Origin of the sequence: Exiguobacterium sp. s183, assembly GCF_018617655.1 — a bacterium.
In the GTDB taxonomy this organism is placed as follows: Bacteria; Bacillota; Bacilli; order Exiguobacteriales; family Exiguobacteriaceae; genus Exiguobacterium; species Exiguobacterium aestuarii_A.
The window spans coordinates 742,650-973,335 of sequence record NZ_JACSKN010000001.1 but is presented as its reverse complement, the minus strand read 5'-3'; the positions used below and the strand labels follow the sequence as shown (position 1 = coordinate 973,335).

Sequence of the window (230,686 nt, the reverse complement as noted above, 5' to 3'; positions counted from 1 at the left end):
TCAAATCGAGAGAATACGGTTGATGTACTTTGTTGATTCGTCCTCCGACGAGCGATTGTAATTCTTGTACGACACGATATGTCATTAATCCATCATAAGCCAATGATCTCATCACCTTTGTTCATTTTCTGTCTCTACGTTATCAGAAAAACAGAAAATATGGTACGATGGAGTAGGAAATCCGAACTTCTTCTTGCCGGGACAATTGATTGACTGCTATTATAATTAAATGTGATGTTAGAAGATGGAGGGCTTGCAGTGAATTTTAAAGAACGAGGATTATTAATCGTTTTGTCTGGACCGAGCGGTGTCGGAAAAGGGACCGTTTGTCGTGCTCTTCGCGAGGAAGAGGACAATAACCTTCAATATTCGGTGTCGGCGACGACTCGAAAGCCACGTGAAGGGGAAGTCGAAGGAGTGCATTACTTCTTCAAATCGAGAGAAGAGTTCGAACGCATGATCGAACAAAAAGAATTGCTCGAACACGCCGAGTTCGTCGGCAACTATTACGGGACGCCTGTAGAGTGGGTGCGTGAAACGCTCGAAAGCGGCCAAGATGTCATTCTTGAAATTGAGGTGCAAGGGGCGTTCCAAGTGAAGGAACTTCTCCCGGAAGCCGTCTTTTTATTCTTGGCACCACCAAGTCTTCAAGAACTTCGCAATCGTCTAATCGGACGAGGCACGGAGTCTGAAGAAGTCATCAAGCAACGCCTGCTCGTCGCGCGTGAAGAAATCGAGTTGATGGACGCCTATGATTACGTCGTCACGAACGACGAGGTCGACAAAGCCATCGATCGGATTAAAGCGATTGTGACAGCTGAGCATTGTAAACGTGAACGTGTTGCGTCACTCTATAAAAAAGCCATGATGGAGGTCATTTAATGTTATACCCTTCGATTGATGCCTTACAACGTACTATCCCGTCAAAATATACGATCGTTACGGTCGCTGCAAAACGGGCGCGTCAGATTCAAGATGGAAAAGCACCGAAAGTCGCCGAGCCAAAATCATATAAGCCGGTCGGTCAAGCGTTAGAAGAACTATTTTCGGGTGATACGACAATCATCGTGAACGAAAAAAACAACGGATGAAGTGTGACCCAAGTCGTTTGCGACTTGGGTCTCATTGTCTATAAGGGGGAGTTTGGGAATGGTGAAGGATCGTACTATTTTGTTATGTGTGAGTGGTGGCATCGCCGCCTACAAGGCGTGTGCGCTCACATCGAAATTGGTTCAAGCCGGAGCGAATGTTCGCGTCGCGATGACGAAGTCGGCAGAACAATTCGTGGGTCAGGCGACCTTCCAGGCGCTCAGTCGAAATCCGGTCTATACCGATGTGTTTGAAGAGCATGATCCAACAAAGATTGCACATATCGATGTCGTCGACTCGAGTGACTTAATCGTCGTCGCTCCTGCGACGGCAAACACGATCGCGAAATTAGCGAACGGGATTGCAGATGACTTCATCACGACGTCGATCCTAGCGGCGAAGTGCCCAGTGATCGTCTCACCGGCGATGAATGTGAACATGCTCGAACATCCTGCCACACAGCGGAATATCGAGACGTTAAAATCTTACGGCTATCAGTTGATCGAACCAGGCGTCGGTAACTTGGCATGTGGCTGGATTGGCGGTGGACGTCTACCGGAACCAGAAGATTTGGTGCGCATCATCGAAAGCCAGTTCGTCCCGAAACTATACCTCGGAAAAGAAGTATTGATTACGGCTGGTCCGACGGTAGAACGCATTGACCCCGTCCGTTACTTATCAAATGACTCTTCAGGAAAAATGGGTGTGGCGCTCGCAGAAGTGGCACGTGATATGGGTGCCCGTGTCACCCTCGTCCATGGTCCGCTTCAAGTCCCCGTACCAGACGGTGTGACGGCCATTCCCGTCAAATCGAGCGAAGAGATGTTGCAGGAAGTGACAAGTCGTTTCGAATCACTCGACCTCGTCGTGAAGTCGGCGGCAGTCGCGGATTATCGTCCTAAAACGGTCCATGCAGAGAAACATAAAAAAGTGCATGGTCCACTCACAATCGAACTCGAAGAAACGACAGACATTCTCAAGACACTCGGTGAACGAAAGACCCATCAAGTGTTAGTCGGCTTTGCTGCGGAGACGGAACGACTCGAAGAACATGCGGCAGCGAAGCTGAAGAAAAAGAACGTCGATTTCCTCGTTGCAAACGATGTATCCGGTAGTGACGTCGGATTCGGTGCAGATGATAATGAGGCTGTCCTGTTCCACGCCGATGGGACGACGCTTCAACTTCCGAAACAGTCGAAGAAACAGTTGGCGTTCGAGTTGCTCACACACTTTAAGGAAGCGGTCCAATGATTGCCCACGTCCATGTTGATGCACCGGTGATCACGATTGATCGTCCGTTTGATTATGAAGTACCCGAACAATTCGAATCCTTGATTGAACCGGGGATGCGTGTCTCCGTTCCATTCGGTTCACGCCGTCTGTTAGGAATCGTCGTTGGCACATCGGACGGGACGAGAGATGGATTGAAGCCGCTCGAAGCCTTATTAGATGAAGAATCCTCACTAACGGATGAACTGCTCGACTTGTCCATCCATGTGAAGGAGACGACGCTATGCTTCCGTTCTTCTGCACTCCTTGCGATGCTACCGGCAGCGCTAAAAGTTAGTTACGACAAAGAAATTAAAGAGGGGCATGTGCCTGAAGGTGTTCGTCTCGGGACACATTTATCGGAATATCCGAAAGACATTCAATCGGTCATTCTCGGACTTGCTAAAAAAGGGGAGCTTACCCTCGCTCCCGTTCTGAAAGAAAAGAAAACAGTCAAAACAGACATCGTCGTCGAACTGCTCGATCCGACAGTCGTCTCGAAACGTGCGAAAAAGCAACTAGAAGCGATTCAAGCGTTAGAAGAGACGCCACGTATGTATTGGTCGGCATTACGCCAAATCGGCTTGACTCGTCCGCAACTTCAAAAGCTCGAAGATCTCGGTGCGGTGCGGTTGACCGAAGTGGAATTGAATCGTGACCCGTACGCGACGATTGAACAAGTACAGGAATCGGTGCAGTTAAACGATAGTCAGGCGAACGCGGTCCAGGCAATCCATGAGGCGGATGCAGGCGAGACGTTACTTGTACACGGTGTGACCGGTAGCGGAAAGACCGAAGTGTATTTAGAATCGATTGGGCAAGTCATTGATGAAGGAAAGCAGGCCATCTTGCTCGTGCCGGAAATCAGTTTGACGCCGATGATGGTAAAACGTTTTAAACGTCGCTTTGGTGAACGCGTCGCAGTCTTACACAGTGCCCTTTCTAAAGGGGAAAAGTATGATGAGTGGCGTAAAATTAAGCGGAAGGAAGTCGACGTCGTCGTCGGTGCTCGTTCGGCCATCTTTGCGCCGCTCGACCGTCTCGGCCTCATCATCTTAGATGAAGAGCATGAGACGACGTATAAACAAGAAGAGAATCCGCGCTATCATGCGCGCGATGTCGCCATCTGGCGGGCCCGCTATCATGGGTGTCCCGTCGTGTTGGGGAGTGCGACACCTTCGCTCGAGTCATACGCCCGGGCGCAAAAGGGTGTGTATCGCTACTTACACTTGAAAGAACGGTACGGTGGAGAGATGCCACCGGTCCACATTATCGATATGCGCCGTGAACTGGCAAAAGGCAATACGACGATGTTCTCTGAGGAATTGTTTAATGGAATCCTCGGCCGGATCGAGAAAAAAGAGCAATGTGTCATTCTGTTGAATCGCCGTGGGTTTACGACATTTGTCATGTGTCGGGACTGTGGGGAAGGAATGACATGTCCGCATTGTGCGGTCAACTTAACGTATCATCAATATGGTGATCGATTGAAGTGTCATTATTGTGGCTACGAAGTCGGCATGCCGTCAACGTGTCCATCGTGCAATAGTAAGAAAATCAAGCAGTTCGGATCAGGCACCCAGAAGATCGAGACGGAGTTGTTGAATCGGATTCCGGAGGCGAGGATCATCCGAATGGACCAAGATACGACGTCGCGGAAAGGATCGCACGAACAATTGTTACGACGCTTCGAAGAAGGAGAGGCCGACATTTTACTCGGCACCCAAATGATTGCCAAAGGACTCGACTTCCCAAACGTCACGCTCGTCGGAGTACTTGCGGCAGACGCGACGCTCGGGATGCCTGATTTCCGTGCGACCGAGCGGACGTTCCAACTTGTCACCCAAGTGGCAGGGAGAGCCGGTCGTGGAAAACTTCCAGGTGAGGCGTTCGTCCAAACGTACAATCCGGACCATTATGTCATCGAGACAGCGAGTGAACACGACTATGAGACGTTCTTCGCCAAAGAGATGGGTCTTCGTCAAGTCGGGAACCATCCGCCGTATTGGTTTTTGACGCTCGTCACGTTCTCGGCAGAAAATCCGCTCGTCGCCAAGGCGGAGGCGGAACTGTTTGCATCAGACTTTTTACAGGCACAAGTGGAGAACAGCCGCTTGAACGGTCCGATGCCTGCCCCGTTATCAAAATTAAAGAATGCGTATCGTTATCAGGTGTTCATTAAAACGAAACAACCTGAAACGCTCTACGCGGAGTTAGCTCGCCTTCAACAAGCAAGAGCGAAAGCGATCAGTAAGAAAGAATATCAAATGAGTATCGATGTGAACCCATACGTATTCATGTGAGGTGGAGAGACATGTATAAAGTAGTAGAAGTACCGAACGATATATTACGCGTAACATGCGAACCGGTAACGAAGTTCGATAAAAAATTGCGTCAAACGGTCGACCGATTGTTTGATACGATGTATGAGTATGATGGAGTCGGTGTTGCGGCACCACAGGTCAACTTGAATCAACGACTCGCAGTCGTCCATACCGATGATGAGACGGGTCCTCTCGTCTTGATCAATCCTGAAATCATCGAGACGTCAGGACGTGAGGTCGGACTCGAAGGGTGTTTGAGCATCCCAGGCGAATTTGGATTCGTGGAACGTCATGAGTCGATTGTCGTCAAAAATCAGGACTTGAAAGGACGCACGCATACGATTCAAGCGAGCGGCTTCTTCGCCCGGGCGATTCAGCATGAGATGGATCATTTGAATGGCGTCTTATTCACAGATAAGCTCGCGGTTCCAAACCCTGGAAAAGACAAACGGATCGTCTTCATGGGAACTCCGACATTTGCGGTATCTGTACTTGAGCGACTGCTCGAAGAAGGATACAATGTCGTAGGTGTCGTCTCGCAACCGGACAAACCGGTCGGACGAAAACGTGAACTGAAACCAACGCCTGTGAAAGAGTATGCACTACGTCACGGCATTCCTGTCTTGCAACCTGAGAAAGTTCGCACGGATTATGAAGAAATTTTAGCGTTACGTCCGGACCTCATCGTCACGGCAGCGTATGGTCAAATCGTGCCGACCGCATTACTCGAGGCACCGCCTCACGGAGCAATCAATGTCCATGCCTCGCTACTTCCGAAATATCGTGGAGGTGCCCCGATCCATCAAGCCATCATCGATGGTGAGTCGGAAACAGGTGTGACAATCATGTATATGGTCGACAAATTGGACGCAGGTGACATGATTGCCAATACGATTGTTCCGATTGAAGAAATGGATACGGTCGGAACGTTATTTGATAAACTGGCTGTAGCAGGAAGCGATCTTCTCATCCGTACACTTCCAGCTTTCTTAGAAGGATGGATTGAAGCGGTCCCTCAAGATGAGCGGGATGTGACGTTTGCACCGAACATCAGCCGTGAGCGCGAACAAATCGACTGGAGTATGGGTGGGGAAGCCATCTATAATCACATTCGCGGGATGAATCCATTCCCGACTGCCTATTCGACGCTTGAAGGTGAACGCGTGAAACTGTTCATGGGAGAGAAGACGACGGGTACAGGGCAACCTGGAGAAGTCGTTCGACTTGAAGAGGACGGGTTCGTCGTGGCAACTGGGAACAGCGTTGCCATCAAAGTGACGGACTTACAACCAGCAGGGAAAAAACGAATGGATGGTGCGACCTTCATGCGTGGAGCTGGACAGAAGTTGCGTGTTGGTGACCGATTAGGAGGAACTCATGAACGTACGTGAAGCAGCGCTTGATACGCTGATAAAAATTGAACAAGGCGGCGCATATTCAACGATTGCCGTCAATGACGCATTAAAACAAAAGAAAGTCGCCCCAAAAGATGTCGGTCTGTATACCGAACTCGTTTACGGGACACTCAGTCGAAAAGGAACGTTGGATTACATCTTAAACGATCGAATCCGTTCGCCGAAGAAGCTCGATAAGTTCGTCCTTCCGCTTCTTCGGATGAGTGTATATCAACTCTTTTACCTCGATAAGGTGCCAGATCGTGCCGTCTTACACGAAGCGGTCGAAATCGCGAAAAAACGAGGACACCATCTCGGAACGAGCAAATTCGTGAACGGGGTGTTACGTAACGTTCTCCGTGAAGGGTTCCCTGATTTTAGCGAGTTGACAGATGCGGAAAGAATCTCGATCGAACATAGTCATCCGAAATGGCTCGTTTCCGATTGGATTTACCTATATGGGGTGGAAACAGCAGAAGCCATCTGTCAATTGAACAATGAGCCGGCTCCTGTCACGGTTCGCGTCAACCGTAAACGAGCGTCTGTCGACGACATGATGAACCGGTTGGCCGACTTAGGTGTCTTGACGTCACGCTCTGAACTATCAAGCGACGGACTCGTCGTCGAATCGGGCAACGTCCATTCGACCCCGTTCATCGAGGAAGGCCTCTTATCGATTCAAGATGAGAGCTCGATGCTTGTCGCAGATGCCCTCGGTGTGTCGAAAGATGATCAGATTTTAGACGCATGTGCCGCCCCTGGTGGGAAAGCGATGCACACGGCAGAACGGATGGAGAACGGTTCGCTCACAGCACTCGATTTACATCCACATAAAGCGAAATTGATCGACCAGCAAGCCAAACGTCTTCACATCAATGGAGTGACCGCACTTGCCCTTGATGCTCGTCTGGCAGGTGAACGGTTTGAAAAAGAGAGCTTTGACCGTATTCTTCTAGATGTTCCTTGTTCGGGTCTTGGTGTCATTCGTCGGAAGCCAGATATCAAGTGGACGAAAGACAAAGCCCAGTTAGAAAACTTACCGAAGATTCAACGACAAATCATTGATGCCGTATTGCCACTGCTCAAACCAGGTGGTACGCTTGTTTACTCGACATGTACGATTGATCCGTCCGAGAACGAGACGCAGGCTGACTATGTATTGTCAAAAGGATTGGTGTGGGACGAGACGCTAAAAGAGCGTCTGCCGCAATCTGTTCGTCCGATCATGGCATCGGACCGTGCTGAATTAAAACTATTACCGACGACATTCGGGACCGACGGCTTCTATATCGCCGCATTTAAGAAAGAGGTATAAAACAATGAATCCAAAAGCAGTAGAAAAGAATCCACTTTTAGGCGCAAAACCGTCACTTTATTCGTTGACGTTCCCTGAACTTGAGGCGTGGGTCGTGGAAGCAGGAGAAAAATCATTCCGTGCGAAACAATTATATGATTGGATGTACGTCAAACGTGTCACGTCATTCGACGATATGACGAACGTTCCAAAAGTACTTCGTGACCAATTACAAGAGTCGTTCCAACTGACAACGTTGAAAGAATTGGTCAAACAAGAATCGCAAGACGGTACGATCAAATTCTTGTTCGAACTTCAAGATGGCTATTCAATTGAAACGGTTCTCATGCGTCACGAGTACGGGAACTCCATTTGTGTCACGACACAAGTCGGTTGCCGGATCGGCTGTACGTTCTGTGCCTCAACACTCGGTGGGTTGAAACGTAACTTAGAAGCTGGTGAAATCACGGCACAAGTTCTTGATGTACAGCGCGCCCTAGACGCGACAGGCGAACGTGTTGACTCGATCGTCGTCATGGGAATTGGTGAACCGTTTGATAACTATGATGAGTTGATGCGCTTCTTACGTACGGTCAACCATGATAACGGCCTTAATATCGGTGCCCGTCACATCACGGTATCAACGAGCGGAATCGTTCCAAAAATTTATAAGTTTGCCGATGAAGGTATGCGCATCAACTTCGCCATCTCTCTTCATGCGGCTTCGACAGAACTACGTACACGTCTCATGCCAATCAACCGTGCGTTTGACTTGAACAAGTTGATGGATGCCGTCCGTTACTATACGGAGAAGAGCGGTCGTCGCATCACGTTCGAATACGGATTGTTTGGTGGCGTCAACGATACGGAAGACCATGCCCACGAATTGGCTGACTTGTTGAAAGGCATCAAATGTCACGTCAACTTGATCCCAGTCAACCACGTATTGGAACGCGACTACGTACGCACACCGAGAGCTCAAATCTTTGCCTTCGAAAAAGTGCTCAAAGATCGCAACGTGAACGTGACGATTCGTCGCGAACAAGGTTCGGATATCGATGCTGCTTGTGGGCAACTTCGAGCGAAGGAGCGCGAACAAGAAACGAGGTAATCAGAAAGATGGAATTAGCATTTCGAACAGATCGTGGACAAGTACGCACACAAAATGAAGATGCAGTTTTAATCTTAGGCGATGCCTTCTCAGGAATTGCGCTCGTTGCCGACGGAATGGGTGGACATGCAGCGGGAGAGGTCGCGAGTCAAATCGTGATTGAAGAGTTTCGACGGGCTTTCCCGTCTCTCCCGTCGACCCCTGTCGACATCGAACAATGGTTCCGCCATCACATTCACTTGGCGAATGAACAAGTGTTGCAGTTTGCGAAACAGTCGAACCTTGTCATGATGGGAACGACTGTGGCGGCCGTTTGTTGGAACGGAGAGACAGTTGTCATCGTTCATATCGGCGATAGCCGTGTCTATGCCCTGCAAGCGAACGAATTAAGGCGTCTTACAGAAGACCATTCTTACGTCAACGTGCTCAAACAGCTCGGTGAATTGACGGAAGAAGAGATGCGCGTTCATCCGAAACGAAATGTCATCACCCGAGCGATCGGTTCAAGCGAACAAGTCGAGCCTGACGTACAAGTGCTCGCTGACCCTGAGTTTGATGTGATTTTAATTTGTACGGATGGATTGACGACACATCTGACCGATGGGGCGATTCAACACGTTTTACAACAAGCTGTATCAGCTGATCAAAAGGCAGATCAACTGATTGCGGAAGCCAACCAATTGGGAGGGAGCGACAACATCACGGTCGCCCTCGTTCAATTCACAGATAGAAAGAGAGGATGAATCCGATGCGAAGCGGAGAACGAATCAACGATCGTTATCGGATCGAACAACAAATCGGCAGCGGAGGCATGGCAAATGTCTACCGGGCTCATGACGAGATTTTAAACCGAACCGTCGCCATCAAGGTGTTGCGATCTGAATTCTCACATAACGAACAATTTATACGTCGGTTCGAGCGAGAAGCCCACGCGGCTACGAGTCTGAACCATCCGAATATCGTCGCCATCTACGACGTCGGTGATGAAGATGATTTATACTATATCGTCATGGAGCACGTCGATGGCGTGACGTTAAAACAATATTTGCAGGAAGAATACATATCTGTCGATGAGGCGTTGCGCATCATGGGGCAGATTTGTGATGCGATTGACCACGCCCATGCGAACCGAATCATTCACCGGGATATCAAGCCGCAGAATATGATGATCGATCAGCATGGAAACGTGAAAGTGACCGATTTTGGGATTGCTGTCGCGATGTCGAATGCGACGTTGACGCATACGATGTCTGTTCTTGGTTCTGTCCATTACTTCTCACCCGAGCAAGCTCGTGGGAAATTTGCGGATGAAAAATCGGACATTTACTCGCTCGGTGCGGTTCTTTATGAATTGTTGACGGGTCGTGTACCGTTCATCGGCGAGACGCCGGTCGCGGTCGCCCTTCAACATTTGCAAGATGACCCGATTCGACCGATGGACTTAAATCCAAATATCCCACAAGCGCTTGAGAACTGTGTCATGCAAGCCTTATCAAAATCACCGGGTGCCCGACATGCATCGGTCGCAGCCTTTAAAAAAGATTGCATGACCGCGTTGAGTCGTGAACGTGCCAATGAACCGAGACGACTCTCGGCAAATCAAGACGAGTTCGACCAGACGCTCGTCATGGCACCGGTCGTGCCGGAAGAAAAACAAGATGTTCCCGTGACACCACCACCGGTCACGCCACCAAAAGAACAGGAACCGGAAGAGGTGCCTGTGAAAAAGAAGAAACGAAAATGGTGGATTTGGATCTTACTCATCGTTCTATTGATTGGTGGAAGCATTGCCGCTTACGTGGTCGCCGATGAGATGTCTCGTTCGGTCGTGCCGGATGTCGTCGGTATGAGTATCGGGGATGCGACGACAGAGCTTGAAGCTTCCGGGTTTGTCGTCGAAGTGACAGAACGGGCGAGCGATGATATTGCGGAGGGTGAGGTCATTTCGCAAAATCCGCAAGAAGGACGTAAGCCGAAACGCGGAACGACCGTGACGATTGTCGTATCGGCTGGAAAAGAAACAGTCGAAATGCCGAACGTAGAAGGTCTCTCGCAAACTGCTGCCGAACGTATGTTGAAAGACTTGGCATTCAGCGACCTTGAAATCACAACAGAAGCTTCCGAAACGGTGAATAGTGGAGACGTGATTTCGCAATCGGTCGACCCAGGTGAAGAGGTCGTTCCTTCAGAGGTGACGGTCACACTCGTCGTGTCGACAGGAAGCAACAAAGTGGAACTATCGAACCTTGCTGGATATACGTTCGACGAAGCATCCATTTATGCTGAACAGAACAAATTGAAAATCGTGAAGCGGGATGAATTTTCGACAAGTGTTCCAAAAGGTCAAATCATCCGTCAACTTCCGACAGCCGGGACAGCAGTCGACCCGGGAACGGAGCTCACGGTCATCGTATCGGAAGGCGTTGAACCGACTGATATTTCAATTGAACGTGAAGTGACCGTGGAAGTCGAGCAACCGGACAAAGACAAGAAACCGAAGACGGTCGAAGTCGTGATTCGTACGGTTGACGCACGCGGTGAGATTGAGGTGCTTCGTGATCAAATCACAGAGACGACAACGTATTCGTATACGCTCGTCATTGCCCCTGACGAAGTTGGGACGGCGACGATTGAAGTCGATGGTGAGATTGTCCGAACAGATTCAGTCACATATGCACAAGCTGAAGAGGCACAATAAAGAGGTGACGGTGTCGTCACCTCTTTTTTAAAGGAGGTAGTCATAATGAAAGGAACAATCATTCGCCTTCAAGGCGGGTTTTACGATGTGATGACCGAGACGAATCAAGAGATTCGTTGTCGGGCCAGAGGAAACTTTCGAAAACGCAACATCTCACCGGTCGTCGGCGATGATGTGGTGATTCAAGATCAAGAAGATGGGACCGGCTATATTTTAGAGGTGGAAGAGCGTCAAAACCACCTCGTTCGCCCGCCGATTGCCAATATCGATCAGGCGTTCCTCCTCTTTTCAGTAAAAGAACCGGCGTTTTCGTATCATTTGCTCGACCGTTTCCTCGTCCTCATCGAGTCAAAGCAAATTCATCCAATCATCGTCTTGACGAAGATGGACTTGCTCGATAAACATGAAGTCGAGCCGATACAAGAAGCGATTGCACGTTATCGCGCCATCGGGTATGACGTGATTGAGACATCGACGGAGCATGCTCACGGAGTGGATGAAGTGCGCGGTCTCTTCAAAGGGAAGACGAGCGTCTTCGCCGGTCAGACCGGTGTCGGAAAAAGTTCGTTACTTAACGCCGTCGCGCCAGAGCTCGAGTTGGCGACAGGGGAAATCTCTAAATCACTCGGTCGAGGAAAGCATACGACGCGTCACGTGACGTTGATTCAATTAGCGGATGGTCTTGTTGCCGACACACCTGGATTTTCAAGCTTGGAGTTTCCGCAAGAACTTGAGGCAGATGAACTCAGATGGTGCTTCCCTGATTTCGTGGAACGCCATGACGATTGTAAGTTCCGTGGATGTGCTCATCTGAATGAACCGGGATGTGCCATCAAACAAGCCGTTGAAAATGGTGAAATCGCTTCAACACGATACGAGAATTATGTTACCTTTATGGAAGAGTTAAACGATCGAAAACGGAGGTATTGACAGATGATTAAAATTGCACCATCTATTTTAGCGGCCGACTTTGCCAATTTGGAGGCGGAAGTGAAAGCTGTCCAAGAAGCGGGAGCGGACTATATCCATTTTGACGTCATGGACGGACAGTTCGTGCCGAACATCTCGATTGGTCTGCCGGTCCTCGCAAGCTTGCGTAAAAAATCAGACATGGTCCTCGATGTGCATTTGATGATTGACCAACCGGAACGCTATGTCGAAGACTTCGTGAAAGCGGGAGCGGACATCGTGACCGTTCACGTGGAAGCGACGAACCATTTGCATCGCGTCTTGCAACAAATCAAAGCGGCTGGCGCAAAATGCGGAGTCGTCTTGAACCCGCATACACCGCTCTCGACGATTGAGCACGTGCTTGCGGACGTCGACATGGTATTGCTCATGACCGTCAACCCAGGGTTCGGGGGACAAGCGTTCATCGAATCGGTCGTACCGAAAATTTCAGCACTCAGTCAGCTCCGCCAAGACCGTCAGCTTGATTTTGAGATTGAAATCGATGGTGGTGTCAACGCGGAGACGGCAAAACATTGCATCGACGCAGGGGCTGATGTCCTTGTTGCGGGATCAGCCATCTATAATCAACCTGATTATAAAGTAGCCATCGATAGCATTCGTGGCGCATCTCGTGTATAATCGACGATAGAACAACAAGATAGAGTCGCAAGGGGTGTCACATCATGTGGCTGAGAGGCATACGCTAACCCTTTGAACCTGTTCCGTTCACACGGACGTAGGGATGTGGCGAAAATGCACGTTGCGAATCCAAGCAGCATGGCGTTTACGTCATGCTGCTTTTTGTCGTTCAACCAAATAAAGGAGGAAGAAAGATGAAATCACGTTTCAAATTACAAGCGCTCATTGAAATTTCATTGTTTGCAGCGCTCGGGCTCATTTTTGATTTGCTCATTCCATACCGTTTGCCACAAGGGGGATCCATCAGTTTAGCGATGCTCCCGATCTTTGTGATGGCATTCCGCCACGGATTAAAAGGTGGTCTCGCAACAGGTGCCCTCGTCGGGACACTTCAACTCTTGTTCGGTGCCTATATTTTCACGCCTGTACAATTCCTGCTCGACTATACGGTCGCTTATGGTCTCGTCGGAATGGCCGGAGTGTTCGCGGGGCGTGTGAAGCAAGCTGCGAGCAACGGGGCGACGAAGACGCTTGCCACATATTTAGTACTCGGGGCGCTCCTTGGTTCGATGTTACGATACGCGGCGCACGTCATCTCGGGAATTGTCTTCTTTGCTGAATATGCAGAAGGTCCGGTCGTCGCCTATTCACTCGGCTACAATGCTACGTATATGGCACCATCCTTTGTCATCTCAGCCATCGTGTTAGTGCTCCTCTTCACGACAGCACCACGTTTCACGCGTGTGGCGACACGGGATCTCCGTCAATGAATATTTTGATCGTCGCGGCGAGTCCGGAACCCATTTCGGGCTTACCGCGTGATGCCGATTTTGTCATCGGTGTCGATGGTGGATATCAAAGATTATTAGATGAAGAGATCATGCCAGACGTCGTGGTCGGGGACTTTGATTCGTTTAAAGGACTACCGCCTGAGGAGGCGCTACGCTATCCTTCGGAGAAAGACGTGACGGACTTAGAGATTGCACTAGCGTTCGCGAGAGAACGCGGGGCGACACGGATGGATGTATATGGTGGCTTAGGCGGACGCATCGATATGACGTTTGCGAACGTCGGCTTACTTGAAGCGTATCCGGAGATGGTTCTTCACGGAGAAGGTCAAACGGTTTATCTCGTGAGAACAGGTAGCGAGGTCATTATGAAGCGAGACGGGCACTATCTTTCCTTCATGCCTTGGAAGACGGCCACGATCTCGATTGAAGGTGTCAAATATCCACTCGACCATCATGAGGTCAAGAGCGGGGAGGCGCTGACCATTTCGAACGAATGGACCGAAGCGTCTGCCCGATTGACAGTCCATCAAGGGATGGTTCTCGTCATGATCGTCAAAAAATGAGCAAAAAAAAATCCCATCGGCGAATGCCGCTGGGATTTATTCGTTCGTGTATAAGTATTATACGCGTTCAACGAGACCTGATTTAAGTGCGCGAGCTGAAACCCAAACGCGTTTCGGTTTACCGTCAACGAGAATACGAACTTTTTGTACGTTTACACCCCAAGTACGTTTTGTCTTGTTGAGTGCGTGCGAACGGTTGTTACCTGATTTAGGTGATTTACCTGTTACGTAGCATTTACGTGCCATGCGTTTCCCCTCCTTTTTTATGTGGGTTCGTCCTAATAGACACTCGTTTATATTAGCACGGCTTTTTTCCCGATGCAACTAGAAAATCGTACCATGACAAGAAAAAAACTTGACATTACTCTCAAGGATTTGAATAATGAATGAGGTTATCGCGTTAATTGACCGAGTTTCTGGAGCAGGTTCTTTTAATAACTAGGTACTTATTGTAGAATGTACATTAGGAATCATTCCGAATAAAGGAGGCTACTCCATATGGCAATTGAAATGAAGACAACATATGGCAATATTGACATCACAAGTGACGTCATCGCGACACTCGCAGGTGGTGCGGCGATGGAATGCTTCGGTGTGGTCGGCATGGCTTCACAAGCACAATTGAAAGACGGCATTGCTGAATTGTTAAAACGTGAAAATTATGCACGTGGTGTCGTCGTACGTCAAGAAGACGAAGACGTACATATCGACATGCACATCATTGTAAGCTACGGAACGAAAGTATCTGAAGTTGCATACAACGTGCAGAGCCGAGTGAAGTATACGCTTGGAGAAACTTTAGGATTAAACGTTTCGTCGGTAAATATATTCGTTCAAGGCGTTCGTCTGACGAATGACTGACGAAAACGGAGGAGGATTTGGTGTGGGTTTAAAACGTTTAGATGGATTGGCGCTCTCAAACATGATCGCGAACGGAGCGGCCAACTTGAGCCAAAACGCAGATTATGTGGATTCGCTTAACGTCTTCCCGGTTCCAGACGGAGATACGGGAACGAACATGAACTTGACGATGACGTCGGGTGCGAAAGAAGTAGCAGCGATGAACTCATCAGATATCGCAGAGGTGTCATCGAAGTTTGCTCGTGGACTACTTATGGGAGCACGAGGAAACTCAGGCGTTATTTTAAGTCAGTTGTTCCGTGGATTCGGTAAAGCGGTTGAAGGCAAAGCGGAACTGACAACGGTTGATTTTGCAGAGGCGCTCAAGCGCGGTGTCGATACGGCATACAAGGCGGTTATGAAACCGGTTGAAGGAACGATTTTGACGGTTGCTCGTGAAGCGGCCGACGAAGCGCTTCTTGCGTCAGAGTCGACAAGTGATTTCACTGAATTTATGAAACGTGTCATCGTAGAAGCGAAAGCATCGTTAGACCGTACACCGGACTTGTTGCCGGTATTAAAAGAAGTCGGCGTCGTCGACTCAGGCGGTCAAGGTCTTCTCGTCATCTACGAAGGATTCCTTGCAAGCCTTGAAGGAAAAGAACTCGAGAAACCACATGCACCTGTCATGGATGCGTTGATCGAGGCAGAACATCATGCCCATGCTGCACAAGGATTCATGTCAACAGAAGACATTGAATTCGGTTACTGCACGGAAATCATGGTTCGTTTCCAAGACGATAAGTTAAAGGATGCGCCGTTCAATGAAGACGCATTCCGTAACGAATTGTCAGAACTAGGAGATTCTCTCCTTGTCGTCGCGGACGAAGAACTCTTAAAAGTTCACGTTCACGTCGAGACTCCAGGTGAGGTCATCACGAAAGGTCAGCGTTTCGGTGAACTCGTTGCAGTCAAAATCGAGAACATGCGTCAACAACACTCGACAATCCTTGAAGAAGAACACGGCGCAAATCAGCACGGTGTTCAACAGGCCGAGAAGCCAAAAGCACCATTTGCGATCGTAACGGTGGCAATGGGTGAAGGTGTCAGTGAATTGTTCCGTTCGCTTGGGGCGGCACATGTTATCGAAGGCGGTCAGACGATGAACCCATCGACAGAAGATATCGTCAAGGCGATTGAATCTGCACATGCGGAACATGTCTTTATCTTCCCGAACAACTCAAACATCATCATGGCTGCTGAGCAAGCGGCGTCTGTCGCACCATGCGGCGTCTCTGTCATCCCGACGAAGACGGTCCCACAAGGTCTTGCGGCTGCAATCGCCTTCAACCCAGAGGCGGATGTCGAGATGAACGAACAAGCGATGAAAGCGGCTGCCGCGACTGTGAAGTCTGGTCAAGTCACTTACGCTGTTCGTGATACGAGCATCGATGGCGTGGAAATCAAGAAAGACGAGCATATGGCAATCGCAGAGAAGAAAATTGTTTCTTCATCGACGTCAAGCCTCGAAGCGGCTAAAAAGTTGGTCGATGTACTCGTCGAAGCAGATGATGAAATCATCACGATCTTAACAGGTGAAGGCTCATCTGAATCAGACGTGGAAGCGTTGACGTCATATATCGAATCTGTAAATGATGAGATTGAGATTGAAGTACACGACGGCAAACAACCGCTTTACTCTTATATTTTTAGTGTGGAATAAGCTGTTTCAAGTCCCTACCTTCTGTATAATGAAGGTAGGGATTTTTGAAAGGGGGAAAATGAAGTGAAATATCGTAGTGTGTTTGACATTATTGGTCCTGTCATGGTCGGGCCATCGAGTTCACATACAGCAGGTGCCGCACGCATCGGGCTGATGGCAGGGAAGTTATTTGGGCGAACGCCCCGCACCGCGCGCATCACGTTTTACGGATCGTTTGCGGACACGTATCGGGGTCACGGTACGGATGTCGCGATCGTCGGTGGGATTATGGGATTCGATACGTTTGACTTGCGAATCCCACAGGCGTTAGACATCGCCGGTGAAAAAGGAATCGAGGTCATCTTTGAGACGAGTGACTTGTTGACGGATCATCCGAATACAGCCCGTGTCTTACTCGAAGATGAGTTTGGGACATTTGAAATCGTCGGGATTTCAATCGGCGGGGGAACGATTGAGATTACGGAACTAAATGGGTTCCCGTTGAAATTGACAGGTGGGGGACCTGCGCTCGTCGTCTTGCATCATGACCGATTCGGCGCCATCGCTGCAGTGACCGGCGTCTTGGCGAATCATCAATTGAACATCGGGCATATGGAAGTGAGTCGCCACGAAAAAGGAATGCAAGCTTTGATGGCGATTGAGATTGATGAAACGATTCCTGCTGAAGTGATCGCAGAACTGGAACGGTTACCGCAAATCGAACGGATAGCTATTTTTGGGGAATAAGGAGAATGTGAGATGTTTAAATCAGTAGAAGAGTTAGTGACGATTGCCACAGAACGAGGCATCCCGATTTCTGAAGTCATGATCGAACAAGAGATGCACGTCAGACGCTCGAGTCGGGAGGACATCATCGGGATGATGGACCGAAACCTCGAGGTCATGGAAGAAGCGGTTGAACGCGCCCTTCAAGGTGTTACATCGGTGACAGGATTGACGGGGAACGATGCCGTACTCATGCAAGAGTATATCCGATCAGGTAAATCACTTGCTGGAGACCTCATTTTAGATGCCGTGTCAAAAGCAATCGGGACGAACGAAGTGAATGCTGCGATGGGACGGATTTGTGCGACACCGACTGCGGGGAGTGCAGGCGTCGTACCTGGAACGTTATTCGCTGTGAAAGACCGTCTCGAGATGGACCGCGATGCGATGATTCGTTACTTGTTCACGTCAGGTGCTTTCGGTTTCGTGGTAGCGAATAACGCCTCGATCTCGGGAGCGGCAGGTGGCTGCCAGGCAGAGGTCGGTTCAGCGACCGGAATGGCTGCAGCCGCCATCGTCGAAGCAGCCGGCGGGACACCGGACCAGTCGGCGACGGCGTTCGCGATTGCCCTTAAGAACATGCTCGGTCTCGTCTGTGACCCGGTGGCAGGACTCGTTGAAGTCCCATGTGTAAAACGAAACGCCATGGGTGGTGCCAATGCCATTGTTGCGGCGGACATGGCCCTCGCGGGAATCACATCACGCATTCCTTGTGACGAAGTCATTTCAGCGATGCATGAAGTCGGTCAAATGATGCCGACCGCATTGAAAGAGACGGCGAAAGGTGGGCTGGCGAATACGCCGACGGCTCGTCGCCTCGAACGAAATATATTTGGAGCGAAAGAAGATGCAAAACAATGAACGACTGACGACTCTGAAAGGAGTCGGGCCGGAGATGGCCAAAAAACTAGAAGTGATGGGACTTGTTCGAATCGAGGACGTGCTAGAGCACGTCCCGTTTCGTTATGAGAATTATAATAGTGGGACCGTAACGACTGCCGTTCACGGTGACTTGGTCAAGTGGAGTGGGACAGTCCAGGCAGAACCGCTCGTTCGCTACTATAGTAAAGGTAAGAATCGACTTCAGTTCAGATTGTTGTTAGAAGAACGTTATGCGGTCCAAGTGACGATGTTTAACCGTGCGTTTTATAAAGAGAAGTTAGCAATCGGCGAGACCGTCACGGTCAAAGGGAAATGGGACATGAATCGAATGACGATCAGCGCGACCGACCTCGAGTTCGGTGCTCCGTCAGGCGGACTTCAACCAATCTATTCATTACGAGCGGGTCTTACGCAAAAGAACTTTAGTCGGATCGTCAAGTTAGCATTCGAACAAGTGGGCGAGCTTCCGGAGCGGGTACCGCCGTCCATACGGGCCAGGTATCGACTTGAGGACCGAATGGATATGCTACGCGGCATGCACTTTCCGGATACCGTGGAAACGTATAAGCAGGCGAGACGGAGTTATGTTTATGAAGAATGCCTCATGTATCAATTGAAATTACAGGCGTTTCGAAAAATGGAGCGGTCAGGAAACGGTCGGGCCCTTCAACTCGATAAGCATCAATTGAACGAGTTCGTCAAACGACTCGCATTTCCGTTGACGGGAGCCCAAACACGGGTCATCCGTGAAATCGTATCCGATTTGGAGAAGCCAGAACGGATGAATCGATTGCTACAAGGGGATGTCGGGAGCGGGAAGACCGTCGTTGCCGCGATTGCCTTGTATGCGACTGTCATGGCGGGGTATCAAGGGGCGTTGATGGTGCCGACTGAGATTTTAGCAGAACAACATGCGACGTCTTTACAGGAATTGTTCGAACCGTTCGGCATCACCATCGCTCTCTTGACGAGCTCAGTGAAAGGAAAGGCGCGAGAAGCGCTTCTAACGGCAATTCAATCAGGAGACGTCAACATCATCGTGGGGACACATGCACTCATTCAAGGACCCGTCGAGTTTTCGAACTTACATTTGGCGATTACGGATGAACAACATCGATTCGGTGTCGAACAACGAAAGAAACTTCGCGATAAAGCGGAATTTGCGGACGTCTTATATATGACCGCGACCCCGATTCCGAGGACACTTGCCATCAGCGCGTTCGGAGAGATGGACGTCTCAACAATCGATGAGATGCCAAAAGGCCGAAAACCGATTGAAACGTACTGGGCGAAGCAAGACCAAATCGACCGTGTCCATTCGATGGTCGACCGTGAACTGTCTCTCGGTCGTCAAGCATATGTGATCGCACCACTGATCGAGGAGTCGGATACGCTTGAGGTCGAAAGTGCGACGGCTTTGTATGAACTGTTGAAAGAACGGTTTCCGAACTATTCTGTGGGGCTGATGCATGGAAAGCTATCGAGCGCAGAAAAAGACGACGTGATGAAGTCATTTGCTGACAATGCGACGCAAATTCTCGTATCGACGACGGTCGTCGAAGTCGGGGTGAACGTTCCGAACGCTTCACTCATCATCATCCATGACGCCGAACGTTTCGGTCTCGCGCAATTGCACCAGCTACGTGGCCGCGTCGGTCGTGGTGCCCATCAATCGTTCTGTATCCTCGTCGGGGACCCGAAGTCAGATGTCGGGAAAGTACGACTGAAAACGATGACAGAGACGAACGATGGATTCGTATTGGCAGAGAAAGATTTAGAGTTACGTGGTGCCGGTGATTTCTTTGGTACCGCCCAAAGCGGTCTTCCGAGCTTCCGGGTCGCAGATCCCGTTCTCGATTTAAAAGTGATGGAAGTAGCCATGCAAGATGCCGTGAAACTTCTCGGGAGCGACGCCTTTTGGCATGACGCCCAATACGAAGGATTACGTGGCTATTTGAAACAACTCGACCTTCTCGTTGGGGAAAGGTTAGAATAATACTTGAAAATGACGACTAAAGAATATATACTGCTATTAGTACCAGGTATTAAGTTCTTTAGCGATTAGTTTAGGAGGGAACTGAATGCGGGTACCTAAGAAAGAGCGGCAACGCTTGTTACAAGAAACGATTGAGCGCAACCCGTTCATCAAAGACGAAGAACTATCAAAACAGTTTTCCGTCAGCATCCAGACGATTCGACTCGACCGGATGGAATTAAAAATTCCAGAAGTGAGGGAACGAATCAAACATGTGGCTTCCGAGCACCTCGATGAAGTCAAATCGCTTTCAATGAGCGAGGTCATCGGTGATATGATTGACTTGAAACTCGATGACTCTGCGATTTCTGTCCTCGATATAGAAAAAGAACACGTCTTTAGCCGCAATGAGATTGCACGTGGGCACGTCCTGTTCGCGCAAGCCAACTCGTTAGCGGTGGCGCTCATCAATGATGAATTGGCGTTGACCACTAAAGCGGAAATCCGGTTTAGTCGCCAGGTTCATCTTGGAGAGCGAGTCGTTGCCAAGGCTCGTGTGATGAAGCTAAGAGGGGACGGGAGAACAGACGTCACGGTCGAAAGTTATGTCGGTGAGGAGCGCGTTTTTGAAGGCGACTTCACGATTTACCGACGTGGTGAGGAGGAACAAGCATGAAATTAGCAATTGATGCAATGGGTGGCGATCACGCACCGAAAGCAATCGTAGAAGGTGTGAAACGGTTCGTCGAACAATATCCGAATGAACCGATGGAACTCTTTCTAGTCGGTGACGAGGTGAAAATTGCCTCTTACGGACTTGACGATCCTCGTGTGACGGTCGTTCCAGCAAGTGAAATCATTACAGGTGAGGATGAGCCTGTTCGTGCGGTCCGCCGCAAAAAGGACAGCTCGCTCGTCGTAGCGGCAAACCTTGTTAAAGAGGGGAAAGCGGATGCTCTCGTGTCTGCCGGGAACACCGGTGCCTTGATGGCAGCTTCTCTCTTCGTCATCGGACGAATCCCAGGAATCGAGCGTCCGGCACTATCTCCGACGTTCCCTACATATACAGGTAGTGGTGTCGTCGTGCTGGATGTCGGAGCGAATCCGGATGCGAAAGCCGAACATCTTGTGGATTATGCAATCATGGGTTCACTGTATGCAGAACATGTCCGTGGCATCAATTCACCGCGTGTCGCCCTTCTCAATATCGGGACGGAAGCCGGAAAAGGAAATGCGCTCACGAAAGAAGCGTTCCCCCTCCTTGAACAGGCCCCTGTCCACTTTGTTGGAAATGTCGAAGCGCGTGAAGCGATGTCGGGAGACGTGGACGTCATCGTGACGGAAGGATTTGCCGGAAACATCTTGTTAAAAGGTGTAGAAGGGTCCTCAGCGATGCTCATGAAGATGATGAAAGAACAATTCACGAGCAACCTTGTATCAAAACTTGCCGCTCTCATCTTAAAGCCGAAATTAAGACGATTGAAAGAAACGCTTGATTATCGTGAACATGGGGGAGCCGGATTATTCGGGATCAATGCGCCTGTCATCAAGGCACACGGATCGAGCGACGCACTTGCGATTGCGAGTGCGTTGAAACAGGCGAAAATCATGGTAGACCACGACGTCGTCGATAAAATCAAGCGTGCCAAAGCGATAGACTAAGCGAAAGCAGGTGAGGACATGGGGAAAGTAGCATGGGTGTTCCCGGGACAAGGCTCTCAAGCCGTTGGAATGGGACAGACCTTTTTAGACCAACCTGAAGCCCTTCAGGCAATCGGGCGTCGACTCGGATTTGACCTTCTTGAAGTCATGTCTGCCGGGTCGAAAGAAGACCTACAAGAAACAGAAGTCGCACAACCAGCAATCGTGGCACATGCCTCGTTGCTTGCACAAGCCTATGCGGCAAACGGTGCGACACCGGATGTCGTCATCGGACATAGCGTAGGAGAGTATGCGGCGCTCGTCTCAGCGGGGGTCATCGATTTAGAAGAGGCGACCGTGCTCGTTCGAGAACGTGGTAATTTGATGTCTTCTGTAAAAGACGGGACGATGGCGGCAGTCGTCGGAATGACCGATCTTCAAGAAGCGCTTCATATCACTGAAAAAATTAGTGCGAGTGGGGACTTGGTTCAAATCGCTAACTTGAATTGCCCTGGTCAGTTTGTCATTTCCGGGCAGATCGATGCGGTCGAACAGGCGAGTGTAGAACTGAAGGCAGCCGGCGCGAAACGGGTATTGCCGTTAAACGTCTCCGGTGCGTTCCACAGTTCATATATGATGCCGGTGGCGACACGTTTCCAAGATGTCCTCGCCTCATCACCGTTCCAAGAAGCGTCTGTCGATTTCATTTCGAACGTGGATGCGGCTGTGCATCGTGATCCCGAACATCTGAAAGCGTTGTTGACGAAACAACTATATTCGTCTGTTCGTTTTGAAGAATGTGTTCGAAAAGCGATTGCAGACGGGGTGGACACGTTCATCGAATTCGGTCCATCGTCACCACTTTCGGGGTTGATTAAACGAATCGATTCGAATGTATCGATTCAAAAGGCGACCACGTTGGAAGAAGTCGCCTCGTTAGGAGGAGAAGTTCGTGCATGATCAAGTAGCGATCGTGACTGGCGCGTCCCGTGGAATCGGTGCGGCCATCGCGAAACGTTTAGGGGAAGACGGCTTCCGAGTCGTCGTGAATTACTCGGGTAGTGAAGAAAAAGCAAACGCTGTCGTGGCGGCCATCATTGAAGCAGGTGGCGATGCTACGGCCGTGAAGGCGGACGTCTCAAACGCTGACGACGTTAAAGCGCTCGTCAAGACGACGGTCGATACGTACGGACGCGTCGATTGTCTTGTGAACAATGCAGGCATCACACGTGACGGGTTACTCATGCGGATGAAAGAAGCGGACTTCAATGACGTCTTATCGACGAACTTGAAAGGCGCGTTCCTCACATCGCAAGCGGTCACACGATCGTTGCTCAAATCAAAATCGGGGCGAATCATCAATATCGCCTCAGTCGTCGGGATCACTGGGAATGCCGGACAAGCCAACTATGCGGCTGCAAAAGCAGGATTGATTGGGTTGACGAAATCAGTGGCACGCGAACTCGCAAGTCGTCATGTGACGGTCAATGCCGTTTGCCCAGGTTTCATTCAAACCGATATGACTGATGCCTTGACAGATGAACAGCGGAACGCTACACTCGAGCAAATTCCGTTCAATCGTTTCGGACAAGTCGAAGATGTGGCGAACCTCGTCTCATTCTTAGCATCTGAACAAGCCGCTTACGTGACGGGTCAGACGATTGCCGTCGATGGCGGCATGACGATGGTGTAAAAGAGAACTTTACCAATAGACAGACATTTAATATACTTACCTTTGGAGGGATTTTATCATGACAAAAGAACAAATTTTAGTAGACGTACAAGAAGCAGTAGCAGAGAAGCTCGGGAAAGACATTTCTGAGATCACTGCAGAGAAATCGTTCAAGGACGACCTTGGCGCTGACTCGCTTGAAGTAATGGAAATGGTGATGGACCTCGAAGACAAATTCGACATCACGATTGAAGACGAAGACGCTGAGAAGCTCGCGACTGTTGGCGACGTAGTAGCGTATATCGAAACAAAAGTGTAATCAAGCCATCCCACCGCTCGGTTTCGAGCGGTGGGCTTGTGCTTATTCATGGAGGGAACTATGACAAAAGACAAACGACGGTTTGACCGTCAAGGGTCGGCGCAGCGTCGCCGGCGTCAGGAAATGGAACGGGCACGCATCTTAGAATTATTCAAGTCATTAGAAGAGCGTTTAGACGTTCAGTTTTCGAATCACGACTTGCTCATGCAGGCGTTCACACACTCTTCTTATGTGAATGAACAACGTGGACTACGAAAAGACAATGAACGCTTAGAATTTTTAGGGGATGCCGTGTTAGAGTTGACCGTATCCCGCTTCCTATATGAGACTTATCCGGAGCGCTCCGAGGGGGAATTAACGAAATTACGGGCGGCGATCGTTTGCGAACCGTCACTCGTGAATTTTGCGGAGGCCTATGCTTTCTCTGACTTCATCTTGCTTGGAAAAGGTGAAGAGTTGACCGGTGGACGAAAACGTCCGGCACTACTTGCCGATGTCTTCGAATCCTATATCGGTGCTCTTTATTTAGACCAAGGGATTGAGGCAGTCGAACGATTCCTCGCCGAAGCGGTTTTTCCGAAAGTCTTAGCGGGTGTATTTGAAGAACAGACCGATTTCAAGAGCCAGTTGCAGGAAAGTGTGCAACGGGAAGGCTTAGGTCCGGTCACGTATGAAATCATCGAGGAGCGAGGACCGGCGCATAGCCGTGAATTCGTTGCCCATGCACGTCTCAGCGACGACATCGTCGGGGAGGGAGTTGGGCGCTCAAAAAAAGAAGCCGAGCAGTTGGCTGCTAAAGAAGCGCTCATCGCGTTCAATCGACGTTACGCTGATCTATAAACAAAAAGGAGTGGACCATTCACAATGGTTCCACTCCTTTTTCATGTCAATTGACCGAGTTCTTCGACAATCCCGTCGACTTCCGATAAAGAGAGGGAAGAACGTGTCATTACGTACTCGTAAATCTCTTTCACCGCTGATGGGTCAGCCGCATTATATTCTTCCGCCTTGATTGCACCGCGGTTAATAATGTTCATTTTGTCTAAAATCGCTTCAATCATCTGTTCATTCGTCATCTGTATTCCCCTTTCTACAGTTCTTTTAAGAATAGCATGATTCTGTCATTTTGACGAACTGTTAACTGTGGTAAAATATACAGATGAATGCTTACTGCGGATAGGATGGTCACGATGCACTTAAAACGAATCGAACTCGCTGGCTTTAAATCATTTGCCAAGCGAATTGAATTAGATTTCCGTCCCGGCGTCACGGCTGTAGTAGGGCCGAACGGAAGCGGAAAATCCAATATATCGGACGCTGTTCGCTGGGTACTTGGAGAACAGTCGGCCAAATCACTTCGCGGTGCCAAGATGGAAGACGTCATCTTTGCCGGAAGTGAAGGTGAGAATCACCGAAACGTCGCGGAGGTCACGCTCGTCCTCGATAATCGCGACGAACAGTTACATCTCCCTTATGAAGAAGTGAGTGTGACCCGTCGCGTGACCCGAAGTGGGGACAGCGACTATTTTATGAATAAAAAACCATGTCGTCTAAAAGACGTTATTGACCTCTTTTTAGACACAGGTCTTTCCCGTGATGCATTCGCGATCATCGGGCAAGGTCGAGTCGAACAAGTCATTTCCGGTAAGCCGGAAGACCGCCGTGCCGTCATCGAAGAGGCGGCGGGTGTCCTCAAGTATCGCCAGCGTAAAAAACAGGCTGAGCGTAAATTGCAAGACACTGAATTGAACTTGTCACGTGTCGACGACATTTTGTTTGAATTGGCCGATCGGGTGGAACCACTTCGTGAGCAGGCGGCGCTCGCTCGGGAATATACAGTGGCCAAGGCCCGTCATGACGAACTCGAGACGGGGATCATGGGTGCCGAAATTCAGTTGCTCCAACAAGAAATTGAACAAGTGACGGTACGTCATACAGAATCAATCAAGCAATTATCGGATTGTGATCGTTCGGTACAACACCTCACGGAGGAACGTAGTCAACTTGAGGCTACGCTATCGACCCTTCGTGACGAGTTATCCGAGATGAACCAAAAAGAGCGCGAACAGTCGACGTATGTCGAACGTTTGACCGGTGACATCAAGCTCGCGAAAGCACAAGAAGAGCATGGAGCCGAGATGAAAGAGCGTCTCGTCCGTCAACGTGAAGAAGTGAGCGCCGAGATGGAAGAGCTAGAGACTCGACTGGTGGTCGTTCGTGATGAATTGTCTAAAAAAGTAGATACGTTGCGACAAACGACCGAGGCGAGAGATACGCTTCAACAACAGTTGACAGCCGCCTCGCGTGATTTCAATGCCGAGATCGAAGCGTTACAAAGTGAGGCGTTCGAACTCGCGACAACACGAGCGACAATCAGTAACCAACAAAAGCGGGAGCAACGGGATATCGATGTCGCCATCGAGTCGAAAGAACGTCTCCTTCGTGAGAACAAACATCGTCTTGATGATCGGTCTTCACAAGAAGCAACACTCGAAGCGACACGGGAACGATACGAAGATGTGCAAGGTCGTTTCGAATTACTAAGTAAAAAAGAAGCGGAACTTCGCGACCAAGAGACGGCGATCCGCGAAAAGTTGACACGGGCAGAAACGTCTTACTATGACCTCGAACGTCGTCGTCAAAAGACGGAAGATCGGATTGAGATGCTCGAACGGATGAAGCAATCGTATGAAGGATATTTCCATGCGGTTAAGTTTGTATTGAAAGACCGTTCATCAGGTGTGCTTGGTGCCGTCGCTGAACTGATTCGTGTTCGTCCTTCGTATGAAGCCGCCATCGAGACGGCTCTCGGACAGACGCAACAACATGTCGTCGTCAAAGACGAGACAGTCGGACGTCATGAAATCGATCGATTGCGCAAAGCGAACGCAGGTCGCGCGACGTTCTTACCGATGACGACGATCAAACCAAGATTTGTACCGACTGAGGTGTTACATCGCCTCGAATCGATGACTGGATTTGTTGGGGTGGCATCTGATTTAGTCGAGACGGACGAGTCGTTCGAAACGTTGAAAAAATCACTTCTCGGTTCGGTGCTTGTCGCCGAGACATTAGAAGTCGCGAACCGGATTGCGCAAATGACCGGATACCGTTTCCGCGTCGTCACGCTCGAAGGAGACATCGTGAACGTCGGTGGTTCGATGACCGGTGGGAGTCGTAAGCAAGGGGTGGCCTTGTTCACGCAATCGCGTGAGTTAGACGACTTGAAACAAGGATTGACGCAAGGGCTTGCGATGCTTCATGAGCAAAAACAACGTCTTCAAGAATACACGGAAGCGTTGAAGACAATCACTGAAGCATTATCAACGCTACGAGACGAGAAACGTACCGTCGAAGGATCACTTCGAGAAGTCGAGGCTGCTTACCGTACCGCCGAACGCGCCTCGCTTGATGCCAAGTCACAACTTGAACTGTTCGATCATGAGATGCTGCGTTATGAGAAAACGATTGAGACGTCGACAGCCGAGCTCGAACGTTTGACGAAAACGTTGGCGGATACGGATAAAGAGCAAGCGGACATTCGTGTTCGACTAGAGTCGCTTCGTGCCGAACAGGCAAAAAGTGCCGAAAGTACGGGGCAACTTGAAACGTTGCTTCGTCAAAACGAGCTCGACCTACAACGCCATACGCTCGAAGAAGAACGGGTTCGTTATGAAGTGGAGCGCTTGACGACTGAACGGAAACGTCTACAGGAACGCACTGATCAGATGAATCGTGAGCTCACGCGACTCGACAGTGGGGAAGTCGTCTCATCTGCCGAGTTAGAAGAGACGCTCGCTACGGCCAAACTTGAATTCAGCAACATTCAAGGGCGACTTCAAGAGATGACGGCAACGCTCAAGTCAAACGAGGAAGCGTACCGCATCATGCGTCAGCGCGTCGATCAGGCAACGGAAGCACGGCGTCAGGCGGAAGCAGTCGTTCGAAAACTAGAGACGGCGAAACAAGAGTTTGAATTAAAACGGCAGTGGAAGCTAGATGCGTTAGAGGAACACGGACTCGTTGCAGAACTCTTGCCGGCGCTTGAGATTCCTCTTGATGAGGCGAAAGAAGAGTTCAAATTACTCGTTCGTCAAATTGAAGAGATCGGACCGGTTAACTTGAATGCGATCGAGGAGTTCGATAGCGTTCACGAACGCTTTACGTTCTTGTCTGAACAGCGGGATGACTTGGTCAGTGCGAAAGAAGATTTGTATGAGATCATCGCCGAGATGGACCGTGAAGTGACACGTCTTTTCAAAGAGACATATACGAACGTTCGGGCACACTTCAAACAGACGTTCACCGAGTTGTTCGGTGGGGGCGAAGCCGATTTGAAATTGGTCGATGAGTCCGACTTGTTGAATACAGGGATTGAGATCGTCGCCAAACCGCCTGGCAAAAAGCTTCAGACGCTCAGTCTGTTGTCTGGAGGAGAGCGTGCACTCACGGCAATCGCCTTACTGTTTGCGATTTTAAAAACGCGTCCGGTACCATTCTGTGTCCTCGATGAAGTCGAAGCGGCGCTTGATGAGGCGAACGTACATCGGTTCGGGGAATATATTCGCACGCTCTCAATCGACACGCAATTTGTCATCATCACGCACCGAAAAGGTACAATGGAAGCGGCAGATACGCTTTATGGCGTCACGATGCAACAGAACGGAGTGTCCGAAGTGTTATCGGTCGAACTGTCTGAAGCAAAACGTGTCGTAGAAATGGATGAAGAGATGGAGGAATCACGTTGAGTTTTTTCAAGAAATTAAAAGAAAAATTAACGACATCTACCCAAGAGGTGTCACAAAAGTTTACAGATGGATTGACGAAGACGCGTGACGGATTTGCGAGTGCCGTCAACGACCTCGTTTACCGTTTTCGCGAGGTGGATGAGGACTTCTTCGATGAACTCGAAGATCTGCTCATCCAAGCGGATGTCGGCGTCACGACGACGATGGACCTTGTCGAAGACTTGAAAGAAGAAGTCAAACGACGCAACTTGAAGGACCCGGTCGCTGTTCGGGATGCTCTCGTTGAAGTGGTGGCGAAACGCCTTCAGGAAGACGAATCTGACCGCGAACTGAACATGCAAGACGGGCTCACGGTCATCTTGTTTGTCGGTGTGAACGGGGTCGGAAAGACGACGACAATCGGGAAACTGGCGCATCAATTGAAGTCGGAAGGTCGTAACGTCATGCTCGCGGCAGGAGACACGTTCCGTGCAGGAGCGATCGAGCAACTTCAAGTATGGGGCGAACGCGTCGGAGTACCGGTCATTCGTCAAACGGAAGGGTCTGACCCGGCTGCCGTCGTATACGATGCAGTTCAATCTGCGAAGTCACGTAACATGGACGTGCTCATCTGTGACACGGCGGGACGCCTTCAAAATAAAGTGAACTTAATGAAAGAACTTGAAAAAGTGAAGCGGGTCATCGAACGAGAAGTCCCGAACGGACCACATGAGGTGTTACTCGCATTAGATGCAACGACCGGACAAAACGCTATGATTCAAGCAAAAGCGTTCAAAGAAGCGACGAACGTGAGCGGGATCGTCTTGACGAAACTCGACGGTACAGCAAAAGGTGGGATTGTTCTCGCGATTCGAAATGAACTCGATATTCCGGTCAAATATGTCGGTCTCGGGGAGAAGATGGACGATTTGCAAGAGTTTGACCCAGAGCAGTTCGTCCTGGGGTTGTTCGGAGACGTTTTCGAGGACAAATCAGAAGAGGACTCAACTGAAAATGAGGACACAAACAAAGACCTCGCCTAAGTTTTACTGTTAAGAAAAAAACTTGACAAGTACTAGGCACGGCTGTACTATTGGTAGTTGTAAAGGGATTTCACTTAACATGTGGAGGTGAAAGGTTTGACGCTCGAAAAAACGAATCGCATGAACTATCTCATCGATTTCTATCAAGCGCTCCTCACACCGAAACAGCGCAACTATATGTCTCTTTATTACCTAGATGACTACTCGCTCGGAGAGATAGCGGAAGAGTTTGAAGTCAGCCGTCAAGCGGTCTACGATAACATAAAGCGTACAGAAACGATGCTTGAACAGTACGAGGAAAAGCTCGCTCTATTCGAAAAATTCGAACAGCGTCAGCAACTTCTTCAGACCCTCAAACGTCAAGTCGAGCTCACGGATGACGTGCAGGCTACGATTTCTGCGCTTGAGAATTTAGAGTAGGGGGCTGGAGCATGGCATTTGAAGGATTATCAGAACGGTTGCAATCGACGCTTTCAAAGATGCGCGGTAAAGGGAAAATCTCTGAGGCTGATGTCAAAGAGATGATGCGTGAGGTTCGCCTCGCCTTACTAGAAGCCGACGTCAACTTTAAAGTGGTCAAGCAATTCGTCAATGACGTGAAAGAACGCGCGGTTGGTCAGGATGTCATGAAATCATTGACGCCAGGTCAACAAGTCGTCAAAATCGTTCACGAAGAGTTGACGAATTTGATGGGAAGCGATGTCGTCCCGATCTCATTCAGTCAGAAACCACCGACAGTCGTCATGATGGTCGGTCTGCAAGGGGCAGGTAAGACGACAACGACCGGGAAGCTAGCGAACTTGATTCGCAAAAAGCATAACCGCAGTCCACTTCTCGTCGCGGCGGATATTTATCGTCCGGCGGCAATCAAGCAGCTCGAGACACTCGGGAAACAACTCGATTTACCGGTCTTCTCACTTGGCGATCAAGTGAAGCCGGAAGAGATTGTGACGAAAGCACTCGAGTACGCAAAAACAAATCATCACGATTTCGTGTTGATCGATACGGCGGGTCGCCTTCATATCGACGAGACGCTCATGGGTGAGCTCGAAAATGTGAAGACGATTGCCAAACCAAATGAAATCTTCCTTGTCGTCGACTCGATGACAGGTCAAGATGCGGTCAATGTGGCCGACAGTTTCAATGAGAAACTCGGAATCACCGGGGTCGTGCTCACAAAGCTCGACGGAGATACACGAGGCGGGGCAGCCCTTTCGATCAAGGCAGTCACGGGAGCGCCGATTAAATTCGTCGGTCTCGGCGAAAAGTTGGATGCCCTCGAACCATTCCATCCAGAACGCATGGCGTCACGGATCCTTGGAATGGGGGACGTGCTCTCGCTCATTGAAAAAGCCGAGACACAGATGGACCAAGACGCAGCGAGAGAGCTAGAAAGCAAAATTCGTGACGCGTCATTCACGTTCGATGATTTCATTGAACAGTTGGGTCAAGTGAAAAACATGGGCCCGATTGATGAATTACTTTCGATGTTACCTGGTGCAGGTAAGATGAAAGGGTTGAAGAACGTCCAAATCGACGAGAAACAACTCGATCACGTCGAAGCGATCATTCGCTCGATGACGAAACATGAGCGTTCCAACCCGGAAGTGCTCAACGCGAGTCGTCGGAAGCGGATCGCAAAAGGTAGCGGTCGCTCGATTCAAGAAGTGAACCGTCTCATTAAACAGTTCGATGACATGAAGAAGCTGATGAAGCAAATGTCAGGACAAATGAAAGGGAAGAAAAAGGGCTTAGGTCTTCCGTTCTTCTAACAAAAACTTTTGTCAGTCGGACAAAAAAGCTGTATACTATAAAAGTTGTCAATTCTTAAACACATGATGGAGGTATATTACCATGGCAGTTAAAATTCGTCTTAAGCGCATGGGCGCAAAAAAATCACCTTTCTACCGTATCGTTGTAGCAGACTCACGTTCACCACGTGACGGTCGCTTCATCGAGCAAGTTGGTCACTACAACCCGGTTGCAAAACCAGAAGCTGAAGTTCGCATCAACGAAGAACTCGCTCTCAAATGGTTGGCAGACGGCGCGAAGCCATCTGACACAGTACGTAACTTGTTCTCTAAAGCAGGGATCATGGAGAAATTCCACAACGCGAAAAACGCGAAGTAATGATGTGGCCGACCTTTTCTGAGGTCGGCCTATTTTGTTGAGGAGGGAACGCGAATGGATTGGTTATACGTTGGGAAAATCGCCAATACGCACGGCCTTAAAGGGGAAGTAAAGATTTTGGCGGCGACAGATTTTCCGGAAGAACGCTTTAAAAAAGGGAACACGTTGTTCCTTGACGTGGACGGAAGGAAACAAGAGATGACGATCACGACGTATCGTCCGCATAAGCAGTTCCATCTCGTCACGTTCAAAGGGTTTGAGAATATCAACCTCATTGAGAAATATAAAGGCTTGAAGTTATATGTTCATGCCGAACACGTGCATAATCTCTCGGAGAACGAATATTACTATCATGAGATTATCGGTTGTGAGGCAATCGTCGATGGTGAGTCGATCGGTGTGATCGATGATATCTTTGAGACGGGTGCGAACGACGTATGGGTCATCAAACGTCCAGGTAAATCGGATGCCCTCATCCCTTATATCGAATCGGTCGTCAAAGAGATCGACGTCGAAGAGAAACGTGTCGTCATCACACCGATTCCTGGAATGATTGACGATGAAGATTGATGTGTTGACGTTATTCCCGGACATGTTCAAGACGCTCGACCATTCCATCGTCGGCCGCGCGAAAGCGCTCAGACAAGTGGAGATGTCGTTCATCAATTTCCGGGATTTTTCAACGAACAAGCATCATAAGGTTGACGATTATCCGTACGGGGGAGGGGCGGGCATGTTGCTTACCCCACAACCGATCTTTGATGCGTTTGACTCGATCGAGGCGAAGTCACCACGTGTCATCCTTACGACACCGACCGGAAAGCCGTTCAATCAGCAGATGGCGGAAGAATGGGCGCGGGAAGAACACCTGATCTTTTTGTGTGGGCATTATGAAGGATTCGACCAACGCATCCACGATGAACTGGCGACAGACGAAGTGTCAATTGGCGACTTTGTCTTGACGGGTGGCGAGCTTGCGACGATGGTGATGATCGATGCGACGGTGAGACTGCTCCCGGACGTCCTCGGCGATCAGGCGAGCCACGAGGATGATTCGTTCTCAACCGGTCTACTGGAATATCCGCACTATACACGACCTGCCGATTTTCGTGGGTTGAAGGTACCGGACGTCCTCCTCTCTGGCAATCATGCCCGCATCGAGACGTGGCGACGCGAACAATCACTCGAGCGAACGTACAGACGTCGACCGGATCTACTCGAGCAACTCGAGCTGACAGAAGACGATAAAAAGTTTCTCCAATCGTTGCGCGATTGAGAAATATATGCTATGTTTGAGCATGTGGGTTAAACCCATCGATTACCGATGTTCCGCTATTGGATGCTTGGGCATATGAAGATATGAACATTGAAGAAAAAGGAGATATGATTCATGAACACACAAAAACTGTTCCGTGAAATCACAGAAGAACAATTCAAATCGGACGTACCTGCTTTCCGTCCTGGTGACACAGTACGTGTCCACGTTAAAGTTGTAGAGGGAACGCGTGAGCGTATCCAGATCTTCGAAGGTGTTGTAATCAAGCGTAAAGGTGGCGGCATCAGCGAAACATTCACAGTCCGTAAGATTTCTTACGGCGTAGGTGTTGAGCGTGCATTCCCGCTTCACTCACCACGCGTTGCACAAATCGAAGTCGTACGCTACGGTAAAGTTCGCCGTGCGAAACTTTACTACCTCCGTAACCTTCGCGGTAAAGCAGCACGTATTAAAGAAATCCGTCGTTAAGATGGGAATTAAGCTTGTCGCTTGCGACAAGCTTCTTTTTTTCTAGTACAATAAGTTCAAATGGATAGAGGAGTGAGTGAAGTTGAAAGAAGTGTTTAGTTGGCTCAAGGCCATCGTTGTCGCTCTTGTCATCGCGTTCGTCATCCGGACGTTCATCTTCGTTCCTGTCATCGTTGAAGGGGAGTCGATGATGCCGACACTCCACAATGCGGATCGAATGATCGTCAGTAAAATTTCGAACTATGTTGGTGAGCTAGACCGAGGTGATATCGTCGTATTCCATGCGACAGAATCAAAAGATTATATTAAACGTGTCATCGCCATTCCAGGCGACACGCTCGAATATCGAGATGACGTGCTCTATATTAACGGTGAAGCGGTAGAAGAACCGTATTTAGACGAGTTCCGCGCACAGATGAACGGGTTCCCGCTGACGGAGAACTTCACGCTTGAACAAGTGACAGGCGAGTCAGTCGTCCCTGAAGACTCATACTTCGTCATGGGAGACAACCGTCAAAACTCGAAGGACAGTCGTGAAATCGGATTTGTGTCGAAAGAGGAGATTGTCGGTAAGACGAACTTCATCTTCTGGCCGCTCGACGATGTTGGCACGGTAGAAGATTAAGGTGGTGCTTTTTTGGCAATTCAATGGTTTCCTGGCCACATGGCCAAAGCAAGAAGACAAGTAACTGAAAAATTAAAATTGATCGATGTCGTCATCGAGCTCGTGGATGCACGTGTGCCACAATCGAGTCGTAACCCGATGGTCGACGAGATTACGGCTGGTAAGCCAAGACTCATCGTCCTCAACAAGGCGGACATGGCCGACCCTGTCGTGACGGACGCGTGGTTACGTGCTCTGAAGCGAGAAGAGGTCGAAGTCGTCGCGGTTGATGCGAAGCATAGCAAAGGCTTGAAACAGCTCATCACAGGCGCGCAAAAGTTGATGCAAGAAAAACATGATCGCATGCGTGAAAAGGGACGTAACCCTGGCCCGATTCGTGCGCTCATCATCGGGATCCCGAACGTCGGGAAGTCGACGCTCATCAACCGTCTCGCAGGTCGTAACATTGCCATCACAGGCGATCGACCGGGTGTGACGAAGCGTCAACAGTGGATCAAGATGAAGGGTGGCGAGATGGAGCTCTTAGATACGCCAGGTATTCTCTGGCCGAAGTTTGAGGACCAACTCGTCGGATATCGTCTCGCCGCGACCGGCGCCATCAAAGACGAGATTCTCAATTTGGATGATATCGCCTTGTATACGGTTCGTGAGTTGCATGCTCGTTATCCTGAACAATTAAAGGAACGCTTCAAACTCGAAACGTTACCGGAGGACGGCGTGGAACTCCTTGAGATGATCGGGAAAAAGCGTGGTCTCATCAGTGGCGGTTACGTCGATTTTGAGAAGGCGAGCGAACTACTTTTGAATGAACTACGGCATGAAAAAATCGGACGGATCTCGCTTGAGACACCGGCTGACCATGAAATGGCGTAAAGTCCTGTGTAAACAGGGCTTTTTTGAATAGGAGGAAGAACGTGACGATTCAACAGATTAAACAACAACTAGCGGACATCCGATATGAAGAATGGGTACAAATCTTCCCAACCTTGTCACAAGACCCCCGAGCAGGCGTGCAAACGTTGCTTCGGCAAAAAGAGCGCCAATTTGAGCGAGAACAAGCATTACAGGACGATTTTGAGCGTCGAATGTCGTATGAACGTGAATGGAAGACGCAAGGGTTCACTCGAATTGTCGGAGTCGATGAGGTCGGGCGTGGACCGCTTGCAGGACCGGTCGTGGCGGCTGCCGTCTTACTACCGGAAGGGTTTTATATGGCAGGGTTGGACGATTCGAAGAAAATGTCGAAAACGGCGAGAGACACGGCATACGAACACATCATGGAAGTCGCGGAAGTCGGTGTCGGAATCGTCGATCCTGCGGTAATCGATGAGGTCAACATCTATGAGGCGACGAAACTTGCGATGATGGAGGCGATTCGTCAAGTCGGGGAGGTCGATGCTTTATTGATTGACGCCATGAAACTGGACCTCGACATTCCTCAGCAGTCCTTGATTAAAGGGGACACGCTCAGCGTGTCAATCGCTGCGGCGAGTGTCGTCGCTAAGGTCGTCCGAGACCGGATGATGGAAGAATACGACCGGACGTATCCCGGTTACGGGTTTGCGAATAATGCCGGGTATGGGACAGAGGCTCATTTAGAAGGATTGAGACGTTACGGGGTGACACCGATCCATCGTCGTACATTCGCCCCGATCAAGCATATGTGAAAGGAGTGATGGCGTTGCGCATCGATCATCAAGGGGTTTTACCATTCAAAGTGACCGAACAGACGTCGCGACCGCTTTTGCTCGGAAATACAATTGTCGGGAAGGTGCTACAACTTCTGCCCGGCAATGAGGCAGTCATGCAGTTGCCGCAAGGAATCTTTCGGGTCGGTGTCAATGCGAACGTGAAAGAGAACGTGACGTATAAGATGGTCGTCACGGACGTCGAGCCGAAGCTCGTTTTGAAAGTCGTCCCACAAGCGACAGAAGCGCTCATGGCTTCCAAATCACCTCTTCAAACGTTAGGGGAACAACTTGCCCGTTTCATTCGCGAACCGATTCCGACACCAGAATCGGTCAAGACAGCCGGGAAAACGATGCTAGAGAGCGGAGCGGGGTCTGATGTAAAGGCGCTCGTCGGCGAGTTGTTCAAAGCGAAAGGCGAGCCGAAGTTCGAGCAGTTCGTGCGAGCACAGGAAGCGTTCAATGCGACCCAAAGCCCCCCGTTCGTCGCTCAAGCATTTCACATACCGCAATTAGGTCCGTTTGAACACGTTCAACTTCGTTTAGAAGCACCAAAACGAGAGGCGATTGATTCTGATCATGCCCGAATCGTCTTGTTTCTTGAAACGCCACGATTCGGCGAAACGGGAATCGATGTGTTGATTCAAAAAAGGTATGTATCCGTTCGGGTATTTAATGAGCAACATGATTTGAGTCCATACGTCCGTACATACGAACCGCTTCTAAAAGAAGGGTTGAAACGCGTCGATTTCGATTTGTCTTCTTTTTCATACGAAGCAAAGCGTGAGCGTGTGCCAGAAACATTTGCGCCTCTCGGAAAGGTGGATCTCCAAATATGAACGATTCAAAGAAAGCAATTGCTCTGTCATATGAGCAATCAATGGATGCCCCGCACGTCGTGGCGAAAGGGACGGGGATTGTCGCTGAGCGGATGCTTGAGATTGCTCAAGCGAACGGAATTCCTGTTCATGAGGACCCGGCACTCCTATCCTTACTCTCAGCATTGAACATCGAAGAGCAGATTCCGGAGGACGTTTATCAAGTCATTGCCGAACTTTTTGTCTTTCTTTATCAGATGGAACAAGATAAAATTTGATTTGTCTAGGGTTATATGTGAAAAAAAGATGAAAACTTAAAGCAAGAACGATAGACAGCGCTTTCAGTTTTTCGTTACAATAGACGTGCCGATATTAAAGGGGACTAAGGGGGAAAACATATGAATATCCATGAGTATCAGGCGAAAGAATTGCTAAGAGAGTTTGGGGTAGCCGTTCCGACGGGTTATCCAGCCTTTACTGTTGAAGAAGCTGTAGCAGCAGCTGCTAAGCTTGACGGTGAGTTGAAAGTTGTAAAAGCTCAAATCCACGCAGGTGGCCGCGGTAAAGCAGGTGGCGTCAAACTTGCGAAGACAGATGAAGAAGTGAAGCAATACGCGACAGAGATTCTCGGAAAAACGCTCGTGACACACCAAACAGGTCCGGAAGGAAAAGTTGTCCAGCGTCTCTATATCGAAGAAGGTTCTGCGATTGACCAAGAATTTTACTTAGGACTCGTGCTTGACCGTTCGATCGGCCGAATTGTCATCATGGGTTCATCAGAAGGTGGTATGGACATCGAGGAAGTCGCTGAACATACACCTGAGAAGATTCATAAAGAGATCGTCGATCCGGTTGTGGGCTTGCGTCCATTCCAAGCACGTCGTCTCGCATTCAAAATGGAAGTCCCGACGAAACTTGTGAACAAGTTCAGTGACATGGTCATGAAGTTGTACAAAGTATATGTCGAGACAGATTGCACAATCGCGGAAATCAACCCGCTCGTCACGACGAAAGACGGAAACGTCATCGCGCTCGATGCGAAGTTGAACTTCGATAGCAACGCACTTTATCGTCACTCAGATATCCTTTCGCTTCGTGATACGACGGAAGAAGATCCACGTGAAGTCGAGGCATCAAAACATGACCTCAGCTATATCGCACTTGATGGAAACATCGGTTGCCTTGTCAACGGTGCAGGCCTTGCGATGGCAACGATGGATATCATCAAACATTACGGCGCTGAACCCGCTAACTTCCTCGATGTAGGTGGCGGTGCGACAAAAGAAAAAGTTACAGAAGCGTTCAAATTGATTCTGTCTGATGACCAAGTCAAAGGAATCTTCGTTAACATTTTTGGTGGAATCATGAAGTGTGACATCATCGCAGAGGGGATTGTCGCAGCTACGAAAGAAATCGGACTCGACTTGCCACTCGTTGTTCGCTTAGAGGGAACGAACGTTGATGCCGGGAAGCGCATTCTCGATGAATCTGGACTTGCGATCACGACAGCTAGCTCGATGGCTGACGGTGCGGAAAAAATCGCAGCACTTGTTCGATAAGGGGGAAACGACATGAGTATTTGGGCGAATAAAGATACGAAAGTCATCATTCAAGGGATTACAGGGAAGCAAGGTTTGTTCCATGGTGAACAGATGCTTGCTTATAACACGAAATTAGTCGGCGGGGTAACACCAGGTAAAGGTGGTACGACCGTTCTCGACAACGTTCCAGTCTTCAACACTGTCTCTGAGGCGGTCGAGACGACTGGTGCAAACGCATCGATCATCTACGTACCACCAGCTTTCGCAGCTGACTCAATCATGGAAGCAGCGGACAGTGGCATCGAACTCATCATCTGTATCACTGAAGGCATTCCTGTAGTGGACATGATCCAAGTGAAACGCTATCTCGAAGACAAGCCGGCTCGTTTGATCGGACCGAACTGTCCTGGAATCATCACTCCAGGAGAAGCAAAACTTGGAATCATGCCTGGCTATATTCATACGAAAGGGCATGTCGGAATCGTGTCACGTTCTGGAACGCTCACGTATGAGGCGGTTCATCAGTTGACGACGGCAGGAATCGGTCAATCGACAGCTGTCGGAATCGGGGGAGACCCAGTCAACGGAACAAACTTCATCGATACGCTCAAGGCGTTCAACGAAGATGAGGACACGAAAGCTGTCATCATGATCGGGGAAATCGGTGGAACAGCTGAAGAAGAGGCGGCTGAATGGGTGAAAGCGAACATGACGAAACCAGTCATCGGCTTCATCGGCGGACAGACGGCTCCTGAAGGCAAACGTATGGGACATGCCGGCGCAATCATCTCAGGTGGTAAAGGGACGGCTGCTGAAAAGATTAAGACGTTGAACGCGAATGGAATTGAAGTAGCTGAAACACCAGCTGTCATCGGTGAAACGTTGATTCGTGTCTTGAAAAATGAAGGTCTATACGAAGCGTGTGTCACGGGTCAACCGACGACATAAGAATCATGAGGGATGCTTGCATCCCTCATTTTTTTAAAGGAGAGATTGTGATGAATCAAACAATAGCTCGGTTTGCCGCTGCACGAATTCCGGTTGAGTTTGTGCATCATTATTTGAACGGAACGCTAGAAGCACATCGCACTCATTTTTCTTCACATGTCTGGAAGCGAGCTAGTGCTGCGCTCCGATCGTCCGAATCGTTTACTCGATTTGTCACTTGGGAAGATGAAACGTTCCCGAAACGCTTGCTCGAGATTCCCAACCCGCCGTACTGTTTGTTTTACGATGGAGATTTAGAGGTACTACAAGAAAGAACGACCGCGATGGTCGGAAGTCGTGAGTTGAATCGAATTAGTCAATCGTTAGTGCAACACTATCACTCTTTAATAGAAGAAACTGTTTCCGTTTCGGGTGGAGCGCTTGGCATTGATGGTCTCGTCCACCATCATGCAGTAAATGAGAATCGTCCGACCGTGGCGGTGCTCGGAGCTGGACTGAACAACCTCTATCCAGCAGCGAATCGACAGTTGCTCTTACGGATTCCAAAGCAAGGGATTCTCTTGAGTGAGTATGCCCCAAACACACCTGTTCAAAAATTTCAATTTTTGGAAAGAAATCGATTGGTGAGCGGTCTCGGTGACACGCTCGTTGTCTTACAGGCGAGACGAAAGAGCGGAACGATGAATACGGTCGGACACGCGCTAGAGCAGGGAAAGACGGTGTTCGCCGTACCCGGTTCACCGCTTGATCCATTGGCGGAAGGACCGAATCGATTGATTGAAGAAGGCGCGATTCCATTGACGAATTCCGATCAAATTATTCGAGATCTCAGGATTGTACGTTGACAAACCGGTGAGAACATGAATATTATGGTAGGGATTTAAATGACCTCTAAAAGGGGAGCAGATGTATGGCAAAATATTTGGTGATCGTTGAGTCACCTGCGAAAGCAAAAACAATTAAACGTTATTTAGGTCCGAATTATATGGTCAAAGCTTCGATGGGACACGTCATCGATTTACCGAAGAGTCAACTCGGTGTAGACGTCGAACACGACTTTGAACCGAAGTATATTACCATCCGTGGTAAAGGACCCGTATTGAAAGAATTGAAGACAGCGGCGAAAAAAGCCACAAAAATCTTTCTCGCAGCCGACCCCGATAGAGAAGGGGAAGCGATTGCCTGGCATTTGGCTCGCGCTCTCGGCGTAGATGAAACGACTGAATGTCGTGTCGTTTTTAACGAGATCACAAAAGATGCAATTAAAGAATCATTTAAACATCCACGTAAAATCAATCATGACCTCGTCGATGCGCAACAAGCACGACGGATTTTAGATCGTCTCGTCGGATACGGGATGAGTCCGTTATTATGGAAGAAAGTCAAAAAAGGACTATCTGCTGGACGAGTTCAGTCGGTTGCCGTGAAGATGATCATCGACCGTGAACGCGAAATCAATGCGTTCGACCCAGAAGAATATTGGACGATCAAGCTCGACTTGAATCATGATGGGGAAACGTTCGAGACTTCATTTTACGGAAAAGATGGGAAAAAGATGGAATTGAAGTCGGAAGAAGACGCTCAAGCTGTCCTTGATGCCATCAACGACGAATTCAAAGTCATCGACGTGACGAAGAAAGAACGTAAACGCAACGCTTCGTTGCCGTTCACGACAAGTTCGTTGCAACAAGATGCGGCACGTAAATTGAATTTCCGTGCGAAGAAGACGATGATGCTCGCCCAACAATTATATGAAGGAATCGACCTCGGTAAGAAAGAGGGGACGGTCGGTTTGATTACGTATATGCGTACAGACTCGACACGAATCTCGGACTTGGCGAAGGGAGAGGCGAAAGAATACATCGAATCGACATTCGGTGAAGAATACGTCGCCTCACAGAAGCAAAAGGAAAAGAAAGCGGCAAACGCGCAAGATGCGCACGAAGCGATTCGTCCGACATCGGCACTCCGCGACCCTGCTTCTTTAAAACCTTATTTGTCTCGTGACCAGTTGCGCCTTTATAAATTGATTTGGGAACGTTTGATTGCGAGTCAAATGGCACCTGCCGTACTCGATACCGTCAAGATCGATGTAGAATCGAACGGAATGATCTTCCGTGCGAATGGCTCGACCGTCAAATTCCCAGGTTTCATGAAAGTATATATCGAATCGAAAGATGATGATATCGAGGATACGAACCAAGAGAAAGAGGGCTTGTTACCACCTCTTGAAGTCGAGGATACGGTCAGCTTTGAAGCGATTGAGCCGAAGCAACACTTCACGCAACCACCGCCGCGTTACACGGAAGCACGACTCGTCCGTGCGATGGAAGAGCTCGGTATCGGTCGCCCGTCGACATATGCCCCTACACTTGACACGATTCAACGTCGTGGCTATGTCGTCTTAGAAGAGAAGAAGTTCCTTCCGACTGAGCTGGGTGAACTCGTCATTGAAATGATTGATGAATATTTCAATGACTTCATCACCGTCCAGTTCACGGCCGACATGGAAACGCTCCTTGACTCGATTGAGCATAAAGAAGTGGAGTGGACGGAAGTCGTCGCCCCGATCTATCGTTCGTTCGAGAAACGCTTGAAGCGTGCCGAAGAAGAAATCGAAAAGATTGAAGTGAAAGATGAGCCTGCGGGAATCGATTGTGAAGTTTGTGGTTCACCGATGGTCATCAAGATGGGTCGATACGGTAAGTTTATGGCTTGCTCGAACTTCCCAAACTGTACGAACACGAAACCAGTTCAAGTTGAGATTGGTGTCCCTTGCCCAGACTGTAAGGACGGACAAATCGTGGAACGTCGTAGTAAAAAAGGTCGCCTCTTCTATGGCTGCTCGAACTATCCAGAATGTGAGTTCGTCTCATGGGATAAACCGGTTGCGAAACCGTGCCCAGTATGCGACAGTTTGATGGTCGAGAAGAAAATTAAAGACGGCGTGAAATATCAATGTACGAAATGTACCCATACCGAGGTACATCAGCAAGAGGAGGATTAATGTTGCAACAACGTGTAACTGTAATCGGAGCCGGCTTGGCCGGTTCCGAAGCAGCTTGGCAACTCGCCAAGCGTGGCATTCAAGTAGATTTGTATGAAATGAGACCGGTCCGTCAAACACCGGCGCACCACACGGATCAATTCGCAGAACTCGTTTGTTCGAACTCGCTTCGGGCGAACGGGCTTCAAAACGCGGTCGGTGTCTTGAAAGAAGAGATGCGTACACTTGACTCACTCATCTTGAAAGCGGCAGATACGGCAAGCGTCCCAGCTGGCGGCGCCCTTGCTGTCGACCGACATGAGTTTGCTGGGTTCATCACTGAGAAGTTGAAGAACCATGAAAACGTCACGGTGCATACCGAGGAATTAAAAGAAATTCCTGAAGGGATTGTCATCGTCGCGACAGGGCCATTGACGTCTCCGGATTTATCGGCATCGCTCAAAGCGTTCACAGGGGAAGATTATCTTTACTTCTACGATGCGGCCGCTCCGATTCTAGATGGCGATACGATCGATCGCGATAAAGTATACTTGAAGTCGCGCTATGATAAAGGTGAAGCCGCTTACTTGAACTGCCCGATGACAGAAGAAGAGTTTGACGTCTTTTACGAGGAATTGATCAAGGCGGAAGTCGTTCCGTTAAAAGAGTTCGAAAAAGAGATTTACTTCGAAGGTTGTATGCCGTTTGAAGTCATGGCTGAGCGTGGGAAGAAGACACTTCTCTTCGGACCGATGAAGCCGGTCGGTCTAGAAGATCCGAAGACGGGTAAACGTCCGTATGCGGTCGTTCAACTTCGTCAGGACAACTCGGCAGGAACGCTTTATAACTTGGTCGGCTTCCAGACGCATTTGAAGTGGGGCGAACAGAAACGTATCATCCGTCTCATCCCTGGACTCGAAAATGCAGATATCGTTCGTTACGGTGTCATGCACCGCAACACGTTCATCAATTCGCCGAGCTTGTTGAAACCGACGTATCAGGCGCGCACGCGTGACACATTATTCTTTGCCGGTCAGATGACGGGAGTAGAAGGATATGTGGAGTCAGCAGCGTCAGGATTGTTGGCGGGAATCAATGCAGCGAAGATGATCGCAGGAGAAGAGCTCGTCGTTTTACCACGTGAAACGATGCTCGGTTCGATGGCGCACTACATCACGACAGCGGACGGGAAGCATTTCCAACCGATGAATGCGAACTTTGGATTGGTCCCATCTTTAGAGGACGCTCCGAAGAAAATGAAAAAACAAGAGCGGTACGAGCGTTACGCCAACCGTGCTTTAGAAACGATTCAACAGTTTAAGGACCTTTGAACAGGAGAGCCAGTTTTTGGCTCTTTTGTTTTGAAATAAAGTTTCAATTGTGTATTTTGTTTCATACTTTGAAAATTTTCAGATTATTGAACGACTATCTATTGTCACTGTACATTCTGTATGCTATGCTAATTTCGATTTGACGAGAACATGCGTTTTTACGTGTCATCGAGGAGGCGATAAAATGGGATTCTTAGAGGATCGACAATCATTTTTACGCTACTGCCAAATTGAACGTCGACTGTCTCCTCATACGAAACGCTCCTACGAGCAAACGCTCGACCAGTACGCCGCATATTGCCAATCGACGCATCAAGATCCCTACGATGCACAGACGGCGCGGCGTTATTTATATGTCCTTTATGAGAAGCAATTGGCCGCGTCTACAGTGTCCCAAAAAGTATCTTGCCTTAAACAGTTCGGTAAATATATGGCGAGAGAACATGGGGGAGAGCCCTTGTTCCACGACCTGACTTCACCGAAAAAGCGACAATCCTTGCCGACGTTCGCCGTACCGTCTGAAGTCGAACGGTTGTTAGAGGCGGCTTCCATGCAAGACGACCCTTTTTTACAGGCGAGAGACGTCGCCATCATTGAGGTGTTGTATGGAACGGGAATCCGTGTCGCAGAGCTTTGTGGGATGAACCTATCTTCCTTTGACGATGTCTTATCTTTCGTCCATGTGATGGGGAAAGGAAAGAAAGAACGGTACGTTCCAATCGGTCAATATGCCGTACAAGCATTGAAGCGCTATGTAGAAATACGGAAAGATGTCGGACTCCCGACGGAAAGCGCATTATTTTTGAGTCAAAAAGGGAATCGGATGACAACAGACCAAATTCGGTATGTCATGAAGCGCTTGAGAAAAGACAGTGGGGTACATAAGCCGTTGACCCCGCACTCGTTGCGACATAGCTTTGCAACGGACCTATTGGAGCGGGGAGCGGATTTGCGCGCTGTCCAAGAGTTGCTCGGTCACGAGTCCTTGTCGACGACCGGACGCTATACCCACGTATCGACTGAACGATTACGTTCGATTTATCAAGCGACACATCCAAGAAAGTAGGAGGTTACGATATGTTTCATGCAACAACGATTTTTGCAGTTCGACACAATGGCCAGTGCGCGATGAGTGGAGATGGCCAAGTCACATTCGGGAATGCCGTCATCATGAAAAACAAAGCGAAGAAAGTCAGACGCTTATACGGCGGGAAAGTCGTTGCCGGTTTTGCAGGCAGTGTAGCCGATGCTTTCACATTGTTTGAAAAGTTTGAATCGAAACTTGAAATGTATAACGGTAACTTACCGCGTGCCGCGGTCGAGCTTGCCAAAGAGTGGCGCGGCGATAAAATCTTGCGGCAACTCGAGGCGCTTTTGATTGTGATGGATGCTGACCATTTACTGCTCGTCTCTGGGAATGGAGAAGTGATTGAGCCGGATGACGGGATCCTTGCAATCGGTTCGGGTGGTAATTACGCACTCGCAGCAGGGCGTGCACTCGTCCGCCATTCCGCTGAGAAGTCAGCGGAAGAAATCGCACGAGCCGCTCTCGAGATTGCCGGTGAGCTTTGCGTGTATACGAATGATCAAGTCATTGTAGAAACGATCGGAGGCGATGCTGAATGAATCGAGAGTTGACACCAAGACAAATCGTATCGGAACTGGACAAGTTCGTAATCGGTCAGAAGGACGCCAAACGAGCTGTATCGATTGCATTGCGTAATCGTTATCGTCGTCAGAAATTAAGTGCAGACCTTCGTGATGAAGTCACACCGAAAAACATTTTGATGATCGGACCGACTGGGGTCGGGAAGACCGAAATCGCACGTCGTTTAGCGAAGTTGGTCGGGGCACCGTTCGTCAAAGTGGAAGCGACGAAATTTACGGAAGTCGGTTACGTCGGTCGTGATGTCGAGTCGATGGTACGAGATCTCGTCGAAGCATCCGTTCGTCTCGTGAAAGAAGAGAAGAAAGAAGACGTGAAGGAGCCGGCAGAGCGAGCAGCGACAGAACGATTGCTAGATGCCTTACAAGGGAAAGCGAAAGCTACACCAAGTGCATCAAACCCGTTCGAGGCGCTGTTCGGTGGGCAGACACAACAGCCTGAATCCACAACGGATACGTCAAAGAATGATCGGGCACAGCTTCGCCGTCTTCTCGAGCTCGGTGAACTAGAAGACCGAGTCATCGAAGTTGAGCTTGAAGAAAAGCAAACGATGGATTTGTTCCAAGGGCAAGGAATGGAAGGGTTATCGAACCTTCAAGATATGCTCGGACAAATCGTTCCGAAGAAACGGAAGCAACGGAAGTTGACCGTCCGTGAAGCGAGACCGCTTCTCATAGCGGAAGAAGCTGAAAATCTTCTGGATTTGAACGAAGTACATGATGAAGCGGTGCAACGTAGTGAACAGATGGGCATCATCTTCGTCGATGAAATCGATAAGATTGCAACGAAGTCGCAAGACCATGCTGGTGTCTCTCGTGAAGGCGTGCAGCGCGATATCCTTCCGATTGTCGAAGGGTCAACGGTCGTCACGAAGTACGGACCGGTCAAAACCGATCACGTTCTCTTCATCGCAGCTGGAGCGTTCCATATGGCCAAACCGTCTGATTTGATTCCGGAGTTGCAAGGACGCTTCCCGATTCGTGTCGAATTGAACAGCTTGACGGAAGAGGACTTCGTCAAAATCTTGACAGAGCCATCTCAGGCGTTAATCAAACAATATACCGCATTATTGGAATCGGAAGAAATCACGGTCCGATTCACGCATGAAGCGATTGAAGAAATCGCAAAAATTGCGACACATGTCAATCGCGAGACCGATGACATCGGCGCGCGTCGCCTTTATACTATTATGGAGCGCGTGTTAGAAGATCTTTCATTTGAAGCGGCAGATATGCCGCAAACAAGCGTGGAGATCACTCCCGCTTATGTACAAGCTAAAGTTGGGTCGATCGCGGATGATCGAGACCTCAGCCAATATATTTTATAAGATTCTGTATGCACATACAGGGAGGAAATAGACATTATGAATTTACTAGACAAAACTCGCCAATTAAACACGATGCTTCAACAAGAAGCGAGTGCGCACGTTGATTTTAAAGAAATGGCGGATAAAATGCGTGAAGTGCTTGAATCCAATACGTTTATCGTGAGCCGTCGTGGTCGCCTACTTGGCTTTGCGATCAAACAACAGATTGAGAATGACCGCATGAAGGCATTTCTCGTTGACCGACAGTTCCCAGAACCATATGCATCAAACTTGTTCAATGTGAAAGAAACGACAGCGAACATCGATATTGACAGCGAGTATACAGCGTTCCCTGTAGAGAACCACGATTTGTTCCTCAACTCAAAGACGACGATTGTCCCAATCATCGGTGGTGGAGAGCGTCTTGGGACGCTCGTGTTAGGTCGATTGGCTAACGAGTTCACAGAAGATGACCTCGTCCTCGCAGAATATAGTGCGACGGTCGTTGGCATGGAGATCCTTCGTGAGAAGGCGGCAGAAGCAGAAACGTCAGCCCGTAAAAAAGCTGTCGTTCAAATGGCAATCAATTCATTGTCGTATTCAGAGCTTGAAGCGATTGAACACATTTTCGAAGAGCTCGGCGGAAACGAAGGGTTGTTAGTTGCTTCCAAAATTGCCGACCGTGTGGGAATCACACGTTCTGTTATCGTGAACGCACTTCGGAAACTAGAAAGTGCAGGTGTCATTGAATCACGTTCGTTAGGAATGAAGGGAACGTATATCAAGATATTAAATGATAACTTCTTGTTTGAATTGCAAAAACTGAAATCAAACTGAAACACAACTTTAGATGTGTATTTTCCATTGAAAACACTATAAAAAGGGACTTTGTTCCTAAAAAACCGCTTTCTTCATTGAAGAAGCGGTTTTTTTTAGTGCAAAAGTAATCATTTTCAGAATTTGTCGTTAATTCGACAAAAAGATACGAAGCCATTTACCTATGTTTTAAAAAATATCTTTCAGAACTGTTACAGATTTGTTTCAATGAAATAGTGGAATTTCCAAATCAGGTATATATCAGTAATGAGTATATGAAAGCGAGTGAACGCCGTGAATTGGATTGGTAGTGACTATCAATTACTCAAGCAAGCCGTCAATCATGCAGTCCTCAATCAAAAAGTGATTAGTCATAATCTTTCGAATATCGACACGCCAAACTTCAAAGCAAAGCAAGCCGTATTTGAACAGACGCTCCAAAGTGAAATGCGACTGAAGCTCCAAGGTGGGCGCCCGAGTGATTCGACGCAGTCTACTGTCATTGATCGTGCAGGTGGAGCGATGCGAAGTGATGGCAACAACGTCGACTTAGATTATGAGATGAGTGAACTGGCACGTAATCAACTCCAGTATGAGGCGATGATGGAGCAATTAAATCGTAGGCTAGGTGGATTGAAGTCTGTTATTCGAGGAGGTCGCTAATCGATGGGAATGTTTGATAGTTTTCATATTTCAGCTACTGCCTTAACGTCTCAACGTTTACGAATGGATACCGTATCGGCGAACATCGCCAACGCCCAGACGACTCGAGGGAAACTTGTCGATGGGGAGTGGCAACCGTATACGAGAAAGATGACGGTGTTACAGGAAGCACCTTTCCGTAAACAGTTAAACACCGTCAATGGTGGGGTCCAGGTAGCTCAAATCATTGAAGACGATGCGCCGTATAAGCTTGCCTACAATCCGAGTCATCCTGATGCAGACGAGCGGGGGTATGTTCAAATGCCGAACGTTGATCTACTCAAAGAAATGGTCGACCTTATGGGTGCGACCCGCTCTTACGAAGCAAACATTGCCGCGATGAACGCATCAAAAGCAATGCTCGTCAAAGCGATGGAGATTGGAAAAGGATAAGGAGTGACGAAAGATGCAAATTAATCCGATTCAATTGATGAGCCCAGAGATCACGCCATCAATGAACAAAACGAACCCATCTCAATTTGGGTCATATTTGAATGAAGCGATGAATGCGTTGAACGAGACACAACAAGCAACGAGTCAAGCCCGTCAAGATTTAGCTGTCGGGAAAGCTGACCTTCATCAAGTTATGATCCAAAGTGAAGAGTCGTCGATTGCGATGCAACTTGCCATCGAGGTGAGGAACAAGGCTGTTGAAGCCTATCAAGAAATGATGCGAATGCAAGTTTAATTGTAGAGGATGACAAGTTGCGATGAATGAACAATTAAAAGAACGATTCAAATCAATGACCGATGGGCTGAAATCGATGCCAAAGAAGCGAAAACTCGTTTGGGGTATTTCCATCGCGGTCATTTTAATCGCGGCACTCTTACTCACTTTCTTCCTTGCACGACCAAATATGGCACCTTTGTACACGAACTTATCCGCACAAGAAGCGGGGGAAGTGACAGAGAAACTGACAGCGGACGGTGTGAAGTCGGAAATTAAAGCGACTTCGAACGGGGTCAGTGTATATGTGCCAAATGAAATGGTCGACCAATTGAAAGTGAGCCTTGCCGCGGCCGGGATTCCAAAATCCGGGTCGATTGACTATAGTTTCTTCAGTGAAAATGCTGGTTTCGGAACAACAGACCGAGAAATGGCGGTCATTGAACGAAGTGCGATGCAGACGGAACTCGAGCGGCTCATTACTCAAATCGAAGGAATCAACCAAGCGAAAGTCATCATCTCGCTTCCTGAGAAGTCAGTCTTTTTAGCGGAAGACCAAGGTGAGCCGACAGCCTCGATCGTGTTAAATATCGGAGCAGGAACGAATCTAGAACCAAACACGGTCAAAGGTCTTTACCATTTGATCAGTAAAAGTGTCCCGAACTTAAAACCTGAGAACATCTCAATCATGGACCAATACTTTACGTATTATGACCTTGATCAAACCGTTGTGGCGGGTGGCTCTTCCACTGATCCGTTGGCACTGAAACGTCAAGTTGAAAAAGACGTCCGTCAACAAATTCAGCAGATGTTATCTGTTCTTCTTGGTGAACGAAGCGTTCTTGTCTCTGTCACAGCAGATATTGATACGACTCAGACGGCCGAAGAACAAAACCTTGTTACGCCAGTCAATGAAGAAAACATGGAAGGTATCGTGACGTCGGCTGAACGAATTGCAGAGGCGTATACGGGCGGTACGGGAACGGCGACAGAAGCGACTGGGACCGGTGAGAATGACACGATCAACTTCCCTGCTGCTACAGGTGACAGCACAGAAGAAAGTGAAAAAAATCATGAAATCATCAACTATGAAGTGAATCGCATTACGAAACAGATTCAAAATGCACCGTACACCATCCGCGACCTTGGGGTGCAATTGATTGTAGAACCACCAGACGGTGCGACGAGTATTGACCCACAGCTTGAAGGTGACCTGGAGACGATGATGTATTCCATCATACGAACATCACTAGCGAAAACGGACGAAGCCATCACAGATGCGGAGCTTGAACAAAAAGTAGTCGTTGTTTCGAGACCGTTCGCTGAGGCAGAAGAGGTGGCAACGACAGAGCAGCCTACACCATGGTGGATGTACGCGGCAGCAGCTGGAGCAGTCGTTTTACTTGCCCTGATCTTCTTCGCAATGCGTAGACGCAAACAAGAAGTAGGGGAAGAGACGAACGAGTGGGAAGTTCCATATGAAGATGAAGTGCCTGACCTAGACCTCGAGGAACGAGGCGAAGGGGCTGTGAAGAAGAAACAGTTAGAAAAATTAGCTGAAAGTAATCCAGAAGAGTTTGCTAAACTACTTCGTACTTGGATGTCTGAGGAGTGAGTAACGTGAACTATGCCAAACAATCGAATCGAGAAAAAGCAGCAATGCTCATGATCTCATTAGGTCCAGAAGTGGCAGCGAATGTTTATAAACATCTTTCGGAAGAAGAGATGGAACAGTTGACGCTTCAAATCTCAGCGCTCAAAAAGGTGTCTCCAGAAGAAAAAGAGAGCATTCTCGGTGAGTTCCACGAACTTGCGATGGCTCAGAGCTACATTACCCAGGGTGGGATTGGTTTTGCCAAAACAGTTCTTGAAAAAGCGGTCGGCGAAGAGAAAGCGATGGCATTGATTCATCGGTTGACGTCGACTTTACAAGTTCGACCGTTCGAGTTTGCTCGAAAAGCCGACCCAAAACAGTTACTGAACTTTATTCAAAACGAACATCCACAGACGATTGCTCTAATTTTAGCTCACTTAGAGCCGGTCAAATCTGGGCAAATCTTATCGGAACTTCCTCCTGAGATTCAATCAGAAGTTGCGAAACGGATTGCGACGATGGACCGACTCAATCCGGATGTCATTCATGAAGTCGAACAAATCCTTGAAAAGAACCTCTCGCAGACGGATATGCAAGATTATGCCCAGTCGGGTGGAATCGAGGCGGTCGTCGAAGTATTGAATGGGGTCGATCGCACGACAGAACGTACCATTCTTGACGCACTCGAGATTGAAGATCCTGAACTCGCAGAAGAAATCAAGAAGCGTATGTTTGTCTTCGAGGACATCGTTACGCTCGATTCACGCGCGATTCAACGAATCATTCGCGAAGTGGCGAACGACGACTTGTTGTTAGCACTAAAAGTGTCATCAGAAGAAGTGAAACAAATCATCTTCAAGAACATGTCTCAACGGATGGTCGAAACGTTCAAAGAAGATATGGAATTTATGGGACCTGTTCGATTGCGTGACGTCGAAGAAGCACAGAGCCGAATCGTCGGAATCATCCGTCGTCTAGAAGACGTCGGTGAGATCGTGATCAGTCGTGGTGGAGGAGATGACATCGTTGTCTAATGTGATTAAACGTCAACGCGCGACATCGCATATTCCTCGGCGAATCGAATCAAAACGATTGGAAACATCCATTCCTGACCCGACTGATGGCATCGACCATCATCAAGTCATCGAGTCGCGTTATGAGAAATTAAGACAGGATGAAGAAGTGTTCCAACAGTTTCAACAGACAGAAATCGAGCAACTCGAAAGATTCAAACAAGAAGCGTATGAACAGGCTAGATTAGAAGGTTATGAAGCGGGTCTACTCCAAGGAAGACGAGATGGATATGCCGAGTTTGAAGACGTCACGACACGCCTGAACTCGGTCTCCACTGAACTCGAACAACTGTTCCAAGAAAAATGGAAACAGGCGGAAGTACAACTCATTGACCTTGCGATTGCAATAAGTGCGCAAGTGACGACGGACCTTGTTCGAAAAGATGAGGCGCTGTTCGCGGCGATGATTCAAGAACAGATGGCGCAACTCATTGATGCGGAAGCGTTAACGATCTTCGTTCATCCCACACGTCTTGCTTCGATTCAGCGATTTGAATCGTTGTGGCGTGATGATGAGACACCACCTTTGAAATATCGGGGAGACAGCTCTTTAGATGAAACGTCCGTGCGCATTGAATCCCCACATCGAGGAAGTGAAATGGATTTATCCTACAGTTTTGAACGAATCCAAGCCAAAATCGAGGAGGTTTTAGCGGATGGCGCTTATTGAGAAGGTCATCGATACGATCGAACAGTCTACAGATGGCGAGTTCACTCGCAAAATCGGGCGAGTTTGTCGGGTCGTAGGGTTGATGATCGAGTCAAATGGACCGAGTGCGTTTGTCGGGGAGCGATGTTTCATCATGCTCCCTTCAAATGAGTCGGTCGAAGCGGAAGTGGTGGGCTTTAATGAAGAGCGCGTCCTTCTCATGCCATACGGTGAAACGACACAGATTGCACCGGGTTGTTTAGTGAAAGGGACCGGGAAGATGCTCCAAGTCCCGGTCGGTGAGGAACTGATTGGACAAGTGCTCGACGGTCTAGGACGGCCTTTGTCGGGTGAGAGACTTGCAACAGGTAAGCGGTATGATGTCCAACGCAAACCGCCAAACCCGTTGAATCGTCCTCGGATTTTAGATACGTTGTCGACTGGTGTTCGTATGATCGATGGTCTCCTGACTGTAGGAAAAGGGCAACGTGTCGGTTTGTTTGCCGGTTCTGGGGTGGGGAAATCCACGTTACTCGGCATGATTGCCAAACGCTCCTCAGCAGATATTAACGTAATTGCTTTGATTGGGGAACGTGGTCGGGAAGTAAAGGAGTTCATTGAAAAAGAGCTCGGTCCAGAAGGAATGGCTCGGTCTGTCGTCATAGTGGCGACGAGCGACCAACCCCCGCTCGTCCGGTTGAAAGGAGCTTATACCGCAACCGCAATCGCTGAATACTTTCGTGACCAAGGCAAAGAAGTGGTGCTCATGATGGATTCGGTGACACGTTTTGCAATGGCCCAACGAGAAATCGGTCTCGCGACGGGAGAACCACCGACATCGAAAGGATATACACCGTCTGTTTTTGCGATGCTCCCGCAATTGTTAGAGCGAAGCGGGACGGCAGCGACCGGATCGATCACAGCATTTTATACGGTCCTCGTCGATGGGGACGATATGAACGAACCGATTGCCGATGCGGTGCGCGGTATATTAGATGGTCACTTTGTCATGGATCGCGCGCTTGCAAACCGTGGACAGTTTCCTGCGATCCATGTATTGAAGTCAATCAGTCGGGTCATGAACCAAATCGCCTCGCCATCACATCGTGAAGCGGCACAAACGTTTCGGAGTTGGCTGGCGACATATATCGATGCCGAGGACTTGATTAACATCGGCGCATATAAGAAAGGGTCGAATCCAGCGATTGACACCGCAATCGAGAAGTATCCATACTTATTGACATTTTTAAAGCAATCGATTGAAGAAGACGCCGCATTCCAACAAACGATGACTCATTTGTCACACATCGCGCGAGGTGAATCATGAACAGACTTATTCTAGAACGAATCATGCCAATTGCTGAACATGAGAAGGAAGATGCGGCTTCAGAAGTTAGAGGCTTCAAGGCGAAACTTGAAATGGAAATGGAAGCGTTGTATGACCTTCTCCTCATGTATGAGTCATTGATCAAGCATCAAGATGAACAGCAAGGATACATTGATTTACTCATGTCTCAGTACCGAGAAAAAACGCGTGAGCAAGTGAAACGTCAAATCGAAACGCAACAGCTTGTCGTCCAACAAGCCCGCAATCGTTATCACGCGTCGCAAGAAAGACTGCTTGGGAAAGTAGTGGAAGAAAAGAAATATGTGACGCTACATGAGAAGGTCAGTTTACAAGAGATGACAGCGGCAAAACTCACAGAGCAATTAATGATGGACGAACTCGCTGTGATTCATCATGGGAAAGGGAAGTGGCATGGCAAAAGAGAACAATAAACGAGGCAAACAAATGATTGTGGCGTTAGTCCTCATTCCAGCAATCTTCATACTAGTCGGCGGAATGGTCGTCATGAATTATGCGATGGATCGTCCACTTCTATCTGTACCGTTCCTACCAGTTAGCGAGGAAGAAAAGTCATCAGAAACGCCTGAGACGTCTGAGGCGAAAGTGAACGTGACGGGCATCGACAGTGACGCTACGAACCGGTTGAAAGCAGCAAACAATGAGATTGAGAAACTTCGAAATGAAAATGTAGAACTGACAAATGAAGTGAAAGCAAGGCAAGAAGAGATCACCGACCTAATTCGAGAACGTGACCGACTCGTCTCCGAACTTGCAGCAGCCACAACGGAAGAGGAAAATACATCTGACATTTCGAGTGTGTATGAAGAGATGTCTGCCAAACAGGCGGCAGCCATCATGGGAGAACTAGAGAGTCCGCAAGTGGCCGAACTGTTGAAAGAACTATCACCGAAGCAACAGGCTGATATTTTAGGGCGGATGAATGCGCAACAAGCTGCAGTTGTGACGCAGCTTCTCCAATGAACATGAGAAGGGAGGACCCACATTGAATATTGCGTTACTAACTCAAGCCATTCAAGGTTCAGCGACTCGTACCGGAGTAACGGAAGGCGAATCACAGGGGGCAGGCGGTTTTTTAAGCCTCTTATCCGCCATGCTTGCCCCAATGCAAGGCTCGGGGGAGCAGGCGGGGCTTCCTCAACTTGAAGAAGGCGCATTATCTGAAGAACTCGTCGACCTCGAAAAAGTGGCGCAGGAACTTGAGACATGGTTTCAAAAACCTGAAACTTTGAAATGGCTCAAATCACTTCCGCAAGATGCATATCGGACGTTTATGGATGCATATGTAGGCGTACTCGGGCACTTGTCCATGCCGTCTAGCAATGCTGAGGATGCGCCCCTTGCGCTTGCTCAGACAACTGGTTCAAGTAGTGGCATCATTCAACAGGCAGATCCGTCTGCGAAAAGTCGTGTGACACCTGCTGTCCCGAATCAAGAACTTGGGAAGCAGATCCAAACGATTCAACGGGTGATTGCACAATTTAATGGACCGACTGGCAACACGAAAGAGATTCCCGTCATGCCTTACGTTGAAACCATTAAATCAGCAAAAGCACTCCCTCAATCAAGTAACGTGGATTGGTTACCGAAAGGCTTGAACTGGTCACGACCACAAATTGATGTAGAGACGGTCATGTATGCCTCGAAGGGATCCTTGCCTGAAAACTTACAGGCAAGGATTGAGGCAGCACTTCAAAAAGCACCATTTCAAAGTGGAGCGGATGGATCGAAAGTGTTTACGGTACGACTTTATCCAGAACAGCTAGGAGAACTCGTCGTCAAGCTAGAACGGCAGAACGGGGAACTTGTCGTGAAGTTGTTCGCAAGCAATCAAGAGGCGAAGCAACTGATTCAGTCACAAGTCCAGCAGTTACAACAAACGTTGATGCCTCATTCCCAAAACGTTCGGGTCGAGGTCAACTTGACACAACAAGCACTCGATGCGAAATCGACGATGCCAGACGGTTCCGAGCAACCGGAACAGGAACAACCGCAGGAACAACCAAAAGGAGGATCTGAGGATGACGAGCATCCAGCCGAAGACGAATGATTTTACTTTGCCAGACCAGTCGCTTCCGAAAGCGACGAATCAATATGACAAGGACATGTTTATGAAGTTGCTGCTCGCTCAAATCGCGAACCAGGACCCGATGTCACCGATGGAAGACCGTGAGTTCATCGCTCAGATGGCGCAATTTTCTTCGCTAGAACAAATGCAAACGATTTCGAAACAACTCGATTCGGTATTGGTTGACCGTCATATGGCCTCGATTTCTGAATTCAGTAGCATGATTGGTAAAACGATTGACTACAGTTCGGAATCGAGTGAAGAAACGACAAAAGGCTCAGGCCGTGTCGTCTCGATTTCACGATCTGATTTAACTGGATACATGGCCGACCTTGAAGACGGCACATCGATCAGCGTGTACGATATCACTTCCATCAAATAAGCATAGGGGGAATTTATTATGTTAAGAGCAATGTACTCAGGGATCAGTGGTCTGAAGAACTTTCAATCGAAATTAGACGTCGTCGGGAACAACATCGCGAACGTCAACACGTTCGGTTACAAAAAGGGTCGTGTCACGTTTAAAGACCTCGTCAGTCAACAAGTCGGTAGTGCGTCAGGCGGTAACGGAGCGACGGCCGGAGGGATTAACCCGAAAGAAGTCGGTCTTGGTGGGACGATGGCAACGGTCGATAACGTCTACAACCAAGGAGCGATGCAAAATACGGGACGTGCGTTAGACGTCGGTATCTCGGGTGAGGGCTTCTTCGTCACAATCGTCAACGGACAAGCACAGTACACACGTGCTGGTAACTTTTATACGGACAATAACGGTGACTTGGTAACAGGTGAAGGAACGTACTTATTAGGAACGGGTGCAAAACCTGCTGCTAACCTACCTGCTCCGAACTTGACTGGGAATATTCCTGACGTCGTGGCAGGATCGACGGCTTACGGGAAAATCTCAATTCCGACAGATGCACGTTCATTGTCGATTGGAAAAGACGGTCAAGTCAGTTATGTCGATGCAGCCGGTGCACTTCAGACAGCAGGCTATATTGTGACGGCAAACTTCAGCAACAATGCTGGTTTGTCGAAAGTCGGTGCCAACAACTTCTTACAATCTCAAAACTCAGGCGACCCACTCATCGGGGCAGCCGGTGATTTAGGACGAGGTAACCTCGTTTCAGGTGCTCTTGAAATGTCGAACGTCGACCTTTCTGAAGAGTTTACGGAAATGATTGTGGCACAACGTGGTTTCCAGGCGAACACACGAATTATTACAACGTCAGACGAGATCCTTCAAGAACTCGTCAACTTGAAACGCTGATGATTCGCGTCACGGCATTTCGGGGTGAGGAATTCGTGCTCAACGCTTTGCTCATCGAAACGGTGAAAGCAGAACCGGACACGATTATCCAATTGTTTAATGGCAAAACATATCTCGTGAAAGAAACGAAAGATCAAATCATTGAACGAACTGAAGCCTTTTACCGCTCAATCGGTTTAGTCGGAACGATGTTCACAAGAGGTGAAGAAGATGAGTGAAGAAGAGAAGAAAAAGGGTGGCGGCCTGAAGGTTGTCATCATCTTACTAGTCGTCCTACTCGTCATGGGCGGAGCCGGTTTCATGACATATAAATATGTATTCGGAGATAACGTCACCGCTAAAACGAAACCGGTCACTGCCGAAGAATTGGCGGAACGAAGCTTCACGACCGATGACATGACGACGAACATTCAAGATGAGCGTTTCATCAACGTTCAATTCACGATTGTCACAGATTCTTTGGAAACAAAAGAGAATCTAGAGTTACGCAAATTCCAAGTTCACAACGTCATTCTCGGGGATTTGGCTGGAATGACAAAAACACAGTTGGCAACAAAAGAAGATATGCAAAAGTTTGAACAGACACTACGAGAACAACTTAACGGACTGCTTGAAGAAGGTGAAGTCCAACGCGTCTATATGACGAAGAAAATTATTCAGTGAGGTGGCATCATGGGAGAAGTACTGTCTCAACAAGAAATTGATGCCTTACTATCTGCACTAAGCAGTGGGGATGTCGAAGCGGATTCCTTTCTTGCGCAAGAGGAAGAAAAGAAAGTTCGGCAATATGACTTCAAGCGAGCCGTCCGATTTTCAAAAGATCAGATTCGCAGTTTGACTCGAATTCACGAGCACTTCACTCGCATGTTAACGACGTTCTTCTCGGCCCAACTTCGCACATATGTTCAGTTTTCCGTCAACTCGGTCGAACAATTACCGTACGATGAATTCATTCATTCTATTCCGAGTATGACGATGATCAACTTGATTGAAGCGCCACCGTTAAACGGACGATTCATCATCGAGGTCAATCCGAACATTTCCTATGCGATGCTCGACCGTCTACTCGGCGGACCTGGTGTCGAGATGGACAAAATTGAATCGTTCACAGAAATCGAGATGCGTATTTTGACGCAATTGTATAAACGTGCCTTCTCAACGTATGGAGACGCGTGGGAATCGATTGCGGAAATTAAGGCGGAAATGTCTGCAGTGGAAGTGAATCCGCAGTTTCTCCAACTCGTTTCACCAAACGAGACGGTCGTCCTCATCTCGATTGGGGTGACGATCGGCGAAGTGAGCGGAACAATCAACGTTTGTCTTCCGTTCGTGACAATCGAACCTGTCTTGTCGAAGTTGTCGAGTCATTACTGGATGCAGGAAGCGAATCGTCGCAATGCGAGTGAGTCTAGCAAAGAACCACTGAAAGCACAGTTGATGAACTCGACGGTCGAGGTCGTCTCGTTACTTGGAGAGACGACAATCACGTTTGGTGATCTGTTGCATCTTGAAGTTGGGGATTGTTTGGCACTCGATCAAGTGGCAAAAGAACCTCTATCCATCATGGTAGGGGAGAATAAAGTATTTAAAGGGCAAGTCGGTGTGAGCGGGAAGCGGATGGCGGTTCAGGTGCTTCACCGTGTGAAGGAGGAAGAGCAATGAGTGAGATGCTGTCACAAGATGAAATTGACGCGTTACTACGTGGGACAAGCGACAGTACGCCGACGCCAAAGGCGGAAAAAGAAGAGCACTTAGATTCGATGGAAAGCGATGCTCTTGGGGAAATCGGAAACATTTCGTTTGGGAATTCTGCAACGGCATTGTCGACGTTGCTACAACAAAAAGTAGAAATTACGACACCGGTTGTCAGTGAAGTGAGAATCGAAGAGTTGCGTGAGCGTTATCCGACGCCTCATGTGGCATTACGTGTCGGGTACACGGAAGGGATAAAGGGTGAAAACGTCCTCGTCTTGACTCGCGAAGATGCGGCCATCATCTCTGATCTTATGTTAGGTGGAACGGGAGAGAACGTCGATCCTGAAAGCCTTGATGAGATTCGCTTATCGGCTGTTCAAGAAGCGATGAACCAGATGATGGGTGCAGCCGCGACATCTTTATCGACGGTGTTCTCGAAGAAGATTGATATCTCTCCACCACTTGTCGAGGTGTTTGATGCGACGAAAAATCAAACCATTATCGACCGCCTCGAACTCTGGGAGACGATGGTGCTGATTGAGTTCAATCTCAAAGTCGGTACATTGATTGACTCGACAATTGTTCAAATTGCACCAATTCAATTCGGAAAACAGTTGGTCGACGAATTGATGAAAGCGACCGGGGAGGCACAAGCTGCAGAACCTGTAAAAGAGCAGCCGAAAGCCGAGGCGCCTAAACCTCAGCCCCAAGCGCAACCACAGGCGCAACCACAAGCACAACCGGAAAAACAAAAATCGATGCCAGAGGTCGCGGTAAGCCAAGCTGAATTCATGCCGCTCCAATCACCGGCTCCGCAAGAGTCCGTGCCGGCGAACTTAGGATTACTGTATGACGTTCCGTTGAACGTGACCGTCGAACTAGGCAGAACGAAAAAATCTGTCCGGGAAGTACTCGAGCTATCACAAGGTTCAATCATCGAACTCGACAAGCTAGCAGGCGAACCGGTTGATATTTACGTCAACCAACAGCGGATTGCTAGAGGAGAAGTGGTTGTCATTGAAGAAAACTTTGGGGTACGTGTAACAGAAATTATTCAACCGCATGAGCGGATCGGAATCGTTTAAGGAGGAAATTAGAATGAGTGCAAAAGTATTAGTAGTAGACGACGCAGCGTTCATGCGTATGATGATCAAGGATATTTTGACAAAGAACGGATATGACGTAGTAGGTGAGGCAGAAAACGGAGCTGACGCGGTCGTGAAATATCGTGAGCTCACACCGGACCTCGTCACACTTGATATCACGATGCCAGAGATGGACGGACTTGCAGCATTGAAAGAGATTCGTAGTTTCGACTCGAACGCAAAAGTCATCATGTGTTCAGCGATGGGGCAACAAGCGATGGTCATCGATGCGATTCAAGCAGGTGCGAAAGACTTCATCGTCAAACCGTTCAACGCAGAGCGCGTCATCGAAGCGGTTTCTAAAACGGTCGCACAATGAAGAAATGGTGGTTGATTATTCTTCTCGTGGTCGGTCTTTATATTCCGACCACGGTTGAGGCCGCCACCGTAGACCAACAATTCGAGCAAAAACAGACAGAAGAATTGGAAAGTAACGTTCCAACGACAGCGTCAACGATTGGGAATGGCGTGAAAGTCGTGTTGAGTCTCGTAGTCGTGGTCGGCGGTTTCATCGTCTTGATGCGTTGGCTCGGTTCCAAAACACAAGGTGTGAAAGCGACTCAGCATATGAAACATCTCGGAGGAGTCCCACTCGGAAAAGACCGTTCCGTCCAACTCGTGAAGCTTGGAGATCAAGTCTATGTCCTCGGCGTCGGGGAATCGATTCAATTGATTGATCGACTCGATGCGGAAGCGATGGACGAGGAGCAGTCGGAACCTTTATCACTCCGAACGGCGAATTCGAATGCATTTTTGGATACCTTTAAGAAACAACTTGCTCAACTAGAAGAAGTGAGGAAGAAGTCATGACAACGTTTGAGCAATTAATCAATTTAGAGACACCAGACAGTACATCCACATCGATCAAACTCTTGATTTTACTGACGTTATTGACACTTGCACCATCTTTTTTAATTTTGATGACGTGCTTCACACGTGTCGTCGTCGTCTTATCTTTCATTCGACCGGCGCTCGGTACACAGCAAACACCGCCAAACCAGTTGATTGTCGGATTAGCCTTGTTCATTACATTGTTCGTCATGTCTCCCGTTCTCTCTGATTTGAATGAGAACGCATTAAAACCTTATCTCGATGATCAAATCTCTCAAGATGAAGCGTTTGATGAAGCGAGCGGGACGATGAAAGAATTCATGTCGAAATATACAAGACAAGAAGATTTGCAACTCTTTTTGAAGTATGGGAACTACGAGCAGCCTGAATCACTTGATGACGTACCGCTTCTCGCGCTCGTTCCGGCATATGCGATTAGTGAGTTAAAAACGGCTTTCCAAATCGGATTCATGATTTTCTTGCCATTTTTAATTATCGATATGGTTGTTGCGAGTGTCCTCATGTCGATGGGGATGATGATGTTACCACCGGTCATGATTGCCTTACCGTTTAAATTATTGTTATTTGTATTGGTCGATGGCTGGCACTTGATTGTGGAATCATTGCTTAGAAGTATGTAGGGGGAACGGACATGACACAAGAAATGGTCATTTACTTGGCAACAGAGAGTGTGTGGACATTATTAAAAATTTCAATGCCATTGCTACTCATTTCACTGATTGTCGGTCTCGTGATCTCGATTTTACAGGCCACGACTCAAATTCAAGAACAGACGCTTTCGTTCGTCCCAAAAATCATCTCGGTCTTCATCGGTCTCGTCATCTTCGGACCCTGGATGCTCCAACAAATTGAAGGATTCACGCGACTGATTTTTGAGCTGATGGTCGAGGTTGCGTCGAAATGAATGCGGTCGACTTCATCAGTATGTACGGTCTTACGTTTGCGCGGCTTTCTGGCTTCTTTGTCAGTGTCCCACTGTTCTCGACGAGGCAGTTACCGGTTATGCATCGCGTCGGATTTAGCGCGTTTTTAGCGTATTACGCAATGTTCACATTGACCGAGCCAATCGAGATGACGAATGCGTTCGTCCTGCAAGTCGTCTATGAGGTCATGATCGGACTGTTGCTTGGACTATTGATTAACATTCTCTTTTTTGCTCCGCAGATTGCCGGAGGGGTCATCGATCTTCAACTCGGATTGGCGATGGCTTCCGCATACGATCCGATGTTTGGCGGACAGTCTCCGCTCATTGGACGATTTTATTATATTTTTACCTTGTTCATCTTATTGACGAGTAATTTACATTTACTCCTGATTGACGGCATTTATTACAGTTTTCAAATCTATCCACCCGGTCAACCGATGATCAACTTCTCGGAAGCCTCACTCATGATGGCAGTGAAAGTTGTCACGATGACGATGATGGTCGCCTTGCAATTGGCTTTGCCGATGATGGCATCATTACTACTTGTCGATTTGGCACTTGGATTTTTAGCGAAATCGGCGCCACAGTTCAATATCTTTGCAATTGGTTTTTCGTTTAAACTCATTGCTGGATTTGCCGTCATGGTGTTGTTGATGGGATTGACATTGACGGGCATTAGTCAGTTCATTCCGCTATTACAAGAAGTCATGCACGACTTTATGCTTATACTAGGAGATGCCTCATGAAGAAGCCTCTATATCCTTTATCGGTCAATCTACAGTTTTTTGCAGGTGAAAAAACAGAAAAAGCGACACCGCGTAAACGAGAGGACTCACGAAAGAAAGGGCAAGTCGCGAAATCTGCTGATTTGACGGGGGCATTCGCACTCTTTGCCATGTTTCTCATGCTATCTTTCTTCGGACCGATGATTGGGCAACAGCTGCTATCACTCATCGGAGATTTACTTAGCCCGCAATATTTACTCTTCAATGTATCTGAGGGCATGTCGGGTATGGTCATCGACTTGATGCTTCGAGTCGGATTGATTTTGGCTCCATTTTTCATCGTCGCTGTCGTGTTCGGGATTCTCATCAACTATTTACAAGTTGGAACGCTCTTTTCTTTGGAAGCAATCCAGCCAAAGCTCGAACGGATCGACCCAATCAAAGGGGTGAAACGGATTGTCAGCATGAAAGCGGTCGTCGAATTTTTAAAGTCCTTATTCAAATTTTTGATTATCCTGACAACCGCTGTTGCTGTCCTTTGGCAAAACCAAAAAGAATTGTCCCGTATGGCCGTCGAGCAGATTCGAGAATCCATCGTCGCGCTTGCAGGTATCACGATTGAGCTTGGGCTCTGGGTGAGTGTCGCCTTGCTCGCACTCGCATTGCTTGATTTTTTTTACCAACGATTTGATTTCGAAAAATCGATTCGAATGTCAAAGCAAGACATTAAAGACGAGTATAAAAACTCGGAAGGTGACCCACTCATCAAATCCAAGATTAAGCAGCAACAACGGGAAATGGCGATGCGACGGATGATGCAAGAAATTCCGAATGCCGACGTCGTCATCACAAACCCGACCCATTACGCGGTCGTCATCCGCTACGATGACACGAAAGATTTTGCGCCGCTCGTTGTCGCAAAAGGGGTCGACCGAGTCGCCTTTCATATTCGAGATGTCGCAAAAGAGCACGATGTGGCGATTGTCGAGAACAAGCCGCTCGCACGTGCGCTCTACGCACAAATCGATATTGGAGAAGTGGTGGACGAATCATTCTATCAAGCAATCGCCGAAGTGCTCGCGTTCGTCTATCAAATGAAGCAACCGTCTTGAGGAGGAGTATGTGTTGGCAGTAAAAGCAAAAGACTTTGCAGTTTTGATTGGTGTCTTGATGATTGTCATCATGCTGATCATCCCGTTACCGGGCTTTTTATTAGACTTTTTAATCATCGTAAATATTTTAATCGCCCTCATGATCTTACTTGTGGCGATGAACGCCAGAGAAGCGCTCGACTTCTCCGTATTCCCTTCTCTCTTATTGATTGTGACGTTGTTTCGTCTCGGATTGAACGTATCGACGACCCGATCGATCCTCTCGAACGGGTATGGAGGGGAAGTCATTGCGACGTTTGGTGACTTCGTCATCGGAGGAAATGTCCTTGTCGGATTCGTCGTCTTCCTGATTCTCGTCATCATTCAGTTCGTCGTCATTACAAAAGGTGCCGAGCGTGTGTCTGAGGTATCCGCCCGCTTCACACTCGATGCAATGCCAGGGAAACAGATGGCCATCGATGCTGACTTGAACTCCGGATTGATTGATGACAAGGAAGCGCAGATGCGTCGCCGTAAAATTCAAAGCGAGGCCGACTTTTACGGTTCGATGGATGGGGCATCCAAGTTCGTCAAAGGGGATGCTATCGCCGGAATCATCATCGTGACGATTAACTTGATCTTCGGAATCATCATCGGCGTCGTTCAAATGGGACTACCGGTCGGGGAGGCATTCCAAACGTTCTCGCTCATGACGATCGGGGACGGACTCGTCAGTCAAATCCCAGCACTCTTGATTTCGACAGCGACCGGGATCATCGTGACCCGTGCCGTCTCAGACGGTAATTTAGGGGAGGATGTCATCGACCAGCTCGGTCAAAACCCATCGCTTCTCTACATCGCAGGCGGCATCGTCTTCTTGCTCGGTTTCGTGTCACCTCCACTTATTCCGGTGACGATGATCATCGCAGGTACAGCGTTCTTCGGAGCGTATACGATGCGACGAAACATCCGGCAGGCAACGGAGGAACCCATCATGGAAGAAGAACCTTCGACGGCTCCGACAGAATCTGTCGTCTCGCTCTTACAAATCGATTCGATTGAATTCGAGTTCGGCTACGGCTTGATCCCCCTTGCGGATGAGTCACAAGGCGGTGACTTGTTAGATCGTGTCGTCATGATACGTCGTCAGCTTGCACTCGAACTCGGTTTTATCTTGCCGACGGTTCGTATTCGCGACCACCTACAACTCTCGCCGAACGCGTATCGCATCAAGGTGAAAGGAAACGTCGTTGCAGAAGGGGAGTTGTTACTCGACCATTACTTGGCGATGAGCCCAGGGATTGAAGACCCAGAAGTATATGGAATTGAAACGACGGAACCGGCATTCGGACTTCCTGCCCTTTGGATTGATGAGGAGACACGGACGCGAGCTGAAATGAGTGGGTACACTGTCGTAGACCCACCATCCGTCGTCGCGACACATTTGACCGAAACGCTGAAAAAGCATGCCGCTGATTTACTCGGTCGTGAAGAAACGAAACAACTCGTCGAGCACTTGAAGGAAACTCATCCGGTTCTTGTAGAAGATGTGACGCCTTCAGTCCTCTCGATCGGTGAAATTCAAAAAGTACTACGTCACTTATTACAAGAGAACGTATCGATTCGAAACTTGCCTCTCTTGTTCGAGACGATGGCAGACTACGGAAAGGTAACGAAAGATGCAGAAATCCTCGGGGAATATTGTCGCCAAGGATTATCTCGTCAGCTGACCGACCAAGTCAAGCCACCAGAAGGTCCATTGTATGTGGTCACGTTTGGTGGTCAGACGGAACAGACCGTTCAAGATGCCGTACAGAAGACCGAGTTTGGGAACTATTTGGCGCTCGACCCGGAGCAAGCACGTGAGATCATCGAACGTACGGGCGAACAATTGTCGATGTTCGAACGCTACGGTGCATCGGCGGTGATTTTATGTTCACCAACGATTCGATTGTTCGTCCGACAGTTGCTCGAACGATACTATCCAGATGTGCCTGTTTTGGCCTATAACGAGTTACTCAGTTCCGTCGAAGTGAAAAGTATTGGGGTGATTTAAATGCAAATTAAAAAATTTACAGCAAAAACGATGGCTGAGGCGATGACGAAAGTGAAGCAAGAGCTAGGTGATGAAGCGGTCATCCTCAATTCGCGGCAAGTGAAGACCGGATGGTTTGGTTTATTCGCTTCGAAACAAGTGGAAGTCATCGCCGCACTCGAAAAAGAGAAGGCGGTCACGAAGCCAAGGCGAACAGAATCGGTTCGGCCAGAGCCGACCACAGCACCTGCACCAACGCCATCACCTCAAGTACCGTCAACACCTCGTATGGTAGGAGGGACAGCACCAAGGCTGCACTCGTCACTACAGCACATCGACGCGTTACTTTCGACGGAGTCGTTCGCAGAAGAGTCATGGGAAGAGACGTTGAACGAGCTTTACTATACGACGAAGTCTGTGGAAGTAGCAGAACGATTCGTGTATGAGCAAGTTAAATCGACTTTCGTCGAGCCACCTGAAGCGAAGCGTTATGTCATGCTCGTTGGACCGACGGGTGTCGGGAAAACGACGACGCTTGCCAAGCTAGCTGCACATTTCAAATTGACAGAAGGAAAAACGGTCGGGCTGATTACGACAGATACGTATCGAATCGCGGCTATCGAACAGTTGAAGACGTATGCAGAAATTATGAGTATCCCCGTTGAAGTGGCATACGACTTTCATGACTTTAAGCGAGCAAAGCAATTATTTGCCCGAAAAGATATTGTATTGATCGACACAGCAGGTCGAAATTTCCGAGACCCAGCCTACGTGGAACAATTTCACGAACATCATGACTTCACGGAAACGAGTCTATCGCTTGTATTGAGTTTGACATCCAAAATGAAAGATATGGACATGATTTATTCCCAGTTCGAATCCCTCCCCCTCAGTTCGCTCATCTTTACCAAAGCGGATGAGACGAGTGACATTCACGCGATGTATCGAATGGTGAAAAAGAGCAGCTTGCCTGTCGCATGGATGACAGACGGTCAAGAGGTGCCAGATGATTTGATTCGAGGAGATGCGGAAGCATTGACGAAACGACTGTTCGAGAAAGAAGGGTGGGCCAGATGGACCAAGCAAGGCGTTTAAGAGCAATCAATGATGTCCATCCGACGACCATCGCTTTTGCAAGCGGAAAAGGCGGCGTTGGAAAGACGAACGTTTGCGTCAACACGGCCATCGCCCTTTCGGAACTCGGGAAACGGGTGTTGATCGTCGACTTTGATATCGGCATGGCCAACGTCCATATCTTGATGAACGCGATGAAGTCGAGAACGATGATTGAGTCTGTAAAAGCTCGTATTCCATTGGCTTCAGCTGTTCAGAAAAATGTGCATGGTGTCGATATATTACATGGAGGGAGTGGACAAGACCAACTCGTCCATCTCTCAGATGATGACATGCAATTTCTCATGCGAGAACTCGAAGTACTGACCGCATATGATTACGTCCTTTTCGATATGGGCGCCGGGGCGACGGACACCTCCCTGCAATTTATTGCGGGGTGTGACGAAATGTTTTTAATTTTAACACCGGAACCGACTTCGCTCATGGACGGGTACGCATATACAAAACTAGTGCATCATCAATATCCCGACTTACCACTCGGCGTCATTGTGAACCGAGCTCAGTCTGGAGAGGAAGCACTGCAATGTTTCGAACGGATGGAAGTCGCATGCAAGCAGTTCTTAAATAAGACGATTCGATTCCTCGGATTTTTACCGGATGACCCTTCAGTCCGAAAGGCAGTCATCGCACAAGTCCCGTTTTATCAATACAATCGAAAGAGTGATATTAGCTGGCGGCTCGAACGAATTTTGACAACGCTTACGGGAACGCCTCCAAAACCACGTCACTTGATGGACCGTTTGATGGGGAACTTACGGAAACAATGGAACCGAGTATAACGACAGGGAGGCAATGAAGATGGACGTGAACGAATACTTAGGGTTGTTTTTAGATGAATCCCAAGAACATATCCAATCGATCAACACACAGTTACTTAAGTTAGAACAGTCGGGTGGAGCGGATGTCGTTCAAGAGATTTTCCGGTCTGCGCATACGTTAAAAGGGATGTCCTCGACGATGGGGTACGAACACGTGGCCAATTTGACGCATGAGATGGAAAGTGCACTCGACCTCGTTCGTGGTGGTAAAAAAGAAAGCAACCAACTTTTGTTGGACACGATGTTCATCGCGATGGAACAGATGGAGGACATGATTGCTGACATTGAGAACGGCGGACGAGGTGCGAACGTGGACGTTTCTGAAACGGTCGCTGCCTTCCAATCGTTTATCGGTGGAAAAGAGGTTGTGGTTACTGAGGTAAAAGAGTCAAATACATTCGAAGTCGACCTTTATACGAATTCAGTAATCGACCAGGCGAAACAAACTGGGTTTGAAGCGTATCAAATCACTGTAAAACTATCAGACGCTGTCGTCTTAAAAGCGGCTCGGGCTTACATGGTGTTTGATCGCCTTCAAGAACTCGGTGAAGTGGTACGGACACATCCGGAAACAGAAGAAATTGAACAAGAGCAATTCGACTTGTCGTTTGACGTCTTGTTCCTCTCACAAGAGACAGCGGAAGTCATCGAACACGCCATCGCCCAGGTGTCGGAAGTGGAGCGTGTCGAAGTCAATGTGTTCACAGGGGCGTCAGAAAGCGAACCAGAAGTCGCAGTGACAGCCGAAGCGGTAGTCCCAGAACCAGTAGTGCAGACAGCTCCAGACCAGGAAGAAAAAGAAACGAAAGATACGAAAGAACAAGTTGCGGCCCAGGCACAAGCGAAGACGATTCGTGTCAACTTGGAACGGATTGATCGTCTCATGAACTTGTTCGAAGAATTCATCATCGATCGTGGGCGTTTAGAACGACTCGCTGACGAGGTGGGGCAACCAGAATTGAATGAAACGGTTGAAAAAATCAAGCGGGGTACGAACGAACTGCAATCTCTCGTCTTGACACTTCGCATGATGCCAATTGAGCAAGTGTTCAATCGCTTCCCACGCATGGTTCGCTCGGTCGCGAAAGAAATTCATAAGAAAGTTCAATTGGATATTTCGGGTGCGGAGACAGAACTTGATCGGACGGTCATCGATGAAATTGGCGACCCGCTCGTTCACTTGATTCGGAATGCAATCGATCATGGAATCGAACGCCCTGAAGTTCGCGTGAAAGCAGGCAAGCCGGAACAAGGCATGCTAGCCCTCCGCGCTTATCATGGCGGTAACCGCGTCTTCATTGAAATTGAGGATGATGGTGCCGGCATCAATGTCGATAAAGTTCGCTCGAAAGCATTAGAACGTGGCGTCATTTCGGATGAAGAGGCGACCATGATGTCTGAGAACGAGCTGGCGATGCTGATCTTCGCCCCAGGCTTCTCGACAGCAGATGTGGTAACGGACCTTTCAGGTCGTGGTGTCGGACTCGATGTCGTCAAAAATAAAATCGAGTCGCTCGGTGGTGTCGTTTCACTAGAGACGGTCACGGGACAAGGAACAAAATTCCAGGTCAGCTTGCCACTCACCCTCTCCATCATCTCGGCCATGCTCGTACAAGTCGGTGAGGAATCGTATGCGATTCCGTTGTCATCGATTCTTGAGACAACCTTACTTGATGAAGCGGACATTTTGACGGCGCATCGTGAGCGCGTCTTTGATTTCCGTGGGCAATTGGTTCCACTCGTCTACTTAAAAGAAATGTTCGGAATCGAATCAGAGACGAAATCCCAATTCCCGGTCGTCGTCGTTCGAAAAGGAAACAAACTCGTCGGCGTCGTCGTCAACGATTTGATTGGTCAACAAGAAATTGTCATGAAACCGCTCGGTACGTATCTTGAAGGGATTCCAGCTATCTCAGGTGCGACCATACTTGGTGACGGTCGCGTCGCCCTTATCGTAGATAGTAATGATCTCTTTTAAGGAGGAATTTGGATGGAACAGAAATGGGTAGTCTTTTCACTTGAAGAAAATACGTACGGGATCGATGTGCAGTCGGTCCGTTCAATCGAGCGGCTTCAGCCGATCACACGCGTCCCGAACGCCCCGTCACACGTGAAAGGGGTCATCAATCTTCGGGGTGTCGTCACACCGGTCATCGACCTTCGTCTACGCCTCGGTTATGAAGAAATCGAACCGACGGATGAGACGCGTATTTTAATCGCATCATTGAATCAAGGGGATGCGGGTTTCATCGTCGACCGCGCAAACGAAGTGGTCGAAAGTGATGAAGTGCGGATTGAACCGATTCCTGAATCGAGTCGCGACATGATCGCAGCACACTTGACAGCAATCGCTAAAGGGGAAGATAAACTCTTCTCACTTCTCGATGCGAATGCGTTGTTTGAGGAACAGTATGCTGAGTGAGTTTGAGCAAGACTTGTTAAAGGAACTGGGAAATATAGGGTCTGGTCATGCGGCTACTGCGTTATCCGCCATGTTAGCCAAACCGGTGAATATCACGGTCTCCTCGGCTGAAATGGAGCCGATCTCGTATTTACCTGATCGAGTGGGGGGGCCGGAGCGACACGTCGCTTCGGTGCTACTCGAGTTAGATGGTGAGATTCGCGGCATGATTCTTATTTTATTTGCCGTTGAGGACGCCGAGCAGATGGTGTCGACACTGATCGGCATGCCATTCTCGTTCCAATCTGGTGATGAACTCGGACAATCGGCCTGGGAAGAGGTCGGGAATATTATGAGTGGTGCGTACGCACGTGCATTAGGGGATTGGTTGCAGACTCCAATCATGATTCAAGTACCGGCAACCGCCATCGATATGGCAGGATCAATCGTCGAGTTTGTCGTCACATCGGTTCAACCCGAGGAAGACGCCGCACTGTATATCGATACGACCTTTATGATTGATCAAAAAGTAAGTGCAGGACATGTGTTGTTCCTACCAACACATGGTTCGCTCAAACGCATTCAAGAACGGTTGCTTGGCAATGGCTGACGTATTAAAAATCGGCATCGCCGAATGGAAACAAACGACGGCACCGAATCGGTTACGGACAGCCGGACTTGGTTCGTGCGTAGGTGTCATCTTATATGACACTCGTCTCCAATTGGCAGCGATGGCGCATGTCATGTTACCCGACTCGACCATTGCGCGGAAGAATCAAGCGATTGAAGTAGGAAAATATGCGGACACAGCCATCGATACGCTCGTCCGTTCTCTCAAACGAGAGGGAGCGACGCGGTTACAAGCAAAAATGGCTGGTGGGGCACAAATGTTTCAATTCAAATATGAGAATGAAGCGATGCGAATCGGCGAACGGAACGCCGAGGCGATTCGTCAAGCATTAAAGGTTCATCGGATTCCGCTCGTGGCCGAAGATTGTGGCGGTCATAACGGACGGACGATTGAATTCGATGTTGCGACATCGGTCTTATCGATTCGGACGGTGAGCGTAGGTACGAAAGAACTATAAGGGGGGATCGACATGACGACTCATCTTACACAGTTGTGGGATCGCTGGAATACGGACCGTGATATGGATACAGCAAACGAATTACTAGCACATTACGAGTTTCTCATCCACTACCACGTACAACGGATGATCGTGACGCTTCCAAAGAGCGTCGAACGCGACGAATTGAAAAGTTTGGGTTACATGGGATTGTACGATGCCCTTATGAAATATGATCCAGAGCATAATAATAAATTTGATACGTACGCTGCATTTCGAATTCGAGGAGCCATCATCGATGGGTTGCGAAAAGTAGACTGGTTGCCTCGATCGGTTCGTGAGAAAGTGAAAAAAATCGATCAGGTAGCAGAACAACTTGAACAGTCACTTCATCGCGCTCCGACGAAGAATGAGTTGGCGACTGCTTGTGATCTTCCTATTTCAGAAATCGAACGAACGATGGCAGAAGGGTATTTTGCTAATATGTTGTCGATCGACGAGGCCGTGACGTTACAAGAGGAAGGCAAAGTCATGTCAGTCACGTACTTCGACCCGGACTCCGAAAAACCGGAAGACACACTCCTTCAACGAGAGTTGATTGATGTGCTCGCGACAGAAGTAGACCATCTATCGGAAAAAGAACGGCTCGTCGTATCGTTATTTTATTTTGATGAATTGACATTGACTGAGATTGGGGAAGTGCTCGAATTATCGACTTCCCGCATTTCTCAAATCCATTCAAAAGCGTTGAAGACGTTAAAGCAGGCACTCGGACGGTCGTATTTAGAAGAAAAGACGTCGTAAGGAGATGAACAAGTGTATATTGTATATGTGATCACGGCTTGTTTGGTTGCTTACGGTTTTTTATTCGGGTACCGTCAAGTCCAGGCGTTACAAGAACGGGTTGAGCGACTCGAACGAGAGAAACAGGAGACGGAGACGTTGCTTCTCTCATTTATGGAGTCGATGAATGATCTTGTCACGAAAGAACCGATAGAGCGTAAAGTGGACGTTGATCAGGAAGACTCGATACTTGTTGAAGCAAACGTTGAGTCCGTGTCCGAGGAGTTGAATAAAGAGAACTCAACAACGTCGGTTGACGTAGACGATGTGTTACTGCGCCACTCGGTTCGAGACGCGGCCCGCATCCTCGGAAAAGGGGAAGGTGAACTCGCGCTATATGCAAAACTTCGCAAAAAGTGAGAGTTGCCGGATTTCGTGACATATGCTATAGTAGTTCTCGGTGTTAAACACATCACACACGTCTCGGGATGATATTCCTCGGTGCCGAAAGGTCGGAATACAACAATGAACGAGGCGGAGGACTTTTTTAAACCACAAGGAGGAAATTTATCATGGCAGTAATTTCAATGAAGCAATTGCTTGAAGCTGGTGTACACTTCGGTCACCAAACACGCCGTTGGAACCCAAAAATGGCGAAATACATCTTTACAGAGCGTAACGGGATCTACATCATCGACCTTCAAAAAACGGTCAAAAAAGTAGACGAAGCTTACAACTTTGTTCGTGAACTCGCGGCAGAAGGCGGAAACGTCCTCTTCGTTGGTACGAAAAAACAAGCTCAAGATACAATCAAAGAAGAAGCAATCCGTTCTGGTATGTTCTTCATTAACGAGCGTTGGTTGGGTGGAACACTCACTAACTTCTCAACAATCAAAAAGCGTATTAACCGCTTGAAGCAACTCGAAAAAATGGAAGAAGACGGCACGTTCGAAGTGCTTCCTAAGAAAGAAGTCATCATCTTGAAAAAAGAAATGACTCGTCTTGAGAAGTTCCTCGGCGGAATCAAGGATATGCCTGGTGTGCCTGACGCCCTCTTCATCGTTGACCCACGTAAAGAGCGTATCGCAATCGCGGAAGCTCACAAATTGAACATCCCAATCGTTGCGATTGTCGACACAAACTGTGACCCAGATGAAATCGACTACGTTATCCCAGCGAACGACGATGCAATTCGTGCAGTTAAATTGCTCACTTCGAAAATGGCAGACGCAATCATCGAAGCGAAGCAAGGTGAAGAAGAAGTTGCTGAAGAAGCTGTAGCGACAGAAGCTGAAGCTACAGAAGCTGAGTAATCAGTGAGACAATAGGTGATAAAGGGAAAGCCTTTTATCACCTTTTTTTAGGACAAGTATTCAAAAAGCCTCGTGCTTTTTCTTAAAATTCGTAAGTTTTACAAGGAGGAATTTCCGATGGCAGTTACAGCAGCAATGGTAAAAGAACTTCGTGAAAAAACAGGAGCAGGAATGCTCGATTGCAAAAAAGCACTCGTTGAAACAGACGGTGACATGCAAGCAGCAATCGACTTCCTTCGCGAAAAAGGAATCGCTAAAGCAGCAGCAAAAGGTGATCGTATCGCCGCTGAAGGTTTGACAGCAGTAGCAGTTGAAGGCAACAAAGCTGTGCTCGTCGAAATCAACTCAGAAACAGACTTCGTTGCGAAGAACGAGAAGTTCCAAACACTCGTCAACAACGTAGCAAAAGCAGTACTCGCTTCAGGCGCAACAACTGCAGAAGCAGCACTCGCAGCTGATTACGAAGCAGGCAAAACGCTTGAAACGTACATCCAAGAAGAAGCTTCTACAATCGGAGAAAAAATCTCACTCCGCCGTGTGGCTGTTCTTGAAAAAGCTGACGACGCTGTATTCGGTACGTACCTCCACATGGGTGGTCGCATCGGTTCTGTAGTCGTAATCGACGGCACGTCTGACGAAACAGTTGCAAAAGACGTTGCAATGCACGTTGCAGCAGCACGTCCACTTTACGCGACACGCGATGAAGTATCAGCTGAAGAAATCGACCGTGAGAAGAAAGTCTTGACTGAGCAAGCTCTTAACGAAGGCAAACCTGCTAACATCGTTGAGAAGATGATTGCTGGTCGCATGAACAAGTACTTCGAGGAAATCTGCCTCGTAGACCAAACGTTCGTAAAAGACGGCGACTTCAAAGTTGGTAAGTATGTAGAATCTAAAGGCGGGAAAGTCAACTCATTCGTACGCTTCGAAGTAGGAGAAGGTATGGAGAAACGTGAAGAGAACTTTGCTGAAGAAGTTATGAACCAACTTAAAAAATAATCTGCGTCATCGTATATGATGCATTCAAAATTGGGAACACGTCTTTATAACCTTGAGTTAGTTCGTTAAGGGAGCGTGTTCCCTTTTTTCAAGCAAGAGGAGGCAAAGTTATGGAACCGAAATATAAACGAATTGTGTTAAAATTGAGTGGAGAAGCGCTCGCTGGAGATCAAGGTTATGGGATTGACCCTAACATTGTAAACTCAATCTCAAATCAAATTAAAGAATTGATCGAGATGGGTGTAGAAGTGGCCGTGGTTGTTGGTGCCGGAAACATTTGGCGTGGAAAGACGGGTAGTGAACTTGGAATGGACCGGGCAAACGCAGACTACATGGGAATGCTCGCCACTGTCTTAAACTCACTTGCCCTTCAAGACAGCCTTGAAACGTACGGTGTCCAAACGCGTGTCCAAACATCAATTGAAATGCGACAAGTTGCTGAGCCATACATTCGTCGCCGGGCAATGCGTCACCTTGAAAAAGGTCGCGTCGTCATCTTTGCAGCGGGTACAGGAAACCCATATTTCTCAACGGATACGACAGCTGCGCTTCGCGCTGCTGAAATCGAAGCCGATGTCATTTTAATGGGTAAAAACAATGTGGACGGCGTCTACTCTGCCGATCCGAAATTGGATGCCACTGCAGTGAAATATGATACGTTGTCTTATCTTGATGTCTTAAAAGACGGGCTTCAAGTCATGGACTCAACGGCAACATCACTCTGTATGGACAATCACATTCCATTGATTGTATTCTCATTGCTTGAAGAAGGTAACATTAAACGTGTCGTACTCGGGGAACATATCGGGACGGTAGTAGGAGGAGTCAATTCATGAGTGTCAAAGAAGTATTGCAAACAGCTGAAGAAAAAATGGAAAAAGCGCACACGTCACTGAAACGTGATTTTGGTACGCTTCGCACTGGCCGTGCCAGCGCATCGATTTTGGATCCTGTTCAAGTTGATTATTACGGTGTTCCGACACCACTCAATCAAGTGGCAAACATCAATACACCAGAAGCGCGCTTGCTCTTGATTCAACCATGGGATAAATCAATGGTTTCTGAAGTAGAAAAAGCGATTCAAAAGGCAGACCTCGGCTTGTCTCCATCTTCTGACGGAACAGTCATCCGTTTGGCGATTCCTGCCTTGACGGAAGAACGTCGTAAAGAATTGGTTAAAATCACGAAGAAATATGCGGAAGAGGCGAAAGTCGCTGTCCGTAACGTTCGCCGTGATGCTAACGAAAACTTGAAAAAACTCGAAAAAGATGGCGAGTTAACAGAAGACGATCTCCGCGGATATGCAGATGACGTTCAAACGTTGACGGATTCGTATATCAAGAAGATTGATGAATCTGCAGCAACGAAAGAAAAAGAAATCATGGAAGTGTAATCACGGAAGTGGTATACCAAAAAGCTGTGTGGGGACCCTTTTTCTGAGAGGGTCCTTCTTTCATACAATCAGGAGGATAACAGAATGTTTAAATGGGTGAATCCTAAAACAAAAATCGAGGCAGAATTAAGTGTTCCTGAGCACGTAGCCATCATCATGGATGGAAATGGACGTTGGGCCAAAAAACGTGGTCTCCCTCGCATCATGGGTCACCGAGAAGGGATGAAGTCAATCCGTGAAGCGGTTCGGACAGCGCAAGAACTCGGGATTCAATCACTGACGCTTTACGCGTTTTCTACGGAAAACTGGACTCGTCCGGAAGAGGAAGTCTCGTTCTTGATGAAGTTGCCGAAACAATTTTTAGAGACCGATTTGAAAGAACTTCATGAACAAAATGTTCAGGTGCTCGTCGCTGGGGACACGACGAAGCTTCCACGCGAGACGCGGGAGGCTGTCGATCAGGCGAGAGAACGGACCGCTACAAATACAGGTTTGAAACTCGTCTTCGCACTCAACTATGGTGGTCGGGATGAACTTGTCCAAGCGATGCGTAGCATTGCCGAGGATGTACGGTCTGGTATGCTAGTACCAGACGCCGTGGATGATCAGTTAATCGGTGAACGACTCATGACTCACGTTCAAGATGTGGATCTCATCATTCGTACAAGCGGTGAACAACGACTGTCAAACTTTTTACTTTGGCAAAGCGCATATGCTGAACTCCACTTCACAGAAGTATTGTGGCCGGAATTTAAGCGTGAGCATTTTGTAGAAGCGATTGAATCTTACAACGCGCGCACGCGACGTTTTGGTGGGGTGTAACATGAAGACACGAATTATTACAGGCCTATGGGCGGGCGCAATCTTTATTACCGTCATCGCACTCGGTGGTAACGCCTTTGTTTCTTTAATGGGGATTCTCGCCCTCATTGGATTGAGCGAATTCACGTTGATGCGAAAACATAAGCTGTTGGCGTTCCCATTTTTAGTGACATCGCTCCTCGTTGCTTTCCCGTTCGTCTTGTTGTTACTGGAAACGCGAATCGTCACGGGCGAGATGCCGTTCACGATTGAACAGTGGCTCGTATTAGGGCTTGTGTTATTACTGTTTTGGACAGTCGTCACAAAAAATCGATTCACGTATGAAGATGCTGGGTTCTATTTTGTATCCGCTGTCTACTTGGTCGTCGGTTTCTCAAGTTTCGCACTCGTACGCCTGTCTGACGACGGGTTGTCGAAAGTGTTGCTCATCTTGTTTATGATTTGGGCGACGGATTCTGGAGCCTATTTCACTGGGAAAGCGTTCGGGAAGGCAAAATTATGGCCCTCAATTAGCCCGAATAAGACGATTGAAGGGGCAATCGGCGGAATTGTATCGGCCATTGTACTCGGTATCATCTTCGTCTGGATCGATCCGATCTTACCGGTATTAGAAGTGATTATTTTAGCCATTGTCGTTGCCGTCGTCGGACAGCTCGGTGATTTGGTACAATCCGCTTATAAACGTCAGTTCGGAGTAAAAGATTCAGGTCATCTCTTACCTGGCCACGGAGGAATCCTTGACCGGTTCGACAGTATGATTGCGGTCTTTACCGTCATTTGGGTGTTTAATCTGCTATAAGAAGGAGTGTCGAGATGAAGCGAATTAGCTTAATTGGGGCGACAGGTTCGATTGGCGTGCAGACATGTGACGTCATCGAACAGCACCCCGACCTGTTTGAATTAGAGGCGTATGCGTTCGGCACGAACGTCGATGTTGCCACGGAATGGATCAATCGACTTAGACCAAAATATGTGTCGGCGACAAGTATCGAGGTACTTGAACAATTGAAGCCGCGCCTTACATATGAACCTCTATATTTCATCGGTCCTGAAGGTCTCAAAGAGTGTGCGACGGCAGAACGCGCGGATATCGTCGTGACAGCAGTCGTGGGAGCGGTCGGTCTCGAGCCGACGCTTGCTGCGATTCAAGCAGGAAAAGATATTGCACTCGCCAACAAAGAAACACTCGTTACGGCAGGGCACCTCGTCAAGGCGGCCGTGAAAGAACATGGAGTTAAACTTTTACCGGTCGATAGCGAGCATTCTGCCATCTACCAATGTTTGAATGGGGAACGAAGAGAAGATGTTTCAAAAATTATTTTAACAGCGTCTGGCGGAAGCTTCCGTGACCGTTCGCGGGAAGAATTAGCCGACGTGACGGTTGAAGATGCATTGAATCATCCGAACTGGTCGATGGGGGCGAAGATCACAATCGACTCTGCGACAATGTTTAATAAAGGGCTCGAGGTGATCGAGGCACACTGGCTGTTCGATATCGATTATAATGATATTGAAGTCATCTTGCATCGTGAATCGATTATTCACTCGATGGTCGAATTTAAAGATGCAGCCGTGATGGCACAACTCGGAAACCCGGATATGCGGGGACCGATTCTCTATGCGCTTTCGGAACCGAAGCGGCTTGAAATTGAGGGGAATAAGCGGTTAAACTTGAAAGAAATCGGTAAGCTACATTTTCAAGAGGCTGATTTCAACCGTTATCCGGCACTTCGGTTAGCGTTTGAAGCAGGAAGAATCGGCGGCTCCATGCCGACAGTCCTGAATGCGGCCAATGAGATGGCAGTGGACCTGTTCCTAAACGGTCAGATCACGTTCTTAGAAATTGAACGACTCGTTGAAGAGGCGATGGCTCAACATGAAGTGATTGCCGAACCGACGCTCGCACAAATTCTAGAAGTAGACCAAGCAGTACGTCAACAGATTCAGCAAGGAATTGAAGGTGGGGAATAAATCATGACGACTTTTATCGCCATCGTCCTGATGTTCGGGGTTCTCATTTCGGTACACGAATGGGGACACCTCGTCATGGCGAAACGGGCAGGCATTCTCTGTCACGAGTTTGCAATCGGATTCGGTCCGAAAATTGTTTCATTCCGTAAAAATGAAACGCTCTATACCATCCGTCTCTTACCAATCGGTGGCTATGTCAAAATGGCTGGGGAAGATTTCGAACCGATTGAAGTACGTGCAGGTCAACACGTGGGACTTCGTTTAACCGAACAAGGCACAGTGGATCGGGTCTACTTTCAGCCGGACACCGCTACGGATGTTCAAGTCGTCGGTACCGTCGATAAATTTGACGCGACGCATGAATTAAAAGTACAGCTCCTCATCGATGAGGAAGTACGTGTCTATTCGTTAGAACGGGATACACTTCTTGTCGACCAAGGGATGGAAATTCAAATCGCACCGTATGATCGCACGTTCGGTGCCCAATCGGTATGGAAACGGGTCTTGGCGATTGCAGCCGGTCCAGCGATGAATTTTGTCTTAGCGTTCATCTTGCTCATTATCGTTGGCCTCGTTCAAGGAACGCCGACGAACGATGGTCAAATCGGTACCGTTCAACCTGATTCAGCCGCTGATGAGGCAGGGTTGATGAGTGGAGATGAAATCGTTTCGATTGAAGGCGAACCAGTCACGGATTGGCTCGACTTGCGCACGGCTCTAGCTGACCGCGCCGATACGCCAACGGATGTCACGTACGTCCGTGATGGTGAGGAGGAGACCGTCACCGTCACACCACAAGCGGTTGAACAAAATGGCGAAACGGTCGGGATTCTAGGTGTCACGAACGCATTAGAGCGTTCACCGGTCAAAGCCGTGACGACAGGTGCTGAGACGACGTGGACGATGTCCACCCTCATCTTCTCAGCCGTCGGTGATTTAGTGACGGGACAAGTTGGTGTAGATCAATTGGCAGGACCTGTTGGAATCGTACGGATGACTGACGAAGTGGCAGCGAGCGGCTTGATCATGTTGTTGAACTGGACAGCGCTCCTTTCCGTCAACCTCGCTATCTTCAACTTGCTCCCACTTCCGGCTTTGGATGGAGGACGTTTGATTTTCCTCTTATTCGAAGCGGTGCGAGGGCGTCCGATTGATCCGAAAAAGGAAGGATTCGTCCACTTTATCGGGTTCGCTTTATTGATGATTTTAATGTTGATTGTCACTTGGAACGACATTCAATCATTCTTTAAATAAGCTGTTTGTAGAGAAGGGAAACGTTGAACTGTATGAAACAATCTAGATTGCTCATGCCTACATTGAGAGAAGTACCGGCTGACGCGGAAGCGGTCAGCCACCAACTTCTCGTCCGTGGAGGATTCATCCGTCAAAATGCGGCAGGAATCTATTCTTATCTTCCACTCGGACATAAAGTGTTACACAACATCCAAACAATCATCCGTGAAGAGATGAATCGTGCGGGTGCACAAGAGTTATTGATGCCTGCCATCCAACCGGCAGAACTTTGGGAAGAGACGGGACGATGGGGCATTTATGGTCCGGAGTTGATGCGCTTGACTGACCGCCATGACCGTCGCTTCGCACTCGGTGCGACACACGAAGAATTGATTACGTCAATCGTCCGAGATGAGCTCAACTCGTATAAAAAACTTCCGATGAACTTGTATCAGATTCAAACGAAGTATCGCGACGAGCGTCGTCCGCGCTTTGGATTGCTTCGCGGACGTGAGTTCTTGATGAAGGATGCATATTCATTCCACGCGACACAAGAAGACTTAGATGAAGAATATACAAACATGTATAACGCGTACTCACGCATCTTCGACCGTACAGGTCTTAAGTATCGTCCGGTCGTCGCAGACTCTGGAGCAATCGGCGGGAAAGATACGCACGAATTCCAAGCGCTCGCTGATATCGGTGAAGACACAATTGTTTATACCGATTCATCGAACTATGCGGCGAACATTGAAATGGCAGAAACACTCGACCGTTATGAGATGCAACAAGCTGACGTACGTCCTCTCGAAAAAGTGGACACGGAAGAAAATCGCACGATTGAAGATGTGGCGAAATTCTTGAACGTCGATCCAAAGACGACCATCAAATCCGTCCTATTCAATGTGGATGGAGAGACGGTGATGGCAATCGTCCGTGGCGACCACGAAGCGAACGAGGTCAAAGTGAAGAACGCACTCGGTGGACTCGATATTCAACTCGAAGATGAGGAAAAAATCGTCGAGTTGTTCAAGTGTGCACCAGGTACGCTCGGACCAATCCATGCGCCAGTTAAAGTCGTTGCCGACTATGCGGTCAAGTATCTCGTGGACGCTGTTTGTGGAGCGAACGAAGCAAACACGCACTACACAGGCGTAAATGCCGAACGTGACTTAGGAGAATTGACTTATCATGATTTACGTTTCGTCGTCGAAGGCGATTTAGCACCTGACGAGTCGGGTCCTGTTCGTTTCGCTCGCGGAATCGAAGTCGGACAAGTCTTCAAACTTGGGACACGTTATTCAGAGGCGATGGGAGCGACATTCTTAAACGAAGAAGGTCGTGCTGAACCACTCATCATGGGTTGCTATGGAATCGGTGTGTCACGGACACTTTCTGCCATCGTCGAACAACATCATGACGATCGTGGAATCATCTGGCCACGAAACGTGGCGCCGTTCGATCTTCATTTGATTGCAATCAACACGAAAGATGAGGCGCAAGTTGAACTTGCAAATCGTCTTTATGAAGAGCTCGGCCAAACGTACGATGTCTTGTTCGATGATCGAAAAGAACGAGCGGGCGTCAAATTTGCCGATGCAGACTTGATTGGTCTTCCGATTCGTGTCAACGTCGGGAAAAAAGCCGGTGAAGGAATCGTTGAAGTAAAAGTACGTGCCACAGGCGAAGTGATTGAAACTTCAATCGACGAATTGAAACAAGTCATCACTTCAAAATTTAGCGAAGTTCATTAATTAATGGATGAAGGTGACAGCGTAAGCGGTCACCTTCATTTGTCGAATTGGCATAAAGGGGGAAAGACGGACCCGTGGAAGCAAATCAAAAGATGCAACTATTATTAAGTGATCTTGGGATCACGACTGAGACAGACCTGTTCGACGAAGCGGAACTCTCACGACTCGTCGTCAATAAAAAACGACGTACGTGGACGTTTTATTTTACATTTCCGACAGTCTTACCGTACGACGTCCATCAATTGTTCATGAGTCGGTTAGAAAATCGGTACGCGACGTTCGCTGACGAAGTGTACGCGCGGTTCTCGACAGCAAAAGGTGGGAGCGAGCAGGACTATATCGATTACTGGCCACGAATCGTCAGTGAGTTGAGTCAAGTGTCCGGAGCGATGCGAAGCTATTTCGGATCGGTCTCACCGCGATTTGAACAGAATAAATTGTTGATCCCGGTACGGTCCGGACCTGAGGCGAGCTATGTGGACAAAGAGCTCTGTCAAGAAGTCCAAGCGCTCTATAGCGCTTATGGGTTCACGAAAAAACCGTGTCAGGCACACTTTTCTGAAGACGCCGAAGCCAGTCAGGCTTTACGTGAACAAGTGGTACAAGAAGATATCGAGCAAGCGAAAATGGCGCTTGCGGCACAATTCGCTAAAGCGACGGAAACGAATGACGAGCCCATCACAGAGATTCGGATGGGTGCGCTCATCAAAGATGAGATTGTCCCAATCAAGACGATCATCGAAGAAGAGCGCCGCGTCGCGATTCGTGGTCTCGTCTTCTCTGCGGAGCGAAAAGAGCTGAAGAGTGGGAAAAAGCTATTCACTTTCAAAATGACGGATTATACGGATTCGCTCATCGTGAAAGTGTTTGCGCGCGATGACGATGACGACCGGATGCTCAGTGCCGTCAAGAAGGGCATGTGGATTCAAACGGCAGGACGAGTCGAGGATGATTCGTTCATGCGTGAACTATGCATGATGGCGTCGCAACTCCAAGAAGTGAAAGTCGAGCCACCCCGAGATGAGTGGGAAGGTGAGAAGCGGGTCGAACTCCACGCACATACACAGATGAGTCAAATGGACGCAGTCACGAACGTGTCCGCTCTCGTCGCGCGTGCTGCTAAGTGGGGACATCGTGCGATTGCGATTACCGATCATGCTGGTGTCCAAGCGTTCCCGGAAGCGTATTATGCCGGGAAGAAAAACGACATCAAAGTGTTGTACGGAGTCGAGGCGAACGTCGTCAATGATGGCGTTCCGGTCGCATATCATCCAAGTGATGTGTCATTAGATGATGCGACATATGTCGTCTTTGACGTCGAGACGACGGGACTTTCTGCCGTCTACAATAAAATCATCGAGCTCGCTGGTGTCAAAATCAAGGATGGGGAGATCATCGACCGCTTTGAGGCGTTCGCTGACCCGAAACATGCGTTGTCGGCGACGACGATCGAGTTGACGGGAATCACGGATGACATGGTTCAAGGACAACCTGACCCAGAAGTCATCACGAAACAGTTCGTCGAATGGTGTGGTGACAGTATCCTCGTCGCCCATAACGCATCGTTCGACATGGGCTTCCTCGAGGCGACACTTCGGAGCGGAGGTCATGAACCGGATGATTACCCGGTCATCGATACACTCGAGCTGGCTCGTACATTGATGCCGACCTTGAAGAATCACCGACTAAACACGCTTGCGAAGCGATTCGATATCGAATTGACTCAGCATCACCGTGCGATTTATGACGCGGAAGCGACAGCGTATTTGTTGATGAAACTTCTCGACCTCGCCAAACAGATGTTTGAGATGACGACGCATCGCTCGTTGAACGCCAAAGTCGGGAGTGACGTGTCGAAGATTCGTCCGTTTCATGCGACGATTTATGCGAAAAATAAAAAGCCAGGACTTCGTCATTTATATGAACTCATTTCACTCTCTCATATCGATTATTTATATCGGATGGCACGGATGCCACGTTCAGAGCTCGTGAAACGTCGTGAAGGGCTATTGATTGGTTCGGCTTGTGACAATGGTGAGATTTTTGACGCTGCTTTGAACAAGTCGGATGATGAGCTCGAGAAGATGATGTCGTTTTATGACTTTATCGAGATTCACCCGCCGGCGCTCTATCACCATTTGATCGATAAAGAAATTGTCGCGAATGAGATGGAGCTCCGTGAAATCATCAAACGAATCATCCGTGTCGCGGAGAAAGCCGAGTTGCCGGTATGTGCGACCGGAAATGTGCACTATTTAGATCGGTCCGACCGTTCGTATCGTGAGATCTTGATTCGTACCCAAGGTGGGGCGAACTTCATCAATACACGTAAAGAGTTGCCACATGCCCACTTCCGGACGACGAAGGAAATGATGGAAGAATTCAAGTTTCTAGGTGACGACTTGGCACGTGATATTGTCATCACGAACCCGAATGCGATCGCCGATCAAATCGAATCGATCCAAATCATTCCGGATGACTTATATACGCCGAAAATTGAAGGCGCGGATGACGAGGTTCGGAATATGAGCTACGACATGGCCCGTTCGATTTATGGGGACGAGCTTCCTGAGATTGTGGAGGCGCGACTAGAAAAAGAATTGAAGTCAATCATCGGTCATGGATTCGCGGTCATTTACTTGATCTCACATAAACTTGTTAAGAAATCTCTAGACGACGGGTACTTGGTCGGGTCGCGTGGGTCGGTCGGATCTAGTCTCGTCGCAACGATGACAGAGATCACCGAGGTCAACCCGCTACCGCCGCACTACGTATGTCCAAACTGTCAACATTCGCACTTTTTCAACGACGGATCTGTCGGTTCTGGATATGACTTACCGGACAAAGAGTGTCCGGAATGTGGCACGTGGTATACAAAAGATGGACATGATATTCCGTTCGAAACGTTCCTCGGATTCAAAGGGGACAAAGTGCCAGATATCGATTTGAACTTCTCGGGTGAATATCAACCGCATGCCCACGCCTATACAAAGGTGTTGTTCGGAGAAGAATATGTATATCGTGCCGGCACGATCGGAACGATTGCGGATAAGACGGCATATGGGTACGTGAAAGGATATGCGACCGAGAACGACAAGATTTATCGAAACGCTGAGGTCGATCGTCTCGTCTCCGGGGTCACCGGCGTGAAACGGACGACGGGGCAGCACCCGGGTGGAATCATCGTTGTCCCTGACTATATGGACATCGCGGACATCTCACCGATTCAATATCCGGCGGATGACAACTCGTCTGAATGGAAGACGACACACTTCGACTTCCATTCCATCCATGACAACTTATTGAAGCTCGATATTCTCGGGCACGATGACCCGACCGTCATTCGGATGCTCCAAGACTTATCAGGGATTGATCCGAAAACGATTCCGACAGACGATCCGACCGTCATGAAAATTTTCTCCTCGCCAGAAGTACTCGGAGTGACACCGGAACAGATCGAGTCGAAAACCGGCACACTCGGGATTCCTGAGTTTGGGACGAAGTTCGTCCGTCAGATGCTTGAAGAGACGAAACCGTCCACGTTCTCGGAGCTCGTTCAGATTTCAGGTCTGTCTCACGGGACGGATGTGTGGCTTGGGAACGCGAACGAACTGATTTATAACGGGACGTGTGAACTGAAAGACGTTATCGGTTGTCGTGATGACATCATGGTCTACTTGATTTACGCAGGGCTTGAACCATCGTTCGCCTTCAAAATCATGGAGTCCGTCCGTAAAGGAAAAGGTCTCACAGACGAGATGGAGTCAGAGATGCGAGAGAACGACGTGCCGGAATGGTATATCTCTTCTTGTAAGAAGATCAAATACATGTTCCCGAAAGCGCACGCGACGGCATACGTCTTGATGGCCGTTCGTATCGCGTATTTCAAAGTGCATCATCCTATCCTGTACTATGCGACCTACTTCACCGTGCGCGCCGGAGACTTTGACTTATCTGCAATGATCAAAGGTCCTCAGGCCGTCCGTAAAGCGATGTCGGATATTCGGGAAAAAGGTTTCGACGCGACAGCGAAAGATAAAGGATTGCATACGGTCCTCGAACTTGCCCTTGAGATGCTTGAGCGGGGCATGAAGTTCCAAAACATCGACTTGTATCGTTCAAGCGCGACAGAGTTCTTGATTGAGGACAATACGTTGATTCCTCCGTTCAATGCGGTCGATGGGCTCGGAACGAATGCGGCAAAAGCGATTGTCGAAGCGAGGGAGGAAGGACAGTTCCTTTCGAAAGAAGATTTACGCAAACGAGCGAAGTTATCGAAAACGGTCATCGAGACACTTGATACGATGAAATGTCTTGAAGGCTTGCCTGATGAGAACCAACTCTCATTCTTTGATTTTGGGGTGTAAGTTGCGATTTGTCGGGAAAATATGATATATTGGTATCGAACAAAGTTGGATACTACGACGGAAAGGAGTAGGGAACCCTACTCCTTTCTTGTATGTAAAAGCCAGAAGGAGGGATGAGAGTGTCCAAAATAACAGAAGTCGTTGAATCGATTGCGTTGCCAATCGTCGAACGAGAAAACATGGAATTGGTCGATGTGGAATTCGTAAAAGAAGGTCCAGACTGGTTCTTGCGCGTTTATATCGATAAACCAGGGGGCGTCGATTTAGACGATTGCGTCAATATCAATGAACAACTCTCGGAAAAACTGAACGAAACCGATCCGATTGAACAGGCTTATTATCTTGATGTCTCGAGTCCTGGTGCGGAGCGTCCGCTGAAAAAGCCGAGTGATTTCGAACGTGCTGTAGGCAAAAACGTCTACATGAAAACGTTCGCTCCGATCGATGGTGCCAAAGAGTTTGAAGGAATTTTGACGGCATATGATGGGGAAACGGTCGTGATCGAGACACGCATCAAGACGAGAAAAAAAGCGGTATCGCTACCGGTAGACAAAATTGCACAAGCCCGCTTAGCGGTCACGTTTAGTTAAGGAGAGGGAAGAAGATGGGTCCACAATTACTCACTACAATCGATCAGATTGCCAAAGAAAAAGGAATTGACAAAAATATTATTATCGACGCTCTCGAACAAGCGCTCATTTCTGCATATCGCCGAAACGTCGCGAACCCGAACGAGCATGTGAAAGTCGAATTCGACCAGGTGACAGGAGACATTCGTGTCTATGCACTTTTAGAAGTCGTCGAACGTCTCACACAACCAGACCAACAGCTCTCGCTTGAGGAAGCACATGAAATCGACCCGAACTATGAGCTCGGTGATTTCCATAAAGAAGAAGTCACACCAAGTGATTTCGGACGTGTCGCAGCGATGACGGCGAAACAAGTCGTGACGCAGAAGATGCGTGAAGCGGAGCGTGAACGCATCTACAACCACTTCGCAGATAAAGAAGACGAGATCATGACAGGGATTGTGGAGCGTTTTGACCCGCGCAACTTGTATATCGGTCTTGAGAACAACATCGAAGCAGTCCTTACTCCGAACGAACAAATGCCGAATGAGTCGTATCAGATTCATGACCGAATCAAGGTATACGTGACGAAAGTTGATTCGACGACAAAAGGTTCAGGTGCTGCGATTCAAGTGTCGCGTACGCATCCAGGACTTTTGCGCCGTTTGTTCGAACTCGAAGTGCCTGAGATTTCAAACGGAACAGTCGATGTCATGTCTGTATCGCGTGAAGCGGGTGACCGTTCGAAAATTGCTGTGCACTCGGATATCGTTGATCCGGTCGGCGCATGTGTCGGACCGAAAGGACAACGTGTCCAAACAATCGTCGATGAGTTGAACGGTGAGAAGATTGATATCGTTCGTTGGTCTGAAGACCCGAAAGAGTTCGTTCGAAACGCGCTCAGCCCGGCGCAAGTCGTTGCCGTCTATGTCAATGAGCCTGCGAAGTCGACGACAGTCGTCGTACCGGACTACCAATTGTCACTCGCGATTGGAAAACGTGGTCAAAACGCTCGTCTTGCAGCGAAATTGACTGGTTGGAAAATCGACATTAAGAGCGAGACAGATGCGGAAGCACTCGATTTGTTCGATACGTTCGCTGAAAAAGTTGAATCAGAACCAGAAATTGTTCAAAATGAAGTTGAACAAGACTTATCAGATGCTTCAGTTGAAACAGCTGTGGTGAAAGAAGAGGAATGACCATGAAGCAAAAGAAACTTCCTTTGCGTAAGTGTGTGGTCACACAAGAAATGCTCCCGAAGAAAGAATTGATTCGTGTCGTTCGAACGCCTGAAGGTGACGTGGTCATCGATCAGACGGGTAAAGTGAACGGTCGCGGTGCCTACTTATCAAAAGATATCGATGTTGTTCGTCAAGCAGAGAAAAAACGGACACTCGATCATCATTTGAAAGTGAAAACGAGCGATGACTTGTATGAGCAGTTGAAAGCTGTCGCAGGTGACGAATCATGAGTCAGTGGGAATCATTGTTAGGCCTTGCCGCTCGAGCAAGGAAAGTAACGATGGGAGAAGAGTTTGTATTAAAGGATGTGCGAGCGGGTCGTGCCAAGCTCGTCATTCTAGCCGGAGATGCAGGTGCCTCGACGAAAAAACGAGTCACCGACAAATGTGCATCTTATCAAGTGCCGCTGATTGAAGTGAGCGATCGCTATACAATCGGTGCTGCACTCGGTAAAGATATGCGTGTCGTCGTATCGGTGACAGAATCCGGATTTGCGAACAAGCTTAAGCAACTTCTCTCTTAACTATTAACGGAGGTGGATGCTTTGGGAAAACGCGTCTATGAATTTGCAAAAGAACAGAATGTAACGAGTAAGCAAGTCATTACTCAACTAGAAAAATTGAACAAACCGGTGAAAAACCACATGGCCGTCCTCGATGATGAGACAGTCAAACAGTTGGACCGTGTGTTCAATCCAGAAAAATATCGTGCTGAGAAGCAAGCTGAAGCGAAAGCGACTTCAACTTCGAACGAGCCGAAACAAGAGAAAAAAGAACAGTCACGTCCGCAAGCGACGCAACAAAACCGTGGCGGTCAAAACAACCGCGGTGGTCAAAATCGTAACGACAACCGCAACAACGATCCACGCAATAAAAAACGTGGAAAAGGGAAAGGTAAAGGCAAGCCGGTAAAAGCGGCTGTGCCACAAGAAGCCGATCCAAATTCGAAGACAAGTCAGCGTAAAGCGGCTCGTCTCGCTCAAGAAGCAGAGATGGGGAACGTCATCAAGTATGAGGATGTGCTCAGTGTCTCTGACCTCGCAGAGAAAATGAACAAAAAGCCAAACGAAATCATCATGAAGTTGATGGGTCTTGGTGTGATGGCGACAATCAACCAGACACTCGATGACGAAACAATCGAATTGCTCGCTTCAGAGTTTGGTTTTGAAGTAGAAAAAGAAGTCGTCGTCGATGAGACAGACTTCGAAACAGTTGAGATTGACTTCTCACAATATGACCTTGAAGAGCGCCCAGCGGTCGTTACAATCATGGGTCACGTCGACCACGGTAAAACGACACTCCTTGACTCAATTCGTAACACGAAAGTCGTTGCAGGAGAAGCGGGTGGGATCACGCAACATATCGGTGCGTACCAAGTGTCTGTAAACGACAAGAAAATCACATTCCTCGATACGCCAGGTCACGCGGCGTTCACAACGATGCGTGCACGTGGTGCGGAAGTGACAGATATCGCCATCATCGTCGTTGCGGCTGACGATGGCGTCATGCCACAAACAGAGGAAGCGATCTCGCACGCGAAAGCAGCGAACGTTCCAATCATCGTTGCAGTCAACAAAATGGACAAAGAAGGGGCAAACCCTGACCGTGTCAAACAAGAGTTGACTGAGTTCGGTCTCATTCCGGAAGAGTGGGGCGGCGAAACGATTTTCGTTCCGATTTCTGCGATTAAAGGTGAAGGAATCGATGAGTTGCTCGAGATGATTCTTCTCGTATCTGAAGTCGAAGAATACAAGTCGACGCCAGACATGCCAGCTCGTGGATCAGTCATCGAAGCAAAACTCGACAAAGGTCGTGGACCTGTTGCAACGCTTCTCGTTCAACACGGTACGCTTCGTATCGGTGACCCAATCGTTGTCGGTAGCACGTTCGGTCGCGTCCGTGCAATGGTCAACGACATCGGTCGTCGTGTGAAACAAGTCGGTCCATCTACACCGATTGAAATCACAGGTTTGAACGATGTCCCACAAGCCGGTGATCAGTTCATCGTGTTTGAAGATGAGAAGAAAGCACGTGCAATCGGGGAAAAACGTTACCAACGTTACCTCGAGTCACAACGCCGTGAATCAGCGAAAGTCAGCCTTGACGATTTGTTCAGCCGTATTCAAGAAGGTGAAGTGAAAGACTTGAACGTCATCATTAAAGCAGACGTACAAGGTTCGGCTGAAGCATTGGCTGGTTCACTTCGCAAGATTGATGTCGAAGGCGTCAAAGTTAACATCGTTCACCAAGGTGTCGGTGCCATCACAGAAGGTGACGTCATTCTCGCATCAGCTGCGAACGCCGTCATCATCGGTTTCAACGTACGTCCTGACGGTAACGCCCGTTCGATGGCTGAACAGGAAAATGTTGAAATGCGTCTCCACCGCATCATCTACAACGCGATCGAAGAAATCGAGAGCGCGATGAAAGGGATGCTTGACCCTGAGTTTGTCGAAGAAATCACTGGTCAAGTCGAAGTCCGTGACGTCTTCAAAGTATCGAAAGTCGGTACGATTGCAGGTTGTTATGTGACTGAAGGTAAAATCACACGTGATGCGGGTGTCCGTGTCATTCGTAACGGAATCGTCGTATATGAAGGCAAGCTCGATACGCTTCGCCGCTTCAAAGATGACGTAAAAGAAGTTGCGACTGGTTATGAGTGTGGGATTAAAGTAGAAAAATTTGATGACATTAAAGTAGAAGATGTTATTGAAGCGTTCGTCATGAAAGAAGTCGAACGGAAATAATGTGAGGAGGGATCACGTATGAAAATTCGTGCCCAACGTGTTGCCGAGCAAATGCGTAAAGAGATTACAGATGTCTTGTTACGGGAAGTGAGTGACCCACGGACAAAGAACGCTACAATTACGAGCGTTGATGTGACAGGGGACTTACAACAAGCAACGGTCTACTATACCGTGCTCGGTGATGAGGAAGATGTGAAAGCAGAAACGCAAGCAGGTCTCGACAAAGCGAAAGGATTTATCCGTCGCGAAATCGGGAACCGCATCCGTCTTCGTAAAACACCAGAAATCTCGTTTGAATACGATTCTTCGGTCGCATATGGTAGCCATATCGATTCATTGATTCGTGATTTGAACAAAGACCAATAATTTGAAAGGGGAGACATCGTTCTCCCTTTTTTGTATGGAGGGATGAAGTTGGAACCGAACGGAGTGCTTGTACTCGATAAGGACCGAGGCATGACGAGTCATGACTGCGTGTTCAAGTTACGAAAGTTGTTTCAAACGAAAAAAGTGGGTCATACGGGCACGCTTGACCCGGAAGTGACAGGCGTATTACCAATTTGTTTAGGACGGGCCACGAAGTTATCTCGTTTTATCACGGATGAGGGCAAGCGTTACGTGGCCGAGGTGACAATCGGGACGGCCACTATGACCGAGGACGCTCATGGCGAGGTCGTAGAACAGAAGACAGTCACACCGAATGAGTTGGTCGAGTCACAGATTGATGAAGCGATGCAGCAATTGATCGGAACGATTGAACAGATTCCACCTTATTATTCAGCGGTCAAGGTCAATGGGAAGAAACTATATGAGTACGCCCGCAAAGGTCAAACCGTGGAACGCCCCCGTCGGATGGTCGAGATTCACCGTCTGGAGCGGACGAGCGAGTTAACGTTTGAAGAAGGAGTATGTCGTTTCCAAATGGAAATCGATTGCGGAAAAGGGACGTACATTCGTACGCTCGCCGTACAAATCGGGGAGAAACTCGGTTACCCTGCTCATATGAGCGAGCTGAGACGCACGAGTTCCGGCTCATTCGAAGAAGCGAACGCTGTATCCCTCGAACAGTTACAGGCATTAGAGACGGTCGAAGAACGATTGGCGCATGTCATCCCACTCGAAGAGGTCATCAAACGTTGGCCAGCCATCACGATTCCAAAGAATCGAGAACGGTATATTCGGAATGGTGGCAAGCTGAACGGCGTTTCGCTCGAATTTGAGTTATTTACTGTCTATAATGAAGAAGGAATCCCTCTTGCTTTATATCGAAGACAAGATGGAACGACAGACGCTACAGTCGAGGTCATGCTGGCCATCGACTAAGGGGGAAATTGACAGTATGGAAACAAGACATCTCACCTATCCAGAAACGCCTGACCTGTATCCATCGGTCATGGTACTCGGTTTTTTTGACGGTGTTCATAAAGGGCATCAAGCCGTGATCAATCATGCGAAGCGTGTTGCAGCGGAGCATAACCTTCCGGTGACGGTCGTCACGTTCGACCCACACCCGAAACAAGTACTCTCAAACAAACCCGACGCGGTCCGTTATATCACACCGCTATCCCGAAAATTGAAACGAATCGAAGCGCTCGGGGTCGAGCGATGTCTCGTCTTGACCTTTACGAAAGAGTTGGCTGGATTATCTCCTCAACAGTTTGTCGACGATTATTTGATTGCTGCTGGAGCCGTACACGTGACGGCAGGATTTGATTACTCGTACGGCAAGTTCGGTGAAGGGACGATGGAGACACTCCCATACCATTCTCGCGATCAGTTCACGACGTCCATTGTTACAGAACAGACGATGGATGGAGAGAAGGTTTCATCGACGCGAATTCGTAAATTATTGGCTGAAGGCTACGTTGACGCGGCTCAAGAGTTACTCGGTGCCCCTTATGTCATCTGCGGTGAAGTCATTCACGGAGATGCGAGAGGGCGTACAATCGGGTTCCCGACAGCAAACGTGTTGATGGACGCCTCATACGTCATGCCACGACTCGGCGTGTATGCGACACGTGTCACGCTCCCTGATGGTCGGACGTTCGAGGCGATGACCAACGTTGGGCGTCGTCCGACGTTTTATGAGACGGGAGCAGTCTCTGTCGAAAGCCATCTCTTTGACTTTTCGGAGGATTTGTACGGGCAAGTGATCGAAATCGAGTGGGTTCAGTATATTCGTAACGAGCGAGCGTTCGATGGGTTAGATGCATTGGTCGCTCAACTGAAACAGGATGAGGTATCGGCACGCTCAATCCTATCTTGACTTTCGGTTGCGGTTACGCTATCCTTGTCAAGTACGCAAAGTACACCGTTTCGCTTGGCTGGTCGATTCACCAACGCCGGCTCGGCAACGCGGCAATTTTTAATTAAATGGAGGTGGAGAGGCAATGGCACTCTCAAAAGAACGTAAAAACGAAATTATCGCGGAATACGCGACTAAACAAGGTGACACTGGTTCACCGGAAGTACAAGTGGCAGTGTTGACTGAACAAATCAACACATTGAACGCTCACCTTCGTACACACAAGAAAGACCACCACTCACGTCGCGGTCTCTTGAAAATGGTTGGACGTCGTCGTAACTTGCTTACGTACCTTCGTAACAAGGACGTTACGCGCTACCGTGAATTGATTCAACGCCTCGGTCTCCGTCGTTAATCGATCGAGACTGTTTAACGGGCTGGGACAACGTCCTAGTCCGTTTCTTGTTTGTTAAGAGGAAAATGATTAGACATTCGTAAGATAGAGTTACATAATAAACTAGATAAGGTTTGAGAGGAGAATGTACATGTTAGGTACGAAACAAGTATTCTCTACAGAGTGGGGCGGACGCCCATTGTCTGTAGAGGTCGGTCAACTTGCGAAGCAAGCAAATGGCTCGGCGCTCGTTCGCTATGGTGACACGGTCGTCCTTGCGACAGTAACGGCTTCAAAAGCACCAAAAGATTTAGACTTTTTCCCATTGACGGTCAACTATGAGGAGAAACTTTACTCGGTAGGTAAAATTCCAGGAGGATTCCTTCGCCGTGAAGGACGTCCGGGGGAAAATGCGATTTTGACATCACGTCTCATCGACCGTCCGATTCGTCCACTTTTCCCAGATGGATTCCGTCATGACATTCAAGTCATGATTTATGTCATGTCGAACGATCCAGATTGCTCGGCGGAGATGGCGGGAATGCTCGGAACGTCAATCGCACTTTCGATCTCAGATGTACCGTTCGATGGTCCAATCGCAGGTGTGACGGTCGGACGTGTTGATGGCGAATTCGTCGTCAACCCAACGACAGCTCAAATGGAGAAAACGGATCTTGAGCTTCAAGTTGCAGGTACATCGACTGCCATCAACATGGTTGAAGCTGGCGCGAATGAAGTACCAGAAGATGTCATGCTTGAGTCGATCTTATTTGGACATGAAGAGATCAAGCGTTTGATTGCGTTCCAACAAGAGATTGTTGATGCAGTCGGCAAACCGAAGTTTGAATATACGGTCTCGAAATACGATGAGGCACTCACAGCAGAGCTTGAAGCAGCTCGTCCTGAAATCGTTGAAGCGGTTCAAGTGGAAGAAAAACATGCCCGCGATGAAGCAATCAACGAAGTGATTGCGAAATACGTGACGATGTATGAAGAGCGCTTTGCTGATGAGCCGTCGAAACTTGGTGAAGTTTCGGGCATCTTGAACAAATTCGTCAAAGATGAAGTCCGTCGCTTGATCACGGTCGACAAAGTCCGTCCAGACGGTCGTCGCCCAGATGTCATCCGTCCGCTCGCATCAGAAGTCGGATTGCTTCCACGCGCACACGGTGTCGGTCTCTTCACACGTGGTCAAACACAAGTCATGTCGGTCGCAACACTCGGTGTCATCGGCGATGCGCAAATCATCGACGGAATCGGCTTAGAAGAGAACAAGCGCTTCATGCACCACTACAACTTCCCACCGTTCTCGGTCGGAGAAGCACGTCCAGTCCGTGCACCAGGTCGTCGTGAGATTGGTCACGGGGCACTCGGTGAGCGCGCACTCTTGCCAATCATTCCAAAAGAAGCAGACTTCCCGTATACGATTCGTCTCGTCTCGGAAGTACTTGAATCAAACGGTTCAAGTTCACAAGCTTCAATCTGTGGCTCGACGCTTGCCTTGATGGATGCAGGTGTACCAATCAAAGCGCCGGTCGCTGGGATTGCCATGGGCCTCATCATGGAAGGGGAGCACTACACGGTCTTGACAGATATTCAAGGTCTCGAAGACCACCTCGGCGACATGGACTTCAAAGTTGCCGGAACGAAAGATGGGATTACAGCCCTTCAAATGGATATCAAGATTGCTGGAATCACGCGTGAAATCTTAGAAAAAGCGCTTGAGCAGGCACGTGTCGGTCGTCTACACATCCTTGACCATATGCTTGAAACATTAGACACACCACGTACACAATTGTCGAAATATGCACCGAAAATCGTGACGATGACAATCAATCCGGATAAGATCCGTGATGTGATTGGACCAGGTGGTAAGATGATCAACAGCATCATCGACCAAACAGGCGTCAAGATTGACATCGAACAAGATGGTACGGTGTTCATCGCCTCGACAGACCAAGAAGGCATTGATCTTGCCATGAAGATGATCGGGGACATCGTTCGCGAAGTCGTCGTCGGCGAAGTATTTGATGCAACGGTACGCCGCATCGAGAAGTTCGGCGCGTTCGTCGAACTCTTCAAAGGAAAAGATGCACTCGTACACGTTTCTGAATTCAGTCTCGAGCGTGTCGCAAACGTTGAAGACGTTGTGAAGCTCGGTGATACGATTCAAGTCAAAGTCACGGAAATCGATGATAAAGGTCGTGTCAACGCGTCGCATAAAGCGCTCATCTTAGAAGGCTTATCTCCTGAAGAGCGTGAAGCGTATGAAGCGAAACGGAAGGCTGCACGTGAAAGCCGTCCACCTCGTGAAGGCCGTCCGCCACGTCGTGACGGGGACCGTCGTCCACCGCGCTCGACAAATTAATTATTCTGGCCATCGTCTTGGTGCGATGGCCTTTTTCATAGGAGTGAGAATATGGAATGGATGACACTACAAAATGGTATCCGCGTCATCATCGAACCGATTGAAGGTTCTCGCAGTACGTCAACAGGTGTCTTTATTAAAGCTGGGACACGAACAGAGTCATTTGAAAACATCGGAATCAGTCATTTGATTGAACATATGTTATTTAAAGGAACATCGACGAAAAACGCGAAAGAAATCGCTTCCTTTTTCGATGAGCTTGGTGGAAGCGTCAACGCCTTCACCTCAAAAGACCATACTTGTTTTTACGTGAAGACGCTCGACGAGCATGCGGTCATGGCGCTCGACGTCTTGACGGACATGTTGTTTGATTCGGTACTCGATGAGACAGAACTCGAAAAAGAGAAACGTGTCGTCGTGGAAGAAATCAAAATGTATGAGGATACACCTGAAGATCTCGTACATGAGCTATTGGCAGTTGCGGCATATCGTGACGATATCCTCGCACAACCAATCCTTGGAACGGAGGAGAGCGTCAATCGATTGACACGCGACCAACTCGTCGATTATTTACAAGAACGGTACGTGGCAGAAGAAATCGTCGTCTCCATCGCAGGACATGTCTCTGAAGAGTTGATGGAGGCAGTGAAGCGTAGGTTTGCCAACATCCCTTCTAGGGAATCGTCGAAAGAACTCAATCAACCAGAACTGTTCCATGATACGTTGACGAAACGTAAGGAGACAGAGCAAGCACATCTCTGTTGGAACTATGAAGCCATCTCGGCAACGGATGATCGTTTACCGCACTTGGCACTGATGAACAACGCCATCGGTGCAACGATGTCCTCACGGTTATTTCAATCGATTCGTGAAGAAGAAGGATTGGCCTACTCGGTTTACTCATACTATACGACGTTTACCGATCATGGGACGTTTACAATCTATGTTGGAACATCTCCAGACACGTTGAATCAAGTCGAAGTCATTCTAGAAAGAGAATTGAAGCGTTTGTTCGAAGAAGGATTGACGGATGAAGAAGTCGAGAAAGGGAAACGCCAATTGAAAGGTTCGCTCGTTCTCGGGAATGAAAGCTCGAGCGCTCGGATGAATCGGAATGGTCGGAACTTGTTACTACTTGATGAAGTGGAGCCGATTGAACAAGTGATTCAAAAAGTGGAGAAAATCAAGCGTGATGAGGTCAATGCGTTGATTCGTGAAGTGTTGACACATCAGCCAGCGAAGTCATACGTCCTCCCAAACGAAGCGTGACTTGAAACCGAATTGTAAGTTCTCTACACTGATTAAGAGGTATTCTTTAGTTTGGATAGGATACAGGTGAAAGAAGGGAAAGACTTGAACTTAACGGATTTAGTGAAGACGATACAACTCATTAACCAACCAAATCTTGAAGGCATCGTGGTGACTCACGTGACAACCGATTCTCGGGAAGTAGTCCCGGGAACGTTGTTTGTCGCCATTAAAGGCTATACGGTCGATGGACATGAATATGCGGCTCAAGCAGTGGAACGAGGGGCAGTAGCGGTTGTCAGTGAACGACCGCTCGAACTTTCCGTTCCAAACTTGATTGTGCGCGATAGTTCTCGTTCAATCGGTCTTTTGGCTTCGGCGTTTTATGCGTATCCTTCTGAACAGATGCGACTGTTTGGAATCACTGGAACGAATGGTAAAACGACGACGACCACGATTTTACGGGATGTCCTAGACGTCCTCGGACACTCCACTGGCCTGATCGGCACCGTCGAGGTACGAATCAATGACAAGGTCGTACCGAGCAAGAATACGACACCGCAAAGCTCAGAACTGCAACAACTACTGGCACAAATGCGTGATGAAGGTGTGACGGACGTCATGATGGAAGTCTCTTCACACGGTCTTGAGCTCGGGCGTGTCATCGGTACGGATTTTGATATCGTCGGATTTACGAATTTGACGCACGATCATCTCGATTTTCATGGAACGTTTGAAAATTACGCCCGTGCAAAGGGATTGTTGTTCGCTCAACTCGGTCAAATGGCATCACGTGGGAAGGTTGCCGTCTTGAATGCGGATGATGCACAGAGCGCTCTCTATGAGACGATGACAGGTGCTAAAGTGTTGACATACGGAATCGACACAACGGCCGATTTGATGGCGTCAGAGATTGAACAGACGTTGTCTCAAACGAGCTTTGTGTTGAACTATCAAGGCAAACGCCTACCGGTGACCGTACAGTTTATCGGTCGTTTCAACGTGTATAATTTGTTGCTTGCGACAGGTTGCCTCCTCGCAGCAGGATACTCATTAGAACAAATCGCTAGAGCGATTGAAATGATTCATCCAGCCAAAGGACGCATGCAGCGCCTAGACGTGCCTGGATACAACGTATACGCAGACTATGCCCATACACCCGACGGCATTGAACAATGTTTGAAATCGCTCGTCGGTGTACCGAAAGAGAAAATTGTCTTTTTAATCGGTACGGGCGGAAACCGTGACGTGACAAAACGTCCGGCAATGGGTGAGATGGCATCGACTTACGCTGGGACAGTCATTATTACAACGGACGACCCGCGTTTCGAAGCATATGAATCGATTACAAAAGGAATTGCGGCCGGAATGACACATGACAACTATGTGGAAATCGGCGACCGGGAAGAAGCAGTCCGTTACGCGGCAAGTTTAGCCAAACCAGATAATATCATCGTGTTAGCAGGAAAAGGGCATGAAAAATATCAAATTATCGGAAATGAGAAATTGCCACTCGACGAAGAGGCGATTGCCCGAGCGACCATTTTGAATACGGAGGAAGCATGATTTATGGCAGTACAACCAGTTACGTTGACAGAAAAAGAACATGACGACTTCGTCAAAGCACATGATCGTGGTGATTTATTACAACTATCAAGTTGGGGAGATGTAAAACGACAGAACGGATGGACGTCTGAGCGCGTTGCGGTTGCCCGTGACGGTTTAACGACCGGTGCGGCGTTACTGTTATTTAAGCGCGTGCCGAAATTACCATATACGTTATGTTATGCCCCACGCGGATTTGTAGTGGATTATGATGACGTGGCGTCTCTCCAGGCACTTGTAAAAGAAACGAAGCGAGTCGCTGCAAATCACAAGGCGATTGTCGTCAAAATCGATCCAAACATCGACCGCGATGAGATCCCGGGCCTCTTAACGGAAATGGAAGCCGTCGGATTTCATCATAAAGGGTACGGGGGTGGCTTTGACTATGCGCAACCTCGTTTCACGATGGAGACAGATTTACGACCGAGTGAAAAAGAAATCTTTGCGAAATTCCATCATAAATTCCGTTATAACGTCCGGTTAGCGGAGAAGAAAGGTATCGTCTGTAAAGAAGTCGGGCGAGACGGATTAAAAACGTTTGCCGACCTCATGAAAGTGACGGGAGAACGTGATGGGTTTGCCATTCGAGGTCTCGATTATTTTGAAAATCTGTATGATTGTCTCCAACCGAACGATGCACGACTCTTTTTGACAAAGCTCGAACCGAAAATTGCGCTCGATCAGCAACAAGCGACGCTTGAAAAAGCAAAAAAAGAGTTGGAAAAGATTGAACGTGGTTTAGAGAAGGAGACGGTCGAAAAGAAACGGACAAGCCTTCTTAACCGTAAAGAACAGACGGTGGCTCAAATTCAAAAAGCTGAGCAGGCGTTACCTGAGCTCATCGAACTGGACAAGACTTATCCGGATGGACTCGTGTTGTCAGGTGGGCTATTGACACTTGCGGGACGACGGTCGTATTACTTATATGGTGCCTCATCGAATGAGTTCCGTGAATTCATGCCGAACCATTTGATGCAGTGGACGATGATGCAAGCGGCGAAAGAGAGCGGAGCCGAACGATATGACTTCGGCGGTGTCTCAGGCAGCACAGACCCAGATGATGAATACGCGGGTCTCTATGCCTTCAAGTCCGGATGGGGGAGTGACATGATTGAGAAAGTCGGAGAGTTCGACCTCGTCTTGAATCGTCCACTCTATATCGCACTTGAAAAAGGATTGCCAATCCTAAAAGGGCTGCGTAAACGGTTAAGAAGATGAGGTGGACCGGCGTATTATCACTCGCGATGGTCGCCTTCTTGATTGGGATTGTGCTGGCTTACTTTTATATGCAACCTCAACCTGTACCATGGGTGGATGAGCCGACGTTTGAAGCGGACATGTGTGTGCGGGACCTTGAGGCAGAAAGTACAATTTTGGCAAGAACCAATATTGATTTCGACCGCCTTCATCCGCAAGTTGCGGAACGGGGAGCGACCTTTGTGCGATTGGCTCATTCTTGTCTCGGTCTCGAAGTACGATTGACGTCAGGATATCGTTCAGCAAAAGAACAGAACGCATTATATGCGCAAGGTCGGTCTGAACCTGGACAAGTCGTGACGAATGCAAAAGCGGGTCAGAGCTATCATAATTATGGACTTGCAGTCGACTTTGTCATCATCCATGACAACAAAACGGACTACGATTTAAGTACGGACCGTAATCGTAACGATGTACCAGATTGGCAAGAGCTCGGAGAATTAGGAAAGGCGCTTGGTTTTGAATGGGGTGGGGACTGGAACTCATTCCCTGACTATCCGCACCTCCAGATGGACTTTGGCTTGTCCATCCGACAACTCGTCGCAGGGAAACGCCCGGACAAAGAAGCGGTCGCACCGCTTGCCGATACACTAAAACCTCTACTAGATTGAACGGAAATGTTGGCAATGAAGCCGTTTTCCGATACAATATTCAGTAGCGATAAGGGACGAAACAGAATATGAAACATTTAGGAGGTTTTTGTTAGTGTCAAAAAAGAAGACAGAGAATATTAGCGTCTTTGCGCTTGGAGGCGTAGGCGAAATCGGAAAGAACATGTACGTCGTGGAGCTAGACGACGACATCTTCGTCATCGATGCCGGTCTCATGTTTCCAGGCGATGAGATGCTCGGGATTGATATCGTCATCCCAGACATCACTTATTTAAAAGAAAACAAGGATCGCGTTCGAGCGATTTTCATCACACACGGTCACGAAGACCATATTGGTGGACTCAGCTACGTCCTACGCGATTTAAAACACGTTCCGGTATACGGGACAAAATTGACTCTTGGGTTAATTGAACTGAAATTAAAAGAGGCCGGTTTATTGAAAGAAGTCGACCTTCGCATGATTGATGCCAAAACGAAATTGACTATCGCTGATCATCTCGTCACGTTCTTCCGCGTCAATCACTCGATTCCCGACTGTGTCGGTGTTTGTATTCAAACATCTCAAGGTGCGATCGTCCATACCGGAGACTTCAAGTTTGATTATACGCCAGTCGACGGGAAACAATCCGACTTCAACAAGTTGGCTGCTATTGGACAGCGCGGTGTACTCGCGTTACTTTCTGATTCGACAAACGCAGAGCGTCCAGGTCAAACTGGTTCAGAATCGATTGTCGGCGCTGAGTTGAACGATGTAATCTATCAAGCCGAAGGTCGTGTCATTGTGGCGTCATTCGCGTCGAACGTTCATCGTTTACAGCAAGTCTTTGCAGCCGCAGAAGCGAATGACCGTAAAGTCGCGGTCGTTGGTCGCAGTATGGTCAACATCGTCGAAGTCGCACAAAAATTAAACTACTTACGTTTCAAAGCGAAGACACTTGTCGAGTTGTCGCAAGTAAATCGTCTTCCTGATAACAAAGTCGTCATCTTGACGACGGGATCTCAAGGAGAGCCGATGGCTGCGTTGACGCGTATGGCACGTAATGCGCATAAGCAAGTGAACATTCGTTTGAACGACACAGTCGTCATTGCGGCGACACCGATTCCAGGGAATGAAAAGTCGGTTTCGAAAACGATTGACTTATTGTTCCGTTCTGGGGCAAACGTCATTTACAACCAACGTAAAGTTCACGTATCCGGACACGGTTCGGCAGAAGAGTTGAAGTTGATGCTCAACCTCGTCAAACCGAAATACTTCTTACCGATTCACGGGGAATACCGGATGCAAATGGCACACTCGAAACTCGCTGAACAAGTCGGTGTCAAACCGAACAACATCTTCATCGTCGAAAAAGGAGATGTCGTCGAGTTCACGGGTCGAAAAGCCCGGATGAGCCGAAAAGTTCCTGCGGGTAACGTATTGATTGATGGGATTGGCGTCGGTGACGTCGGGAACATCGTCTTACGAGACCGTCGTTTGTTGTCACAAGATGGGGTCGTGCTTTGCGTGGTCACATTGAATCGGAAACAGAAGAAATTGATTTCAGGACCTGAACTCATTTCACGTGGATTTGTGTATATGCGCGAGTCGGAAGAAATGATTTCAGAGGCAAACCGTATTGTCACGAAACAGATTGAAAAGAGTCTGCAAGCTGGCAGTGATTGGACCGAATTGAAATCAAATATCCGCGAGCGACTTAGCGTCTTCTTATTCGAGCAGACGAAACGTCGTCCGATGATCTTGCCGATCATCATGGAGATTTAATGGAATGAGAGTGAGGCAAAAGTCATCTGACTTTTGCCTTCTTTTTTTAGGAGGAACTAAAAGTGGCTCAAAAAACGAGAAAAACACCCGTGAAGCGGAAGCGACCAACAACGCGCAACACGAGAAAACGGAAAAAACAGCCGATTGCGCCACGTACATATGGATGGGGAATTTTCGTTCTTTCCATCGTCGCATTCGTATTTGCCTTATTCGATTTTGGATGGATTGGTCGGCAACTATCTGATTTGTCCGAATACCTGTTTGGTGGCTGGGGTGCCCTCACCTATTTGATGATTGCCATCTTGTTATGGATTGTATTAAAACCGATGAAGCCGATGGAGCGAGCTGGACTGCTCAGTATGACCGCCTCATTTCTACTGTTTGGAGATTTACTTTGGGGAGATGAGCGCGGTGGGGTAAACGGTGCACTTTATGGGTTAAACCAATACTTATTTTCTGATTTTGGTCTCATCTTTTTAGGCATCGTCTGTTTTATCCTCGGTGTTTCCCTCTATGTCCCAACGATTTGGGGAACCATCTATCATCGCCTAGAGGAATCCGTAATGGCCGTGAAAAAAGAATGGCAATCGAGACCGAAAACAGAAAAAAAACAAGACAACAAGCAAAATCAAGAACCGAAGCGGTCGCGAAAACCATCGCCTGAGCCGTTGCCGGCAGAAGCTGATTTAGAGGTGGAGTCAGAATCAGATGTGGTCACGATGAATGACATCCCAATCGTCGGATTCAGTGAGAAAGTTGTCGCGGAGAAAAAAGAGGAGCCTAAAAAGGAGTCGTCTACGGAAACGGATGAATCGATCTCGACCGAGGAGATGATGATGACCGCGGCGCAAGATGTCTCAGATACGTATGAGCTCCCGCCGTTCACCAATCTGAAGGAACCGGTGATCACCGATTTATCTGGGGAAAATGCGCGTCTGAAAGAGAATGCAGCTAAGTTAGTGAAGACGCTAAAGTCGTTTGGTGTAGGGGTGAAAGTATTGAAAATTCACCTTGGTCCGACGGTCACGAAGTATGAGTTACAGCCGGACATCGGTGTGAAGGTCAGTCGAATCACGTCGCTTAGCGATGATCTCGCACTTGCGCTTGCCGCGAAAGATATTCGAATCGAAGCGCCAATTCCAGGAAAGGCTGCGATTGGTATCGAGGTACCGAACCAGGAAGTCGCTCCAGTCTGTCTTCGTGAAGTGCTTGAGGCAGACCCAGTGAAACAAGACGATTCAAAACTGCTCGTTGCACTCGGACGAAGCATTAGTGGTGAGACTGTCGGCATTTCACTAAACAAAATGCCGCACTTACTCGTGGCAGGATCGACAGGTTCCGGTAAATCTGTCTGTATCAACGGGATGATTGTATCCATCTTGATGCGTTCTCGACCGGATGAGGTCCGTCTCATGATGATTGACCCAAAAATGGTCGAACTCAATGTTTATAATGGTGTGCCGCATTTGTTGACACCGGTTGTCACAGATCCGAAAAAGGCGGCTCAGGCATTGAAACAAGTCGTCGCCGAGATGGAAAGACGATATGAGCTGTTCAGTCGATATGGTGTTCGCAACATTGAAGGATACAATGAACTCGTCGACAAGTCCGATGATGAGGATGCAAAACGTCTACCGTTCATCGTCGTCATAGTCGATGAGTTGGCAGATTTGATGATGGTCGCTTCAAATGACGTTGAGGACGCCATCATGCGACTCGCTCAAATGGCACGGGCAGCCGGGATTCATATGGTACTGGCGACACAGCGTCCGTCGGTTGACGTCATTACAGGGGTCATCAAAGCAAACATCCCGTCTCGCATCGCATTTGCGGTCTCCTCACAAACCGATTCCCGTACAATCTTGGACGGAGGAGGAGCAGAAAAACTGCTTGGGCGTGGCGACATGCTCATGCTTGCTAATGGGATGAACAAGCCGGTGCGTGTCCAAGGAGCGTTCGTCTCCGATCAAGAAGTCGAAACGGTCGTTAATCACGTCATCGCACAGCAACGTGCGCAGTACGTAGAAGCGATGATGCCGAAAGAAGAAGAAGTGACGACGATTGACTCGGACGATTCATTGTTCGGAGAAGTCATTCAATTCATCGTTACCCAGGAAACGGCTTCGACCTCGATGATTCAACGAAGATTTCGAATTGGGTATAATCGTGCAGCGCGTTTGATTGACTCGCTTGAAGAGGCGGGATACGTAGGTCCGTCAGAAGGTTCGAAACCACGGAAAGTATTAATTCATGAACAAGATGAATAAATTTAAAAACGAACGATTGTATACGTAGATATACAATCGTTCGTTTTTTATTCCTTTTTCTACGATATGGAAATATTCGCGCAAATCAGAGAGGTTCGCTATAATATAAATGTAATATAGCACATATGTCCTATAACGTTTATTAGTACATACTTTTAAAAAAGACTGAAACGCTTACATTTTTTAATAACGTTTACATTTTACAAAAGTTTTTCAAACTGAATCAAAATGGGTAAAATGGACTCAGAGGTACGGTTGGAGATGGTTTTTTAAAATATTTCCTTGATTCCGAACAAAAACTATTGCGTTCTAATTCTCGAATCCCTATACTTAATATTGGCAAGGACATTCATACGTCAGATGTCTGAGCACTGGTAAGTAAATTAAAGGTGGTGAGGCCAATGTCGATTAAGCTCGATCATCGATTGCTCTATCTTCGAGTGATTGAGAAAATTAAGCAAGATATCGACGCTGGTGTCTATCGTGAAGGTGAGAAGTTACCTTCAGAGTTCGAGCTTTCAAAGCAACTCGGAGTAAGTCGAGCGACACTTCGTGAAGCGTTAAGAATTCTCGAAGATGAGAAATTTGTCGTGCGAAAACATGGAGTAGGGACATTTATTAGTTCTAAACCGCCATTCACGTCAGGAATTGAAGAGTTGTTCAGTGTCACTGATATGATCACACGCGCAAAAATGACACCAGGAACGAAAGTATTGGTGGCCGAGAAAGTGTTGGCAACAGAGAGAGAAGCCGAGCGTCTCAAGATTGAGCCGAACTCACCGATTTATCGGATTGTTCGAATTCGATATGCGGATGACACACCGGTCGTTTATTGTGTCGACAAAGTGCCGGCCCATCTCGTCTCAAATCCTGAGGCATTGACTGAAGGGAAGTCTTTGTTTGACTCTCTCGAAAAAGAGGTAGGACGTCGAGTCGCATACGCGATCACGCACATCGAACCGAGTGTCAGCTCTGAAATTTCGTCACAACTTCAGACGGACCAACCGTTACTCGCTTTAAAACAATTGCATTACGATGAGAGTGATTTACCATTGCTCGATTCGGCCAACTTTTTCCGAGCAGATCGATTCGATTTCCACGTCGTACGTAAACGAGTGTAACCGAACAGTTTTTTGACGGAAAAGTTATTTTTGGGGAACAGCGTGAAAGCGCTTTCTTATACCGGTGTAAAGACTACTGATAACATGACAACAAAATTTGTTATGAACCGAAAGGGGAAACACGACGATGATGAACAAAAAGAAAACGATTCTCTCAGCTTTAGCAGCAGGACTCACACTCTCTACAGTACTCGCAGCATGCGGTGGAGATGACAACGAAGGCGGCTCATCTTCAAACGGCGAAGGCGGCGAGGGCGGCGACTTCAAAGTAGCAATGGTTACAGATACTGGCGGTGTTGATGACAAATCATTCAACCAATCTGCTTGGGAAGGTCTCACGAAATTCGGTGAAGACAACAACTTGACTGAAAACGAAGGATACAAATACCTTCAATCAGCTAAACAAGCGGACTATCAGCCAAACTTGCAACAATTGGCTCGTGACAACTTCAACTTGATCTACGGTATCGGCTTCTTGATGGCTGAAGACGTACAAAAAGTTGCTGAGCAGTTCCCAGACAACAACTTCGCAATCGTTGATATGGTTGTTGACGCTCCGAACGTTGCTTCAATCACGTTCAAAGAGCAAGAAGGTTCATTCCTCGTTGGTGTCATTGCCGGTCTCACAACGACAACTGATAAAGTCGGTTTCATCGGTGGAGTAGAGTCAGACTTGATCAAGAAGTTTGAAAATGGATTTAAAGCGGGTGTCATGGCTGTTAACCCAGAAGCAACAATCGACGTGAAGTATGCAGAAGACTTCAACTCGGCTGAAAAAGGAACAGCAATCGCTTCAGGTATGTACGGTTCTGGATCGGACATCATCTATCACGCAGCTGGTGGTACAGGTGTAGGAGTATTCACAGAAGCGAAAAACCGTAAGAAGAACGGCGAAGAAGTTTGGGTAATCGGTGTTGACCGTGACCAGTACGAAGAAGGTCTTCCAGAAGACGTTACGTTGACTTCAATGGTCAAACGTGTAGATACAGCTACTTATGATGTATCGAAACAGACGATGGACGGAGAATTCCCAGGCGGCGAAATCATCGAGTTCGGTTTGAAAGATGACGGCGTCGGCATCGCAGAAACTTCTGACAAACACGTTTCACAAGAGATTCTCGATAAAGTTGAAGAATACCGTACACAATTGGTTGACGGAGAACTCACTGCACCAGCAACTGACGCTGAGTTCGAAGAGTTCATGAAAAACGTAAAATAATTCATTTGAGTGAAGGGGGGACCCATGTGGTCTCCCTTTACTTAAAGTTAGGGGTGAACTTCCTTGGAATATGTAATTGAAATGCTAAATATTCGCAAAGAGTTCGGTACGTTCGTTGCGAACGACAATATCACACTCCAATTGCGCAAAGGAGAAATCCATGCACTTCTCGGAGAGAACGGAGCGGGGAAGTCGACGCTCATGAATGTGTTATTCGGTCTCTATCAGCCTGAAGGCGGGGAGATTCGTGTACACGGAAAGAAAGTAGATATTGAAAACCCGAACATCGCCAACGAACTTGGGATCGGGATGGTCCACCAGCACTTTATGCTAGTTGAAAAGTTCACGGTCACAGAGAACATCATCCTTGGACTTGAGCCAAAGAGCGGTGTGACAATTGACCGTGCGACAGCCCGTAAAAAGGTCATGGATATTTCCGAACAGTATGGACTTAAGATTGATCCAGACGCGAAGATTGAAGATATTTCAGTCGGCATGCAACAGCGTGTAGAAATCTTGAAGACGCTCTATCGTGGGGCGGATATTTTGATCTTCGATGAACCGACGGCAGTGTTGACACCACAAGAGATTCAAGAACTTATCCAAATTATGAAACGTCTGATTGCTGAAGGTAAGTCGATCATCTTGATCACGCACAAGCTGAAGGAAATTATGCAAGTCGCAGACCGTTGCACGGTCATTCGCCGCGGACGTTATATCGGTACCGTTGAAGTGGATGAGACAGTTAACGAAGATAGTCTTGCTGAAATGATGGTCGGACGAGAGGTTAATTTTGATGCAGAGTATTCGAAAGCCGACCCGCAACAAGTCGTTCTCGACGTTCAAGGACTTGTCGTTAAAGACAGTCGTGGTTTGAAAGTCGTCGAAGGATTAGACCTTCAGATTCGTGCTGGAGAAGTACTCGGGATTGCCGGAATCGACGGCAACGGTCAGACAGAACTGATTGAAGCGATCTCTGGGCTCAAAAAACCGGAGTCGGGTAAAGTTTTGCTCAACGGAAAAGACGTGACGGGTCATACACCGCGTAAAATGACGGAAGCTGGAATCGGACACATTCCACAGGACCGTCATAAACATGGTCTCGTCCTTGACTACTCGATTCGTGACAACATGGTTCTTCAAACTTATTATAAAGAACCATTCTCGAAACGAGGACTCATGAATTATAAAGCAGTGGCAGAGAAAGCGAAGGCGTTGATTGAGAAGTTTGACGTCCGAACTCCATCCATCGACGTTCCGGCGCGTGCCCTTTCTGGTGGTAACCAACAGAAAGCAATCATTGCCCGTGAGGTCGATCGTTCACCTGATTTACTCATCGCAGCACAGCCGACGCGTGGTCTTGATGTCGGTGCGATTGAATTTATTCACGAACAACTCGTCAAAGAACGTGAAAAGGGCCGTGCTGTCTTGCTTATTTCGTTCGAACTTGATGAGATTTTACACGTATCCGACCGGATCGCCGTTCTTTATGAAGGAAAAATCGTAGGAATTCGTGATCCGAAAGAGACGACGGAACAAGAGCTTGGCTTCTTGATGGCCGGCGGTCAGAGAGGGGACGACAAAGAATGAAAAAATTAAGTTTAAATCAACTTCTCATTCCATTCCTATCCATCATTTTAGGACTTCTTGTCGGAGCCATCGTCATGTTGATTGGTGGATACGACCCGATTCAAGGCTTTATCTCCTTGTTTGAAGGGATGTTTGGAAGCCCATATGCCGTCGGAGAGACGTTACGAGCAGCAGCACCACTTATCTTCTCAGGTCTCGCGGTTGCCTTCGCATTCCGGACGGGGTTATTCAACATCGGGGTAGAAGGTCAAGTATTGATCGGATGGGTAGCAGCCGTGTATGTAGGGATCAATTTCAATTTGCCGATGTTCATCCATTTACCGCTTGCACTTCTCGCGGCGATGGTCGCGGCAGCGATCTGGGCGTTCGTTCCTGGATTCTTAAAAGCGAAGTTTTACGTTCACGAAGTCATCACATCCATCATGATGAACTATATCGCGCTTTACACGACGAATGCGATTTTGCGTAGCGTCATCGGCGTAACGAACGAACGTACTGATTCAATCAATGAATCGGCATCGCTTGCGTCACCTTGGTTGCAAGAGTTGACGACGTACTCACGTCTTCACTGGGGTGTCCTCGTTGCAGTACTCGCGGCGATTGTATACTACTACATTCTTCAGCGTACGACACTCGGTTATGAGTTGCGTGCGGTCGGTTTCAACAAACATGCCTCTCAATATGCGGGGATGAGCGTTGACCGTAACATCGTCCTTTCGTTTGTCATCTCAGGGATGTTCGCAGGTCTCGCCGGTGCGATGGAAGGTCTCGGGACGTTCGGTAGTATGACGCTCTCTGCATCGTTTACAGGTGTCGGTTTTGACGGGATCGCAGTAGCCCTTCTAGGTGCCAACACAGCGATCGGTGTCATTCTCGCAGCGATTCTATTTGCTGGATTGAACATCGGTGGATTGGCGATGCAGCTCGGTGCGAACGTACCGTCTGAACTTGTTAAAGTCATCATCGCAGCAATCGTCATCTTTGTGGCATCTGGTTATGCCATCAACTATGTCGTTGAGAAACTTAAAGGAAATCGTAAGAAAGGAGTGGAGAAAAAATGAGCTTCTTAGAAGTCCTCTATATCGTCGTACCGGTTGCACTTGCCTATGCGACTCCACTCATTATCGCAGCACTCGGTGGGATTTTTAGTGAGCGCTCTGGTGTCGTTAACATTGCCCTTGAAGGGATTATGATTATCGGTGCTGCAACAGGGATCATCACGACGCTCACGTTGACAGACTTAGGAGCCGGTGTATTTAGCCCATGGATCTCCTTGCTCGTTGCGATGGTAGTCGGTGCGCTCTTCTCGCTCTTCTTGGCTGTCCCTGCCATCCTATGGCGTGCAGACCAAACGGTTCTTGGAGTAGCGATCAACATGCTTGCGATCGGTCTCGCCATCTTCGTTGTGCGTGTGCTTTACAACAAAGGTCAAACTGACTTTATTGAGTACCGTATTGCGAAAGAGAACGTACCATTTTTATCAGATATTCCTGTATTAAAAATGTTCTTCATTAACGTGCAATACACGTCATTCGTTGCCATCGCTTTAGCGTTTGTCGTCTGGTTCGTTATCTTCAAGACGCCGTTCGGACTACGTCTTCGCTCAGTCGGAGAACACCCGATGGCCGCTGACACGATGGGGATCAACGTTACAAAAATGCGCTTCATGGGCGTCATGCTTTCTGGTGCGTTTGGTGGTCTTGCCGGAGCGGTATACGCCGTCACGGTTACGACGAACTTCAGTGGAACGACAATCGTCGGTCAAGGATTCTTGGCGATTGCCGCAATGATCTTCGGGAAGTGGAATCCACTCGGAGCGCTCGGCGCTGGATTATTCTTTGGGTTCGCCCAAGCGCTATCGATTATCGGAAGCAACTTGCCTGTCATCAATAACGTGCCGCAACTATTACTTTTGATTGCACCTTATGCCCTCACGATTCTAGCGCTCGCTGGACTCGTCGGTCGTGCGGATGCACCGAAGTCGGTCGGTATTCCATATATTAAAGGAAAACGTTAATCCGGAATAGGACATATGTCCATTATGAAAAGGTTGTTTGGTGCTTAAGCCGAACAACCTTTTTTGTTATACTTGGCTAGAGCTGTCATGATTAGAATGGAACGGAGAAGCGGATCAAAAAAAGACATATCGGTCATTTGACCAATATGTCTTTCCAAGTTTATTCGTACTTCAATGCATCGCCATCGAACGATTCGTCTGCCACTTTGATTGAATCGGTCGGGCACCCTTCGAATGCATCCATCATGTCTTCGTACAACTCGTCAGGGATTTCCACAGTACCTGTGTTGTCATCCATCAAGTTGAATGCGAGACCTTCATCATCGTAATCGTAAATATCTGGTGCTGCTGCGCCACAAGCTCCGCATGCGATACATGTATCTTTATCGACGATAGTAAATTTTGCCATGATAATAACCCTCCAAACGGTTCGTTTCTCTTAGAAATCAATCTACTGTCTACGAGTAATTGTAGTCTACATACCCAATTATTTCAATGAGGAAACGAGTGTCTTTTTGGTAGGATAATGATTTTTTAAGGATGTGACGACTTGGTTCATTTAGCAGATGGAGTTTTACTGCTGGCCATTAAGCGATTAAACGGGGAACGGAGTGAACGTAGCCTGTTCCATGTCTTGAACGGAAAGCGCTCGGCCACGACGTTACAAGACGCGTTCTTTTATGAGCTAGAGCCTGTTTTTGGTCAATTTCCTCAAACAACGTACTCATATGAGTCTTTATTAAAAGGATTTGAAAAGCGGGGATGGTTGGACCGCAAACAATTTAAACTGACAGAAGCGGGAAACCTATTGTCTTCACCTGAAACGGTTAAAGATTTATTCAATCGTTTAGGGGGAGAGCGCCGTGATTATAATGCGACGACGTGGAAACGTTTGAGTCTCTTTGTCCAGACATTCATGTCTAGGGAACATAAGAGGACGTTTTATCCCGTTCAAGCCGATCGACCCGCGGAACAGTGGGTCAAACAGTTGTTACAGATCGATCGAGATTGGAAAATCCTTATGCAAACATTCCATCATGAAATCGAGGCCGCGCTTGACATCATTGGAGATCCATATGCGACAGCGGTCGTCTATCGATTTACGGGAGCCTTTGAGACCGGTCTGACCTATGAACAAATCGCCAGTCTTCTTGATGTCGACGCGGAGACGGCTCGCCTTTATTTTTTAGCAGGATGGAATGAACTGTTAACTGTGTTACCAAAAGAGGCGAAGCTTCGGGGTTTCACGTATGGGTTGTCGACTGAGCGAATGACCTTTTCGGCACGTGAGTCGTATGATCTCTTTCTCAAAGGATATTCGTTTCAACAAGTTCAGTCTCGCCGACGACTACGAACGAGTACGATCGAGGATCATGTGGTGGAGATGGCAATGTATTTAGACACCTTTCCCCTCGATCAATTTGTGCCGAGCGACGATATCGTCACCATCGAGAAGCTGCGAGACCCAGAGAGCTGGGCTTTGAAACCTATCTTCGAAAAGATGGGCAACGTGAGTTACTTTCAAATACGCCTTGTGTTCGCAAGGTTGAAACGAGGTGAGACATTTGTATGAATCGACATTGAAACGCGTGTTCGGATATGATTCATTTCGTCCTGGACAGCATGAAATCATCCATTCCGTTGTAGAAGGGCAAGATGTATTAGCCGTCATGCCGACAGGGGCAGGGAAATCGTTGACGTTTCAACTCCCTTCGTACATCAAAAATGGGGGATTGACGGTCATCGTTTCACCTCTCCTCTCCTTGATAGAAGACCAAATGCTCCATATCCGAGAGCGGGGAGAACGTGGTGTCGCACGTTTGACGTCGATGGAGTCTTCTGAAGAAAAACAAGAAATTATCAATCACTTGAAGCGTTATCGATTTTTATATCTCTCCCCCGAACAGTTGGCCGTTCCGTACGTTACACGCGCACTCTCAAACGTGAAGATTCAAATGCTCGTCATTGACGAGGCGCACTGTATCTCACAATGGGGTCATGAGTTTAGACCAGAATATGCGCGCTTAGGCGAACTACGCAAACAAATCGGGAGTCCTCAATGTATGGCTGTCACAGCGACGGCTCCTGAGAGCGTGAAGCAAGATATCATTGAGAAGTTGGCACTCTTTTCACCGGAGCAGTTCGTGCATTCCGCGAATCGACCAGAAATTCGCTTGATGGTCGAACGACTTGAAAAAGAGAAGAAACTCGAACGGCTAAAAGAATTGGTGAGAGACGTTCCAAAACCGGCAGTCGTCTATACGGCGACACGTCGAGAAGCGGAAGCGTTGGCATTTGAACTAGACGACGCGTTATTTTATCACGGCGGCATGTCAACGGAAGACCGACGACTCGTCCAATCTCAATTTTTACGGAATGAAGTGTCGGTCATGGTGTGTACGAGTGCATTCGGGATGGGCGTGAACAAAGACAACGTTCGTTCTGTCATTCACTATCAAATCCCTGCAACGGTGGAAGCGTATATGCAGGAGATTGGACGAGCGGGTCGTGATGGAGAGCAGGCGTTTGCTGTCCTCCTCTATGCGGATGGAGATGAACGCATTCAACAATTTTTGATTGATGGTCAATATCCAAAAGACGAAGAGATTCGCCTAGCATACTTTGAGTGTGAAAATGGCACGACACTTTCGCAATTACCCCGCTTATTGAGGATGAACGAAGAAGACCCGAAATTCCTTCTTTTAAAGCAGATGCTGTCTGAACGCTCGCTTCAAGAGGCGCTCGATTGGGTAAAAGAAAGAAAACGTGATCGCTATCGTCAACTCGGACAGATGATGGATTATGCACTTATCCGAACGTGCCGACGTGATTATTTACTCCGTTATTTTTCGGAGCCGACAATCGACCAAGAGGAATGTTGTGATGTGTGTGGGACGATTGAGTTCCCTGAGACACCGCAAATCGTTCGAAAAAATGTGACAGAATGGAAAATACGGTTGACGCAAATCTTTTCCTTTGAATAATATCATAGTAAAATGATAAAAAAGGTAAAGGAGGGCATACGTTGCGACATCGGAATCAGGCAGATTCTTTGCGCGAGCAGTTGGCGGACACGTTGCCGTCTCGATCGGAGAGGCAAGAGCATGAACGGAAGAGGAAGTTGAACGATAACTTGATGAAGCGCCCGTTGGCGATGACTCTAACCTTCGCCATGTTAGCGATTATTCTCATTTTCATATATATCGGGCGAGATGCCATTTTCTAAGAAGGGTGCGGACATGGTCCGTGCCTTTTTTTATTTTGGGAAAATACTCGATTGCACAATAAAAGGGGTAAACCTTTTCAATTGAGGATATACTTATATCATAGAACGAATAAGAGAGGAGGGCGGAGATGCCGAAATACTCCATTAAAACCGTGGCGACGTTGACCGGTGTCAATCCAACGACCATTCGGGCTTGGGAACGGCGATATCAATTTATCGTACCGAGCCGAACCGAATCAGGTCACCGCCTGTATTCAGATCAAGATGTCGAGAAAATTAAGTGGGTGGTAGACAAGCAAAAAGAAGGATTGACGGTCTCTCAAGCCATTCAACAACTCCACCAAGCTCCTGAACCAGAACCGACGTCTGCGAAGCTTTACGATGAAGAGTTGAAGGATGCTCTGCTTCAGGCGTTGCTTTCTTTTGATGAGCGAACCTCGCATGATCTAATCAATCGTGCGTTCAATACGTTCAGTTTTGAAAAGGTGACAAAAGATATCATTGGACCGTTACTGATGGATATTGGTTCAAAGTGGGAGCAAGGAACGATTACGATTGCTCATGAGCACTTCGCCACGGCGTTTTTACGGGCACGTCTCTCTACGTTGTCACTTCAAATGCCGATGAACCCGTTTCTTCCACGAGTCACTTGTGTCTGTGCACCGGGTGAGATGCATGAAATCGGATTGTTGTTTGTCACACTTTATTTGCGCCAACATGGGTACGACGTCATCTTTTTAGGAGCGGGCTTCCCGAAAGAAGATTTAAGCAAGGCGCTGCACGACATCGACACATCTTGCCTTATTTTCGCATGCACGTTAACGGACCATATCCCGAACTTGTTAGAGGCGATGCATTATATTCAAGAAGAGCACCCTACATTAAAGATTGGGGCGGGTGGATACGCGGTCAGCCTCGAACGGAGTCGGTTCGATGATGCATTTCTTGGTGATACGCCAGAAGAGTGGACGAAATGGTTATCAACTATTTGACACGGGATTAAAACGGGAGTAGCTTATTAGTAGGATTGAATATTCACTGGAGGTTTTCGATTGAGATTTGAAAAACAAACAAAAGAACATCTTCGTGTATATGTGACTGCGAATGAGCTTTCGTTACGTGGGATCGCTATCGATACGATCGTGGGGGAAAACGGTCAACAGCTGTGGAAAGAATTACTTGAAACAGCAGAGAGTGAATACGGATTCTCACCACAAGGAGCGGTCGATTTGAATGTGACGATGTTTCCTCGTGATGGTCTCGTCATCGATGTTCAAAAAGGTGAGGCCATAGCAGAGCTTGATGTCGAGCAAGTTGAGATTCGACTCACAATTGATGTCATTCATCATTTGATTTATCAGTTTGATGATATCGAAGATGTGATCAACGCGTCGATTCAACTGTTTCCGCATATACATGAGACTGAGCAGGGTGGAGCACTTTATCACTATGAGGGACGGTACTATCTCCACTTCGTGGAAGTGCTACCTGAGAAAGTGGAAGAACGTCTCGCTGCCATTTTGTCCGAATATGGAAAGACGACTACGGTCAGTCCGTACGTCATGATGGAATATGGAAAAACGATTCAAACTGAACAGGCCGTGAAAGAGCTGTACGATGCATTCGCATAAGTACGGCTTTTTTACTTTTCTGTTTCTATTGTTTTTGACATGTCCGTGTTATGATTAGACATGAATTTTCAGTAGTTAGTTGAAGGAGAGATTGGAATGAAGGTCGCTGTATTGTATGGTGGAGTGTCAGGAGAACGTGAGGTATCCCTCACAAGTGGACAAGGGATGATTGAGGCATTGACGGAGCGTGGACATGAGGTCACGGCAATCGATTTTCATCCAGAACGCGCGAACGAGTTATTGACGTTAGATGTCGATGTCGTCGTCAGCGCATTACACGGGAAGTATGGCGAAGATGGTCGCGTCCAATCGTTGCTAGAAATGGCGGGAATCCCGTACACGGGGTCAGGTGTCTTGGCATCTGCTCTTGCGATGGATAAGGCGCGAGCGAAAATCATCTTCGCAGCATCAGGCATCCGTGTGGCACGCGACGTGTTAATTGAATCTGTGGATTCGATTGATGCGAAAGTAGCTGAGTGGGGAAATGAGTTTCCATGTGTCGTCAAGCCTGCACAAGAAGGTTCTTCGAACGGTTTGACGATTGCGATGGACGAGTCGATGTTACGTGCAGGAATTGACCGAGCATTTGCATGTGATTCAGCGGTACTTGTTGAACAGTACATTAAAGGAAAAGAATTGACGGTACCGGTCATCGGAAACTTCGGGAAAGAGGAAGCACTTCCTGTCATTGAAATCATTCCAAAAAATGAGTTTTACGACTATGAGTCGAAGTATACAGAAGGTGGTTCGATTCACGTATGTCCAGCCGAAATCTCGGATGAGTTGACGACGGAAGTGCAACAAGCGGCAGTCATGGCTCACCGTGCGCTCGGTTGCTCAGGGTATTCACGTTCTGATTTCCTTGTATCGGAAACGGGAGAAGCGTATATTTTAGAAACGAACACGTTGCCTGGAATGACGCCGTTGAGCCTCTTCCCGGACAGTGCAAAAACAGTCGGGATCTCGTACGGTGAGCTTTTAGAACGCTTTATGGAGCTAGCACTCGAACGTGAGTCGAAGTAAGACATCTGGATCATTCCATACTTCAAGAAAACGCTTTCATTATTTTTGTAAAACCCTTTCAAATTGAGCGCGTATCAGCTATACTTTTAAACGAATACGAGGTTAATTCTTGGGGGAGAATTGACAATTTAGGGGAGGAAACCTTCATGATTACGGATCAAGAAAAAGGTCATCAAAAACGAAAAAACATCTTGGAATCGACACAAGAGGTAATTCACGAAGCTTTAGATAAACTCGGCTATCCAGATGAGATGTACGAGTTGTTAAAAGAACCGCTTCGCATGCTGACCGTTCGGATCCCAGTTCGCATGGATGATGGCTCGACGAAAATCTTTACGGGTTATCGCGCTCAACATAACGATGCGGTCGGACCGACAAAAGGGGGAATTCGGTTCCACCCGAGCGTAACTGAAGTAGAAGTCAAAGCATTATCTGTATGGATGAGTTTAAAGGCGGGGATTGTCGACTTGCCATACGGTGGGGGGAAAGGCGGAATCGTCTGTGACCCACGTGAAATGAGTTTCCGTGAAATCGAACGATTGAGCCGTGGTTATGTGCGTGCCATTAGCCAAATCGTAGGACCGACAAAAGATATCCCTGCTCCGGACGTGTTCACGAACTCACAAATCATGGCCTGGATGATGGATGAGTATAGCCGAATCGATGAATTCAACTCACCAGGTTTTATTACAGGTAAACCGCTTGTACTTGGAGGTTCGCACGGTCGTGAAACTGCGACTGCGAAAGGTGTAGCTATCATGATTCGAGAGGCGGCACTCCGCCGTGGCATCGAATTGAAAGGTGCCCGTGTCGTTGTTCAAGGATTCGGGAACGCGGGTAGCTTCCTTTCGAAATTCATGTACGATGCAGGAGCAAAAGTGATTGCGGTCAGTGACGCGTATGGCGCGATCCATGACGAGAATGGCTTAGATATCCCTTACTTGTTAGACCGTCGTGATTCATTCGGTACGATTTCGACGCTCTTCAAAAACACCATCTCGAATAAAGAGATGTTAGAACTTGACTGTGACATTCTCGTGCCAGCTGCTATCGAGAATCAAATCACGGAAGATAACGCCGATGCCATTAAAGCTTCCATCGTAGTGGAAGCGGCGAACGGACCGACGACGAACGAAGCGACGAAAATTTTGACGGAGCGCGGAATTCTCCTCGTGCCAGACGTATTGGCATCAAGTGGTGGGGTCACGGTTTCTTACTTCGAATGGGTACAAAACAACCAAGGTTACTACTGGACGGAAGAAGAGGTCGAGGAAAAACTTGAAAAAGTACTCGTTCATTCGTTCAACACTGTTTACAACACATCTTCAGCCCGCAAAGTCGATATGCGTCTCGCAGCCTATATGGTCGGTGTACGTAAGATGGCGGAAGCGTCACGTTTCCGCGGTTGGGTTTAAATCAAAAAGTTCGGTCAACGCATGTTGACCGAACTTTTTTATACTTGAATACGATTCGCGATCGTGTCTGCGATGGCTTTCCCATGAAAGCGACCGTTCTCGATAAAAATCTTATTCGCATCGTTGCCGGCAGCGACAACACCAGCGATGAACAAATGCTCGACATTCGTTTCGAACGATTCCTCATCAAACGTCGGAACACCGCTCTCCTCATCGATTGTGATTCCCGCATTTTCAAAAAGATGATGATCTGGTTGATACCCTGTCATCGCGAGGACGTGATCGGCATACACGTGCTTCTCTTCCCCATGTTGGTGATAATAGACACCGTCTTCGGTAATGCGATCGATTGTCGCTTCAAATTCCATCCGAACTTTCTCATGTCGGACGAGTGAATCGAAGTTAGGCAGAACCCATGGCTTCACCGAAGGACTATAGGAGTCACCGCGATAAAGCACGGTCACGTACGCTCCGGCTTTTTCGAGTTCGATTGCCGCATCGACTGCAGAGTTCTTTCCACCGATAATGGTGACGTGTTGTCGATAGTACGGATGGGCCTCGTGGAAATAATGGTGGACGTGTGGTAACTTCTCACCAGGTACATCGAGCATACGAGGACGTCCATAATATCCTGTGGCTAAAATCACATAATCTGCCTCGCGAACGATTTCCCCACGACGCTCATGTCTTGACGTCACGACAAATCGATTGTCGATTTTTTCTACTGATTCGACGTTCTCGAACGGATGGACGTTTAATCCGGTACGGGTGACGACTTCCCGATAGTAAACGAGTGCATCTTGTCGACGTGGCTTTAAATCTTTACATATAAACGGGATGTCCCCGATTTCTAACAGGTTTGCAGATGAAAAGAACGTTTGATGAGTCGGATATCGATAGATTGCATCAACGATATTTCCTCGCTCAATTATCGTACAAGAAACCCCGATCTTCTCTAACTCGATGGCCGCTGATAGACCACATGGTCCAGCACCCACAATAATCGCTTGTTTATTCACTGAAAATCACCTCTTTGCTCATTGTAGGGAAGGGAATGCGGAAGCGCAAGGTTATTGCTGGAAGCTAAAGCTATGCTCCATGACGGATTGAGAAGAACCGGATTCGAGTTCCACGAGTAAACGCAGGCGAGCTTTTTGCGAATTCAACCCGTTCGAGAAAATGATCCCCATCTCTTTCAATTGTTTTCCGCCACCAGCATAACCGTATACGTCTTGGACGATTCCGTTAAAGCAACGGCTGACAATCACGACGGGGATTTCCTTGACCAAGCGCAAGAGCGCCGGCAAAAGTGTCGGTGGGACATTGCCTTGTCCTAATACTTCGAGGACGAGTCCGTCGTATCCAAGCTCCATCACCGATTCGAGCAAATCAGGCTCCATCCCCGCGACGACTTTTAACACAGCTACCCGTTTTGAGATGGACGGAATCATTTTAGGCTGTCTCGTTGCCGGTTGACTATAGATGAGGACATGATCCTTTGTGACCATGCCCACGTTTCCGAAATGGACCGATTTGAACGTATCAACGGATGACGTATGTGTTTTTGTGACGTTGAATGCCGAATGGATCTCTCCATTGAACACGACGAGTACCCCTTTTCCGCGAGCCGATTCACTCTTTGCGACCCGAAGAGCGGTAATTAAATTGAATTCACCGTCTGAACCGACTTCATTCGAGGAACGCATCGCTCCTGTCAAGACGATTGGTACAGGCGCACCGAGCGTAATCTGCAAGAAGTAAGCCGTTTCTTCAAGCGTATCTGTTCCATGTGTGATCACGACTCCGTCATACGTGTCCTGCGTCAATTCATGTTGAATGAATTGGGCTAGTTCAAGCATTTTGTCGGGTGTCATATGTGGAGATGGGATATTTGAGAAATGCTTCGTCGTAATGTGGGCGATGTCCGTCGCCTTCGGAAGTGTAGCGTCGATTGGGTTCACATCGCTCGGTTCGACGTGTCCGGTACCGGATTGGGACATGGCGATTGTACCGCCTGTGTGAATAAGTAATAAATGATTCATAAATGACCTCCTAATTATTTTTATGGATATTTCCATTTTCTAGGCGTTACACACTTTTTCTTTCAGACAATTCAGTGTATGCTAATGAGAGAAAGGAGAGATGCGTCATGATCGCAATCGCCTTGTCTGCGGTGGCACCAGGGCTTGCCCTTCTTTCCTACTTCTATCTTCGCCATGAATTGGAAGCAGAACCGCTCGGATATGTGATTCGTTCTTTCGTGGCCGGGGCCGTTCTCGTTTTCCCGATCATGTTTATCCAATATGCGTTCGTTGAAGAAGGGGTGCTGACTGGTCCGTTTTGGCAGGCATATGTCACCACTGCCTTACTCGAAGAGTTTTTTAAGTGGTTTATGATTTATTATACAATATATATACATAAAGTCTTTGATGATTACTACGACGGGATTCTCTATGCGGTCGCCTGCTCATTAGGCTTTGCGACGTTAGAGAATTTTTTATACTTATGGGTGTACGATTCATTAGAAATCGCGATTTGGCGCGCCATTTTACCCGTGAGCGGCCATGCATTGTTTGCGGTTGTCATGGGCTACTGTTTGGGGCGTGCCAAACATTCGGCACGTGAGCGAGTGTGGCTGTTTATGGCAGTCTTTTCTGCAACGGTCATCCACGGGACGTTTGATTTGATCTTGATTTTAGAACCGAATCATAAGTTGCCGGCCGTGCTCTATATCGTCATTTTATGGATGGTTGCACTTCTGCTTGTACGAGCAGCCAATCTGTCCAATCGTCGTCAATTTAAATAAAGGGGAACATGCGTATGCTGAAAGAAGGACAAGAATTACGAATCGAAGTAGAAGGACGGAATGAGGGGAAAACAAAGATTGCGGCCATTGTGGATCAAATCGTTTGGATTGAATCACCAAGTGACATGACGACGCTTAAAACCTTCTTCTTACATGAAGAAGAAGAGATGCGTGTTTACTTTTTCAAAGGGGATAACCAATTGTTCGCATTTGATACGAAAGTCGCGAAACGAATCAGTGATGCGCAGATGACGATTCGCTATGCTTTCAAGATGCCGGATGAGAAGAAAATCAAACGAATTCAACGACGTGAATATTTGCGCGTCCCTGAAATGATTGATGTGACAGTTGTTGCGGCAGATGGGGCAGACTTCGAATCGTTCGAAACGACGTCGCTTGACGTATCGGCAGGCGGTATGAAAATTATTGCGAACCGTGTGCCCGTTGAAGTAAACGAATCGCTCATCGTTGTGTTCCGAATTGAAGATGAACAAGGAGCGCCACGACTTTTTCGTGTGAAGAGTCGTTTAGTACGTATACATAAACAAGAAGTGAAGCAAGAGCTTTCTTTGGCATTCGAAGATTTGACCCCTCGTGATCAGGAGACGATTTTACGATACTGTTTCCGCGTTCAACTTGAAGCGCGTAAGCGGACAGGGTCTGTATTTTCTTCAAGATAAAAAACTGTTATGATGTTCTCGGGATTATAGACCGAGAGGAGGAGGGTATCGGGCACACTCGATACCCGTTTTGTATGAAAAAATCGTTACAAATTGCTTTAGATGGACCGGCTGGTGCCGGGAAAAGTACAATCGCCAAGTCGTTGGCGAAACAATTGGGCTATGTCTATATAGACACAGGTGCGATTTATCGAGCAGTCACATATCGTGCTTTAAACGAGGAGATTAATCTTGAAGATGGTCCCGCACTTGCAAAGATGATCGAGAACATGTCGATTCGTCTCGTGCCATCTGAAGAAGGGCAACGTGTATTCGATGGCGAACAAGAAGTGACAGATGTCATTCGCTCTAGTGAAGTGACGAATAATGTGAGTTTTGTCGCCCGTCAATCGGAAGTACGGGATGCCTTGATGGATTTACAGCGTGATTTGGCGAAGCATGGCGGTGTCGTCATGGATGGGCGCGATATCGGCACGCATGTGTTACCGAACGCAGATTTGAAAGTGTTTATGACTGCCTCGGTCGAAGAACGGGCACGCCGTCGTCATGAGGAAAATGTGTCAAAAGGAATCCCGAGTGATTACGAGCGATTGAAGGAAGAAATTGCTCTTCGTGACAAACGTGATTCAGAGCGCGAGGTCGCGCCTCTCCGTCAAGCTGAAGATGCTCATTATCTGGATACGACGACCTTATCCATTGATGGAGTCGTCACGGCGATTGAACGATTAATTGAAGAGGTGAAAGCATGAGTAAACCGTTGAACAATGGTCCGTTTGGAATGTATCGGATGGCTAGGGCCGTCGTGAACATCATTCAACTCGCATCGTTTCGCGTCGAATTCATCGGACGCGAACATGTTCCAAAAGATGGATCGATTCTCGTCTGTTCGAACCACCAGTCAAACTGGGACCCGGTCCTCCTCGCATGTGCGATTCCGAAAGAACGTCCATTACGATTCTTTGCGAAAAAAGAGCTTTTCAGCGTTCCTGTATTGAAGCATATTTTGAACCGTGCGGGACAAATTCCTGTATCGCGTGGGGAAGGTGACCGTCAGGCGCTACGAGTTGTTCTTCAAAAGCTAAAAGAAGACGAGGTCATCTCAATTTTCCCTGAGGGTACACGTTCAAAAGATGGGACGTTAGGAAAGGCGCAAGCCGGGGTTGGTTTCTTTGCGATGCGTTCAGACGCGCACATTTTACCGATTGCCATCATCGGTAGATATAAGTTTCGTGCGAAATTGCGTGTCGTCATTGGAAAGCCGATTGATTTGGCTCCTTTGAAGGAACGTAAGGCAAACGCACAAGAGGCAGCCGACTTAATCATGGATACAATTGCCGACCTCTATTTAAAACATTCATTCACGAAGTAATTATAGGTTTGAGGAATTGAGGTTTAAACTTCTTTCAATAGAGGTACAATCTTCATAACGCCTTGACAAATTCTCGGAATTATAAGAGATTTATACTAGGTGTAAGCGCCTCAGGGCGCTCCTTTTTGTACTCATCGTGAGGGGGTAGTGTTGGAATGGTCGAAGAAATGAAAGATATGCCTGATTTTGAAATTAATCGTGGTCAAATTGTGACCGGAACAGTTGTCAAAATCGAGGACAAGCAAGCGCTGATCGATATCGGTTATAAAACCGAAGCGATTTTGCCAATTAGCGAAGTATCAAGCATGCATCTAGACGATTTAAACGAATCACTCCAAGTGAACGACGAGATTCGTGTCAAAGTTAAAAAAGTCACGGACGAAGAAGTGGTCGTTTCGAAAAAAGACGTCGATGCTGAAGCAGCATGGGATCGAATTGTCGAGAAATTCGAATCGGGCGAAGTGTTTGAAGTGATGGTGAAAGATAAGGTCAAAGGTGGCCTTGTCGTCGATATCGGAATCCGTGGATTTATCCCGGCATCTCTTGTCGAAAGTCACTTTGTCGAAGACTTCTCGTCTTATTTAAACAAACCAATTACCGTAAAAGTCGTCGAGATTGATCGCGAAAAAAATCGCGTCATCTTGTCACATAAAGCAGTTGTCGAAGCAGAAATGAGTGCCAAGAAATCAGAGACGCTTGAATCGCTCGAAGTCGGTCAAGTGATCGAAGGAACGGTTCAACGTTTGACGGACTTCGGTGCGTTCGTTGATATCGGCGGTGTGGACGGTCTCGTCCATATCTCAGAAATGGCGCACAGCCGTGTTGAGAAGCCGAGCGATGTCGTAACAGAAGGCGACCGCGTCAAAGTGAAAGTCCTTGGTCTCGACTTGGATAATGAAAAAGTGAAACTCTCGATTAAAGAGACACAACCAGGTCCGTGGGAAACGATTGAAGGGAAAATTCAACCGGGTGATGTGATCGAAGGAACTGTCAAACGTCTTGTGACGTTCGGTGCGTTCGTCGAGGTCGCACCACAAGTGGAAGGTCTCCTTCATATCTCGCAAATCGCGAACCGTCACATCGCAACGCCATCTGAAGTGTTATCAGAAGGCCAAGAAGTGAAAGTTAAAGTATTAGACGTTCATCTCGATGATAAGAAAATCTCATTGTCGATGCGTGCACTCGAATCATCTGAACCGACTCGTCAAGATGATGATCAAGCGTTACTCGACGAATACAGCGACCAAGGAGGATTCTCTGTCTCTGAATTGACAGGTGATGAATCTTCGGACGACTCTAAATAAGATGATCGTTCAAGCGGGAGTCATGCTCCCGCTTCTTTTTGTATGGTCACTTAATTTTGCCTGTGATATGATAGGTAAGTTGCGTTTCGAAATGTTGAAATGATGAAATTTTGATAGAAAGATTAGTGAGGTGTTGTTATGGGAATTCCAGCAGTGGCCATCGTTGGCCGCCCGAATATCGGGAAATCCACAATTTTTAACCGCATCATCGGAGATCGTGTCTCAATCGTCGATGATAAACCAGGTGTCACACGTGACCGTATTTATGGTACAGGAGAGTGGCTCAACCGTAAGTTCCATTTGATTGATACAGGTGGGATCGAAGTAGGAGACGAGCCGTTGCTCGTACAAATGCGTCATCAGGCTGAACTTGCCATCGATGAGGCGGATGTCATTATCTTCATGGTGAACGGTCGCGAAGGCATCACAGCAGCCGATGAAGAAGTAGCGAACTTGTTGTTCCGTTCGAACAAACCGATTGTCCTTGCCGTCAACAAAGTGGATAACTTTGAAATGAGAGATCTCATGTATGAGTTCTATTCACTAGGATTCGGCGATCCGTTCCCGATTTCGGGTACACATGGCTTAGGACTTGGTGACTTGTTGGACCAAGTGTTCGAACTTGCTCCTGAAAAGGATGAATTTGAATATAACGAAGACGTCATTCAGTTCTCGTTGATTGGTCGTCCGAACGTCGGGAAGTCTAGTTTGACGAACTCGATCCTTGGTGAAGATCGTGTCATCGTGTCAAACATCGCTGGAACGACTCGCGATGCGATCGATACACCGTTCACACGTGACGGACAAGAGTATGTCATCATCGATACGGCTGGTATGCGCAAACGCGGAAAAGTATACGAATCGACAGAACGTTACAGCGTCATGCGCGCGCAAAAGGCGATTGAACGCTCAAACGTCGTCCTCGTCGTCCTCGATGGTGAAGAAGGAATCATCGAACAAGACAAACGTGTTGCAGGTCTCGCCCATGAAGCCGGGAAGGCGATTGTCATCGTCGTCAACAAGTGGGATGCAGTCGAAAAAGATGATAAGACGATGAAGAAGATGGAAGAGGAAATTCGCAAAGAATTCTTGTTCCTTGATTATGCACCGATTGTCTTCTTGTCGGCACTTACGTCGAAACGGTTGCAAACATTGTTGCCTGTCATCAAGCAAGTGGCAGAAACACATCGTCGTCGGATTTCGACGAGCGTATTGAACGATGTCATCGTCGATGCGGTCGCGATGAACCCGACACCGACAGATAAAGGACAACGTTTGAAGATCAACTACGCGACTCAAGTTGCCATCGAGCCGCCGACGTTCGTCTTGTTCGTCAACGATCCTGAATTGTTGCATTTCTCGTATAAACGTTATTTAGATAATCAAATTCGTAAAGCATTTGACTTCACCGGGACGCCGATTCATATCGTGGCTCGTCAGAAAAACTAATAACGGGGGTGCCACTTATGGCAAATGTAGCTGTCATTGGAGCGGGAAGTTGGGGAACGGCCATCTCGCTCGTATTAGCGGATAATGGTCATGACGTCCTGCTCTATGGACGTGAACAAGAGCATGTGGACGAAATCAATTCGTCTCATACAAACTCGTTTTATTTGAAAGACGCACCGTTACCGGAATCGATTCGGGCCACGACAGATTTGAAGGAAGCGCTCGACGGACGCAACATCGTCTTCCTTGTCGTCCCAAGCTCGGCGATTCGTCCTGTCTCGAAACAGTTGAACACCATGTTGAAGGAACCGGTCACCATCGTTCATGCCGCAAAAGGGATTGAACCGAAAACGCACAAACGCCTTTCGGAGATCATTGCGGAAGAAATCGATCCGTCGAAACGTCGGGCTATCGGTGTCTTGACTGGACCGACTCACGCTGAAGAAGTTGCAGTGCGGAAACCGACGACAATCACGATTGCTTGTGAGGACCTCGATGTCGCTGACGAAGTGCAGGAGCTGCTTACAAACGATCAATTCCGTGTCTATTTGAACTCGGATGTCGTCGGTGCTGAGTACGGTGGGGCGCTTAAAAATATTATCGCCCTTGCTGCAGGTATGACTGATGGACTTGGTTATGGGGACAATGCAAAAGCTGCCCTCATGACACGTGGGATTGTGGAAATTGCTCGACTTGGAGTGAAGCTCGGAGCAAATCCGGCCTCTTTCTCTGGATTGACAGGAATCGGGGATTTGATTGTGACGGCGACGTCGCAACATAGCCGAAATTGGCGGGCCGGCAATGCAATCGGACGCGGTGAAAAGCTCGAGGACGTTCTTGGAAACATGGGAATGGTCGTCGAAGGTGTCCGTGCCTGTGAAGCGGCACACTCGCTCGCGAAAGAAGCTGGGGTCGAAATGCCGATCACGGAAGCGCTCTATAACGTGCTATTTGAAGGGAAGAGCCCTCATGATGAAGTGAAAAAACTTATGAGACGCCCACAGAAGCACGAGATGGAACAAGTATTTCATTTTGAAGAATAATACTTCGGAGAGGAACTGACGTTTTCGTTCAGTTCCTCGCTTTTTTTTGCTACACTTGAAGTCTGGAGAACATAGAGAAAGTAGGGGGATAGACGTGACACCGTCACTCATCAAAATGTGGATTTCATTTGCGGGGATTGGTGCTTTTGCCATCGCTGCACTGATGGTCGCCATCAGTCACACGAAACTGACCGGATGGTTTGCGACACTTGTGCGCCTGATTGCGTTCATCATTTTCTTATTTGGGACAGTTATTATGATTTTTGTCGTCGTCTCAGGACCGACGGGAGGATAGACCATGAAAAAGAGCATTATCGCTGTTAGTGTACTGTTAACGACTTTGTTGGCAGGATGCATGTTTCCGGACTCGGAACGAGCTAACAATATTCCGTATGAAGACCAATTGAATACCGTACAAAGTGCGGTCGATGCATATCGTGAACAATCTGGCGTCTTGCCCATTAAAACAAAACCAGCGGAAACGCCGCTCATGGAGCGTTATCCAATCGAGTTTGCCCGTCTCGTACCAGGATATTTAGCAGACCCTCCAGGGAATAGCTTTGAGGGCGGTGGGTTGTTCCAGTATATTCTCGTCGATGTCGAAACGGAACCGACTGTCAAATTGATTGATTTGCGTGTATCGGAGCGTCTTCAACAGCTTCAGACAAACATTAATGCGTTCCGGGCAAAAGAAGGGAAGTTTCCGTTCGATGGCTCGCTCGGGAAAAACCAGTTCACGCTCGATTACGACAAAATATTTGTCACAGAAGAACCGGTCATTCCAAGTCCGTACTCGGATCGTGAACTCCCGATCTACGTGGACGGTACCGGACAACTATTTGTGGACTATCGAGAAGACGTGAAAGAAGCGCTTCGAAATACGGATGAGTCGCCAGAAATCGGCGAAGACATTCGTTATTTGCTGTATGAAGACGCTCCATTCGCCCCTGCTTATTCACAAGGCTATACAATAGATGAACAAGGAGAAGTTGTTTTTTTAAACAACTGAGCTTGTTTTGATGGTGAATGTCGTGAATTCACGCAAAAAATGTTGTCATATCAACGTTTGTACGATATGATTAATCCCGTAAACTCCTAGTGAGAGGAGGTGAATCGTGATGAACAAAACTGAATTGATCCAAGCAGTAGCGGAGAAAGCAAATGTTTCGAAAAAAGAAGCTACAGTAGTTGTAGAAGCTACTTTCGAATCTATCACTGAAGCACTCCAAAACGGTGAAAAAATTCAATTGATCGGTTTTGGTACTTTTGAAGTTCGTGAACGTGCTGCCCGTAAAGGTCGTAACCCACGTACAAAAGAAGATATCGAAATCCCAGCGAGCAAAGTTCCTGCATTTAAAGCAGGTAAAGCGCTCAAAGATGCGGTCAAGTAATCTGCAATACATAAGTCGCCGAAAGGCGGCTTTTTTGTTTCGTTTGCGAGTTCGAATGACGTGAATGTGACAAAAATGTGCTATACTATGTCAGAATGACAATGAAGTGGACGAGGGGGGATAGCATGGAACAGTTGACAAATGAATTCGTTGTCACAGACCTTGCTCGTCAAATCCAACAACGTATGAATCATCCCTATTTGACGAAACACGAGGTTGTACCAGCGGTCGACATGCTGTTGCTTCGTTGGATGGTCGAGATGATTGATTTGGAATCGATTGAGCATCGACAACTCGTGATGGCAACTTATTTCGCTCATCAGGCGCTCGAATTACATGATCAAGTGAACAGTAGTCCGAAAGGGTCGCTAGAGCGCCAATTAAAAGTGCTCGCGGGCGATTTTGCCTCGGCTCAGTTTTATAAAATCTTGACGGCTTTCCCAGCGTCGTATAGCGATCGATTCGGACAGTCTGTACAACGTGTCAATGCTGCAAAATGTACATTACTGCTCGATAAAAACGTCTCGATGAACATTTGGATCGAAGCGAACGTCGGATTGATTCAAACACTTTCCGAACTGATTGAACAACCTTATTTGACAACAAGTGGGAAACGAATGATTGATAAGAAAGCGACAGCGCTCAGACAGGACCAAAAGGAGCAGCTTCACACGTTGCTCGCGCACGCGGTCGCTTAGAACGGAAAGGATGTTACGCGTTGCAACCGATAGAAAAAGAGCAAAAAGTATACGAAGTATTTCAGTCCATTTCTCCGAGCTACGATACGATGAACTCGATTATCAGCTTCCGACTTCACAAATGGTGGCGTCGGACAACGATGAAGAAAATGAACGTCTTTCCGGGGGCTAAATGTTTAGATGTTTGTTGTGGCACAGCCGACTGGACGATTCAATTGGCTGAAGCTGCAGGGAATACGGGGGTCGTCAAAGGTCTCGACTTTTCAGAGAATATGCTGAAAGTTGGAGAAGAAAAAGTAAAATCAATGCCGACGATTGAATTACTACACGGGAATGCGATGGCACTACCGTTTGGGGATCATTCGTTTGATTACGTTACAATCGGATTCGGGCTTCGGAACGTTCCCGACTACATGACGGTTTTGCGTGAAATGCATCGTGTTTTAAAACCGGGTGGGACGGTCGTCTGTCTTGAAACGAGTCAACCGACGGCACCCGTTTTTAAAGAATTGTATCGATTTTACTTTGGGACCGTCATGCCTCTGTTCGGAAAAGTATTCGCCGGATCATACGACCAATACAAATGGTTACAAGAATCGACCGATCAGTTTCCTGACCGTCTGACGCTCAAACGCATGTTTGAAGATGCCGGGTTCGAACAAGTCGAAGTGAAGACATTCTCCGGAGGTGCATGTGCCATGCATCTAGGAAAGAAGTGGTGAAACATGTCTTTGAAGCGACTTTACCGTCACATGAACCGAGAGATTGATCAAATCGATCAATTTTTATCAACTCGAGTCAGGACGGACCACCCTGTTATTGAATCGGCATCTCGCCAACTACTCGATGCTGGTGGTAAACGCATCCGACCAGCTTTCGTTTTATTGAGCGCGGGATTCGGTGAGACGAAAGATATCCGTTTGACGAAAGTTGCCTCAAGTCTTGAGTTGATTCATATGGCATCGCTCGTTCATGACGATGTCATCGATGATGCGATGCTGCGTCGGGGGAAACCGACCGTCATGGAGCGTTATGATGAGACCGTTGCGATGTATACCGGAAATACGTTATTCGGAGAGGCGATTCGTCTCGTATCCGAAATCGATTCCCCGGAAGTGATGCGAATCATGGCGGACACGATGGAACGAATTTGTGTCGGCGAAATCAATCAAATCCAAGATCAATATGACTGGGGTCAATCACCTAAGCGATATTTAGATCGGATTGCACGAAAGACAGCCCTTTTGATTGAGACGAGTTGTGCGGCAGGTGCTGTTATTTCAGGGGCGTCACCTCAAGTCGTCAAACAGCTAAGCCTATTCGGATACGACATTGGGATGGCATTCCAAATGACCGATGACTTACTCGATTTCACGGCAAAGAGTTTCCAACTCGGGAAACCGGTCGGAGAAGATTTAAGGCATGGGCATAAGACGTTGCCGCTGCTCTATTCATCGGAGGACCCGACCTTTTACGAGCGTCTCCGTCAAGTGAGTGCATCGACAGACATAGAGATGACGAAATCACTTGTTCGTGAAGTGCAACGAAATGGAACGTTAGAACGAAGCCAACACACGATTGACCGATACGTTGAACGCGCCATCCGACGACTCGATGGGTTGCCAGATGTGCCTGACAAACGATCTTTGATTGAAATCGCTCAATATATCGGGAAGCGTAAATGGTAAATGCCCATGTAACCCCTTTCAAAAATGTGCAGGAGCGTGTACACTAAATACGTACAACGTACACATTTATTGACTTAGGGGGATTTGGGGAATGGAAAAGACATTTTTAATGGTTAAACCGGATGGGGTAAAACGTGGATTGATTGGGGAAATCATCTCACGCTTTGAAAACAAAGGATATACATTGAACCGTCTCGAAATGGTGACACCGTCAGTCGAGGTCGCAGAGGCACACTATGCAGAGCATAAAGAAAAGCCGTTCTTTGGTGAATTGGTTGAGTTTTTGACTTCTGGTCCGGTCGTCGCGATGGAATGGGAAGGGGAAGACATCGTAGCCGTCTCTCGTCTCATGATCGGGAAGACAAAGCCGCTTGATGCACAACCTGGAACGATTCGTGGTGATTTTGCATCGACGATGTCACAAAACGTAATTCATGGTTCTGATAGTGTGGACAGCGCGGAACGCGAATTGGCACTTTGGTTCGCAGGAGTTGCCTCACACGTTTCATGACTTTTCGAAGGGACGGGGAAACCTGTCCTTTTTTTGATTCCCTTTTAAAAGCTTGTGGTCAGAAGAAAGAGGAAATGAGAAAGAATTGAGGTTGAAATTGGTGATGAATGATTATGCCATCTTCGTAAAAAAGTTTTATATCAAGTCTGGAATTGACTTGAATTTATATAAAGAGGCGCAGATGAAGCGTCGGATGGTCGCCTTACGCGAAAAGAAAGGATATGCGTCGTTTCTTGAATACTTAAAGGCGATGGATGCAGATCGCCAGCTCTATGAAGAGTTCCTTGACAGAATGACGATTAACGTGAGTGAGTTTTATCGCAATCCGATACGTTGGCAACAGCTTGAGGAAGATATCCTGCCTCACCTAATTCGCTCAAGTCAAGGGAAACTCCGTGTGTGGAGTGCAGCGTGCTCGACAGGAGAGGAACCATACTCGCTCGCCATGTTATTGTCTAAACATCTGGCACCTTCTCAATTTTCCATTATGGCCACTGATTTAGATGACATTGTCATCGAAAAGGCGAAACAAGGGAAGTATCACGAACGTGCACTGATCGACTTGCCAGATGAGTTTAAAAACCGATACTTTACGCGTCGTGGAGACGACTATTTCATTTCGGATGAAATCAAACAACTCGTGACGTTTAAAAAACACAATCTACTAGCGGACGTGTACGAACGAAACTTTGATTTGATTGTCTGTCGAAACGTTTTGATTTACTTTACGGAAGAAGCGAAAGAAAAAGTATATACGTCGTTTCAACGTGCCCTTCGTCCGGGAGGAATCTTGTTTGTCGGTGGAACCGAACAAATCTTCCAACCGAAGCGTTACGGCTATGCGATGAAACAAAGTTTCTTTTACGAAAAAACAGATGGATGAGGTGAACAGATGCGCTATTTGACAGCTGGTGAATCACACGGTCCGGGACTGACGGTCATCATTGAAGGTGCCCCTGCCGGTCTCGCTATAGATTTAGATCAAATTAACCTAGAGTTGAAAAAACGTCAGTCGGGATATGGGCGAGGACGTCGCATGCAAATTGAGTCAGACCAAGTAGATGTTCGTTCTGGCATACGTCACGGTAAAACGACAGGCGCACCAATCACATTCTGGATTGAGAATAAAGACCATACCCATTGGAAGCACATCATGCAAGCCGAGCCAATCGAAGAGGATGTTGAAATCAAGCGACGAGTCTCACGGCCGAGACCAGGGCATGCCGACTTAGTCGGAGGGATGAAGTATGACCATCGAGATTTACGGGACGTCTTGGAACGCTCGAGCGCGAGGGAGACGGCGGCACGCGTCGCAGTCGGTGCTTTTTGTAAACAATTGCTTCAACAAGTCGGGGTGTCGCTCTTCAGTTACGTCAAAGTGATTGGTGGAGAACGGGCAGAGATACGTACATTTGAATCGCTTCAAGAAGCAAAAGAAGTGATCGACGCCTCACCCGTTCGGACGCTTGACGAAGTAGCGGCTGAGCGGATGATGCGTCGCATCGATGAGGCCAAGGAAAATGGAGACTCGATTGGCGGCATCGTCTGTACGGAAGTCCATGGTGTCGTACCAGGTCTTGGTTCATATGTGCAGTACGACCGTAAATTAGATGCGAAAATCGCGCAGGCGGTCTTAAGTGTCAACGCATTTAAAGGTGTGGAGTTTGGAGATGGTTTTGAAATGGCATACCGTCCCGGTTCTGAAGTGATGGACCCGATTGCTTATGAAGACGAAGGATATACCCGACTCAGTAATCACCTCGGTGGCTTTGAAGGTGGGATGACAACGGGTATGCCGATTGTCTGTTCAGCCGTCATGAAACCAATCCCGACGCTCTATAAACCTCTTCAATCAGTCGATATTGATACGAAAGAGGCATTCCTCGCTCAGATCGAACGGAGCGATTCTTGTGCTGTCCCTGCAGCATCACTCGTCGTCGAGGCGGTCATCGCGTTTGAAATGGCGAAGGAAGTATGTGAGACGTTCGGTCATGATACGATGGATCGAATAAAACACCGAATCGATGAGTATCGAGAGGAGTTACGAGTATGGTGACTATTCCAATCGCGGCATCGACCCCGTATCAGGTTATCGTCGACGATCAAGATCGCTGGATGGAAACGAGTGATTGGTCACGTTACCCGATGCTTTGGGTCGTCACAGATGAACGGGTCGACGCACTTTACGGGGAATCGTTCCTTACAAAGTTGAAGCAAGTCCATCCATGCGTCGTCTCATCTGTCGTCAAGGCGGGTGATGCGTCGAAGTCGTTATCGCAACTCGAACAGCTCGTCACAGAAGGATTGAGACACGGATGCGACCGTCATACTCTGATTGTCGCTTTCGGTGGCGGGATGATTGGTGACTTGGCCGGTTTTTTAGCGAGTGTCTACATGCGTGGTGTGCCTTACATACAAGTCCCGACGACGATTTTAGCACACGATTCGGCTGTCGGTGGTAAAGTCGCCGTCAATCATCCGCTTGCGAAAAATGCGATCGGCTCATTCTATCAACCGATTGGTGTCTATTATAATGTTTCTCGACTTCATACCTTGCCGATCCAAGAAGTTCGGAGCGGTCTCGGTGAACTATTGAAACATGCGTATTTATCACGTTACGTCCTCGAATCCTCTTTCGAGGACGACTTGTTTTCCGCTCTTTCTGAACATCAGGAATTGGATTGGGTCACATGGCTCGCACGCGGCATTGAAGTGAAACGAGCAGTTGTCGAGAAAGATGAGCAAGAGCAAGGCATTCGCGCTTGGCTCAACTTCGGGCATACGTTCGGTCATGCGCTTGAGTCCGTCGAGGCGTACCGTATCCCTCATGGAGAAGCGGTGTTACATGGGATGGTGTTTGCCTTTTTGTTATCGGGTGACGAGACACGGGCGAAACGGTTGTTTGAATGGATTCGTCTGAACGATGTCACACCGATTGACTGGAAACCGTTCGAGCAATATGTCGAAAAAATGATTCGGGATAAAAAGAATCGTCACGGCGAAATTCGGTTCGTCTTGCTCCGTGACACGATTGTCGTTGAATCTATGCCGCTCGAGCACCTTGAACATACATTTGAACAGATGAAAGGATGGTGGGAATGATGAGTTTAAACGGTTCGATCCGTGTGCCGAGTGATAAGTCGATCACTCATCGTGCGCTTTTATTCGGCATGATGGCGACTGGGACGACGCGCGTCGTGCATCCACTACTCGGTGCCGATTGTCGCTCTACGCTCGAAATCATTCGATCACTCGGAGCAGAAGTGATTGAAAAACAAGACGAACTCCTCATCACGGGGATCGAGTCACCGCGTTCGGCACGATTAGACTGCGGGAACTCAGGGACGACGATGCGCTTGTTGATTGGACTCTTATCGGGGTATGATGGGTCATTTGAACTCGTGGGAGATGAGTCATTGTCAAAACGTCCGATGCGACGTGTCAACGCACCACTCCGTGAAATGGGAGCGGACGTGAAAGGTGATCTGGCGCCGATCGTGATTGAAGGAAAAACGCTACAATCCATCGACTATACGTTACCGGTAGCGAGCGCCCAAGTGAAATCGGCTGTCCTCCTTGCCGGGTTACGTGCGGAAGGGACGACGATTGTTCGTGAGCCGATATTGTCTAGAGACCATACCGAGCGAATGTTGCCGCTCTTTGGGGCGCAGCTCACTGTTGATGCGGAAAAAGGGGAACGAATCATTCGTGTCGAACCTTCTCGACTAAGTGGCGCGACGGTCGATGTACCGGCAGACCCTTCGTCGGCTGCCTTCTTCTGGGCAGGGGCGGCCATCGTGCCGAATAGCTCCGTCACGACGACGGACGTCTGTTTGAATGAGACGCGAATCGGATTTTTGCGGACGCTCGAACGGATGGGGGCACACGTCATCATCTCCAATGAACGAACCATCGGGGAGGAATTGGTCGGTGACGTCACGGTGACGACAAGTGAACTGTCTGGCACGGTCGTAGAAGGGGATATGATTCCGTCACAAATCGATGAGTTGCCGTTATTCGCACTCGTTGCTTCACAGGCAAATTCTCCGTCAATCGTGAAAGACGCAGCAGAACTGAGAGTGAAGGAGACGGACCGGATTGATGTGGTCGTCTCGGAGTTGCGAAAATTGGGGGTGGACATCGTTGGAAAAGAGGATGGATTTATCGTAAAACCGAGTCGTCTTCATGGCGGAAACGTCTCGGCTCATGGTGACCATCGTCTGTCGATGATGTTACAAGTCGCTACACTCGTCACGGATGAAACGATCCAGATTGAAGGCATTGATGCGTCCGATGTCAGCTATCCCGGCTTCCGTCAAGATTTACAACAGATTCAACGTGAGATAGAATAACGACAAACCGAAGGCCAGGAGGACGAAACATGCTAGATGAAGCAGCATTAACACATATTATCGAGATGCTTGAATCAGGAGAGACTGAACATGCTCTTGCACATATAGAAGAACTTGAGAAAGACGGGTCGGATGATGATCGCTTAGCGATTGCTGATTTGTATTTAGAGCTTGGTCTTGCCGACCGAGCGACAGAAGTCCTTTCAAAATTGTACGTGGATTACGAAGGTGACCCAAACGTCGCACTTTCACTTGCAGAGGCATATTTAGACAGTGACCGTGAAGAAGAGGCGATTGCTGTTTTAGAGAAGGTCAAGTCAGATGACGCGGAGACGCAAGTGAGAAGTCTCGTCTTATTGGCTGATTTGTATCAATCTCAGGGGCTCGACGAAGTAGCTGTGAAAAAATTGATGGAAGCTCTTGAAAAGAATCCAGACGAGCCGTTACTCATTTACGGGTTGGCGGAATTGTACGCATCGACGGGGTCGTTCGAGCAGGCCATCCCGCTCTATGCACGTTTACCGAAAATGAATTTGCCGTCCGAGATCGATTATCAAGCGGACTATGCGGAAGCACTCACAATGGTTGGGTCGTTCGAAGAAGCGCTCGACGAGTATGAAAAAGCAACACATCGTAATTTAAATACCGTCTTCGGACATGCGATGACAGCACATCGAATCGGTCGAGAGGAAGTTGCCATCAAGCAGTTTAAAGAGCTTCAGGCGATGGACCCGGACTTTACCTCGCTCTATCTTCCTTACACCGAAGCATTGGACGCGAATGGACAGACGGAAGAAGCGCTTGAAATCGTCGATCAAGGAATCACGCGCGACGACTATAATGACGAACTTCGTCACGTCAAAGCGAAATTGCTCCTCAAACTCGGTAATCGCGATGGGGCCGTTAAAGAGCTTCGAGAAGCACTCGTCTTGAATCCGGAATCGCTACAAGCGACAGAATTGATCTTATCGATTTTATTCGAAGCAGGAGAAATCGATGACGTCCTCGAAACAATAGATGCACTCGAAGATCATACGACGTCCCCGCTGATGACTTGGTACAAGGCGAAGGCGAAATATGAGCTCGAGGAATATGACGAAGCTGTCAGTTTATATGCCTCGATTGAGCCGATGATGAAAGAGGACGTGTCATTTGTGACAGAATGGGCTACACTGTTGATAGAGGAAGGTCGTAGACAAGACGCGAGACGTGTGGTCGAGCAATCGCTTGCATTGGTGGTCGATCTTGAGGATCGCCAAGTGCTCGAAGACCAGCTCGAACAATTGTCTGATGACGTAGAATGATAAAGGGAAGGGAATGAGGTCAGATGGTCGAGCGGAAACGGAATTTTTTGAAGCGATTTGTCGCTCATCATACACTTCGGAAACGTGAAGCGAAATGGATTCTTGACTACTGGTTGAGACATCCGGATAAGCTTGGCAACGTTCATTTCGTAACAAACGCCTCGGTCTCGCCACGAAGTCTTGTGATGACGGCGTACGGATTTGACGGTGAACCGTTTCGATATCGACGGGGAGACCTTGTGACCATGAATCCTGAAAAGGCTTATCATGACATCCGTCTGCACGATGGGCCAATTTATGTGGAATTGAATTTTCAAGGCATGATGATTGATGAGAATTGGATTGACATCGTGGAGCAAAATCCGTTTGAACCGGTGGCGGAAGTGAAAGATGAAGTATCGTCTTCTGCTCAGACGGTCATTCAAGCTTCCGTTGCCCAATTCGAAGAAGAGCGTTTATTGATTGAAATCGATAAAGCACTCGACCGTCGGGACGAGAACTTATTCCGCAATTTGACGAGTCAACTCCACCAAGTACGGGAATCTAAATTATTTTGAAAAAAACAAGCGCTTCCGTTCCGGTTGGCGCTTGTTTTTTGGTATATTAATAACGTAGGAATACACAATTATTTCACAGTTCGTTCATAAGTTTGAAACGTGAACGAAGTCATGTACGATACAATAGACATGATGAGATAAGTTGGAGAGGAGGGAAAAGATGAGGTTCGATAGTCAAGGGGCACTGCGCTCGATTGCCGAACGACAATACGTCGATACGCTCATCGTTCCGCTCGCAGAATTGGCGTTTGGTGAGGATATGGTTCGTAAAGCCGAAAGCTATGAAGTCATTCATGCCGTCACGGTTGAGACAGAACGTCAATTATCTGGTCGGACGATGCTCAGCCCAACAATCAGTTACACCGATGTGGAAGCTGGTGTGGAACTGGCGAAAGATGTGGTGGCAAAAGCGGAATCATCCGGTTTTTCTCACGTTTTGTTTATTGCGTCAGACGTCCGTTTCAAGCCATATGATTTGCCGATGTTGTTCGTACCACCGCTTGCGTTAGGAGCGATGTCGAGCGATCAGGCGCACACGATGGTTCAAAATTTTGCGACACAAGTTATCACGGAACTTTCGAGCCGTTGGATGGCGACATGAAGCGGTTGACGTAGAGGTTTTATTGATATACTATTTTGTTGAGTGAGAAATTTTTGTGAAGAATGCATAAAGAATTATGGGGTTATGCACACGAATGAGGGGGGAACGAAATGGCTCAAAATGGGTCAAAAGTCACGCGCCGTCAGTTCTTAACGTACACACTGACTGGAGTAGGTGGCTTTATGGCGGCAACATTGATCAGTCCGATGGTCAACTTTGCGATCGATCCGGTTTTGAAGAAATCTGGAGCAGGCGACAAAGTAAAAGTAATGAGTCTTGATGACATCACGACTGAGCCGCAACGTGTCGACTTTAAGAAACAAACACAAGATGCTTGGTACGAATTTGAAGAAACGCTTTCGGCATGGGTATACAAAACAGAAAGTGGCGAAATCATCGCACTCTCTCCGATTTGTACACACCTCGGCTGTCAGGTAGCTTTTGCGGGTGATCCGACTCGTCCACAAGAATTTTTCTGTCCGTGTCACTTAGGACGTTACGAAAAAGATGGAACGAACATCCCGGGTACACCACCAACAGCACCACTTGCACGTTATGAAAAAGAAGAAAAAGACGGCTTCCTATACTTAGGTAGTCCAGTCGCTCAGTAATGAGAGGGGGAACTAGCCGATGTTACAAAAAATTTATGATTGGGTCGATGAACGCGTAGACATCACACCGCTCTGGCGCGATATCGCAGACCATGAAGTACCGGAACACGTCAACCCTGCTCATCACTTCTCTGCATTTGTCTATTGTTTTGGCGGTTTGACGTTCTTTACAATCGTCATTCAAATCCTTTCGGGGATGTTCTTGACGATGTACTATGTACCAGATATCATCAACGCGCACGCGTCGGTATACTATTTGCAAAATGAAATCGCACACGGACAAATCGTTCGTGGGATGCACCACTGGGGCGCATCCGTTGCCATCGTCATGTTATTCTTACATACGCTCCGCGTGTTCTTCACGGGATCGTATAAGAAGCCACGTGAGCTTAACTGGGTCGTCGGTGTTCTCTTGTTCTTCGTCGTCTTGGCGCTTGGACTTACAGGATACTTGCTTCCATGGGACATGAAAGCATTGTTCGCAACGAAAGTTACGCTTCAAATCGCTGAAAGTGTACCGGTCATCGGTGGCATTGCGAAGACACTTCTCGCCGGTGGTGAGATTGTCGGGGCGAGCACGCTCGCACGATTCTTCGCCATCCACGTCTTCTTCTTACCGGCGGCATTGTTCGGACTATTGGGAGCCCACTTCTTGATGATTCGTAAACAAGGGGTTTCTGGACCGCTATAAGCCGATTCGAGGAGAAAAAGGAGGAGAAACGATATGCATCGCGGTAAAGGGATGAAATTTGTAACCGACTCTCGAGTAGGAATCTCGAATCGGAAACAAAACATTGCAAAAGACTATTCAGAATACCCAGGACGCACAGAGGCGTTTTGGCCGAACTTCTTGCTTAAAGAGTGGATGGTAGGGTCGGTCTTCTTGATCGGCTTCATCGCTTTGACAATCGTCGAAGCACCACCGCTTCAAAATATCGCCGATCCAACGAACACGTCATACATTCCATTACCGGACTGGTATTTCTTGTTCTTGTATCAATTACTCAAATATCAATTCGCTGCAGGAGACTGGATCTTGCTTGGTACGGTCATCATTCCAGGTTTGGCGTTCACGGCACTTCTCATCGCGCCTTGGCTTGACCAAGGTCTCGAGCGTCGTCCGGCGAAACGTCCAGTCGCCATCAGTTTCATGTTGCTCGGTATTCTCTCGGTCTTCTACTTGACTTGGGAATCTGTTCAAACGACACACTGGGATCAAGTCCACGCTCAAGGTGAACTTCAAATTCCAGGTGAAGGTCCTGAAATTGATACAGCTGCACCAGGATATGAGATTTATTCAGCTCAATCTTGTGTGAACTGCCACGGTCAAAACCTAGAAGGTGGAGCAGCAGCTCCAGCACTCGTCGGAACACAGTACACAGCTGAAGAGATTGCGGATATTGCTGTAAACGGGATTGGGACGATGCCTGCTGGTCAGTGGGACGGCTCACCTGAAGATTTACAAGTACTATCTGAATTCATCGCTTCATATGGTGAGGGCGGCGAAAATAACGAGTAAGCCATAAAGTGTAGCCTGAGAAACCAGGCTACACTTTTTTACTTATGTATTCGTATTGCGATAAACTGAAGAAAAAGGATTGAGAACATGAACCCGACGTTTTTAAACACTTTCTTAATGAATCGAATCGTACTGACCCTTTTATTTGTGGTCAACTTAGGTGGTACGATTTACGGTTATATTTGGTATGAGCCTCAACTTCGTGACACACCGTACATGTATTGGCCATTCGTCCCGGACAGCCCGACAGCATCCCTCTTCTTTACGATCGTCCTCGGATTATGGATCGTGAATAAGCGTTCACCATTATTCGAGACGCTTGCATTCATTACCTTAATCAAATACGGCGTTTGGGCCGTCATCATGAATATCATGTTTTTAGGGACGTTACCCGTGGATGCACCGACCATCACCATCTTAATGGCGGTCATGTTGATGGTTTCTCATGGAGCGATGGCGCTTCAAGCACTCATCTACGCACCTTTTATGAAATGGACGATTACATCGTTTGTCTGTACATTGATTTGGGTAATTCATAATGACGTAGTTGATTATGTGCTCGGTCAATGGCCTCGCTATCCGTCACTCGCGGAACATATCATGTGGATCGGCTACGGCTCGTTTTGGTTAACGGGATTATGTTTTTTTATGGGATATGCGTTCGTCCTGCGCCCTTCGCTTGAAAATAAGTTCATAAGAATGTAAAATCAAATTATCAAATACACGCAGAGGTGAAATAGAAAATGTCATTAGGTGGCTATATTTTCTATCTTGCACTGATTATGCTCATCCCTTTATGGGCCCAGATGCGAGTGAAAAGTACGTACAAGCAGTTTTTAAAACAACCGCTTCAAAGCGGTGTCACAGGCGCACAAGTCGCTGATTTCATCATGAAACAAAACGGTGTCCACAATGTACGAATCGAGATGGTCGATGGACTCATGAGCGACCACTATGACCCGGTCAATAAGGTCGTCCGTCTCTCTCGTGAAGTGTATCAAGGATCGACAATTTCGTCGGCGGCCATCGCGGCCCACGAAATCGGTCACGTCATTCAAGATGCGACCGACTACAAGATGATGCGCGTTCGACATAGTCTTGTTCCAGTCGTCAACATCACGTCGAACTTGTCGTTCCCATTGTTACTCGGTGGTTTCTTGTTCGGTGCACTCGGATTGGCACAGCTCGGTGTCATCATGATGCTCGGGGCGGTCGTGTTCCAATTGATCACGCTCCCGGTCGAGTTCGATGCGTCGAAACGAGCGATGGCTCAGTTGACGTCACACGGCATCGTGACGGCGACAGAAGAGTCTGGCGCACGGAAAGTATTGAATGCCGCAGCATGGACGTATGTGGCTGCAACGCTCGTAGCCGTTGCCGAACTCATCCGTTTGGCGCTCATCGTCTTCATGCCACGTGAGGAATAGAACGAAATCCCGTCAAGAATCGGCGGGATTTTTTTATTTTTTGATGAAAGGAAATGTTGTTGATGAAACCGCAACTGACAGAGTACGGTCATGAGCAATTGAAAAATAAACTAGCCATGTTAAAGCAAGACAGGACGGATGCGCGTGAACGTATACGTACAGCGCGGAAATTTTGTGATTTTCGAGAAGATGTCACCTATACTGAGGCGGTACGGGAATATGAGCGGGTAGAGGCGGATATTCAAAACCTTGAGCGCCTGCTTGCCGACGTGACAATCGTCGAATCCGAACAGTCAGAAGTCGTGACATTCGGGAATCGGGTCGTGATTCGTGAAGGCGACGAGGAGACCGAGAGCTATCGAATCGTGAGTGAGGCAGAAGCAGACCTAGAACGAGGAAGTATTTCGATGACATCACTACTCGGTCGTAGTTTGATGGGGGCGACAATTGGTCAAACGATTCAAATCGAAACGCCAGGAGGCACGATTCAAGTTGAGGTGCTCACCATTGAGCCATAAAAAATCGCCCGTTCATTCCTGTGAACGAGGCGATTTTTTGCTTATTTCAGCGGCATTCGATTCTCATCGAACGTAAAGCCTTCTCCGCCCACTTCATAGACGTGATGGAATGTGACGAACGCATGAGGATCAATCTGTTTGACGATCGTCTTCAAGCGATTCACTTCATTTCGCCCGACGACGACGTACAGCACTTCAAGTTCACGGTTCGAATAGCCACCTTTGGCAAGTAGTCTTGTCGTGCCGCGGTTCATCGTCGCATGAATACCGTCGGCGATGGCAGTCCGGTGGTCACTGATGATCATCGCCGCCTTACCGGCATACGTTCCTTCTTGCATCGAGTCGATGACACGTGCCCCGATGTAAACGGCAAGAAGCGTATACATCGCCTCGCGGATATCGAGATACGTCAAACTGAGGACGATGACAAAGAAGTCAAAGATGAGGAACGTCTTTCCGATCGACCAGCCGATATAGCGTTGTACGAGTCGCGCGATGATATCGACACCACCCGTCGTTCCGCCATTGTTGAAGATGATGCCGAGTCCGACTCCAATAAAGAGACCGGCAAACAAACTTGCGAGCACCATGTCATCCGTCAAGTCGATGACGAGTGTAGAATATTTAGCGATGAGTGCATACCAAAGTGAAAATGAGAATGTCCCGATAAGTGTATAGACGAAAGTCGTTCGCCCTAACAACTTATAACTCATGAAAAAGAGTGGGATATTTAACGCCAAGTTCGTGATGGAAGGCGAGATATCAAAGAGACCCCGAAGAATCAAGGTGATTCCGGTGAACCCCCCCTCTGCCAAGTTGTTTTGGACGTTGAAGTGATAAACGCCGAATGCAAAAATAAAAGAACCTATTAAGATGAAAATAATATTTCGAACACGAATCGGTAATTGTACCGTCATCAGGTTCACCTCCCCTTAGATAGAGTACTCGAAAAACAGTTCGATTGACTACCCTGAACATATGACATTCAGAAACGAGTCGGCTATACTTTTCAAAGAAGAGGTGATGTAAATGAAAGTAGTAGCCATCGGGGCACATCCAGATGATATCGAGATCGGGATTGCAGGGATGACTGCCCAATGGACGAAAGAGAAGATTGAGGTCGTGTACGTCGATTTGACGAGAGCGGAACTTTCTTCAAATGGTGATGTAGAAACGAGACAACAAGAAGCCAGTATGGCAGATGACGTGCTTGGTGTCCGTCGAATCAATCTCGGATTTAAAGACCGGGGAATTGACGGGGGAGAAGAACAGCTCAAGGCAATCGTCTCCTTGATTCGACGTGAGCGTCCAACGCACTTATTGTATCCATATGAAGTCGACCGCCATCCCGACCATGCGGCATGCGCTTATCTCGTGACAGAGGCGTTATTCAACGCGGGTATTCGAAAATATGTACCGGAGCTTCCGGCATATCGACCAGAAAGTGTGTATCAATATATGATCAATGCACATGTCGAGCCGGATGTATGCGTTGATATTAGTGACACGATTGAAGTGAAGACACGGGCACTCCAATGTTACGCAAGCCAGTTCACTCCAGTCGATGGGGTGAAAACACCGCTCACCGATGCATACGTGGAACGGGTCATTGCCCGTGAACGCCATTTTGGGAGTTTGATTGGCGTGTCGTATGCGGAAGGGTTGAAACGGGTGCGACCGTATGTCGTGAAACGGGCAGGTGAGCTCACATGACGTATCGAATCGGAATTCTTTGTTATCCATCTGTCGGTGGTTCGGGGATTTTAGCGACGGAACTCGGCATGAAGCTTGCAGACCGAGGACATGACGTTCATTTCATTACGAGCAGTATGCCGTTTCGTTTGAACGCCTATCATCCGAATATCACGTTCCACCAAGTCGAAATCAACCAATATTCAGTCTTTCGCTATCCACCGTACGATATGACACTCTCCGCGAAAATTGCGAGTGTCATCCAGTCGTTCGGGCTCGATGTCATTCATGCGCATTATGCCGTACCACATGCCGTGTGTGCCGCGCTCGGTCGGGAGATGGCCGGTGTGAAGACGCCGATCGTCTCGACGCTACACGGAACCGATATCACCGTTCTCGGTGAGGATGAGGAATTGAAACCGGCGATTTTATATGGGTTGCGCCAATCCAACGCGATTACTGCCGTCTCGCACAGTTTGAAACGGGAGACGGAGGAGCGGATTGCTAGCAATTTGCCGATTCAAGTCATTCACAACTTTATTGATGAATCGGTGTACACTCCACAATTCGACCCAACCTTACGGGAACGATACGGCTTGACGATAGACGACCGGGTCGTGATCCATATTTCAAACTTCCGTCCCGTCAAACGCGTCGACCTCGTCCTCGAGGCGTTCGACAAGATGGACGTTCCAAATAAAAAACTGTTACTCGTCGGAGACGGCCCGCTCATGGGTGCCATGCGCCGCCTCGTGACGGAGATGGGTCTTGAAGATCAAGTCATCTTTGCCGGGAAACAAGAGCAAGTCGCTGCACTGCTCTCCATTAGTGACGTCCATGTTCTCTTATCAGACAAAGAGGCGTTCGGACTTGTGGCACTCGAGGCGATGGCAACGGGAGTCCCGTCGGTCGTCAGTGACGCCGGCGGACTACCTGAAGTGATCACGGACGGTGAGGACGGGTTCGTCGTTCCACGAGGCGATGCAATGAAAGCCGCTATGGCCATGCAACAGCTGTTGACAGACGCAACGTTACAGGAGCGTTTCAGACAAAACGGGTTGGTGAAATCGAAACGATTCGCCTCACAAGACATCGTGACACAATATGAACGCTTGTATGAACAGGTGGTGACATCATGACAGAATGGGAGTATGCAAAACAGATCATTGAGACGATTGAACGACATGGCGGCGAGGCGTATATCGTCGGTGGAGCCGTTCGGGACTATGTCCTTGGGAATTTGCCCGACGATATCGATTTGGCCACGTCCCTCTTCCCGGAAGAAGTGATGGCACTGTTCCCGAAATCGGTCCCGACCGGTATCGAACATGGAACGGTCACGGTCATCATCGACCATCATCCGTTCGAAGTGACGACATTCCGGTCGGAAGGATCATATTCAGATTCAAGACGTCCGGACCATGTCGCACTCGGTGTATCGCTTGAAGAGGACATGTTACGTCGTGACTTCACAATGAACGCGATGGCGTTTCATGACGGACAAGTCGTCGATTTATTCGGAGGGCAACACGATCTAGATGAACGCATCATTCGCACGGTCGGGAGTCCTTTCGAGCGGTTTGGTGAAGATGCCCTTCGCATCATGCGTGCGCTCCGTTTCATGTCTCAGCTCGACTTCACGTTACACGAAGAATTGCGTCACGCAGCGAGTTCACTTAGTCACAAACTTGAACAAATCGCAATGGAACGCATCGCAATCGAGTTTGAGAAATTGTTGACGGGACCGGCCTATCGAAAAGCGTTAGCAGAGATGGTCGAGCTCGGCATCCATCGTCATCTACCGAACGTGACGACCGAACTGATGCAACGGGTGCAACAAGATGATCGCACTCCAGTGAATGCGGTCAGTGGGTGGGCCATCTTCCTCTATCACGCAAAAGATGAGGCATGGCTACTGCCATGGAAACGATCGAATGCAATCAAGCGGGAGGCTCGAGTGCTTGCGCAGCTCTGTGAGACCGGACTCGATGTGATGACGGTTTACACGACGGATGAGCGGACTCTCTCGACTTATTTTAAAATGAATGGTGAACCAGACCGCAGTCGTGAACTGAAGGAGTCACTCCCAATCCAGTCCCGCCAAGAACTGAAATTCAATGGACGGGATGCGCTTGAAATCGGTGCGACAGGTGAGGCGATCAAGCATCTATTGCTTGATCTCGAACGACGTGTCATTTCACAAGAGATTCCGAATCACGGGACCGTATTAAAAGAGGAGGCGAGACGATGGCTTCAACGCGCGGGCGTGTCTTGACGTTATTACAAAATGGGGAAGTGTGGAGCGGACAAGAATTGGCGCGCCAATTGAATATTTCACGTACCGCTATTTGGAAGCACATTGAAACGTTGAAGCAAGACGGATATGCGATTCATACCATCCCCCGTAAAGGATATCAACTGATTGAACAGAGTGACCGTCTGGATGAACCAGCATTTGTCTCATTCCGTAAAGGTCGATTCGGTCAGACGGTCCATGCGTATGAACAAGTCGATACGACACAACGAATCGCCCATGAATTGGCGCAACAGCATGTGTCGGAAGGAACGATTGTCATCAGTGAAGAACAGACTGCCGGACGAGGACAACTCGGTCGTCATTGGCATAACCCAAAACATGTCAATATTGCGGCGAGCATCATCTTAAGACCGGATTTGCCGATTCGAGACGCATCGAAACTCACGTTGATGGCAGCGAGTGCATTCGCACGGGCGCTCAACCATCAAAATCTTGATGTCATGATCAAGTGGCCGAATGATTTATTATTGAATGGGAAGAAAATCGGTGGCATTTTGACAGAGATGCAGACGGAGGGTGATCGGATTCAGGCTGTCATCCTAGGGTTCGGGATGAACGTCAATGGTGAGGAGATTCCAGACGAGTTAGCTCATCGGGCCACTTCTCTTTATCTAGAGACCGGAAAGCGATTCCGTCGAAGTGAACTGTTGGCTGAACTACTGGCTGAACTTGAAGTCGAATATGACCGATTCCTCGAAAGTGGTTTTGATCCAATCCGGATTAATTGGATGCAACATGCCGCCTACTTGAATGAAAAAGTCACGTTGAACGCTTCTCGTACTTCTCGTACAGGGGTTATGCGAGGGATTTCCGAAGAGGGCGCATTGCTTCTTGAAGAAGAAGGAAAGGTTGAACCCGTCTACTCTGCTGAGATTGCAGTGTGGAATGATTGATGAAAGCGAGACCATCGACTATACTTAATGTGTCGGACGCTATCAGTTTTTGAAGTGTACCGCGCTTGCAGACTGTCACAATCAGTTGTCTGCCTTGATCATTTTGACAGGGACAGAAGGACACTACTCATGAAAACCATGAAATTGTTTTTCGTGCGCCTTCTTGCCAACCGTGTAAGAAGGCGTTTATTCTTTCCTGTCTCCACGTTTAGGAGGAGAAACAGATGCACACGATGACTTCATTATTGAAAAAGATGAACGAGCAAGAAAAGCTCGTCATGTTGACGGCGTATGATTATCCGTCAGCCAAACTTGCCGAAGCGGCTGGTGTCGATTTGATTTTGGTCGGTGATTCTCTAGGGATGGTCGTCCTCGGGTATGACTCGACAATCCCGGTGACGACAGAAGATATGCTTCACCATTCGAAGGCTGTTCGCCGTGGGGCGAAAAACACATTCGTCGTAGTGGATATGCCATTTGCGACATACCATGGTGATTTTGACCGAACACTTCAGGCTGCCTCCCGTCTCTTCCAAGAAGGACATGCGGATGCAATCAAACTAGAAGGTGCGGGTGAAGTTCTTCAGACGATTGAACGACTCACTCAAGTAGGAATGCCTTGTGTTGCCCATCTAGGGTTGACCCCGCAATCGGTCGGTGTGCTAGAAGGGTATAAAGTGCAAGGGAAATCCCTTGAGGCGGCAGAGACACTGCTTCAAGATAGCTTGGCTGCCGAACGTGCCGGTGCGAAAATGCTCGTCCTTGAGTGTGTGCCGCATCAGTTGGCGAAACGAATCGCAGAAGAGTTGACGATTCCAGTCATCGGAATCGGTGCCGGGGCAGAGGTAGACGGACAAGTACTCGTCTATCATGACGTGTTGAAATATGGCGTGGACCGCTTACCGAAATTCGTTCAGGCATATGCCGACGTGAATGAAGTGGCGACAGAGGCCATCCGCTCTTATGTGGAAGAGACGAAAGCTGGACAATTCCCGCTTGAACGTCACACGTTCACAATGGATGAGTCATTGCTCGACTCGCTGTATGGAGGAAAATGATGAAGATTGTATCAACAGTTGAAGAGTTACGTCACACGTTGCCAACGGATCAAACGATTGGTTTTGTGCCAACGATGGGATATTTGCATGAAGGACACATGAGTCTCGTCGAGAACGCGCGACGTGAGAATGACCTCGTTGTCATGAGTATTTTCGTCAATCCGACTCAGTTCGGTCCGAACGAAGACCTCGATCGATATCCTCGTGACTTCGAACGAGATGAAAAGTTGGCACGAGAAGCTGGTGTCGATCTCCTCTTCTATCCGACGACGGAGACGATGTACCCGCTTGATATGGCGCGCGTCACTGTTCGCAAAGGGGCGGATGTATTATGTGGGGCGAGTCGTCCCGGCCATTTTGATGGTGTGTTGACAATCGTCTCGAAATTATTTAACCTTGTTCAACCGACCCGTGCTTATTTCGGTCTGAAAGATGCCCAGCAAGTAGCACTCATCGAAGGTTACGTCCGAGACTATTTTGTCCCGGTCGAGATTCGACGCTGCCCGATTATTCGTGAGGAGACAGGACTAGCCAAGTCTTCTCGAAACGTATATTTGTCAGACACTGAAAAAGAAGATGCGAGTCAAATCTTTAAAGCATTGACGACAGCGCGAGAAACACTTGAGGCAGGTCATGATCTTGAAGAAGTGAAGCAACGACTGACCGAACGATTACACGAGATCCCGAACAGTCAAATCGACTATGTCGAACTCGTTGACTACCCGACGCTTGCTGACGCTTCAAGCGATTCGAAAGAAATATTGATGGCGGTGGCCGTTCAATTCGAACGAGCCCGATTGATTGATAATGTGATTTGGAAGAAGGGATGAATCCAATGATTCGTACATTTATGCACGCAAAGCTTCATAAAGCAACGGTGACAGAAGCAAACTTACACTACGTCGGTTCGATTACAATCGATGAGGATTTGATGGATGCAGTCGGCATCATGGAAAATGAACATGTGCACATCACGAACAACCATAATGGCGCTCGTATCGAGACGTATGTCATCAAAGGCGAACGTGGTTCTGGTGTGATTTGTTTAAACGGTGCGGCAGCAAGACATTTCCAGGTCGGTGATGTTGTCATCATCATGGCGTACGGTCAAATGACTGCAGAAGAAGCGAAAACGCATCGTCCAAAAGTAGCCGTATTGAACGAGCAAAACGAGGTCGATCAACTTCTTTACGAAGAAATCGCTCACACGATTTTATAAAACATTCGGGGGTGTCGACAAAGGCATCCCCGTTTTTTCGTCGTTCGTTCTATGGTAAGATGAGACAGACAGAAAGCACGAGCGTGCCTAAGATGGGATGGATGTTATGGACACGTATGTGATTGTGGATATAGAGACAACGGGTCATTCCGTAAAGTCCGGTGATGAACTGATTGAGTTTGCGGCGGTCGTTGTACAAGATGGTGAAGTGATCGAGCGCTACAGCACCTTGATTCGACCGGGTCGACCAATCCCACCTTTTATTACGCAATTAACAACGATTAGCGATGATGACGTAAGTGATGCACCAACATTTGAAGAAGTGATTCCCGACATTTGGAAAATGCTAGATGGACGGGTATTTGTCGCGCATAACGTCGCATTTGATTTAACTTTTTTAAACGAGAGCCTTGAACAAGCGGGCTATCTTTCGTTTCAGGGGAGGGCCATTGATACGGTTGAACTCGCTCGCATCCTCTACCCGACACTTGAGAGTCATGCCCTAGAAGCGTTATCTGAGACATTCGACCTTGTACATACAGACGCACACCGCGCACTTAGTGATGCGGAAGCAACGGCCGAGCTTTTTATCCGAATGCTCGAGCGCTTGCGCGATTTACCTGTCGTGACATTGAAACGACTTCGCGATTTGTCTGAATCGTGGACGAGTCATGTCGAGCCGTTGCTCGATGAAATCATCCTCGAGGTTGGGATTCGACCAGACGACGAAACGCGTTTTGATATTCATCGGAAGATTGCGTTACACCGTCCAAGCGATACGTTCGTTCCGGCAGAAGAACGAGAGCCCTTTGAACCGTTTCTCCTTCGCACGATCGAAGAAACGCTCCCGTCAATCTTTGATCAATTTGAGCCGAGACAAAGTCAATTTGAAATGATGCGTCACGTTTATAAAGCATTAGACGACGAGGAAACGTTGTTAGTCGAAGCGGGGACGGGAACCGGGAAGACGTTGGCGTACTTAATCCCGAGTGCCCATCATGCACTTGAGACGAAGCGCCCTGTCGTCATCAGTACGCATACGATTCAATTACAGGAACAGCTCCTGAACCGGGATTTGCCGGTACTTCGACAAATCTTTCCGGAAATTGAATTCACCTTGTTAAAAGGAAGACGGAACTATATTGATTTACGTAAATTCGAGATGGTACTCGATGAGTCGAATGATGGATTGTTGGTTTCGATGTGTAAGGCGATGGTACTCGTCTGGTTAACCGAGACTGAGACAGGGGATTTAGAGGAACTCTCATTCCCAGGATCTGCGACGCAAGGTCCGGCTTCTTTTAAACGGTTGATTCAAGCTGATGCTTCAAGTGAATTCGGACGGTTCGACCCTTGGTATAGCCGAGACTTTTTCACAAAAGCAGTCCTCCGTTCGAAAGAAGCAGATTTGATTGTCACGAATCACGCGCTCTTGTTCTCTGATTTACAGCATCAGGCAGGCATCTTACCGACCGATACTCCACTCGTCTTAGACGAGGCACATCAAGTCGAAGAAGTGGCCTCTCACCATTTCGGTGTGACGTTTGACGCCATCCAATTTGATCGGTTGTTCAAATGGTTCGGATACGGTGCGGACGGGAAGTTTCATTCTCGGATCATTCAGCTAGCCGATTTGACGTCTGTGACAGAAGAGGCAGAGGCGTTCAGTCAACAGATTGATTCTGCGCTCGCACGGGTCGAAGAAGAGCTCGAAGACCTCTTGACGGCACTACAGTCGCTAGGAAAGAAAAAAGAACCCCGGCAAACCGTTCGATTCGAGCGAGAAGGCGCATCATTCAGGCCGATTCGTGAAGTGGCGAATCGATTAGAGGACAAGTTACGTACACTACGGACGTCACTCAGACATCTCCATCGACTGCTCGATGAGCGTAAAGAGCACATGACGTTCAAACAACGCGCACTTTTGAGTGATTTGAAAACATTGATTAGCGACGTCCGTGAGCTCGAAAGTGTCATTTATGAGACGATGCTGACACGTAATGATGATGCGGTCAGTTGGGTCGAGTTGAATTTAGGCAACCGTAAGTTGACATCGGTCTACACGCAACCGGTTGAAATCGGTCCGTTGCTGCACGAACGATTATTTAAGAAGAGACCGACGATTTTGACGTCAGCGACGATGACGGTCTCGGGCAAGTTTAGTTTTATGGAGCGACGACTCGGACTTGAAGGAGAACCGGTCAGACGAGTCGTATTGCCTTCACCGTTCAACTTTAAGGAACAGGCAAAACTGTTTGTTCCGTCAGACTTCCCGTTGATCAATGATGTGCCGCTTCCTCAGTTCGTTGATCAGACCGCTCAATCGATTGTTCAAATTGCAAACGTGACAAAAGGGCGAATGCTCGTCCTCTTCACCTCGAATGAATTGTTACGTCTCACTTACGAACAAGTAAAAGATCATCTCGACCCTTCTTATACGCTACTTGCTCAAGGGGTCAGTGGGGGATCGCGAAGCCGATTGACGAAACAGTTCAAGCGGATGGAACAGTCGATTTTATTCGGGACGGCCAGCTTTTGGGAAGGTGTCGATATTCCAGGTGAGGCGTTGACGTGCCTCGTCATCGTACGTCTTCCGTTCGCGCCGCCTGATCAACCAATCATGCAAGCCCGTTCGGAAAAAATTGAATCGATGGGGAAATCCCCATTCTTCGAGCTTTCGCTTCCTCAAGCAGTCATTCGTTTCAAACAAGGTGTCGGTCGATTGATTCGATCGAAATCGGATTATGGTGCGATTTTTGTGTTCGATCGCCGTGTCGAGACGACTCGTTACGGGAAACAATTCATCAATAGCTTACCGAAGGTGGACCGGATTGAAGGGACGCTAGAGACATCCTTATCCGAGTTAGAATTGTTCTTAGATGAAAAGGAAAACTCTGTGACAAGAAATGATAGATAACGCTAGGCATCATGATGTTATCGTTTTATAATGATACGTATAGGTTTTGGAGGAGGAGTCAACATGAATTCGAATATTGAGACGCTTGCGAGTGTGCGCATCGAACCGACGGCGGACGTTTATAAGATTGTCGATTTATTGAATCGGACGTTAAAAAGTCAAGATTTGATGTTCGGCCTTTCGCTTGAAAAGAAAGTGAATGATCCGAAGAAGGAAGAGATGGTCTTCACCATCTATCGTACAGAATGACCAGAAAAACAAAATGGATCGTCTCGTTACTGGCGGCACTGCTCGGTGTCGTCCTTGTCTTTAGCGTGATGTATCGATTCACGATTGGACACACAGAAAATCAAAAGGAACAACTCATCGAGGAAGCCTTGATTCGATTGAACGAGGAATCGCCAGACGTTCAAGTGGGACAAGGAGAGCTGTTCAATGGGACAGAGGCATACGTCGTTTTTCAGGAAGAGGACGGAGACTCGATTTGGTTCGTTCCACTCGATGACGAGTTCGAAATTGAACAACGTGAAATTGGTGAAGTGAATGCGAATGACGTCTGCGCTCGTTCTGTCCAAGATACAGGCGGACAACTCATCAGTTGTAAGTACGGATTCGACGAGAGAGCGCTCGTCGAAGTGGTCACAAAGGCAGACGCATCTTATACGTATTCGTATTACACGTTACAGACTGGAGAGTTTATTCGACGCGTCCAATTGACCGATCAAATGTGACGAATTAGAGGGGGATAATGATGGAACATCTATTAGCGAAACGAGTGAAACAACTCACGCCGTCGACAACATTAGCGATTACAGCTAAAGCAAAGGCGCTCAAGGCTTCGGGCAAAGATGTCATTGGACTCGGCGCAGGTGAGCCTGATTTCAATACACCGGAACGAATCATCGATGCTGCTTGCCAAGCGGCTCGTGATGGCGATACGAAATATACACCTTCGGGCGGAACGGTCGCGTTGAAGGACGCCATCATTGAAAAAACGAAACGGGACAGCCAGCTGACGTTTGAGCGGAATGAAGTCATGGTCGCTTCGGGTGCAAAGCATGCGCTTTACGCATTGTTCCAAGCGATTTTAGATGAAGGTGACGAAGTCATCGTCCCGACACCTTACTGGGTCAGTTATCCAGAACAAATCAAACTCGCTGACGGTGAACCTGTATATGTCGATACAAATGAAGACACATCCTTCAAATTGACACCTGAACTGCTCGAACGTGCAATTACAGATCGTACGAAGGCAGTCATATTGAACAGTCCTTCAAACCCGACAGGAATGATTTACACGAAAGAAGAGTTACAGGCACTCGCTGATGTCGTTCTTCGACATAATCTTCTCGTCGTGAGCGATGAAATTTATGAGAAGTTGATTTACGGTGACGCAACATTCGTATCGATTGCGACATTACCGAATATGCGTGAACGTACGATCATCATCAACGGTGTCTCAAAATCTCATGCGATGACAGGGTGGCGTATCGGATATGCCGTTGGTGATGCGACAATCATCAGCGCGATGACAAACTTAGCGTCTCACTCCACATCAAACCCGACATCTGTCGCTCAGGCGGCAGCGGTTGAGGCATACAATGGACCACAGGATGATGTAGAGATGATGCGTCAGTCATTCGAAGAGCGACTCGACATCGTTTACAACCGTCTCGAACAAATTCCAGGAATCACTTGCTTGAAGCCACAAGGTGCATTTTACTTATATGCCAATGCGAAAGTTGCCGCGACTGAGAGTGGATACGACACAGTCGATGCTTGGTGCGAGGCAGTACTTGAAGAGGCAAACGTGGCACTTGTTCCAGGTTCTGGTTTTGGACAGGAAGACTACGTACGATTATCATATGCAACAGAATTAAAACGCGTATTAGAAGCGCTCGATCGAGTAGAAGACTTCATTACGAAGCGCGCTCGATAAGCGAAAGGATGGAAATGAACATGACAACAATTTCGATTAACCAATTTAAAGACTACGAAGGACAGACGGTCCGCGTCGGAGCTTGGATTGCCAACAAACGTTCTAGCGGGAAGATTGCCTTCCTTCAACTACGTGACGGTAGCGGATTTGCACAAGCAGTCGTCGTGAAGGCTGACGTCTCTGAAGAATTGTTCACTCTTGCTAAAGGTGTGACACAAGAGACTTCTGTCTGGGTGACAGGTAACGTCAAGTCGGATGGTGGACGTACGCCACTCGGATTTGAATTAGAAGTGACAGATGTAGAAGTGATTGCAGAGTCAGTGGATTACCCAATCACACCGAAAGAACATGGAACGGAATTCTTGATGGATAACCGTCACTTATGGCTCCGTTCACGTCGCCAACACGCAATCATGAAAGTGCGTAACGAAATCATTCGTGCGACGTATGAATTCTTTAATAAAGAAGGATTCGTCAAAATCGATCCACCAATCCTTACGAGCAGTGCACCAGAAGGCACGACAGAGTTGTTTGAGACAGATTACTTCGGTCAATCCGCTTACCTCTCACAGACGGGCCAATTGTATATGGAAGCCGCTGCAATGGCACTCGGTAAAGTCTTCTCGTTCGGACCGACTTTCCGTGCAGAGAAATCAAAAACACGTCGTCACTTGATTGAGTTCTGGATGATTGAGCCAGAGATGGCATTCTTCGATCACGACATGAACCTTGAGATTCAAGAGCAATACGTCTCATACATCGCACAATCCGCGCTTGAGAACTGTAAGGATGAACTTGAATTCCTTGGACGTGACCTTGAGAAGTTGGCACAAGTGAAAGCACCTTTCCCACGTGTCCGTTATGAAGATGCAATCAAATTCTTGAAATCAGAAGGATTCGACGATATCGAATACGGCGACGATTTCGGTGCACCGCATGAGACGGCGATTGCTAACGCACACGACCAGCCAGTCTTCATCACGCACTGGCCAAAAGAAATCAAACCGTTCTACATGAAAGTGGACCCTGAGAATCCTGAGCTCGTTCTTTGTGCAGACTTGATTGCACCAGAAGGATATGGAGAAATCATCGGGGGATCACAACGTGAAGACGATTACGATCGTTTGAAAGAAGAGATCATTAAAGAAGGTCTTGATGAAACGGATGCATACGACTGGTATCTCGAACTTCGTCAATACGGTTCGGTCCCGCACTCTGGTTTTGGACTCGGACTTGAGCGTACGGTTGCATGGATCAGTGGAATCGAGCATATCCGTGAAGCCATTCCATTCCCACGTTTATTAAACCGAATCCACCCTTAACGATTAATCGGGGAAGACGTCATGTCCTCCCCGATTGATGTGTCTTAGAAAGGAAGTGCGACATGGATGCACATCAATTGATTCAATTATTCGAGCAAAGTCCGGTCGTTATTCCGCGCAAACTGTTCACTGACGCTAGACGACTCGACTTATCGCCTGTCGAATTCAGTCTCATCGTCCATCTTCTTGAAATGACTGGAGAAGGCATCGTCATGCCACTCCCAAGCGAATTAGGAAAACGGTTGAACGTCTCTGAGAATGAGGCGCGTTCTGTGTTACTCGGCTTGTTGCAAAAAGAATTGATTGCCATTGACGCTTCGAGTAATGGCGAGCGATACAGCTTAATACCTCTGTTTGAAGCGTTGCAAGGAGAAGAGAAAGTTGTACCGCAACAGACGTTGAATGAAAATATCATCCATACGTTCGAACGAGAATTTGGGACGATCACTCCGTTCGAGATTGAACAAATCGTCGGATGGATGACGGAAGATAATTTCAGCGAAGAACTAATTATGGCCGCGTTACGCGAAGCGAAACTTCGGAATGTTCGAAACTTCAAATACATGGATAAAATCTTACGCGTCTGGCAGGACCATCAAGTCGAGACGCTTGAGGATGTCGTGGAATATCAACGGAGGAATAAATGATGTTGACGAAAGTCCAGTTACAAGAAGTGTCTGATACGATGAGGCAAATGTTCCCGGATGCGCATTGCGAACTGACGCATCAAAACCCATTCGAATTAGTGGTCGCCGTGGCCCTCTCCGCCCAGGCGACGGATGCCCTCGTCAACAAGGTGACACCGGGCTTGTTTGAAGCGTTTCCGACAGTCGAAGCGATGGCTGCGGCAGACGTTTCAGAGATTGAGGCGTTAATCAAACGCATTGGATTGTATCGGAACAAAGCGAAGAACGTGAAGGCACTCTCTGAAAAAATCGTGAACGAGCATGGCGGCATCGTGCCGTCGGACCGGGCATCACTTGAGGCCCTTCCAGGTGTCGGTCGTAAAACGGCCAACGTCGTCCTGTCGGTCGCGTTCCTTGAGCCGGCCTTTGCCGTGGATACCCACGTCGAGCGGGTGTCGAAGCGTCTTGGCATTTGCCGCTGGAAAGATAACGTCCGTCAAGTCGAGGATACGTTGATGAAGAAGTTCCCACGCGAGGAGTGGTCACAACTCCATCATCAATTTATTTTCTTCGGACGCTATCATTGTAAAGCCCAGCGACCTGCCTGTGAGACGTGCCCGCTTCTTCATATGTGTCGGGAAGGAAAGAAACGAATGAAGTCCGCGAAAGTCACGACATAAAAAATGCATCGGCACATGTGTGTCGATGCATTTTTGTGTTAATGATTCCAAGGATGGTCGCTCCACTCACGACGCTTTTTCGTGATGGGTACCTTTTTGAAGCCCCAGTTGCGGAAATCTTGGTCTGGACTTTCTTTACGAATGTAAATTTTGTCCTTGATTGCTTTAAAGATTCGGTTCTCGTCCCCATAATGGACGAACCGTGGTTTTACCTCGATCACACCTCGACGGACACGTGAAAGTGGGAGACAGACGAGGTCAGCGATTTCTAAACCGGATTGATACATCGTGTTCTGTTTCTCAGAGAAGATGAACCCTTTAATTTTTTGACGACTCTTTTCGACATCGAGATGGACCGTGCCCGAGTTGAAAATATCAAAAAATGCTTTTTGAATGAGTAAGTTCTGGTAATCATCTCGTGATTCGAGGACGACGCGTGCACTGACCGCCTCTGTTTCCTCTAAAAACGCATAGAACGACTTCATCAAGTGGGCGAAGGCGACTACATACGGATCTTTTGGCGTCGAATAAAAGTCATGTAGTTTTTGTTTATCGACTTCAACACTGACGATTGTACAATCGATTCCTCGCAAAAAATCAGGTAGCTTGTCCCAAAAATCACGCAACATGTCGATTGTGATGCCATCTTCTTTCCCATAAGGATGCTCGGCTTTTAAAATTTCTTTTAAATGAAGCGGGATTTGCTCGGTTTTAAAAACATCTCGCTTGAACGCGTGAAGACGTCGCTTCAATTCACATGGCATTCCAGTCTCATCCGCATCGATTGAATATTTGTACTCCATCAGAACACCAGTCAAATTGAACTGCGTGTTTCCTTTCGGTGTACCTGTTTCGTCGACGAACATGACATACTTCTTTCCACTTTCCATCCAATCCCTCCAAAACGGCTTAACAGTAACGTCTTTAAGCATTCTATTTTATTTCCAGACGGCATTTCCAGCCGTCCATTGCACAGGTATTGCACACTTTTTTTCAGAATGACATCAATTAGGTTTATCGATGTACAATCTTGGTTAAACAGAAGAGGTGCTATTATCATAGAAAAACAATCAAGTCTTACGTGACGAGAGCTTTTCAATTTGGATACACAATCGCTTACATACTAGTTTAACATACGGGAGTTTGGTACGATATGTGTTGCGGTAAATCCACACAAGTGTCGACCGACAGAAGTCGACAATCAGACCTGAGACGGAAGGAACGAGTGGAGCGACCTGTTAATATGTATGTATGGGGTGACAACATTGTTCCATTATCCAAACGGTAAAAAAGCAAAAGTGACAAAGACACCAAAGGAGGAAGGAATTTCGAAACAACCCTCGAATTCTCCAACCTATGCGAATCGCGGAATGAATTTGGAGACATTGTTGAATGAAACGAATGAATTTTATCGAATCCATCAACGAGCCGTCATTCATAAGAAACCGACACCGCTACAAATCGTCAAAGTCGATTACCCCAAACGAAGTGCAGCCAAAGTGACGGAAGCCTATTTCAAACAGGCATCTACGACTGACTATAATGGGGTGTATCGCGGCAAGTACATTGACTTTGAAGCGAAAGAAACGAATAATAAGACGTCGTTTCCGCTCGGCAACTTTCACGAGCACCAGATTGAACACATGCGCGAGTGCGAACGCCATGGAGGGATTTGTTTTGTCATCATCCGCTTTAGTCGCTATAATACGCAATATGTATTGACCACGGAACAACTTGTTCAGTGGTGGGAACAACGATTGACGGGACGCAAGTCAATTCCACTTCGTTTTATCGAAGAGGAAGCGATTGAAGTTCCGACGAGAGCCTTGCCGTCGATTGACTATTTGGCGGTGCTCGATCAATGGCTCGATTGAATAGAAGGAGTGAACCATGAATGGAGCGAAGTAGGGTCGCACGTCGACAAGATTCGACGACGAATAAACGCAAAAAAACTGGGAAACAACCAAAGACGAAAAGTAAAAAACCGATGTGGAAACGCATCTTTTTATTAGGTTTCTTATTATTTATTGCAGCAGTCATCGCGTTCGGGGCATATACCGTATATGCGATTGCAACGGCACCAGAGCTTGACGAAGAAAAACTCGTCGATACGTATCCGATTCAGCTAATCTCTGCTGAAGGTGAACCGCTCGAAGGAGCCGGTCAAATTCGAGAATACGTCTCCATTGACGATATTTCAGAAGTGATGCAACAAGCGGTCGTCTCGATTGAGGACCGTCGTTTCTATGAGCACAACGGAATCGACTTACGTCGGATCGGTGGCGCAGTCGTGGCCAACTTGACTGACGGTTTCGGTGCAGAAGGTGGATCAACCATCACGCAACAGTTGGTGAAACAGTCGTTTCTTTCAACAGACAAGAAGTTGAAGCGTAAGCTTCAAGAGCAGTGGCTCGCGCTCAAACTTGAACGTGAGTATACGAAAGAACAGATTCTAGAGATGTATTTAAATAAAAACTACTATGGTAGTGGTGGATACGGTGTACAAACCGCATCGAAACGCTATTTCAACAAGCCAGTCTCTGAGGTCAACTATCAAGAAGCGGCAATCCTTGCAGGTCTTCCGCAACGTCCAAGTGCATACGATCCAATCAATGGTGACCAAGAGTTAACGCGTTATCGCCAAGAACAAGTCTTGTCTGCGATGAAGCGAGACGGCCACATTTCGGAAGAACAGTATAACGAAGCGCTTGATGTTGCCATCGCAGACGTCATCTCACCTGGTGAAGAGACGGAAGAAGAGGCGTTCACACGTGCGATTTATTCACGAGTGCTTAAAGAGCTAGAAGATGACTTCGGACTTGAACAGTCAGACATCTACGGAACAGGTCTAAAAGTATATACGTCAATCAACAAAGAATTGCACACGAAAATCAATAGCGATATTAAGTCAAACAATGTCAATCTTCAAACTAACGGTTACCCAGAGGAATTAAGAATGGGTGCGACCGTACTGAATACGAAGACGGGTGAAATTGTGGCGATTGTTGATAGTCATCAGGAAAAACAAGGTGATACGACGTACCGTGACTATTCAAACGAGAAGTATCAAATTGGGTCAACGGCGAAGCCACTCTTCGACTACGGTCCAGGGATTGAGAACGGACAATGGTCGACTGGTAAAGTGTTACTTGACGCTGAATTAGATGGCACATATAGTCCAAGTAACTATTATTCAGGCTTCCGTGGACCAAACACGATGCGTCAATATTTGAAGATTTCAGCGAACACGCCAGCAGTTCGTGCTTTCCAAGAAGTGCGGGATGAGTATGGACAAGAAGCGATTGAATCGTTCGTCAAAAATGTTGGGATCGAACCTTCATATTCTGGCGATCAATTAAATGAATCGAATGCTCTTGGTACGGCTGAGGCAAGTACGACGCAGATGGCTGCAGCTTACGCAGCACTTGGTGCAAATGGTATGTATACGAAACCTCACTTGATTCAAAAAATTGAATTTAACGATGGTTCAAGTATTAACTCGCCAGTCAAAGCGAAACAGGCGATGGAAGACTATACAGCTTATATGTTAACCGATATGCTCCGTGACGTAGTGAGCGCTGAAGGTGGAACATATGTACCGGGTGCATTCCCATGGGATGTAGCTGGTAAAACGGGTACGACAAATGAAAAAGATGAAAATGGAAATGTCATTCCAAAAGATAAATGGTTCACAGGATATTCGACAGATTATTCTATTTCGGTTTGGACGGGAAAATCGAGTGAAGCCACATCTGATCAATTCGATCCTGACCATGCACAATATTTCTTTGAATATATGATGCAGGAAGCGACAAAGATTTCAGGTCAACCAGATCGCTTCCAACGTCCAGACTCTGTCTTATCACTCGGGAATGAACTTTATGTCAAAGGGACGAAGCCAAAAGACCTTCAACCTGAGAAATTGACTGCTCCAACGGGTGCAAGCGTCAATTATGACGAAAGTTCACAAGCCGGTTCTGTCTCATGGTCATACGATTTTGATGGCGCACAAGCAGATGGTTACTCAGACATCTCATTCACCGTGACGCAACAGTCAGCCGAAGGCGGTGAACAAGTCGTCGGTACGACGGGAGAGACGAGTATTGATATTTCGAACTTGGCTGAAGGGGACACAACGTTCACCATCGTCGCCAAGGCGACAAACCCATTGACGGGTGAACAGCAATCTGCCCCAGCACAAGCAAGTTACTCCATTGAACCAAAAGAAGAACCGAAGGATGAGGAAGAAGAAAGTCCTTCTGACGAAGAGAATAACGAAGACAACCCATCGGACGAGAACAACGGTAACGGGAACAATAGTAACAATGGTAACGGAAACGGCAACGAAAACGATGAAGATACCACTGAGGAACAAAATCCTGATGAGCCAGCGACCGATGAAGGTACGGATGAAGGAACAGACCAACCGACGGATGGAGAAGATCCAGGTGCTCCGCTAGAAGGTCAATCGAATAATGAATCGCCAGCCACGGAACGTGGGAACGGCAATTCGAATAACGGAAATAACTAAGGAAGGCAGGGCGACATTGTGCGCCCTGTTTTTCGTATGACTTTGTTATAATGAAAAGAAAGGGAACAGGATGGTGACACATGGTTCAACTCTCTTTAAAGCGAAAGATGAAAGTGTTATTTGTTATGGATCGACTGCAAGACGACGATTTCGGCGTACCGCTCAGTGGACATCTCGGATTAAAGCTTTCCCATCTGCTATTAAAAGAGTCGATTCCACTCGGACGTCTCATCCAAGATCAAACCGTCGCTGAAGCGATTGGACATTCTTACTTAAAACGAATCGGAGTCGAAACGATGTTCACGGGTGAAGAATCCTACTATCCAGACTTACTTCGTGGCAACCGTCAACAGTTATCGACAGACGAAGATTATTATAAAACGGTGCAACGCTACGCCAAACATCTATTAGCGGTTCATTCGAAATGTACGAAGCTACATACCATTGTCTTATTCGGTCGATCGACACAACGTCTATTTTCAGACGCGCTCATCCGCCTCGAAGAAGAGAATGCACATGTGGCTGATACGTTTCAACACATGACCATTTTAAAAATGCCCGCTGTATCGAGAATGATACGAGATGAACGGATTCAATCGATCCGACAAACCGTAGTCGAACTTGCACCTTCGAACTCATAAAAAAGAAGGTGAACTGATGCGAAAATCACGCTCCGTCGAAGAGATGATTCAAGAATTAAAAGAAGACCCGAGCTTTGCCAAAAACGTTCGTCATTGGCATACAGTTGATGCACGTCCGGCACAATATGCACCCATTCTAGAGCAAGTACCGGAACAGTTGACGAACGTGTTGAAAAATCGGGGAATTGAGCAACTGTATACGCACCAAGCTGAGGCTGTGAAACAAACGGCTGCCGGTCATTCGACCGTCATTGTGACCCCTACCGCATCAGGGAAAACATTGTGTTATAACTTACCGGTACTTTCAAAAATGATTGAAAAACCGACAGCACGTGCACTTTATCTATACCCGACAAAAGCGCTCGCCCAGGACCAAAATAGTGACTTGATGGAGATGGTCGAGGCACTTGAAGGGGATTTACGATGCTTCACGTATGATGGGGATACGTCTCCCGCTGCCCGAACGAAAGTCAGGGATGCGGGGAATATCGTCATCACCAATCCGGATATGTTACATTCCGGTATTTTACCGCACCATACGAAATGGATTCGTCTATTTGAAAACTTAGAATACATCGTCGTCGATGAGCTGCACACGTATCGTGGCGTGTTTGGCAGTCATGTGGCCAACGTATTTCGCCGATTGAAACGAATTTGTGCCTATTATGGGAGTCACCCAAAATGGATTATGACTTCTGCGACGATTGCAAACCCGCGAGAACTCGCCGAATTATTGACGGAAGAAGAAGTCGTATTGATTGACCGGAACGGGGCGCCACAAGGGAAGAAACACCTCGTCTTCTACAATCCTCCTGTCGTCAATGAGGCGCTCGGAATCCGAAGAAGTGCAACGCTTGAGACGAAACGAATCGCATCGAAGCTTGTTGAAGCGAACATCCAGACCATCGTCTTCGCACGTTCACGTGTCCGAGTCGAGGTGCTTCTGACGTATTTACAAGAACTGACACGACGAGAACTCGGACCAAAATCAATCGTCGGGTACCGAGGCGGTTATCTTCCTTCTGAACGACGCGAGATTGAACGGCGCTTACGAAATGGCGAAATCAAAGCAGTCGTATCGACGAACGCGTTAGAACTCGGTGTGGATATCGGTCAATTGCAAGCATGTGTCCTCAATGGCTATCCTGGAACCGTCGCCTCACTCTGGCAACAAGCGGGTCGTGCCGGTAGACGTCACTCGGAATCGCTCGTCGTATTCGTTGCATCGTCTTCCTCGCTTGACCAGCTTGTCGTCGAACAACCTGATATGATTTTAGACCGTTCGCCGGAAGCGGCTCGTCTTGACCCGAACAACTTGATCATTTTAGTCGACCACATGAAGTGTGCCGCATTTGAACTACCGTTTCAAAAAGGAGAGCGCTTCGGAACGGTCGACACGGAGGATATTTTAGATTTCCTGACAGACGCACAAGTGCTACACGAACGAGCGAATAAATATTATTGGATGACCGATTCATTCCCGGCGCACGATATCTCCCTTCGAACGAGCGACCAAGAGAATGTCGTCATTGTCGACCAAACCGCGAAGCATCAAGTAATCGGTGAAATGGACACGTTCAGCGCGATGACCTTGTTACATGATGAAGCTATTTATTTACACGGAGCTGAACAGTATCAAGTCGAAAAATTAGACTTTGAAGAGAAGAAGGCATTCGTCCGTCGCGTCGATGTCGACTACTATACGGATGCGAATCTGGCAGTAGAACTAAAAGTGCTCGAAGAGAACAAGACGGATGGTGCAAAAACGTTTGGTGAAGTGTCGGTCATTGCGATGGCCACGCTCTTTAAAAAAATCAAATTCGGGACGCATGAGAATATTGGATCAGGGCCGATTCATCTTCCGGAGCGAGAACTGCATACGACGGCGACATGGTTCACACTAGATGAACGCTTTGCTTATTCGGAGGCAGATCTTGAAGATCAACTCGAAGCGGTTAGTGACTTGTTCAGACGGCTTGCACCGCTCTATCTCATGTGTGATACGCTCGATTTATTTACAACCATTCAAATGAAGTCGACTCATACGAATAAACCGACCGTTTATTTATATGACCGTTATCCTGGTGGCATCGGTCTCAGTGAGGCGCTCTATAAAGATGCAGACATGGTGCTCGAGGCAGCAGAGCGGACGGTATCGGATTGTCCTTGTGAGAGTGGATGCCCTCGCTGTGTCGGTATGATTGGATATGGAGACTTCAAGCATCAAGTCATCCGTCAGTTACAAGCTTTGAAAGGATCGTTATGAAAGCAAAATTATCAAGATTGATTAAAACGAAAGAACCTGTCGAACGCCCGCGCGTTACCTCACCTGATGAAGTGGAACAACAGAAATGGACTGAACAAGGTGGGGAAATTTTAACGTTCGAAGGAGAATGGTGTGTCCGAATCCGAAACACCTATCCGCTCGATGAGATTTATCACGACTATGCGTTCGGAGACGCCAGACGAATGATGCAGAAAACGGAACATCCGTTTTTCGCGGTCGACTTAAAACCGGATCAAGTCTTGTTTATGGATACAGAGACGACCGGATTACGTGGGTCCGGGACGTCGATTTTCTTGATCGGATTTGCACGGATTCGTGCGGAACAGCTTGAAATGATTCAGTATGTCTTGCCTCATCCTGCCTTTGAGACTGCTTTTTACTATCATTTTCTACAGGACATCGGGGATGAGGTACGGTTCGTCACCTATAATGGAAAGTCTTTTGACTGGCCACAAATCAAAACGAGACATACGTTTGTCAAATCACGGGTAAAAGCATTGCCTTCCGTCGGTCATGTCGATTTACTACATGCGGCAAGACGATTGTTGAAACCGCGATTAGAATCGGTGTCGCTCAAAGCGGTCGAAACGTATTTCGGTCACGGACGGACGGATGATCTACCTGGATTTTTAGCTCCGATGCATTATTTTCAGTACGTCAAAGAGCGCAACCCTGAGATTCTCATGCCGGTCCTTGAGCACCATCATGCGGATTGTTTGAGCCTCGTCTCTCTTTACACGCGACTCAGTCAACTCGTCATGACTCCTGAGACCGATTTCGGAGAAGAGCGTGCGCATTGGTTGCATGACCTAGGGGAGCAGGAGCAGGCACTTAAAGAATTCGAGCAGCTGTCTGACCCTTCGAAACGAGCCATCATGCGGCAAGCGCTCTTATTGAAACGAACAGGTCGTATGGAGCAAGCAATTCCGCTCTTTGAATCGTTGCATACGATTGAAGGGTATGTGGAGCTCGCCAAGTACGCAGAGCATAAACAGAAGGACGTGGCACTCGCGATTGATTACACGGAACGAGCCGTCGAACTGCTCGAGCAAAAGCGCACCGTTTTGCGTCAAACCGTTAATCGCGAGAAGGCCGAGCTCGAACATCGGCTTGCCCGTCTAGAAAGGAAGCGATCATGAAAGTTGTAGCCGTCACAGGATATCGTCCCCATGAACTTGGGATTTTCAAAGCGGACCATCCGGGGATCGACATCATTCAAGAAGCTTACCGAAAAAAAATCCTGGAAGTCATTGAATTAGGTGCTGAATGGTTCATCTTTAGTGGAACGAACGGTTGTGAATTATGGGCCGGACAAGTATTGTTAGAGTTAAGAGAAACATATCCGATTAAAATTGCGGTATTTCCTCCGTTCTTAAATATGGACGAACGCTATAAACCGTTCGAACAAGAATTGTTTGTTCAACTTCAACTCGAAGCAGATTTCTTTGAACCGTTGACGCAACGTCCATATGAGGATCCGAGTCAATTACGCGCAAAAACTGCATTCTTTTTAGATAAAGCAGAAGGATTGATTACCTTGTATGACGAAGAAACGGAGGGAAGTCCCCGTTTTCTAGTCGAAGGGGCTCGGCGAAAGCCAAATATGGAGGTCTTTCTCATCACACAGGAAGATTTACGTGTCATTGAGGAAGAAAAACAATGGGAACAACAATGGGAGTGATACAATGCAAACCGAATTAACGGCAGAGGCAATTTATAAACAAGAATTTAAAACGGCATTACGAGGCTACTCGCAAGAAGAAGTCGATCAATTTTTAGATGTCGTCATCCGCGATTATGAAAAGATGGCGAAAGAAATCGAACGGCTTCAGAAAGAAAATGATTCATTGCGTCGCGAATCGGCACCAGTGGCAGAACCTACAAAACCAGCGCAACCTGTTGCGTCGAACTATGATATGTTACGTCGCATTTCAAATCTTGAAAAAGCAGTCTTCGGAAAGCAAGTGGGACCAAGCGAATAAGGAATAGGGGGTGGAGTGAATGTTGCAAGTGTTAACGGCTACGGAAAAACAACCCGTTAAACAACAATCAAGAAAGCTGTTTCGAACGAAAGAAGAAGTGATGAAAGCACCGACAAGCTATACAGATCGTCTCGTCGAAAACATCAGGCACACCTGTCGATTTGATTGGATGATGATTGAACAAGTCGAATTTGGCGAGGATCTCGTTCATTACGTGCTCGTCGGACCGAAAGGTGTATTCTTGATTCAATTAAATCGAACTCCAGCCCCTGTCCATTTGACGAACCGCGAGTGTCGAACGGAGACGTCTATGGGATGGAAGCATATCTACCCACATCCTCTCACGGAGCTAGAGCGAATGACGAAACAAGTACGGACACGGTTGAAAAAGGAATGTGGGCAAGCGATTCCTGTCTATTCATTCTTGATTTTCCCGGAGACGGAACAGTTGAAGCTTAAGCGGGTCAAGGCCAATTGTGGGGATTCTTTCGCATTCGTCAATCAGGTCATCAGCAAAACGAATCTTGAAACGTTGACGGAGCCACTTGTTAAACAAATCGCCTACTATTGCTCTGAACGACAAGTACATAAATAAGAAGAAGGCCAAATATTGTATTTGGCCTTCTTCTTATTTCAAGAGTTCTCTTGCCTTTGCCGCATCATCTCGATGAACGAATAGTGCGACACGGTCGTCTAAGTTTTTCGCGAGCGGCTTTAATAACTTTCCGGTCGGAAGTCCTTGCTCGATGCGACAGTTGATTCCCTGTTCTGTCAGGTAATGATAGTCACCTAGAAGTTCTTCCCCTTGTTTCCCGAACGCTTCACCGAAGCGAATCCATTTTAAGTTCCGAATCGTCCGAATCGTCACTAAAATGACGAACAAGATGGCAAGTACAATGATGAATAATGTTTCCAACGCATTCAACCCCTTCTTTACACAAGTTTAATAGGGTGGCGAGTTGAAAGCAATACGAACTGAACGTTATACTAAAATGGAAAAGAGGGGATTATATGAAAAAACCGATTCAATCAAGACGAGAGGCTATCTCACTTCTTGAAGATCAACAAGTTCTCTATATTCGCATTCACAACGGACAAACGGGCATGATCAAGTCGACAGAGGAAGGGATTATCGTTGCCATCCCAAATGAGGAGACTGACAAGATTGATTTTCGAAAGCTAGAAGATATCGAAGCGTTCGAAGCATTCTATGACTTGACGCTCTCAAAACCAGGTATTCTGTACGTAAATGTTGAAGAATAAATGACATGGAGAGCTTCACCAATTCGGTGAGGCTCTCCATTTATAAACTTTTAAGATGATGGAAGCCAGACGGCCAACTTCTCTTGCAGCGGTTTTAGACGGACGTGATGTTGCTTGTGCAATAAATAACCGTCCGGACGAATGACCAAAATACCACGTTTCATAAACAGGGACTTGGCGAGTTCATTCCCTTGGTCGAAAAATGGACGACTCGTCTTCGACAAGGTGATGGTCTGAATGAACGGATGATGCTGATTTAAGTACTCATAGATTGACGTCAAATCACGTTTGCCATCGTCGAAAACGAGTACTTGGAAGCGACCGTCGGCAATCTCTGAAATCTTCGTCCGAAATCCATCATCTGTTCGTAAAATTTCCGTCTCTGGGAATATCTTCCCTTCTGCGACGCGGCGAAACGGCATGCGTAACGTTTTTGGATAGGATAGATGAAGTTGAGAGATCCGTTCCGTGATTTTTTGATTGACGAGATTGACGCGAGTGAAGACATCTGCCCCAATCGCTTGAAACGGTAATAGCATCGGCAACGTCGTCTGAAGCATCACAGTCGCGACATTTGTCGTCTGTAGTACATTTCTGGCAACATGTTCACGCTCGTTCCGATACGTCGAGACGACTTGATGCGGTGCCCCCGTCTTCAAATGGAGCCATAGTTTCCAGCCCAAGTTGAATGCATCCGCAATCCCGGTATTCATTCCTTGCCCCCCGACCGGTGAATTGATATGGGCGGCATCACCCATTAGAATGACGCGATTATGGATGAACGTATCGACCATCCGGTTATGAACCCGAAAGAGCGAGAACCATTCGACATTGTGTATGTGAACGGGCATATGACTACGTTGCTCCACGAATTGTTGGAGGTCTGATTCGACAAACGACTCATCGGTCCGTAGGTTTCCTGTGATTCGAATCGTTTCATCCGTGAGTGGAAATACTTCGAGCACCCCTTGGTCCGAGAAGAAAATGTGAACCTCTTCGCGAGAAATCGGAAAATCGGCTTTCAAATCTGCCAATACCCACGCCTCTTTGAACGACTTTCCACTGAATGGGAGGGCGAGCATTCGACGAATCGAACTATTGGCGCCATCAGCAGCAACGACATACTTCGCTTCGACCGAACGATGAGTTCCGCCTTCAGCAGTCAAATGAGCGATTGTACGCGATGGATATTGAGTGATGGAAGAGAGTGATTCTCCACGCTTCACCGAGTGACCATGTTTTTTTAAGGCCCGTTCTAGAATTTCTTCTGTTTCATTTTGACGAAGTAGTGTCACGAACGGATAAGGGGTGACAAGTTTTGAAAACTCGAGCTTTGCCGTCCATTGACCTGAGAAGTAGAGATTCCCTCGCTCAATCGTCCGTGCCCGTTCGAGCACTTCTTGTGCAACATCCAAACGAGAAAACACTTCGATTGTACGCGGTTGGATTCCGATGGCTCGAGAATTATCCGACGGGGTCGTTTTTCGATCGATGATTTGAAATGATACGCCATATCTAGCTAAGGTGAGGCCGAGTGTTAGGCCGGTTGGTCCGGCTCCAACGATTAGTACATCCACTTGTTCGTCCAAAGTGATCAACTCCTATCATTAATAATGATATTTCCGACATTGGCAGCGATTAAACGAAAAGTGGGGTATAGAACGGTATAGGATATTCGATGACGGAAGGTGAGTGAACGGTGTGCAGCCATGGATCAAAGAAAAGCAAATTCGAGATAGCTTTACAATGGAAGAAGATTATGAACAGACGGCAGCGGTTTTGATACCGCTCGTTGAAATAGAAAAAGAATGGCACGTCGTGTTTGAAGTACGTGCCCACACGATGCGGCAGCAGCCTGGAGAGATTTCATTTCCTGGTGGACGACTTGAAAAAGGGGAGACGCCTGTCGAAGCAGCGGTTCGAGAAACGTGTGAGGAGCTCGAACTTGACTCCAGTCAAATCGAGGTCATCGGTAAATTGAGGCCGCTCGCCACGCCCCATCGACAATTGATTTATCCCTTTGTGGGCATGTTGGCGGAGTTGCCGACCGTAAAAGAGACAGATGAGGTCGATCATTTGTTTACGGTACCGGTATCCACCTTGCTCATGATTGACCCGTTTCATGGGGAGATGGAATGGACGATGAACCCAGATCAAAATATTCCGTTAGACCGATTGGCGAATGCTAAAGCGTACAAAAAACGGGTAATTAAAATGAGAGAACCTTTTTATGAACATGAGGACTATATCATTTGGGGACTTACTGGAAAATTTTTGACACAATTTATTCAACGCATAAAAGAAAACGTATTCAAACCGACATAATTTCGTTATAATGATAGAAACAAATTTAGATTGGAAGTGAATGGGTGTGTCTGAAGAATTCCTCGTAGGTGATATCGTGAAGTCGACTCGTGAAGGATGGGTCGCAGAAGTGACCGCCGTACTGACCAATACTGTAATCGGAGACGTATCGATTATGGAAGAGTTCCAACAGCTCGGACTCGAGTTTGAGAAACAAGTTTTACTAAAATCAGAATTAGAATTGATTGAACGCGCCAGCTGACCTTTTTTCCGAAAGGGATGATTCAGGTGTCCATTGACAAAAAAGTACGTGAATGGCAAGAGGCGGGTTTGTTAGATGAAGCGACCGGTAAAAGACTAGTCGACTATGAACATAAACAACGGGCGGCTAGTGGGCAACATGATCACAAGCCGCCTGTTTTAGTCATTGTCGGATCGATTTTACTGGCACTCAGTCTATTCAGCTTCGTCGCAGCCAATTGGCAGGCGATTCCCGACCTTTTGAAGATTGGATTATTTCTCATTTTTATGGTTGGATTTTATGTGTTTGCCGAACGGGTCCGATTGAAAACCCCAAGGTACGTGACATTATTGCGAGTACTAGGATTCGTCTTTTTTGTAGCGACCATGGCGGTCATCTTTACTACGTATAACCTTTCGGGGCAGTTGACGTTTCTATTTTGGATTTTGTTCACAATGGCAGTCCTTCACCGAATCATATATGAGCACATCATCTTTTCGGTGATCTCCGCTATCGCCGCATTTATGGCCGTTACGAACAGTTTCGAAAGTCTCGGATTGACGTTGATCGGATTTGCACTCATCGTGACATGGGTATGGTTCCATTTTGTGGAAGAATCGTTAGACCGAACGTTCGCTTGGCTTACCTTTTATGGCATTCTCAACATTTTTGGACAATATGTCGACTATGAAGGTAGACTATGGCCACTTTGGTCTCTTGTTATTCTACATGTGCTGCTTCTCATTTATCGAAAACAAGCTGCATGGCAAGCTGTATATTTGTTCGTCGCAGCCATTCTATCCATCGGTTATTTGGTGAACGTCACGGAAAGCTGGCTCTCTCAAAGACCGCCTTCGATTATAGAGGCTACGCTTTTATCCATTGCGCTCGTTGCCGTCTACTTGATTCATCGTCGGAGCGATTTGATGTGGGTAAGTTTGCTCGCAGTCATCCCGTTCACGTTGTTCGAGGACTCTGGTGTTCTTTTGGCGGTATTAATTGAAGTGATTGCATTGGCTTATCTCGTTCGTCAAGACATGACGAGACAACGAACCATCTTTGCCTTCATCTATTTCTTAGTCGTCCAAATGACGATTTATTTCATTTACGTTTGGGACCGTCTCGATATATCTCTCTTCTTCTTGATTGGTGCACTGATCGTCTTTGCGTTGTCACTCGGATTATGGTGGCGTAATCGTACGAGAAGGGATGTGACGACATGAAACGGTTGTCAACGTGGATCATTCCTGCCGTCCAAGTCATGATTGCGATTTTGTTTGTCATCCTTGTTTACGCCATCTCGTGGGTGGGGGAGACATACACGTTCAAGGGTACCTCGTTCGAACCGTATGATCCGTACTTTGGGGACTCGATTTATCTGGAGTACGATGAATTCGAAGGCCGTCATAATGTGGAGACGGGAACCGTTTACGTCTCGTTTGAACAAGGGGAAGATGGTTTTGCTGTCATCGACCGAGTGGAGTCAAAACCGTTTTTCGGAGGAGTACGCGCGAACTATTATGACCGTAACCTTTATATAGAAGAAATGGGATCGTATCGTGTCCCTCTAGATGAAGTGGATAGGGTCGAGGGTGAAAAATCGTTCACAGTGGAAGTTGATGTTGCACCGTGGGGGATGCTCAGATTGCATGATTTAAAGCCAATTGAATAAGTAAACCGCATGACAGGGAGATTACAGGTTTGTTACAAGACTTATTGTAACGAATCTGTAATTTTTTTGTGAAACCTAGTAATAGCAACGTTTTTTGCAATTGTTACAATCTGTAACCACTTTTGAAGTCATATGTCAGGAATGTTTCACTTCGTTGAAATGGCTACTCGAATGTGACGGGTCGTGGTAAATTAACATCTGTTCGTTACATAACGAGAAAGGTGATGACCTTACTACGATGAAATTCATTAAATATATGATTCTATTTGGAACCGCGATGATGGGGATGTTCACATTTGTCGATCAAGCAGATGCTGCTCAGATCGGAATCGGGACAGAACAGAAGATCGTCCAAAATCCTCTTGAACTTGAACGACAAGCGATCGAAGAAGAACGACAAAAAGAAATCGCTCGCCAAAAGAAAATTGCTGAAGAAAAACGCATCGCTGAAGAGAAACGTTTAGAAGCAGAACATCTCGCTGCTGAAAAAGCGAAAGCAGAAGCGGAAGCAGAGAAAGCAAGACTTGCTAAACTCGAAGCAGAGCGTAAAGCGGAAGAAGCGCGTAAAGAAGCAGAACGTGCGGCAGCACAACAAGCAGCGGCTTCTTCGAGCAAGAAAACAACGGCAACACCGGTGTCTACGTCGCCGAATAAGAAAGTCATTACAGTCGAATCGACAGCATACTCGAATGATGTGGCTGATAACAAGGCGTATGGCGGTCGTGTCTTAACGGCAACCGGTCATGATGTCACAGATTCAATCTACTATAATGGGATGCGAATTATCGCCGTCGATCCGGCGATTATTCCATTAGGTTCTAAAGTCCATATTCAAGGTGTCGGTGACGCGATTGCCCTTGATACAGGCGGCAGAATCAAAGGACATATCGTCGATTTACTCGTCGATTCAAAACAGGATGCCATCCAGTGGGGGCGTCGACATATTCAAGTTACGCTTTATTAATGATGAGGTTCTCCGGAAGGAGGGCCTTTTTTTTGTTTAATAAAGCAGAAAATAGGGCAAAATACTATTTGAATTTCCATTTTGGAAATAGTCGAGGAGGGATCAGGTTGATTGAGTTTCGTGATGTGTCAAAACGTTATGAGGACGGGACGTTAGCCGTCAAAGAATTAAGCTTAACAGTAGAAAAGGGAGAAATCTTTGTATTGATCGGACCTTCCGGTTGTGGAAAGACTACAACAATGAAAATGGTGAATCGTTTAATTGATCATACGGATGGAAAGATTCTAATCGATGGAAAAGAGATCTACCAGTTCAATATTTTCGAATTGCGTCGTAACATCGGTTACGTGCTCCAACAAATTGCTTTATTCCCCCATTTGACAGTGGAAGAAAACATTTCTGTCGTACCTGAACTATTGAAATGGAAAAAAGAACGAACAAAAGACCGGGTGACGGAATTGATGAAAATTGCCGGTCTCGATCCAAAACTACGTTCGAAGAAGCCTTCGGAACTATCTGGGGGTCAACAGCAACGCGTCGGTGTATTGCGCGCCTTAGCGGCAGACCCGGACGTCATCCTTATGGATGAACCGTTCTCTGCACTTGACCCGATTAGTCGTGGCCAATTGCAAGATGACATCAAACGACTAAATGACGAACTCGGGAAGACGATTCTGTTTGTCACACACGACATGCAAGAGGCGATGAAGCTCGGGGATCGTATTGCGTTAATGCGTGATGGAGAACTTATGCTAGTCGGAACACCAGAAGAAATCTTGGCGAGTGAAGACCCGTTCGTCTTAGAATTTACACAACGTGGAAGAGGTGAGCTGGATGCTTGAGACGTTCCAAAATAGACAAGGACAGCTTGTCGAGGCACTGATTGAGCACTTACAGCTCTCTGTCGTATCGCTTTTGATTGCCGTCTTAATTGCCGTACCATTGGGAATCTGGCTGACGCGTCGCAAGAAAATTGCTGAAACCGCCATTGGTGTCACTGCGATTATTCAAACGATTCCTTCGCTTGCCTTGCTTGGATTGATGATTCCGCTCGTCGGGATTGGGGCATTACCTGCCATTATTGCGCTCGTATTATACGCGCTATTGCCAATATTACGTAATACATTCACTGGTTTAAACGAAGTGGACAAATCATTACTTGAAGCAGCTCGAGCTTGTGGGATGAAACCGAATCAAAGTTTGATGAAAGTCGAACTTCCGCTCGCCTTACCTGTTATCATGGCAGGTATCCGTACAGCGATGGTCCTCATCGTCGGTACGGCGACACTTGCCGCTCTCGTCGGTGCAGGCGGACTCGGTACGCTGATCTTGCTCGGGATTAACCGAAATGACAATTACTTAATTCTATTGGGTGCCATCCCAGCTGCCATTTTAGCCCTCCTGTTTGACTTCTTGTTACGTCAGATGGAAGGTGCGACAGCGACACGTAATAAGACGAAATTGATTGCCGTCTCTACCGTACTCGCCCTCATCATCATCACACCGCTCGCATTTGGTCGCTCGCAAGAGACAGACCTTGTCGTAGCTGGGAAACTCGGTCCAGAGCCAGAAATTCTTATGAATATGTATAAGTTGTTGATTGAAGAAGAAACAGATTTGACTGTATCGGTGAAGCCGAACTTTGGGGAGACGACATTTGTATGGGGCGCCCTCCAATCTGGTGATGTTGACATTTATCCAGAATTCACCGGAACGGCACTCGCGAGTCTCGTCAAGGAAACACCCGAATCAAACGATGCCCGTGAAGTATATGAACAAGCTAGAGAGGCGCTTGCTGAAGACGGGTACGTCATGCTCGAACCGATGCAGTTTAACAATACGTACGCACTCGCAATCCCACGTGACTATGCAGAGGCAGAAGGCATTTCCGCCATTTCAGATTTACGAAACGTTCAGTCTGATATACAAGCCGGATTCACACTTGAATTTACCGACCGTGAAGACGGATATCCAGGACTTCAAAACGAGTATGGTCTTGATTTCCCATCCGTCGTCTCGATGGAGCAAAAATTACGCTATCGTGCCATTTCACGAGGAGATGTCAATTTAGTAGACGCTTATGCAACGGATCCTGATATCGCCGAGAACGACCTTGTCGTTCTAGAAGACGATCGACAGTTCTTCCCGCCATACCAAGGGGCACCGCTCTTGAAAGAAGAGACGCTTGAAGAGTATCCAGAAATTGAAGATGCACTCAATCAGCTCGCAGGTAAAATCACAGACGAACAAATGTCTGAATTGAACCGTCGTGTCGCGTACGGAAATGAACGCGCCTATGATGTAGCGAAAGACTTCTTAGAACAGGAAGGGTTATTATGAGAGCATTGATTATTTCGAATCCGAAGTCCGGTACGAGCGAAACGATGCTCGGGGAAGTCATCGGAACGATTGAATCGCTCTATGAAGAAATCATCATCAAGAAGACACAAGAAATCGGGGACGCACTTCGATTTGCAAAAGAAAGTGGATCGTTCGACCATCTGATTGTCATCGGGGGAGACGGTACACTCAATGAAGTAGTCAATGGGTTGATGACGTTAGAGCTTGAGGAGCGACCGACAGTAGGAATCATTCCTGCAGGGACGTGTAACGACTTCGCACGAGCGCTCGAACTTCCTATTCAACCAACACAAGCCGCGAGCCTCATCAAATCGAACCATGAGCAACATGTGGACGTGATTCAAGTAGATGAGATGTATGCCCTCAATTTCGTTGGAGTCGGATTGATTGCAGATACGTCACGTCAAATCGACCCGGGCGAGAAAGAATCTTTAGGTTCAATCGGCTACTTTCTTGCAACTATCCGCCAATTTCGTGAAGCTGACCCATTTCAGATTCGGTTACGTCGAGGAGATGAACTTCTTTACGAAGGAGACGTCAGCTTCTTATATGTAGGGAACGGGAGTTATCTCGGAACCGTACCGACGAAATTGGAGACGCAATCGTTTTCGGATGGCATGTTAGAAGTCGTTCACAGTTCGTCTATTGGATTTCCGATGATTCGACAATTGTTAGCCCAACAGCTCGGTCTCGATCAAAAATCAGAGGAGTGGAATCACTTTCAAACTTCATATGTCGAAGTTGAGTTGAATGAGCCACAAGTCATCGATATCGACGGTGAACATTTTGAAACAGATCACTTAGCAATCCAGATTCGAGAGCAGGCTCTCACGTTTTTAACGCCATAAAGCATCAACAGAGAAAAGTATTCAGACTTTTCTCTGTTTTTATGTTGTCCTGACCCTTGAACCGTGTTAGTATTTCACTATTATTATGAAAATGAAATGAAAAACAGGAAGTAGGGGTAATCATGGCGCAAAACTCATTCGCCTCAAAAATTGGATTCATTCTAGCTGCCGCAGGGTCGGCAATCGGTTTAGGTGCGATATGGAAATTTCCATATGTCACTGGAACTAGTGGGGGCGGTGCCTTTTTACTCATGTTTTTGGCGTTCACATTATTACTTGGTCTGCCATTATTGATTGGTGAATTCATCGTTGGACGTTCAACTCAAAAGACGGCACTTCTTGCCTTCAAACAATTAGGGCATGGTCGTTGGAGTATTATCGGTTATTTAGGAGTCATCGCATGTTTCTTGTTGCTTTCCTTCTATAGTGTTATTGGAGGATGGGTCCTCATTTATATCGGTCTCGGTTTGAGTGGGACGTTAACTGGACGTACAGCTGACGAGTTCGGAGATGTATTCGGAAATGTCGTGTCAACACCTGGCATCGCGGTGCTCGGACAATTCTTATTCTTGTTGATCACGTTATTGATTGTCTTACGCGGGGTCGAAGCAGGGATTGAACGGATGAGCAAAATCTTAATGCCGCTCTTGTTCATTAGCTTCATCGTACTCGTCGTCCGTTCATTGACACTCGACGGGGCGATGGAAGGGGTTCGCTTCTTCTTACAACCTGACTTCTCTGCATTGACGGGTGAATCTGTACTATTTGCCCTAGGACAAGCCTTCTTCTCCTTATCGTTAGGGGTAGCGGCGATGTTGACATATGCGTCGTATATCAAGACGAAAGGAACGTTGAACCGTTCTGCGAACATGATTGTTCTATTGAACATCACGGTTTCACTCTTAGCTGGACTTGCTATTTTCCCGGCAGTCTTCGCTTCAGGACTTGATCCGGCTGAAGGTCCGGCGTTACTGTTCGTCGTATTACCAGCTGTCTTTAACCAAGTACCACTTGGCGGGTTCTTTATGGTGTTGTTCTTCCTCTTATTCGCGTTCGCATCGATCACGTCGTCAATCGCGATGTTAGAAGTTGTTGTCGCGGGTGTGACAGATCGGTTGAACGAAAAGAAATCGACTTGGACGAAGAAGCAAGTAACCGTAACGGCAGCCATTCTCGTGTTCGTCGTAGGCGTTCCATCTGCCTTGTCATTCGGACTATTGAGTGATTTACAGATTTGGAATGGGCGTACGTTCTTCGATACAATGGATTACCTCGTCAGCTATATTTTAATGCCGGTCGGGGCGCTCTTAACATCGATCTTTGTCGGATACGTCGTCGATCAACGTATTTTGAAAGATGAGATTCAAACGTCAGAACCGGGTAAGAAGCTTTATCCGATCTGGCATGCGCTCATTCGCTACGTCATTCCTGTGACAGTAGCCATTGTAATGGTATCAACGTGGGTCACAACATAATAGACAAACCGTAGGCTTAAAGGTCTACGGTTTTTTTCATAGCACAACGGGAAAGAAGTCGATATAGGTACTCGTTTTTACACCTGTGGACGGAGGGAACAACGAATTTTATTATGCTAAAATGATAGGGATGACGAAACTTTTTTTGATAGGTTTCGTAATGTACAATAGAAGTAACATGAGATGAGGTGAAAAGAATGAAAACATGGATGAAATGGGCCCTGACAGGGGCAGTCATATACTTTGCCATCAACGTATTCGATTTCTCCTGGTTATTCATTATAGTAGGGGCGCTCGTCTTGAATGAAGTCTGGTCGACGAACAAGCGCAAAAACCGTCAACGAACACCGACAATGGTCGCGAAGCGTGCCAAGAAAAAACTGTTGCTCGATGAGGACGAACCTTTCTCAGGTTCAAGAATCCTTAAGCCGATTGAAGAACCCGTCCCGGCGCGTCAATTCGAAGCGACGGACGATTTAGAACTTCAATTTTTGCAACGTACGATTGAACAAGGATATGAAAAGCTGCAACAGATTGACCGCGTCCTTCCTGAAATCAAAGATGTGGAAGTAAGGCGTGAGATGAAAGCTGTCTCCAAAGAAGCACACGAATTGTTCGAAGAACTTTTCGAAAATCCACAAGACGCAAAACATGTTCGAGACTTGTTCACATTCTACTTAGATTCCCTCGTCTCGGTCGTCTTGAAATTTAAAGAACTTGAAGGAAAACGAGTCGTCATTCAAGAAGAGACTCGAGAGCAATTAATCACGAATATGCGACTAATTGTCGATAAATTTAAAGAACAACGCGGACGTCTTCTTGAAGATGACGCCGTAGACTTCGAACGCGAACTGATCATGATGGAGCGAGTCTTATCTGATCAGCCGGAAGGGAGAAAGAAACATGACTTCATCGAATGAAACGAACTGGCAGTCATGGCCGGAAGAAGAGCTGACATCTGATACGAAAACGAAAACAGAAACAGAGGGATTTAGCGACCCATCTGTGGAATGGTCATCTGTTTCACAACCTCACGAAGTACCTGCCATCCAAGCCAAGCCAGACGTGCCTCAAGAGCACCGTGAGCGAATTACACGATTGGCGGAGTCGATTGATATTAAAAAGACAGATTCGGTCATGTTGTTTGGTTCGAACGTTCAACGTGAACTTTCACAATTCTCTGACCAAATTCTGACGGAAGTTCGAATGAAAGATGGCGGGGATGCGGGGAAACTCTTGTCTGACTTAATGCAGAACGTCCGAAAGATGGACCCGGACATGCTTCAACCGGAGAAAAAGAGTTTTATGGACAACATCCCGCTCATCGGTCGTGCAAAGAAGAAAGCCGAAAACTATAAGCTTCAATTCGAAAAAATGAACGTCTATTTGGAAGAGGTCATCCATAACCTCGATCGTGCGAAGTTCGGTCTGATGAAAGACATCACGATGCTCGATCAAATGTATGATAAGAATAAGCGGTATTTCGAAGAGTTGAACGTCTATATCGCTGCGGGTGAAACGAAACTTGATCATGTACGTGAACATGAAATCGCGCCACTTCGTCAAGAAGTCGAAATTTCAAAAGATCAGTCTAAACTTCAACAGTTGAATGATATGATTCAATTGGCAGATCGGTTTGAGAAGAAGCTACATGACTTGAAATTGAGTCGTACCATCAGCCTACAGATGGCGCCACAAATCCGAGTCATCCAACAGAACAACCAAATCCTCGCTGAGAAAATCGAGTCAGCGGTCGTCAATACGATTCCGCTTTGGAAGAACCAAGTCGTTCTCGCGCTTAGTTTGACGCGTCAGAAGACGGCACTTCGTATGCAACAGGACGTGACGAAGACGACCAATCAGTTGCTTGAGCAGAACTCGAAGATGCTCAAAGACTCTTCGATTGAAATCGCTCAAGAAAATGAAAAAGGGATTGTCTCTGTGGAATCCCTTAAAGTCGCCCACGAGAATTTACTCTCGACACTCGATGAAACGTTACGCATTCAACAAGAAGGTAAACAAAAGCGTCGTGACGCCGAACGTGAACTCGACCGGATGGAGCATGAACTCAAAGAGAAAGTCATTGAGATTGCCTCAAAAAATAAAGAACTGCCAAAGGATACAGGATATTAAGAAGGGAAGTCTGAGCAATCAGACTTTCCTTTTCTACGAGGAGGGGCTTATATGGAGAAACAACGATTGTGGGACGAGACGTGGCTATTGTTCGCCGATATGATGGCAGAACGACATTCGAAGTGTGCATCGAAAAGTGTTGCTTGTGTCATCGTAAAAGATGAAAAACCGATTTCAATTGGTCTGAATGGTACACCTTCTGGTCATACGAATTGTAATGAGATTTATATCAAGCAAGAAGACGGGTTCTATAAGCATGCTGATTATGTTTCATCGTCGGATCTCGATATGATCAATGAGCCCGCTCGGCTCATCCGGGATGGTGTGACATATATCAAATGTACAGACCCGTATGATCATCATCACTGGTCGAAACAACATGAGATTCATGCCGAAATCAATGCGATCGGAAAATTGGCTGCCGATTCGACGAATGCGTTCGGTGCAACGGCCTACGTCACTCATTCACCGTGTCATGCCTGCTCTCTTGCTCTGATTGCAGCGCGCGTCGCCCGCGTCGTCTATGCGGTCGGATATGAGCATGGTGATGGATTAGAATTAATGCGTGAGAGTGGGATCGAAGTGTTACATATGCCACTTGAAAAAATGTACAAAAATACATTGTAAACGTTTTCATTAGATGATATATTATTAATGTACTGCCAATGGTGTTTTACTCTTCCATTATTCGCCCCTCTACGGAGGGGCCTTTTTTGTTGTTCAACATGAAGTGAGACAAACTTTACACATAATGTTCAATATTTCACAATATACTCTTTAAAATCTTTTATATAATAAAAGTAGATTCAGGAGAGGGGAATTTGTTCATGGAAAAACACGTTCGCTTTACAGATGGTGCATATGAAGTAGAAGCGTTAATCACACTTGAAGAAGTATGGGAAGATAAATTTGCGATTGGCATGCATCAAGAATTGGCAGTCAAATCGTTGACCATCAATGGAAATGAAGTTTCTGAGATTAAACATGTCCGTGCACTTCTTCGTTATTATCCGACACTCGGGGTGTCAGGCATTTTGTTAGCACTCGATAAGGCAGCCGCTGAAATCGTTGCTTTATCAAAAGATCAAGATCCTGCCCTTCAATATGTTGAACTTGTAGCCCTCCAAATGGATGAGGCAGCGACAAACGACTTGAAAACTTTATACGCAGCGATGTGATTTTAATTGGGTGAACCATTTCACCCAATTTTTTGTTGCATCTATTCTTCGTTATGGTATGATATTTACAGATGAAGAAATGGAACGCCATATCGTTGTCAAACATAAGCATGGGGATCTAGATAGCTAGATCGCTGTCAAAAAGCCACGTTCATAGGAACGTGGCTTTTTTTTGTGCAATGATGTCGAATCCAGCGGCTACATCTTTAGCGAGGTGAGCATCTGATCCTAACGTGAAAGGAATATTCAATTGGCTCGCATATTTGGCAAGTCCTGCGACGTATGGCTCACCACAATCAGGCTTTCTAAGTCCGGCGGTATTAAAATCGAGACCGAATCCTCTGCCGGCAATCGCTCGTAAGAGACGTTCTTCCTCTTGTCTGACTGCTGAACGATCCCAGTCATAATTTTTTTGATATTTGATCGGTAAGTCGATGTGTCCAATCCGAGCGACTTGAATCGTTTCCCATGGAAAGCTAAGACTACGTTCAATCGAGTCATAATAAGCTTTCATCACGTTTTCAAATGAACCGAGCGCTTGAACGAGGTCGTCAAACGTTTCAGCAGAATAATCTATCGGCATATACACACCATCTACCAATAAAAAGTGTTGGGACAAGATGACTTCATCAAGAAGGGGAGCATATGGTTTTAACAAAGCAATCGTCTCTTCTTCTAGATGTGGTAACAAGTCGACTTCTAGTCCTACATTAATGTCAATGACCTCTTGATACTGACTTTTCATCTGATGCAACGTATTGAGGTAGTCAAGAAGGAGGTCAATCGACATCGCGGAGTCTTGATTCGGCACCGGATCGATAAATGCCTGTGGGAACGGTGCGTGTTCTGTGAACGTCATCGTTTGCAGGTTTTTTTCAATCCCGACTTGAATATACTGTTCAATCGGGTCTTTTGTGCCGTGTGGACAAAATGGGGTATGCACATGGCCATCATGGGTAAAGTTAAACATCCGTTACACGTCCTTTTCAGTTCAATTGGTTGACAGGTGTTTCTCTGTTTGATAAATTTAACACACTACTTTAGTTTGGTAAAGTGATAATAAGATAAAGGGTGGTTATCATGATTTGGTCAAATTCGAAAGGTTCAATTCCAGAAGGATGGTATGAACTACAATCAGGAGATGTCATTCGACCAAAGCGGTGGATGCTGTCATTTTTAGAAAAGGCAGAGGCGAGCGGTTATGCTGTCATCGACCCGCCGTTACTCGAATACTATTCGCACTATCAAAATTTGGCGCTCTTTGACGAGTCAGCCTATTATCGGTTATTCGGGAATGACGGGGAACTTCTCGTCATGCGCCCTGACTATACATTGCAAATCGCAAGAAAATTAGCAGACGGTCATGAACCGATGCGTGTCGCATACGCTGGGGCCGTCTATCGTCGAACGATCAAGCATTCCGGTCAACCACATGAACGACAACAGCTTGGACTCGAGTGGGTCGACGGGGAAATGAAGGACAGTCATCTTATCGAATCATTTCTCGATATGACGGAAGGAGTCCTGCCTACTGAGCGTTTGACAATCAAAATCGGATCAGCGGCTGTCATCTCGCTCATCGCGAAAGAGACAGGCATTCAAGAACGGACATTCCGAAAAATCTTAGCACTTCGAAATTTAGAATCGCTACGTGAGTTAGCCGAAACGTATCGCTATCCATTAATTGCAAAACTACCATTTTTAATTGGGAATTCAGCGCTCGAAGAATTACGGGCTGAGGCACCAGAGTCTCTAAACGATGCCATCGATGAAGTCGATGAGGCCGTACAACATTTGCGTGCAATCGGTCTAGACGTATCGTACGATTTCGGTCAAACGGGAGATTTCGATTACTATTCAGGTTTGACCGTGACGGGAAGTGTAGAAGGAAAGCGTGTCCTTTCAGGGGGACGATACGATTCACTATATGGTCATTTCGGACACTCAAGACGAGCGTTCGGCATGTCACTCGATTTAGAACAGTTAGATGAGGTGATCAAATGAAGGTAGCGGTCGCGAAAGGACGAATCGAAAAAGCAGCTCGTCAATTTTTTGTCGAACGTGATTTACCCGTTTGGCCAGAGAAGCGGGGACGTGAACTCACAGTAAAAGCAGGAGATCATGAATTTATTTTCGTCAAAGGGGACGACGTCTACAAATATGTGATGCACGGAGCGGCTGATGTTGGAATTGTCGGCGGTGATATTTTACGAGAGAAAACGCCAGGTGTACTTGAAGTCGTCGACTTACCGTTCGGACGCTGTCGGATGGCCGTATGTGGTCCGAAAGTTCGACGTAATGGCACAAAGAAATTAAAAGTGGCGAGTAAATATCCGAACATCGCCATCTCACACTTCGCGTCAAAGCGACAAAACGTAGAAGTCATCGCGTTGAATGGGTCTGTGGAGCTCGCTCCGTTAACAGGACTAGCGGATTGCATCGTCGACATCGTCGAGACAGGTGCGACGTTAGCAGCGAATGACTTAGAGGAATATGAAACGATTTTTTCAATCAATGCAAAATTCATCACGAGCGAAACGGCTTTGGCAGAGCAGCCTGACGAATTAAAGGCATGGATTCGAAAGCTGAGTCAGGAGGAGAATGCATGAGTACAGAAACGAATCGATCACGGCGAGAAGCTTGGGCGGAAGCGGTCAAACCAATCGTAGAAGCGGTTGAGGCACGCGGAGATGAAGCACTCCTTGAATGGACGCGTCAATTCGATGGGGTCGACCAAATCGAGTCTGTCGATTTGTCTCGCTTTACCCCGCCGGCAGCGTATGCTGAACTGACGGAAGCGTTGACCTTAGCGGCAGAACGGATTCGCGCCTTCCACGCGCATCAAGTACGTCAAGATGATGTGTTCGAAGATACGATGTTCCGACTCGGAAGACGTTATATGCCGCTCGATTCGGTCGGTGTCTACGTACCTGGTGGGACAGCCGTCTATCCGTCGAGCGTCCTGATGAATATCATTCCGGCGAAAGTGGCCGGTGTCAAACGAGTCGTCATGGTCACCCCACCAAAAGCAGATGGGATCGACATTTCTCTCTTGATTGCAGCAAAAATCGCAGGTGCTGATGAGTGTTTTCTTGTCGGAGGCGCGCAAGCCGTTGCCGCACTCGCATATGGGACAGAAACGATTCGTCCGGTTGATAAGATTGTCGGACCCGGAAATGCGTATGTCGCGACGGCGAAGGCGCTCGTTTCGCACATCGTCGGGATCGACTCTGTAGCGGGACCGTCCGAAGTGTTGATCATTGCCGATGAAACGGCAAATCCGAAGTGGGTCGCGGCGGATCTTCTCGCACAAGCAGAACATGACGTAGAAGCGACGGCAATCGCACTCGTCACGACAGAAACGCTTCGTGATGAAGTAGACCAAGAGCTTGAGCGTCAACTTTCGCTCTTACCACGACAAGAGATTGCCAGGGAATCATTGAAACGTGGCGGAGTCATCGTTCGATCACTAGAAGATGCCATCGAGTACGCGAACACGATGGCTGCGGAGCACGTCCAGTTGGCCGTCAAAAATCCTGAAATGTTGATGGGTGCGATACGTCACGGCGGGTCGTTCTTCCTCGGTCACGAGGCGGCGGAAGCGTTTGGGGATTATATCGCAGGACCGAACCATGTCCTTCCGACAAGTGGGACGGCGCGATTCTCGAGTGGATTGTCCGTGGATGACTTTTATCGCCGTCAGACGTTCCTTGAGATGACAGAGCTTGATGAGGCGATCACAAAGGCTGCGATTCGAATCGCCAAACAAGAACAATTAGAAGGACATGCCCGTGCCATGGCTGTTCGGATGGAGGACGTATGATATGAGACGAAATTATCAGAACATCCCGCGATATGTGCCCCATGCCGTATCAGGGTACGCGCTCAATCAAAATGAAAGTCAATATCCGTTACCAGAGCGGCTTGAACGAGCTATTCGAGACGTTTCACTCGAGGCGCTCAGCCGTTATCCGGTCGAAGAATTGCTTGCCTTAAAAGCGAGTTATGCGAACTATGCGGGAGTCGAGACGACGCAACTGATGGTCGGAAGTGGAAGTGACGAGCTCTTAGCCATCTTAAGTCAGGCCATTTTAGATACGGAAGACCGTGTGGTCGCACCGGCCCCAGACTTCTCGATGTATGGCATATACACACAGATCGCGAGAGGGCACTTCATGCAACCGGAGACGCATGGATTGAGTTACGATGCGCTAACCGAACTCATTCAAACGAATGAGCCGAAGCTCGTTCTGATTTCGAATCCAAATAACCCAACCGGTAAGATGTGGACACTTGAAGAATTGTCGGACATTGCGACACGCGTCCCTTATCTCGTCGTAGATGAGGCATATATCGATTTCACGATGGAGGATTCATTTGTGTCTCGCTTGAACGAGCATCCGAACGTCATCATTTTACGGACGTTATCAAAAGCGTTCGGTCTTGCGAACCTTCGGATTGGATTCATGATTGCGTCAGAAGAAATCATCGAACAGATCGACCGGTTCCGTTCACCGTTCAATGTGAGTGGACTCAGTGCCGCGGTCGCCAACGTTGTATTGCGTGATGAGACGTATATCCAAGAGTCGATTCAGTTCCATACGGCGCAACGTGAGAAATTAACTGAGTTGTTACGACCGATCGGTGAGATTTTACCGAGTCGTGCCAACTTTATCTATGTCAAAACCGATGACAGTGAAGGGTGGGCATCCCGCTTCCTTGAAAAAGGCGTCCATGTACGTGCGTTTCCGGATGGATTACGTGTCAGTGCAGGGACAGATGAGGCGTATGCCTATATCCGACAAACGATTGAAGAGGTGAATTCTGTTGAGAACAGCTGAACTAAAGCGTGAGACGAAAGAGACAAAAATTGAGATTCGAGTCAATCTAGATGGAACAGGAGAAAGCACCATCCAAACAGGAGTCGGTTTTTTTGACCACATGTTGACGTTACTTGCCTTTCACAGTCAGATGGACTTAGAGGTGAAAGTCGAAGGAGATACATGGGTCGATGCCCACCATACAGTGGAAGATGTGGGGATTGCGCTCGGTCAACTCATCGCCAAATCTCTCGGAGACAAAGTCGGGATTCGACGCTATGGAACGAGTTACATGCCGATGGACGAGACGTTAGCGCGAGCGGTCGTCGATGTGTCAGGACGTCCCTTCCTTGTCTATCAAGCTGATATCCGCAATCCGAAGCTTGGGGATTTTGATACCGAGCTCGCTGAGGAATTCTTCCGAGCGGTTGCCATGAACGGTCGACTCACGCTTCACCTTGCGGTCCTGTATGGATCGAACTCACACCACATGATTGAAGGGTTGTTCAAAGCGTTCGGAAGAGCACTTGCTGAGGCGGTCTCGAGCGATGGGACGGATCGTCTCCCTTCTACGAAAGGATGGATTGAAGGATGAAAGTAGCGGTCATCGATTATGGAATGGGTAACGTATTCAACGTCGAACGTGCGTTGCAGGCCATCGGTTGCTACGTCGTGATTACGAATGATGCAAGCCAAATTGAAGAAGCGGACGCCATTTTACTTCCTGGGGTCGGTGCTTTCCCGCAAGCGATGCAATCACTCGAACAGACGGGGCTCATCCCGCTATTACAAAAGATGGCGACGGAAAAGCCGTTTTTAGGGATCTGTCTTGGGATGCAGCTCCTGTTTGATTCGAGCACGGAAGGCATGCCGACAAAAGGTCTCGGGTTGATTCCGGGCACGGTTGAGCGGATGCGCGCGAAGCGTCTTCCACACGTTGGATGGAACTCGATTCTTCGCGATGAGGACGTCTACTTTGTTCACTCTTATCACGCCGTGACGGACGATGCCAATATCGTGGCGGAAGCGGAATATATGGGAGAGCGTGTTCCCGCGATTGTTCAAAAAGGACTCGTCACAGGCATGCAGTTTCACCCGGAAAAAAGTGGGGCGTTCGGTCTCAGTTTACTTCAAGAATGGAAGGAGGCGGTCGAGCGTGAAATTACTACCCGCCATTGATTTAATTGGAGGCAAGATTGTCCGTTTGACGGAAGGCGATTTTTCGACGGAAGAACAATACGGTGACCCGTATGAATTATTAAAAGCGTGGCAAGGAAAAGTGCCGATGATTCACTTGATCGACTTAGAAGGGGCTAAGGCAGGCGAACCGCGTCATTTAGATGTCGTTCGTTATGCGAAGTCTCTTGGCTTTCTCGTACAGACGGGTGGTGGGATTCGTTCAGAAGCCTCACTCGATGCGGTCATGGAAACAGGAGCGGACCGCGTCCTTTTAGGGACGAAGGCATTTACGGATCCTGACTTTTTAGACAAGGCGATTGAAAAGTATGGCAAACGAGTTGCTGTGGCACTCGATGCTTATGACGGAAAGGTCGCCATCAATGGATGGCAGGAAGCGACAAAGCTCGATGACATCTCGGTCGCTCAAGACCTCGTAAAACGTGGAATCGAGACGATTCTGTATACGGACATCGGGTCCGACGGGAAACTGAATGGACCGAACGTCGCGCGCATGAAGGCGCTACGCCAAATCGTCAACGTCACACTGATTGCCTCAGGCGGTGTGACGACCGAAGAGGACGTGAAGGAACTAAAGATGGCTAAGATTGATGAGGCCGTCGTCGGGAAAGCGCTCCTCTCCGGTAAAGTAAGTATCGATGAACTGATTGAATGGGAGGCGCGTTATGCTTAAACGCAGAATTATTCCATGTCTCGATGTGAAGGAAGGCCGTGTCGTCAAAGGGATTGAATTCGTTCAACTACGAGACATCGGTGACCCGGTCGAAATCGCGAAGTATTATGATGAGTCCGGAGCCGATGAACTCGTCTTTCTCGACATCACGGCAAGTACGGAACGCCGCCAGACGATGCTAGATGTCGTCAGTGCAGTGGCACGGAAAGTATTCATCCCGTTGACGGTCGGTGGAGGGATTCGTTCACTTGATGACATCTCGTCATTATTAAAAGCAGGAGCAGATAAAGTATCGTTGAACACGCTCGCTGTCGAATCCCCAAGTCTCATTCGAGAAGCGGCCAATCGTTTCGGGTCACAATGTATCGTCGTTGCGATTGACGTGAAATTTGAAGACGGGGAATACTATGTGTACACATATGGCGGTAAACAGAAGACAGAACTGTTCGCGGTCGAATGGGCGAAACAAGTGGCCGCACTCGGGGCGGGTGAACTTCTTGTCACGTCCATGAACCAAGACGGAAAGCAAAGCGGATATGACCTTGCGATTTTAGAACAACTTCGCGAAGTCGTCGACATTCCGATTATCGCCTCAGGTGGGGCGGGGAATGCCGAGCACGTAGTCGAAGCGCTCGAGAAGGTCGATGCCGCACTACTTGCCTCCATCTTACATGACCGAAAAACGACAGTAGAAGAGGTGAAGCACGTATGCACGAGTCACAACTTGCCGATGCGGTTCGTTTCGACGAAAATGGATTGATTCCCGCCATCATCGTCTCAGAAGAAGACGGGGCCGTTCTCATGCTCGGATATATGAACGATGAGGCCATTCGTCAAACGCTACGTGAACGGGTCGTCACGTTCTGGTCTCGTTCAAAAGGTAGGCTATGGATGAAAGGGGAGACGAGCGGCAACACACTTGACGTCGTCAGTATCCATGTCGACTGTGACCAGGATGCGCTTCTCGTTCGTGTCCATGCGAATGGTCCGACTTGTCATACCGGAAATCGAAGTTGTTTCTTTACGGAGGTGAACGCATGATTCATGAATTGGAGCAATTGATCGAGTCCAGAAAAAATGAACCGAAGGAAGGTTCGTATACGACCTACTTATTTGAACAGGGCGTTGAAAAAATCGCAAAGAAGTTTGGAGAAGAATCGTTCGAGGTCGTCATTGCCGCCATGACGGATGAAGACTTGGTTGAAGAGTCGGCAGACCTTCTGTATCATCTACTCGTCTTATTGGCGGTTAAAGGAGTGCGCTTAGAGGACGTGGAAGCGTTACTTGCCAAACGTCACGGCACGACAACGCCAGCGAAGCCACGTCGAGACGTCACAGAATGGTAAAGGAAAGAGGAAGGAGAACCGCTCCTTCCTCTTTTGTATTAACGATTGACCGAGGCAGCCATGCGAATGTATGTATGACGTCGCCCGCGAATGGCAATTGAAAGTGCCTGAATGTTCTCTGGTACGGCAATCCCAGACAATCCGGCGTCACCGATATGAACGATATCTGCGCCCCCGCGCTTTGAAGAGAGTGCGATCTCGCGAACAGTCGCCACATCGGCCCCTTCTTGAGATGTCCCGATTGCGGCTAATGTGAGTGCTCCGAGTGCTTGCAGTTCTTGTACGAGTTCGTGGAATGCCTCTTCACGGACACCCGGAACGGTTCCTGGAGCCGGTAGAAGAATGATGTCTGCCCCTGCTTCAACGAAGCGGATGTATGCGTCGCGATCTAATACGCTGCCGACACCGGCCTGATGCATCTTCCCGGCAATGATAGCGCCAGCGAATTCACGACGTCCCCGGATGATGGCTTGTTCGATTGCTTCATTTGTGACCCCGGTATTCGGGTTACCTGTCAGACAAACAAAATCGATCCCGAGTTCAGACGCTTTTTGGAACGCTTCGACTGAAGCGAGTCTACCTCGTTTCACTTCATTCATTTCAGACGATTTCTCTGAAAAGTCGACAGGCTCTAAATTGACTCCAATCGGCAATCCGATCAATCGCTTTAGTTCCAAAATCGGATGGTCACTCATCTCCTCACCTGGCATGTCGCCGAACAGCGCGTGACTTTCAAGTCCTTTAATGTAAGGATGGAACACATCTAACATGTTCAATAAAATCAAGTCGGCACCGAACGCTCTTGCCAGTTCTGCATTCGTGACTTCTGGGTAGAGCGGTTGCACCGTCGGGATGACCTCCGCCATGACCGTTCGTCCTTCTGCTTTTCGAATCGACCCGACTAAATCTTGACGATTAAACGTGATAAAATCACTTGCCCGACACTCTAAAATACGTTTCATCACATCTTCCTCCTTCTGCTCATCCTTATCTCTATTCCCTAAATGATTTGAAAATCCTCTATACTGAGTGTAAGGAGGGATCATGATGACGGAAAAAGAGAAGATGATTCGTGGTGAATTATATTTAGCTGGTGATGAGACGCTCGTCGCAGACCGGAAGCATGCTCGGCGATTGACCGAGCGATTCAATCGTTCCGGGATTGATGATTTGACTGAGCGGAAAGAAATTCTTAGTGAGTTACTCGGTTCGACGAAAGAGTCGTATTACATCGAACCGAATTTCAAATGTGATTACGGATATAATATTCACTTAGGTGAACGATTCTATGCGAACTTTGACTGTGTCTTCCTTGACATCTGTCCGATCACTTTCGGGGATGACTGTATGCTTGCGCCGGGGGTACATATTTACACGGCAACACACCCGATCGACCCGATTGAGCGCATCTCTGGGTATGAGTTCGGAAAACCTGTGACAATCGGGAACCGGGTGTGGATTGGTGGTGGGGCCATCATCAATCCGGGTGTGACGATTGGTGATGAGGCAGTCATCGCATCTGGTGCAGTCGTCACAAAAGATGTGCCACCACGGACGGTCGTGGGAGGAAACCCGGCGCGCGTGATCAAAACGATCGACTGAGAAAAACTCCTGAACACGAGGTTCAGGAGTTTTTTACGTGACTGGTTTCTATGAATTGCTGGATTGCTGTATGTGCAAGCTGAAGTGCCGCTTCGTCACCGATGGTCACTCGAATGCCCGTCGGTTGTTTCGACGTGTGTACGTTCAATGCGGTCAAATGCGTCCATACCGCTTCAGGTTGCTCGAGTTCGATGTACAAAAAGTTTGTCGAGGCAGGGTAGACATGACCAATTGAATTAAATGCGGATGCCCACTTTTGACGCATCTCGTCATGCCATTTGATTGTTTCTTGAAGATAAGTCGCATCTTTTAAGAAGATGTTGCAAATCTTTGCACTCACCCCGCTAATGTTGAACGGTGGGATGAATTGACGGAAATAGTGTGCGAGTTCATTGTTTGTCACCATGAATCCGATTCGTACGTTTGCCAATCCAAACGCTTTTGACATCGTGCGAAGCACGATGAGATTCGGATGGTTCGCAATGAACGGAATCATGCTGCCATCCGGTGTGAAGTCCATATACGCCTCGTCCACTACAAGGTACGGTACGAGTGAGGAGAGATGCGTCAATTCTGCTACGGTCCACAACTTCCCGGTTGGATTGTTCGGGTTCGAGAGAAGAAGAAGCTTCGGATGATGCGTCTCGATTGCCTCTACAACTCCCTCATATGATAAATCAACGGCTTGAACATGTTGCCCGTGGGCGATGGTCGTAAAGATGGGATACATCGAAAAGTCAGGTGCCGGGGACAAGACGATGTCATTTGGTGCGAGCAATGCTTGCGTCACGACATGAATCATTTCATCACTCCCACAACCAACGAGCAGTTGCTCAGGTGTCACACCGACGTACGCAGCGTATTGTTCGAACAATTCATTGATTGGTTCGACGGGATATTCGTGTAAGTCATGATACGTCAACGAATCAAGCTGGCTCTTGATTCGGTCAGGTAACGGGAACTGACTTTCATTTTGATTTAACCGATGTCCCGTCGGATAAACGACGGGATAGATCGGCAGCTTGACTTGTCTCATTCAGTCGGCTCCATCGAGAACCATTTTTTCACCAATTCATCGATTTCGCCAGACTCCATCATCTTGTTCAATTCTTCATTGAACTGGTCGCGTAACTCATCATCTAATTTGAAGGCAGCAGCTGATCCTTTTTCGCCATCCTCTTTTAAAGCGAATGTATAGAAGCTGTCGTCTTGATCGAGATACTTTTGTGCGACCGTGTCTTCGATGACCATTGCATCGATTCGACCTGTATTCAACTCTTGAACGATTTCAGGGATCTTGTTCAACGATACGAGTTCAGCGTCAGGCGCTTGTTCTTTTGCGATGTTTTCTTGAATCGAAGCCGTTTGGACACCGATTTTCTTACCAGACAAATCTTCGATTGCCTGAAGTGACTCGTCTTTTGTCATAATCAAGTTTGTCGCGGAAAGATAGATGTCTGAGAAGTCGGCGTTCTCTTTCCGCTCTTCTGTTGGTGTCATCCCTGCCATGACAAAGTCGACACGCCCGCTGTTCAAGGCCCCAAGTAAGCTACCGAAGTCCATATCTTCAATTTTCAATTCGTAACCGAGACGTTCTGTAATCGTTTCTGCAATTTCAATATCAAATCCGACAATCGCATCCCCGTTTGCCGTATCGACAAATTCATATGGGAAGTAATCGGCGCTCGTCCCCATGACGAGTGTTTTTTGCTCTGTCGCTTCACCTTCTGTTTCTTGACTACATGCACCGAGTAAAGCCGCGCTCAACATAAGTGTACCTGCTAATAACCATTTTTTCATATGTGTATAATGCCTCCCTGTTGTAGATGAGACTAAGTGTATATGTATGATTATTAATTGTAAAGTATAAAAATACAAAAAATATTAAAAAGAGAAACGCTTTTGAAATGAAAGCGTTCTATTCTTAGTTTTTTAGAAGATATGACATAATTTGCTCAATCGGAATCTCTCGATTGTTCATCGTATAAATCTGCAAGTAAAGATGATTCTTAGGCCTTTTGCAGTGTTCATTCATTTTAGACCAATTCTCATATGAAACCTGATCAATTTGACTTGGTCGTCTGACACGGTTTCGAAGTCGTGCGTTAATTTCTTCGTGATTTTCATGACGACATTCAATGTAACGATAAGTTGCTCCATATTTGGTGGAAATCGCTATCCCTTTATCGAGCAATTCGTCATAGAGACAAGGACTGTCAAGAATGACGTTTTGTCCAAGTGATAGGTGATACTCGACGAGAGACCAATCGATATCATAAGCCATCTTCCCGATTTCTCGATCCGAGAAGTTGCCAATAGGAAGCGTATGGAGTAGGGCGGTCTTTGAAACATCATGATCGATGACGACCGCGTGTACGTGTTGGATGATTCGTTTAGCCAATGTGGATTTTCCTGATCCAGGTGTTCCAGACATTTGAAGAAAAAACAATCGAATTCCCTCCGCTTCATGTTATAAAGAATCGACAAATTGTTTGACGGCTTGTGACGATTTCAAATGAACCAAATTCGGTTGCTTTGGATGTTGTTGAATTTGTCGTAACAGTTGTGGTCGTTGAACGTCAGGAAAATTCCACACCCATTTCAGGAATGCGAAATCGAGCTTTTCATCACAGGAAGCGCCCATATCCGGTCGCGTCGTACCACGATATCGGACGACTCGTTTGAGGACGCGATATACACAAACGATTCGCGGGAGGTCAATCAAAATGACGGTATCTGCTGCCTGTAAACGTAAATCAAGCGTGTTCCCGAAGTTTCCATCGATGATCCATTGATCTTTCTTCACGAGTTGTTGTTGAATATCGATTCGTTCCTCTCTCGACGCCATCACCCATCCCGGTCTCCACATGAGAGCATCCAAATGATAGACATCGAGGTGTAATCGTTCACCGAGTTGACGGGCAAGTGTTGACTTTCCTGCACCGCCTGAACCGATGATGAGGATTCGTTTCATGCTTGTATTGCGATTAATCGGTAAGTTGCTCATCTATTCTTGTTCATCCTCCAATACAATCCATTTCTTCAATTGCTCATCCTCTTCATAAATGACCCGGACATCCATCTGTCCGATGACGAGTCGTTGTTCCGAACTGAACATGACGATCGGATAGTTCGTTGACACGGGTTTGTCCGTCTCGAAAATAGGGCTATGCGCCTGCATCGCGTAATACCCGTCCGACCTCGTGTTGGCTGCGCCTGCATCAATCTGTGTCACATGGTCAAATCCTCTCAGTCTGAGCACATAACTATAAGACGTCCTCGCTCCTTGCTCGAGACGCCATTCTTCGATGATGGCTGATTTGTCGTCCACCGATCGCTCTTCTAGCACTTTCTGTACCGTATACTCTTTTTCGTAAGGAATCATCTCCTGGATGCTGACGACTGTCATCGTCGCGAGCTTGAGCGATTCCTCGGAAGGTGGGGTAATCAGTATACCAATAAAGATGAGGATAGGAATCAATAAATAAACCATGACACGACTACGCATTTTCATCACCTTACCTTTTCAGACTGTAAACTATTTCTGCATAAGAGAATCAGTTCCCTTCAAAAGAACGCTGGAATCTCAAAAACCGATTCATTTCTTCAATTTTTTAAAGGAGCAGGTATGATACAGATAGGAGGGATGTACATGAAAATCGGGGTCATAGGTGGAGGTGTCGCGGGCTTGACGGCAGCTGCGCTCGCGCAACAAAAAGGGCATGATGTCATCGTCTTTGAAGCATCGCGTGAATGGGGCGGGTGTGCCGGCAAGTTTCAACGGGGTGACTATTTGTTTCCTGCAGGCGCAACACTCGGTATGGGGTTCGAACGAGGAGGGGTCCATCAGCGGGTTCTTGAAACATTAGGAGAATCGGTCAAGGTGACGTTACTGGACGAGGTGATGGACATTCATCTGCCTGGCGTCACCCTCACTTACTATCGCGACCGAGAACGTCTGCTTGATGAGCTCAGTCATGCGTTCCCAGAGAACCACGAGGCAATCCATGCGTTTTATCGTGAAGTGTGGGGTGACTTTGAGAAGATTCGTCCGTTGTTTCAGCAGTTACCTGCACTTCCGTTTCGCACGACATCGGATATGGTATACGCAATGAAGGGGTTCCGACCGAAACAACTTACCACGCTCCTGAAACTCCAGCGGCCACTCGGTGACACGTTGGCTCGTCATGGATTGAACGGTACGATGTTCGAGCGATTTATCGATGGAGTCCTGCTCGATAGTTTGCAGACCGGTGCGAAAGAAGCGAGTCATTTACTCGGTGCAGTGGCGCTGTCGGTCTATCACGAAGGAGCGTACTATGTGGAAGGTGGGCTATATCAATTGGCTCATGCGTTAGAGCGCGCCGTCCGAACGTTTGGTGGCGAGACGAAATTAGGGAGAGACGTCCAGTCCATCGAACGAGTGACGGATGGATGGCTCATCACCGATCGAAGAGGACGACTTGAACTAGTCGATGTGATTGTTTCCGCCATCCCGATTGAGCGGACGAGCGAACTTCTTAAAGGACAGGAACAACGACGCTTCAAACGACAATATCGAAGACAGTTGAAGCAGTCGCAATGGGGCACGTTCAGTCTCTACCTCGTCTTGCCTGAGGATGTCTGTCAACAGCAACCACTATTTCAACAAATCTATCACGAGCGATTACCGAGTGGGCATGCGTTCATATCCATGTCGGCGCCGGATGACGTGTTGCGCACAGAAAAACCGGAACGGACCATTACGGTATCCACGCATATCGATTTATCAGAATGGCAACATTGGAAAGACCGGGCGGCATATGAGAAACTAGAACAAGATTGGACCAATCGTCTCGTCGACGTCGTCGCGACTGCATTTCCCGATTGGGACCGTGAGTCGTCACTTCTCCTTCCTGGTGGACCAGGGGCATGGGTGAAGTATACGAAGCGTCCACATGGTGCAGTTGGGGGATATGCCCAGACACCAAGCCAGGCGTTGTTCCGTGCCGCAAGTTATCGCACTGGCTTGCCGAACTTTTATGTATGCGGGGATACCGTATTTCCAGGGGCGGGGACGATTGGCGCAATGACAAGCGGGTTACATGTCGCCCGAGCACTCGGGGTGACGATTGATTAGGGGGATATTGATGAAGAAAAAAGCATTTGATGAACTGACAACATTGGAATTGTATCGCTTACTGGCGCTACGGACTGAGATTTTCGTCGTCGAACAGAACTGTCCGTATCAAGAAATCGATGGAAAAGATGAACAAGCCATCCATTATTGGATCGAAGAAGATGGAGAGATTGTCTCCGCCCTTCGCGTGTTGAGGGAAGCCTCTCCAGTCGCCATCGGACGTGTCGTCACGAAAGCGACGCATCGAGGGAAAGGTCATTCTCGCAAGCTGATGGAAGCTGCAATTAAGGATTTTGGTCATGAGACGCTCTATCTTCAAGCTCAGACGTATGTGGAACCTTTTTATGCCTCGTTTGGTTTCAAACGGACGAGTGATGTGTATCAAGAAGATCGTATTCCACACGTCGATATGTTACGAGAATCAACGAATCCCGCTAGTACCGTTTCCGAATCGTTCATGTTAGAATGAGAAAGAACATTCACGTGCCTTTGAGCACGATTACATCATAGACATAAAGGGGTTTACAATGGTGACCGATCAACAAGTAATTGCAAAAGCAAGAGAATTGGCAGACGTATTAGCACAAACACCAGAAGTGGCGCGTTTCAAAGAAGCGGAAGCGAAAGTGAACGGAAGTGACCGCGTACAGACGTTGATTAAACGAATCAAGTTCTTACAAAAAGAAGCCGTCAACTGTAAGCACTACGGCAAGACGGAAGCACTTGCGAAAGTCGAGCAAAAGATCGATAAGGCGATGGAAGAGCTCGACTCGATTCCGGTCGTTCAAGCGTTCCAAGAGACACAAGTTGAAGTGAACGATTTGCTTCAATACGTGACGGTCACGCTCGCGAACTCCGTGACGGATCGCATCATCGAATCGACGGACGGAGATGTCCTTGCAGGGAAGACAGGGAGCGGCATGGCGGCTGAACAAGCACGCGGCGGCTGCGGATACTAAAACGACACAGCTGGCCGATGGTCAGCTGTTGTACTTTCTAGAGGTGAATTAACATGCAAGAAGTCCATCAGACACCAATGATGAAACAATATTTCTCCATCAAGGCAGACTATCCGGACGCCTTTTTATTCTATCGACTCGGCGACTTTTACGAGTTGTTTTTTGAAGATGCACAAATTGTCGCGAAAGAGTTAGAGCTAACGCTCACTTCTAAAAATGGGAAACAGGCTGAACATCCGATTCCGATGTGTGGCGTCCCGCATCATTCCGCGGCGATCTACATTGAACAATTGATCGAAAAAGGATTCAACGTCGCCATCTGTGAACAGACGGAAGACCCGAAGGCGACGAAAGGACTCGTGAAGCGGGAAGTCATCCAAGTGATCACGCCGGGTACATACATGGCGTCACTCAGTGAAAAAGAGAACCGATATCTCGTCGCCATTTCGGACGTCGCAGGCCGATTCGGAATTGCTCGCGGTGACGTCACGACGGGGGAATCATGGTTGACGACGCTCTCGTCAGAAGAGGCCGTCTTACGGGAAATCGAAGGATTGCTCCCGAACGAGGTCATCGTCGAGGATGAACGGTTGGCCGACTTGTTACGTCAGACCGGGATCCCACTTTCGATTCAAGTGGACAAGCAGAATAGTCCGCTCGCACAAGGTGCGAAAGATGAGGCGCAGCGTTCGGCGTTTGAGTTGTTGTTCGCCTATCTCACGAAAACACAGAAACGTTCGCTCGATCACTTGCAACCGGCTGTCGCCTATGAGGTCGAACAGCATATGCAGCTCGACGCCAATACGGCCCGAAACCTTGAACTGTTCCGTTCCGCTCGTTCGGGAGAACGGAAAGGGTCACTCCTTTCACTCCTTGATGAGACGACGACGGCAATGGGTGGTCGTTTGTTGAAACGCTGGCTTGAACAGCCGCTCTATACAGAACAAGGCATCAAAGAGCGACAGGACGCCGTCGAGAACTTAGTGGACGACTTCATGTTGCGCGATCAACTACAAGAAGAGTTGAAGCGAGTCTATGACATCGAACGCCTTGTCGCGAAGGTCGGTTATGGGACGGCGAATGCGCGAGATCTCGTCCAACTTCGCGACACGCTCGAGCGGATGCCTTCTGTCCGCTCACTCTTACAAACAGTGAAAGCAGATCGCTTGCAGCAAATCGAACAGAAGCTCGACTCGTTCGAGACATTGAGTGAACATCTCCGGACTGCCCTCGTCGATTCACCTCCGATCTCGACGAAAGAAGGCGGGATGATTCGTCATGGGTATTCAGATGAGCTCGATGAACTGCTAGAAGCGAAAGCGAACGGGAAATCGTGGATTGCCAACCTCGAACAACAAGAACGTATCGCGACCGGCATCAAGTCGTTGAAGGTCGGGTATAACCGCGTATTCGGTTACTACTTAGAAGTGACGAAAGCGAATGCGAAGTTGCTCGAAGAAGGGCGTTATGAACGGAAGCAGACATTGACGAATGCGGAACGTTACATTACACCAGAGTTAAAAGAGAAGGAAGCGCTCATCTTAGGAGCGGAAGAGAAGAGCTGTACGCTCGAATATGACTTGTTTATCGCACTTCGCGAAGAAGTGAAGACGTATACGAAGGCACTTCAGCAATTGGCCCGTTCACTCAGTGAGTTGGATGTGCTCCTCGCCCTTGCCGTTGTAGCGGAAAGACGAGAATATGTACGCCCGAAAACTACATCGCACGTACAAATCGAACGCGGGCGTCACCCTGTCATTGAAACGGTCTTGTCACGAGGCGAATATGTCGCCAATGACTTGACGCTTGACGACACACGTCAAATGTTACTCATCACTGGACCGAACATGTCCGGTAAATCGACGTATATGCGTCAATTTGCTTTGATTGCGATCCTTCATCAAATCGGTTCATTCGTCCCGGCAGAAGCAGCGGAACTCCCACTCTTTGACCGTATCTTTACACGGATCGGTGCGGCAGACGATTTGGTGAGCGGACAGTCGACGTTCATGGTCGAGATGACCGAGACGCGACAAGCCGTCACCGAGGCGACGAACCATAGTCTGATTTTATTGGATGAGATTGGTCGCGGGACGTCGACGTATGACGGGATGGCGCTCGCACAGGCGATTGTCGAGTATATTGCCTCAACAATCGGAGCGAAGACACTGTTCTCGACGCACTATCATGAACTGACGGTGCTCGAGGATTCGATTCCGACACTTGAGAATGTTCATGTCCGGGCGATTGAGCGGGATGGACGAGTCGTCTTCCTCCATGAAGTGCATCCAGGACGTGCGGATAAATCGTACGGGATTCACGTGGCGGAATTGGCTGAACTTCCGGATTCATTGATTGACCGGGCGCGGACCATCCTGTCAGAACTCGAATCCGAAGCAACGAAACCTGTCTTAAACGAGCAAACTGCTCCACCTCAAGTGGAAGAAGTCAGCCAGTTGTCATTGTTCGAGTCGAATGACGTTGTTCGAGAACAGCTGCTCAAACTCGATTTATTGGCAATGAATCCAATCGAAGCGATGCAGGCGCTCTACGAACTGCAACAGACCGCAAAGAAAGGGTGAGTCGATGGGAATCATTCGAGAGTTACCGGAACAACTCGCGAACCGAATCGCAGCAGGGGAGGTCGTCGAACGACCGGCTTCCGTCGTCAAAGAATTAGTCGAGAATGCGATTGATGCGGGAGCGACGAAAGTGGATGTCGACTTACAAGAGGCGGGCATTCGTCTCATCAAAGTCCGTGACAACGGACACGGGTTCCATGAGGAAGACGCAGCCCGAGCCTTCTTACGACATGCGACGAGTAAGATTCGGGACGAGCACGACTTGTTTCGCATTCGGACGCTCGGTTTCCGTGGGGAAGCGCTCGCTTCGATTGCGTCGGTCAGTCACGTTTCGTTAAAGTCTAAACGAGCAGATGAAGACGGTTTTGAGATGGTGCTTGAAGGCGGTGTCGTCAAAGAGACGAATCCGGCGGCGACGAACGTCGGGACCGAAGTCGCGGTCAGCCAGCTCTTCTTCAACACACCGGCACGCCTGAAATATTTGAAGACATCGGCGACAGAACTCGCGAGCATTACCGACACGTTGAACCGTTTGGCGCTGTCTCATCCAGAGATTCGCTTCACCGTCTTTCATGAAGAAAAAGAACTGTTGCGAACGAACGGGAATGGGGACTTGAAACAAGTCATGCTCGCCATCTATGGTCGCCAAGTCGCCGCGCAAATCGTCACGGCCTCGAGTAAAACGAACGACTATACACTGAGCGCGCATCTCGTGCGCCCGGAAATGACCCGTTCGAACAAACAATATGTGACCCTCATCTTAAACGGCCGAAGCATCAAGAACTTTGCACTGACACAAAGTGTGCTCGAAGGCTATCATACGCTCTTACCAATCGGTCGCTATCCGATTGCCGTGCTCGAAGTGAAAATGGACCCGATGTTGATTGATGTGAATGTCCATCCGACGAAACGTGAAGTGCGCTTGTCGAAAGAAAAAGAATTGTGCCAGCTCATTCGAGAGACCGTTCAATTGACGCTCCGTGAGCAACGTCTCATTCCGTCTGTGAAACAAGAGCCAAAACCAAAACGAGAAACACCATCCGAACAGTCGAAACTCGATTTCTCGATGGAACCGCAACCTAAACAAGTAGATACGGTCGAGTGGAATTATCCGATTCCTCGCGAACGAAAAGAGTCGCTTACGTCTCCTTCCCAGTGGAACCCGGCGCCGCTCGTTCATGAACCAGAGCCAGAGATGCTCCAGGCAGAACAGGTCGAGGAACCCGTTCTTCAGTCCGAACGTCTTCCAGCATTAGACGTCATCGGACAATTGCATTCGAGTTATATCATCTGTGGAGCGGAAGACGGGATGTACGTGATGGACCAACATGCTGCCCAGGAACGCATCAAGTATGAATTGTTTTATGAGCAGTTAGGACGTCCAGAAAAAGAGTATCAACTCCTGTTGATTCCGTTGACGTTAGAGTTTACACAGGAAGAGACGCTCGCCATCGAAGAAGTGCTCCCGCTTCTAGCGGAAGCTGGCATTACGTTAGAACCGTTTGGGGGAAACACGTTCCTCGTGCGCGAGATTCCGACATGGTATCCGCAACATGACTTAGAGGGTACAATTCGTGATTTAGTGGAGATGGCGATTCAACAACGCTCGATTGACATCGCGAAATATCGTGAGGAGGCATCAATCCTCATGGCGTGTAAACGGTCGATCAAAGCGAATCATCCACTCAATATGGACATGATGCGACAATTGATTGAAGATCTTAGTCGAACGACTTCTCCTTTCACTTGTCCGCACGGTCGTCCGATTCTCGTGAAGTGGAGCACGTACGAACTCGAGAAGTTGTTCAAACGCGTCATGTAATCGTCTTGTTACCTTGTTTTAATACGATGTAACGTTTATTTACGAGTCCTCATGGGAAAACTATACACATGTCACTCAACGCATCGAGGTTGAGAGGTGGCTTTTTCACTGCCTCACCCTCAAGATGTCGACATGAAATGTATATCCATGTAGCATGTAGGAGGAAAAGAAAATGACGAACAAACTTCAAGTATCAAAACGAGAATTACGCCCACGCTCACTACGTACGAAGTTGCGTAACGAAGGAAAAGCGTTAGGAGTTGTCTATGGTTATAAAGTAGACAGCACGCCAATCGTGTTTGACGAGATGGACCTTCGTAAAATTCTTCGAGACCACGGTGACAACGCCTTGATTGAACTCCATTTCGATGGAAACAAAATCAACACGCTCGTGCACGGATCAGAAACAGATCCGTTCACAAACTTCTATCAACACGTTGAATTCATGGCTGTGAAGATGGATGAAGAGACAGAAGTCGAAGCAGATATCGCCCTCGTCGGCGACGCGAAAGGCGTCAAAGAAGGCGGATATCTTGCTCAGTCGCTCTATAAAGTGACGGTTTCTGCGACACCTGCCAACATCCCTGAACGCATCGAACTCGACGTGTCAGACCTCGAAATCGGTGACTCGGTGACGGTAGCGGACCTTCCAGAAGACAAATCGTACACGATTGTCTCTGAACCAGATATGCACATCGCCTCTGTAAATGAGCCGGTTGCTGAGGAAGAGGAAGAAACTGAATCAGAGGAAGGTTCGACTGAGGAAGAAGCTTCTGAAGGATCTTCTGAAGAAACAGAAGAATCGACTGAGGATAAAGAATAATTGTAAAGAAAGTGCTTCGAGAAATCGGAGCACTTTTTCTTTGTCACAAATCCGCCATATGTAAACGATTACGATGTGAACACTCTGTCAATTCCTTCTAGAGGTGATTGCCAACAGAGACTGTACAGTTTATATTGTTAATGATTTCACATATTCGAACTGATACTTTTCTATTTAATTATCCAGAAAGAAGGGTTTGTGACATGGCATCAATGGAAATCCATGCACTTGAATCATTACGGAAAAAAGCACAGGCTTCCTCGCAAATGATTCATTATCGTCCAATGGAATACTTTTTACGGGCAATGTTAGCCGGGATCTTTATCGGCTTTGCTTCAATCTTCACGTTGAAAGTCGTCAACGGTATGTATTTAGCGGAATCTCCGTTCACGACACTCATTGGGGGCTTCTCGTTCGGGATTGCGCTCGTTATGATCATCTATGGGGGAGCGGAGTTGTTCACGGGGAATACGATGTATTTCACGACGTCGACACTTCGCGGCTATACGACGCTCAGCGACACGATGCTCGTTTGGTTATTATGTTTCGTCGGGAACGCACTTGGGGGAATCCTATTCGCGTTACTACTTGCACCGACTGGTGTCATCCAAGAACTAGGGATGAACAACTGGCTGTTCTCAGTCGTCGAGGGGAAAATGCATCACACGACGGTCGAAATTTTCTTCCGTGCCATCTTCTGTAACTGGATGGTCTGTCTCGCTATTTTCTTACCGAAACAAATGAAAAATGAATTCGCTCAAATCTTCTCGATGATTTTCCTTGTCGCGGTCTTCTTCGCTTCAGGATTCGACCATGTTATCGCCAACTTCGTCTTATTCGCCTTGACGCTCGTCGTCCCACACCCTGAGACGATCAGTATGGCGGGTGCAATCCACAACTTGATTCCTGCGACGTTCGGTAACATTATCGGCGGCGCCCTCTTCATGGGAGCAATCTATACATGGCTCAACTCAAAAGGTCTCCGTGAGGCGCAAGAATTAGAGGAAGAAGTCGAATTAAAAGTTGTCAAAGCTGCTAAATAAATGACGTTTGTCACAAATAACGTTGGGCCTTGTCTTACCGAAGACGAGGCTCTTTTTTGTCGTATGCTCACACGTAAACTGTCACAATATCGACTCGTGACCATCAAGAAAAATACGTGTCATAATCTATATATAGGATTTAAAAAACATTTATGAATGTTTTTAATCCATATATAGTGAGGTGATGGGTTTTGAAATTATTGCAGTTGTATGAGGATGTCTGCGTCTTACCAGACCAAGACTTAGTACAAGAAAATGCGAATGTGGACGGAAAGTCCCCACTTGGGAAACTAGCACGACTCTCTTCAGAAGTGTCGAAAGAATTGTCGCAGACATACTTGATGTCGGAGCGATCAAAACAGGCCGTCACTGATAACTATTTATATGTGCACGACGCCGACTATTACATCACAGGATCGACGACATGTTGTCAAATACCACTCGGTCAATTATTAAAAGATGGATTCCATACGGGGCATGGAACAATCCGGTCGCCAAAGGACATTCGCTCCGCTATGGCGCTCGCATCCATCATCCTTCAAGCGAATCAAAATATGCAGCATGGGGGGCAAGCGTTCCCGATGTTTGACGTCGACTTGTCACCGTATGTCGAGAAGACATATGAGCGCCAATTGAACCGACTCCAATCACTCCCTGTTGAATGGGACAAGACACAATTGGAACAACTCGCAGAAGAAGAAACGATCTCGGCGACATATCAGGCGTGTGAGGCGTTCATTCATAATGCGAACTCGATGCATTCACGAGGTGGCGGTCAAGTCCCGTTCGTCTCGATCAATTACGGGACAGATACCTCAAAGTGGGGACGCATCCTTATTCGGGAGTTACTTCGTGCGACAGAACGTGGGTTAGGGAATGGGGAGACCCCGATTTTTCCCATTCAAATCTTTAAAGTAAAAGAAGGCATCAACTTCAACGAAGACGACCCGAACGTTGATCTTTTTCGTGAAGCGTGTCGCGTCACAGGCAAACGACTATTCCCGAACTTCTCCTTCATCGATGCCCCGTTTAATGCCGCATACTATGATGGGACACATGAATCTGAAGTGGCGTATATGGGTTGCCGCACTCGGGTTATGGGAAACCGACACGGAGAAGAGACATCAGTCGGTCGTGGCAATTTATCCTTCTCCACACTCAACTTGGTGAAGATGGCAATTGTCTCTGAATCACTAACTGACTTTTACCGTATTCTTAACCGATATGTCGACATCGGCATCGAACAGTTGATTGAGCGTTTCGAGTATCAATGCACGCGTCGCGCTGAAGAATTCCGTTTCCTTTACACACAAGGTGTCTGGCGTGGAAGTGAGCAATTACATATTCATGATGAGGTCCGAGATGTGCTGAAACAAGGAACGCTCTCACTCGGTTTCATCGGACTCGCTGAAACGTTGAAGGTGTTGACAGGCAGTACACATGCCGAGTCGCGTGAAGCGGAACGACTCGGTCTCGATATCGTCACGCACTTGGCCAATCGCATGCGTGCGGCAGCCGAAACGTACGACTTGAATTTTTCGTTGCTCGCGACACCGGCAGAAGGACTGTCAGGTAAATTTGTGACGCGAGACCAGGAAGACTTCGGCATGATTGACGGAGTGACAAATCGTGCCTTTTACACAAATTCTTTCCACGTACCTGTATATCAAACCGTGTCCATCCGCGAAAAAATCCGGATTGAGGCACCGTATCACGCGTTGTGTGACGCGGGACACATCTCTTATGTCGAAGTCGATGGCTCGCTTGCCCATAATGCGGAAGCGGTAGAATCGATTGTTCGCTTGATGCGCCAGCATGATATCGGCTACGGTTCCATCAATCACCCCGTCGACCGCTGCGGGAATTGCGGGCTTGAAGGCTTGATTGACGCGGCTTGTCCGACTTGTGGAGAAGATGAGAAAATCGAACGGATCCGTCGTATCACTGGCTATTTGGTCGGGACGATGGACCGCTGGAATACGGCGAAGCGAGAAGAAGAACGGGCGAGGGTGAAACACGATGCGCATTCTATCCGTCGTTGAAGAATCCGTCGTCGATGGACCAGGGATTCGAACAGTCATCTTTACTGCGGGCTGTCCTCACCACTGTAAAGGTTGTCACAATCCTTCCTCGTGGAATCCAGCCGGCGGTGAGGAAATCGAAGTGGATGAGATTGTCCGTCGCATCGAGCTCAGTGGTTGGGACGGCGTGACCATCTCAGGCGGCGAACCATTTCTTCAATCTGCAGAGTTAGCAAAACTCGTCAAGGCATGTAAGTCGCTCGGTAAAAATGTATGGGTGTATACGGGCTATACGATCGAACAGTTGGTAGCGATGCAAGATGGAGCCGTTCAAACGGTGTTAGACTACGCAGATGTGCTCGTTGATGGTCGCTTTGAACAGTCGCTACGAGACATGAGACTTCGCTTTCGTGGATCGAGTAATCAACGAATCATCTTTTTGAATAAAGTGTAATCGAGGCAGAAATGTCTCGATTTTTTTGTATAATGATGAAAAGGGGGATTTTTGATGAAATGGTGTAGTTTTGACATGCAAGAAGAGCGACGAGTAGGGATCATCGAGGGCGATTTCGTCTACGATGTCAGCAATCAAGTACATACGACTAACTTATTAGAAGTGATTGCGCGTGAGTTCGAACCGGATATTGATTTGGACGTGGCGCCCTCATACCGAGTGACGGACGTGAAACTGCTCGCCCCGTACCGTCCATTGAAAAATGTGATTTGTATCGGCAAGAACTACGAAGAACACGTGAAAGAGATGGATACAGCGGGAGCGGGGAAACTCGTCATCTTCACGAAAGCACCAACTTCAGTCGTCGGACCGGAAGCGGTCATCGAGCGCCATCCGGAATTGACGGACAAACTCGACTACGAAGGCGAACTTGCCGTCATCATTGGAAAGTCGGGACGAGACATCGAATCGGTCGAAGAACACATTTTCGGATACACGATTCTAAACGATGTGACGGCACGGGATGTGCAAAAAGAACATGTCCAATTCTTCCGTGGTAAGTCGTTCGATACGTTCTGTCCGATGGGACCGTTCATCGTGACGCCGGACGAGCTTCAGTTCCCTCTCCGAATCAAAACGAATGTCAACGGGGAGACGCGCCAAGACGGAACGACGGACGATATGATTCGCCCGATTGACGAGCTCATTCGTACGTTATCGAAAGGCATGACGCTTGAAGCGGGTGACATCATCGCGACAGGAACGCCAGCCGGAGTCGGGCACGGGATGACACCACCGACCTATCTTCAAACGGGAGACACCGTCGAAGTGACGATTGAAGGTCTGGGCACGCTAAGAAATGTGATTGTCTGAATGAAATGACGCAAAATGTGAAGAATCTTGTAATTCATTTATCATTTTATAAATGAGTGTTCCTCTTCGTTATAGTAAGGGTAGAAGATAACACAGAGGAGATGAATCATTATGGATCGTCACGATCAATCAAATGAACACGATCAATTACATGAATCAGAACAGCAAAAAGATTGGTTAGATACAGAACTCGGTTCATCTAACCGAGAAGAAACAAAAGTACGAACACAGTCAAAACCTTCATTCGTCAGCCGCATGTTCCCAGGACTTGTCGGTGGGGTCATCGGGGCATTGTTGACGGGCGCAATCGCTTATCCGTTTATCGATCAACCCGCAACGAATGTGAGTGACACGAACGTGACCTCGCAAGGGACTCCGGTCCAGACGTCATCAAACGTGTCTGACTCTTCAGTCACGAATGCCGTCGCAACCGCTCAACCTGCAGTCGTCACCGTGAACAACTTCGCCCAAACTGGCTTCTCGAGTGAAGCCGTCGAGGCTGGCGTTGGATCGGGCGTCATCTACAAAAAAGAAGGTGATTCGGCATTTATCGCGACGAACCATCACGTTGTCAACGGGGCAGACAAGCTGACGGTCACGTTTAATGACGGAACGACAGCGGAAGCAACGCTCATGGGCAGTGACGCGACGTATGACTTGGCGGTCTTGAAAGTGGATGCTGACAAAGTACCAGCTGTCATCTCAATCGGAAAATCGAGCGAATTGAAACCTGGACAAACGGTCATCGCCATCGGGAATCCGCTTGGACAATTCGAAAACTCCGTGACACGCGGAGTCGTCTCATCGACGTCACGTCTCGTGCCGGTGGATACGGATGAGAACGGACAGGCTGACTTCAACGCTGAGGTCATTCAAACAGATGCTGCCATCAACCCAGGTAACTCGGGTGGTGCGTTAATCAACGAAGAAGGACAACTCGTCGGAATCAACTCGATGAAGATTGCGACGGCAGAAGTCGAGGGAGTCGGATTCTCGATTCCGGTTGACATCGCCCTTCCGCTGATCAATCAAATCGAACAGACGGGAGAAGTGAATCATCCTTCGCTCGGCGTATCGCTACGTGATGTGTCAGAGTTCCCTCCAGGTTACTTGACGGAACAAATCAATTTACCTGAATCGGTAACGGCCGGAACGATTATCGTAGAAGTTCAGCAAAACAGTTCAGCCGCAAAAGCGGGTCTTGAAGCGCGTGACGTCATCGTGAAAATCAATGACAAAGACGTCAGCTCGTTCATCGACCTCCGCAGTGAATTGATTCGAGATACGGACGGAACGGTCGACATCGAATATGTCCGTGACGGAAAAACGGAAACGGTTCAAGTCGAGATTCAAAACGCAAACGGTTCTGCATTGTAAAAGGTGGGCAACGTGCCCGCCTTTTTTGCTATGCTTATACAAAAGGAGGATGAAATATGGTACGAAATTTATATGGGGTGTTATTATTCGGGGCAGGGATTTTACATTTTGTCAGAGAGAAGGCGTTCATGTCGATTATTCCAAAGTCTTGGCCGTTCCGCCGCTTGATGGTGCAACTGAGCGGAGTCGTGGAAGTCGTCTTCGGGGCGATGCTCTTACTCAACAAAGGAACGTCGTTCGTGAAACGGACGCTACCGGCATTCTTTATCGCTGTCTTCCCAGCCAATATCAATATGGCCGTGAAGCCATCTAGAATCGGTGGGAAAGTCATTCCGAAATGGATCACATGGGGACGACTCCCGCTTCAATGGGTTCTCATCAAAGGTGTCAAAAAAATATAAAGGTGTGGAGATACATATGACAAACGTATTGAAATGGTTTGAACATTTTCATGCACATCCAGAAATCAGTTGGAAAGAAGTTGAGACGACCCGAACGATTTCATCGATTTTAGCGGACTGGTCGATTCCACATCGGACGTTTGAAAATGTGACCGGGGTGATCGCTGAGATTGGATCGGGAGAAGACGTGATTGCAGTCCGCGCCGATATCGATGCGTTATGGCAACAAGTGGACGGTACGTTTCGTGCGAACCATTCATGCGGGCACGACGCGAACATCAGCATGGTACTCGGTGCACTCGAACAGTTGAAGGACGAGGCATTACAGAAGCGGATCCGTTTCATCTTCCAACCTGCCGAAGAGCAAGGGAATGGTTCCCTCGCCATGATCGAACGTGGGGCGTTAGAAGACGTGACGCAACTTTTCGGGATTCATTTGCGTCCACAAGAAGAGTTGAAGAAAGGCCAGTATGCGGCGGCGATTCAGCATGGTGCTGCCTTCTTCTTAAAGGGAGAGGTAATTGGGGATGACGCGCACGGCGCAAGACCGCATCAAGGGCAAAACGCACTCGATGTCATCTTCACGATTCAACACATGCTCAAAAGTATTTACTTATCACCGTTTGAGCCACACTCCGTCAAGTTGACGAAAGTACACGCCGGGAGTGACAACATGAACATCATTCCAGGAAATGCGACGTTCTCGATTGATGTCCGCGCTCAACAAAATGAGGAATTGCTCGAACTGCGAAACCGTGTCGAAGACATGTTACTCCATGTCGGTCAGCTTCATCGTGTGACATTAGAGTGGGAGTGGCAAGACTTTACACCGGGAGCGGTCGTTGGGGAACAGTCGAGTCAGATTGCGAAGCAGGCGATCGAGCAACGCTTCGGTCAGTCGGCTCTCGTCGAGAGGATTGTCACGTCAGGTAGCGATGATTTTCATTTCTATACTGTTGAGAAACCGACGCTTGATGCGACGATGATTGGAATTGGTGCAGATTTAGGTCCAGGTCTTCATCATCCGCATATGACGTTTGACCGTGACGCGTTAGAAAATGGGGCACGCCTGCTTGCGGATGCGCTCCGGATTGCAGCAACATAATTCAGGATGAGTGTGATAGACAGATGTCTGTCCACTCATTTTTTTATTGCATCAAATAAGTGTAAGCGCTATCATAACGTTATTAGCGACAATATAACGACAATTCTGAATTTTCGCTATAGGGGAGGAAGTTAGATGGAAACAACGGGGAACAAGCAAGACATGAAGCTAGGGTGGGCGCTCTTACCACTTGGTGTGATGATTGTTGTCATGCTCATCTCAATCGTCAAACTCGGACAAGGACCACACATCCCGCTCATCGTCGGGACGGCGGTCGCTTCGCTCGTCGCCTGGCGTCATGGGTTCAAGTGGAAAGAGATTGAAGAGATGATGTATAAAGGGATTCGTCTCGCTTTACCGGCAGTCGTCATCATCATTTTGGTCGGATTGACAATCGGTGCTTGGATTGGTGGGGGAATCGTTGCCACGATGATCTATTTCGGACTGAAGATCATCTCGCCGGCATACTTTTTATTAACGATTTGCCTCATCTGTGCGGTCGTCGCGCTCTCGATTGGGAGTTCATGGTCGACGATGGGAACGATTGGTGTAGCAGGGATGGGGATCGGACTGAGTATGGGGATACCAGCTCCGATGGTTGCGGGAGCCGTCATCTCAGGTGCTTATTTCGGGGACAAGATGTCACCATTGTCAGATACGACAAACTTGGCGGCAGGACTGACTCATACGAATCTTTTCGTACATATCCGACACATGTTATATACGACGATTCCAGGACTCATCATCGCGCTAGGGGTATACGCTTGGCTTGGTAGACGGTTTGCGGATTCGACGACGGACTCGTCAGAGATTACACAGACGCTTAACATTCTTGAAGATAGTTTTGTCATCTCGCCATGGTTACTCGTCGTGCCGCTCGCGGTCATTTTGCTCGTCGCGAAGAAGGTACCGGCGATTCCAGCACTCGTCGTCGGGATTGCCCTCGGTTTCTTGGCTCAAGTGTTCATTCAAGGCGGGTCACTTTCAGACAGCGTAGGTGCTCTTCAAAGTGGCTATGTCATTGATACAGGTAATGAATTGGTCGACAACCTCTTCAGCCGTGGCGGTCTTGATGCGATGATGTATACGGTCTCCATGACGATCGTTGCGATGACGTTCGGTGGAATCTTAGAATATTCAGGTATGCTGCAATCGATCATGAATCAAATCTTGAAGTTGGCGAAGACGGCAGGTTCGTTGATTGCTTCAACAATTTTGGCAGGGATTGCGACAAATGCAACCTGTTCGGAGCAGTACATCTCGATTGTCGTCCCGTCACGTATGTTTGCAGGGGCTTATGAAAAAATGGGATTACAATCAAAAAACTTATCTCGCGCACTCGAGGACGGTGGAACATTGACATCGGTGTTCATCCCGTGGAATACGTGTGGGGTATTCATTCTTGGTACGCTCGGGGTCGGGGCATTCGAATACGCGCCGTACGCCGTCTTAAACTTTATCGTACCGGTCATTTCGATTCTGTATGCATTTACGGGGTTCACAATCGAGCGCATGGCGGTTATTCAGCAAGAAGATTCAGTTGTGAAGCAAGCAGCCCAATAAAACAATTCCCGGTCGTCAATCGACCGGGAATTGAAATTTATAGACGGTGCGCGGACGACCTTGGCTGTAGCTCATCTCTTCGCCAATCGGATGAACGAGTTTTGTATCAACCAATTTTTTGATGAGTCGCTCTGTCGTGCGACGGGTGACATGTAAGTAATCGGTCAACTCTTTAGCCGTGAACTCAAGTTGATTTTGTGAGAAGTGGATGAGTTTTTCGATATTGGTCGGACTCATACCGGTCTGTTTCATCATGTCGTAAACTCGTGTTTGCGTGACACGAAAATGAATGGGTGATGGTTGATCCGAGAACATCAGTCGCTTCGAATCATCGACGATGCGCATCAGACGTTCACTTTCTGCATAAAGCGCGAGTCGTGCATGGTCGAGAGCATGCTGATAGTCTGAGCCATATCCGATGCCGACATGGACAGACGAGGGATTCGGTAAAACAACACCATTTGAAATAGCGGTCTCAATTTTGCCTTTATTCGATAAGATTGTGACTCCCTCTTCATTCGATTGTAGCAACTTGCCACCGAAGAATTGTTGGTCCGACACGTGTGCTAACGTCTCTTCACTCGAATTCGAATACTGAAGAATGGCAAACTGAGACTGATCTGATTTTTGCAATCGAATCTGTTGAAGAAAATCATTAAAATGGTGAAGAATCCTCTCTTTCGGTTCAATCATGAGTTGACTCCGATAGCCGTCGGTTCTTAACCGGCGATGGACTTGCTCGACACTCGTCAAAGCGAATCGTGTCGTCCCATTTTCTTGAAGTTGTTTATGAAAGGCAATCAAGTCCTCGAAATTCATGTCTGGATGAAGCTGTTTCACTTGCGATTGCGAGATACGAGTGGGAAATGGCTCTAACACCGATGCAAGTCGTGATGAGTCGACGAGGTCAATCGATAGATGTTCGAGCTCGACGTGTTGCGTCAACGTCATATATAAGAGTGAAGTCAATAAAACGACATCGTCTTGAACGACATGATGAGCATACGGGAGGTTCGCCTTCTCCATCGCGTACGAATACGGAAATGAACCGGAGAAGAAAACACCGTCAAAAAAGTGTAATTGATGGGCGATGTCTCTCGCTTCGCGTGGGTCATCATAAGGAAGCCCTTCAATCCGGACATCGGGTAAGGAAGAACCATTTACAATATGTTGAATAAACGCTGGTGAGCCGACGACGGCGATATGGATGGACATCACAAAATCCCCCTTGCAATTTAACGACTATATAACGACAATATAGAGGAAAGCGTAGACGAAGTAAAGGAGTGATGAACTTGAACATTCAAAGCATTGAAATTTTCTCAGTTCGATTCCCACTAAAAGTTCCATTTATCGTGAGTTATCATCGTTATGACGATATGCCATCTGTCATCGTCAAAATGACCACGTCTTGCGGACTGATTGGTTATGGGGAAGCGGTAGCGGATGAGCACGTGACGGGAGAGTCAGCTGAAAGTACGGTGAGTGTCCTCCGTCATCTATTGGCACCTTTATTGATCGGGAAAAATCCGATGCATTTGGAGCGGATTCATGATGAGATGGACCGTGCGATAAAAGGTGTTCCTGCAGCAAAAGCAGCGCTCGATATCGCCTGTCACGATTTGATCGGAAAGAAACTGAAACAACCGATTTACGAATGGATTGGCGGTCGATACCATGAGTCGTTCCCGGTCACACACGTCTTGAGTATCGGGGAACCGGATCACATGGCACAAGAGGCTCTTGATCAAATCAAACAGGGCTATACGGCCGTGAAGATGAAAGTCGGGGTCGACGTACAAACGGACGTGGCACGTGTCAAAGCCGTGAGAGAATCCGTAGGACCAAGTGTTCCGATTCGGGTCGACGTCAATCAAGGGTGGGTCAATGCAGCCAACACGGTCCAAGCTATGCGTCTACTCGAACCGTACGGAATCGATTGGGTCGAACAACCGGTCAAGGCGGATGATTTTGAAGGCATGCTCGAAGTGAAACAAAAAATCTCGGTGCCACTCATGATCGATGAAGGTCTGAAAGACATTCACGATATGAGACGGTTGACGATGATGCAAGCAGCCCATAAAGCGAACATCAAGCTGATGAAGTGCGGTGGCATCTATCCGACGAAAAAGTTGGTCCATATGGCGGAGATGTCAGGGATTGAATGCCAAATCGGCTCGATGGTCGAATCGTCGATTGCATCGAGTGCGGGATTCCATGTCGCCTTTTCAAGTAAGATTGTTAAAACGGTTGAATTGACAGGACCGTTACGTTTCGGGAAGGATGTCGGGAACTTGACATATGATTTGCCGATCATCTCATTGAACGACCGTCCTGGTCTCGGCATCGATGTCGATGAGGATCTATTGCGTGAACTGACAATCGATTCATATGTGATTGGAGAAGACTCACATGTGGCAAGGTGAGATCAAAGGTCTTCCGCTTCAAGTGCGTGTTCTGACGTTGTCAGACTTACCTGAGTTGTTGTTAATTCAAGAAGCGGTAATTCAAGCGTTGGCTGAACCGGAGCACTATCAATCATTATCGATTGAAGAGTTCACGAAACTGTTGACGGATCAGACGTTGATTGGGGCAACGTCTGAAGGGCGACTGATTGCATTCCGTGCCATGTTGATTCCCCCGATTGACGATGAACATTTAGGACGAGATATCGGCTGGCCGGAGGATTCGCTTGAACGTGTCCTTTATCAGGAAGTGACGAACGTCCACCCAGATTTCCGGGGATATGGGTTGCAGACGCACTTGGGCAAACTATTGATGTCACAAGTTGAATCGGATAACCGATTTGATGTCGTTTGTGCGACGGTCGCACCGTTTAATATTCCAAGTATGAAAGACAAGTTCACGCTCGGACTCCGAATCGGCGCATTGAAAGAAAAGTATGGCGGGAAACTCCGCTATATCTTTTACAAGGAGCTTCATCGGTCATGGCAACCCACATCAGAAGTGGTGGATGTTCCAATGGAAGAACGGGCGAGACAAGTTAAGTTACTCCAAGATGGTTGGTTCGGGACTGGTCTCATGAAACAAGGGGAACAGTGGGTTGTTCGATATGAGAAGTAAAAAAATCCTCGTCAAGCTGACGAGGATTTTGATTATTCTAGGACGAAGAGTACATCATTCGCGAATTTTTCATACGTGCGGTCACTCGGATGGAATTGATCGGTCGCGAGATCACGTGATAAATCAGAGATATAGGCGAACGGGTCAATCACATCGATATTTTGCGCATTCGCTAATTGCTTCGCAGAGGCGTTCCAATCGAGGATGAGCTGATTGAACGCTTGTCCATTCTCATCATTTTGAAACGGGTTGTATAGGCCGATGTAGACAATCGTAGCTGAGTCGTTCAGCGCGCGAATCTCAGAAAAAATCGTTTCAAGATTTGTCTTTGCATCCGTGACCACTTGTTGAATATCGACAGATTCAAAGTTGTCGACGTTTTCCCCGCGGTTGAACAAATCGTTTCCGCCGATGGTCAACGTGATATATCGTGCGTTTTCAATTGTTCGACGTACTTCGGGTTGCTCGAGTTGAGCAAGTAAATCCTCAGTACGTGCCCCAGACACAGCTAAATTTTGTGTACGGACCCCATCTTCTTCTAGTACTGTACTAACAGGTTGTACATATCCCGCGCCTGACGTCGAGCCGACACCGCGAGTCAACGAATCGCCGAGGGCGACATAGATGTCTCCTTCTGGCTCAGGACGTTCGTCTTCAGAGACGGAAAGTGTTCGTTCTGGCGGATTGACGATATCTTGATAACCAATCCAAAGACCATATATGGCGATTCCGGTCAAAAGTACGGCGCCACTTAAAAATGCATACCATTTCGAATGTTTCATGGGCTGACCTCGCTTTCTATACAGACATCATATCAAAAATGTGACGATGTGCCCTATGTGAATGTTCGAATAGGACAGATTCAATTTTGTCCGATAGAATAAAGAAAGAGGTGAGACAATGGAACCGACGTTAAAGTTACATCAACTGACAAAAGTGATTGGAAAAAAGACAATCATCGATAATATTTCGTTAGAAGTCAATCCAGGGGAGGTTTTCGGATTTTTGGGACCGAACGGGGCCGGGAAAACAACGACGATTCGAATGATTGTCGGATTGATTAAACCGACGAAAGGAAGTGTTTCGATTTGTGGCTATCGCGTCGACAAGCAATTCGTTCAAGCGATGAATCAAATCGGCGCGATTGTTGAGAACCCGGAACTTTACAAATTTTTATCCGGACGTGAGAACTTAGAAGCGTTCGCGCGGATGTTGCCTGGCGTGGATGACAAACGGATTCAAGAAGTAATCGACCTCGTCGATTTAACCGCTCGAATTGACGATAAAGTGAAGACGTACTCGCTCGGGATGCGTCAACGGCTCGGTATCGCACAGGCATTATTGAACAATCCACGCGTCCTTATTTTAGACGAACCGACGAACGGACTTGATCCGATGGGGATTCGAGATTTACGACTTTTCATTCGTAGACTTGTCGAAGAAACGGGGCTGAGTGTTCTCGTGTCGAGTCACATCTTAGCGGAGATTGAATTGTTAGCGGATCGAGTCGCGATCATGTCGCGCGGGAAGATTGTCAAAGTGGGGACGGTCGATGCTTTGATTGAAGAACTCGCATCGACGGTCGACTTGCATGTCGCCAATAGTTTTGAAGTGTTACCAATCGTTCAAGGTTATGAAGGGATCGATCAAGCGGACGTGATCGATGAGCGAACGATTCGAATATCAATGAACGTTGAGGAAACAGCAAAATTGAATCGATATCTAATGGAGAGAGATGTCGACGTGTTCGGACTCGAACGCCGTGTACAAACGTTAGAGGATCTCTTCATTACATTGACAGGCGGTGATCACATTGCCTAATCCATCTTTACTCGGACTCATACGTAATGAAGTATTGAAAATTCATCGAAAACGCAGGTTGATGGTCGTCTCGATCATCTTGATTGTCCTTGTCTCGATGTTCACATACGCGAACTATCGTCAAATCGAGAAGCAACGTGAAGAGCAAGGGACGATCGATTGGCGTGTCGATCTTCAGCAAGAGATTATCGATACACAAAACCGACTCGCTTCTGCGAACGTCCAAGATGAGTTTAGACAAATCCTTGAGTTTCAAGTGCAGCAGAATCAATACTATTTAGATAATGATATCAACCCGAACTATCCAGGCGCTCCAACGTTTATGCGTGTCTTCTTCTCGCAAGGGACGACGCTCGTACTACCACTCTTTATCATCGTCTTGATGGCAGATATCGTCAGTGGGGAGCATAACGACGGGACAATCAAGACGCTACTGTCCCGACCGGTACGGCGTTATAAAATTTTGCTTGCTAAATGGTTGACGACACTTTTGTATACGTCAATTTTAATATTTGTAACCGCCGTCGTCAGTTACGCCATATCCGGAATTGTTCTCGGGTGGGATGGTTGGGCAGCTCCAATCCTGACAGGCTTCCAAGCTTCACCGACTGGAACTTTCTCAACCGATTTCGTCCACACCTTGCCGATGTGGGAATACTTGCTCATGTCGATGGGACTCTCATGGCTTGTTGTAGCTGCCGTCGGTACAATCTCACTTATGATCTCGGTATTGGTGAAAAATACGGCGACCGGAATCGGGATTATGATGGCCGTCCTCATTTCAGGACCGCTTTTGACGTCGCTTGGATCAAATTGGGATAGCTCGAAGTACTTGGTGAACGTCAACTTCGGCCTTCATACCTACTTGGAAGGACAAGCTCCACCGATTGAAGGGATGACTCTACCGTTTTCTCTAGTCGTCATTCTCATTTGGTCGATGGCCGCTCTCGCGTACGCGTTTTATCACTTTACGCAAAAAGATGTATATTAATGTCTATAGTGCTACCCTCCTGGGTGGCACTTTTTTTAGTGGCTAAATGATTATGAATAAGAACTAAATAGTGCTTATGACTCAATATTTAGAATTGTCAAAATAATTAAAAAGTTGGATACATTGTTTGTGGGAAACTGTGTAAAGTAAGAATCATCACAAAGGAGGCAAACACATGAAAAAAGTTGTATCTACATCATTAATCGCAGGTGTCCTACTCGTACCACAATTGGTCGGGGCGGCAGAATTGAAGTCAGGCACGTTGACGAAACCATCTGAAAGTGCTCCGACGACAATCGTCAAAGAGTTCGTGAAAGCAAAAGGTGAATTCAAAACGATCGAGTCGAAATCAGACAAACTTGGTAAAGTCGTCAAGTTACAACAGACGGTAGACGGTGTTCCGGTATTCGGTGGTGTCGTTGTAGGTGTCGTTGATGAAGCCGGACAATTGAAAACGGTCGTAGATGATGCAAAATCAGTAAAGAATCTACATAAATCAATCAAATTGAGCGAGAAGAAAGCCATCGCAAGCTACAAAGCGCTTGTCGGACATAAAGGTGCTTACGAACTCGAACCTGAAGCGGAATTGATCGTCTATCCAAATGGAGACAAGTCGGTCTACGCGTATCAAGTGACCGGAACGATTTTAGATGCCGAAGAGCCGTCACGTTGGACATACTTCATTGATGCTGGAACAGGAGAAGTTCTTAATAAATTCGATCAGTTAGCACACGCAAAACCGACGAACGGTGTGACAGGAACTACATACACAGGAACAGGGATCGATGTTCTTGGATATAGTCAGACGTTCAAGACAACGAAGAGTGGTTCATACTACTACTTACAAGATTCGACACGTGGAAAAGGAATTTATACGTACGATGCTGGAAACCGTACACGCCTTCCAGGTTCACTTTGGGCTGATGTCGATAACATCTTGAACACGACATACGACCGTGCAGCAGTCTCGGCACACGTCAACGCAACGAAAACGTATGACTTCTATAAGAACACGTATGGACGTAACAGCTATGATAACGCTGGTGCAGCTCTCAACTCGACGGTTCACTATAGCCGTAGCTACAACAACGCGTTCTGGGATGGTAGCAAGATGGTATACGGTGATGGAGATGGTCAGACATTCACATACCTCTCTGGGGCACTTGACGTTGTTGCCCACGAATTGACGCACGCAGTCACGGAGTATACAGCAGGATTGATCTATCAGAACGAGTCTGGCGCAATTAACGAGGCGGTATCGGATATCTTTGGTACAGTTGCCGAGTACAGTGTTGGTACAGACTTCGACTGGTTGGTAGGGGAGGACATCTACACACCTGGAGTAGCGGGAGACGGCCTTCGTTCGATGGCAAACCCGGCAGCAAACGGAGACCCAGACCACTACTCGAAACGTTACACAGGTACACAAGATAATGGTGGTGTGCACATCAACTCTGGAATCGTGAATAAAGCGGCATACCTTTTAGCTAGCGGCGGATCACACTACGGTGTGTCTGTTCAAGGGATCGGAGTGATGGAAATGGGCGATATCTACTACCGTGCGCTCAATGTTTACTTGACGCCAACATCTAACTTCTCAAGCCTTCGCCAAGCGGTCGTTCAATCGGCGAAAGATCTTTACGGTGCAACTAGCCCACAAGCGGTATCGGCTGCGAAATCGTTTGATGCTGTCGGAATCAACTAAGAGTCTAATTGAGAAATCCTTTCCGAAATACTTCGGAAGGGATTTTTTGTGGCGATTTGGGGTAAATCAAATTGGAATGATCACTGAAAAGGAGAAATAATATGAATCTAAAAGAATATATGGCTACACCGAACAAGCAAATTCAGTTGAGTGATTTCTCTACCCATGTGAAAGATAAACCTGATGATTCGACTTTGACGGATGAACTGATTCCGGACAGTGTAGAACGATTGAAAGAGTTACATTGGAGACTATACGCCGAGAGCAAGACCGGGGTTGTCGTCGTTTTACAAGCACTTGATGCAGGTGGGAAAGACGAGGCGATCAGCTACATTTTTTCAAACTTGAACGCTCAAGGGTTAAAGACGAATGCATTCCAGAAACCTTCCGATACAGAGAAGAAGCATGACTATCTATGGCGAATGCACGACCTGTTACCGGAAAGAGGTCAAGTAGGTATTTTGAATCGGTCTCATTACGAGGAAGTGATTGCTCCTCGTATCCATGACTTGTTGGGGGACGAGGTACTTCCGGATGAACAGGATCAAGAAACAGTGTGGAAAATGCGATATCGTCAAATTAACGATTACGAATTGTACTTGAAAGAAAATGGATTTGAAGTCATCAAATTCTTTTTTAATGTGTCGAAAGATAAACAACGGGATCGTTTGCTCGAACGACTGAAAAACCCGAAAAAGAATTGGGAGTTCTCGTTCAGCGATGTGGAGGAACGGCAATATTGGGATGATTATCAAAAAATCTTTGAAGAGATGATCACTCACACATCAACAGACGTTTCACCGTGGTATATTTTGCCGGCAGACGACGAGTGGTACAGTCGCTATATCGTTTCATCCGTCATGATCGATGTCCTCGAGCGAATCGACCCGCAATATCCGACGTTTTCAGATGAAGAGCAAGAACGCATCGATGAGGCCATTCAAATACTTGAAAATGAATAACGGATGACGTTCTCGTGAACAATTAAAAATCCCCTTGCACTGAAAGCGAATTCAAGCTAAAGTGATACAGTAGAATAGAGGTCAGACATCTGTACAAAGGGGTAATGAGTGTGGGTAACGTAAGTTTATTATTTGGTGGCGTCGCGCTATTTTTAAATAGTCTTGTCCTTCTCGGGAAGGTCGATATGAAGAGTGCCGGTGTATTCAGTTTGTTCACCGGAATCCTGCAAACGTTTATCGCAACATGGTTACTGATTGGGGCAAGTCCTGAAGAGCAGTTCGGCCTCGCGAGCATTTACTTGTTCGCGTTCACATATTTATATGTCGGTGTGACGTTCATTTTGAATCTAGACGGACGTGGCGTCGGCTGGTTCTCGTTATTCGTCTCGATCGCAGCCGCTTTTTACGGGGTGATGGCAATCGCTGTAGCCGATCCGATGGGTGCGTTGACATGGTTCTTCTGGTCACTATTATGGGGTCTCTTCTTTTTTGGAATGGGACTTGGCAGAGCGAATGAGGCGATCACAGCACGTGTTGCTCTCGTATTGTCGTGGTTGACGCTGATCATCCCGGCGATGTTTGGGATGGCAGGACTCATGAATGGATTGTATGACATGATCTGGTGGGCAGCGAGCGGAACAGCGATTCTGTACTTTATCGTCTCCGTCAAACGAACGAAACAGACCGTAGAAGTGGCTTGAATATATAGAAACACATATGAGGTCATCTGGTGAAGTATTATCGCATCGGATGACTTTTTTGTATAACATGAAATGGTTTGGTATATACTACATTCAACAGAAAACGTTGTGTAGAAAGGGGACCGTGGATTGATTGCCTTAGAAGCATTGAAAAGTCGACTCGCAGACAATCAATTGAAAGTACAAAGGGAAGAAGGGGATGTGGACACGTTACGATTTTCCTTCAATCAGCCTGCGACAGAACTTGAAATCAAACGATTGCCAAAAAGAACACCCGAAGCCATGATACACGTTTTGAACATGCATAACGGCGCACAGCTATTCGTCCATCCGACATACGGTGGAGGAATTCAACTGTTTAGTGTGGAAGAAATCATCGAGTATCAAGAAATATGGGAATGTCCTGAGCAGTTTATCCCCGTCGGCGCTGGTATAGATGGAGAATGGATTGTTTGTGAGGTCGTCAACGAACATGAAAATTACATATGGGTCGGAGAATTTTTGACTTATCAAGATGACATTGAAAAACTTCCAATGGATTATACACGTTGGCTCGACTATTTGATTGTCGCGCAAGGTGCCCATTTTTGGGATTGGTTCAGAAGATAAGGTTTAAATTAGTAGGTTGCTCATACATCTTAGTTGGCACACTCTTCACAAGTGTGCTTTTTTCTCATTTATTTTGTGTCTAAAATGTGAAAAGTGGGAATGAGGATGCTAAAGGAGGCGAAAGCAGATGAGTGATGGACTCGTGTTATTACTCGGATTACTTTTATGTAGTTGGATGCTGTTTGCCGTCGTATTTGATGATAGAATAAAAAGAAGAATTTGATGGCCCGTCTCATGAGGAGACGGGTTTTTAATTGAGGAGTGAGAGGTATGAAAAAAACACCTGTCGTCGTCATCGTAGGACCGACTGCTGTTGGGAAAACAAAGACGGGTATCGAACTCGCGAAAGCGTTCGACGGCGAGATTGTCTCAGGTGACTCGGTTCAAGTTTACCGGGGCATGGACATCGGTTCGGCAAAAGTGACAAAAGAAGAAGCCGAAGGAATCCCGCATCATTTGATTGATATTTGTGACCCGGATGATGCAATGAGTGTCGCAGCTTTTCAACAGTTGGCTCGTGCAGCCATTGATGATATTTATGCCCGTGGCAAATTACCGATTATTGTCGGAGGAACAGGTTTATACATTCGTTCGATTTTATATGACTATGAATTTGTGGAGCGACCTGTGGACGAGGCGTTGCGGGCTGACCTCGAACGGTTGGCAGAAGTCGAGGGACGTGAGGCGTTACATCAAAGGTTGGTTCAACTTGATCCGGAACGTGCGGCTACGATTCACCCGAATAACGTCCGTCGCGTCGTGCGAGCACTCGAAGTAGCGATGCAAGGTGATACGCAGACGACAGACAGCGCGCCGTCTGAACATTATGATTACCGATTATTCGTCCTCCACGCTGATCGGGAACTTCTATATGACCGAATCAATCAACGGGTCGATGCGATGATGGAAGCAGGACTTGTAGAGGAAGTAGAGAGCTTGATGGCAAAAGGATATCGAGATACTCAGGCGATGCGAGCCATCGGGTATAAGGAAATCATTCCGTATGTTGAGGGAAAAATTTCGAAAGACCGTGCGACAGACTTATTGAAACAACATACGAGACAGTTTGCAAAGCGACAATTGACGTGGTTCCGTCATCAATTTGATGGAATTTGGGTGGATATGGGGCGAAAATCATTTGAACTATCATATAAAAATATTTATGATGATGTAGAGGGGTTTTTTCGAAAATTCCGATTATTTTAAAGAGATAAAGACTAGGGGGAATCCAGCATGAAAGCGAGCTACAACATCCAAGACCATTTTTTGAATCAACTCCGAAAAGAAATGGTTCCAACGACCGTCTTTTTAGTGAGCGGGTTTCAAATTCGAGGTGTCATCAAATCATTTGATAACTTTACTGTCATCGTCGAATCGGAAGGTCGTCAACAATTGATCTATAAGCATGCGATCTCAACATTCTCACCGGCACGTAACGTCACGTTATACGAGCCAGATGCAGTCGAAGTAACAGAAGGATAAGCATAAGAAAAGGAGCGGCCCGGGGACCGCTCCTTTTCTTATGCTGTTTTTGACGTACCGGGCTGTTTGATCGCCTCTAGGACGCGCTGAACGGCGCAGCCACCGAGGAGCGAATCCATTTGACCACAAATCTGTATAGGGGTCGAGCGGTGTAACAATGTATATGTTCGTTTCCATGCCCGTTCTGCCGATTGAATTCGGATTAACAGGTCGGCATGGCTCAGTTCTTTCAATTTATCAATGTTAAGACGGTTCGTTCGTGTGAAAGCAGATAGAATGACCGCTTTCGCAAGTGGTGTTTGAAGTGGGTAACCAGATAGCTCGAGAGCGGCCATAGCGCCTTTCATCTCGTGTTCGACGATTTTATCGAGTGACTCATCTTTTGCATATGGATTACCGGAAAGGTGAGTGAGTGACTGTTCTAAGTCCTTCATCTCTACCGGACAACTAGACGTTTGTAAAATATGTTCGATGGATTGTTGCTCTTGTGCATAACGTGTCGCTTCCCCCGAGGCGATGAAACGCTCATACGTATCGATTAATGAAATCATTATCGTTTCCCCCTTTGTAGAACTATCTTTATCGTACCAATAATCGTAAGCGCTTTCAATATAATGAATGTGAAATCATGACCCTACTAGAAAGTATGTTCGCCTAATGTGTAGAAACGCGATACAATGTCAGAAGATGCAAGGAGGGAATGTTCATGAATTATTATCAACAAATTGATTCGGTCACAGGTTTATCGACGAACCGTGAAAGATTTCAAATACCACAAATTGAAAAATCGAAAGAGCGGTTAGATCAGTTGCCAGACGGGGCTCCTGTTCAGACGAAAGCGCTCGTTAGTACGGTCGAAGTGAGAGAAGGGAAGAGCGGGGCGAAATGGCTACAGTTAAGTGTTACGACGGCGAGCGGGATGATGCGTGCGAAGCATTGGCTACGTGGAAATGAGAGTGAACTACTTCCGATCTATGAATCGGGTGTAATCGAATTGTCCGGGAAAATCGATGTCTATCCAAAACCGGACGGTGCTAAGTCGATTACAATCGATCGTGTCCAACCGATTTCAAAAGATGAGGCGATTTCTTTACTCCCAGGGTTACCGGGTGATGAGACGATGGAGCAGTTTGCAGATGAGTTGTTCAGTTTAATCGATACGTTGTCACCGACCTATCAACAGATTGCATACGGACTCCTTGATTTCGTCTGGGATGACTTTGTACTTTCGCCTGCAGCTCTTTATCATCATCACAATTACGCAGGAGGATTGCTGAAGCATACCGCCTGCATGTTGCGTCTCGGATATCGAATTCAGGAGCAGGACGATTATTTGGCAATGGTGTTCCGTGTGATCAAAGAAGCCGAGCAGTTGCATAAAGTCGACCTTTGGAATACGATGAACGGTGTTAAAATCGAACAAGCCTATAAAGGTACGTTCGAATCATTATATGCGGCATGTGAAGCGATGGCAGAGCGGAAGGAACCACTCAATTGGGATGAGCTTGCGCTAGGAATCCTCTTCCATGACATCGGGAAAATATATGAATACAGTCACCTTTTATCGAGCCCAAACCGTTTTGAAAAACTGTCGCCTGTCGAAGGAACGAGTGAGACGACAGGGATCTCCATCAATCCGCTAGGAACGTTGATCGGGCATATGCCGTATGGTGGACTTCTATTCGAAGAAACGCTGCGTCGTGCAGACGTCCGTCTGCCAATTGATGTCCATCACCGTATTTGGCATATGATCTTATCGCATCATGGGAAACGTGAGTGGGGTTCGAGTGTATTACCGATGACGACAGAAGCGTGGATGCTTCACTTGATTGATTTATTAGACGCACGCTTTGAAAAATGGGCCCGTGCGCACGAAGATTTTTAAGAAAAGGGTGGTACTATGATTCCCGTTCAGTTAGTGACCGGATTTTTAGGAGCAGGAAAGACGACGTATATGAACCGTCTACTCGCTGCGACAGATGAGAAGATTTGTTTGATTGTCAATGAACTCGGGGCGGTCAATATTGATGAACAGTTGATTGTAAAAATGGACCAGGAGCAAATCGAACTATCGAATGGTTGTATTTGTTGTTCGATTCAAAATGATTTGAGTAAGACATTTTATCAACTCGTGGCAAAGAAGGAGACGTTTGACCGAATCATCATCGAGACGACCGGTGTTGCCGACCCAGCCCCAATCATCCAGACGATTTATTATGACGAGTACTTACGTCAACATTTTAAAATGAACGCCATCTTGACTGTCGTCGATGCTAGTCAAATGGATCGCGACTTGTTCAAAGAAGGCATTCATCAAATCGCGTATGCAGACATGATTTTATTAAACAAGACAGATTTAGTCTCGAGCGAGGAGTTGAAACATGCCCGAGCACGGATCTCTCAAATCAATCCGACCGTTCGTGTGGTGGAAACGGTCCAGACTGAAGGGGAATTTGACCTTCTTGAAAACACGTTCCAACTGTCGCGAGTCGATGAAGAACAGTTGAGTCGTCTCACAGAAGCGACCGAATCTGTTTCTTCGCTTCGGGCCATCACGTTGAATGCAGATCGTCCGCTCTCTCGTGAACGCGTGACGCGATATGTTCGTGAGGTATTGATGCATTATGAGGATTCAATCTATCGGATGAAAGCAATTGTTCGTCTCAAGGATGAGAATCGAAAATTTGTCATTCAAGCAACGAATCAACTCATGGGCGCGACGTTTGCGAAGGAGGAACATGAAGGAAACCGCTCGGTATTCGTCTGGATTGGAAAAGAACTAGATGCCGATGCATTGGCACGAGGATTAAAAGCATGTGAGGTGGAGCAGGATGAAACTCATTCTCGTTGATGGATTTAACTTAGTATCACGTTATTATTTTGCAACGGAACGTAGAAGAGCACTCGACCCAGATGTGACGGTTAAAGGGTTGCTTCGAAAAGTCGATGCCTGGACGACGGACTTTTCTCACATCGCTTTCTTTTGGGACGGGACGAGAGAAACGACGCATCGTTATGCCCTTTATCCTGAATATAAAGCGACGCGTAACGGATTGCCGGAACCGCTCTTCGAAGACTATGTCAAATTGAGAGCGGCTTTGGACGAGCGAGGAATTCTACAATCAGAATTGACCGGTTATGAGGCGGACGACTTGATGGGAGCTGTGGCGACAGCGTTCCCAGGAGAATCGTATCTTTACTCGTCTGATCGTGACTTACTACAATTATTGTCACCAAACGTGTTTCAAATCATGCCGAAAAAAGGTGAAGAACAACTCGTCAATGAGAGTTCGTTTGAAGCGATGTATGGGGTGAAACCATATCAGTTTGTCGACGTGAAAGCATTACAAGGTGATTCTTCGGATAATATCCCTGGCGTTCGTGGCATCGGGCCAAAAACGGCAACCATCTTGATTCAACATTACGATACGGTCGAAACGCTCTACACGAACGTTCGAAATGCAACGCTCGAGGCACCGCATCAGAAGTTTGCAAAAAAATTAGACGGGCATGAAGAGATTGCGCTCTTATCTAAACGTCTGTCACAAATTGATATCCATGTGCCGATTAATACGGACTGGGAGGCGTATCGATTTGGTTCACATTTATTTTGACGCAGCAACAAATCAGACAACCGAAGAGAACGGGCTTGGTGTCTGGATTAAGTCATCAGACGGTACGGTCTCGACGTTCAAGCGTCAAACGCAAGGTTTGTCCAGTGTCCATGCAGAATTAGCGGCTTGTGCCTATGCACTTGAAATGGCGCATACGATGCAAGGAGAGACGTCATTCATGCTTTACTCCGATGCGGAAGTGATTGTTCGTGCTTTGGAGCAACGATTCATGAAAGATTCCTCGGCCAAATCCCTCTTTCTCAAAGCGCTGATTGCGTATGATGATTTACCGAACGTCTTTATCAAATGGATTCATCGTGCAGAAAATCGTGCAGATGTCATTGCACGTGAAGCATTAAACGGAACGAAGTAAGCGACTAAGATCATTCTTGGTCGCTTTTTGGATTGAGTCGTTTCTTTTTAGATGGTTTTTCGCTAAAATGAAAGCGTAGTCAACTATAGAGGGGGAATTTAGCATGAAGGATTATCGAATCGAACGGGACACGATGGGGGAAATCAAAGTCCCGGCTGATGCAAAATGGGGAGCACAAACGCAACGTAGTCTTGAGAACTTTAAAATCGGTGCAGAAAAGATGCCGCTTGAGATTATACGTGCCTTCGCAATCTTGAAAAAAGGGGCGGCTCTCGCCAACGCTGAACTTGGAGTACTGGAAGAAGAGAAAGCTGAAATCATTGCGGAAGTAGCCGATGAGATTTTAGAAGGAAAGTACGACGATGAATTTCCACTCGTCGTCTGGCAAACGGGATCGGGTACCCAATCAAACATGAACGTCAACGAAGTGATCGCGAACATTGCGAATATCAAATTGCATGCGCGTGAGCAATCGATTTGGATTCATCCGAATGATGATGTCAACAAATCGCAGAGCTCGAATGACACGTATCCGACAGCGATGCACATTGCGGCCATCCTTTCCGTGCAAGATGACGTCTTGCCGGCAATCGATGCCCTTTACCAAACTCTTTCGCAAAAAGCGGAAGCGTATATGGATATCGTCAAAATCGGACGCACACATCTTCAAGATGCGACACCGGTCACGCTCGGTCAGGAAATCAGCGGCTGGGTGCGGATGCTCGAACTCTCAAAACAAATGATTGAGCGGACGATTGAACCATTGACAGAGCTTGCTCTCGGTGGAACAGCTGTCGGTACCGGAATCAACGCCCATCCTGAATTTGGGGAAGTCGTGGCGAAAAAGATTTCTGAAGAGACAGGTAAACCGTTTGTCACGGCCGTAAACAAATTCCACGCGCTTACGAGTCACGACCAACTCGTCTTTACACATGGTGCTTTAAAAGCGTTAGCGATGGATGCAATGAAGATTGCGAACGATGTGCGGTGGTTGGCATCGGGTCCACGTGCGGGGATTGGCGAAATTACGATTCCTGAAAATGAGCCAGGAAGTTCAATCATGCCAGGGAAAGTTAACCCGACACAAAGTGAAGCGCTCACGATGGTTGCCGCTCAAGTCCTTGGTAACGACGCGACGATTGGTTTCGGGGCGAGCCAAGGGAACTTTGAACTAAACGTCTTCAAACCGGTCATCATGTATAACTTCTTGCAGACTTGTCGTCTCTTGACGGACAGCCTGCACTCATTCAACGATCACTGTGCGGTCGGGATTGAGCCGAATCAAGATGTGATTTCTCGAAACGTGGAACAATCGCTCATGCTCGTCACAGCGCTCAATCCACATATCGGATATGAGAATGCTGCGAAAATCGCAAAACTGGCACACAAAAACGGTACTTCTTTAAAAGATGCGGCATTAGAAACGGGATTATTGACAGAAGCGCAATTTGATCAATGGATTCGTCCTGAAGAGATGACGTCACCGAACCTAAAAGTGAAAAAATAACATAAAGCGGTCGCAAGACCGCTTTTTCTATGTCTATTTTAGGACGTAAGCACTAAGGATATGTAAAACAATAGAAAATAAATAAGGAAATAGTTGTATTTTATCTGTAGAAGTCGCATAATCGATACATAAGAGAATTCGGGGAGTACGAACATAGGGGGGACGAAGATGGAGCAAGGTCAACTCACTGAGCGTATACATATGATTTTAAAAAAGATATCAGAGTCTAGACAAATTCCAAAATCCGATATCGAGTTTCTACTTGATTGGGTGAAGAAAGAGGTTAGACAGCGACGCTTTATGCATCTGTTAGAAATATTTAGTCGTGTTGAGTCTGATGCGAAGGAGTTGCCTAGCGTCCTTACCCAAGCAGAGGCAATGACCTTGATCTCACCGGTGAAACGATACATCCATACCGTTCTAGGAATCGAACAAGAAGATGAGGACCTCGTTTTGATTCTTTCTGCGAGTTTTTCGACATTTAGTCGGTATAAATCGCGTGTTGAGAAGCTTGGAGCACGTCCTGTATTCTTGCAAACACTCGAAGAAGCGGTCGAATATGACTATGAGGACGTCCCAAAAGCCATCATCATGGACGTTGAACTATGGCCACAGTTTAAAGAACGTGACATCCAATCGTTTGTGAGCAAGATGAGAAAACTTTACGTCCCGCTCATCGTCATCGGAACGAATGAGCATTATCGTCTCGCTGCCTATTCCTATGGATTCGATGACTATTGGGAATCATGGGTACCGATGGAGGAGCGGTTAGTCCGTCTTGGTCTACATATTGAAAAGTCTCGTTTAGTTTCAAAGGCATTACTTGTCGATGAACTGACGGGTGCGTTCAACCGAAAATATTTAAAAGCGACGTTTTCTCGCTTCATCTCAAGGTTAGAGCGCTCTGGTGAGAGCTTTGCCGTTGCGCTACTTGATATCGACCATTTCAAACAGTTGAACGATACGTTCGGTCACTCTTATGGGGATGACGTTCTTCATCGGGTCTCGGAAGAAATCCGACACGCGATTCGATCGAGTGATGAACTCATCCGTTATGGAGGAGAAGAGTTCTTAATTCTCTTGAACGTATCTGACCGAGCGATTGTCGAATCGGTGTTAGAGCGCGTCCGTACCCGGATTGAAGAGATGGAATTCCCGTACGAGCATCAAGTGACCGTATCAATCGGATATACCCGTGTCTGTCAGACAGGATATACGCTTGGGGAATGGTGTGCATACGCAGATGAGGCGCTCTATAAGGCGAAACGTGATGGTCGAAATCGCGTCGTCCGATACACGTCAGCGGTTCGTGAGGAAAAGCGGATTGCTTATGTGACGATGTCCGAGAACACGTACACTTCGCTTGCAAACCGCTTGCCCAAAGAGCATCGTCGCTATGAGGTCGTGTATCGTCCATACGAAGCGTATTCTTGTAACGACAACATCGAAATGTTCGTCTTAGACGATACCCGAGTCCATGAAGCGAGAGGAACGCTCTCTGCTGTGAAAGAACAGCGTGGAAAATATAGTCACATCCTCGCGGTTTCAAAGCGTACAGCCTCCGAACTAGAAGCGATTTATGACGACTACGCTGATGACAATCAAGATGAAGAAGTCATCACGAAAAAAATTGAACAGTGGTTAGAAAAACTGCCTGACTAAAAAAACAGACATCGACGATTAATCGATGTCTGTTTTTTCATATTGTATGAACGAAAAGGCGTATGCATGTTTTTCGTCTTGCGGGTGATCCGTCTGATTTTTGCGCGTCCATGAACCGATCCGTTTAGGGTAAAATGTATCTGCTTCGAACGTAGCTTTTACTTCCGTGGCATAGATTCGGTTCGTCATCGGCATCGTTTGTTCGTATAACGTCGCACCACCGATTACGAACCATTCTTCATCTTGACTTTCTTCGACGAGACGTTCTAAATCATGCCACACTTCAATGTGATCTGCTTTAAAAGTAGAATCGGACGTCACGACGATATTCCGTCGGTTCGGTAACGCCTTCCCAATCGATTCAAACGTTTTTCTTCCCATGACGACGGTGCCACCAGACGTGACAGATTTGAAGTGTTTCAAATCATCCGGCAATCGCCACAATAAATCATTGTCTTTCCCGATTTCCCGATTGAGTCCGTACGCGACCACATGCGAAATCATACGCTCACTTCTCCTTTAATATGTGGATGTGGATCATATCCGAGAATCTCAAAGTCCTCAAAACGGAATGATTCAATTGAAGGTACGTCACGGACAATCTTGAGTTGTGGTAACGGACGCGGGTCACGCGACAGTTGAAGTTCCACTTGCTCGAGATGGTTATGATAAATATGAGCATCTCCGAGGGTATGGACGAAATCGCCAACTTCTAGGCCGGTCACATGAGCGACCATATGTGTCAAAAGTGCATACGATGCGATGTTAAATGGAACACCTAAAAATGTGTCGGCGCTTCGTTGATACAACTGGCAAGAGAGCTTCCCATCAGCGACATAGAATTGGAAAAGTAAATGACACGGCGGAAGGGCCATCTCATCGAGCTGCCCAGGATTCCATGCGGAGACGATCAACCGTCTTGAATCAGGATTCGTTTTGATTTGTTCAATCACTTGAACCAGTTGATCGACGGACGATCCGTCTGGACGTGGGAATGAGCGCCACTGTGAGCCGTACACCGGGCCGAGGTTTCCTTCTTCATCTGCCCATTCGTTCCAAATCCGCACTCCATTCTCTTGTAGATAACGAATGTTCGTCTCCCCCGAGATGAACCAAAGAAGTTCATGGATAATCGAACGAGTATGTAACTTTTTCGTCGTGATGAGGGGGAAGCCTTCTTGTAAATTGAATCGCATTTGATAGCCGAAAACGCTGGTCGTCCCTGTGCCGGTACGGTCTTCTTTCACTACTCCATTTTCGAGGATATGTCGACATAAATCATGATATTGCTTCATAAGGTGATAAACCTCCTTCTCAATCTCCATTGACTAAAGGTATCATAACATAACACAAGATATAGTATCTAGGAGCGTATTCCATCCATATAATGAAAAAACAACCTTGATTCTTCGTTTTCGCGAACCTCTGTTTCGGGTATAATGGGGAATGAACAAAAGGAGGGATTTGATGAAACTACAAGGAAAGAAAGTCCTTCAACTTGTCAGTAATGACTTCGAGGATTTAGAGCTTTGGTACCCTGTACACCGTCTTCGTGAAGAAGGAGCGCATGTCATTTTAGCCGGGGAAAAGGCAGACCATGCCTACATCGGGAAGTATGGTGTGCCAGCGAAGTCGGACGTATCATTCGATGATGTGGATATCACATCGTTTGATGCGATTCTCGTACCAGGTGGCTGGTCGCCTGACTTGTTGCGCCGTTTTGATTCGGTGAAAGGCTTCGTCCGTTATATGGATGAACAAAAACGACCAATCGGTCAAATTTGCCATGCTGGATGGGTCTTGATTTCAGCGAATATTTTGGACGGGGTAAACGTCACGAGTACACCAGGAATTAAGGATGACATGGAAAACGCAGGTGCCATTTGGCATGACGAACCTGTTGTCGTCGATGGACATATCGTCTCAAGTCGTCGACCACCCGATTTACCAGACTACATGCGTGCGTTTATCGACGTGTTCGCAAAACAGTAATTGAACCATAAAGGAGCTATACAACGTTGAACTTAAAATCGAATCCACTACTTCGTAAATCAATGCAGTCTACAGCTTACAGTGCTGAGCCGATGACGAAAGCAGGAACATGGTCAAAAGTGTTCACCTTGCTTCTTCTCGTCACAGCGGCAGCCGGAACGACTTGGTTCGTCGTTCCTACAATCGGGGAAGGGCTTCTGTTCCCGCTCATGATCGGGTCACTCATCCTCGGTTTCATCTTTGCATTACTCATCACATTCAAGCCGAATACGGCACCAGTCGTTGCACCGCTATACGGAATTATCGAGGGTGTCTTCGTCGGTTCAATCTCATACTTCTTTGAAGCGATGGTCCCTGGTATTGTCGGTCGTGCCGTCATGACGACGTTCGTCGTTGCTTTTGCGATGTGGTTCGTCTATACGACAGGTCTTGTCAAAGTGACGCAAAAATTCAGAGCAGGGGTCATGGCTGCGATGTTTACGGTCATGTTATTGTACCTTGTCCAACTCGTCATGAGCCTATTCGGTTCAGGATTGGCGTTTATGACAGGTTCAAGCCCACTTGCCATCGGTGTTCAATTTGTCATTGTCATCGTCGCTTCGCTCGCACTCGTCTTAGACTTTGATTTCATCGCACGTCAAGTCGAAGAGCGGGCACCAAAACAATTGGAATGGGTTGCGGCGTTTGGTTTAATCGTCACGCTCGTCTGGTTGTATATTGAATTGCTAGACTTACTGTATCGTCTAGCGATGAGAGAATAACAATCAATCATCGATCCTTTGGGTCGATGATTTTTTCACGAAAGGATGTGTCCATCTGTCTGAAAGGACAGGTACATGATGAAAAAAATTGTGATTATTGGGTCGGGTATCGTTGGTGTCTCCACAGCCTATCATTTAGCAGGAAAAGCTGACGTGACGGTCATCGACCGTAAGGAAGAAGGACGGGCGACCGATGCGGCAGCGGGAATTGTCTGTCCTTGGATTGCCCAGCGGCGTAACAAAGCATGGTACGCACTCGCTAAAGGTGGTGCGCACTATTATCCGTATGTCGTGAACGAGTTGGAAGCTGAAGGCGAGACGGACACAGGATACAAATGTGTCGGGACACTTGCCCTCCATGAAGAGTCCAAACTTGATCAAATGATGGAGCGGACGATGGTTCGTCGCGAAGAAGCACAAGAGATCGGTGACTTAGAACGATTGACAGCAGAAGAGGCACAACGTCTTTTCCCTCCACTATCAGATGAATATGAT

The 230,686-nt window shown here is 47.6% G+C and carries 241 protein-coding genes, 2 pseudogenes and 1 riboswitch (2 of these 244 only partly in view); of the genes and pseudogenes, 221 read left to right on the top strand and 22 right to left on the bottom strand.

Annotated features, from left to right (window positions below; translation table 11 throughout):
* On the bottom strand, positions 1 to 103 hold the 5' portion of the coding sequence (locus KNP62_RS05195) for an Rqc2 family fibronectin-binding protein (RefSeq protein WP_214783847.1). It extends 1,589 nt beyond the left edge of the window; 103 of the gene's 1,692 nt are visible here — the first part of the coding sequence; the start codon lies at positions 101 to 103; its stop codon lies off the left edge, out of view.
* Positions 104 to 234: 131 nt separating this feature from the next.
* On the opposite strand from KNP62_RS05195, the gene gmk reads away from it, so the two are divergent.
* The 13 genes from gmk to KNP62_RS05130 all read left to right on the top strand — a co-directional run bounded on the left by gmk (position 235) and on the right by KNP62_RS05130 (position 14,123).
* The gene (gene gmk, locus KNP62_RS05190; protein ID WP_031421596.1) at positions 235 to 882 is read left to right on the top strand and encodes a guanylate kinase; all 648 of its coding nucleotides are present in this window, start codon (positions 235 to 237) and stop codon (positions 880 to 882) included.
* Positions 882 to 1,091, top strand: a complete 210-nt coding sequence (rpoZ, locus tag KNP62_RS05185) for a DNA-directed RNA polymerase subunit omega (RefSeq protein ID WP_015881337.1) — start codon at positions 882 to 884, stop codon at positions 1,089 to 1,091. Before gmk ends, rpoZ begins: the two co-directional genes overlap by 1 nt.
* A gap of 58 nt (positions 1,092 to 1,149) precedes the next feature.
* Positions 1,150 to 2,340: a bifunctional phosphopantothenoylcysteine decarboxylase/phosphopantothenate--cysteine ligase CoaBC gene (gene coaBC / locus KNP62_RS05180; RefSeq protein WP_214783844.1), complete on the top strand. Its 1,191-nt coding sequence runs from the start codon at positions 1,150 to 1,152 to the stop codon at positions 2,338 to 2,340.
* The gene (gene priA / locus KNP62_RS05175; protein WP_214783841.1) at positions 2,337 to 4,661 is read left to right on the top strand and encodes a primosomal protein N'; all 2,325 of its coding nucleotides are present in this window, start codon (positions 2,337 to 2,339) and stop codon (positions 4,659 to 4,661) included. The genes coaBC and priA overlap by 4 nt, the downstream gene beginning before the upstream one ends.
* 11 nt (positions 4,662 to 4,672) lie before the next feature.
* Positions 4,673 to 6,073, top strand: coding sequence for a methionyl-tRNA formyltransferase (fmt, locus tag KNP62_RS05170; protein ID WP_214783838.1), 1,401 nt, complete (start codon positions 4,673 to 4,675; stop codon positions 6,071 to 6,073).
* The gene (gene rsmB / locus KNP62_RS05165; protein WP_214783835.1) at positions 6,060 to 7,391 is read left to right on the top strand and encodes a 16S rRNA (cytosine(967)-C(5))-methyltransferase RsmB; all 1,332 of its coding nucleotides are present in this window, start codon (positions 6,060 to 6,062) and stop codon (positions 7,389 to 7,391) included. Before fmt ends, rsmB begins: the two co-directional genes overlap by 14 nt.
* A 4-nt stretch (positions 7,392 to 7,395) precedes the next feature.
* On the top strand, positions 7,396 to 8,481 hold the full coding sequence (rlmN, locus tag KNP62_RS05160) for a dual-specificity RNA methyltransferase RlmN (RefSeq protein ID WP_214783832.1): 1,086 nt from the start codon (positions 7,396 to 7,398) through the stop codon (positions 8,479 to 8,481).
* Between the two features lie 8 nt (positions 8,482 to 8,489).
* Positions 8,490 to 9,224, top strand: coding sequence for a Stp1/IreP family PP2C-type Ser/Thr phosphatase (locus KNP62_RS05155; RefSeq protein ID WP_214745525.1), 735 nt, complete (start codon positions 8,490 to 8,492; stop codon positions 9,222 to 9,224).
* Positions 9,225 to 9,229: 5 nt separating this feature from the next.
* Positions 9,230 to 11,179 carry a Stk1 family PASTA domain-containing Ser/Thr kinase gene (gene pknB / locus KNP62_RS05150; RefSeq protein ID WP_214783830.1) on the top strand — a complete coding sequence of 650 codons (1,950 nt, stop codon included), beginning with the start codon at positions 9,230 to 9,232 and terminating at the stop codon, positions 11,177 to 11,179.
* Positions 11,180 to 11,221: 42 nt separating this feature from the next.
* Positions 11,222 to 12,109 (top strand): ribosome small subunit-dependent GTPase A, encoded by an 888-nt coding sequence (gene rsgA, locus KNP62_RS05145; RefSeq protein WP_214784087.1) that lies wholly within the window; start codon positions 11,222 to 11,224, stop codon positions 12,107 to 12,109.
* 3 nt (positions 12,110 to 12,112) lie between these two features.
* Entirely contained in the window at positions 12,113 to 12,769 is a 657-nt protein-coding gene (gene rpe, locus KNP62_RS05140; RefSeq protein ID WP_214783827.1) for a ribulose-phosphate 3-epimerase, read from the top strand.
* Positions 12,770 to 12,789: 20 nt separating this feature from the next.
* A riboswitch (TPP riboswitch) is annotated at positions 12,790 to 12,890 on the top strand.
* 73 nt (positions 12,891 to 12,963) lie between these two features.
* Complete coding sequence (thiT, locus tag KNP62_RS05135) at positions 12,964 to 13,539, top strand: energy-coupled thiamine transporter ThiT (protein WP_074034820.1); 576 nt, start codon at positions 12,964 to 12,966, stop codon at positions 13,537 to 13,539.
* A complete protein-coding gene (locus tag KNP62_RS05130; RefSeq protein WP_214783824.1) occupies positions 13,536 to 14,123 on the top strand; it encodes a thiamine diphosphokinase in 588 nt (195 codons plus the stop codon). The genes thiT and KNP62_RS05130 overlap by 4 nt, the downstream gene beginning before the upstream one ends.
* 57 nt (positions 14,124 to 14,180) lie before the next feature.
* Here KNP62_RS05130 and rpmB read toward each other — a convergent pair whose 3' ends face one another.
* The gene (rpmB, locus tag KNP62_RS05125; protein WP_015881349.1) at positions 14,181 to 14,369 is read right to left on the bottom strand and encodes a 50S ribosomal protein L28; all 189 of its coding nucleotides are present in this window, start codon (positions 14,367 to 14,369) and stop codon (positions 14,181 to 14,183) included.
* Positions 14,370 to 14,621: 252 nt separating this feature from the next.
* On the opposite strand from rpmB, the gene KNP62_RS05120 reads away from it, so the two are divergent.
* The 11 genes from KNP62_RS05120 to rnc all read left to right on the top strand — a co-directional run bounded on the left by KNP62_RS05120 (position 14,622) and on the right by rnc (position 24,780).
* Positions 14,622 to 14,984, top strand: coding sequence for an Asp23/Gls24 family envelope stress response protein (locus KNP62_RS05120; RefSeq protein WP_015881350.1), 363 nt, complete (start codon positions 14,622 to 14,624; stop codon positions 14,982 to 14,984).
* Positions 14,985 to 15,006: 22 nt separating this feature from the next.
* Positions 15,007 to 16,686 (top strand): DAK2 domain-containing protein, encoded by a 1,680-nt coding sequence (locus KNP62_RS05115; RefSeq protein WP_214783821.1) that lies wholly within the window; start codon positions 15,007 to 15,009, stop codon positions 16,684 to 16,686.
* A gap of 63 nt (positions 16,687 to 16,749) precedes the next feature.
* Positions 16,750 to 17,412, top strand: coding sequence for an L-serine ammonia-lyase, iron-sulfur-dependent subunit beta (sdaAB, locus tag KNP62_RS05110; RefSeq protein WP_214783818.1), 663 nt, complete (start codon positions 16,750 to 16,752; stop codon positions 17,410 to 17,412).
* 12 nt (positions 17,413 to 17,424) lie between these two features.
* Positions 17,425 to 18,312 carry an L-serine ammonia-lyase, iron-sulfur-dependent, subunit alpha gene (gene sdaAA / locus KNP62_RS05105; protein WP_214783815.1) on the top strand — a complete coding sequence of 296 codons (888 nt, stop codon included), beginning with the start codon at positions 17,425 to 17,427 and terminating at the stop codon, positions 18,310 to 18,312.
* Positions 18,299 to 20,329 carry an ATP-dependent DNA helicase RecG gene (recG, locus tag KNP62_RS05100; protein ID WP_214783812.1) on the top strand — a complete coding sequence of 677 codons (2,031 nt, stop codon included), beginning with the start codon at positions 18,299 to 18,301 and terminating at the stop codon, positions 20,327 to 20,329. The genes sdaAA and recG overlap by 14 nt, the downstream gene beginning before the upstream one ends.
* A gap of 85 nt (positions 20,330 to 20,414) precedes the next feature.
* The gene (gene fapR, locus KNP62_RS05095; protein ID WP_074034802.1) at positions 20,415 to 20,984 is read left to right on the top strand and encodes a transcription factor FapR; all 570 of its coding nucleotides are present in this window, start codon (positions 20,415 to 20,417) and stop codon (positions 20,982 to 20,984) included.
* Positions 20,981 to 21,970, top strand: coding sequence for a phosphate acyltransferase PlsX (gene plsX / locus KNP62_RS05090; protein ID WP_214745504.1), 990 nt, complete (start codon positions 20,981 to 20,983; stop codon positions 21,968 to 21,970). The genes fapR and plsX overlap by 4 nt, the downstream gene beginning before the upstream one ends.
* An 18-nt stretch (positions 21,971 to 21,988) precedes the next feature.
* Positions 21,989 to 22,909 carry an ACP S-malonyltransferase gene (gene fabD / locus KNP62_RS05085; protein WP_214745501.1) on the top strand — a complete coding sequence of 307 codons (921 nt, stop codon included), beginning with the start codon at positions 21,989 to 21,991 and terminating at the stop codon, positions 22,907 to 22,909.
* Positions 22,902 to 23,642, top strand: a complete 741-nt coding sequence (gene fabG / locus KNP62_RS05080; RefSeq protein ID WP_214783809.1) for a 3-oxoacyl-[acyl-carrier-protein] reductase — start codon at positions 22,902 to 22,904, stop codon at positions 23,640 to 23,642. The genes fabD and fabG overlap by 8 nt, the downstream gene beginning before the upstream one ends.
* 58 nt (positions 23,643 to 23,700) lie before the next feature.
* Positions 23,701 to 23,940 (top strand): acyl carrier protein, encoded by a 240-nt coding sequence (gene acpP, locus KNP62_RS05075; protein WP_074034794.1) that lies wholly within the window; start codon positions 23,701 to 23,703, stop codon positions 23,938 to 23,940.
* A gap of 123 nt (positions 23,941 to 24,063) precedes the next feature.
* Entirely contained in the window at positions 24,064 to 24,780 is a 717-nt protein-coding gene (gene rnc, locus KNP62_RS05070) for a ribonuclease III (protein WP_214693956.1), read from the top strand.
* 41 nt (positions 24,781 to 24,821) lie between these two features.
* On the opposite strand, the gene KNP62_RS05065 is transcribed toward rnc, so the two are convergent.
* Entirely contained in the window at positions 24,822 to 25,016 is a 195-nt protein-coding gene (locus tag KNP62_RS05065) for a DUF1128 family protein (RefSeq protein ID WP_015881361.1), read from the bottom strand.
* A 114-nt stretch (positions 25,017 to 25,130) separates the two neighbouring features.
* Between KNP62_RS05065 and smc the strand changes: the two genes are divergently transcribed.
* The 84 genes from smc to KNP62_RS04645 all read left to right on the top strand — a co-directional run bounded on the left by smc (position 25,131) and on the right by KNP62_RS04645 (position 109,481).
* Entirely contained in the window at positions 25,131 to 28,688 is a 3,558-nt protein-coding gene (gene smc / locus KNP62_RS05060) for a chromosome segregation protein SMC (RefSeq protein ID WP_214783806.1), read from the top strand.
* A complete protein-coding gene (gene ftsY / locus KNP62_RS05055; RefSeq protein WP_074034782.1) occupies positions 28,685 to 29,710 on the top strand; it encodes a signal recognition particle-docking protein FtsY in 1,026 nt (341 codons plus the stop codon). The genes smc and ftsY overlap by 4 nt, the downstream gene beginning before the upstream one ends.
* A gap of 96 nt (positions 29,711 to 29,806) precedes the next feature.
* Positions 29,807 to 30,130, top strand: coding sequence for a putative DNA-binding protein (locus KNP62_RS05050; protein ID WP_074034780.1), 324 nt, complete (start codon positions 29,807 to 29,809; stop codon positions 30,128 to 30,130).
* Between the two features lie 11 nt (positions 30,131 to 30,141).
* Positions 30,142 to 31,482 carry a signal recognition particle protein gene (gene ffh / locus KNP62_RS05045; protein WP_214783803.1) on the top strand — a complete coding sequence of 447 codons (1,341 nt, stop codon included), beginning with the start codon at positions 30,142 to 30,144 and terminating at the stop codon, positions 31,480 to 31,482.
* 82 nt (positions 31,483 to 31,564) lie between these two features.
* Entirely contained in the window at positions 31,565 to 31,840 is a 276-nt protein-coding gene (gene rpsP / locus KNP62_RS05040; RefSeq protein ID WP_015881366.1) for a 30S ribosomal protein S16, read from the top strand.
* Between the two features lie 54 nt (positions 31,841 to 31,894).
* Positions 31,895 to 32,410, top strand: coding sequence for a ribosome maturation factor RimM (gene rimM, locus KNP62_RS05035; protein WP_214783800.1), 516 nt, complete (start codon positions 31,895 to 31,897; stop codon positions 32,408 to 32,410).
* Positions 32,400 to 33,116 (top strand): tRNA (guanosine(37)-N1)-methyltransferase TrmD, encoded by a 717-nt coding sequence (gene trmD, locus KNP62_RS05030; protein ID WP_214783797.1) that lies wholly within the window; start codon positions 32,400 to 32,402, stop codon positions 33,114 to 33,116. The genes rimM and trmD overlap by 11 nt, the downstream gene beginning before the upstream one ends.
* Before the next feature lie 114 nt (positions 33,117 to 33,230).
* Positions 33,231 to 33,584: a 50S ribosomal protein L19 gene (rplS, locus tag KNP62_RS05025; RefSeq protein WP_015881369.1), complete on the top strand. Its 354-nt coding sequence runs from the start codon at positions 33,231 to 33,233 to the stop codon at positions 33,582 to 33,584.
* A gap of 82 nt (positions 33,585 to 33,666) precedes the next feature.
* A complete protein-coding gene (lepB, locus tag KNP62_RS05020; RefSeq protein ID WP_074034770.1) occupies positions 33,667 to 34,209 on the top strand; it encodes a signal peptidase I in 543 nt (180 codons plus the stop codon).
* Between the two features lie 12 nt (positions 34,210 to 34,221).
* Positions 34,222 to 35,082 (top strand): ribosome biogenesis GTPase YlqF, encoded by an 861-nt coding sequence (gene ylqF, locus KNP62_RS05015; protein WP_214745483.1) that lies wholly within the window; start codon positions 34,222 to 34,224, stop codon positions 35,080 to 35,082.
* 41 nt (positions 35,083 to 35,123) lie between these two features.
* Positions 35,124 to 35,876: a ribonuclease HII gene (locus tag KNP62_RS05010; protein ID WP_214783794.1), complete on the top strand. Its 753-nt coding sequence runs from the start codon at positions 35,124 to 35,126 to the stop codon at positions 35,874 to 35,876.
* A gap of 14 nt (positions 35,877 to 35,890) precedes the next feature.
* Positions 35,891 to 36,736 (top strand): hypothetical protein, encoded by an 846-nt coding sequence (locus KNP62_RS05005; protein WP_214783791.1) that lies wholly within the window; start codon positions 35,891 to 35,893, stop codon positions 36,734 to 36,736.
* Positions 36,733 to 36,993 (top strand): EscU/YscU/HrcU family type III secretion system export apparatus switch protein, encoded by a 261-nt coding sequence (locus KNP62_RS05000; protein ID WP_214783788.1) that lies wholly within the window; start codon positions 36,733 to 36,735, stop codon positions 36,991 to 36,993. Before KNP62_RS05005 ends, KNP62_RS05000 begins: the two co-directional genes overlap by 4 nt.
* 120 nt (positions 36,994 to 37,113) lie before the next feature.
* Positions 37,114 to 38,274 carry an ADP-forming succinate--CoA ligase subunit beta gene (gene sucC, locus KNP62_RS04995; RefSeq protein WP_074034761.1) on the top strand — a complete coding sequence of 387 codons (1,161 nt, stop codon included), beginning with the start codon at positions 37,114 to 37,116 and terminating at the stop codon, positions 38,272 to 38,274.
* A 12-nt stretch (positions 38,275 to 38,286) separates the two neighbouring features.
* Positions 38,287 to 39,204 carry a succinate--CoA ligase subunit alpha gene (sucD, locus tag KNP62_RS04990; RefSeq protein WP_074034760.1) on the top strand — a complete coding sequence of 306 codons (918 nt, stop codon included), beginning with the start codon at positions 38,287 to 38,289 and terminating at the stop codon, positions 39,202 to 39,204.
* 50 nt (positions 39,205 to 39,254) lie between these two features.
* The gene (dprA, locus tag KNP62_RS04985) at positions 39,255 to 40,049 is read left to right on the top strand and encodes a DNA-processing protein DprA (protein WP_214783785.1); all 795 of its coding nucleotides are present in this window, start codon (positions 39,255 to 39,257) and stop codon (positions 40,047 to 40,049) included.
* Between the two features lie 65 nt (positions 40,050 to 40,114).
* Positions 40,115 to 42,211 carry a type I DNA topoisomerase gene (gene topA, locus KNP62_RS04980; protein WP_214745468.1) on the top strand — a complete coding sequence of 699 codons (2,097 nt, stop codon included), beginning with the start codon at positions 40,115 to 40,117 and terminating at the stop codon, positions 42,209 to 42,211.
* On the top strand, positions 42,211 to 43,521 hold the full coding sequence (gene trmFO, locus KNP62_RS04975; protein ID WP_214691808.1) for an FADH(2)-oxidizing methylenetetrahydrofolate--tRNA-(uracil(54)-C(5))-methyltransferase TrmFO: 1,311 nt from the start codon (positions 42,211 to 42,213) through the stop codon (positions 43,519 to 43,521). The genes topA and trmFO overlap by 1 nt, the downstream gene beginning before the upstream one ends.
* Before the next feature lie 184 nt (positions 43,522 to 43,705).
* Positions 43,706 to 44,587 carry a tyrosine-type recombinase/integrase gene (locus tag KNP62_RS04970; RefSeq protein ID WP_214783782.1) on the top strand — a complete coding sequence of 294 codons (882 nt, stop codon included), beginning with the start codon at positions 43,706 to 43,708 and terminating at the stop codon, positions 44,585 to 44,587.
* Positions 44,588 to 44,598: 11 nt separating this feature from the next.
* Entirely contained in the window at positions 44,599 to 45,147 is a 549-nt protein-coding gene (gene hslV, locus KNP62_RS04965) for an ATP-dependent protease subunit HslV (RefSeq protein ID WP_074034743.1), read from the top strand.
* Entirely contained in the window at positions 45,144 to 46,514 is a 1,371-nt protein-coding gene (gene hslU, locus KNP62_RS04960; RefSeq protein WP_214745463.1) for an ATP-dependent protease ATPase subunit HslU, read from the top strand. Before hslV ends, hslU begins: the two co-directional genes overlap by 4 nt.
* 36 nt (positions 46,515 to 46,550) lie before the next feature.
* Positions 46,551 to 47,330, top strand: coding sequence for a GTP-sensing pleiotropic transcriptional regulator CodY (codY, locus tag KNP62_RS04955; protein ID WP_214691812.1), 780 nt, complete (start codon positions 46,551 to 46,553; stop codon positions 47,328 to 47,330).
* A gap of 273 nt (positions 47,331 to 47,603) precedes the next feature.
* Positions 47,604 to 47,972 (top strand): flagellar basal body rod protein FlgB, encoded by a 369-nt coding sequence (flgB, locus tag KNP62_RS04950; RefSeq protein WP_074035320.1) that lies wholly within the window; start codon positions 47,604 to 47,606, stop codon positions 47,970 to 47,972.
* A gap of 3 nt (positions 47,973 to 47,975) precedes the next feature.
* Positions 47,976 to 48,404 (top strand): flagellar basal body rod protein FlgC, encoded by a 429-nt coding sequence (gene flgC / locus KNP62_RS04945; protein WP_214783779.1) that lies wholly within the window; start codon positions 47,976 to 47,978, stop codon positions 48,402 to 48,404.
* Between the two features lie 13 nt (positions 48,405 to 48,417).
* The gene (gene fliE, locus KNP62_RS04940) at positions 48,418 to 48,699 is read left to right on the top strand and encodes a flagellar hook-basal body complex protein FliE (RefSeq protein WP_214760359.1); all 282 of its coding nucleotides are present in this window, start codon (positions 48,418 to 48,420) and stop codon (positions 48,697 to 48,699) included.
* Positions 48,700 to 48,721: 22 nt separating this feature from the next.
* Positions 48,722 to 50,293, top strand: coding sequence for a flagellar basal-body MS-ring/collar protein FliF (fliF, locus tag KNP62_RS04935; protein WP_214783777.1), 1,572 nt, complete (start codon positions 48,722 to 48,724; stop codon positions 50,291 to 50,293).
* Positions 50,294 to 50,298: 5 nt separating this feature from the next.
* Positions 50,299 to 51,306 carry a flagellar motor switch protein FliG gene (fliG, locus tag KNP62_RS04930; protein ID WP_074034724.1) on the top strand — a complete coding sequence of 336 codons (1,008 nt, stop codon included), beginning with the start codon at positions 50,299 to 50,301 and terminating at the stop codon, positions 51,304 to 51,306.
* Complete coding sequence (locus tag KNP62_RS04925; protein ID WP_214783774.1) at positions 51,290 to 52,015, top strand: FliH/SctL family protein; 726 nt, start codon at positions 51,290 to 51,292, stop codon at positions 52,013 to 52,015. The genes fliG and KNP62_RS04925 overlap by 17 nt, the downstream gene beginning before the upstream one ends.
* Positions 52,002 to 53,321, top strand: coding sequence for a flagellar protein export ATPase FliI (gene fliI, locus KNP62_RS04920; protein WP_214783771.1), 1,320 nt, complete (start codon positions 52,002 to 52,004; stop codon positions 53,319 to 53,321). The genes KNP62_RS04925 and fliI overlap by 14 nt, the downstream gene beginning before the upstream one ends.
* Complete coding sequence (locus KNP62_RS04915; protein ID WP_214783768.1) at positions 53,318 to 53,773, top strand: flagellar FliJ family protein; 456 nt, start codon at positions 53,318 to 53,320, stop codon at positions 53,771 to 53,773. Before fliI ends, KNP62_RS04915 begins: the two co-directional genes overlap by 4 nt.
* Positions 53,754 to 54,323: a MotE family protein gene (locus KNP62_RS04910; RefSeq protein ID WP_214783765.1), complete on the top strand. Its 570-nt coding sequence runs from the start codon at positions 53,754 to 53,756 to the stop codon at positions 54,321 to 54,323. The genes KNP62_RS04915 and KNP62_RS04910 overlap by 20 nt, the downstream gene beginning before the upstream one ends.
* 22 nt (positions 54,324 to 54,345) lie before the next feature.
* Complete coding sequence (locus KNP62_RS04905) at positions 54,346 to 55,410, top strand: flagellar hook-length control protein FliK (protein WP_214783762.1); 1,065 nt, start codon at positions 54,346 to 54,348, stop codon at positions 55,408 to 55,410.
* Positions 55,382 to 55,810, top strand: coding sequence for a flagellar hook capping FlgD N-terminal domain-containing protein (locus KNP62_RS04900; protein WP_214783760.1), 429 nt, complete (start codon positions 55,382 to 55,384; stop codon positions 55,808 to 55,810). Before KNP62_RS04905 ends, KNP62_RS04900 begins: the two co-directional genes overlap by 29 nt.
* 18 nt (positions 55,811 to 55,828) lie before the next feature.
* Positions 55,829 to 56,698 carry a flagellar basal body rod protein FlgG gene (gene flgG / locus KNP62_RS04895; RefSeq protein ID WP_074034702.1) on the top strand — a complete coding sequence of 290 codons (870 nt, stop codon included), beginning with the start codon at positions 55,829 to 55,831 and terminating at the stop codon, positions 56,696 to 56,698.
* On the top strand, positions 56,698 to 56,916 hold the full coding sequence (locus KNP62_RS04890) for a flagellar FlbD family protein (RefSeq protein ID WP_031421671.1): 219 nt from the start codon (positions 56,698 to 56,700) through the stop codon (positions 56,914 to 56,916). The genes flgG and KNP62_RS04890 overlap by 1 nt, the downstream gene beginning before the upstream one ends.
* Entirely contained in the window at positions 56,909 to 57,361 is a 453-nt protein-coding gene (locus KNP62_RS04885; RefSeq protein WP_074034701.1) for a flagellar basal body-associated FliL family protein, read from the top strand. Before KNP62_RS04890 ends, KNP62_RS04885 begins: the two co-directional genes overlap by 8 nt.
* Positions 57,362 to 57,370: 9 nt before the next feature.
* Positions 57,371 to 58,360 carry a flagellar motor switch protein FliM gene (gene fliM / locus KNP62_RS04880; RefSeq protein ID WP_074034699.1) on the top strand — a complete coding sequence of 330 codons (990 nt, stop codon included), beginning with the start codon at positions 57,371 to 57,373 and terminating at the stop codon, positions 58,358 to 58,360.
* A complete protein-coding gene (gene fliY / locus KNP62_RS04875) occupies positions 58,357 to 59,478 on the top strand; it encodes a flagellar motor switch phosphatase FliY (protein WP_214691825.1) in 1,122 nt (373 codons plus the stop codon). Before fliM ends, fliY begins: the two co-directional genes overlap by 4 nt.
* Before the next feature lie 13 nt (positions 59,479 to 59,491).
* Positions 59,492 to 59,857 carry a response regulator gene (locus KNP62_RS04870; protein ID WP_074034690.1) on the top strand — a complete coding sequence of 122 codons (366 nt, stop codon included), beginning with the start codon at positions 59,492 to 59,494 and terminating at the stop codon, positions 59,855 to 59,857.
* Positions 59,854 to 60,348, top strand: coding sequence for a flagellar biosynthetic protein FliO (locus tag KNP62_RS04865; RefSeq protein WP_214783757.1), 495 nt, complete (start codon positions 59,854 to 59,856; stop codon positions 60,346 to 60,348). Before KNP62_RS04870 ends, KNP62_RS04865 begins: the two co-directional genes overlap by 4 nt.
* Positions 60,345 to 61,010, top strand: a complete 666-nt coding sequence (fliP, locus tag KNP62_RS04860) for a flagellar type III secretion system pore protein FliP (RefSeq protein WP_214783754.1) — start codon at positions 60,345 to 60,347, stop codon at positions 61,008 to 61,010. The genes KNP62_RS04865 and fliP overlap by 4 nt, the downstream gene beginning before the upstream one ends.
* Positions 61,011 to 61,021: 11 nt before the next feature.
* On the top strand, positions 61,022 to 61,294 hold the full coding sequence (fliQ, locus tag KNP62_RS04855; protein ID WP_015881403.1) for a flagellar biosynthesis protein FliQ: 273 nt from the start codon (positions 61,022 to 61,024) through the stop codon (positions 61,292 to 61,294).
* Complete coding sequence (gene fliR / locus KNP62_RS04850) at positions 61,291 to 62,061, top strand: flagellar biosynthetic protein FliR (protein WP_214783751.1); 771 nt, start codon at positions 61,291 to 61,293, stop codon at positions 62,059 to 62,061. The genes fliQ and fliR overlap by 4 nt, the downstream gene beginning before the upstream one ends.
* Positions 62,058 to 63,152, top strand: coding sequence for a flagellar biosynthesis protein FlhB (gene flhB, locus KNP62_RS04845; RefSeq protein WP_214745445.1), 1,095 nt, complete (start codon positions 62,058 to 62,060; stop codon positions 63,150 to 63,152). The genes fliR and flhB overlap by 4 nt, the downstream gene beginning before the upstream one ends.
* A gap of 13 nt (positions 63,153 to 63,165) precedes the next feature.
* A complete protein-coding gene (flhA, locus tag KNP62_RS04840) occupies positions 63,166 to 65,187 on the top strand; it encodes a flagellar biosynthesis protein FlhA (protein ID WP_285800604.1) in 2,022 nt (673 codons plus the stop codon).
* Positions 65,188 to 66,261, top strand: a complete 1,074-nt coding sequence (locus KNP62_RS04835; protein ID WP_214783745.1) for a flagellar biosynthesis protein FlhF — start codon at positions 65,188 to 65,190, stop codon at positions 66,259 to 66,261.
* A complete protein-coding gene (locus tag KNP62_RS04830; RefSeq protein ID WP_214745442.1) occupies positions 66,240 to 67,079 on the top strand; it encodes a MinD/ParA family protein in 840 nt (279 codons plus the stop codon). Before KNP62_RS04835 ends, KNP62_RS04830 begins: the two co-directional genes overlap by 22 nt.
* Before the next feature lie 19 nt (positions 67,080 to 67,098).
* A complete protein-coding gene (locus tag KNP62_RS04825) occupies positions 67,099 to 69,096 on the top strand; it encodes a chemotaxis protein CheA (protein ID WP_214783742.1) in 1,998 nt (665 codons plus the stop codon).
* 12 nt (positions 69,097 to 69,108) lie between these two features.
* Entirely contained in the window at positions 69,109 to 69,540 is a 432-nt protein-coding gene (locus KNP62_RS04820; protein WP_214783739.1) for a chemotaxis protein CheW, read from the top strand.
* Positions 69,530 to 70,129, top strand: coding sequence for a chemotaxis protein CheC (locus KNP62_RS04815; protein ID WP_214783736.1), 600 nt, complete (start codon positions 69,530 to 69,532; stop codon positions 70,127 to 70,129). The genes KNP62_RS04820 and KNP62_RS04815 overlap by 11 nt, the downstream gene beginning before the upstream one ends.
* Positions 70,122 to 70,607: a chemotaxis protein CheD gene (locus KNP62_RS04810; RefSeq protein ID WP_074034679.1), complete on the top strand. Its 486-nt coding sequence runs from the start codon at positions 70,122 to 70,124 to the stop codon at positions 70,605 to 70,607. Before KNP62_RS04815 ends, KNP62_RS04810 begins: the two co-directional genes overlap by 8 nt.
* A 12-nt stretch (positions 70,608 to 70,619) precedes the next feature.
* Positions 70,620 to 71,390: a FliA/WhiG family RNA polymerase sigma factor gene (locus KNP62_RS04805; RefSeq protein WP_214783733.1), complete on the top strand. Its 771-nt coding sequence runs from the start codon at positions 70,620 to 70,622 to the stop codon at positions 71,388 to 71,390.
* A 12-nt stretch (positions 71,391 to 71,402) separates the two neighbouring features.
* Positions 71,403 to 71,789: a hypothetical protein gene (locus KNP62_RS04800; RefSeq protein WP_214783730.1), complete on the top strand. Its 387-nt coding sequence runs from the start codon at positions 71,403 to 71,405 to the stop codon at positions 71,787 to 71,789.
* A gap of 152 nt (positions 71,790 to 71,941) precedes the next feature.
* A complete protein-coding gene (gene rpsB / locus KNP62_RS04795) occupies positions 71,942 to 72,682 on the top strand; it encodes a 30S ribosomal protein S2 (protein ID WP_015881415.1) in 741 nt (246 codons plus the stop codon).
* Positions 72,683 to 72,799: 117 nt separating this feature from the next.
* Entirely contained in the window at positions 72,800 to 73,681 is an 882-nt protein-coding gene (gene tsf, locus KNP62_RS04790; RefSeq protein WP_074034676.1) for a translation elongation factor Ts, read from the top strand.
* A gap of 110 nt (positions 73,682 to 73,791) precedes the next feature.
* A complete protein-coding gene (gene pyrH / locus KNP62_RS04785) occupies positions 73,792 to 74,517 on the top strand; it encodes a UMP kinase (RefSeq protein ID WP_214740153.1) in 726 nt (241 codons plus the stop codon).
* Complete coding sequence (gene frr / locus KNP62_RS04780; protein ID WP_074034674.1) at positions 74,514 to 75,074, top strand: ribosome recycling factor; 561 nt, start codon at positions 74,514 to 74,516, stop codon at positions 75,072 to 75,074. The genes pyrH and frr overlap by 4 nt, the downstream gene beginning before the upstream one ends.
* Positions 75,075 to 75,158: 84 nt before the next feature.
* The gene (locus KNP62_RS04775; protein ID WP_074034673.1) at positions 75,159 to 75,896 is read left to right on the top strand and encodes an undecaprenyl pyrophosphate synthase; all 738 of its coding nucleotides are present in this window, start codon (positions 75,159 to 75,161) and stop codon (positions 75,894 to 75,896) included.
* 1 nt (position 75,897) lies between these two features.
* The gene (locus KNP62_RS04770; RefSeq protein ID WP_214783728.1) at positions 75,898 to 76,695 is read left to right on the top strand and encodes a phosphatidate cytidylyltransferase; all 798 of its coding nucleotides are present in this window, start codon (positions 75,898 to 75,900) and stop codon (positions 76,693 to 76,695) included.
* 14 nt (positions 76,696 to 76,709) lie between these two features.
* Positions 76,710 to 77,867 carry a 1-deoxy-D-xylulose-5-phosphate reductoisomerase gene (gene dxr / locus KNP62_RS04765; protein ID WP_214745431.1) on the top strand — a complete coding sequence of 386 codons (1,158 nt, stop codon included), beginning with the start codon at positions 76,710 to 76,712 and terminating at the stop codon, positions 77,865 to 77,867.
* A 3-nt stretch (positions 77,868 to 77,870) separates the two neighbouring features.
* A complete protein-coding gene (gene rseP, locus KNP62_RS04760) occupies positions 77,871 to 79,121 on the top strand; it encodes an RIP metalloprotease RseP (RefSeq protein ID WP_214783725.1) in 1,251 nt (416 codons plus the stop codon).
* Between the two features lie 32 nt (positions 79,122 to 79,153).
* On the top strand, positions 79,154 to 80,854 hold the full coding sequence (locus KNP62_RS04755; protein WP_214783722.1) for a proline--tRNA ligase: 1,701 nt from the start codon (positions 79,154 to 79,156) through the stop codon (positions 80,852 to 80,854).
* A gap of 74 nt (positions 80,855 to 80,928) precedes the next feature.
* A complete protein-coding gene (locus KNP62_RS04750; protein WP_214783719.1) occupies positions 80,929 to 85,221 on the top strand; it encodes a PolC-type DNA polymerase III in 4,293 nt (1,430 codons plus the stop codon).
* Between the two features lie 119 nt (positions 85,222 to 85,340).
* Positions 85,341 to 85,811 carry a ribosome maturation factor RimP gene (gene rimP, locus KNP62_RS04745; RefSeq protein WP_015881425.1) on the top strand — a complete coding sequence of 157 codons (471 nt, stop codon included), beginning with the start codon at positions 85,341 to 85,343 and terminating at the stop codon, positions 85,809 to 85,811.
* A 14-nt stretch (positions 85,812 to 85,825) separates the two neighbouring features.
* Positions 85,826 to 86,989 (top strand): transcription termination factor NusA, encoded by a 1,164-nt coding sequence (gene nusA / locus KNP62_RS04740; RefSeq protein WP_214691843.1) that lies wholly within the window; start codon positions 85,826 to 85,828, stop codon positions 86,987 to 86,989.
* The gene (gene rnpM / locus KNP62_RS04735) at positions 86,986 to 87,261 is read left to right on the top strand and encodes an RNase P modulator RnpM (RefSeq protein WP_198930016.1); all 276 of its coding nucleotides are present in this window, start codon (positions 86,986 to 86,988) and stop codon (positions 87,259 to 87,261) included. Before nusA ends, rnpM begins: the two co-directional genes overlap by 4 nt.
* Complete coding sequence (locus tag KNP62_RS04730) at positions 87,258 to 87,554, top strand: YlxQ family RNA-binding protein (RefSeq protein ID WP_015881428.1); 297 nt, start codon at positions 87,258 to 87,260, stop codon at positions 87,552 to 87,554. The genes rnpM and KNP62_RS04730 overlap by 4 nt, the downstream gene beginning before the upstream one ends.
* A gap of 21 nt (positions 87,555 to 87,575) precedes the next feature.
* On the top strand, positions 87,576 to 89,777 hold the full coding sequence (gene infB / locus KNP62_RS04725; protein ID WP_214691844.1) for a translation initiation factor IF-2: 2,202 nt from the start codon (positions 87,576 to 87,578) through the stop codon (positions 89,775 to 89,777).
* 18 nt (positions 89,778 to 89,795) lie between these two features.
* Positions 89,796 to 90,143 carry a 30S ribosome-binding factor RbfA gene (gene rbfA, locus KNP62_RS04720; protein WP_015881430.1) on the top strand — a complete coding sequence of 116 codons (348 nt, stop codon included), beginning with the start codon at positions 89,796 to 89,798 and terminating at the stop codon, positions 90,141 to 90,143.
* A 42-nt stretch (positions 90,144 to 90,185) separates the two neighbouring features.
* Entirely contained in the window at positions 90,186 to 91,100 is a 915-nt protein-coding gene (truB, locus tag KNP62_RS04715) for a tRNA pseudouridine(55) synthase TruB (protein WP_251125572.1), read from the top strand.
* Positions 91,101 to 91,116: 16 nt separating this feature from the next.
* A complete protein-coding gene (locus tag KNP62_RS04710) occupies positions 91,117 to 92,043 on the top strand; it encodes a bifunctional riboflavin kinase/FAD synthetase (RefSeq protein WP_214783713.1) in 927 nt (308 codons plus the stop codon).
* A gap of 124 nt (positions 92,044 to 92,167) precedes the next feature.
* Complete coding sequence (gene rpsO, locus KNP62_RS04705; RefSeq protein ID WP_074034662.1) at positions 92,168 to 92,437, top strand: 30S ribosomal protein S15; 270 nt, start codon at positions 92,168 to 92,170, stop codon at positions 92,435 to 92,437.
* Positions 92,438 to 92,567: 130 nt separating this feature from the next.
* Positions 92,568 to 94,784 (top strand): polyribonucleotide nucleotidyltransferase, encoded by a 2,217-nt coding sequence (gene pnp / locus KNP62_RS04700; RefSeq protein ID WP_214783711.1) that lies wholly within the window; start codon positions 92,568 to 92,570, stop codon positions 94,782 to 94,784.
* A gap of 51 nt (positions 94,785 to 94,835) precedes the next feature.
* Positions 94,836 to 96,053, top strand: coding sequence for a M16 family metallopeptidase (locus KNP62_RS04695; RefSeq protein ID WP_214783708.1), 1,218 nt, complete (start codon positions 94,836 to 94,838; stop codon positions 96,051 to 96,053).
* An 84-nt stretch (positions 96,054 to 96,137) separates the two neighbouring features.
* Entirely contained in the window at positions 96,138 to 97,598 is a 1,461-nt protein-coding gene (locus tag KNP62_RS04690) for a UDP-N-acetylmuramoyl-L-alanyl-D-glutamate--2,6-diaminopimelate ligase (protein ID WP_251125571.1), read from the top strand.
* 3 nt (positions 97,599 to 97,601) lie between these two features.
* Entirely contained in the window at positions 97,602 to 98,855 is a 1,254-nt protein-coding gene (locus KNP62_RS04685) for a lipid II:glycine glycyltransferase FemX (RefSeq protein ID WP_214783705.1), read from the top strand.
* On the top strand, positions 98,852 to 99,505 hold the full coding sequence (locus KNP62_RS04680; protein ID WP_214783702.1) for a M15 family metallopeptidase: 654 nt from the start codon (positions 98,852 to 98,854) through the stop codon (positions 99,503 to 99,505). The genes KNP62_RS04685 and KNP62_RS04680 overlap by 4 nt, the downstream gene beginning before the upstream one ends.
* 94 nt (positions 99,506 to 99,599) lie before the next feature.
* On the top strand, positions 99,600 to 101,267 hold the full coding sequence (locus KNP62_RS04675) for a ribonuclease J (RefSeq protein ID WP_074034657.1): 1,668 nt from the start codon (positions 99,600 to 99,602) through the stop codon (positions 101,265 to 101,267).
* 62 nt (positions 101,268 to 101,329) lie between these two features.
* Positions 101,330 to 103,534: an FtsK/SpoIIIE family DNA translocase gene (locus tag KNP62_RS04670; protein ID WP_214783700.1), complete on the top strand. Its 2,205-nt coding sequence runs from the start codon at positions 101,330 to 101,332 to the stop codon at positions 103,532 to 103,534.
* A gap of 401 nt (positions 103,535 to 103,935) precedes the next feature.
* Positions 103,936 to 104,655: a GntR family transcriptional regulator gene (locus tag KNP62_RS04665; RefSeq protein WP_074034655.1), complete on the top strand. Its 720-nt coding sequence runs from the start codon at positions 103,936 to 103,938 to the stop codon at positions 104,653 to 104,655.
* 130 nt (positions 104,656 to 104,785) lie between these two features.
* Entirely contained in the window at positions 104,786 to 105,874 is a 1,089-nt protein-coding gene (locus KNP62_RS04660; protein ID WP_214693960.1) for a BMP family lipoprotein, read from the top strand.
* A gap of 63 nt (positions 105,875 to 105,937) precedes the next feature.
* Positions 105,938 to 107,464 (top strand): ABC transporter ATP-binding protein, encoded by a 1,527-nt coding sequence (locus KNP62_RS04655; protein ID WP_214745406.1) that lies wholly within the window; start codon positions 105,938 to 105,940, stop codon positions 107,462 to 107,464.
* Complete coding sequence (locus tag KNP62_RS04650; RefSeq protein ID WP_214783698.1) at positions 107,461 to 108,525, top strand: ABC transporter permease; 1,065 nt, start codon at positions 107,461 to 107,463, stop codon at positions 108,523 to 108,525. Before KNP62_RS04655 ends, KNP62_RS04650 begins: the two co-directional genes overlap by 4 nt.
* A complete protein-coding gene (locus KNP62_RS04645) occupies positions 108,522 to 109,481 on the top strand; it encodes an ABC transporter permease (protein ID WP_074034652.1) in 960 nt (319 codons plus the stop codon). The genes KNP62_RS04650 and KNP62_RS04645 overlap by 4 nt, the downstream gene beginning before the upstream one ends.
* Before the next feature lie 160 nt (positions 109,482 to 109,641).
* Here KNP62_RS04645 and KNP62_RS04640 read toward each other — a convergent pair whose 3' ends face one another.
* Entirely contained in the window at positions 109,642 to 109,890 is a 249-nt protein-coding gene (locus tag KNP62_RS04640) for a ferredoxin (RefSeq protein ID WP_074034651.1), read from the bottom strand.
* 141 nt (positions 109,891 to 110,031) lie between these two features.
* On the opposite strand from KNP62_RS04640, the gene KNP62_RS04635 reads away from it, so the two are divergent.
* The 7 genes from KNP62_RS04635 to KNP62_RS04605 all read left to right on the top strand — a co-directional run bounded on the left by KNP62_RS04635 (position 110,032) and on the right by KNP62_RS04605 (position 116,776).
* A complete protein-coding gene (locus KNP62_RS04635) occupies positions 110,032 to 111,054 on the top strand; it encodes a YpbB family protein (protein ID WP_214783695.1) in 1,023 nt (340 codons plus the stop codon).
* Positions 111,038 to 112,465 carry a RecQ family ATP-dependent DNA helicase gene (locus KNP62_RS04630; protein WP_353047505.1) on the top strand — a complete coding sequence of 476 codons (1,428 nt, stop codon included), beginning with the start codon at positions 111,038 to 111,040 and terminating at the stop codon, positions 112,463 to 112,465. The genes KNP62_RS04635 and KNP62_RS04630 overlap by 17 nt, the downstream gene beginning before the upstream one ends.
* Before the next feature lie 41 nt (positions 112,466 to 112,506).
* Entirely contained in the window at positions 112,507 to 112,707 is a 201-nt protein-coding gene (locus tag KNP62_RS04625; RefSeq protein WP_074034648.1) for a hypothetical protein, read from the top strand.
* Positions 112,708 to 112,835: 128 nt separating this feature from the next.
* A complete protein-coding gene (locus KNP62_RS04620; RefSeq protein ID WP_214783692.1) occupies positions 112,836 to 113,699 on the top strand; it encodes a MerR family transcriptional regulator in 864 nt (287 codons plus the stop codon).
* Between the two features lie 60 nt (positions 113,700 to 113,759).
* On the top strand, positions 113,760 to 114,338 hold the full coding sequence (locus tag KNP62_RS04615) for an adaptor protein MecA (RefSeq protein WP_074034646.1): 579 nt from the start codon (positions 113,760 to 113,762) through the stop codon (positions 114,336 to 114,338).
* 96 nt (positions 114,339 to 114,434) lie between these two features.
* Positions 114,435 to 115,361 (top strand): D-alanine--D-alanine ligase, encoded by a 927-nt coding sequence (locus tag KNP62_RS04610; protein ID WP_214783688.1) that lies wholly within the window; start codon positions 114,435 to 114,437, stop codon positions 115,359 to 115,361.
* Between the two features lie 146 nt (positions 115,362 to 115,507).
* Positions 115,508 to 116,776: a Glu/Leu/Phe/Val family dehydrogenase gene (locus KNP62_RS04605; RefSeq protein WP_015881453.1), complete on the top strand. Its 1,269-nt coding sequence runs from the start codon at positions 115,508 to 115,510 to the stop codon at positions 116,774 to 116,776.
* Between the two features lie 38 nt (positions 116,777 to 116,814).
* Here KNP62_RS04605 and KNP62_RS04600 read toward each other — a convergent pair whose 3' ends face one another.
* Positions 116,815 to 117,795 (bottom strand): YpdA family putative bacillithiol disulfide reductase, encoded by a 981-nt coding sequence (locus tag KNP62_RS04600; RefSeq protein WP_214783685.1) that lies wholly within the window; start codon positions 117,793 to 117,795, stop codon positions 116,815 to 116,817.
* 51 nt (positions 117,796 to 117,846) lie between these two features.
* Entirely contained in the window at positions 117,847 to 118,818 is a 972-nt protein-coding gene (locus tag KNP62_RS04595) for an asparaginase (protein ID WP_214783682.1), read from the bottom strand.
* 107 nt (positions 118,819 to 118,925) lie between these two features.
* On the opposite strand from KNP62_RS04595, the gene prsW reads away from it, so the two are divergent.
* The 27 genes from prsW (at position 118,926) to KNP62_RS04460 (ending at position 140,604) form a co-directional block, all read left to right on the top strand.
* On the top strand, positions 118,926 to 119,582 hold the full coding sequence (gene prsW / locus KNP62_RS04590) for a glutamic-type intramembrane protease PrsW (protein ID WP_074034642.1): 657 nt from the start codon (positions 118,926 to 118,928) through the stop codon (positions 119,580 to 119,582).
* Between the two features lie 14 nt (positions 119,583 to 119,596).
* Positions 119,597 to 120,262 (top strand): flagellar brake protein, encoded by a 666-nt coding sequence (locus KNP62_RS04585; protein WP_214783680.1) that lies wholly within the window; start codon positions 119,597 to 119,599, stop codon positions 120,260 to 120,262.
* 74 nt (positions 120,263 to 120,336) lie between these two features.
* Positions 120,337 to 121,011: a (d)CMP kinase gene (cmk, locus tag KNP62_RS04580; protein WP_214783677.1), complete on the top strand. Its 675-nt coding sequence runs from the start codon at positions 120,337 to 120,339 to the stop codon at positions 121,009 to 121,011.
* Entirely contained in the window at positions 121,008 to 121,631 is a 624-nt protein-coding gene (locus KNP62_RS04575) for a lysophospholipid acyltransferase family protein (RefSeq protein WP_224860724.1), read from the top strand. The genes cmk and KNP62_RS04575 overlap by 4 nt, the downstream gene beginning before the upstream one ends.
* A gap of 155 nt (positions 121,632 to 121,786) precedes the next feature.
* The gene (gene rpsA, locus KNP62_RS04570; protein ID WP_214691862.1) at positions 121,787 to 122,935 is read left to right on the top strand and encodes a 30S ribosomal protein S1; all 1,149 of its coding nucleotides are present in this window, start codon (positions 121,787 to 121,789) and stop codon (positions 122,933 to 122,935) included.
* Between the two features lie 138 nt (positions 122,936 to 123,073).
* The gene (gene der / locus KNP62_RS04565) at positions 123,074 to 124,384 is read left to right on the top strand and encodes a ribosome biogenesis GTPase Der (RefSeq protein WP_214691863.1); all 1,311 of its coding nucleotides are present in this window, start codon (positions 123,074 to 123,076) and stop codon (positions 124,382 to 124,384) included.
* Positions 124,385 to 124,401: 17 nt separating this feature from the next.
* The gene (locus KNP62_RS04560) at positions 124,402 to 125,427 is read left to right on the top strand and encodes an NAD(P)H-dependent glycerol-3-phosphate dehydrogenase (RefSeq protein ID WP_074034637.1); all 1,026 of its coding nucleotides are present in this window, start codon (positions 124,402 to 124,404) and stop codon (positions 125,425 to 125,427) included.
* 94 nt (positions 125,428 to 125,521) lie between these two features.
* On the top strand, positions 125,522 to 125,722 hold the full coding sequence (locus KNP62_RS04555; protein WP_074034636.1) for a DUF2768 family protein: 201 nt from the start codon (positions 125,522 to 125,524) through the stop codon (positions 125,720 to 125,722).
* A gap of 3 nt (positions 125,723 to 125,725) precedes the next feature.
* Positions 125,726 to 126,436 carry a hypothetical protein gene (locus KNP62_RS04550; RefSeq protein ID WP_214783674.1) on the top strand — a complete coding sequence of 237 codons (711 nt, stop codon included), beginning with the start codon at positions 125,726 to 125,728 and terminating at the stop codon, positions 126,434 to 126,436.
* A gap of 109 nt (positions 126,437 to 126,545) precedes the next feature.
* Positions 126,546 to 126,818 (top strand): HU family DNA-binding protein, encoded by a 273-nt coding sequence (locus KNP62_RS04545; RefSeq protein WP_074034634.1) that lies wholly within the window; start codon positions 126,546 to 126,548, stop codon positions 126,816 to 126,818.
* 125 nt (positions 126,819 to 126,943) lie between these two features.
* Complete coding sequence (locus tag KNP62_RS04540; RefSeq protein ID WP_214745382.1) at positions 126,944 to 127,516, top strand: heptaprenyl diphosphate synthase component 1; 573 nt, start codon at positions 126,944 to 126,946, stop codon at positions 127,514 to 127,516.
* Between the two features lie 20 nt (positions 127,517 to 127,536).
* Positions 127,537 to 128,238, top strand: a complete 702-nt coding sequence (locus tag KNP62_RS04535; RefSeq protein WP_214691866.1) for a demethylmenaquinone methyltransferase — start codon at positions 127,537 to 127,539, stop codon at positions 128,236 to 128,238.
* Positions 128,239 to 128,241: 3 nt separating this feature from the next.
* Positions 128,242 to 129,204 (top strand): polyprenyl synthetase family protein, encoded by a 963-nt coding sequence (locus KNP62_RS04530; RefSeq protein WP_214783671.1) that lies wholly within the window; start codon positions 128,242 to 128,244, stop codon positions 129,202 to 129,204.
* A 91-nt stretch (positions 129,205 to 129,295) separates the two neighbouring features.
* Positions 129,296 to 129,715, top strand: a complete 420-nt coding sequence (gene ndk, locus KNP62_RS04525) for a nucleoside-diphosphate kinase (RefSeq protein WP_214691868.1) — start codon at positions 129,296 to 129,298, stop codon at positions 129,713 to 129,715.
* A 103-nt stretch (positions 129,716 to 129,818) separates the two neighbouring features.
* Positions 129,819 to 130,598, top strand: coding sequence for a CheR family methyltransferase (locus KNP62_RS04520; RefSeq protein ID WP_214783668.1), 780 nt, complete (start codon positions 129,819 to 129,821; stop codon positions 130,596 to 130,598).
* 9 nt (positions 130,599 to 130,607) lie between these two features.
* Positions 130,608 to 131,771 carry a chorismate synthase gene (aroC, locus tag KNP62_RS04515; RefSeq protein WP_214783665.1) on the top strand — a complete coding sequence of 388 codons (1,164 nt, stop codon included), beginning with the start codon at positions 130,608 to 130,610 and terminating at the stop codon, positions 131,769 to 131,771.
* A complete protein-coding gene (locus KNP62_RS04510; protein WP_214783662.1) occupies positions 131,765 to 132,817 on the top strand; it encodes a 3-dehydroquinate synthase in 1,053 nt (350 codons plus the stop codon). The genes aroC and KNP62_RS04510 overlap by 7 nt, the downstream gene beginning before the upstream one ends.
* Positions 132,817 to 134,067, top strand: coding sequence for a 3-phosphoshikimate 1-carboxyvinyltransferase (gene aroA / locus KNP62_RS04505; RefSeq protein WP_214783658.1), 1,251 nt, complete (start codon positions 132,817 to 132,819; stop codon positions 134,065 to 134,067). The genes KNP62_RS04510 and aroA overlap by 1 nt, the downstream gene beginning before the upstream one ends.
* A gap of 29 nt (positions 134,068 to 134,096) precedes the next feature.
* On the top strand, positions 134,097 to 135,371 hold the full coding sequence (locus KNP62_RS04500) for a tetratricopeptide repeat protein (protein WP_214745370.1): 1,275 nt from the start codon (positions 134,097 to 134,099) through the stop codon (positions 135,369 to 135,371).
* 23 nt (positions 135,372 to 135,394) lie between these two features.
* The gene (locus tag KNP62_RS04495; RefSeq protein ID WP_214691878.1) at positions 135,395 to 135,928 is read left to right on the top strand and encodes a ReoY family proteolytic degradation factor; all 534 of its coding nucleotides are present in this window, start codon (positions 135,395 to 135,397) and stop codon (positions 135,926 to 135,928) included.
* Between the two features lie 160 nt (positions 135,929 to 136,088).
* Positions 136,089 to 136,529: a DUF2487 family protein gene (locus tag KNP62_RS04490; RefSeq protein WP_214783655.1), complete on the top strand. Its 441-nt coding sequence runs from the start codon at positions 136,089 to 136,091 to the stop codon at positions 136,527 to 136,529.
* A 110-nt stretch (positions 136,530 to 136,639) separates the two neighbouring features.
* Complete coding sequence (locus KNP62_RS04485; RefSeq protein ID WP_074034622.1) at positions 136,640 to 137,140, top strand: QcrA and Rieske domain-containing protein; 501 nt, start codon at positions 136,640 to 136,642, stop codon at positions 137,138 to 137,140.
* A gap of 19 nt (positions 137,141 to 137,159) precedes the next feature.
* Positions 137,160 to 137,831: a menaquinol-cytochrome c reductase cytochrome b subunit gene (qcrB, locus tag KNP62_RS04480; RefSeq protein ID WP_015881478.1), complete on the top strand. Its 672-nt coding sequence runs from the start codon at positions 137,160 to 137,162 to the stop codon at positions 137,829 to 137,831.
* Between the two features lie 33 nt (positions 137,832 to 137,864).
* Entirely contained in the window at positions 137,865 to 138,659 is a 795-nt protein-coding gene (locus KNP62_RS04475; protein ID WP_074034621.1) for a menaquinol-cytochrome c reductase cytochrome b/c subunit, read from the top strand.
* A gap of 87 nt (positions 138,660 to 138,746) precedes the next feature.
* Positions 138,747 to 139,364, top strand: coding sequence for a DUF1405 domain-containing protein (locus KNP62_RS04470; RefSeq protein WP_214783652.1), 618 nt, complete (start codon positions 138,747 to 138,749; stop codon positions 139,362 to 139,364).
* A gap of 38 nt (positions 139,365 to 139,402) precedes the next feature.
* The gene (locus KNP62_RS04465; protein ID WP_214745364.1) at positions 139,403 to 140,086 is read left to right on the top strand and encodes a zinc metallopeptidase; all 684 of its coding nucleotides are present in this window, start codon (positions 139,403 to 139,405) and stop codon (positions 140,084 to 140,086) included.
* A 62-nt stretch (positions 140,087 to 140,148) separates the two neighbouring features.
* Positions 140,149 to 140,604 carry a GreA/GreB family elongation factor gene (locus KNP62_RS04460; protein ID WP_214783649.1) on the top strand — a complete coding sequence of 152 codons (456 nt, stop codon included), beginning with the start codon at positions 140,149 to 140,151 and terminating at the stop codon, positions 140,602 to 140,604.
* A 41-nt stretch (positions 140,605 to 140,645) separates the two neighbouring features.
* On the opposite strand, the gene KNP62_RS04455 is transcribed toward KNP62_RS04460, so the two are convergent.
* The gene (locus KNP62_RS04455) at positions 140,646 to 141,521 is read right to left on the bottom strand and encodes a YitT family protein (protein WP_074034617.1); all 876 of its coding nucleotides are present in this window, start codon (positions 141,519 to 141,521) and stop codon (positions 140,646 to 140,648) included.
* A gap of 112 nt (positions 141,522 to 141,633) precedes the next feature.
* On the opposite strand from KNP62_RS04455, the gene bshB1 reads away from it, so the two are divergent.
* The 14 genes from bshB1 (at position 141,634) to nth (ending at position 155,267) form a co-directional block, all read left to right on the top strand.
* Positions 141,634 to 142,317 carry a bacillithiol biosynthesis deacetylase BshB1 gene (gene bshB1 / locus KNP62_RS04450; protein WP_214783646.1) on the top strand — a complete coding sequence of 228 codons (684 nt, stop codon included), beginning with the start codon at positions 141,634 to 141,636 and terminating at the stop codon, positions 142,315 to 142,317.
* The gene (bshA, locus tag KNP62_RS04445; RefSeq protein WP_214783643.1) at positions 142,314 to 143,435 is read left to right on the top strand and encodes an N-acetyl-alpha-D-glucosaminyl L-malate synthase BshA; all 1,122 of its coding nucleotides are present in this window, start codon (positions 142,314 to 142,316) and stop codon (positions 143,433 to 143,435) included. Before bshB1 ends, bshA begins: the two co-directional genes overlap by 4 nt.
* A complete protein-coding gene (locus KNP62_RS04440) occupies positions 143,432 to 144,571 on the top strand; it encodes a CCA tRNA nucleotidyltransferase (RefSeq protein WP_214783640.1) in 1,140 nt (379 codons plus the stop codon). Before bshA ends, KNP62_RS04440 begins: the two co-directional genes overlap by 4 nt.
* On the top strand, positions 144,544 to 145,506 hold the full coding sequence (locus KNP62_RS04435) for a biotin--[acetyl-CoA-carboxylase] ligase (RefSeq protein ID WP_214691900.1): 963 nt from the start codon (positions 144,544 to 144,546) through the stop codon (positions 145,504 to 145,506). The genes KNP62_RS04440 and KNP62_RS04435 overlap by 28 nt, the downstream gene beginning before the upstream one ends.
* Before the next feature lie 224 nt (positions 145,507 to 145,730).
* Complete coding sequence (panB, locus tag KNP62_RS04430; protein WP_214783637.1) at positions 145,731 to 146,564, top strand: 3-methyl-2-oxobutanoate hydroxymethyltransferase; 834 nt, start codon at positions 145,731 to 145,733, stop codon at positions 146,562 to 146,564.
* The gene (panC, locus tag KNP62_RS04425; RefSeq protein ID WP_214783634.1) at positions 146,564 to 147,394 is read left to right on the top strand and encodes a pantoate--beta-alanine ligase; all 831 of its coding nucleotides are present in this window, start codon (positions 146,564 to 146,566) and stop codon (positions 147,392 to 147,394) included. Before panB ends, panC begins: the two co-directional genes overlap by 1 nt.
* 5 nt (positions 147,395 to 147,399) lie before the next feature.
* Positions 147,400 to 147,783, top strand: a complete 384-nt coding sequence (panD, locus tag KNP62_RS04420; protein WP_015881490.1) for an aspartate 1-decarboxylase — start codon at positions 147,400 to 147,402, stop codon at positions 147,781 to 147,783.
* 106 nt (positions 147,784 to 147,889) lie between these two features.
* A complete protein-coding gene (dinG, locus tag KNP62_RS04415; protein ID WP_214691912.1) occupies positions 147,890 to 150,700 on the top strand; it encodes an ATP-dependent DNA helicase DinG in 2,811 nt (936 codons plus the stop codon).
* Between the two features lie 63 nt (positions 150,701 to 150,763).
* Positions 150,764 to 150,949: a YpmA family protein gene (locus tag KNP62_RS04410; RefSeq protein WP_015881492.1), complete on the top strand. Its 186-nt coding sequence runs from the start codon at positions 150,764 to 150,766 to the stop codon at positions 150,947 to 150,949.
* On the top strand, positions 150,946 to 151,431 hold the full coding sequence (locus KNP62_RS04405; RefSeq protein WP_214783631.1) for a hypothetical protein: 486 nt from the start codon (positions 150,946 to 150,948) through the stop codon (positions 151,429 to 151,431). The genes KNP62_RS04410 and KNP62_RS04405 overlap by 4 nt, the downstream gene beginning before the upstream one ends.
* 20 nt (positions 151,432 to 151,451) lie before the next feature.
* On the top strand, positions 151,452 to 152,639 hold the full coding sequence (locus KNP62_RS04400; protein WP_214783628.1) for a pyridoxal phosphate-dependent aminotransferase: 1,188 nt from the start codon (positions 151,452 to 151,454) through the stop codon (positions 152,637 to 152,639).
* Positions 152,640 to 152,659: 20 nt separating this feature from the next.
* Positions 152,660 to 153,961: an asparagine--tRNA ligase gene (asnS, locus tag KNP62_RS04395; RefSeq protein ID WP_074034607.1), complete on the top strand. Its 1,302-nt coding sequence runs from the start codon at positions 152,660 to 152,662 to the stop codon at positions 153,959 to 153,961.
* 62 nt (positions 153,962 to 154,023) lie between these two features.
* Entirely contained in the window at positions 154,024 to 154,608 is a 585-nt protein-coding gene (locus KNP62_RS04390; protein WP_214783625.1) for a DnaD domain-containing protein, read from the top strand.
* The gene (gene nth / locus KNP62_RS04385) at positions 154,608 to 155,267 is read left to right on the top strand and encodes an endonuclease III (RefSeq protein ID WP_214783622.1); all 660 of its coding nucleotides are present in this window, start codon (positions 154,608 to 154,610) and stop codon (positions 155,265 to 155,267) included. Before KNP62_RS04390 ends, nth begins: the two co-directional genes overlap by 1 nt.
* Before the next feature lie 38 nt (positions 155,268 to 155,305).
* Here nth and KNP62_RS04380 read toward each other — a convergent pair whose 3' ends face one another.
* A complete protein-coding gene (locus KNP62_RS04380) occupies positions 155,306 to 156,157 on the bottom strand; it encodes a DUF3800 domain-containing protein (protein WP_198930015.1) in 852 nt (283 codons plus the stop codon).
* 357 nt (positions 156,158 to 156,514) lie between these two features.
* Between KNP62_RS04380 and recU the strand changes: the two genes are divergently transcribed.
* From recU to KNP62_RS04340, 8 genes are all read left to right on the top strand, one after another.
* Positions 156,515 to 157,141, top strand: coding sequence for a Holliday junction resolvase RecU (gene recU / locus KNP62_RS04375; protein WP_214783619.1), 627 nt, complete (start codon positions 156,515 to 156,517; stop codon positions 157,139 to 157,141).
* Positions 157,142 to 157,161: 20 nt separating this feature from the next.
* Entirely contained in the window at positions 157,162 to 159,798 is a 2,637-nt protein-coding gene (locus KNP62_RS04370) for a transglycosylase domain-containing protein (RefSeq protein WP_214783616.1), read from the top strand.
* Between the two features lie 80 nt (positions 159,799 to 159,878).
* A complete protein-coding gene (locus KNP62_RS04365) occupies positions 159,879 to 160,439 on the top strand; it encodes a hypothetical protein (protein ID WP_214691926.1) in 561 nt (186 codons plus the stop codon).
* Positions 160,440 to 160,455: 16 nt separating this feature from the next.
* Positions 160,456 to 162,705: a DEAD/DEAH box helicase gene (locus KNP62_RS04360; protein WP_214783614.1), complete on the top strand. Its 2,250-nt coding sequence runs from the start codon at positions 160,456 to 160,458 to the stop codon at positions 162,703 to 162,705.
* Positions 162,702 to 163,865 (top strand): ribonuclease H-like domain-containing protein, encoded by a 1,164-nt coding sequence (locus tag KNP62_RS04355; protein WP_214783611.1) that lies wholly within the window; start codon positions 162,702 to 162,704, stop codon positions 163,863 to 163,865. Before KNP62_RS04360 ends, KNP62_RS04355 begins: the two co-directional genes overlap by 4 nt.
* Positions 163,862 to 164,407, top strand: coding sequence for an SLOG family protein (locus KNP62_RS04350; protein ID WP_214691931.1), 546 nt, complete (start codon positions 163,862 to 163,864; stop codon positions 164,405 to 164,407). The genes KNP62_RS04355 and KNP62_RS04350 overlap by 4 nt, the downstream gene beginning before the upstream one ends.
* 4 nt (positions 164,408 to 164,411) lie before the next feature.
* On the top strand, positions 164,412 to 164,708 hold the full coding sequence (gene gpsB, locus KNP62_RS04345) for a cell division regulator GpsB (protein ID WP_214691933.1): 297 nt from the start codon (positions 164,412 to 164,414) through the stop codon (positions 164,706 to 164,708).
* A gap of 19 nt (positions 164,709 to 164,727) precedes the next feature.
* Entirely contained in the window at positions 164,728 to 165,303 is a 576-nt protein-coding gene (locus KNP62_RS04340; RefSeq protein WP_214783608.1) for an NERD domain-containing protein, read from the top strand.
* A 33-nt stretch (positions 165,304 to 165,336) separates the two neighbouring features.
* On the opposite strand, the gene KNP62_RS04335 is transcribed toward KNP62_RS04340, so the two are convergent.
* Positions 165,337 to 165,624 (bottom strand): hypothetical protein, encoded by a 288-nt coding sequence (locus KNP62_RS04335; protein WP_214783605.1) that lies wholly within the window; start codon positions 165,622 to 165,624, stop codon positions 165,337 to 165,339.
* Positions 165,625 to 165,719: 95 nt separating this feature from the next.
* On the opposite strand from KNP62_RS04335, the gene KNP62_RS04330 reads away from it, so the two are divergent.
* Entirely contained in the window at positions 165,720 to 165,971 is a 252-nt protein-coding gene (locus KNP62_RS04330; RefSeq protein ID WP_214691944.1) for a hypothetical protein, read from the top strand.
* Positions 165,972 to 166,021: 50 nt separating this feature from the next.
* Here the strand turns inward: KNP62_RS04330 and KNP62_RS04325 are convergent, their stop codons facing one another.
* Positions 166,022 to 167,560, bottom strand: a complete 1,539-nt coding sequence (locus tag KNP62_RS04325) for an FAD-dependent monooxygenase (RefSeq protein ID WP_214783602.1) — start codon at positions 167,558 to 167,560, stop codon at positions 166,022 to 166,024.
* Positions 167,561 to 167,672: 112 nt separating this feature from the next.
* Here KNP62_RS04325 and KNP62_RS04320 point away from each other — a divergent pair, with 112 nt between their 5' ends.
* The 13 genes and pseudogenes from KNP62_RS04320 (at position 167,673) to KNP62_RS04260 (ending at position 179,147) form a co-directional block, all read left to right on the top strand.
* On the top strand, positions 167,673 to 168,296 hold the full coding sequence (locus KNP62_RS04320) for an NUDIX hydrolase (protein ID WP_224860765.1): 624 nt from the start codon (positions 167,673 to 167,675) through the stop codon (positions 168,294 to 168,296).
* Between the two features lie 40 nt (positions 168,297 to 168,336).
* Entirely contained in the window at positions 168,337 to 168,537 is a 201-nt protein-coding gene (locus KNP62_RS04315) for a DUF2187 family protein (RefSeq protein WP_012726121.1), read from the top strand.
* Between the two features lie 17 nt (positions 168,538 to 168,554).
* Entirely contained in the window at positions 168,555 to 169,739 is a 1,185-nt protein-coding gene (locus tag KNP62_RS04310) for a DUF2157 domain-containing protein (protein ID WP_214783596.1), read from the top strand.
* Complete coding sequence (locus KNP62_RS04305) at positions 169,736 to 170,188, top strand: GDYXXLXY domain-containing protein (RefSeq protein ID WP_214783593.1); 453 nt, start codon at positions 169,736 to 169,738, stop codon at positions 170,186 to 170,188. The genes KNP62_RS04310 and KNP62_RS04305 overlap by 4 nt, the downstream gene beginning before the upstream one ends.
* A gap of 238 nt (positions 170,189 to 170,426) precedes the next feature.
* The gene (locus tag KNP62_RS15655; protein WP_285800603.1) at positions 170,427 to 171,152 is read left to right on the top strand and encodes a 3D domain-containing protein; all 726 of its coding nucleotides are present in this window, start codon (positions 170,427 to 170,429) and stop codon (positions 171,150 to 171,152) included.
* Positions 171,153 to 171,259: 107 nt separating this feature from the next.
* Positions 171,260 to 171,976 (top strand): annotated as a pseudogene (locus KNP62_RS04295) (ABC transporter ATP-binding protein); the annotation flags it as partial.
* 10 nt (positions 171,977 to 171,986) lie between these two features.
* Positions 171,987 to 173,492, top strand: coding sequence for an ABC transporter permease/substrate-binding protein (locus KNP62_RS04290; RefSeq protein ID WP_214783590.1), 1,506 nt, complete (start codon positions 171,987 to 171,989; stop codon positions 173,490 to 173,492).
* Positions 173,489 to 174,361: a diacylglycerol/lipid kinase family protein gene (locus KNP62_RS04285; RefSeq protein ID WP_214783587.1), complete on the top strand. Its 873-nt coding sequence runs from the start codon at positions 173,489 to 173,491 to the stop codon at positions 174,359 to 174,361. Before KNP62_RS04290 ends, KNP62_RS04285 begins: the two co-directional genes overlap by 4 nt.
* Before the next feature lie 122 nt (positions 174,362 to 174,483).
* Positions 174,484 to 175,836 (top strand): sodium-dependent transporter, encoded by a 1,353-nt coding sequence (locus KNP62_RS04280; RefSeq protein WP_214783584.1) that lies wholly within the window; start codon positions 174,484 to 174,486, stop codon positions 175,834 to 175,836.
* 197 nt (positions 175,837 to 176,033) lie between these two features.
* Positions 176,034 to 176,756, top strand: coding sequence for a 5-bromo-4-chloroindolyl phosphate hydrolysis family protein (locus KNP62_RS04275; protein WP_214691961.1), 723 nt, complete (start codon positions 176,034 to 176,036; stop codon positions 176,754 to 176,756).
* Positions 176,740 to 177,969, top strand: a complete 1,230-nt coding sequence (locus KNP62_RS04270; protein WP_074034586.1) for a toxic anion resistance protein — start codon at positions 176,740 to 176,742, stop codon at positions 177,967 to 177,969. The genes KNP62_RS04275 and KNP62_RS04270 overlap by 17 nt, the downstream gene beginning before the upstream one ends.
* A 51-nt stretch (positions 177,970 to 178,020) precedes the next feature.
* Positions 178,021 to 178,596 carry a deoxycytidylate deaminase gene (locus KNP62_RS04265; protein WP_214783582.1) on the top strand — a complete coding sequence of 192 codons (576 nt, stop codon included), beginning with the start codon at positions 178,021 to 178,023 and terminating at the stop codon, positions 178,594 to 178,596.
* Between the two features lie 200 nt (positions 178,597 to 178,796).
* Positions 178,797 to 179,147: a hypothetical protein gene (locus KNP62_RS04260; RefSeq protein ID WP_074034584.1), complete on the top strand. Its 351-nt coding sequence runs from the start codon at positions 178,797 to 178,799 to the stop codon at positions 179,145 to 179,147.
* Positions 179,148 to 179,298: 151 nt separating this feature from the next.
* Here KNP62_RS04260 and hisJ read toward each other — a convergent pair whose 3' ends face one another.
* Complete coding sequence (gene hisJ, locus KNP62_RS04255) at positions 179,299 to 180,117, bottom strand: histidinol-phosphatase HisJ (protein WP_214783579.1); 819 nt, start codon at positions 180,115 to 180,117, stop codon at positions 179,299 to 179,301.
* Between the two features lie 110 nt (positions 180,118 to 180,227).
* Between hisJ and KNP62_RS04250 the strand changes: the two genes are divergently transcribed.
* The 9 genes and pseudogenes from KNP62_RS04250 to hisIE all read left to right on the top strand — a co-directional run bounded on the left by KNP62_RS04250 (position 180,228) and on the right by hisIE (position 187,183).
* The gene (locus KNP62_RS04250) at positions 180,228 to 181,151 is read left to right on the top strand and encodes an ATP phosphoribosyltransferase regulatory subunit (protein ID WP_214783576.1); all 924 of its coding nucleotides are present in this window, start codon (positions 180,228 to 180,230) and stop codon (positions 181,149 to 181,151) included.
* Positions 181,148 to 181,756 carry an ATP phosphoribosyltransferase gene (gene hisG / locus KNP62_RS04245; RefSeq protein ID WP_214691980.1) on the top strand — a complete coding sequence of 203 codons (609 nt, stop codon included), beginning with the start codon at positions 181,148 to 181,150 and terminating at the stop codon, positions 181,754 to 181,756. The genes KNP62_RS04250 and hisG overlap by 4 nt, the downstream gene beginning before the upstream one ends.
* Positions 181,753 to 182,970, top strand: a complete 1,218-nt coding sequence (hisD, locus tag KNP62_RS04240) for a histidinol dehydrogenase (protein ID WP_214783573.1) — start codon at positions 181,753 to 181,755, stop codon at positions 182,968 to 182,970. Before hisG ends, hisD begins: the two co-directional genes overlap by 4 nt.
* A 1-nt stretch (position 182,971) precedes the next feature.
* The gene (locus KNP62_RS04235; protein WP_214783570.1) at positions 182,972 to 183,988 is read left to right on the top strand and encodes a pyridoxal phosphate-dependent aminotransferase; all 1,017 of its coding nucleotides are present in this window, start codon (positions 182,972 to 182,974) and stop codon (positions 183,986 to 183,988) included.
* Positions 183,975 to 184,562 (top strand): imidazoleglycerol-phosphate dehydratase HisB, encoded by a 588-nt coding sequence (hisB, locus tag KNP62_RS04230; protein ID WP_214783567.1) that lies wholly within the window; start codon positions 183,975 to 183,977, stop codon positions 184,560 to 184,562. The genes KNP62_RS04235 and hisB overlap by 14 nt, the downstream gene beginning before the upstream one ends.
* Positions 184,559 to 185,146, top strand: a complete 588-nt coding sequence (gene hisH, locus KNP62_RS04225; protein WP_214783564.1) for an imidazole glycerol phosphate synthase subunit HisH — start codon at positions 184,559 to 184,561, stop codon at positions 185,144 to 185,146. Before hisB ends, hisH begins: the two co-directional genes overlap by 4 nt.
* A complete protein-coding gene (gene hisA / locus KNP62_RS04220) occupies positions 185,124 to 185,837 on the top strand; it encodes a 1-(5-phosphoribosyl)-5-[(5-phosphoribosylamino)methylideneamino]imidazole-4-carboxamide isomerase (RefSeq protein ID WP_214745297.1) in 714 nt (237 codons plus the stop codon). Before hisH ends, hisA begins: the two co-directional genes overlap by 23 nt.
* Positions 185,830 to 186,597, top strand: a complete 768-nt coding sequence (gene hisF / locus KNP62_RS04215) for an imidazole glycerol phosphate synthase subunit HisF (protein ID WP_214783561.1) — start codon at positions 185,830 to 185,832, stop codon at positions 186,595 to 186,597. Before hisA ends, hisF begins: the two co-directional genes overlap by 8 nt.
* Positions 186,546 to 187,183, top strand: a pseudogene (hisIE, locus tag KNP62_RS15725) (bifunctional phosphoribosyl-AMP cyclohydrolase/phosphoribosyl-ATP diphosphatase HisIE). Before hisF ends, hisIE begins: the two are co-directional and overlap by 52 nt.
* 38 nt (positions 187,184 to 187,221) lie before the next feature.
* On the opposite strand, the gene KNP62_RS04200 reads toward hisIE, so the two are convergent.
* Positions 187,222 to 188,145, bottom strand: coding sequence for a DUF7916 family protein (locus KNP62_RS04200; protein WP_214783552.1), 924 nt, complete (start codon positions 188,143 to 188,145; stop codon positions 187,222 to 187,224).
* 85 nt (positions 188,146 to 188,230) lie between these two features.
* Here KNP62_RS04200 and KNP62_RS04195 point away from each other — a divergent pair, with 85 nt between their 5' ends.
* A complete protein-coding gene (locus KNP62_RS04195) occupies positions 188,231 to 188,785 on the top strand; it encodes a maltose acetyltransferase domain-containing protein (RefSeq protein WP_445236737.1) in 555 nt (184 codons plus the stop codon).
* A 22-nt stretch (positions 188,786 to 188,807) separates the two neighbouring features.
* Here the strand turns inward: KNP62_RS04195 and KNP62_RS04190 are convergent, their stop codons facing one another.
* The 5 genes from KNP62_RS04190 to KNP62_RS04170 all read right to left on the bottom strand — a co-directional run bounded on the left by KNP62_RS04190 (position 188,808) and on the right by KNP62_RS04170 (position 192,299).
* Entirely contained in the window at positions 188,808 to 189,821 is a 1,014-nt protein-coding gene (locus KNP62_RS04190) for a pyridoxal phosphate-dependent aminotransferase (protein ID WP_214783546.1), read from the bottom strand.
* Positions 189,818 to 190,585: a transporter substrate-binding domain-containing protein gene (locus KNP62_RS04185; protein ID WP_214745287.1), complete on the bottom strand. Its 768-nt coding sequence runs from the start codon at positions 190,583 to 190,585 to the stop codon at positions 189,818 to 189,820. The genes KNP62_RS04190 and KNP62_RS04185 overlap by 4 nt, the downstream gene beginning before the upstream one ends.
* A gap of 124 nt (positions 190,586 to 190,709) precedes the next feature.
* On the bottom strand, positions 190,710 to 191,219 hold the full coding sequence (locus tag KNP62_RS04180; RefSeq protein ID WP_285800607.1) for a P-loop nucleotide/nucleoside kinase family protein: 510 nt from the start codon (positions 191,217 to 191,219) through the stop codon (positions 190,710 to 190,712).
* Between the two features lie 36 nt (positions 191,220 to 191,255).
* On the bottom strand, positions 191,256 to 191,759 hold the full coding sequence (locus KNP62_RS04175) for a DNA topology modulation protein (RefSeq protein WP_214784073.1): 504 nt from the start codon (positions 191,757 to 191,759) through the stop codon (positions 191,256 to 191,258).
* A 33-nt stretch (positions 191,760 to 191,792) separates the two neighbouring features.
* On the bottom strand, positions 191,793 to 192,299 hold the full coding sequence (locus tag KNP62_RS04170) for a hypothetical protein (RefSeq protein WP_214783540.1): 507 nt from the start codon (positions 192,297 to 192,299) through the stop codon (positions 191,793 to 191,795).
* Between the two features lie 138 nt (positions 192,300 to 192,437).
* On the opposite strand from KNP62_RS04170, the gene KNP62_RS04165 reads away from it, so the two are divergent.
* The 14 genes from KNP62_RS04165 to nhaC all read left to right on the top strand — a co-directional run bounded on the left by KNP62_RS04165 (position 192,438) and on the right by nhaC (position 208,927).
* Positions 192,438 to 193,904 (top strand): phytoene desaturase family protein, encoded by a 1,467-nt coding sequence (locus KNP62_RS04165; protein WP_214783537.1) that lies wholly within the window; start codon positions 192,438 to 192,440, stop codon positions 193,902 to 193,904.
* Positions 193,905 to 193,914: 10 nt separating this feature from the next.
* Positions 193,915 to 194,373, top strand: coding sequence for a GNAT family N-acetyltransferase (locus KNP62_RS04160; RefSeq protein WP_214783534.1), 459 nt, complete (start codon positions 193,915 to 193,917; stop codon positions 194,371 to 194,373).
* 58 nt (positions 194,374 to 194,431) lie between these two features.
* A complete protein-coding gene (locus KNP62_RS04155; RefSeq protein WP_012726155.1) occupies positions 194,432 to 194,863 on the top strand; it encodes a YlbF/YmcA family competence regulator in 432 nt (143 codons plus the stop codon).
* Between the two features lie 53 nt (positions 194,864 to 194,916).
* A complete protein-coding gene (mutS, locus tag KNP62_RS04150; protein WP_214783531.1) occupies positions 194,917 to 197,445 on the top strand; it encodes a DNA mismatch repair protein MutS in 2,529 nt (842 codons plus the stop codon).
* A 4-nt stretch (positions 197,446 to 197,449) separates the two neighbouring features.
* Positions 197,450 to 199,267, top strand: coding sequence for a DNA mismatch repair endonuclease MutL (gene mutL, locus KNP62_RS04145; RefSeq protein ID WP_214783528.1), 1,818 nt, complete (start codon positions 197,450 to 197,452; stop codon positions 199,265 to 199,267).
* Positions 199,268 to 199,439: 172 nt separating this feature from the next.
* On the top strand, positions 199,440 to 200,090 hold the full coding sequence (locus KNP62_RS04140; RefSeq protein ID WP_214783525.1) for a 50S ribosomal protein L25/general stress protein Ctc: 651 nt from the start codon (positions 199,440 to 199,442) through the stop codon (positions 200,088 to 200,090).
* A gap of 212 nt (positions 200,091 to 200,302) precedes the next feature.
* The gene (locus tag KNP62_RS04135) at positions 200,303 to 201,133 is read left to right on the top strand and encodes a formate/nitrite transporter family protein (protein WP_074035310.1); all 831 of its coding nucleotides are present in this window, start codon (positions 200,303 to 200,305) and stop codon (positions 201,131 to 201,133) included.
* Positions 201,134 to 201,324: 191 nt separating this feature from the next.
* Positions 201,325 to 203,175, top strand: a complete 1,851-nt coding sequence (locus KNP62_RS04130; RefSeq protein ID WP_214783523.1) for an anaerobic ribonucleoside triphosphate reductase — start codon at positions 201,325 to 201,327, stop codon at positions 203,173 to 203,175.
* Positions 203,153 to 203,608 (top strand): anaerobic ribonucleoside-triphosphate reductase activating protein, encoded by a 456-nt coding sequence (nrdG, locus tag KNP62_RS04125; protein ID WP_214783520.1) that lies wholly within the window; start codon positions 203,153 to 203,155, stop codon positions 203,606 to 203,608. Before KNP62_RS04130 ends, nrdG begins: the two co-directional genes overlap by 23 nt.
* A gap of 54 nt (positions 203,609 to 203,662) precedes the next feature.
* The gene (locus tag KNP62_RS04120; RefSeq protein ID WP_214783516.1) at positions 203,663 to 204,481 is read left to right on the top strand and encodes a fumarylacetoacetate hydrolase family protein; all 819 of its coding nucleotides are present in this window, start codon (positions 203,663 to 203,665) and stop codon (positions 204,479 to 204,481) included.
* A gap of 111 nt (positions 204,482 to 204,592) precedes the next feature.
* The gene (locus KNP62_RS04115) at positions 204,593 to 205,858 is read left to right on the top strand and encodes a S1C family serine protease (RefSeq protein ID WP_214692061.1); all 1,266 of its coding nucleotides are present in this window, start codon (positions 204,593 to 204,595) and stop codon (positions 205,856 to 205,858) included.
* Between the two features lie 56 nt (positions 205,859 to 205,914).
* Positions 205,915 to 206,259, top strand: coding sequence for a DoxX family protein (locus tag KNP62_RS04110; RefSeq protein WP_078146805.1), 345 nt, complete (start codon positions 205,915 to 205,917; stop codon positions 206,257 to 206,259).
* A 16-nt stretch (positions 206,260 to 206,275) separates the two neighbouring features.
* On the top strand, positions 206,276 to 207,364 hold the full coding sequence (locus tag KNP62_RS04105) for an amidohydrolase (protein ID WP_214783513.1): 1,089 nt from the start codon (positions 206,276 to 206,278) through the stop codon (positions 207,362 to 207,364).
* A gap of 162 nt (positions 207,365 to 207,526) precedes the next feature.
* Positions 207,527 to 208,927: a Na+/H+ antiporter NhaC gene (nhaC, locus tag KNP62_RS04100; protein WP_483299203.1), complete on the top strand. Its 1,401-nt coding sequence runs from the start codon at positions 207,527 to 207,529 to the stop codon at positions 208,925 to 208,927.
* Positions 208,928 to 208,942: 15 nt separating this feature from the next.
* Here nhaC and KNP62_RS04095 read toward each other — a convergent pair whose 3' ends face one another.
* Positions 208,943 to 210,142, bottom strand: coding sequence for a hypothetical protein (locus KNP62_RS04095; RefSeq protein WP_214783508.1), 1,200 nt, complete (start codon positions 210,140 to 210,142; stop codon positions 208,943 to 208,945).
* An 80-nt stretch (positions 210,143 to 210,222) separates the two neighbouring features.
* On the opposite strand from KNP62_RS04095, the gene KNP62_RS04090 reads away from it, so the two are divergent.
* Both KNP62_RS04090 and KNP62_RS04085 read left to right on the top strand, forming a co-directional pair.
* The gene (locus KNP62_RS04090) at positions 210,223 to 211,353 is read left to right on the top strand and encodes a mandelate racemase/muconate lactonizing enzyme family protein (protein ID WP_214783505.1); all 1,131 of its coding nucleotides are present in this window, start codon (positions 210,223 to 210,225) and stop codon (positions 211,351 to 211,353) included.
* Positions 211,340 to 212,011 carry a GNAT family N-acetyltransferase gene (locus tag KNP62_RS04085; RefSeq protein ID WP_214783502.1) on the top strand — a complete coding sequence of 224 codons (672 nt, stop codon included), beginning with the start codon at positions 211,340 to 211,342 and terminating at the stop codon, positions 212,009 to 212,011. The genes KNP62_RS04090 and KNP62_RS04085 overlap by 14 nt, the downstream gene beginning before the upstream one ends.
* Positions 212,012 to 212,043: 32 nt before the next feature.
* Here KNP62_RS04085 and KNP62_RS04080 read toward each other — a convergent pair whose 3' ends face one another.
* Entirely contained in the window at positions 212,044 to 212,793 is a 750-nt protein-coding gene (locus KNP62_RS04080) for a GDSL-type esterase/lipase family protein (RefSeq protein ID WP_214745256.1), read from the bottom strand.
* A gap of 118 nt (positions 212,794 to 212,911) precedes the next feature.
* On the opposite strand from KNP62_RS04080, the gene KNP62_RS04075 reads away from it, so the two are divergent.
* From KNP62_RS04075 to hfq, 8 genes are all read left to right on the top strand, one after another.
* Complete coding sequence (locus KNP62_RS04075; RefSeq protein WP_214783499.1) at positions 212,912 to 213,832, top strand: ABC transporter ATP-binding protein; 921 nt, start codon at positions 212,912 to 212,914, stop codon at positions 213,830 to 213,832.
* Positions 213,825 to 214,823, top strand: coding sequence for an ABC transporter permease (locus tag KNP62_RS04070; RefSeq protein WP_214783496.1), 999 nt, complete (start codon positions 213,825 to 213,827; stop codon positions 214,821 to 214,823). Before KNP62_RS04075 ends, KNP62_RS04070 begins: the two co-directional genes overlap by 8 nt.
* A gap of 175 nt (positions 214,824 to 214,998) precedes the next feature.
* Positions 214,999 to 216,528: a M4 family metallopeptidase gene (locus KNP62_RS04065; protein ID WP_214783493.1), complete on the top strand. Its 1,530-nt coding sequence runs from the start codon at positions 214,999 to 215,001 to the stop codon at positions 216,526 to 216,528.
* 101 nt (positions 216,529 to 216,629) lie between these two features.
* Complete coding sequence (locus KNP62_RS04060) at positions 216,630 to 217,490, top strand: PPK2 family polyphosphate kinase (RefSeq protein WP_214783490.1); 861 nt, start codon at positions 216,630 to 216,632, stop codon at positions 217,488 to 217,490.
* A gap of 104 nt (positions 217,491 to 217,594) precedes the next feature.
* Complete coding sequence (locus KNP62_RS04055) at positions 217,595 to 218,191, top strand: AmiS/UreI family transporter (RefSeq protein ID WP_251125569.1); 597 nt, start codon at positions 217,595 to 217,597, stop codon at positions 218,189 to 218,191.
* Positions 218,192 to 218,320: 129 nt separating this feature from the next.
* Entirely contained in the window at positions 218,321 to 218,800 is a 480-nt protein-coding gene (locus tag KNP62_RS04050; RefSeq protein ID WP_214783484.1) for an SMI1/KNR4 family protein, read from the top strand.
* 270 nt (positions 218,801 to 219,070) lie between these two features.
* Positions 219,071 to 220,006: a tRNA (adenosine(37)-N6)-dimethylallyltransferase MiaA gene (miaA, locus tag KNP62_RS04045; protein WP_214745249.1), complete on the top strand. Its 936-nt coding sequence runs from the start codon at positions 219,071 to 219,073 to the stop codon at positions 220,004 to 220,006.
* 27 nt (positions 220,007 to 220,033) lie between these two features.
* Positions 220,034 to 220,282, top strand: coding sequence for an RNA chaperone Hfq (gene hfq, locus KNP62_RS04040; RefSeq protein WP_012726185.1), 249 nt, complete (start codon positions 220,034 to 220,036; stop codon positions 220,280 to 220,282).
* A 38-nt stretch (positions 220,283 to 220,320) separates the two neighbouring features.
* Here the strand turns inward: hfq and KNP62_RS04035 are convergent, their stop codons facing one another.
* Positions 220,321 to 220,833, bottom strand: a complete 513-nt coding sequence (locus KNP62_RS04035) for a hypothetical protein (protein WP_214783481.1) — start codon at positions 220,831 to 220,833, stop codon at positions 220,321 to 220,323.
* Positions 220,834 to 220,988: 155 nt separating this feature from the next.
* On the opposite strand from KNP62_RS04035, the gene KNP62_RS04030 reads away from it, so the two are divergent.
* The 6 genes from KNP62_RS04030 (at position 220,989) to KNP62_RS04005 (ending at position 227,438) form a co-directional block, all read left to right on the top strand.
* Positions 220,989 to 222,167 (top strand): HD domain-containing protein, encoded by a 1,179-nt coding sequence (locus KNP62_RS04030; protein ID WP_214783478.1) that lies wholly within the window; start codon positions 220,989 to 220,991, stop codon positions 222,165 to 222,167.
* Between the two features lie 15 nt (positions 222,168 to 222,182).
* Positions 222,183 to 223,133, top strand: a complete 951-nt coding sequence (locus tag KNP62_RS04025; RefSeq protein ID WP_214783476.1) for a CobW family GTP-binding protein — start codon at positions 222,183 to 222,185, stop codon at positions 223,131 to 223,133.
* Complete coding sequence (locus KNP62_RS04020; protein WP_214783473.1) at positions 223,114 to 223,896, top strand: 5'-3' exonuclease; 783 nt, start codon at positions 223,114 to 223,116, stop codon at positions 223,894 to 223,896. The genes KNP62_RS04025 and KNP62_RS04020 overlap by 20 nt, the downstream gene beginning before the upstream one ends.
* Positions 223,877 to 224,269, top strand: coding sequence for a reverse transcriptase-like protein (locus KNP62_RS04015; protein WP_214783469.1), 393 nt, complete (start codon positions 223,877 to 223,879; stop codon positions 224,267 to 224,269). Before KNP62_RS04020 ends, KNP62_RS04015 begins: the two co-directional genes overlap by 20 nt.
* Before the next feature lie 103 nt (positions 224,270 to 224,372).
* A complete protein-coding gene (gene fumC, locus KNP62_RS04010) occupies positions 224,373 to 225,776 on the top strand; it encodes a class II fumarate hydratase (RefSeq protein WP_214783466.1) in 1,404 nt (467 codons plus the stop codon).
* 168 nt (positions 225,777 to 225,944) lie between these two features.
* Positions 225,945 to 227,438 (top strand): GGDEF domain-containing protein, encoded by a 1,494-nt coding sequence (locus KNP62_RS04005; RefSeq protein ID WP_214783463.1) that lies wholly within the window; start codon positions 225,945 to 225,947, stop codon positions 227,436 to 227,438.
* An 18-nt stretch (positions 227,439 to 227,456) separates the two neighbouring features.
* Here the strand turns inward: KNP62_RS04005 and KNP62_RS04000 are convergent, their stop codons facing one another.
* Both KNP62_RS04000 and KNP62_RS03995 read right to left on the bottom strand, forming a co-directional pair.
* Positions 227,457 to 227,942 carry a dihydrofolate reductase gene (locus KNP62_RS04000; protein WP_214783460.1) on the bottom strand — a complete coding sequence of 162 codons (486 nt, stop codon included), beginning with the start codon at positions 227,940 to 227,942 and terminating at the stop codon, positions 227,457 to 227,459.
* Positions 227,939 to 228,733 (bottom strand): thymidylate synthase, encoded by a 795-nt coding sequence (locus KNP62_RS03995; RefSeq protein WP_214783457.1) that lies wholly within the window; start codon positions 228,731 to 228,733, stop codon positions 227,939 to 227,941. Before KNP62_RS03995 ends, KNP62_RS04000 begins: the two co-directional genes overlap by 4 nt.
* Before the next feature lie 172 nt (positions 228,734 to 228,905).
* On the opposite strand from KNP62_RS03995, the gene KNP62_RS03990 reads away from it, so the two are divergent.
* From KNP62_RS03990 to KNP62_RS03980, 3 genes are all read left to right on the top strand, one after another.
* Positions 228,906 to 229,430 (top strand): type 1 glutamine amidotransferase domain-containing protein, encoded by a 525-nt coding sequence (locus KNP62_RS03990; protein ID WP_026826070.1) that lies wholly within the window; start codon positions 228,906 to 228,908, stop codon positions 229,428 to 229,430.
* 26 nt (positions 229,431 to 229,456) lie between these two features.
* A complete protein-coding gene (locus KNP62_RS03985; protein ID WP_214783454.1) occupies positions 229,457 to 230,191 on the top strand; it encodes a Bax inhibitor-1/YccA family protein in 735 nt (244 codons plus the stop codon).
* Positions 230,192 to 230,269: 78 nt separating this feature from the next.
* Positions 230,270 to 230,686, top strand: partial view of an NAD(P)/FAD-dependent oxidoreductase gene (locus KNP62_RS03980; RefSeq protein WP_214783450.1) — the start only. 693 nt of this gene lie beyond the right edge of the window; the window shows 417 of its 1,110 coding nt (coding positions 1-417); it begins with the start codon at positions 230,270 to 230,272; its stop codon lies off the right edge, out of view.

What these genes read in the sequence shown, in the direction of transcription:
- KNP62_RS04020 (WP_214783473.1), top strand. Translation starts at nt 223,114, where the DNA reads ATGAAACTCATTCTCGTTGATGGATTTAACTTAGTATCACGTTATTAT.
- prsW (WP_074034642.1), top strand. Translation starts at nt 118,926, where the DNA reads ATGATCGCAATCGCCTTGTCTGCGGTGGCACCAGGGCTTGCCCTTCTT.
- KNP62_RS04065 (WP_214783493.1), top strand. Translation starts at nt 214,999, where the DNA reads ATGAAAAAAGTTGTATCTACATCATTAATCGCAGGTGTCCTACTCGTA.
- fliQ (WP_015881403.1), top strand. Translation starts at nt 61,022, where the DNA reads ATGACACAAGAAATGGTCATTTACTTGGCAACAGAGAGTGTGTGGACA.
- pknB (WP_214783830.1), top strand. Translation starts at nt 9,230, where the DNA reads ATGCGAAGCGGAGAACGAATCAACGATCGTTATCGGATCGAACAACAA.
- KNP62_RS04885 (WP_074034701.1), top strand. Translation starts at nt 56,909, where the DNA reads ATGAGTGAAGAAGAGAAGAAAAAGGGTGGCGGCCTGAAGGTTGTCATC.
- fliP (WP_214783754.1), top strand. Translation starts at nt 60,345, where the DNA reads ATGACAACGTTTGAGCAATTAATCAATTTAGAGACACCAGACAGTACA.
- KNP62_RS04185 (WP_214745287.1), bottom strand. Translation starts at nt 190,585, where the DNA reads ATGAAAAAATGGTTATTAGCAGGTACACTTATGTTGAGCGCGGCTTTA.
- aroA (WP_214783658.1), top strand. Translation starts at nt 132,817, where the DNA reads ATGAGTTTAAACGGTTCGATCCGTGTGCCGAGTGATAAGTCGATCACT.
- thiT (WP_074034820.1), top strand. Translation starts at nt 12,964, where the DNA reads ATGAAATCACGTTTCAAATTACAAGCGCTCATTGAAATTTCATTGTTT.
- KNP62_RS04275 (WP_214691961.1), top strand. Translation starts at nt 176,034, where the DNA reads ATGAAAACATGGATGAAATGGGCCCTGACAGGGGCAGTCATATACTTT.
- KNP62_RS04105 (WP_214783513.1), top strand. Translation starts at nt 206,276, where the DNA reads ATGACAAACGTATTGAAATGGTTTGAACATTTTCATGCACATCCAGAA.
- codY (WP_214691812.1), top strand. Translation starts at nt 46,551, where the DNA reads ATGAATTTACTAGACAAAACTCGCCAATTAAACACGATGCTTCAACAA.
- truB (WP_251125572.1), top strand. Translation starts at nt 90,186, where the DNA reads ATGAAGTTGGAACCGAACGGAGTGCTTGTACTCGATAAGGACCGAGGC.
- KNP62_RS04355 (WP_214783611.1), top strand. Translation starts at nt 162,702, where the DNA reads ATGAAAGCAAAATTATCAAGATTGATTAAAACGAAAGAACCTGTCGAA.
- KNP62_RS04440 (WP_214783640.1), top strand. Translation starts at nt 143,432, where the DNA reads ATGACAGAATGGGAGTATGCAAAACAGATCATTGAGACGATTGAACGA.
- KNP62_RS04775 (WP_074034673.1), top strand. Translation starts at nt 75,159, where the DNA reads ATGTTTAAATGGGTGAATCCTAAAACAAAAATCGAGGCAGAATTAAGT.
- KNP62_RS05000 (WP_214783788.1), top strand. Translation starts at nt 36,733, where the DNA reads ATGAACGATTCAAAGAAAGCAATTGCTCTGTCATATGAGCAATCAATG.
- nusA (WP_214691843.1), top strand. Translation starts at nt 85,826, where the DNA reads ATGGGTCCACAATTACTCACTACAATCGATCAGATTGCCAAAGAAAAA.
- KNP62_RS04190 (WP_214783546.1), bottom strand. Translation starts at nt 189,821, where the DNA reads ATGAGACAAGTCAAGCTGCCGATCTATCCCGTCGTTTATCCGACGGGA.
- gmk (WP_031421596.1), top strand. Translation starts at nt 235, where the DNA reads ATGTTAGAAGATGGAGGGCTTGCAGTGAATTTTAAAGAACGAGGATTA.
- KNP62_RS04075 (WP_214783499.1), top strand. Translation starts at nt 212,912, where the DNA reads ATGGAACCGACGTTAAAGTTACATCAACTGACAAAAGTGATTGGAAAA.
- KNP62_RS04815 (WP_214783736.1), top strand. Translation starts at nt 69,530, where the DNA reads ATGCTGAGTGAGTTTGAGCAAGACTTGTTAAAGGAACTGGGAAATATA.
- KNP62_RS04500 (WP_214745370.1), top strand. Translation starts at nt 134,097, where the DNA reads ATGCTAGATGAAGCAGCATTAACACATATTATCGAGATGCTTGAATCA.
- KNP62_RS04360 (WP_214783614.1), top strand. Translation starts at nt 160,456, where the DNA reads ATGCGAAAATCACGCTCCGTCGAAGAGATGATTCAAGAATTAAAAGAA.
- ffh (WP_214783803.1), top strand. Translation starts at nt 30,142, where the DNA reads ATGGCATTTGAAGGATTATCAGAACGGTTGCAATCGACGCTTTCAAAG.
- KNP62_RS04400 (WP_214783628.1), top strand. Translation starts at nt 151,452, where the DNA reads ATGGAACATCTATTAGCGAAACGAGTGAAACAACTCACGCCGTCGACA.
- KNP62_RS04330 (WP_214691944.1), top strand. Translation starts at nt 165,720, where the DNA reads ATGAAAAAACCGATTCAATCAAGACGAGAGGCTATCTCACTTCTTGAA.
- qcrB (WP_015881478.1), top strand. Translation starts at nt 137,160, where the DNA reads ATGTTACAAAAAATTTATGATTGGGTCGATGAACGCGTAGACATCACA.
- KNP62_RS04755 (WP_214783722.1), top strand. Translation starts at nt 79,154, where the DNA reads ATGAAACAATCTAGATTGCTCATGCCTACATTGAGAGAAGTACCGGCT.
- sucC (WP_074034761.1), top strand. Translation starts at nt 37,114, where the DNA reads ATGAATATCCATGAGTATCAGGCGAAAGAATTGCTAAGAGAGTTTGGG.
- KNP62_RS04055 (WP_251125569.1), top strand. Translation starts at nt 217,595, where the DNA reads ATGAGTGTGGGTAACGTAAGTTTATTATTTGGTGGCGTCGCGCTATTT.
- KNP62_RS04530 (WP_214783671.1), top strand. Translation starts at nt 128,242, where the DNA reads ATGTCTTTGAAGCGACTTTACCGTCACATGAACCGAGAGATTGATCAA.
- mutL (WP_214783528.1), top strand. Translation starts at nt 197,450, where the DNA reads ATGGGAATCATTCGAGAGTTACCGGAACAACTCGCGAACCGAATCGCA.
- fliF (WP_214783777.1), top strand. Translation starts at nt 48,722, where the DNA reads ATGAATGAACAATTAAAAGAACGATTCAAATCAATGACCGATGGGCTG.
- panB (WP_214783637.1), top strand. Translation starts at nt 145,731, where the DNA reads ATGCACACGATGACTTCATTATTGAAAAAGATGAACGAGCAAGAAAAG.
- KNP62_RS04835 (WP_214783745.1), top strand. Translation starts at nt 65,188, where the DNA reads ATGCAAATTAAAAAATTTACAGCAAAAACGATGGCTGAGGCGATGACG.
- KNP62_RS04925 (WP_214783774.1), top strand. Translation starts at nt 51,290, where the DNA reads ATGACATCGTTGTCTAATGTGATTAAACGTCAACGCGCGACATCGCAT.
- panC (WP_214783634.1), top strand. Translation starts at nt 146,564, where the DNA reads ATGAAGATTGTATCAACAGTTGAAGAGTTACGTCACACGTTGCCAACG.
- sucD (WP_074034760.1), top strand. Translation starts at nt 38,287, where the DNA reads ATGAGTATTTGGGCGAATAAAGATACGAAAGTCATCATTCAAGGGATT.
- panD (WP_015881490.1), top strand. Translation starts at nt 147,400, where the DNA reads ATGATTCGTACATTTATGCACGCAAAGCTTCATAAAGCAACGGTGACA.
- KNP62_RS04710 (WP_214783713.1), top strand. Translation starts at nt 91,117, where the DNA reads ATGGAAACAAGACATCTCACCTATCCAGAAACGCCTGACCTGTATCCA.
- ndk (WP_214691868.1), top strand. Translation starts at nt 129,296, where the DNA reads ATGGAAAAGACATTTTTAATGGTTAAACCGGATGGGGTAAAACGTGGA.
- KNP62_RS04200 (WP_214783552.1), bottom strand. Translation starts at nt 188,145, where the DNA reads ATGAAACGTATTTTAGAGTGTCGGGCAAGTGATTTTATCACGTTTAAT.
- KNP62_RS03990 (WP_026826070.1), top strand. Translation starts at nt 228,906, where the DNA reads ATGAAACTACAAGGAAAGAAAGTCCTTCAACTTGTCAGTAATGACTTC.
- KNP62_RS04455 (WP_074034617.1), bottom strand. Translation starts at nt 141,521, where the DNA reads ATGACGGTACAATTACCGATTCGTGTTCGAAATATTATTTTCATCTTA.
- KNP62_RS04285 (WP_214783587.1), top strand. Translation starts at nt 173,489, where the DNA reads ATGAGAGCATTGATTATTTCGAATCCGAAGTCCGGTACGAGCGAAACG.
- rpsA (WP_214691862.1), top strand. Translation starts at nt 121,787, where the DNA reads ATGGTCGAAGAAATGAAAGATATGCCTGATTTTGAAATTAATCGTGGT.
- KNP62_RS04135 (WP_074035310.1), top strand. Translation starts at nt 200,303, where the DNA reads ATGGAAATCCATGCACTTGAATCATTACGGAAAAAAGCACAGGCTTCC.
- acpP (WP_074034794.1), top strand. Translation starts at nt 23,701, where the DNA reads ATGACAAAAGAACAAATTTTAGTAGACGTACAAGAAGCAGTAGCAGAG.
- KNP62_RS04805 (WP_214783733.1), top strand. Translation starts at nt 70,620, where the DNA reads ATGACGACTCATCTTACACAGTTGTGGGATCGCTGGAATACGGACCGT.
- KNP62_RS04810 (WP_074034679.1), top strand. Translation starts at nt 70,122, where the DNA reads ATGGCTGACGTATTAAAAATCGGCATCGCCGAATGGAAACAAACGACG.
- cmk (WP_214783677.1), top strand. Translation starts at nt 120,337, where the DNA reads ATGAAAAAATCGTTACAAATTGCTTTAGATGGACCGGCTGGTGCCGGG.
- KNP62_RS04545 (WP_074034634.1), top strand. Translation starts at nt 126,546, where the DNA reads ATGAACAAAACTGAATTGATCCAAGCAGTAGCGGAGAAAGCAAATGTT.
- hisF (WP_214783561.1), top strand. Translation starts at nt 185,830, where the DNA reads ATGCTTAAACGCAGAATTATTCCATGTCTCGATGTGAAGGAAGGCCGT.
- tsf (WP_074034676.1), top strand. Translation starts at nt 72,800, where the DNA reads ATGGCAGTTACAGCAGCAATGGTAAAAGAACTTCGTGAAAAAACAGGA.
- hslU (WP_214745463.1), top strand. Translation starts at nt 45,144, where the DNA reads ATGAATCGAGAGTTGACACCAAGACAAATCGTATCGGAACTGGACAAG.
- KNP62_RS04250 (WP_214783576.1), top strand. Translation starts at nt 180,228, where the DNA reads ATGATTTGGTCAAATTCGAAAGGTTCAATTCCAGAAGGATGGTATGAA.
- hisG (WP_214691980.1), top strand. Translation starts at nt 181,148, where the DNA reads ATGAAGGTAGCGGTCGCGAAAGGACGAATCGAAAAAGCAGCTCGTCAA.
- fliM (WP_074034699.1), top strand. Translation starts at nt 57,371, where the DNA reads ATGGGAGAAGTACTGTCTCAACAAGAAATTGATGCCTTACTATCTGCA.
- KNP62_RS04865 (WP_214783757.1), top strand. Translation starts at nt 59,854, where the DNA reads ATGAAGAAATGGTGGTTGATTATTCTTCTCGTGGTCGGTCTTTATATT.
- rpe (WP_214783827.1), top strand. Translation starts at nt 12,113, where the DNA reads ATGATTAAAATTGCACCATCTATTTTAGCGGCCGACTTTGCCAATTTG.
- KNP62_RS04195 (WP_445236737.1), top strand. Translation starts at nt 188,231, where the DNA reads ATGACGGAAAAAGAGAAGATGATTCGTGGTGAATTATATTTAGCTGGT.
- KNP62_RS04685 (WP_214783705.1), top strand. Translation starts at nt 97,602, where the DNA reads ATGGCAGTACAACCAGTTACGTTGACAGAAAAAGAACATGACGACTTC.
- trmFO (WP_214691808.1), top strand. Translation starts at nt 42,211, where the DNA reads ATGTTGCAACAACGTGTAACTGTAATCGGAGCCGGCTTGGCCGGTTCC.
- hisJ (WP_214783579.1), bottom strand. Translation starts at nt 180,117, where the DNA reads ATGTTTAACTTTACCCATGATGGCCATGTGCATACCCCATTTTGTCCA.
- KNP62_RS04465 (WP_214745364.1), top strand. Translation starts at nt 139,403, where the DNA reads ATGTCATTAGGTGGCTATATTTTCTATCTTGCACTGATTATGCTCATC.
- hfq (WP_012726185.1), top strand. Translation starts at nt 220,034, where the DNA reads ATGAAAGCGAGCTACAACATCCAAGACCATTTTTTGAATCAACTCCGA.
- KNP62_RS04365 (WP_214691926.1), top strand. Translation starts at nt 159,879, where the DNA reads ATGGTTCAACTCTCTTTAAAGCGAAAGATGAAAGTGTTATTTGTTATG.
- fumC (WP_214783466.1), top strand. Translation starts at nt 224,373, where the DNA reads ATGAAGGATTATCGAATCGAACGGGACACGATGGGGGAAATCAAAGTC.
- rpsO (WP_074034662.1), top strand. Translation starts at nt 92,168, where the DNA reads ATGGCACTCTCAAAAGAACGTAAAAACGAAATTATCGCGGAATACGCG.
- KNP62_RS04970 (WP_214783782.1), top strand. Translation starts at nt 43,706, where the DNA reads ATGGGATTCTTAGAGGATCGACAATCATTTTTACGCTACTGCCAAATT.
- KNP62_RS04030 (WP_214783478.1), top strand. Translation starts at nt 220,989, where the DNA reads ATGAATTATTATCAACAAATTGATTCGGTCACAGGTTTATCGACGAAC.
- KNP62_RS04280 (WP_214783584.1), top strand. Translation starts at nt 174,484, where the DNA reads ATGGCGCAAAACTCATTCGCCTCAAAAATTGGATTCATTCTAGCTGCC.
- KNP62_RS04610 (WP_214783688.1), top strand. Translation starts at nt 114,435, where the DNA reads ATGAAGGTCGCTGTATTGTATGGTGGAGTGTCAGGAGAACGTGAGGTA.
- rseP (WP_214783725.1), top strand. Translation starts at nt 77,871, where the DNA reads ATGACGACTTTTATCGCCATCGTCCTGATGTTCGGGGTTCTCATTTCG.
- rpsP (WP_015881366.1), top strand. Translation starts at nt 31,565, where the DNA reads ATGGCAGTTAAAATTCGTCTTAAGCGCATGGGCGCAAAAAAATCACCT.
- KNP62_RS04605 (WP_015881453.1), top strand. Translation starts at nt 115,508, where the DNA reads ATGATTACGGATCAAGAAAAAGGTCATCAAAAACGAAAAAACATCTTG.
- KNP62_RS04085 (WP_214783502.1), top strand. Translation starts at nt 211,340, where the DNA reads ATGTGGCAAGGTGAGATCAAAGGTCTTCCGCTTCAAGTGCGTGTTCTG.
- hisH (WP_214783564.1), top strand. Translation starts at nt 184,559, where the DNA reads ATGAAAGTAGCGGTCATCGATTATGGAATGGGTAACGTATTCAACGTC.
- KNP62_RS04180 (WP_285800607.1), bottom strand. Translation starts at nt 191,219, where the DNA reads ATGTCTGGAACACCTGGATCAGGAAAATCCACATTGGCTAAACGAATC.
- KNP62_RS04035 (WP_214783481.1), bottom strand. Translation starts at nt 220,833, where the DNA reads ATGATTTCATTAATCGATACGTATGAGCGTTTCATCGCCTCGGGGGAA.
- asnS (WP_074034607.1), top strand. Translation starts at nt 152,660, where the DNA reads ATGACAACAATTTCGATTAACCAATTTAAAGACTACGAAGGACAGACG.
- KNP62_RS04115 (WP_214692061.1), top strand. Translation starts at nt 204,593, where the DNA reads ATGGATCGTCACGATCAATCAAATGAACACGATCAATTACATGAATCA.
- dxr (WP_214745431.1), top strand. Translation starts at nt 76,710, where the DNA reads ATGAAGCGAATTAGCTTAATTGGGGCGACAGGTTCGATTGGCGTGCAG.
- frr (WP_074034674.1), top strand. Translation starts at nt 74,514, where the DNA reads ATGAGTGTCAAAGAAGTATTGCAAACAGCTGAAGAAAAAATGGAAAAA.
- flgC (WP_214783779.1), top strand. Translation starts at nt 47,976, where the DNA reads ATGGGAATGTTTGATAGTTTTCATATTTCAGCTACTGCCTTAACGTCT.
- pnp (WP_214783711.1), top strand. Translation starts at nt 92,568, where the DNA reads ATGTTAGGTACGAAACAAGTATTCTCTACAGAGTGGGGCGGACGCCCA.
- rlmN (WP_214783832.1), top strand. Translation starts at nt 7,396, where the DNA reads ATGAATCCAAAAGCAGTAGAAAAGAATCCACTTTTAGGCGCAAAACCG.
- KNP62_RS04265 (WP_214783582.1), top strand. Translation starts at nt 178,021, where the DNA reads ATGGAGAAACAACGATTGTGGGACGAGACGTGGCTATTGTTCGCCGAT.
- KNP62_RS04730 (WP_015881428.1), top strand. Translation starts at nt 87,258, where the DNA reads ATGAGTCAGTGGGAATCATTGTTAGGCCTTGCCGCTCGAGCAAGGAAA.
- gpsB (WP_214691933.1), top strand. Translation starts at nt 164,412, where the DNA reads ATGCAAACCGAATTAACGGCAGAGGCAATTTATAAACAAGAATTTAAA.
- fliR (WP_214783751.1), top strand. Translation starts at nt 61,291, where the DNA reads ATGAATGCGGTCGACTTCATCAGTATGTACGGTCTTACGTTTGCGCGG.
- KNP62_RS04380 (WP_198930015.1), bottom strand. Translation starts at nt 156,157, where the DNA reads ATGGAAAGTGGAAAGAAGTATGTCATGTTCGTCGACGAAACAGGTACA.
- fliI (WP_214783771.1), top strand. Translation starts at nt 52,002, where the DNA reads ATGGCGCTTATTGAGAAGGTCATCGATACGATCGAACAGTCTACAGAT.
- KNP62_RS04870 (WP_074034690.1), top strand. Translation starts at nt 59,492, where the DNA reads ATGAGTGCAAAAGTATTAGTAGTAGACGACGCAGCGTTCATGCGTATG.
- trmD (WP_214783797.1), top strand. Translation starts at nt 32,400, where the DNA reads ATGAAGATTGATGTGTTGACGTTATTCCCGGACATGTTCAAGACGCTC.
- KNP62_RS04485 (WP_074034622.1), top strand. Translation starts at nt 136,640, where the DNA reads ATGGCTCAAAATGGGTCAAAAGTCACGCGCCGTCAGTTCTTAACGTAC.
- KNP62_RS04315 (WP_012726121.1), top strand. Translation starts at nt 168,337, where the DNA reads ATGGGTGTGTCTGAAGAATTCCTCGTAGGTGATATCGTGAAGTCGACT.
- topA (WP_214745468.1), top strand. Translation starts at nt 40,115, where the DNA reads ATGGCAAAATATTTGGTGATCGTTGAGTCACCTGCGAAAGCAAAAACA.
- fliE (WP_214760359.1), top strand. Translation starts at nt 48,418, where the DNA reads ATGCAAATTAATCCGATTCAATTGATGAGCCCAGAGATCACGCCATCA.
- KNP62_RS04665 (WP_074034655.1), top strand. Translation starts at nt 103,936, where the DNA reads ATGTCGATTAAGCTCGATCATCGATTGCTCTATCTTCGAGTGATTGAG.
- KNP62_RS04290 (WP_214783590.1), top strand. Translation starts at nt 171,987, where the DNA reads ATGCTTGAGACGTTCCAAAATAGACAAGGACAGCTTGTCGAGGCACTG.
- KNP62_RS04540 (WP_214745382.1), top strand. Translation starts at nt 126,944, where the DNA reads ATGGAACAGTTGACAAATGAATTCGTTGTCACAGACCTTGCTCGTCAA.
- KNP62_RS15655 (WP_285800603.1), top strand. Translation starts at nt 170,427, where the DNA reads ATGAAATTCATTAAATATATGATTCTATTTGGAACCGCGATGATGGGG.
- KNP62_RS04510 (WP_214783662.1), top strand. Translation starts at nt 131,765, where the DNA reads ATGGTGACTATTCCAATCGCGGCATCGACCCCGTATCAGGTTATCGTC.
- KNP62_RS04890 (WP_031421671.1), top strand. Translation starts at nt 56,698, where the DNA reads ATGATTCGCGTCACGGCATTTCGGGGTGAGGAATTCGTGCTCAACGCT.
- rplS (WP_015881369.1), top strand. Translation starts at nt 33,231, where the DNA reads ATGAACACACAAAAACTGTTCCGTGAAATCACAGAAGAACAATTCAAA.
- coaBC (WP_214783844.1), top strand. Translation starts at nt 1,150, where the DNA reads ATGGTGAAGGATCGTACTATTTTGTTATGTGTGAGTGGTGGCATCGCC.
- nrdG (WP_214783520.1), top strand. Translation starts at nt 203,153, where the DNA reads ATGCGCATTCTATCCGTCGTTGAAGAATCCGTCGTCGATGGACCAGGG.
- KNP62_RS04575 (WP_224860724.1), top strand. Translation starts at nt 121,008, where the DNA reads ATGAGTAAACCGTTGAACAATGGTCCGTTTGGAATGTATCGGATGGCT.
- KNP62_RS04140 (WP_214783525.1), top strand. Translation starts at nt 199,440, where the DNA reads ATGACGAACAAACTTCAAGTATCAAAACGAGAATTACGCCCACGCTCA.
- nth (WP_214783622.1), top strand. Translation starts at nt 154,608, where the DNA reads ATGTTGACGAAAGTCCAGTTACAAGAAGTGTCTGATACGATGAGGCAA.
- KNP62_RS04390 (WP_214783625.1), top strand. Translation starts at nt 154,024, where the DNA reads ATGGATGCACATCAATTGATTCAATTATTCGAGCAAAGTCCGGTCGTT.
- KNP62_RS04645 (WP_074034652.1), top strand. Translation starts at nt 108,522, where the DNA reads ATGAGCTTCTTAGAAGTCCTCTATATCGTCGTACCGGTTGCACTTGCC.
- nhaC (WP_483299203.1), top strand. Translation starts at nt 207,527, where the DNA reads ATGAAGCTAGGGTGGGCGCTCTTACCACTTGGTGTGATGATTGTTGTC.
- fapR (WP_074034802.1), top strand. Translation starts at nt 20,415, where the DNA reads ATGCGGGTACCTAAGAAAGAGCGGCAACGCTTGTTACAAGAAACGATT.
- der (WP_214691863.1), top strand. Translation starts at nt 123,074, where the DNA reads ATGGGAATTCCAGCAGTGGCCATCGTTGGCCGCCCGAATATCGGGAAA.
- flgG (WP_074034702.1), top strand. Translation starts at nt 55,829, where the DNA reads ATGTTAAGAGCAATGTACTCAGGGATCAGTGGTCTGAAGAACTTTCAA.
- rnpM (WP_198930016.1), top strand. Translation starts at nt 86,986, where the DNA reads ATGACCATGAAGCAAAAGAAACTTCCTTTGCGTAAGTGTGTGGTCACA.
- KNP62_RS04000 (WP_214783460.1), bottom strand. Translation starts at nt 227,942, where the DNA reads ATGATTTCGCATGTGGTCGCGTACGGACTCAATCGGGAAATCGGGAAA.
- KNP62_RS04660 (WP_214693960.1), top strand. Translation starts at nt 104,786, where the DNA reads ATGAACAAAAAGAAAACGATTCTCTCAGCTTTAGCAGCAGGACTCACA.
- KNP62_RS04695 (WP_214783708.1), top strand. Translation starts at nt 94,836, where the DNA reads ATGGAATGGATGACACTACAAAATGGTATCCGCGTCATCATCGAACCG.
- KNP62_RS04830 (WP_214745442.1), top strand. Translation starts at nt 66,240, where the DNA reads ATGGACCAAGCAAGGCGTTTAAGAGCAATCAATGATGTCCATCCGACG.
- KNP62_RS04350 (WP_214691931.1), top strand. Translation starts at nt 163,862, where the DNA reads ATGAAAGTTGTAGCCGTCACAGGATATCGTCCCCATGAACTTGGGATT.
- miaA (WP_214745249.1), top strand. Translation starts at nt 219,071, where the DNA reads ATGAAAAAAACACCTGTCGTCGTCATCGTAGGACCGACTGCTGTTGGG.
- smc (WP_214783806.1), top strand. Translation starts at nt 25,131, where the DNA reads ATGCACTTAAAACGAATCGAACTCGCTGGCTTTAAATCATTTGCCAAG.
- fliY (WP_214691825.1), top strand. Translation starts at nt 58,357, where the DNA reads ATGAGTGAGATGCTGTCACAAGATGAAATTGACGCGTTACTACGTGGG.
- KNP62_RS04490 (WP_214783655.1), top strand. Translation starts at nt 136,089, where the DNA reads ATGAGGTTCGATAGTCAAGGGGCACTGCGCTCGATTGCCGAACGACAA.
- KNP62_RS05130 (WP_214783824.1), top strand. Translation starts at nt 13,536, where the DNA reads ATGAATATTTTGATCGTCGCGGCGAGTCCGGAACCCATTTCGGGCTTA.
- KNP62_RS04435 (WP_214691900.1), top strand. Translation starts at nt 144,544, where the DNA reads ATGGCTTCAACGCGCGGGCGTGTCTTGACGTTATTACAAAATGGGGAA.
- rpsB (WP_015881415.1), top strand. Translation starts at nt 71,942, where the DNA reads ATGGCAGTAATTTCAATGAAGCAATTGCTTGAAGCTGGTGTACACTTC.
- KNP62_RS04680 (WP_214783702.1), top strand. Translation starts at nt 98,852, where the DNA reads ATGAGGTGGACCGGCGTATTATCACTCGCGATGGTCGCCTTCTTGATT.
- rsmB (WP_214783835.1), top strand. Translation starts at nt 6,060, where the DNA reads ATGAACGTACGTGAAGCAGCGCTTGATACGCTGATAAAAATTGAACAA.
- hslV (WP_074034743.1), top strand. Translation starts at nt 44,599, where the DNA reads ATGTTTCATGCAACAACGATTTTTGCAGTTCGACACAATGGCCAGTGC.
- bshA (WP_214783643.1), top strand. Translation starts at nt 142,314, where the DNA reads ATGACGTATCGAATCGGAATTCTTTGTTATCCATCTGTCGGTGGTTCG.
- rbfA (WP_015881430.1), top strand. Translation starts at nt 89,796, where the DNA reads ATGAAAATTCGTGCCCAACGTGTTGCCGAGCAAATGCGTAAAGAGATT.
- KNP62_RS04270 (WP_074034586.1), top strand. Translation starts at nt 176,740, where the DNA reads ATGACTTCATCGAATGAAACGAACTGGCAGTCATGGCCGGAAGAAGAG.
- KNP62_RS04235 (WP_214783570.1), top strand. Translation starts at nt 182,972, where the DNA reads ATGAGACGAAATTATCAGAACATCCCGCGATATGTGCCCCATGCCGTA.
- KNP62_RS04160 (WP_214783534.1), top strand. Translation starts at nt 193,915, where the DNA reads ATGAAGAAAAAAGCATTTGATGAACTGACAACATTGGAATTGTATCGC.
- KNP62_RS04060 (WP_214783490.1), top strand. Translation starts at nt 216,630, where the DNA reads ATGAATCTAAAAGAATATATGGCTACACCGAACAAGCAAATTCAGTTG.
- KNP62_RS04820 (WP_214783739.1), top strand. Translation starts at nt 69,109, where the DNA reads ATGGAACAGAAATGGGTAGTCTTTTCACTTGAAGAAAATACGTACGGG.
- KNP62_RS04550 (WP_214783674.1), top strand. Translation starts at nt 125,726, where the DNA reads ATGAAAAAGAGCATTATCGCTGTTAGTGTACTGTTAACGACTTTGTTG.
- KNP62_RS04915 (WP_214783768.1), top strand. Translation starts at nt 53,318, where the DNA reads ATGAACAGACTTATTCTAGAACGAATCATGCCAATTGCTGAACATGAG.
- KNP62_RS04170 (WP_214783540.1), bottom strand. Translation starts at nt 192,299, where the DNA reads ATGAAAATGCGTAGTCGTGTCATGGTTTATTTATTGATTCCTATCCTC.
- fabD (WP_214745501.1), top strand. Translation starts at nt 21,989, where the DNA reads ATGGGGAAAGTAGCATGGGTGTTCCCGGGACAAGGCTCTCAAGCCGTT.
- KNP62_RS04560 (WP_074034637.1), top strand. Translation starts at nt 124,402, where the DNA reads ATGGCAAATGTAGCTGTCATTGGAGCGGGAAGTTGGGGAACGGCCATC.
- KNP62_RS04495 (WP_214691878.1), top strand. Translation starts at nt 135,395, where the DNA reads ATGGTCGAGCGGAAACGGAATTTTTTGAAGCGATTTGTCGCTCATCAT.
- dprA (WP_214783785.1), top strand. Translation starts at nt 39,255, where the DNA reads ATGAATCAAACAATAGCTCGGTTTGCCGCTGCACGAATTCCGGTTGAG.
- priA (WP_214783841.1), top strand. Translation starts at nt 2,337, where the DNA reads ATGATTGCCCACGTCCATGTTGATGCACCGGTGATCACGATTGATCGT.
- KNP62_RS04120 (WP_214783516.1), top strand. Translation starts at nt 203,663, where the DNA reads ATGAAATGGTGTAGTTTTGACATGCAAGAAGAGCGACGAGTAGGGATC.
- KNP62_RS04470 (WP_214783652.1), top strand. Translation starts at nt 138,747, where the DNA reads ATGAACCCGACGTTTTTAAACACTTTCTTAATGAATCGAATCGTACTG.
- KNP62_RS05155 (WP_214745525.1), top strand. Translation starts at nt 8,490, where the DNA reads ATGGAATTAGCATTTCGAACAGATCGTGGACAAGTACGCACACAAAAT.
- KNP62_RS04520 (WP_214783668.1), top strand. Translation starts at nt 129,819, where the DNA reads ATGAATGATTATGCCATCTTCGTAAAAAAGTTTTATATCAAGTCTGGA.
- KNP62_RS04310 (WP_214783596.1), top strand. Translation starts at nt 168,555, where the DNA reads ATGATTCAGGTGTCCATTGACAAAAAAGTACGTGAATGGCAAGAGGCG.
- KNP62_RS05120 (WP_015881350.1), top strand. Translation starts at nt 14,622, where the DNA reads ATGGCAATTGAAATGAAGACAACATATGGCAATATTGACATCACAAGT.
- aroC (WP_214783665.1), top strand. Translation starts at nt 130,608, where the DNA reads ATGCGCTATTTGACAGCTGGTGAATCACACGGTCCGGGACTGACGGTC.
- KNP62_RS04260 (WP_074034584.1), top strand. Translation starts at nt 178,797, where the DNA reads ATGGAAAAACACGTTCGCTTTACAGATGGTGCATATGAAGTAGAAGCG.
- rnc (WP_214693956.1), top strand. Translation starts at nt 24,064, where the DNA reads ATGGAACGGGCACGCATCTTAGAATTATTCAAGTCATTAGAAGAGCGT.
- KNP62_RS04620 (WP_214783692.1), top strand. Translation starts at nt 112,836, where the DNA reads ATGCCGAAATACTCCATTAAAACCGTGGCGACGTTGACCGGTGTCAAT.
- KNP62_RS04475 (WP_074034621.1), top strand. Translation starts at nt 137,865, where the DNA reads ATGCATCGCGGTAAAGGGATGAAATTTGTAACCGACTCTCGAGTAGGA.
- KNP62_RS04340 (WP_214783608.1), top strand. Translation starts at nt 164,728, where the DNA reads ATGTTGCAAGTGTTAACGGCTACGGAAAAACAACCCGTTAAACAACAA.
- plsX (WP_214745504.1), top strand. Translation starts at nt 20,981, where the DNA reads ATGAAATTAGCAATTGATGCAATGGGTGGCGATCACGCACCGAAAGCA.
- KNP62_RS04165 (WP_214783537.1), top strand. Translation starts at nt 192,438, where the DNA reads ATGAAAATCGGGGTCATAGGTGGAGGTGTCGCGGGCTTGACGGCAGCT.
- KNP62_RS04825 (WP_214783742.1), top strand. Translation starts at nt 67,099, where the DNA reads ATGGACGTGAACGAATACTTAGGGTTGTTTTTAGATGAATCCCAAGAA.
- KNP62_RS04080 (WP_214745256.1), bottom strand. Translation starts at nt 212,793, where the DNA reads ATGAAACATTCGAAATGGTATGCATTTTTAAGTGGCGCCGTACTTTTG.
- KNP62_RS04585 (WP_214783680.1), top strand. Translation starts at nt 119,597, where the DNA reads ATGCTGAAAGAAGGACAAGAATTACGAATCGAAGTAGAAGGACGGAAT.
- KNP62_RS04460 (WP_214783649.1), top strand. Translation starts at nt 140,149, where the DNA reads ATGAAACCGCAACTGACAGAGTACGGTCATGAGCAATTGAAAAATAAA.
- KNP62_RS04155 (WP_012726155.1), top strand. Translation starts at nt 194,432, where the DNA reads ATGGTGACCGATCAACAAGTAATTGCAAAAGCAAGAGAATTGGCAGAC.
- KNP62_RS04410 (WP_015881492.1), top strand. Translation starts at nt 150,764, where the DNA reads ATGAATTCGAATATTGAGACGCTTGCGAGTGTGCGCATCGAACCGACG.
- KNP62_RS04770 (WP_214783728.1), top strand. Translation starts at nt 75,898, where the DNA reads ATGAAGACACGAATTATTACAGGCCTATGGGCGGGCGCAATCTTTATT.
- KNP62_RS05065 (WP_015881361.1), bottom strand. Translation starts at nt 25,016, where the DNA reads ATGACGAATGAACAGATGATTGAAGCGATTTTAGACAAAATGAACATT.
- KNP62_RS04110 (WP_078146805.1), top strand. Translation starts at nt 205,915, where the DNA reads ATGGTACGAAATTTATATGGGGTGTTATTATTCGGGGCAGGGATTTTA.
- rpmB (WP_015881349.1), bottom strand. Translation starts at nt 14,369, where the DNA reads ATGGCACGTAAATGCTACGTAACAGGTAAATCACCTAAATCAGGTAAC.
- KNP62_RS04370 (WP_214783616.1), top strand. Translation starts at nt 157,162, where the DNA reads ATGGAGCGAAGTAGGGTCGCACGTCGACAAGATTCGACGACGAATAAA.
- rpoZ (WP_015881337.1), top strand. Translation starts at nt 882, where the DNA reads ATGTTATACCCTTCGATTGATGCCTTACAACGTACTATCCCGTCAAAA.
- flhB (WP_214745445.1), top strand. Translation starts at nt 62,058, where the DNA reads ATGAAGAAGCCTCTATATCCTTTATCGGTCAATCTACAGTTTTTTGCA.
- KNP62_RS04640 (WP_074034651.1), bottom strand. Translation starts at nt 109,890, where the DNA reads ATGGCAAAATTTACTATCGTCGATAAAGATACATGTATCGCATGCGGA.
- KNP62_RS04405 (WP_214783631.1), top strand. Translation starts at nt 150,946, where the DNA reads ATGACCAGAAAAACAAAATGGATCGTCTCGTTACTGGCGGCACTGCTC.
- recU (WP_214783619.1), top strand. Translation starts at nt 156,515, where the DNA reads ATGTATGGGGTGACAACATTGTTCCATTATCCAAACGGTAAAAAAGCA.
- KNP62_RS04095 (WP_214783508.1), bottom strand. Translation starts at nt 210,142, where the DNA reads ATGTCCATCCATATCGCCGTCGTCGGCTCACCAGCGTTTATTCAACAT.
- KNP62_RS04650 (WP_214783698.1), top strand. Translation starts at nt 107,461, where the DNA reads ATGAAAAAATTAAGTTTAAATCAACTTCTCATTCCATTCCTATCCATC.
- rimM (WP_214783800.1), top strand. Translation starts at nt 31,895, where the DNA reads ATGGATTGGTTATACGTTGGGAAAATCGCCAATACGCACGGCCTTAAA.
- pyrH (WP_214740153.1), top strand. Translation starts at nt 73,792, where the DNA reads ATGGAACCGAAATATAAACGAATTGTGTTAAAATTGAGTGGAGAAGCG.
- bshB1 (WP_214783646.1), top strand. Translation starts at nt 141,634, where the DNA reads ATGAAAGTAGTAGCCATCGGGGCACATCCAGATGATATCGAGATCGGG.
- KNP62_RS04900 (WP_214783760.1), top strand. Translation starts at nt 55,382, where the DNA reads ATGACGAGCATCCAGCCGAAGACGAATGATTTTACTTTGCCAGACCAG.
- KNP62_RS03995 (WP_214783457.1), bottom strand. Translation starts at nt 228,733, where the DNA reads ATGAAGCAATATCATGATTTATGTCGACATATCCTCGAAAATGGAGTA.
- sdaAA (WP_214783815.1), top strand. Translation starts at nt 17,425, where the DNA reads ATGTTTAAATCAGTAGAAGAGTTAGTGACGATTGCCACAGAACGAGGC.
- KNP62_RS04025 (WP_214783476.1), top strand. Translation starts at nt 222,183, where the DNA reads ATGATTCCCGTTCAGTTAGTGACCGGATTTTTAGGAGCAGGAAAGACG.
- KNP62_RS04175 (WP_214784073.1), bottom strand. Translation starts at nt 191,759, where the DNA reads ATGAAACGAATCCTCATCATCGGTTCAGGCGGTGCAGGAAAGTCAACA.
- recG (WP_214783812.1), top strand. Translation starts at nt 18,299, where the DNA reads ATGCAAAACAATGAACGACTGACGACTCTGAAAGGAGTCGGGCCGGAG.
- KNP62_RS04005 (WP_214783463.1), top strand. Translation starts at nt 225,945, where the DNA reads ATGGAGCAAGGTCAACTCACTGAGCGTATACATATGATTTTAAAAAAG.
- KNP62_RS04305 (WP_214783593.1), top strand. Translation starts at nt 169,736, where the DNA reads ATGAAACGGTTGTCAACGTGGATCATTCCTGCCGTCCAAGTCATGATT.
- fmt (WP_214783838.1), top strand. Translation starts at nt 4,673, where the DNA reads ATGTATAAAGTAGTAGAAGTACCGAACGATATATTACGCGTAACATGC.
- KNP62_RS04595 (WP_214783682.1), bottom strand. Translation starts at nt 118,818, where the DNA reads ATGAATCATTTATTACTTATTCACACAGGCGGTACAATCGCCATGTCC.
- mutS (WP_214783531.1), top strand. Translation starts at nt 194,917, where the DNA reads ATGCAAGAAGTCCATCAGACACCAATGATGAAACAATATTTCTCCATC.
- dinG (WP_214691912.1), top strand. Translation starts at nt 147,890, where the DNA reads ATGGACACGTATGTGATTGTGGATATAGAGACAACGGGTCATTCCGTA.
- hisD (WP_214783573.1), top strand. Translation starts at nt 181,753, where the DNA reads ATGAGTACAGAAACGAATCGATCACGGCGAGAAGCTTGGGCGGAAGCG.
- KNP62_RS04910 (WP_214783765.1), top strand. Translation starts at nt 53,754, where the DNA reads ATGGCAAAAGAGAACAATAAACGAGGCAAACAAATGATTGTGGCGTTA.